Raw genomic sequence first — 229450 nt, forward strand, 5'->3', positions numbered from 1 at the left:
ATGTGTAGCTTGGAGGCCAAGACTGGGGTCTGGTGGGATTATTTCAAGTTTATTCATCTTGGCGGCCCGAAAAGCGCGGTGCATAACTTTGCTATGAACAGCAGATCAGACCCGCGCCCTGTCGGGCCCACAATTGAGAATTGGGCAGAGCCCCAACGGCCCGCCGGTGAGGTGCTCACCGGGCGCCATGTCGTGTTGGAGCCGCTTTCGGCAGAGAAACACGCCGCGCTGCTCTACCCCGCCTATGTGGGGGAGGACCACGTTTGGGATTATCTGCCCTATGGGCCATTCTCTTCGGCGGCGCAGTATCACCGCTGGGTGCGCGATAGTGCAGCGCAGGTTGATCCGTATTTCATGGCAGTGAAAGACCGCGCGCGGGATCAATGGGTGGGCGTGGCAAGTTTTCTGCGGATCAAGCCCGAGGCAGGCAGTATCGAGGTGGGCCACATCAACTTCAGCCCCGCCCTACAGCGCACTCCCGCGGCGACCGAGGCGATATTCCTGATGATGCAATGGGCCTTTGAGGCGGGCTACCGACGGTTCGAGTGGAAATGCGACGCGCTCAACCGTCCGTCCCGCCGCGCCGCGCAGCGGTTGGGGTTGAGCTATGAGGGTGTCTTTCGGCAAGCGACCATCGTCAAGGGGCGCAACCGCGACACGGCTTGGTTCGCCGCGATCGACACGGAATGGCCCGCGCTGAAAGAGGCGTTTGAAGCTTGGCTGTCCCCCAGTAATTTTGACGGGCAGGGGCAACAAAAGGAACGGCTCGGCGATCTGACCCGCCTTGTTCGTGTAACGAGCGACCCGATGCTTTAAGTGGCCTGCCTGCCGGATGAGTTAAATCGCAATTTTTTCGGTCAATCGGATCTGGATCATCCCGGCTATGGTCGCGGCCTCTGGTCCCGCGGGTTGGCCGAGGGCGCGTTTATGGGCCAGAGCCCTTGCCGCCTCTTCCAGCCTAAGGTCATTCGCGGAGCGGGCAACGCCGCAGAGAAATTGCGCGACATAATCAAGCGTGGGCTCATCCGGTTCGCCGCCGAGCACGCCCGCGATATGGGCAATGTCATCTTGAAAGCCGATGCGGTCCGGCGAGACATCTTCATCCGGGAGGGCGCGCAGGCCCACGGGGCGACGCTCTTCGGGGAGGTTTTTCAGAATGGCCTGCTGAAAGGATGACAGCGATGTAATCGGCTTCGCGATAAACCCATCGACCCCGGCCGCGCGGGCATCAGGCTCCATATGGCTGTCGCCAGAGATGGCGATGATCGTTTCCACCCGGGGCGTGCTTTGTGTGAGTTCGGCGATCAGGTCCAGACCGCTGCCGTCGGGCAGGCCAAGGTCGACCAGCGCCACGGCGGGGCGATAGACCTGTAGATGGCGCCGGGCAGAGCGCAAACTATCTGCCCGCCTGATCCGCGCGCCAGAGCGTAGACAGAGCAGGCGCATCGCCTCGCAAGCGAAACGGCTGTCTTCCACCACCAAAACGGTGAGGCCCAGCAGCGGTCGCTCCGCCGTGGGGGTGGGGGTGGTTCTTTCGAAAGGGTCGGTGTCGTCCATGATTGCCTCCAACAACTTCTGCTGCACAATCGTTACGCCGCGTTGGCTAACGACGCGTTAACGTGACGCATTGTTGTTTAGCGGACGGGCGGGCATAAAGCGGGCAAATCACGAGGAGCATTCAAGATGATCGGACGTCTTAACCATGTGGCCATCGCCGTGCCGGATCTCGAAGCGGCGGCGGATCAGTATCGCCACGCGCTTTGCGCCAAGGTCGGCGCGCCGCAGGCCGAACCGGATCACGGCGTGACCGTCATCTTCATCGAACTGCCTAACACCAAGATCGAATTGCTGCACCCTCTGGGCGACGACAGCCCGATCAACGGCTTTCTGGAAAAGAACCCGGCGGGCGGCATCCACCACATCTGCTATGAGGTCGAGGACATCATCGCGGCGCGGGACCATCTGAAATCCACCGGCGCGCGGGTCTTGGGCTCGGGCGAGCCCAAGATCGGGGCCCATGGCAAGCCGGTGCTGTTCCTGCATCCCAAAGACTTCAACGGCGCGCTTGTCGAGCTTGAGGAGGTTTGAGCATGGGTATCGTTTCTGGCCTCGTCCTTTTTGCCGTCATCTGGTCGATGACGTTCCTGATCGCCCTGCCAATCCGGGTGCAAACACAAGGGGACGCGGGCGAGGTGGTTCCGGGCACCCACGCGGGCGCGCCCGAGCAGCATCATTTGGGCCGCAAGGCGCTGTGGACTACGTTGGTTGCTGCGATCATCTGGGCGATCTGCGCCACGATCATCCTGTCGGGCTGGGTCAGCGTGGCGGATATCGAAGGCTGGCTGCATCCGAATGCGGCACCAACGCATGGTACAGGTGGGTAAAGGTCGCCGCCCCTAGGATCGGGATCAGCAGGTTCAGCAGCGGCACCGACAGCGGCACCGCCATCAGCACCCCGGCCATCCAGATCGTGCCCGCATGGCGGCGGCGCAGGCGTTTCGCCTCGTCCCGCCCATGGCGGCGCAGCGCGGCGAGGGTGAAATATTCGCGCCCCAGCAAGAACCCGTTCAGCCCCCAGAAGATGAACAGCGCCGCCGGGGCGAAGAGCAGGTAGAGGACCAGCGCCAGCAGGTTTGCCCCCACCAGCACGCCCATGAAGTTGACGGTATCGCGGATTGCATCGCCCATGCCGACTTGGTGCGCCGGGGGCAGATGGGGATAGTGCACCTCTTCCACCGCATCGGCCACGTCATCTAGAAACATCGACGTTATCGCCGAGGCGACGGGCACCATCAGAAAGACCGAGAGCACCATCAGCAGGATCAGCGCGCTCCAACTCAGCAGATCGTCAAGCCAGTTGACCTCGCCCAGTACCGGAAGCCAAGCGTCTTCGGGCGTGATCCAATCCACCAGATAGGCAAAGCCCGCCGTCGCCGCGACCAGCAGCGCCAGCGACAGGCCGACGCCGAGTAGGACCACCTTGCGAAAGCGCGCATCGCCCAATTGACCAAGTGCGCGGGTAAAGGACCGCAGGATCGCGCTTACAGCCATGTGGTGATCCCGTCGATGTCCGGGCGCGGGCGTTCTGGTGGGGCGGCGGTTTCGGTGCCGATATGGATGATCCCCGCGATACGCTCATGCGGGGCGAGGGCAAAGCCTTCCTCCATGAAGCCGCGGTCATGGGAAGGCCAACCGCTGAGCCAGTTTGCACCCCAGCCTGCGGCAAGCGCCGCGTTGAGCAGCGCAAGGCAGACGGCCCCGGCGGAATAGGTCTGCTCCAGTGGGGGGATCTTGGGCGAAGGTTTTTGCACCTCAATGACCGCCACGGCGAGGTTGCCTTGGTCAAACTGGCCACGTCCCTTGGCGGTATCCTCTGGCGTGAGGCCAAGGGCCGCGCCGCGTTTCTCAGCCACTTCGGCCAATCGCGCCATCGCCGCGCGGTCGATGACCACGAAACGCCACGGCTCCAGCTTCCCATGATCCGGCGTGCGGGCGGCGGCGGTGAGTAGCGGGCGCAGGGCCTCGGCATCGGGCACCGGCAGTCCGAGGGTCTTGGCCGGGCGCGAGCGGCGGTTTTGCAAAAAGGCGAGGGCGGAAGGGTCAGCTACGGGCATTGCGGTCTCTTACAGGTCCAGTTCCTGCGCCATATCGTCAATCGACTGGCGCAGGAAGGCATCAAAGGCGGGCGAGGGTTGGCGGGCGTGCAGGGACCGCGCCATCGGGTCCGGCGCGTCGATCCTGCTCCCCGCCAATGTGGCGATCGTGGCATGGCCGCAGAAGGGGACATAGGCCTCGGAATAGCCGCCCTCATGCACCAGCACGAGCTTGCCGTCGCAGAGCTTGTCGGCGGTGTCGCGGATGCGCTTGGTCATCTCGGCATAGGTGGCGGCGGTGGCCTGCATTCGCGCCAGTGGGTCGACGATTGCCGCATCATAACCGCAGGCGACGATAATCATGTCGGGGGCGAAAGCCGTGATCGCGGGGATCACCACGCGGTCCATCGCGTGTAAGTAGGCGGTATGGCCCGAGCCCGCGTGCATCGGCAGGTTGATGTTATAGCCTTCGCCAGCACCCCGTCCGCGATCTGCCAGCGCGCCCGTGTCGATGGGGTAATTCCCCTCTTGGTGCAGAGAGATCGTTAACACGTCATCGCGGTCATAATAGATCGCCTCGGTGCCATTGCCGTGGTGCACGTCCCAGTCCAGCACGACCACGCGCTTGGCCAGCCCCTTAGCCTGGGCGGCCTCAATGGCGATGGCGATATTGGCCAGCAGGCAGAACCCATTGGGCAGATCGGGCAGGCAGTGATGCCCCGGTGGGCGGCTGAGGGCATAGGCATTGTCGAGATCGCCGCGTGCCACGGCGTCGACCGCGGCGATGGCCAGCCCGGCAGACAGCGCGGCCAGTTCATAGCCGCCGCGGGCGAAGGGGACCGCATGGCCCAAGTCTCCGCCGCCTGCATCAGAGAGACGCTTGAATTCATCAAGGTAGCTTTCGGGATGCACCCGTGCCAACGCTTCGCGGCTGGCCGGGGCGGCGCTGCGGGTGTCGAGTTCGGCGAACAGCCCCGTCACCTCCATGAGGTTCTTCATGCGGCGCTTGGTTTCGGGGTTTTCCGGCAGGCCGCCCGCCGCGAGGGGCTGCACCAGACCGCCGACCGGCATGGTAAAGGCGTAGTTCCCGCCTGCGTGCCAGAAACAGCGTTCGTCCCAGAAAAAACCTGTGGTCATCGTGTGATCCCCTTCATCCCTGCGGGGAAGGTGGCGCAGGGCCGCGGGTTTGTCCATGGCGGGAAGGGTCCACACGGGCGGTGGTGTGCGGGGTGGGGGCGGGATTCGGTATTTGGAAAAGGATGAAGGGGGAAGGGGGGCTCTTTGAGCAGCGTTGCGGTCAGTTTGCTTCGGCCAGTAGGGCGGCGACATCGAGGGGGGAGTTGACCATTTTGAGGTCGCCTTGCGCATCGCGTGGCCATTCGGTTTGGGGCCGGTCCCGGTACAACTCGACACCGTTGTTGTCGGGATCGCGCAGGTAGACCGCTTCGCTGACGCCGTGATCGGCGGCGCCGTCCAATGTGATGCCAGCCTCAAGCACCCGGCGCAGAGCGCGCGCGAGCTGCTGTCGGTCGGGGTAGAGAAAGGCGCTGTGGTAAAGGCCGGTATGGCCCGGCGGCGGCGGTGTGGCGCCCGCGCTTTCCCATGTGTTCAGCCCGATGTGGTGATGATAGCCGCCCGCGCCCAGAAACGCAGCCTGATCGCCGTAGCGTTGGGTCACGGCAAAGCCCAGCAAGTCGCCGTAAAAATGAATGGCGCGGTCAAGGTCAGCGACCTTGAGGTGTATATGGCCGACGGTTGCGTGGTTCATCGCTTGGTCCTTTCGCTTTCCGATCAAGATGGCAGCGAGAGGGGGCAGGCGCAATTGCGCAGGAGAGCAGGGGGGCTGTGCGGCATTGCGCGCAGCCCCGGTCTGTCAGCCGACCATGCCGACGATCTCATAAGTGCGTTTGAGGATCGGGGTAGTGATTTCGCGGGCCTGTTCCGCGCCCCGGGCGAGGATGCGGTCGATCTCGGTCTCATCGGCCATCAGGCGCTGCATTTCGGCGGTGATCGGGCCCATTTTGGATACAGCCAGTTCTGCCAGCGCGGGTTTGAAGGTGCCGAATTGCTGGCCGCCGACTTCGGCCAAGACTTGATCGATGGTCTGGTCGCTGAGGGCGGCGTAGATGTTCACGAGGTTGCGCGCTTCGGGGCGGTCCTTTAGGCCCTCGGCCTCGGACGGCAGAGCGTCGGGGTCGGTCTTGGCCTTGCGGAATTTCTTGGCGATCGTGTCGGCATCGTCGGTGAGGTTGATGCGGCTGGCGGGCGAAGGATCGGACTTCGACATTTTCTTGGACCCGTCGCGCAGGGACATGACGCGGGTGGCCGCGCCTTCGATCACTGGTTCGGTGAGGGGGAAGAAATCGACGCCGTAGTCGTGGTTGAACTTCGCGGCGATGTCGCGGGTCAATTCAAGGTGCTGTTTCTGGTCCTCGCCCACCGGCACATGGGTGGCGTGGTAGATAAGGATGTCGGCGGCCATCAGTGCGGGGTAGGCGAAAAGTCCGAGCGACGCGGCCTCGGCATTTTTGCCGGCCTTGTCTTTCCACTGGGTCATGCGGCCCATCCAGCCCATGCGGGCGACGCAGTTGAAAATCCAAGCCAGTTGCGCGTGTTCGGGCACTTGGCTTTGGTTGATCAGGATGGATTTTTCCGGGTCGATGCCCGAAGCGATGAAGCCGGCGCAGAGTTCGCGGGTGCTGCGTTTGAGGTCTTCGGGTTTTTGCGGGACCGTGATCGCGTGCAGGTCGACCATGCAATAGATCGACTGAACGCCCTGTTCCTGTGCATCGGCAAAGCGTTTGAGCGCCCCCAGATAGTTGCCCAGATGCAGGTCGCCCGAGGGCTGAATGCCGGAAAACACGCGCGGGGTGAATTGGGTCTCGGACATCGGGCGGCACCTCTGGGCTGGAAAGTCTTGCGCGGCAGGCTTACTTCTGGCCGCGAACCCCGTCAAGGAGCGCCCATGCAAGACCCTGATTTCCAGCCCCCCGTGAACCCGCTGCCGCCTGCGGTTGTCGTGTTGTTTTTGGCCATTACTGGCGTTGAGGTGGTGTTGTCCTTGGCAGAGGCTGGGCTGGTCGGTGGCCCTGCTGCCGTAGGCTGGCGGCTGGCGCTGGTGCGCGACTTTGGCTTTTCGGGGCTGATCTTTGACGCGATGATCGGGGCGGGCCAGTACCCGATTGAGCATATCTGGCGGGTGGTGACCTATCCGTTCATCCATCTGGGCTTTACCCATGCGATCTTTGCCGTTGTGCTGCTGTTGGCGCTGGGCAAGTTGGTGGCCGAGGCGATGGGGCAGATGGCCTTTCTGGTGATCTTTGTGCTGTCGGGGATCGGCGGGGCGCTGGTTTATGGGGCGCTGTTGAACGATCCGGTGTGGCTCGCCGGGGCCTATCCAAATGTCTATGGGCTGATTGGCGGCTATAGTTTCGTGATGTGGCGGCGGCTGCTTGGCTCAGGCGGGCCGCAGTATCAGGCGTTCACGCTGATCGCTCTGCTGATGGGGCTACAGCTTTTCTGGGGCATCTTTTTTGAGACCGGCTTTTTGTGGGTCGCCGAGTTGGCTGGGTTCTTTTGTGGTTTTGGCCTGAGCTTTTTGGTCGCGCCCGGTGAATGGGCGCGACTGAGAGCGCGGTTGCAACAGCGTTAACCGCGCCGCATTGCGGATTTGAACTCGGACAATCGGAAGGCGCCGATCAATTGGCCGATGCTGAAGTAGCTTACCGCGCCGATGACGATGAGCAGCACCAGCGCCAGCCCACGCCACCACGGCAGGCCCAGCATCGGTTGCAGTGCCGCGTTGCCCAGCCATAGGGCCGCGCCCATCGCGGCAGAGGCGAGGAGGATGCGCCAGATGCGCTTGTGGAACCGTGCGTCGAACTTGGCCGCGGCGCCGAAACGCCGCGCGCCAATGGCCAGACAAGCAAACATCGTCCAGCCTGCCAGCGTCGTGGCGACCGCCGGGGCGATCCAGCCGATAAAGGGCGCAAGGCCCACCGCGAGGGCTGCGTTCACCACCATGGCGACCACGGCGAAATGGAAGGGGCGGCGGGTGTCTTCGCGGGCGAAATAGACCGGTTGCAGGATCTTTTGCAGCACGAAGGACGGCAGGCCGAGGCCATAGATCATCACCGCCGTTGCAATCGCCGCGGTGTCGTCGACGCCCGAGGCACCGCGTTCGAACAGTACGGTGACCAGTGCGAAGGGCACAACCATCAGCGCCACCGCCGACGGGATCGTCAGCGCCAGCGAAATTTCGGCGGCGCGGCTTAGCGCGGTTTGAGCGCCGTCGTTGTCCCCGGCGCGCAGGCGGCGCGAGAGGTCGGGCAGTAGCACGATGCCCACGGCGATACCCACCACGCCTAAGGGCAGTTGATAGAGGCGGTCGGCGGCGAAAAGCCATGAGACGGCCTTGTCATATTGGCTGGCGACCAACTGTCCCACCACAAGGTTGATCTGCATCACGCCCGAGGCCAGCGCGGCGGGCAGGGCGATGACGATCATCGCGCGCATGTCAGGGGTCCAGCGGGGCCGCGAGGGGCGTAGGGGGAAGCCCGCTTGGGCCGCGGCGCGCCATGTCAGGGCAAGCTGCGCCACACCAGCCACCGGGATTGACCAGATCAGCCACAGCGCCACCTCGCCCCCGGTGAGGGCGGCGAAGGTCATGGCGGCGATGACGAAGATGTTCAGCAGCACCGGCGCGGCGGCGGCCACGGCAAAGCGTCCGGTGGCGTTCAGGATGCCGGAAAACAACGCCGAGAGTGACATGCACAGGATATAGGGAAAGGCGATGCGGCCAAAGGCGACCGTCATGTCGAACCGGGGGTCGCCGACAAAGCCTTCGGCGGTCAGCCAGACCAACCCGGGCATAAAGATCATGCCCAAGGCGGTCAGCGCGAGCACCACCAGCGCCAATCCGTTGAAGGCATCGCGGGCGAATTTGCCAGCGCCTTCCTCGCCTTCTAGCTTCTTGGCGAACATCGGCACGAAGGCGGCGTTGAACGCGCCCTCGGCAAAGAAGCGGCGGAACATATTGGGCAGGCGGAAGGCGGCGACGAAGGCGTCCATCACCGGACCGGGGCCGATGAGCGACAAAAGCAGCACTTCACGCAGGAAGCCGAGCACACGGCTGAGCAAGGTCCAGACACCGACAGTGAAAAAGCCGGACATAAGACGGATAGGTTTCATCAAAAGGTGCCTTAAATTGCGCTGAGGTGATCCCTAGCGCGGGCGCTTACCCGGTGCAATCGCGGTGAGCGGTGCCGGAAGGCTAGCACCTTGGCTTTGGCAAGGTGGCGCTTATCCCCCGGTGGGGTAGATGAACCCATTGATCGGATAGGTGCTGCCAAAGGCGCCGGGCTGGCTTTCGACCTGCACGGCAGACCAGTCGTTGGCCTTGGATACATCGATCACCGCCATCTTGAGCGAGACTTGATTGCGTTTCCAATTGGCGTGATCCACCCGAATTTCGCGCGGTGAGACAACATCGGAAACCACAGCGATATGCCCCATGGGCATGGACCCGGTCGCGCTGAAGGCCATAACGGCACCGACCACAGGCTCATTGCCGCGCGGATAAAGCCCTTTGGCTTTGCCCCACCATGTTTCTGCGTTGCCGCGAATTTGAATGCCGCTGACATTGCGGGCAAAGGGCACGCACCAAACGCGCTGGCCCTTGGCGCGCATGTCTTGGGCTGTCTGCACGGCCATGAAATGGCGCTGCGGATCTATCCCAGAGAAATCATAGGACTGCGGGATGTCAGGCGCTTTGGCGCAGGCTGCCGTCAAAAGAAGTGTGGCGCAAAGGGCCATCAGGCCCCGGTTCGGCAGTGCTGCGCGTGTGACGCTCATATGTCCCTCATTCATGGAATCCCGCGCTTCTGCCGGGTTGAAAGGGATTTTGAGGATCCGATGTCAAAAGCAAAGCGCGGAAATGCCGGGTGGCGGGATTTTGCCGATCAAAGCGTGCCGAAGGAACCCTAGCCCTCGGCTCGCTCAACCCCTGCAGCAATCGCTTCGCGCAGGCGCTTTTCCAAGGTGCGCTGCTTGGCCTCGGTGTAATATTTCAGGCCGAACATGTCTTTGACGTAGAAGGTATCGACCACCTGCTCGCCGAAGGTCGCGATCACGGCGTTGGCAATATAGACGTTTGAGCCGGCCAAGGTGCGGGTCAGATCATAAAGAAGGCCGGGCCGGTCGCGGGTGTCGACCTCGATGATCGTATAGATTTCCGAGCCTTCGTTGTCGAAAGTGATATGGGTCGGCACCTTGAAAGCGCGTTCGCGTTTCTTGACCTTATCGCGCGATTTCAGCGCATCGCGGGCGACGATCTCACCGCGCAGGGTCTTTTCGATTGTGTCGCGCAGGCGCGGCAGACGCGAAGCTTCATAGGCGTTGCCTTCGCTGTCCTGAATCCAGAAGGCATCGGTCACGAAACCGTCTTTGGTGGTATAGCTGCGCGCGTCGACGACATTGGCTCCGACCAGTGCAAGCGCCCCCGCAAGCCGGGCAAAGATGCCCGGATGATCGGCCATGACAAAGCTGGCGCGGGTGGCGCCGCGATCTTCGTCTGGGTGTAAATCGATGCGGATGTCGTCATTGCCGATGTCGCGCAGCAGTTCTGCAAAGGCGACGTGAGCGGTGACATGCAGACCCTGCCAATAGGGCGGGTAGTGGCGGGCCGTCTCGCGTTGCAAGAGCTTGCGCGGCCAATCGGAGAGCGCGGCGCGCAGGGCCTTTTTGGCCTCAGCGCCACGGTTCTCGCGGTTGAGGTCTTCGAGCCCGGTTTCCAGCGCCCGTTCGGTCTGGCGATAGAGGGCCCGGATCAGCACCGCTTTCCAATTATTCCAGGTGTTCGGCCCCACGCCGCGAATGTCGCAGACCGTGAGCACACAGAGCAGGTCGAGCCGTTTGACCGTCTGCACCGCCTTGGCAAAATCACGCACCGTACGCGGATCGGCGATATCGCGTTTCTGGGCCATGTCGGACATCAGCAGGTGATAGCGCACCAGCCATTCGACGGTATCGACCTCATCGCGTTTCAGCCCCAGCCGTGGGCCGATGCGCCGCGCGAGTTTCGCGCCGATGATCGAATGGTCCTCGGGCCGCCCTTTGCCGATGTCATGCAGCAGCAGTGCCACATAAAGCACCTTGCGATTGACCCCGCGCTTTAGGATCGAAGAGGCAACGGGCAGTTCTTCTTCCAACTCGCCTTTTTCGATCCGGGCGAGGTTGGCAATGCACTGGATGGTGTGTTCGTCCACCGTGTAGGAGTGGTACATGTTGAACTGCATCATCGCGACGATCGGCTCGAACTCGGGGATGAAGGCGCCCAAGACGCCTAATTCGTTCATCCGCCGCAGGGAGCGTTCAGGATTGCCGTGTTTCAACAGCAGATCAAGAAAGATGCGCCGCGCCTCGGCTGTGCGGCGCATGTCATCGTCGATCAGCGCGAGGTTGGCTTTGATCAGCCGCATCGCGTCAGGATGGATCAGCATGCCGGTGCGCAGGGCCTCTTCGAAGATGCGCAACAGGTTCAGCTTGTCTTGTAGAAACTCTTGGTCGTCCTTCACCGCGATGCGGTTGTGGACCACCTGAAACCCTTCGCGCATTTTCGGGCGGCGGCGAAAGATGCGCTCCAGCAGCGGCTCGGCCTTCATATGCGACGCTTCAAGCCCGCTGACAAAGATACGGGTCAGATCCCCCACCGCCGTTGCGTGGCGGAAATAGGCCTGCATGAAGATCTCGACGCCCCGCCGGCCCCCGATATCCTGATAGCCCATCGCTTGGGCAACCTGCACCTGCATGTCAAAGGTCAACTGTTCCGTCGCGCGACCTGCAATCAGGTGAAGATGCCCGCGCACGGCCCAGAGAAAGGCCTCGGCCTCGCGGAAGGTGTCGTATTCATCGGCGCGAAAGACACCGAGATCGACCAGATCGGCGACCCGATCCACGTCATGGATGAACTTGGCAATCCAAAAGAGTGAGTGCAGATCGCGCAGCCCGCCTTTGCCTTCCTTGACGTTGGGCTCGACCATATAGCGCTCACCCTGTTTCAGGTGGCGGTTGTCGCGCTCCTCCAGCTTGGCTTCGATGAAATCCTTCCCGGCGCCCGAAAAGAGGTCGTTCTTAAGCCGTTCGGAAAGCTCTTGGGCAAGTGTGAGGTCGCCATCGATGAACCGGTTTTCCAGCAGAGCGGTCTGAATGGTGTAGTCATCGGCCCCAAGCCGCAGGCAATCTTCGATGGTGCGGGTGGCGTGACCTACCTTCAGCTTCAAATCCCACAGGATGTAGAGCATCGATTCAATCACGCTCTCCGACCAAGCGGTGGCCTTGTAGGGGATGAGGAAAAGCAGATCGACATCGGAAAAGGGCGCCATCTCTCCCCGGCCATAGCCACCCACGCCGATCATGGCGAGCCGTTCACCCTCGGTCGGGTTCGGATTGGGGTGCAGAACCTGCGTGGCAATCTGCAAGACGCAGCGCAGCAGTTGGTCGGTGAGATAGGTGTAGGAAGAGGTCATCGCCCGCGCATCAAAGGGCGATTCCGCAAAACCCGCGGCGATTGCCTTGCGGCCCGCCCGCTGGGCTTCTTGGATAAGGGGGACGATCTCGGCGCGCAGCGCGGCACCTTCCAGCGTGCTGTCGCGTTGCGAAAGGGCCTGCCAGACGGCTGTATCGTCAAAGATTTGTTCGGGCGCGCAAATCAGGCGCGGGTGTCGACGCGCGCCTGATGTTGTTGTCGGTTTCGCGAGGTCCAATTCAGAAACCAGCCCCGCCAAAGCCGCGCGGCGCTGGGTCTAGCACGACAACCCGGCTGTTGCGGATCGTGGCCACGGACAGTGCGCGTTCATTGGTGCCATCGCGGCGCAGGCGGAAGATGCCGCTGGCCCCTTGGAAGCCCGCCCCTTGGGTCAGGGCCGCACCGGTAAGCGCGTTGGACTTACCGCCCTTTACCAAAGACCCGATCGCCGCGATCCCGTCAAAGGCCAGCCCGGCCAAAGGATGGGGGTCGCTGCCATAGGCCGCTTTGTAGCGGTTGGAGAAGGCACCGCTTGCCGCTGTGTCGGGCAGGGCAAACCAGCCGCCCTGCACGCCGGTCAGGGCCAGCGTTTGCTGCGGGATGTCCCAACGGGTCAGGCCGACGTATTGTGTGGTCGCCGATTGGATCCCAGCTTCGGGCAGCAGCTCTGCGAAAAGCGGCAGGGCACTGGCCGAAGACGTGGTGAGGAACAACGCATTTGCGCCACTGCCTTCGATCGTTGCCTTGACCCGCGGCACGGCGGCCACGACCGACTCTTGGCTCAGCGCGTAATCCACGGTGCCCGCCAGCGTCGCGCCATTGGCGCTGATCGCCTGAACGATCGCATCGCGGCCCAGTTGACCGGCAAGGTCCTGGCCATGCAGCACGACCATTTTGTCTTTGCCATTGCGCTTGGCAAAGCTCACCAAACGGTTGGCGGTATTGGCAAAGGTCGGCCCAAGCACGAAGACATTGCCGCCCGCGATGGTCGGGTTGTTCGAGAAAGAGATCACATTGACCCCGGAAGAGGCCACCGCCACGCCGGCCGCATTGGCCGCCTCGCCGTAAACCGGCCCGAGGATGATCTTGGCCCCTTCATTCACCGCCTGAGAGGCAGCAGCAGCGGCTTTGCTGGCGTTGCCCGCGGTGCCATAGACGCGCAGGTCAATCTCGACGCCGCCAAGGTCGCGCATCGCAAGGCGCGCGGCGTTCTCAAGGTTTTTGGCCAGCAACTCATCGCTGGCAGAGCCGCCGCGCGGCACCAAAAGCGCGACAGGAACGGGGGCAGAGGGGTCAATGCGCGGGCCGCCGGAATTGGCGCCGCCGATGGCGACGGGCTGACAGGCCGCCAGCAGGACCGCGAATAGAGGCAATAAGAGCAGGTGCATCTTCTTGCGGAAGGCTCGGAAACAGGCAATCATTTGTATTCACTCCCCGGTGGTGGCAAGACGACGACGGTCGCCGGAACATGGCCGCGATCATAGTCACTGCGAAAGGCGGGTCCAGCGTTGAAATTCCTCAAGACAGATCTAGCCCCGGGACTTTATTTCGTGGGCGTCCCGATCGGCACCGCACGCGATATCACGCTGCGCGCGCTGGACACGCTCGCCGCGGCGGATCTGCTGGCGGCCGAAGACACGCGCAGCCTGCGCAGGCTTATGGAAATCCACGGGGTGCCGCTCAATGGACGCAAGGTGATCGCCCTGCACGACCACAGCGGCACATCCGTGCAAGAGCGGCTTATCGGGGCGGTCCGTGAGGGCAAATCTGTCGCCTACGCGTCAGAGGCAGGCATGCCCCTGATCGCCGATCCGGGCTTCGAGCTTAGCCGTGCCGCCGCCGAGGCGGGGGTGATGCAGACCTGCGCACCGGGGCCCTCGGCGGTGCTGACCGCGCTGGCGCTGGGCGGCCTGCCGACGGATGCGTTTTTCTTCGCAGGCTTCCTGCCCAATAGTAAATCCGCACGGATCGCGGCGCTGGAAAAGCTGCGCGACGTGCCGGGAACCTTGGTATTTTACGAATCACCCAAACGGCTTGGGGCCATGCTGCGCGATGCGGCAACCGCGCTGGGCGCGGGGCGCAAAGCAGCCATGTGCCGAGAGTTGACCAAGAAGTTCGAAGAGATTCAACGCGATACGCTTGAAGACCTTGCAGAGACCTATCAGGCCCAAACGCCAAAAGGCGAAGTGGTCGTTCTTATTGATCGAAGCCGTTCAGAGTCTGTTAATCACCTTGACCTAGAAACAGATTTGCAACGGGCGCTTAAAGAAATGTCGATGCGTGACGCTGTCGATTTGGTGGCGCAGGCCCATGGCCTGCCACGGCGGCAAGTCTATCAGGCGGCATTGGCGCTTGGCAAAGGTTAGGACAACGGTCGGAGTAACGAACATGGCGCAGGGTGACACAGGAATGATGCGAACTGCGGCCAAACGCCAGCGGGGCCGCATGGCCTATCATGCCGGGATCGCAGCCGAAAATAGGATCGCGCAAGACTACGAAAGACGCGGCTTTGCCATCGCGCGCCGCCGCTGGCGTGGCCGCGCCGGAGAGATTGACCTGATCCTGCGCGATGGGGCTGCCCTGATCTTTGTCGAAGTGAAGCAAAGCCGAAGTTTCGCGCGTGCCGCTGAAAGCCTCTCTGCCCGACAGATGCAGCGCATTTACCGCTCTGCCGAAGAATTCCTTGCCGGTGAACCTGCTGGCAGCCTGACCGAAGTGCGCTTTGACGTGGCGCTTGTTGATGGGCAGGGAGCCACGGAAATCATTGAAAACGCTTTTGGCCACGGCTGACCCATTGCGTATAGGCCCCTGCTGCGCCATCTAAGAAGCGATCCCACAAGCCTGCACCGTCGGTCCGGGTCGGATCACGATAAAGGTTAGCAGCGGGGAGACGCCGATGAAAATCGCCTTTCAAATGGACCCGATCGGGGACGTGAACATCAATGCCGACAGCAGCTTTCGGCTGGCCGAAGAAGCGCAGGCGCGGGGGCATGAGCTGTTCTTTTACACACCCGATCATCTGGCGTACCAAGAGGGGCGGATCACCGCGCGGGGCTATGATTTTACCGTGCAGCGCGTGCAGGGCGATCATGCCCAGTTCGGAGAGGAGCGAGAGGTCGATCTGGCCGATTTCGACGTGGTCTGGCTGCGCCAAGACCCGCCTTTCGACATGCATTACATCACCTCGACCCATTTGCTGGACCGGCTGAAAGGCACCACTTTGGTGGTCAACGATCCCTTCTGGGTGCGAAACTATCCCGAGAAACTTTTGGTTCTCGATTTCCCCGACCTGACGCCGCCCACCACCATTGCGCGGGATCTATCGACCATCAAAGCCTTCAAGGCGAAGCACGGCGATGTGATCTTGAAGCCGCTCTATGGCAATGGCGGCGCCGGGGTGTTCCGGCTGGATGCCAATGACCGCAACCTCACCTCATTGCATGAGCTGTTCACCGGTTTCTCTCGGGAGCCGCTGATCGTTCAGAAATTCCTGCCCGCCGTGTCGAAAGGCGACAAGCGCGTCATCCTTGTGGACGGGGAGCCCGTAGGCGCGATCAACCGCGTACCGGCAGAGGGCGAGACGCGGTCGAATATGCATGTCGGCGGGCGGCCGGAGAAGGTCGGGTTGACCGAGCGCGATCTGGAGATTTGCGCCGCCATTGGCCCATTGCTGAAAGAAAAGGGGCAAATCTTCGTCGGTATCGATGTCATCGGCGACTATTTGACCGAAATCAACGTGACCTCTCCCACCGGCATTCAGGAACTGGAACGGTTCGACGGCGAGAATATCGCCGGCAAAATCTGGGAGGCGATCGAGGCCCGCCGCGGGTGAGCCTGCGCCAGCAACTTTTGAACCGCTGCCTGCGTCTGACAGAGAAGCCTTTGTTGACGCGCGCAAACCCTCAAATGCTGCGGGCCACGATGGAGATGCAGGCGCGGCTCTTTTTCAAAGGGCCGCGCGATGTCTCTGCCGAATGGCGGGGCTTGCCGGGGGCGGGTTCGGCGCTTTGGCTTATGCCACAGGGCCCCTCGAATGGTCGCGTGATCCTCTACATCCATGGCGGTGGATTTGTCTTCGGCAGCCCGGAAACCCACCGTGCCATGGTCGCGCGTTTGGCGCTGCTGACGGGCGCACAGGCGGTGCTGCCGCGCTATGCGCGGGTGCCGGAGGCGGCCTTTCCCAAACCTGCGGAAGACATCCGCGCGGCTTGGGACGCGCTGTGTCGGACAGGCATCGCCGCGCGGGACATCGTGATTGGCGGCGACAGCGCGGGCGGTGCTTTGGTCTTTGACCTTTTGGCGGAGCTTTGCCGCGAAAGCGCGGCGCTGCCTGCGGGGGCCTTCGGGCTTTCCCCTTTGTTGGACATGACCTTTTCCGGTGCGAGCTTCACGCAGAATGCCGAAAGTGACGTGCTGTTGCCCGCCGCCCGCGCGGCAGAGATGGCGCGGCTATATCTTAGGGGGCAGAGCGCAGAGAGCCCGCGGGCAAGTCCGATCCTCGCGGATTTCAAAGGGGCGCCGCCGGTCTGGCTTACCGTGAGTGACAGCGAAATCCTACGTGACGACAGCCGCCGCTTTGCGGCCCGTTTGCGCGACGCGCAGGTGCCGGTCACCTTTCAAGAGGTCCATGATCTGCCGCATGTTTGGCCGCTGTTCCAGAACCACCTGCCGGAGGCGCGGGAGACCCTTGCGACCCTCGCCGCGTGGATCAACGCCTTGCCGCCGGGTCGGGCAGGCGAAAGCTGATCGCTTCGGCCATATGGGGGCGGCGCACCTCGGCGGCGCCCTCGAGGTCGGCGATGGTGCGGGCCACGCGCATGACCCGATGATATCCACGCGCGGAGAGGCAAAACCGTTCAGCCGCACGCAGCAGCAGGTCGCGCGCGTCCGCATCCGGGCTGCCAATGGTTTCGAGCAATTCCCCCGCCGCGTCGGCATTGGCCGATATGCCGTCATGCTGGGCGTAGCGGGTTGATTGGAGCGCCCGCGCGGCAGCGACTCTTGCCGCAACCTCGGCAGAGGTGTCGCCGTTGGCGGGCAGGTTGAGGTCACTGTAGCTGACGGGGGGCACGTCGACACGCAGGTCGAAACGGTCCATCAGCGGGCCCGAAATGCGGCCTAGGTAATCTTCGCCGCAGGCCGGAACGCGGGCGCAGGCGCGGGCCGGATCGGGCAGATATCCGCATTTACACGGGTTTGCTGCGGCCACCAGCATGAAGCGGCAGGGGTATTTCACATGGGCGTTGGCGCGCGCGATCATGACCTCGCCAGTCTCGATCGGCTGGCGCAGGGTTTCCAGGACCGTGCGATTGAACTCTGGAAATTCATCCATGAATAGCACGCCATTATGCGCGAGGGATGCCTCACCCGGTCGCGCTTGGCGTCCGCCGCCGATGATGGCAGCCATCGAGGCCGTGTGATGCGGCTCGCGAAAGGGGCGGCTGCGGGAAATGCCCCCCTCATCCAGAAGCCCGGCGAGGGAGTGGATCATCGACGTCTCCAGCGCTTCGGTCGCGGTGAGCGGCGGTAGGATGCCCGGCAGCCGTGCGGCCAGCATGGATTTGCCCGAACCCGGCGTGCCGACCAACATCAAATGGTGCCGTCCGGCGGCGGCGATTTCCAGCGCGCGTTTGGCGCGTTCCTGACCTTTGACGTCGCGCAGATCGCGGCCTGCTGCGGTCAATGGCACCTCCCCCGGTTCTGCGGGCGTGATCGGCACTTGCCCTGTATAGTGGCGAACAACGTCGCCTAGATTGGCCGCGGCGATGACCTGTGTGTTGCCGACCCAAGCGGCCTCTGCTCCCGATCCTGCGGGGCATAGGAGGCTGCGGTCGTGGGTGGCGGCAGCCATCGCCGCAGGGAGGGCGCCGACGACCGGCATCAGCGTACCGTCGAGCGAAAGCTCTCCCAAGGCGACCACATTCTGGGTGATGTCCTCCGGCAGGATGTCGAGCGCTGACAGAAGTGCCAGTGCGATGGGCAGATCGAAGTGACTGCCCTCCTTGAGCAGGTCTGCTGGAGAGAGGTTCACGGTGATGCGTTTTGACGGCAAGGCGATGGCCATGGCGCTGAGCGCGGTGCGCACCCGGTCGCGCGCTTCTGACACGGCCTTGTCCGCCAGTCCGACGATAGAGAAACCGGGCAGGCCCGCAGTGACCGCGCATTGCACCTCGACAATGCGCGCCTCAATTCCCTGAAATGCGACCGTATAGGCCCGCGATACCATTGCCCACTCTCCCGCCTTGCTATGGTTAATCGATAGGCAAGACGGGTTTAGGAATGGTTAATGCAGGTCTTAGGCCGCCGTAGCGACGGGCCAGTCCCGTTTGGGCAAACCAAGCTCATAGGGAAACGGCTCATACGCGGTTTCCAACCCGGCAGCGCGCCATGTTTTGAAGGCCGGATCATGGATTGTGGCGTCGCAATAGGCCCGCGCATCAGCCGAGACAGGCAGGTCATAGCCGACGATCCGCGCGGCAACCGGGGCATAGAATACTTCAGCGAGCGAGTAGGCCCCGAAAAGCCACGGCCCTGCGCTGCGCGATTGGCTGCGGGCATGTCGCCACAAGTCTTCGATGCGCTCTAGGTCTTGCCGGGTGTCGGCATCCGGGTCGAACCCTTCCCACACATGTTGCAATTGCATCGGGCAGGCTCCGCGCAGCGCGCCGAAGCCGGAAGCCATCGCAGCACATAGCCAGCGCGCCGTGGCGCGTGCGGCTGGATCGGCGGGCCAGAGCCCGGCATCGGGATGCCGTTCGGCCAGCGTTTCGGCCATGGCCAGCGTCTCTCCCACCACAGTGCCGTCGGGCAGACGCAGGGCAGGCACCAAACGCGCCGGGGCGAGGGGGGCAAGGTCTTGGGCCATGGTCCCACTGTAGAGGCCGACCAGATGCGCGCGATAGGGCAGACCGAATTTCTCAAGCATCAGCCATCCCCTGAGGGACCAACTGGAGAAGGTGCGATCGCCGATATAAAGATCATATGTCATAGGCGAAATTAGGCAGAAGCAGGTCGCCAAGCAAAGCCCTTTGTGCGGCGGTGCAGGCTAGGGCGTGTGATTAATGCCGTTGATCCGCCAAGTGCCGCTTTCATGTACCAAATGCGTGACCGAGAGATTGTCGATCTTATGGGCCATCGCCTCAAGCGGGCCGCCGCCTTGGGCCTGTTGGACCTGCGTCAGGATCACGCCGAAATGCGCCACGGCGATCACATGGGCGTTGGGGTGGGCCGCGTTGATCCGTGCCACCACCCGGTCGACGCGGGCCTTGGTCTGGTTCCAGCTTTCCCCTTCGGGTGCCGCGACATCGCCGGGCGTCTCCCAATAGGCGCGGCTGAGGTCGGGGTCGCGCGCGGCAACCTCGGAAAAATGCAGCCCATCCCAAGCGCCGAAATGCAGTTCGCGCAGCCCGTGTTCATGGGGCAAGCGGCGACGAGAGGGCTGGGCCAGCGCATCCGCCGTATGCACCGCGCGCATCAAGTCCGAGGACACCAGCAGCGCGTCGTCAGGCAGGTGCCGGTTCAAACGTGCCAGACGGGGGGCATCGGAAAGGTCCGCCGGGACATCGCGCCAGCCGACAAAGTTTTTCTCATGGGTTGGGCCGTGGCGCACCCAGTGCCAGATGGTCACGGCATTTCCCCTTTCAGCAGTTGCGGCAGGCCAACGACGACCTGCACCACGGTGTCCGCCTCGGCGGCCAAGGCGATGTTGAGCCGTCCCTGCGCCTCGCGGAATTGCCGCGCCATGGCGTTTTCGGGCACGATGCCTTGGCCGACCTCGTTCGAGACGATGACCCAATGCGCGGCACAGGCTCGCAGAGCCGTCAAAAGCTGTGCCTGCGCGGACATTAGATCGCTGTTTTCCATCAAATGATTGCTAAGCCACATGGTCGCGCAGTCGATCAGCACGATTTCGCCTGCGGGCAATTTCGCCAGCGGTTCGGCCAGATCAAGCGGGCATTCAACGGTGCGCCATCCTGCATCACGTCTTGATTGATGTTTGTTCACGCGTTCTTGAACTTCGTCATCCCAAATGCGTCCGGTGGCAAGGTAAGTCTTTGGCAAACCGCAGGAATTTACGAGGCCCTCTGCCCATTCCGACTTGCCTGAGGCAGCCCCGCCTAGGGCAAAGGTAGTTCTAGGCAACATCTTCTCACCAAATATTTGAACCAAATGGCATGTCTCTGCGTATCTCCACCAACGGCCCATCACAAGGTGCGCCACGCATTTCTCAAGGGGGATACCAAATGTCATTGCAGACCGCTCGCGAATTTTCACTCACCCGCACCGCAATGAAGGCCGAATTGCTCGACGCCGAGACAGAGTTGGAATTGGCCTATGCGTGGCGCGATCAGCGGGATGAGGCCGCTTTGCATCGTTTGATCACCGCCTACATGCGTTTGGCAATCTCAATGGCGGGCAAGTTCAAGCGCTACGGTGCGCCGATGAACGATCTGATCCAAGAGGCCGGTTTGGGCCTGATGAAAGCTGCCGACAAATTCGACCCCGACCGCGGCGTGCGGTTCTCGACCTATGCGGTTTGGTGGATCAAGGCGAGCATTCAAGATCATGTGATGCGCAACTGGTCGATGGTACGGACCGGTTCGACCTCCTCTCAGAAATCCCTGTTTTTCAACATGCGCCGCGTGCAGGCCCGGTTGGAGCGTGAGGCCACGGCAATGGGTGAGACGCTGGACAAACACCAGCTGCGCCAGATGATCTCGACCGAGATCGGCGTGCCGTTGCATGATGTCGAGATGATGGAAGGGCGTCTGTCGGGCTCTGACTATTCGCTGAACGCCACGCAATCGGCTGAGGACGAGGGCCGCGAGTGGATCGAAGCGCTGGCTGACGAAAGCGCGCAGGCGGCGGAACGTGTCGAAGAAAGCCATGACACCGCGCAACTGCGCAACTGGCTGCTGACGGCGATGCAGGGGCTGTCAGAACGGGAGCAGTTCATCGTGCGCGAGCGCAAATTGCGCGACCCTGCACGCACCTTGGAAAGCCTCGGGGATGAGCTGAGCCTCAGCAAAGAACGCGTGCGCCAGCTTGAGGCCGCGGCCTTTGGCAAAATGCGCAAGTCGCTTGAACTGCAATCACGCGAGGTTTTTGCCTTTCTCGCCTGACCCCCTTCAGCGATGCCCACCGGGGCTGGCAGATTTCGCCGCCCCGGATTAAGGTCTCCCGAACGCAAACGGGGGGCCTTTATGCTGTCGGGCAAACATATTCTGCTGATCATCGGCGGTGGCATTGCCGCCTATAAATCCCTCGATTTGATCCGCCGCCTGCGCGAACGCGGGGCCAAGGTGACCCCGGTTTTGACCCGCGCAGGCGAAGAGTTCGTCACCCCGCTTTCCGTCTCGGCCCTGACCGGGGTGAAGGTGTTTCGCGATCTTTTCGACCTGGGGGATGAGGCCGAGATGGGCCATATCCAACTTAGCCGCGCGGCAGACCTGCTGGTGGTCGCCCCCGCCACGGCTGATCTGATGGCCAAGATGGCGCAGGGTGCGGCGAATGATCTGGCCTCGACCCTGCTGTTGGCCACCGACACGCCGGTATTGCTGGCGCCTGCGATGAATGTGCGCATGTGGCAGCACCCCGCGACACAGCGCAACATCGCCACGTTGCGCGGCGATGGCATCACCATGGTGGGCCCGAATGACGGTGACATGGCCTGCGGTGAATTCGGCCCGGGGCGGATGGCCGAACCGCTTGAGATTGTCTCCGCTGTTGAGGCGCAGCTTGGCAACGGACCCCTCAAGGGCAAACGCATCCTCGTTACCTCCGGCCCCACCCATGAGCCGATCGACCCGGTGCGCTACATCGCCAACCGCTCTTCCGGTGCGCAGGGCACGGCCATCGCGCGCGCGCTCAGGGCATTGGGGGCAGATGTGACCTTTGTCACCGGCCCGGCAGAGGTCGCGCCGCCCGAGGGGGTCAAGGTGGTGCCCGTGCAAACGGCGCAAGAGATGATGCAGGCGGTAGACGCCGCACTGCCCGCCGATGCCGCCGTCTTTGCCGCTGCGGTGGCCGATTGGCACGTGCGGGGGGCAGGGGACCGCAAGTTGAAGAAATCCAAAGACGGGCTGCCCAGTCTCACATTCGCGGAAAATCCCGACATCCTGAAAACCATCAGCCAGCGCAGCGAAGGCCGCCCCGCGCTCGTCGTGGGCTTCGCGGCAGAGACCGACAATGTGCTGGCCCATGCCACCGCGAAACGCGCGCGCAAGGGCTGTGACTGGATCGTCGCCAACGACGTTTCCCCCGCCACCGGCATCATGGGCGGCCGCGAGAATGCCGTGACGCTGATCACCGACGCGGGCGCAGAGGACTGGCCGCGCATGGGCAAGGATGCGGTGGCCGCCCGTCTGGCCGAACGCATTGCCGCAGCACTTGCCTAAGGGGACGCTATGACCACGATCAAACTCTGCTGGGCCGAGGGCGCGGACCGCAGCCTGCCACTGCCCGCCTATGAAAGCGCAGGCGCGGCGGGCGCGGACCTGCGGGCCAACTTGCCCGAATGTCCGGTCACGCTGGCCCCCGGCGCGCGGGCGCTGATCTCGACCGGATTGCATATGGCGATCCCGCAGGGATTCGAGGTGCAGATCCGCCCGCGCTCGGGCCTTGCGCTGAAACATGGGATCACCTTGATCAACAGCCCGGGCACCATCGACAGCGATTATCGCGGCATCGTGGGGGTGATCATGGGCAATATGGGGCAAGAGGCGTTTACCGTCGAACACGGCATGCGCATCGCGCAGATGGTCGTGGCCCCGGTGGTGCAGGCGGGGTTCGATCTGGCCGATAGCCTTGATGAAACCCCGCGCGGCGCGGGCGGTTTCGGCTCGACGGGGGCGCTCTGATGCTGGCGGTTTTAATCATCGCTGCCGCTCTTTGGTTTGGCGGCGGGTTTCTCGGCCTGCCGCGCGGGCTACGTGCGGGGCTGGTTGCGGTGATGTATCTGGCTTTGGTGGGGCTGCATCTGGTCTTTCCGGCCACGCATCCGCTGCGGTTGGCCACCGGCGGGAGCGCCGCGCCTTGGCTGCTGCTGGGCGGCTTCGTTGCGCTGGTGATGCTCTACCGGCAGGGGCTGGCAACCCTGCGCGCCCGCGCCACACCGCGCGAACCGGCGGCGCCCCAGACCTCGGGCCGTTTCTCGGACAGTGAACTCAACCGTTATGCCCGCCATATCGTACTACGCGAGGTCGGCGGGGCCGGGCAAAAGGCGTTGAAAAACGCCAAGGTGCTTGTCGTGGGGGCGGGTGGCCTCGGCGCGCCGGCGCTGCAGTATCTCGCAGCGGCGGGCGTCGGCACCATCGGGGTGATCGACGACGACACGGTCGAGAACGCGAACCTGCAGCGGCAGGTAATCCACAAGGACGCGGCCATCGGCACGCCCAAGGTCTTCTCGGCCCAAGCCGAGATGCTGGCGCAAAACCCCCATATCACCGTGCGCCCCTACCACCGTCGCCTCAGCGACGAGATCGCCGCCGAACTGGTGGCCGACTATGACCTCGTGCTTGACGGGACCGATAATTTCGACACCCGTTACCGGGTAAATGCCGCCTGTGTCGCAGCTGGTAAGCCACTGATTTCAGGCGCGCTCAGCCAGTGGGAGGGGCAGCTCAGCATCTTTGATCCCGCGCGCAGTGCGCCCTGCTATCGCTGTATCTTTCCGCAAGCGCCTGCCGCGGGTCTGGCACCCTCCTGTGCCGAGGCCGGGGTGATCGGGCCGCTGCCCGGCGTGATCGGCACGATGATGGCGCTTGAGGCGGTGAAGCTGATCACCGGCGCGGGCAGCGTGCTGCGCGGCGAGATGATGATCTACGACGGGCTTTACGGTGAGACCCGCAAGATCGGGCTCAAGCGGCGGGCGGGCTGCGAAACCTGCGGCGAGTGATTGCAAGTCTCCTCCCCGCGCCCCATCTAGAGCGCAAAGGAGATTTACATGACAAATCCGCTGCTCGCTGACTGGAACACGCCCTTCGGCATCGCCCCCTTTGATCGCATTTCAGACGATGATTTCGCCCCCGCGCTTGAGGAGGCATTGACCGCCCACCGGGCCGAGATCGACGCCATCGCCGAGAACCCCGAGGCGCCCAGCTTTGCCAATACGATCGAGGCGCTCGAAGCATCCGGCGACGCGCTCGACAAGGTGCTGAGCGTATTCTTCACCGTCGCGGGGGCCGACAGCAACGGCGCGCGCGAGGCGTTGCAGCGCGATTTCTCGCCCAAGCTTGCCGCGCATCAATCGGCGATCTCGGGTAATGCCACGCTCTTTGCCCGCATCGCTGCCATCTGGGAGGCCCGCGACACGCTCGATCTGACCGAGGAGCAGGCCCGCGTGCTGATGCTGACGCATCGCGGCTTCGTCCGCTCTGGCGCGGCCTTGACCGGGGCCGCCGCCGAGCGGATGAAAGAGATTAAGGCGCGGCTGGCGGTGCTGGGCACGCAGTTCACGCAGAACCTGCTGGCCGATGAGCGGGATTGGTTCATGCCGCTGTCGGAGGGCGATCTGACTGGCCTGCCGGAATTCGCGGTCGACGCCGCCCGCGCGGCGGGCAAGGAGAAGGGCGCGGAGGGCCCGGTGGTCACGCTCTCGCGGTCGCTGATCACACCCTTCCTGCAATTCTCAGACCGTCGCGACCTGCGCGAAAAGGCGTTTCGTGCGTGGGAAGCGCGCGGTGCGAATGGCGGGGAAACCGACAACCGCGACATCGCTGCCGAAACGCTGGCCCTGCGCAGGGAGCGCGCGGAACTTCTGGGCTATAAAAATTTCGCCGCCTACAAGTTGGAAACCGAAATGGCCAAGACGCCGGATGCCGTGCGCGACTTGCTGATGTCGGTTTGGAAACCTGCCAAGGCGCAGGCCGACGCCGATGCCGAGGTGCTGACCGCGCTGATGCGCGAGGACGGCGTGAACGGGGCGCTGGAGCCATGGGACTGGCGCTACTACGCCGAAAAACGCCGCGCGGCAGAGCATGACCTCGATGAGGCGGCGCTGAAACCCTATTTCCAGCTCGACCGGATGATCGACGCGGCGTTTGACTGTGCTAACCGGTTGTTCGGCTTGGCGTTCGCGCCGCTCGACGTGCCGCTCTACCACCCCGACTGCCGGGCGTGGGAGGTGACGCGGAACGGCAAGCATGTGGCGGTCTTTATCGGCGATTACTTCGCGCGCGGCTCGAAGCGTTCGGGCGCATGGTGTTCGGCGATGCGCGCGCAGGCGAAGTTCCCGGCCGCGCAGGCACCGGTGGTGATCAACGTCTGCAATTTCGCCAAGGGCGACCCGGCGCTGCTGTCCTATGACGACGCGCGCACGCTGTTTCACGAGTTCGGCCATGCGCTGCACCAGATGCTGTCGGACGTGACCTATGAAAGCGTCAGCGGCACCTCGGTGGCGCGGGACTTTGTGGAATTGCCCAGCCAGCTTTATGAGCATTGGCTGGACCAGCCCGAGGTCTTGCAGAAATTCGCCACCCACGCCCGCACGGGCGAGCCGATGCCGCGTCAGATGCTGGACAAGGTGCTGGCGGCGTCGACCTTCGACATGGGGTTCCAGACGGTGGAGTATATCGCCTCGGCCCTCGTCGATCTGGAGTTCCACGACGGGTCCCCGCCCGCCGACCCGATGGCGAAACAGGCCGAGGTGCTCAGCAGCATCGGCATGCCTCAGGCGATCCGGATGCGCCACGCCACGCCCCAATTCGCGCATGTCTTCTCGGGCGACGGATATTCCAGCGCCTATTACAGCTACATGTGGTCCGAGGTGATGGACGCCGACGCCTTCGCCGCTTTCGAAGAAGCGGGCGGCGCCTTTAATGCGGAGCGCGCCGAGGCGTTGGAGACCCACATCCTGTCGACCGGCGGCAGCCGCGATCCGGCAGAGCTTTATACCGCGTTCCGGGGGCGTCTGCCGGGGGTCGAGGCGCTGCTCAAAGGGCGCGGGCTGGCGGCCTGAGCCTTGACGCGACCGGGGGTTAGTACCCCCGGTCGCGGTCTACCAGATGTAGCAGAGGCTCTCCGGCCTCACTGCGGCGGATGTTCTCGGCGATGACTTCCGAGGCCGTCTCATTGCGCGTGGCCGCCGCGAGATGCGGGGTCACGGTGACGCGCGGATGCGCCCAATAGGGGTGGTCCTCGGGCAGCGGTTCCACGCGGAAGACATCCAGCGTGGCATGGGCGATCTGCCCGCTGTCGAGCGCGGCAAGCAGGGCGTCATCATCAATCAGCGGGCCGCGACCGGGATTGATGATAAACGCGCCTTTGGGCATCTGCGCCAGTGTCTCGGCGTTCAGCACCTCTCGCGTGGCGGGGGTGTCGGGCATCAGCAGCACGGCGATCTCGGCCCGTTTCAGCGTTTCTGTCAGGCCCGCATCGCCATGCAGGCAGCGCACGCCCTCGATCTGCTTTTCGCTCCGCGACCAGCCGGTCACGTCGAAGCCCAGACCCACCAACGCCGCGGCCACCGCTTGGCCGAGCGCACCGATGCCCAGCACCGCCACGCCCCGTTCGCGTGCCAGTGGCGGGGTGCGCGGCTCCCATTTAGCGTCCTTGCGCAGAATGTCCGCATCCATCCCCAGATGATGGCGCAGCACATGGCCCGTGACCCATTCGACCATGCCGTGGGTCAGGCCGAAATCGACCATCCGTGTCAGCGGGATATTCAAGGTCTCATTGCCGGTGATCGCCTCCACCCCGGCCCAGAGGTTCAGCACCGCTTTGGCGCGGGTGTAGGGGGTGAAATCCTGCAAGTCGCTGTTGGGGGCATATACGATATAATCGACCTCTTCGGGCGGCAGGTCGGTGGCGAGTGTGAAATCCCGCCCCGGCAGGGCCTTGCGCAGCGCGTCGTTCAACGGTTTTTCGTAGCCATCCCAGCGTTCGGCTTTGGCGGCGAAGAGAATATTGATCGTCATGAATTACCTCGGTCTATGAACATGCGCCGATTGCACCAGCCCAAAGGCCAGCAGCAGCACCAGCATGGCCGAGCCGCCATAGCTCACCATCGGCAGCGGCACGCCAACCACAGGGGCCAGCCCCATGACCATCGACATGTTAACGGCGAAAAAGAGAAAGAAGTTGAGCGCGATGCCCAGTGTCAGCAGGCTTGAGAACCGGTCTTTGTTCTTCACCGCCGAGGCCACGCAGAACAGGATGATCAGCGCATAAAGCCCAAGGAGTGAGACGCCGCCGACGAAGCCGAACTCTTCGGCCAGCGTGGTAAAGATAAAGTCGGTGTGTTTCTCGGGCAGGAAGTTCAGCCGCGACTGGGTGCCTTGCATGTAGCCACGCCCAGACCAGCCGCCCGAGCCGAGCGCGATCTTGGATTGGGTGATGTGGTAGCCCGCGCCAAGCGGGTCTTGGCTGGGGTCGAGAAAGGTGTCGATGCGGCGGTATTGGTAATCTTTCAGCAGTTGCCACGGGGTGCCGCGCGATTGGAAGACAGCAGTGACCAGCCCGATGGCGGCGGTGATGACGGCGGCGAAATAGGCCCAATGCACCCCTGCAAGGAACATCAGCCCGCCCCCGGCGGTCAAAAGCAGGATCGAGGTGCCCAAGTCGGGCTGTTTCAGGACCAAAGCGGTGGGGACCACGATGATCAGGATCGGCAGCAGGACCCAAAAGGGCCGCGACACCTTTTTGACCGGCAGCCAGTCGTAATAGGCGGCCAGAAACAGCACCAGCGTGATCTTCATCAACTCCGACGGCTGCAGCCGCATGAAGCCGATGTCGATCCAACGCTGCGCGCCCATGCCGACAGAGCCAAAGAGTTCGACCGCGACCAGTAGCACCAAGGTCGCCCCATAGGCCACGCCCGACAGGTTGCGCCAGAGCCAGATCGGCACCATCGCCACGGTGAACATGATCGCTATGCCCATGCCAAAACGCTTCATCTGCGGTTCGGCCCAAGGGGAGAATGACCCGCCCGCGACCGAATAGAGCATCAAGAACCCCACGCCCGCGACACTGGTCAACAGGATCGCCAGCGGCCAATTCATGAAAAGGATCTTGCGCAGCCCCGTGGGGACGGATTTGACCGTATGCTCAAGATAGCTCATGCCTGATCGTCTCCCGCTACGCTGGCCGAGGTTTCCGGTGCGGTGTCGCGCAGCTCTTCTTGCTGGGTGGCGATGCGGCCCCGGTCGGACTTGGGGTAGGCTTCGAGCGGCGGCTCGCCCCCGGCCATGGCCTGTAACATCACATCGCGCGCAATCGGGGCGGCGGCGGTTGACCCGCCCCCCCCGTGTTCCACCAGCACGCAGGCCGCGTATTTGGGTTTGTCGTAGGGCGCGAAGCACACGAAAAGCGCGTGGTCGCGGCGCTCCCACGGCAGGTCGGCGTTGCTGGTCACACCACGGGCGCGTTCGGCGGCGGTGATGTTGCGCACCTGACTGGTGCCGGTCTTGCCCGCCATGCGCATCGTGTCGTCGATGATGCGGCTGCGATAGCCGGTGCCGCGGCGGTCGTTGACCACGTCGTACATCGCTTTGCGCAACTGGCGCAGGTTGTTTTCGTTCAGGCCCATCGGCTCGCCCGCGCCGCTGGGTTGTTCCACCCCGTCGATGGATTTGATCAGCCGTGGCGTCACTGCGCGTCCGGTGGCGATCCGCGCGCTCATCACCGCCAGCTGCAGTGGGGAGGACAGGGTAAAACCCTGCCCAATGGAGGCGTTGACCGTGTCGCCCACGACCCAATCCTCGCCCCGGGCTGAGCGTTTCCACTGTTTGGTCGGCGCAAGCCCGCCCGCGACCGAAGACAGCGCCAGATCATGTTTGATCCCAAGGCCAAAGCGGTTCGCCATGGCGGTGATCTTTTCGATGCCCACCTTCACGGCGAGATCGTAGTAGTAAACGTCGCAGGATTGCTTGAGCGAATCTTGAAGGTCGACCCAGCCATGGCCTGCGCGTTTCCAACAGTGGAACCGCCGCCCCGCGACCTCCAGATGGCCGGGGCAATAGACGGTCTCATCGGGGGCGACGATGCCCTCTTCGATGGCGGCCAGCGCCACGATCATCTTGAAGGTCGAGCCGGGCGGGTAGGTGCCCTGCACGGGTTTGTTCACCAGCGGGCGGTATTTGGAATTTAGCAGCGGGTTATAGTCCGCCGAAGAGATGCCGCCGATAAAGAGGTTCGGGTCATAGCTGGGCGATGAGGCGAGTGCGGCCAGATCGCCATTCTCGCAGTCGATGATGACCACGGCGGCGCTTTCTTCGCCCAGACGGGCCTGCACATAGCGTTGCAGATTGGCGTCCACGGTCAATTGCAGATCCGCCCCGGCCTGACCTTCGCGCCGCTCCAACTCGCGCATCACGCGGCCTGTGGCATTCACCTCTACATGTTTGGTGCCCGCCGCGCCGCGCAGCAGGTTCTCGGCGCGGGCTTCGACGTTGATCTTGCCGATTTGAAAGCGCGGGATGCGCAGCACCTGATCGGGGTTTTCCAGCGCGTCGAGATCGGCTTGGCTCACCCGGCCCACGCGTCCCACCACATGCGCAAAATCCGCGCCGCGGGGGTAGACGCGGGTCAGGCCCACTTCGGGGGTGACGCCGGGCAGGGCAGGGGCGTTGACACTGACCTTGCTCACGACCTCCCAACTGACGTCATCGACGATGGTGACGGGCAGGAAGGGCGCGGAGCGGGCCATCTCGGTCATGGCGCGTTCGCGGGTTTCGTCATCAATTTCGATAACTTGGGCCAAACGTTCCATCACCGCCGCCACGTCGCCCGCGTCTTCGCGCACCATGACGATCCGGTAGGAGGGCACGTTATCGGCAAGCTGTACGCCGTTGCGGTCGAAAATCTCACCGCGGGAGGGCGGGATCAGGCGGATGTTGATGCGGTTCTCTTCGGCGAGCAGGCGAAATTGGTCGGCCTGATCGACCTGCAGATAGCGCATCCGCGCGGCCAGACCGCCCATGAACAGCAGTTGCGCCCCGCCCAAAAGGGCAGCGCGCCGGGTCAGGCGTGTGTGGTTTGCATCATTGTCGGCGCGGCTACGTCTCATCTCATCGCTCCCCGATCACACCCGTTTGCCAAGCGCGTCCAGATCGCCCGGCGCGGTCTTGCGCACGCCCATGATACCATGGGTCACCGCCACGATCAGCGGATAAGCAAGCATCGTCAGTGCCAATTCCGTGAGGTTCAGCGTCATGGCGGGCGTGGGCACCAGTGCAAGGCTCAGCAAAATGCGGTTGGCAAAGATCACCATGGTCAGGATCACCGCCACGGTCAGCCATTCGGCGGCAAAGCTCGCATCCCGCAGATGCCGCCCCCGCGATTTCAGGTTCTCGACCCCGAGCAAGGCCAGCACCGCCCAAAGTCCGGGCGGGCGTTGTAGCAACAGATCCGTCAGCAAAAAGATCAAGGCCAGAAAAAGCGCGGGCACATATTCAGGCCGCCGCAGACCCCAAGCGCAGGCAAAGCCCAGCAGCAGGTCCGGCCCGGCCCAAGCCCGCGGGGTCGTCTCAAGCGGGAGGAGGTGGAAGAACAAGATCACCAGCGCCAGCGCAACAAAGCTCAGGCGCATGACCCAAAGGCGGCTGCGTGACAGATCGGTCATGGCTGCACCCCGACCGGCGCCGCCGGGTCGGCCAAGGGGCCATCGGAGGTGATGACATGGGCGGTGTCCGGCACGGTCTCATTGCCATGGTGGCGCAACACGCGCAGGAACTCCAACCGCTCGTAATCCGCCGCCAGCCTGACGCGAAGACGCCCGCCCGGATCGGCGGCGACTTGGCCGATCAGGATGCCCGCCGGGAACACCCCGCCATCGCCCGAGCTGATCACCCGGTCACCGGGGCGGACCAATTCACGGTTCTCGATGAAATCAAGCGGCGGCGCGGCGCTGTTGTCGCCCGCCACGATGGCCCGCTGGCCAGAAGGCTGGATCGTCGCCGGAATGCGGCTGGAAGCGTCAGTCAGCAGGATCACGCGCGCGGTGTTCTTGCCCACGCCTGCAATGCGGCCCACAAGGCCGATGCCGTCCATCGTGGCCCAACCTTCAACCAGCCCATCGCGCGCGCCGACGTTCAGCAGCACCGATTGGCGGTAGGGCGATCCGCTGTCGGCCAGAACGGTGCCGGTGATGAACGTGAGGCGTGGGTCAAGCCGCACGTTGTTTAGATCCAGCAGGCGGGCGTTCTCTTGCTCTAGCTGAAGGGCCGCTTCTTTCCACGCCTGCATCTGCCGCAGTTCCGAACGCAGCTCGCGGTTCTGTTCGCTCAGACGTTGGTAGCTTTGGAAATCGCGCAGCAGGTTGATCGTGCCGGTAACAGGGGCCATAGCCCAATCGAGGTTCGGCACGAAACGGTCGGTCACCTGCGCGCGGAAACGTTCAACGCGGGGGCTGTCGATGCGCCAAAGCAGGAAAATCCCGACCAGCGCCAACACCAACACAGCCAGCAGCAACCGGCGCAGGGGGCCGGTGAAATCGCTGGAACTGGAACGGTCCTTGGGCATCTGTGCCGAAACTCCCACCCGGTCAGGCGGGGCGGTGTCGCCGCGTGCCGGGTCTGGCTAATCTGCCAGTGTTAACTGTCGTAGTCGATCGCGTGGCGCAGTTGTTTCTCGTATTCCAACGCTTTGCCGGTGCCGAGGGCCACGCAGTTGAGCGGCTCATCCGCGACCGAGATCGCAAGGCCGGTCTGCTCGCGCAGCGCCAGATCAAGATCACCCAGCAGCGCGCCGCCGCCGGTGAGCATCACGCCGCGGTCGACGATGTCGGCGGCAAGGTCGGGCGGGGTGGTTTCAAGCGCGGTCATCACCGCCTCGCAAATCTGCTGCACCGGTTCGGCCAGCGCCTCGGCGATCTGCGCTTGGGTCACTTCGATTTCTTTCGGCACACCATTCAGCAGGTCACGGCCCCGGATCTGCATTGAGGTGCCGCGCCCGTCGTCGGGCATCCGCGCCGTACCGATAGAGGTTTTCACCCGCTCGGCTGTGGTTTCACCGATCAGCAGGTTCTGCTGGCGGCGCAGGTAGCTTATGATGCCTTCGTCCATGCGGTCGCCGCCGACGCGAACAGAGCGCGCATAGACGATGTCGCCCAGAGACAGCACCGCAACCTCGGTCGTACCGCCGCCGATGTCGACGACCATGTTGCCCGTCGGATCGGTGATCGGCATGCCCGCACCGATGGCCGCAGCAATTGGTTCGGCGATCAGCCCTGCACGGCGCGCACCAGCGCTCAGCACTGACTGGCGGATCGCGCGTTTCTCAACAGGGGTCGCCCCATGCGGCACGCAGACGATGATCTTAGGCTTGGAGAAGGTCGAGCGCTTGTGCACCTTACGGATGAAGTGCTTGATCATTTCCTCGGCGGTGTCGAAATCGGCAATGACCCCTTCACGCATCGGGCGGATCGCCTCAATGCTGCCGGGCGTCCGGCCCAGCATCAGCTTGGCGTCTTCGCCCACGGCGAGCACTTTCTTGACGCCGTCTTTGACGTGATAGGCCACCACCGAAGGTTCGCTGAGAACGATGCCCTTACCCTTGACGTAAACCAGCGTATTCGCGGTGCCGAGGTCGATCGCCATATCGGAGGAGAACAGGCCGCGGAATTGATCGAGGATGGACATAACAGTAGCGGAGCCTTGCAAATATTCGGACAGGCCCGCCTGCATGGGACCACGCGCGGGCTACTGGCTCTTATAGGGCGCACGGGGTCAGGGTGAAAGGGGCAAGACCGCAAAGGTGGCGCGATATTGCCGCCGCGCTATCATAGAGCGGTATATTTAGGGCGCAGCACAGGCGGAGGTCGGCGATACCATGCAAAAGATACAGACACTTGGGGTGCATCACATCACCCTCACCGGGGCCGATCGGCAAAGCTCGATCGACTTCTGGGAGGGGGTCTTGGGGATGCCTTTCATCTTTGACCAGCCCAATCTGGATGACCCAAACGAGGGGCATCTCTATTTTGATCCCGGCGACGGGCGGTTGATCACGATCTTTACCAATGAGACCCGCAAGCGGGTGCACAACCGCACGCCGATGGATCCGGGCTGTGTGCATCATCTAGCGTTCGAGGTAGACCGCGCGATGTTTGACCAAATCCCCGGGCGGTTGGAAACGCGCGGGATTGGGCATTCGGGGGTGAAAGACCGGGGCTTCATGCATTCGATCTATTTCAAGGATCCGCTGGGGCAGTTGATTGAACTGGCCTGCTACACCTTCATCCCGCCGCGTGGGTCGAGCCATGCTGAGGTGATGCTGGAGGCGCATAAGCTGCGGGTTGCGGCGGGGGACGATCATATCCAGCGGCAGCATTTGGCAGATGCGGTGGTCAAGATTGTGGAGCGGGGGCAGGCTTCGCTGAGTGCGGATCGCGGGGCGAAGAACCCGTATTGAGGGTGAGTGTGCCACCCTGGCCCGGAATCAAGCCGCAGGCGCCGGGCATCGCCTGCCCGCCCGGACGGGGAGGCGATTTGTTGACGCTGGGTATGCCACTTTGAGGGTACGCCATGGCTGATCAATCAAGTGGTATGAACTAAGGTTTGGTTCGCCACCCCGCGGGCAGGCGATGCCCTACTTCCATACTGCACATGTAACAAGGGGCGGGGTCTTACCCCCGCCCCGCCGTTCAGCTCACATCTTTGTAGTTAATCTCACGCTTGTCCGTGCCGCCCTTCTCGCGCCGCACCAACAGGCGGTTCAGCGCGTGGATATAGGCCCGCACACTCGCCACCACGGTATCGGTATCGGCAGATTGCCCCGTCACGATCCGGCCCTCTTCCTCCATCCGCACGGAAACCGTCGCCTGCGCGTCGGTGCCTTCGGTCACGGCATGCACCTGATAGAGCTGCAAGCGCGCGGTATGCGGCACCAGCGCTTTGATGCAATTGAACGCAGCATCAACGGGGCCATCGCCCGTTTGATTGGTGGACTGCTCAGCACCGTCCACTTCAAGTACCATGTCAGCAGTCTGCGGGCCATCGGTGCCGCAAACCACTTTAAGGGACTTGAGCCGAATGCGGTCTTCCTCGGGGTCGGTCGCGGTGCGCATCAGCGCGATCAGATCGTCCTCGTAGATTTCCTTTTTACGATCGGCCAATTCCTTGAACCGCACAAAGATATCCTTCAGCTGGTTGTCGCCCAGCTCAAACCCGAGGTCTTCCAGCTTAGACCGCAGCGCCGCGCGGCCAGAGTGTTTGCCCATCACGATATTGGTCTCGGTCAGACCCACATCCTCCGGGCGCATGATCTCAAACGTTTCGGCATTCTTGAGCATGCCGTCTTGGTGAATGCCGCTCTCATGGGCAAAGGCGTTCTTGCCGACGATGGCCTTGTTGAATTGCACCGCAAAACCCGAGACCGTCGCAACACGGCGCGAGATGTTCATGATCTTGGTGCTGTCGATGCGCGTCTCATAGGGCATGATGTCGTTGCGCACCTTGAGGGCCATGACGACCTCTTCGAGGGCCGTGTTGCCCGCGCGTTCGCCCAGACCGTTGATGGTGCATTCCACCTGCCGCGCCCCGGCTTCCACGGCGGCAAGGCTGTTGGCTGTCGCCATACCCAGATCGTTGTGGCAGTGGGTGGCAAAGATGATCTCATCCGCGCCCGGCACGTTTTCGAGCAGTTTGGCGATCAAATCGGCGCTTTCGCGCGGGGCGGTATAGCCCACGGTGTCGGGGATGTTGATCGTGGTAGCCCCGGCTTTGATGGCGATCTCGACAACGCGGTAGAGGTAATCAAGCTCGGTCCGGGTGGCATCCATCGGCGACCATTGCACGTTGTCACACAGATTGCGCGCGTGGGTCACGGTTTCATGGATGCGGTCGGCCATCTCGTCTTGGGTCAGGTTCGGAATAGCGCGGTGCAGGGGCGAGGTGCCGATGAAGGTGTGAATGCGCGGCTGGCGGGCATGTTTCACGGCTTCCCAGCAGCGGTCGATGTCGCCCAATTGGGCGCGGGCAAGGCCGCAGATCACGGCGTTTTGCGATTGGCGGGCAATCTCGCTGACCGCGTTAAAGTCGCCTTCCGAAGCGATGGGGAAGCCTGCTTCGATGATGTCGACGCCCATCTCATCCAAAAGCTGCGCGATCTCCAACTTCTCAGCATGGGTCATCGTCGCCCCGGGGGATTGTTCGCCATCCCGCAAGGTGGTGTCAAAAATCAGCACACGGTCCTGTTTCGTCATATCGGTCATCCTGGGTTCTTTCTTTGCTGGTATCCTTGGCGCGCGACACATCCCTCTGAGCGGGCGCGCCGAAGGGCACGCTCAGAGGCGAATTAGGTGCAGCAAGTTGGCACGCAGCAGGCCCGCGCAGCGGCGCGGCAGGGTCGGGATATGGACGGCCTGTGTCATAGGAGTAGTTATACGCACCCGTTTTCAAATGGAAAGGGGGTGTTGCGGCTTTTGTTTGCCCCCGCGTCAGCGCCGCCTATCTGCCTATAAGCAAGGGAGTTCAGGATGCAGTACAAAGCGATATCGCAGGACGCGGCGGCGTGAGGGCGCGGGTGCTTGTGATCGGGGCCAGCGGCGGGATCGGCGCGGCGCTGAGCGACACCTTGCGGGCGCGCGGGGATGAGGTAACGGCGCTCTCTCGCGCCAGCGATGGGCTGGACCTTAGGGATGAGGCTTCGGTGAATGCGGCGCTGGAGGGGCTTACCGGCCCTTTCGACGCGGTGATCGTCGCCACAGGCGCTTTGGAGATCGACGGGGCAGCCCCGGAAAAGTCGCTGCGGGCCATCACGCAAAAGGCGATGCTGGATCAATTCGCGCTCAACGCGGTCGGTCCGGCGCTGATCCTGCGTCATGCGGGGCGGCTCTTGCCGCGCGACAGGCGCGCGGTGTTCGTCGTGCTTTCGGCGCGGGTCGGCTCTATCGGGGACAACCGTTTGGGCGGTTGGATCAGCTACCGCAGCGCCAAGGCGGCGGTGAACCAGATCGTGCATACCGCCGCGATTGAACTCAGCCGCTCCCATCCGCAAAGCATCTGCGTGGCGCTGCACCCCGGCACCGTCGAAACACCCTTTACCGAGAAATATCTGGGCCGCCATCCGGCGGTGCCGCCGGGGGAGGCTGCGAAAAATCTGCTGCGGGTGATCGACGGGCTGATCCCGGACGATAGCGGCGGGTTCTTTGATTGGGCCGGAAAGGCGGTGCCGTGGTGAGCCGTTTGATCTTGGTTCTGGGCGATCAGCTCTCCCTAAACCTGTCATCGCTGCGCGAGGCCGACAAGGCGCGCGATGTGGTGGTCATGGCCGAAGTCGCGCAAGAGGCGGAATATGTCCGTCACCACCCCAAGAAAATCGCGCTGGTCTTCGCCGCAATGCGCAAATTTGCCCGCAAGTTGGAGGATGACGGCTGGAGCTTGCGCTATACCCGGCTGGATGACCCCGAAAACGCGGGCTCTCTCGTCGGCGAACTGCTCCGCCGGGCGGAGGAGACCGGCGCGGGCGAGGTGATCGTGACAGAGCCGGGGGAGTGGCGGCTGCTCAACACGCTGACCGATGCGCCGATCCCGACGCATCTCTTGCCGGATGACCGCTTTATCGCCACCCGCAAACGGTTCGAAGATTGGGCCGAGGGGCGCAAGGCGCTGCGGATGGAGTATTTCTACCGCGAGATGCGCCGCGAGACCGACCTGTTGATGGAGGGCGACGATCCCGCAGGGGGCAAATGGAATTTCGACCACGACAACCGCAAACCCCCTAAGGAGGGGCTGGAGTTCCCCGAGCCGATCAGCTTTGCGCCTGATGCTGAGACCCAAGCGGTGCTTGACCTTGTGGAGACGCGCTATGGGGACAACTTCGGTGATCTGCTCCCCTTTGAATTTGCCACCACGCGCGCGGAGGCCCTGCAGGTCTTGGCGCATTTCATCACCCACGCCCTGCCGCGATTTGGCGATTATCAGGACGCGATGCTGGAAGGGCAGCCCTATCTCTTTCACGCGCTGATCTCTCCCTATCTGAACCTTGGGTTGCTCGACCCGATGGAGGTCTGCCGGGCCGCCGAAAAGGCGTGGCAGCAGGGGGAGGTGCCGATCAACGCTGCCGAAGGGTTTATCCGCCAAATTCTCGGTTGGCGCGAATATGTGCGGGGCATCTATTTTCTTGAGGGGCCGGAGTATGTGGCGCGCAACGTGCTGCGACACGACCGCGATTTGCCTGCCTTTTTCTGGGGTGCCGACACGCAGATGAATTGCCTGCGCCAAACCATCGGGCAAACGCAGAAATACGCCTATGCGCACCATATTCAGCGGCTGATGGTGACGGGCAATTTCGCCCTGCTGGCCGGGATTGATCCGCATCAGGTGCATGAATGGTATCTAGAGGTCTACGCCGACGCCTATGAATGGGTCGAAGCGCCCAACACCGTCGGCATGAGCCTATTCGCCGACGGCGGGATCATCGCCTCGAAACCCTATGTCTCGTCCGGGGCTTACATCAATCGCATGTCGGACTACTGCAAAGGATGCAGCTACAGCGTCACTGCGAAGGCGGGACAGAAAGCCTGCCCGTTCAACCTGCTTTACTGGCACTTTCTTGACCGGCACCGAGAGCGGTTTCAGGGCAATGCGCGTATGAGAAACATGTATGCCACGTGGGACCGCATGGATGCCGACCGCCGCGAGGCGGTCTTGCGCGATGCGGGCAACTGGTTGCGGCGGCTGGAGGCGGGGGAGACGGTTTAGTCCCGGTCAGCCTTCAGCCTTTGGGGAATGGGTCGTGGCGGATGGATTTCCTGACTGTCCTGTGGCGCCTCTGCGCGGTCGAACATACCATAGTCGCGGATCACATGGGCGATGCGCAGGTGGTAATCGGTAAAGATGCCTTCGCGCCCTGCTGCCTGCGCGCCGCGGTGCGCGGTCAGCTTGCGCCAGTTCTGCACCGCCTCTTCATCGCGAAAGAAAGAGAGCGAAAGCAGCTTTTCGGGGTTGGTCAGGCTTTGGAACCGTTCGACAGAGATGAAGCCATCCACCTCATCTAGCAGGGGCCGCATCTTGGCCGCAACATCGAGGTATTCCTCGCGGCGGTCGGGGTGGGGGAAGACTTCGAAAATAACGGCGATCATGGTGGCTCCCTGCGGTTGCTGCCCCCATGCTAGCCCTAGTTTTCGGACAAAGAAAAGGCCCGGAGATCACTCTCCGAGCCTTCTTTGTCCAAGTATATGGCGGCTTAGCGCAGCACGTTATTGCAGCTTAGCGCACGACGTCGACGATCAGGTTCGTCTCGTTGTCAACGATCACGGTCGCGCCGTTGATGTTGACATAGCGGTATGTGGTTTCCGGGACCTCATAGGTGGTCACGGTCGTGGGGATGCCCGCGCCGACCACCACTTCACCGTCGAGGTACACGGTATCAACCGGGTTCTCGCGGACGTAGGTGATGGTGGATTCCTCGGGCTCAGCAGCGGCGGAACCTGCCGCACCACCTGCGATGCCACCGGCGATGATGCCACCAATCGGGCCACCAACAGCATAGGCTGTCAGCGCGCCAAGAGTCGCACCGGCAGCAGCGCCTTCGGTCTCATTCTCGGCGGTGCCATCGGGGTCTTCATAGGTTACGGTGCCCACTTCGACGGTCGCGGGGCGGGTGGTCAGGGCCACGGCCTGCTCTTCGACTTCAACGGCGAGGTAATCAGAGTAGGACCAGCCCATCGTGTCGCCGAAATTGACCCGGCACCAGGATTGGCCGTCAAGGCAGCCTTCCACCATAGTGGCTTCGCCACCGGGGATGACACCGACGATGTCGTACTGCGGGCCGGGGCCCGAACGGATGTTAAGATCGGTTGCGGCATAGGCTTCGGCAGACTGTGCATAGACAGGTGCGGCGGCACCCAAAGCGATGGCAGATACCATTCCAAGTTTAACGATATTCATCTCTTAACCCTTTCTGTTCGGCGGGAGTGCCCTGCGGGAAATCCGGCGCCGTTGTTGGTCGTGTTTGGACAACTGTGGGGGAAAGGGTTCGTTCCCCCATGGAGACCGGAGCGCCCGGTTTTTGGCTCCCATTGCTCAATATTTGGGCGGTAACCTGCTGGAAGGTGGCGGGAAATCGCCTGCGTCTGGCGCTCTGGGAATGGTGGGAAACCAAAGGGGTGATCTAGGCGTTATGAGCCGTCGCGCCAGTGGGCGGGGTAGGGGTGATCTGGCCGCAATGCCGTGACGCGCGGGCCAGGGGCCGAGCGGTTTTGCCGCGGCTGGCTGTTAAAAAGGTGCTCCGCGACCTTTTGGGCGGTCTGCTGGTCAAAGCCGGCCGCTACGCAGTCCCCCACACTACCGTTCTTTTCTTGCAAGATGCGCAGGATGTCGTCCACTGCGCCTTCCTCTTGAGAGTGTCCCCGCTGCGGAAGTGCGGCAGAGGCCGGGCCTCGCATCCACGCGCGGTGGGTGGCGTTGCGCCATTGGCACAGGGCAAGCACTTCGGTCTGGTACAGGTCTTTGATCGGATTGAAATCGCCCGGCACCGCGCTCTGTCCCATGGCGGCCGCGGATTTGTTCTGTGCCGTGAGCAGCAACTCTCCTGCGTCCTGCGCCAAAGCGCGGAGCATCAGGTCACGCAGGGGGGGGGCGAGGCTATCGGCGCCGACCGTCGCGCCAATCCCTGCGAGGCGGCCGTGCAGTGTGGACTGTAAATCACCCCCCACCGGAACCGCGATCTGGCGGACATTCTCGGGCCCCAAAGCGTCTCCTGCGATCGTCGCGGCCAGCGCGGCATCACGCCCCTCGGTCTGTTCGACCAGCACTTTGGAGGCTCCGGCTTTGGCGACATAATCGCGCAGGCCCACAACCAAAGCGCGGTAATCCCGCTCCAGCGCGCTTGGCTGTGATGCAAGGTCTCCGGCCACGATCTGCCAACCCTCCGGGGCCCGTTCCAGATCGACATGGGCAATGGCCCTGTCAAAGGCAGGCAGGTGCAGCGCCAGCTTGCCACCGGGGTTCAGCGCGAAGGACGCGCCGTCAAAGACCGCCTCATCCTGCCCTCCGACCATATTGAGGCTGATCAGCGGCAACTCCGTCTCGATCACCCGCGCGACCATATGATTCAGCCGCCGGTCCATCGCGCCGCGCAGGTGGGGTGCCGCATTTGGGATCAAAAGGAATTCGGCCCCCGTTTCGGCCTGCGTCTCGGCCACATCGCCAGACCAGCCATCCGCCCCGATGGGGGAGCCGATGCGTAGCCCCTCAACCGCATAGGGGCCACTGATCGGGCCTGCGTCAAAGTGAGAGTGCCGCGCGGGGCTGTGTTGAAGCACCCGCTGGGCGATCTTGCCACGCTGTAGGATGAGATAGGCGTTATGAAGTTTCGCCCCCTCGACCCAAGGCGCGCCAAGCGCCAAGGCGGGGCCATCGGCGCAATGGGCGGCGAGCGCCTCAAGATGGGTCACGACATCGCGGTGAAAGGCCGGGTTGTGCAGCAGCGCTTTCGCATCATGCCCGGTCAGGAACAGTTCGGGCAAGGCGACCAGTTGCGCGCCCGCGTCGCGCCCGGCCTGCCATGCCTCGCGCGCCAGTGCCGCGTTCCCCGGCAGGTCGCCGACGGTCGGGTTCAATTGCCCGAGGGTGAGGCGAAAACGGTCTGACATGCAAAGGCTCCGGGCTGGCTGGTGTGGGTTGGATGTAGCAGATCGGGCCGAGGGCGAAACCCCTGCGCGCAGGCTGGCCCGCCGCACCCGGTGCGCGGGATCCGCCGAAACCGGCGTGCCTGTCCTGCAAACACGTTGCCTCTGCCCTCTATCACCCGTAACCTCGGGCCAAATGCCACTTAACGAGATCGGGAATTTCCGCCCATGTTGCACCGCAGCCTGCCCCTCTGTCTGATCGCCCTTCTGGCCACGCCGCTTGCGGCGCAGGACGGGCAGGTGCTGACCAAGGAATATGACGACGGCGGCATCTATGAGGGCACGTTTCAAGGCGGCCTTCAGCATGGCACCGGCACCTATAAGCTGCCCAACGGCTATGAATATTCCGGCGAATGGGTCGAGGGTGAGATCAAGGGCGAAGGCGTCGCGCGCTTTCCCAATGGCTCGGTCTATGAGGGTAATTTCGCCAAGGGCAAACCGGACGGTCTGGGCAAGATCACCTTTGCCGATGGCGGCACCTATGAGGGCGAATGGGAAGCGGGCGCGATCATGGGGCAAGGCGTGGCGATCTACGCCAATGGCGTGCGCTATGAGGGTGAGTTCCGCAATGCCAAACACCACGGCAAGGGCGTGATGCAAAGCCCCGGCGGCTATGAATACAAAGGCGACTGGATTGATGGCGTCAAACAGGGCGTCGGCACGATCACCTATCCCGATGGCGCCGTCTATGAGGGCGAGATCGAAGGCGGCAAACGCAGTGGCGAGGGCACGCTGACCATGCCCGACGGGTTGGTCTATGTGGGCCTGTGGAAAGACGGCCAGATCGACGGGACCGGCACGCTGACCCAACCCAACGGCGATATCTACGAAGGCACGCTGGTCGCGGGCCGCCGTGAGGGCAAGGGCAAGGTCACCTATGAAAACGGCGACACCTATGAAGGCGACTTCAAGGATGACCGCCGCGATGGGCAGGGCACGTTCACTGGCACCGATGGCTATGTCTACACCGGCTCTTGGGTCGCCGGGCAGATCGAAGGGGAGGGTCAGGTGACCTATCCCGACGGATCGGTTTACGTTGGCACCTTCCGCAATGATCTGGCCGATGGCACGGGCAAGATCACCTACCCCGATGGATCGACCTATGAGGGCGCTTGGGTGGCAGGCGTGATCGAAGGCGAAGGCATCGCGACCTATACCAATGGCGTGGTCTATGAGGGCGATTTTAAAGATGCCCGCAACCATGGCCAAGGGGTGATGACCTATGCCGACGGCTACCGCTATGAGGGCGGCTGGCAGGACGGTCAGCGCCACGGTCAGGGCAAGGCGACCTATCCCGACGGCACGGTCTATGAAGGTGCGTTCAGGAATGGGCAGCGTCACGGTCAGGGCAAGATCACCATGGCCAGCGGTTTCGTCTATGAGGGCGAATGGACCGACGGAGAGATCGAAGGGCAGGGTGTTGCGACCTATGCCAATGGCGATGTCTATGAGGGCACCTTCAAAGCGGGCAAGCGGCAGGGCAGCGGCACCATGCGCTATGCCAGCGGCGAGGAAGCCTCGGGCGATTGGGAGAACGGCGCGTTGAGCGATGGGACCGCCGGGGCGGCCACCGACACCGCAGCCGATCCCGCAGCCGACACCGACTCCGGCGCCGCGGCGGAGACCCCTGCCGACGACGCACAGCCCGCAGATGCGGCACCGGCAGCGGCAGACGCTGAGGAAGACGCCCCCGATGAGGGCGTCTCAGACGGCGGCACCGACGCTGACACCTCTGAGGTTGTGCCCGCCCCGACTGGCACCGCGGCAGACGGCGGCTGACCCCCGCCTTTGCTGGACAACGCCCGCGCCCTGTGGCAAGCCCGCGCGCAACAGGAGTACGCCAGATGTCCAACCCAACGATCACCCGTTTCGCCCCGTCCCCCACTGGCTATATCCACGTGGGCAACCTGCGCACCGCGCTGATGAACTACCTCATCGCGCGCAAGGCAGGCGGCACTTTCATCCTGCGCATCGACGACACCGATCCCGAGCGCAGCCGCGAAGAATACGTCGACGGCATCAAGCAAGACCTCGAATGGTTGGGCTTGGAATGGGACCGGGTCGAGCGACAGTCAGAGCGGTTGGACCGCTACCATACCGCCGCCGAAGACCTGCGCGAAAAGGGCCGTTTCTACGAGGCGTTCGAGACGCCGACAGAGCTGGACCTCAAGCGCAAGAAACAGCTCAACATGGGCAAGCCGCCGGTCTATGACCGCGCCGCGCTGAACCTCTCCGACGATGAGAAAGCCGCGCTGCGCGCCGAGCGTGGCGATGGTGTTTGGCGGTTCAAGCTCGATCACCAGCGGATCGAATGGGACGACGGTATCTTGGGCGATATTTCCATCGACGCGGCCTCGGTTAGTGACCCCGTACTGATCCGTGGCGATGGGCAAATCCTTTATACCTTGGCGAGCGTCGTGGACGACACCGAGATGGGCGTGACCCATGTGGTGCGCGGGTCGGACCATGTGACCAACACCGCGACCCAGATCCAGATCATGCAGGCGCTCGGCAATGGGGCGGTGCCCTCGTTCGCGCACCACTCGCTGCTCACCGGCCCGCAGGGCGAGGCGCTGAGCAAGCGTCTGGGCACGCTGGCGCTTCGCGATCTGCGCGAGCAGGGGGTTCAGCCATTTGCGCTGCTGAGCCTGATGGCGCGGTTGGGGTCCTCTGATCCGGTGGAACTGCGCACGGATATGGCGGAGTTGATCGAGGGTTTCGACATCAATCGCTTCGGCTCGGCGCCGACCAAGTTTGATGTGCAGGATCTGTTCCCGCTGACCGGACGCTATCTGCAGCAACTGCCGCTTGAGGCCGTGAAAGACGACATCACCGCCCTTGGCGTGCCGGAAGACAAAGCCGCGCAGTTCTGGGCGGTCACGCGCGAGAATATCTCGACGCTGAAGGATTTGGGTCCGTGGTGGGCTATGTTCCGCGACGGGGCCGAGCCGGTGATTGCCGAGGAAGACCGCGAATTCGTGGCTCAGGCCATGCTGCTGCTGCCGGAGATGCCCTTTGATGAAACCACGTGGTCAAGCTGGACCGCCGCGGTCAAAGAAGCCACCGGGCGCAAGGGGCGCGGGTTGTTCCGGCCCCTGCGTTTGGCGCTGACGGGGCAGGAACACGGGCCAGAGATGGCGCAGGTTCTGCCGTTGCTCCAGACCGTCAAAGCACGCGGCTGAGGCGGGCCGAGGGCATTCGGGGGCGCTGCCCCCGGACCCCCGCGGGTATTTGAAAAAGGATGAATTAGAGCGGTCAGAAGTTCTTCTTTGTGAAGGGGACTTCGTCGCGTGATTTCACCTGTAGCGACAAGCGGTCGATGTGGTGATCGACCACGGCCGTTTCTTCTGGCGTTAGGGTCTGGTGGCGCGGGTAAAGGGGCGCTGCGCGGTCGTTCAGGATAGGTGTGTCCCAGCCTTCGGTGGTGTCAAAAAAGCGCGCCGCGCCATCGGTGCCGAACTCGCGCAGGAAGCCTTGGACCACAACATCAAGATAGCTCAGAAGGATCACGTGATCGCCGTGGTCGACCGCGATTTCGAGCGGGATGGCGTAATGGGCGATGTCGGGTGCGGGGACCAGATCATGGACCACGGCGCCGCCTGAGGCGTGGCGTTCGTAGCTGTATTCACGCTGGTCCAGCGCCGCCCAATCCGCGCCCGGCACGGCAGCGATGAGCCCGTCGATGCGGGTGCTTTGATCTTGCACCACAGAGAGGTAGACGATGTCGCGCCCTTCGGCGCGGACCCATTTGCGCCGCCAGCCGTCGAGCCGGGCGGGCCGGGCATCGGGGTAGCTGTGGGTGTTGCGATTCACGAGGCTGCCGTAGCCGAAAAAATAGGGGGTCATGCGCGAAAGGTCCTGTATTTGTCGCGCGCACCAAAACATGTGTCGTATCCGGCCACAAGCATGCTTGACGCAGAGGTATGCGGCGGCATACGAAAGGCCCAATCGTCACGGGAGAATCGGTTAACGCCGATGCCGAAGGAGCAACCGCCCCGGAAACTCTCAGGCCCCAGGACCGTGACGTGACCAAGACTCTGGAGAGATGCGCGGATGCGCACGCCGAAGGGATAACGATCTCAGGCGGAAGGACAGAGGGGGCATCATGCGCAGCGTTAGCGGCGCTAAGGTGCCGGCGTGGTCAAAAGGTCATCCGGAAGCGACAGGAAAGGCGAACCGGATGAGCGATCTCAAGCAGACGGCATTGCATGATTTGCATGTGGAACTGGGGGCCAAGATGGTGCCCTTTGCGGGCTATTCGATGCCCGTGCAATACCCCCTTGGCGTGATGAAAGAGCATCTGCACACCCGCGCCGCCGCCGGGTTGTTTGATGTGAGCCACATGGGGCAGGTCGTGCTGCGGGCCAAGTCTGGCAGCTATGAGGATGTGGCCTTGGCGATGGAGAGCCTCGTGCCGGTTGATGTGCTGGGGCTTGCCGAGATGCGCCAGCGCTATGCGATGTTCACGGATGCCACGGGTGGTATCTTGGACGATCTGATGTTGGCCAATCTGGGTGATCATCTGTTCGTTGTTGTGAATGCCGGGTGCAAGGATGATGACATCGCCCTGATGAAAGAGGCGTTGTCGGATCGTTGTGAGATCGAAGTGCTCGAAGATCGTGCGCTGCTGGCATTGCAGGGGCCGCAGGCCGAAGCGGCGCTGGCCCGATTGCAGCCCTTGGTGGCGGATATGAAATTTATGGATGTGGCCAAGGATGTCGACATTGACGGGATCACCGTCACCCTATCGCGCTCGGGCTATACGGGCGAGGATGGCTACGAGATTTCAGTCGCGAATGACGATGCCGTGGCCTTGGCGCGCAAGCTTTTGGCGCTGGAGGAGGTCGAGCCCATTGGTCTGGGCGCGCGTGACAGTCTGCGGTTGGAGGGCGGGTTGTGCCTTTATGGTCATGACATCGACACCACCACCACGCCGGTTGAGGCAGCGCTGAACTGGGCGATCCAGAAGGTACGGCGCAATGATGGCGAGCGTGCGGGCGGTTTTCCGGGTGCGGGCGTGATCTTGCAGCAACTGGCCGATGGCGCGCCGCGCAAGCGGGTGGGGCTGCTGCCCGAGGGCCGGGCGCCGATGCGCGAAGGGGTGGCGATTTTCGATGCTGCCGAGGGCGGCAATGAGGTTGGCCGCGTGACCTCTGGCGGCTTTGGTCCGACGGTTGGCGGCCCGGTTGCCATGGGCTATGTCAGCGCCGAGCATGCGAAGGTCGATACGCCGCTTTGGGGCGAGGTACGCGGCAAGCGCTTGCCACTGACTGTCACGAAAATGCCGTTCGTCGCGGCGAACTTCAAACGCTGAATCTACACAGGGAAATCCGATATGAAATTTACCGAAGAACATGAATGGCTGCGCGTCGAGGGTGACGAAGTGGTCGTAGGCATCACCACGCACGCCGCCGAGCAGTTGGGCGATGTCGTATTCGTGGAACTGCCGGACGAAGGCACCACCGTCAGCAAGGATGACGAAGTTGTCGTGATCGAATCCGTCAAGGCGGCGTCGGACATCCTCGCCCCGATCGACGGTGAGATCACCGAGGTGAACAGCACGCTCACGGACAACCCCAGCATGGTCAACGACGACCCGCAGGGCGACGCATGGTTCTTCAAGATGAAGTTCACCGATGCCAGCCAGATGGACGACTTCATGGACGAAGCCGCCTATCAGAAATTCATCGGCTAAACCGCCGCGCGTGCCGGGGGACCGGCGCGCTGCTGATCACCTGCGTCGCCCGCTTTGGGCGGCGCGCCACAAACAGGGGGCGCCCTGCCGCGCCGTGACGAGGAACCCGACATGAGCTTCAAGCCCACCGATTATCTGCCCTATGATTTCGCCAACCGGCGTCACATTGGCCCGTCCCCTTCCGAAATGTCGCAGATGCTCGACACCGTGGGCGCCGAAAGCCTTGATGCGCTGATCGACGACACGTTACCCAAGGCGATCCGTGCGAAACAGCCGCTTGATTTCGGCAAGGCGATGAGCGAGCGCGAGGTGCTTGAGCACATGCGCAAGGTTGCGGGCAAGAACAAGGTGCTCACCAGCCTGATCGGGCAGGGTTATCACGGCACCGTCACGCCTCCGGCGATCCAGCGGAATATTCTTGAGAACCCCGCATGGTACACCGCCTACACGCCCTATCAGCCTGAAATTTCGCAGGGCCGTCTGGAAGCGTTGCTCAATTTCCAAACCATGGTGAGCGACCTTACCGGGTTGGAAATCGCCAATGCGTCGCTTCTGGATGAGGCCACCGCCTGCGCCGAGGCGATGACCATGGCGCAGCGCAGTTCGAAATCCAAGGCCAAGGGTTTCTTTATCGACAGCAATTGCCACCCGCAGAACATCGCCGTGATGAAGACCCGGGCCGAGCCTTTGGGCATTGAAGTCATCGTCGGTGAGCCCGAGGAGATGGACGCCGAGAAGGTCTTTGGCGCGATTTTCCAGTATCCGGGCACTTACGGCCATGTGCGCGACTTCACCGATCACATGGCGGCCCTGCATGAGGCCAAAGCCGTGGGCATCGTCACCGCCGACCCATTGTCGTTGACCCTGCTGAAAGAGCCGGGCGCGATGGGGGCCGACATCGCCGTGGGCAGCACGCAGCGTTTTGGCGTGCCCGAGGGCTATGGCGGCCCCCACGCTGCTTACATGGCTTGCAAGGATTCCATGAAGCGCGCCATGCCGGGGCGGATTGTTGGGGTGTCCATCGACGCCCATGGCAACCGCGCCTACCGTCTGTCGCTGCAAACCCGCGAGCAACACATCCGCCGCGAGAAGGCGACCTCGAACGTTTGCACCGCGCAGGCGCTGCTGGCCGTGATGGCGTCGATGTATGCCGTGTTCCACGGGCCGGAAGGCTTGAAAGCCATCGCGCAGCGCATCCACCGCAAGACAGTGCGTCTGGCGAAGGGCCTAGAGGCCGCGGGCTTTGACGTGCAGCCCGAGAGCTATTTCGACACGGTCACCGTCGAGGTCGGCCCCTTGCAGGCCGCGGTGATGAAATCCGCCGTGGACGAAGGCATCAACCTGCGCCGTGTGGGCGGGACCAAGGTTGGCATTACACTGGACGAGCGCACCCGCCCCGACACCATCGAAGCGGTCTGGCGCGCCTTTGGCATCCGTCAGGCGGATGATGATTTCACGCCTGAGTACCGTCTGCCCGACGCGATGGTCCGCACGAGCGACTACCTCACCCACCCGATTTTCCACATGAACCGGGCCGAGACCGAGATGATGCGCTACATGCGCCGCTTGGCCGACCGTGATCTGGCGCTGGACCGGGCGATGATCCCGCTGGGGTCTTGCACGATGAAGCTGAACTCGGCGGCTGAGATGATGCCGGTGACGTGGCGTGAATTTTCGCTGATCCATCCCTTCGTGCCCGCCGATCAGGCGCTTGGCTATCAGGAAATGATCGACGATCTGTCGGACAAACTGTGCGAGATCACCGGCTATGACGCGATTTCGATGCAGCCGAACTCAGGCGCGCAGGGCGAATATGCCGGGCTTTTGACCATCGCCGCCTATCACCGCGGCAAGGGCGAGGGGCATCGCAACATTTGCCTTATTCCGATGAGCGCCCATGGCACCAACCCGGCCTCCGCGCAGATGGTGGGCTGGAAGGTCGTGGTCATCAAGACCGCCGCGAATGGCGACATCGACCTTGACGATTTCCGCGCCAAAGCCGAGCAGCACAGCGAAAACCTTGCCGGTTGCATGATCACTTACCCGTCGACCCACGGTGTGTTCGAGGAAACCGTGCATGAGGTGACCAAGATCACCCATGACCACGGCGGTCAGGTCTATATCGACGGCGCGAATATGAACGCCATGGTGGGCCTGTCGCGCCCCGGCGATCTGGGCGGCGACGTAAGCCACCTCAACCTGCACAAGACCTTCTGCATCCCGCATGGCGGCGGCGGCCCCGGCATGGGTCCGATCGGGGTGAAATCGCATCTGATCGCGCATCTGCCGGGACACCCGAACGAAGAGGGGGCCGCGGTCTCGGCGGCGCCCTACGGCTCGCCCTCGCTGTTGCCGATCTCATGGTCTTACTGCCTGATGATGGGCGGTGACGGTCTGACGCAGGCGACCCGCGCCGCGATCCTCAATGCCAACTACATCGCCAAGCGTCTCGAAGGGGCCTATGACGTGCTGTATAAAGGGCCGAGCGGTCGGGTGGCGCATGAGTGCATCATCGACGTGCGCCCCTATGAGGAAACCGCGGGCATCACCAACGAAGATGTCGCCAAGCGGCTGGTTGACTGCGGCTTCCACGCGCCGACGATGTCTTGGCCGGTGGCGGGCACGCTAATGGTGGAGCCGACTGAGTCTGAGACCAAGGCCGAGCTCGACCGTTTCTGCGACGCCATGCTGGCGATCCGCGAAGAGATCCGCGAGATCGAAGAGGGCCGCATGGACCGGGCCAACAATCCGCTGAAAAACGCGCCGCATACGGTGGAGGATCTGGTGGTGGAATGGGGCGACCGGCCCTACAGCCGCGAGCAGGGCTGCTTCCCCCCGGGGGCCTTCCGGGTCGACAAATACTGGCCGCCGGTCAACCGTGTCGACAACGTGCACGGCGACCGCAACCTGATCTGCACCTGCCCACCGCTGGAAGACTACGCCGAAGCGGCGGAGTGATCAGACAACCAAGACAGCCAAAGGGCGCGGGATCATTCCTGCGCCCTTAGCATATCCGCAGGCCGGGCGTTCAGCGCCTTCAGTGCAAAGCCCAAGCCCGCCAAGACCGTCGCCAGCACCCCGCCTGCGATAATCATCAGCGCATTGGGCCAGATCACGGTGAAATCGGTCTCCATGACATATTGGCTCACCGCCCAGCCACCCGCGATGCCTGCCAACAGCGCGACACCCCCGGCAAAGAAACCCAGCAGGGCCGCACGCACCACAAAGCTGCTGGCAATGGTTCGTCGCGAAGCGCCCATGGTTTTCAGCAAGGCCGCCTCATAGCTGCGCGCGCCCGTGCCTGCGGCTGCCGCGCCGATCAGCACCATGAAGCCGGTTGCAAGCGTCGCCAGCGCGCCGAACGAAATCGCCGAGGCCAGCCCCGCCAGCACCGCCGCCACCCGGTCGATCGCATCGCGCACCCGAATCGCGGTGATGTTGGGGTAGGCTTCGGCCAGATCCCGCAGGATCGCGGTTTCGGCCTCTGGCGCGGCATAGACGGTCGAGATGAAACTATGCGGCGCGCCGGCCAGTGCAGCGGGGTTCATCGTCAGCACAAAGCCGATCCCGGCGGTGGAGAAATCAACCTCGCGAAAGCTGGTGATCTCGCCGGTGATGGCGCGGCCCAGCACGTTGAGGGTCAGGCTGTCGCCAAGGCTCAACCCCAGTTCCTCGGCCTCTTCGGCGGCAAAGCTGATCTGCGGCGGGCCGGTGTAGTCTTCGGCCCACCAGTCGCCCACCGTGATCCGCGTGTCTTCGCCCGGCTTTGCGGCATAGGTGATGCCCCGGTCGCCGCGCACCACCCAATGATCGCCTGCGACTTCATCGGCGGGCTGGCCGTTGATCTCGGTCACGACCCCGCGCAGCATTGGGGCGCTTTCAATCCGGCTGACCGCCGCGTCGCTGGTGAGCCTTTCGGTGAAGCCGTCGATCTGATCCTTCTGGATGTCGACAAAGAAATAAGACGGCGCCACATCCGGCAGATTGCCCGAAATCGCACGGCGCAGATTGCCGTCGATCTGGCCCACTGCGGCCAAGACCGACAGGCCCAGCCCAAGCGCCAGCACCACCGCCGTGGCCCCTTCGCCCGGTCCGCCTATCGCCGCGAGCGCCCACCGCAGGCGCGGATGCCCCCGCACGCGCTTGGCTGCGGCCCGCGCGATCAGCCGCAACACGGCTGCCGCCAGCGCCAGCACCGCCAGCGTCGCCGCCAAGCCGCCAAGCGTCCAAAGCGTGAGCGACCACGATCCGTTAAACCAGCCCGCCAGCGCCAAGAGCGCGGCCAAAAGCAGCGCCATCGCCACGAGGTAGGGCGCGCCGGGCAGAGGCGATTGGCGCTGCCAATCATCGCGAAACAGGGTAGCGGCACGCACATCAGCGCTGCGGGCCAGCGGCCAAAGGGTGAAAAGCGCGGCCGTGAGCAACCCGTATAGGGCGGCCTCGGCTAGCGGGGCGGGGTAAATCGCGAAACGGGCGGGAAGGGGCAGTTGCGCTTCGATCAGCGGGGAAAGCAACAGCGGCAGCCCGGCACCGATCAGCAGGCCAAGCGCCACGCCCATCACGGCCAGCAGCCCGACCTGAATGAAGTAAGTCTGAAAGATCGTCGCCCGGGTTGCCCCCATGGCGCGGAAGGTGGCGATCACGGCGGTCTTGCGTTGCAGATAGGCCCGCACCGCCGCCGCGACGCCGACCCCGCCCACGGCCAGCCCCGACAGCCCCACCAGCACCAGAAAGGCGCTGAGCCGTTCGACGAAACGCGCCACGCCGGGCGCGCCGTTGCGGGCATCGGTCCAGCGCATCCCGGCGTCGGCAAACCGCGCCTCGGCCTCGGCTTCCAACGGGTCAAGCGCGGTGCCTTCGGGCAGATCGAGCCGATACTTGCTGTTAAAGAGCGTCCCCGGTGCGAGCAGGCCCGAGCCTTCCAGCGCGGCGCGACGCACCAGCGTGCGAGGACCGAGCGAGAAGCCACTGGCGGCGGAATCTGGTTCGCGTTCAATCAAGGCCGTTAGGCGAAACTCGGTTTCGCCGAGGGCAAAAACATCCCCCGGGGCAAGGCCGAGCCTGTCCGACAAGGCACGTTCCATCACGGCGCCGGGCCGTCCTTCGGGACCGATCTCAAGCGCCTGCTCTAGCGGCAGGGCCGGGTCCAACACCATCTCACCGATCAATGGATAGAGGTCGTCCACCGCCTTGACCTGCGTCAGCGCGCGTTCGGAGGTGTCCCCCGCGCCGACCACCGCCATAGAGCGGAACTCAACGATTTCGGAGACACGTTCGGCCCGCTCGGCCATCCACGCCTGCTCATCAGGGCTGGCCGATCGATAGGTGAAATCAAGCTCTGCATCGCCGCCCAAAAGTGCGGCACCTTCGGCTTCCAGCCCCGCCTCAATCGCAGCGCGGACCGAGCCGACGGCGGCCAAAGCGGCCACGCCGAGCGCGAGGCAGGCCAGCAGCAGACGGAAACCGCGCAATCCGCCGCGCATTTCACGGCGGGCAAAACGGGCCGCGAGGGACAGGCTCATGCGAGACGCCCGTCGGCCAATTGCACCACCCGGTCACAACCCGCGGCCAGATCGTCGGCATGGGTCACCAGCACCAGCGTCGCGCCATGGCGGTCGCGCAGCTCAAACAGCAGGTCCATGATCGCCGCGCCATTGCGGCTGTCGAGGCTGCCTGTCGGCTCATCCGCCAGCAAGATCGCCGGGCGCGGGGCCGCGGCGCGGGCGAGGGCCACGCGCTGCTGCTCGCCGCCTGACATCTGCGCAGGGTATTGATCGATGCGGTGGCCAAGACCGACGGCCTCCAACTCGCTGCGCGCGCGGTCAAAGGCGTCCTCGGCCTCCGAAAGCTCCAGCGGTGTGGCGACATTCTCCAGCGCGGTCATGGTGGGAATGAGGTGGAAGGACTGAAACACAATCCCCATGCGGCCTTGGCGAAACTGGGCCAGCCCATCCTCGCGCAGCGCGCTGAGATCATGGCCAAGGGCCATGACCTTGCCGCCCGTGGCACGCTCAAGCCCGCCCATGACCATCAGCAGCGAAGATTTGCCCGATCCCGACGCCCCGGTCAGCGCGATGCTTTCCCCTTGCTGGACCTGCAGCGAAATGCCGCGCAGAATATCGACGGTTCCGGCATTGCCCTTGAGGCTTAGCGTGACATCTTGAAGGTCATAGACTGGGTCGCTCATCGGGCCGCCTTTGTTCTGAGTATCAGTTGGATATGGAGGTCCGTGAAGGATGCGCAAGGTATTGATCTGTTGTGCCTTTATTTTAGGCAGCGCGGCACAGGCCGAAGAGGTGGTGATCGCCGCCCTTGGCGACAGTCTGACCCAAGGCTATGGCCTGCCCGCCGAAGAGGGATTCGTGCCGCAATTGCAGGCGTGGCTGGATGCCGAAGGCGTTGAGGCGAAAATCGTCAACGCGGGTGTTTCGGGCGATACGACCGCTGGCGGGCGGGCGCGGGTGGATTGGACCCTGACGCCCGAAGTCGACGCGATGATCGTGACACTGGGGGGCAATGACATGCTGCGCGGGCTGGACCCGGCGCAGGCGCGCGGCAACATTGATGACATTCTTGCGGCGGCAAAGCGCGCCGAGGTTGAGGTGCTGCTGGTCGGCATGTCGGCACCGGGCAACTACGGCGCGGGGTATAAGGCCGATTTCGAAGCCCTCTTTCCCGACTTGGCCGAAGCCCATGGAACGCAGTTCTACCCGGATTTCTTTACCGGACTTCTGGCCGAGGAAAAGGGCGCGGCCAGCGCGCGGAGCGAGACGATCCAACGCTATTTTCAAGGGGATGGCATCCATCCCAATGCCGAAGGCGTGGCGCTGATCGTGGATGATATCGGCCCGGCGGTGGCCGAGCTTGCCGCACAGGCCGCAAAGACCCACTAACAAGAAACGGACGCCGCAGCGTCCGTTTCGATCATCGAAATGTGGCCCGGTCAGGCCAGCGCGATATTGCTCGCGCTTTCGCGGCCATCACGGCCTGCTTCGACATCAAAGGTAACCTTTTGATTGTCGGCAAGCCCGGTCAGGCCTGCGCGCTCTACTGCGGAAATATGGACAAAGATGTCTTTGCCGCCGCTGTCCGGCGCGATGAAGCCGTAGCCTTTTGTCGTGTTGAACCATTTGACGGTGCCAGTAGCCATGACCCGTGTCTCCCTCTGTCTGATCTGCCCGCAACATGCGGCAGCGCGGCTCGGTCGAATTCGTGATCGCTGGAGCCTTAGGGCAGCCGGGTCGAAAAGTCTTCGCGTCGCAGTTGTGATATTGGAATCTCTATTTTTAAAATCAAGGATTTTTACGGGGCGGCATGGGGCAAGCAAGGAAGCGCCCATGAAATATAACCTGCCTGTTACAAAACTGGCAGGTGTCACGGGTTTTTCGGGAAGTCGCGCTTTTCAAAAATTTACCAGTTGATAAAAAAATGATTCCGTGTGAGCATTTTCAAAACACCAAGAAAACGACAGGGATTTTGATATGGCACGAGATGTCTTTGAGCCGGGGATCGTTCCGGGGCGGTTAGAGCCGCAGAACTACACAGAGGGGTTTTCGGATCTTCATCCACCCTTGGACGAACATGAGGCTCTGGTCGCGGCGGACCGCTGTTACTTCTGCCACGACGCACCTTGCATGACGGCCTGTCCGACCGACATCGACATTCCGCTGTTCATCCGCCAGATCGCCACCGGCACCCCCGATGCGGCGGCCAAGACGATCCTCAGCCAGAACATCCTTGGCGGCATGTGCGCGCGGGTCTGCCCGACCGAAACGCTCTGCGAGGAGGTCTGTGTGCGTGAGGTGGCCGAGGGCAAGCCGGTGCTGATTGGCCAGTTGCAGCGCTATGCGACGGATCATCTGATGGCCCAAGGCGTGCATCCTTTTGAGCGTGCGGCCGTGACGGGCAAACGTGTCGCTGTGGTTGGTGCGGGCCCTGCGGGTCTGTCCTGCGCCCACCGTCTGGCGATGCTGGGCCATGAGGTCGAAATCCTTGACGCACGGCCCAAGCCCGGCGGGCTCAACGAATATGGCATCGCTGCTTACAAGACGCCGAACGGCTTTGCGCAGGCCGAGGTGGATTGGCTGATGCAAATCGGTGGCATCACCTTCCGGCACGAGGTTGCTGTGGGGCGCGATGTCACGCTTGAGGAATTGAAGACCGACTATGACGCGGTTTTCCTCGGCATGGGGCTGGTGGGCGTCAATGCGCTTGGGGCCGAAGGCGAGGATAAGGCCGGGGTCGCCAATGCGGTCGATTTCATCTCGGAGCTGCGCCAGTCGGGCGACATGTCAGGCGTGCCGATTGGCCGCGACGTGGTGGTCATCGGCGGCGGCATGACGGCAGTCGATGCCGCGGTGCAGGCGAAACTGCTGGGCGCGCTGAACGTGACGCTGGTCTATCGCCGTGGGCGCGACCGGATGAACGCGAGTGTGTTCGAGCAAGACCTCGCGGCATCGAAAGGGGTGCGGATCGTGACCCATGCAGTGCCGATTGCAGTGCATGGCAATGGCTCGGTGCGCGAGATCGAGTTTGAATATGTCGATGAGGCGATGAAGGGCACGGGCCAGACCCTGCGCCTGCAAGCGGATCAAGTGTTCAAGGCCATCGGTCAAACGCTGTTGGGCGACGGGCTGCCCGATCTCGACGGGCGCAAGATCAAGGTGGATGGCACCGGGCGCACCAGTCTGGATGGCGTTTGGGCCGGGGGCGATTGCGCCAGCGGTGGTGATGACCTCACGGTGACCGCCGTGGCCGAGGGCCGCGATGCCGCGATGGACATTCACACCACATTGATGGGGGCGGCGGGCTGAGGCCGCGCCGAGAGGGAGACATAACATGGCTGATCTGAGAAGCGATTTCATCGGGATCAAATCCCCCAACCCGTTCTGGCTGGCCTCCGCCCCGCCGACGGACAAAGAATACAACGTGCGCCGCGCCTATGAGGCGGGCTGGGGCGGGGTGGTCTGGAAGACCCTCGGCATGGAAGGGCCGCCGGTGGTTAACGTCAACGGCCCGCGCTATGGCGCGATCTATGGCGCGGATCGGCGTCTGCTGGGGCTGAACAACATTGAGCTCATCACCGACCGCCCGCTGGAAGTGAACCTGCGCGAGATGAAGGCGGTGAAACGTGATTACCCTGACCGCGCGCTGATTGCCTCGATCATGGTGCCTTGCGAGGAGGAAGCGTGGAAAGCCATCCTGCCGCATGTGGAAGAGACCGGCGCGGATGGGATCGAGCTGAACTTCGGCTGTCCGCATGGGATGGCCGAGCGTGGCATGGGCTCTGCCGTGGGGCAGGTGCCGGAATATATCGAAATGGTCACCCGCTGGTGCAAGATGTACACGCGGATGCCGGTGATCGTGAAGCTAACGCCGAACATCACCAATGTGCTCTACCCCGCCGAGGCCGCCAAGCGCGGCGGTGCGGATGCGGTGAGCCTGATTAACACGATCAACTCGATCACTTCGGTCGATCTGGACCTCTTTGCGCCCGAGCCGATGATCGACGGCAAGGGCACCCACGGCGGCTATTGCGGCCCGGCGGTGAAGCCGATCGCGCTGAACATGGTGGCCGAGATTGCGCGTAATCCTGAGACCCACGGCCTGCCGATCAGCGGCATCGGTGGCGTCACCACATGGCGCGACGCGGCGGAGTTTCTGGCCCTTGGCGCGGGCAACGTGCAGGTCTGCACGGCGGCGATGACCTATGGCTTCAAGGTGGTCCAAGAGATGATCTCGGGCCTGTCGGAGTATATGGACGAGAAGGGCATGACCTCGGTCGAAGAGCTTGTGGGCCGCGCGGTGCCGAATGTCACCGACTGGAACCAGCTGAACCTGAACTACGTTGCCAAGGCGAAGATCGATCAGGACTTGTGCATCTCTTGTGGCCGCTGCTTTGCCGCATGCGAAGACACCAGCCACCAAGCGATTGCCATGTCTGAGGACCGTACCTTTACCGTGATCGAAGAGGAATGCGTGGCCTGTAACCTCTGCGTCAATGTGTGTCCTGTCGAAGACTGTATCTCGATGGAAGAGTTGGCCGTGGGTGTCACCGACCTGCGCACTGGCAAGACGGTGACGCCGGACTACGCCAACTGGACCACGCACCCCAACAACCCCTCTGCCAAAGCGGTTGAACCGGCAGAGTAGGTCAAGGCCCGCCGCCCCGCGTTCAGGAGTTTCTCCGCGACGGGGCGGCGGTTTCGGCAGATGGCGACAGGGATAACCGTGCCAGATCGCGCCGCGCCGCAATCACTGCCATGGCCGCATCCCGCGCCATCTCTTCGCGCGGGATCGGTCGCGTGCTCGCCGCTTCATCAGACCCCTTTGCGTTCAGCCCCTTCGCATTTCGCGCAGACCCTGCGCCGTTAAAATCGCCTACATTCATCACTGCCCCTTTAAAAGCTAAGGAGCCCACACCCGCAGGCAGATTGCGGCGGAAATGTTAATGGGGGATTAAACGCTGTCCATCTCTGGCGGCTATGGTTAACCGTTTGCCGATGGCTCCGGCAGGTCCAAAAGCGCGCCGAACATAGCCTGCAGATGCGCCTGCGCGCGGGGGCGGGGATCGGTCTCGGGCCCGAGCAGGATTTGCGCCTGCGCCTCGAAATCCGCGTAGTGCTGCGTTGTGGCCCAGATGGAGAAAATCAGATGTTGCGGGTCCAGCGGGGGCAGTTTGCCCGCCGCCACCCAGCCCGCGATCACGGTGCATTTTTCGTCAAAGAGCGGTTTGAGGTGGCGCTGCAACTCTGGCTCGATCCGCGGCGCGCCTTGCAGAATTTCGTTGGCGAAAAGCCGGCTCTCACGCGGGAGTTCGCGCGACATGGTCAGCTTGCGCTCGACATAGTCCAAAATCTCGCGCCGGGGGTCGCCTTCGGGGTCTAGCTCGACCAGCGGGTCGAGCCATGTTTCCATAAGCTGCGACAGCAAAGTGACGTGAATGTCTTCTTTGCCATTGAAGTAATAGAGAATATTCGGTTTGCTCAGCCCAGCCTCGGCGGCGATCTGATCCAGCGTGGCGCCCCGGTAGCCATGTTTCGAGAAGACTTCGAGCGCGGCATCCAGAATCACCCGGCGGTTGCGTCTTTGGATGCGGCTGGGTTTCTTGGCGGTGCTTTCGGGCAAGGCAATGATCCTTGGTGCTGCTTAAAAAGGCGTTTGCCGGATCGGCGGTGGGTTGTTTCAAACCAGTTCTTGACAGAGCCTAACCTAATCGCAATCGTGGATTTACCAAATGGTAAAAAAACAACACGGCCCAAGCCGATGACAGAGGAGTGACCTATGCCCGCGCCCGGAGAGAACCTCAAGATTGATCCCGACCGTCTGTGGGATTCCTTGATGGAAATGGCCAAGATCGGCCCCGGCGTGGCGGGGGGCAACAACCGCCAGACGCTGACGGACGAAGACGCCGAAGGCCGCGCCCTGTTCCAGAAATGGTGCGAAGAGGCGGGCTGTACCATGGGGCTCGACCAGATGGGCAATATATTCGCCCAACGCGACGGCACCGACCCCGAGGCGTTGCCAGTCTATGTGGGCAGCCACCTCGACACCCAGCCGACGGGCGGGAAATACGATGGCATCCTTGGCGTGCTCGGTGGGTTGGAGATCATCCGCACGATGAACGATCTGGGCATCAAGACCAAACACCCGATCGTCGTGACCAACTTCACCAACGAAGAAGGCACCCGTTACGCCCCCGCGATGCTGTCGTCGGGGGTTTTTGCTGGCATCCACACCCAGGATTGGGCCTACGCGCGCACCGATGCCGAGGGCAAGAGCTTTGGCGATGAATTGCAGCGGATCGGCTGGAAGGGCGACGAGGAAGTGGGCGCGCGCAAGATGCATGCCTTCTTTGAATTGCACATCGAACAGGGTCCGATTTTGGAATCCGAGGGCAAGGACATCGGCGTCGTGACCCACGGGCAGGGCCTGAGCTGGACGCAGGTGACGATCACCGGCAAGGACAGCCACACCGGCTCCACCCCCATGCCGATGCGCCGGGACGCGGGGCTGGGCATGGCGCGGGTGCTGGAAAAGGTGAACGAGATCGCGCTCAGCCATGCGCCCCATGCGGTGGGGGCGGCAGGCCATATCGAAGTCTACCCGAACTCGCGCAACGTGATCCCGGGCAAGACGGTCTTTACCGTCGATTTCCGGTCACCCGAACTGGCGGTGATCGAGGATATGGAGGCCCGTCTGCGCGACGAGGGCCAAAAAATCGCCGATGATATGGACGTGCAGATCGAGTTTGAAAAGGTTGGCGGATTTGATCCCGTGGCCTTTGACGAGGGCTGCGTCACGGCCGTGCGCAACGCCGCCGAGCGGTTGGGCTATAGCCATATGAACCTGATCTCAGGCGCGGGCCACGATGCCTGTTGGATTAACCGCGTGGCACCGACTGCGATGGTGATGTGCCCCTGTGTTGATGGTCTTAGCCATAATGAGGCAGAAGAGATCACCAAGGATTGGGCCAAGGCGGGGGCGGACGTGTTGCTCCATGCGGTGCTGGAGACAGCGGAAATCGAAGGCTGAACACGCGGGCGGCGGACTGGGGCGCTGCCCCGGCCCCCAGACGTGGATTGCCATAAAAGATGGGGAGAAGACAATGAGCAAGGTAATCAAAGGTGGCATGGTCTGCACGGCGGACCGCACATGGAAAGCCGATGTGTTGATCGAAGGAGAGAAGATCAAGCAAATCGGCGAAGACCTGAAGGGCGATGAATATATCGACGCGGAAGGGGCCTATGTGATCCCTGGCGGGATCGATCCGCATACGCATCTTGAAATGCCCTTCATGGGGACGACTGCCGCCGAAACGTTTGAGAGCGGCACATGGGCGGCGGCCTGTGGTGGCACGACAATGGTGGTGGATTTCTGTCTGCCGGGCGCGGATGGCTCGATTAAAAACGCGATCAATGAATGGCACCGTAAATCGGCGCCGCAGATTTGCAGCGACATCGGCTATCACATGGCGATCACCGGCTGGGATGAGACCGTCTTTAACGAGATGAAAGACGCCGTCGACATGGGGGTGAACAGCTTCAAGCACTTCATGGCCTACAAGGGCGCGCTAATGATTGAGGATGATGAGATGTTCGCCTCCTTCAAGCGCTGCGCCGAGCTGGGTGCGCTGCCGATGGTCCATGCCGAGAACGGCGATCTGGTCGCCGAGTTGCAGCAGAAGTATTTCGATCAGGGCATCACCGGGCCAGAAGGCCACGCCTATTCCCGCCCGCCTGAGTTGGAAGGCGAGGCGGCGAACCGCGCCATCACCATCGCGGACACGGCAGGTGTGCCGCTTTATATCGTGCATGTCTCCTGCGAGCAGACCCATGAGGCGATCCGTCGGGCGCGGCAGAAGGGGATGCGGGTTTACGGCGAGCCGTTAATCCAATTCCTGACGCTGGATGAGTCGGAGTATTTCAACAAGGATTGGGACCACGCCGCGCGGCGCGTCATGTCGCCGCCCTTCCGCTCGAAAGACCACCAAGACAGCCTTTGGGCCGGTTTGCAGGCGGGCAGCTTGCAGGTGGTCGCGACGGACCATGCGGCCTTCTCGACCGAACAGAAACGCGCAGGCCGCGATGATTTCCGGATCATTCCCAACGGCTCAAACGGGCTGGAAGAACGTCTGGCCGTGCTTTGGACCGAAGGGGTAGAGACGGGGCGGCTTACGCCCAATGAATTCGTCGCCGCGACCTCGACCAATATCGCCAAGATCCTCAACATCTATCCGCAGAAGGGCGCGATCGTTGAAGGGGCCGATGCCGATATCGTGGTTTGGGACCCGAAGATCACCAAGACGATCAGCCCCGCGAACCACCATTCGATCCTTGATTACAACGTGTTTGAAGGCTTGGAGGTCAAGGCGCAGAGCCGCTATACCCTCAGCCGGGGTGAGGTAATCTGGGCTTGGGGTCAAAACAGCCAGCCGCAGCCGGGACGTGGGCGTTTCGTGCCGCGCCCAGCCTTCCCGAGCGCCAATGTCGCGCTCAGCAAGTGGAAGGAGCTCAATAGCCCCAAGATGATCAAGCGCGATCCGCTGAACATTCCGGCCGGGATCTAAGCGATGTAGACCCGCCTTAACACTCAGGTAAAGTGCCGCGCCAAAAGCGGCCGACCAACAGGGAAGTAAAATTTGTGAATGACAGCCAGAGCGTGATCAGCGCCAGCAATCTAGATCTGACCTTTCAAACCAATGACGGGCCGGTCCATGCGTTGAAAGACGTGAACCTTGAGATCCACAAGGGAGATTTCGTTAGCTTTATCGGCCCCTCGGGCTGCGGCAAGACGACCTTTCTGCGGGTCATGGCCGACCTTGAGCAGCCCACCGGCGGCACCGTGACCATCAACGGTGTCTCGCCCGAGGAGGCGCGCAAATCCCGGGCCTACGGCTACGTCTTTCAGGCGGCGGGGCTCTATCCGTGGCGCACCATTGGCGGCAACATCCGGCTGCCGCTTGAGATCATGGGTATTCCCCGTGCTGAGCAGGTCGAACGGGTGCAGCGCGTGCTGGAGCTGGTGGAACTCAGCGGGTTTGAAAAGAAATTCCCTTGGCAATTGTCGGGCGGGATGCAGCAGCGCGCCTCCATCGCGCGGGCGTTGTCGTTCGATGCCGACATCTTGCTGATGGACGAACCCTTCGGCGCGTTGGATGAGATCGTGCGGGACCACCTGAATGAGCAACTGCTGAAGCTCTGGGCCCGGACGGAAAAGACCATTGCCTTCGTTACCCACTCGATCCCCGAGGCGGTGTATCTGTCGACCAAGATCGTGGTGATGAGCCCGCGCCCCGGCAGGATCGCCGATGTGATCGAAAGCCCGCTGCCGCGTGAACGCCCCTTGGAAATCCGCGAAAGCCCTGAGTTTCTAGAGATCGCGCATCGCGTCCGTGAGGGGCTGCGCGCCGGGCATGGGGACGATTGATGCGTAACATTATCCCCGTTCTTACGGTCGTGGGGCTGTTGATTGTCGTTTGGTATGGCGCCGCTGTCGCGCTCAACGCGCAATGGGCGCGGGATGTGGCGGCGCGGGCGGACAAGACGCTGACATTCTCGGAGTTGGTGGTCGATACGTGGTCGCAGGATAAGCCCAAGCTGCCCGCACCGCATCAGGTGGGGGCCGAACTGTGGGAGACCACTGTGATGAAGAAGGTCACGTCGAAACGCTCGCTGGTCTATCACACATGGGTCACCTTCAGCGCGACCTTCCTTGGCTTTGTCATGGGGACCGCACTCGGGACACTGCTGGCGGTGGGGATCGTGTTTAACCGCACGATGGACATGTCGGTGATGCCTTGGGTGATCGCCAGCCAGACCATTCCGATTTTGGCCATCGCACCGATGATCATCGTGGTGCTGAATGCCGTGGGCCTGTCGGGTCTGCTGCCCAAGGCGATCATCAGCATGTATCTGTCGTTTTTCCCGGTGGTCGTGGGCATGGTCAAAGGGCTGCGCAGCCCGGATCAGATGCAGCTTGACCAGATGCGGACTTGGCACGCGAGCGGGTGGCAGACCTTTTGGAAACTGCGGTTGCCGTCTTCGATGCCGTATTTCTTTACCTCGTTGAAGGTGGGGGTCGCGGCCTCTCTCGTTGGTGCCATTGTGGGCGAGATGCCGACGGGTGCTGTGGCGGGTCTTGGGGCGCGGTTGCTGGCGGGCAGCTACTACGGTCAGACCGTCCAGATCTGGAGCGCGCTTTTGATGGCGGCGGCCCTTGCGGCGGCCATGGTCGGGCTCATCGGGCTGGTCCAGCGGCTGACGCTGAAACGGATGGGGATGGCATGATGGGCTGGATTGTTTTCGCCATTCTCGCATGGATCGCTGGCTTGTCGCTGAATGTCTGGCTGGCGCGGCAGCGGCCCTCGCGGGGGGCGTCGCTGGCGGCACCGCTGGTCTTTGGCATCACGCTCATCGCCGTTTGGGAAGGGGTGGTGCGTGGTTTCGACATCAACCAAGTGCTTCTGCCCGCCCCTTCGGCAATCGGGGCGCGGATGGCGTCGTCGCTTGATATCCTCTGGGTCGACTTCGTGCAGACGGTAATCAAAGGCGCGCTAAGCGGCTACATCATCGGCTGCAGCGCGGCCTTCCTGACGGCGCTGGCGATTGACCGCTTCCCTTTTCTGCAACGCGGGCTTTTGCCGGTGGGCAACTTCGTGGCCGCGCTGCCGATCATCGGCATGGCGCCGATCATGGTGATGTGGTTCGGCTTTGGCTGGCAGTCCAAGGCGGCGATTGTCGTGGTCATGGTGTTCTTTCCGATGCTGGTGAACACGGTGCAGGGCTTGCAGGCCAGCGACGCCATGCAGCGCGACCTGATGCGGACCTATGCCGCCGGTTATTGGCGCACGCTTTTGAAACTGCGGCTGCCTGCGGCAATGCCTTTTGTCTTCAACGGGTTGAAGATCGGCACAACCCTTGCCCTGATCGGCGCCATCGTTGCTGAATTCTTCGGCTCTCCGGTGCTGGGCATGGGCTTTCGCATCTCTACCTCGGTTGGGCAGCTTGCGCTTGATCTGGTCTGGGCCGAGATTGTTGTCGCGGCAATAGCCGGATCGGCGTTCTATGGTATCATGGCCCTTATCGAAGGACGGGTGACCTTTTGGCACCCCAGCCAGAGGAACTAAAGACGACCAACCAACAGGGAGATAAAAATGAAAACCATCACGAAGATCGCAGCCGGAGCCGCCTTGGGGCTCTGGGGGGGCGTGGCGCAGGCCGCCGACGACCTGACGCTGCAGCTCAAATGGGTCACGCAGGCCCAGTTCGCGGGCTACTATGTGGCCAAGGATAAGGGCTTTTACGAGGAAGAGGGGCTGGACGTCACGATCAAGCCCGGTGGGCCGGACATCGCGCCGGTGCAGGTGCTTCTGGGCGGTGGGGCCGACGTGATGGTCGACTGGTTGCCCTCGGCGCTGGCCGCGCGCGAAAAGGGCGCGCCGATTGTGAACATTGCCCAGCCTTTCGCGAAATCCGGCCTGATGCTGACCTGTCTCAAGGAGCATGGCATCGAAAGCCCCGAGGATTTCCCCGGCAACACGTTGGGCACTTGGTTCTTCGGCAATGAGATCCCGCTGATGAGCTGGATGGGCAAGCTGGGCTATCCCACCGATGGTTCCGACGGTGGGGTGACGATCCAAAAGATCAACTTCAACGTCGACCCGCTGCTGCAAAAGCAGGTCGAATGCGCCACCACCATGACCTACAACGAATATTGGCAGGTGATCGACGCGGGGCTGACGCCCGAGGATCTGGTGGTCTTCAAATATGAGGACGAGGGCATCTCGACGCTGGAAGACGGTCTTTACACCACCGAAGAGAGCCTCGAAGACCCCGAGATGGTCGACAAGCTGGCGCGTTTCGTCCGCGCCTCGATGAAGGGCTGGAAATACGCCGAGGAAAATGTCGAGGAAGCCGCCGACATCGTGCTGGAAAACGACCAGACCGGCGCCCAGACCGAGAAGCACCAGACCCGCATGATGGGTGAGATCGCCAAGCTGACCGAGGGCAGCGATGGCCGCTTGGACGAGGCTGCGTTTGACCGCAGTGCGGAGATCACCATGGAAGGTGGCATGATCACGAAAGCGCCCGAGGGGGCTTGGACCCATGACATTACGGATAAAGCGCTTCAGTAAGCTTTGACGGTAATGAGAGTAGAAGGGCTGGCGCGATGCGCTGGCCCTTTCTTTTGCTGTGAAGGGTTAGCGCCTGAACGCGGTCGGCGATCCAACGGCGTTTTGTACGACTTTTAGGTTCAGCCGTGACACGCCTTTGCAATGGCGCACCCGGCCTCACCAAGTCGCCTAGCCGGTCGGACCAAAGGTACGCCCTATATGCGGCACGCCTTTGGCTGGACGGGCGGGCGGGCGATGGCCCGGCGCCTGCGGCTTGAGTCCGATCTGGATGTTGTCAAAAGGGGCTTAGAGCACCGTGACCTTCGTCCCAATCGGCACACGCTGATAGAGATCAATCACATGTTCGTTCAGCATCCGAATGCAGCCGTTGGAGACCGAACGGCCGATGGAGTTCGGCTGCGTGGTGCCGTGAATGCGGAAAAAGGTGTCCCGCCCGTTCTGGAACAGGTAGAGCGCCCGCGCGCCCAAGGGGTTGCCGGGGCCGCCGGGCTGGGCGTCGGTGTTGCCGATGAAACGTTTGTAGGTCTGCGGCTCGCGTTCGATCATCTCATTGGTCGGGCGCCATGTGGGCCATTCTTTTTTGACGTCGATGGTGGCGGTGCCGGTGAATTCCAAACCCGCTTTGCCGACGCCCACGCCATAGCGCATCGCTTGGCCCGGGGCGGTTACGAAATAGAGGTAATGACTGCGCGGCAGGATCAGCAATTGACCGGGCGCGTATTGCGCTTTCATCGGCACCATCTGCGGGGCGGCACTGTAGGCGGCGGTGCGCGCCTGCGCCATCAGGGGAAGGGCGGCTGCGGCCACGGTGCTGGTCAGAAAACTACGGCGGCGCATGGCAGGCTCCATCAATCTATTGCTGTTTCGCTCTGCATTCTGCCACGGGGGCGCATTTTAGCAAGGCTGGACATAAAAAACCGACCTGCCGGTATCAGCAGGTCGGTCAAATTCTTGCATCAGGGCCGAGGCCCCCGGCCATTAGGCCAGCGCGAGGTTGGTCGCGGATTCACGGCCGTCACGGCCTGCTTCGATGTCGAAGGTCACTTTCTGGTTGTCGGCCAGGCCGGTCAGGCCAGCGCGCTCAACAGCGGAAATGTGCACGAAAACGTCTTTGCTGCCGCCATCGGGAGCAATGAAGCCGAAGCCTTTAGTTGTGTTGAACCATTTTACGGTGCCAGTGGCCATATCCGTAGTCTCCATATTTATGCCATCCGCGTTGGTGCGATGGCCCGGCGTGGTTGGTCTGGATCGATAGACTGAGCGCCGTATGAGGGAGACAGTGGGTCGAAAAAGATAACGTCTGCACCGTCTATATTGCATCAGGAGGGGATTCGTTCAAGGGGCATCGCATTTTGGGGCCACAACAGGTCTGCGCTGTCGCGGATTTCGGCAAATTATCGCCACGAAGTTTCGCGTTCCCCATATTTTGCGGGGAGCGGCCCCGAATGCGCTGTCCCGAGTTTGCCTAAAACTGGTCTCATTGCTGCCCGGCATAGGTGGTTTTTTGTGAGAAAGCCCCAAGTGCGCCTGCCAGCGCCCCCCTCATGTGGAGTAATGAGACATGATGCGTATCCTTGCCGTAGACGATGACCCGGTCATCCTTGACCTGCTTACAGGTTGCCTGACCGAGAATGACAATTACGAGCTGACCTGTTGCGAAAGCTCGGAAGAGGCGCTTGAGATCATGCAGGAATCGAACCAACCGTTCGATTCCTTCCTGCTTGATATCATGATGCCCGGCATCAACGGGATCAGCCTGTGTGAGATGATCCGCGATGTGCCTTTCTACCGCGCCGTGCCGATCATCATGATCACCGCCAGCAAGGAACCTGCGATGATGCAGCGGGCCTTTGATGCGGGGGCCACCGATTTCCTCTGCAAGCCTTTGGATGGTGTCGAGCTCAGCGCGCGGATCAATGCCGCCAGCATGCTCAATGCCTCGCTTCTGCGCGAACGTGAGGCGCAGCATACGCTGAGCGAGTTGACGCAGATGATGCAGATCCGCTTTGACGAGGATTTCGATCTTGATGTCTCCGCCTGTAGCAACGTCTCCGAGCTGGAAAATTACCTGCTGCGCCTGCCGAGCGGTTGTTTCTCTATGAGCCTCTTTTCGATCTCGGTCGAGGGCGCGCGCGGCATTTATCGCGCGGTCAAGGCCCCGGCCTTCCGCCGCCAGATGGAGCAGGTGGCCCGCGCCTCGGTGCATTCGCTGGAAGGCATGCGCTTTCATCTGGCCTATGCGGGCAGTGGCCGTTTCATCGGAGTGGTGATGAGCCGCGCCCGGTTGAACACCGCCACCATGGCCGATCGCACGCGCGAGCATCTGGAAAAGAATTGGGACGGCAAAGGTATGAACGGCGGGCTGGCCCCGTCCTTGCAGGTGCATTCGGTGACCGAGCAGCGCCTCTGGTCGGGTCTTTCGGCCAGCAACAAGCTGCGTGAGTATCTGCAAAGCTGGGATCCGCTGCACGGTCTGGCGCGGCATGATGAGGACAACCTCTTTGCCCAGTTGGAAACGGCGATCGACGAAGAACGCTGAGGGCTCTGCTCGTTCTCAGCTTTGGGACGCGCCCGTTCTGCCGAAAGGTGGGGCGGGCGTTTCGCGTTCGGGCGGTAAGGGATGGGCGATGCCCGATGTGCCACCGTGCGTGATCGATGCTGCGGTACACATGAAAAAGGGCGCCGAAGTTTTGGCGCCCTTTTGTCATCCGATCTTAGAGCGCTTACCGCGCGAATTTCTTGTGCTTCAGGCGCTTTGGCTCCAGCGCATCGGCAACTAGACGGCGCTTCTTGTCTTCTTCGTAGTCTTCGAAGTTGCCTTCGAACCATTCCACATGCGCTTCACCTTCAAAGGCAAGGATGTGGGTACAGATACGGTCGAGGAAGAAACGGTCGTGCGAGATGACCACGGCGCAGCCTGCGAAATCGACCAGCGCGTCTTCGAGCGCGCGGAGGGTTTCCACGTCCAGATCGTTGGTCGGTTCATCGAGCAGCAGCACGTTGCCGCCCTCTTTGAGCAGACGCGCCATGTGCACGCGGTTGCGTTCACCGCCCGACAGCAGGCCCACTTTCTTCTGCTGGTCGCCGCCCTTGAAGTTGAAGGACGAGCAATAGGCGCGTGAGTTCACTTCGGCATCGCCAAGCTTGATCAGTTCCGCCCCGCCGGTGATCGCCTGCCAGACGGTGTCATCGTGGTTCAGGTCATCGCGCGACTGGTCAACATAGGACAGTTCAACCGTGTCGCCGTATTCGATGGTGCCTTCGTCGGGCTTTTCATGGCCGGTGAGCATCTTGAACAGCGTCGATTTACCCGCGCCGTTGGGGCCGATCACACCAACGATGCCACCCGGCGGCAGCGAGAAGTCGAGCCCGTCGATCAACTGTTTGTCGCCCATGTGTTTCTTCAGGCCCTCGACCTCGATCACCTTGTTGCCAAGGCGCGGGCCGTTGGGGATCACGATCTGGGCGCGGGAGAGTTTTTCGCGCTCGGAGGTTTCAGCCATCTCGTTATAGGCCGCGATCCGCGCTTTGGATTTCGCCTGACGGGCTTTGGCACCCTGACGCATCCACTCAAGTTCGCGTTCAAGCGTCTTTTGCTTGGATTTGTCTTCACGGGCCTCTTGGCTCAGGCGCTTGGCCTTTTGCTCTAGCCAATCGGAGTAGTTGCCCTCGTAAGGGATGCCGCGGCCACGGTCCAATTCGAGGATCCAGCTGGTGATGTCATCAAGGAAGTAACGGTCGTGGGTGACGGTCAGGATGGTGCCTTTGTACTCGATCAGGTGCTGTTGCAGCCAGGCGATGGTCTCGGCGTCGAGGTGGTTGGTCGGTTCGTCCAAGAGCAGCATGTCGGGCGCTTCGAGCAGCAGTTTGCACAGCGCCACGCGGCGCGCTTCACCGCCCGAGAGGTTTTCCGGCATCGCGTCATCGGGCGGGCAGCGCAGCGCTTCCATCGACACGTCGATCTGGCTGTCGAGATCCCAAAGGTCTTGGGCGTCGATGTCGTCTTGCAGCTTGGCCATTTCTTCAGCGGTCTCGTCGCTGTAGTTCATCGCCAGTTCATTGTAGCGGTCTAAAATGGCCTTTTTCCCGGCCACGCCCTCCATGACGTTCTCGCGCACGGTCTTGGTCGGGTCGAGTTTGGGTTCCTGCGGCAGGTAGCCGACTTTGGCGCCCTCAGCGGCCCATGCTTCGCCAGTGAAATCCTTGTCGAGCCCGGCCATGATCTTGAGCAGGGTGGATTTACCCGCGCCGTTGACGCCGACGACACCGATCTTCACGCCGGGCAGGAAGTTCAGGTGGATGTTTTCGAATGTCTTCTTGCCCCCGGGGTAGGTCTTGGAGACGCCGGACATGTGATAGACGTATTGATAGGCAGCCATTTGGAGAATCCTCGAAACGCGATTTGGGGTTTGCAGTGCAATATCGCCCGGGCGGGGCAATATCAAACACTCTATCCATCGCAGGGCTGGGGCCCCTTGATGCGCTGCGAGGCACGTCGCTCGGGGTAAGGCCGTAAGAGGTGATCCGGGCTATTGGATGGTTTTACAACGGTTTGGCAGGCGATCCGTGCAACCGAAAAGCGAAATTCGGTCGACTTTTCTGCGGTTTTTGCGCTAGGATTCTTTCAATCTGCGATTGGGCGGCGATTTTCGGCCATCGTGGAGTAGGCAGGCTGAAAGCGGTGCTCTCCCTTCGCAGTGCATCGACTGGCAGTCACAAAAACAGGGAAATACTCATGTCAAAATCCACAATTGTTGTGGGTCTGGACGGTTCGGAGGCTGGCGCGCGTGCTTTGGCCTTCGCTCAGGCTCAGGCCAAACAGATCGGGGATTGTTCGATCACGGTTTGCTTTGTGATCGAATGGTCGCCTTTCACCTTTCAGACCAAGGAAGAGAACGAGCAGCGCCATATGCGGCGCGAGCAGGAGTTGCAGCGCGCGCATGACGTGGTGCTTGATCCGGCGGTGGCAGAGGCCAAAGCCTCGGGCGTGGAGGTCGAAGGAATCGTGCGGCACGGTGATGTGGCCGATATCCTTGAAGGTGTCGCCAAAAAACGCGGCGCGATCCAGATCGTTGTGGGGCGGGTCGGTGAGCGCGGGCTCAAGCGGCTTTTTGGTGGGGTGACGGGCCGGTTGGTCGCAGGCTCCAGCGTGCCGGTCACGATCATTCCCTGAAAGGACAAGCCATGAACAAGCTGTTTACCTATGTGATGGCCGTTTTTGCGTCATTGCTGCCGAGCTTTGCCGCCGCGCAAGAGGCTGTCGGCTTCGACGAGCGTATCAACCAGATTTTCGCAGATTACACCGGTTGGTATGTCTCCTTCATCTTTGCCCCGCTGCCGGGCACGAATTTCTCTTGGATCGCGCTGTGGCTGGTCGTGGGGGCGGTGGTCTTTACCGTCTATTTCGGTGCCATTCAGGTTAAAGGCTTCTGGCATTCGATCCAACTGGTGCGGGGCGATTATTCTGACCCGGATGACGCGGGCGAGGTCAGCCACTTTCAGGCGCTGGCAACGGCGCTGTCGGGCACCGTTGGTCTGGGCAACATCGCGGGCGTGGCCGTGGCTGTCAGCATCGGCGGGCCGGGGGCGACCTTTTGGATGGTGGTTGCGGGCCTCTTCGGCATGGCGACCAAGTTCACCGAATGTACGCTCGGGGTGAAATACCGCAATGAATTCCCCGACGGCCATGTCTCGGGCGGGCCGATGTATTACATCGTCAAAGGCTTTTCCGAGCGCGGCTTGCCGCTGGGTGGCTTCATGGCGGTGCTGTTCTCGATCTTCACCATTCTGGGCGCGCTTGGCGGGGGCAATATGTTCCAGGCCAACCAAGCCCATGCGCAGCTTGCAGGTGTTTTGGGGGACTATCCGGGCTGGATCACCGGTGTGATCCTTGCCGGTGTGACCTTTGCCGTGATCGCGGGCGGTCTGAAATCCATCGCGCGGGTGACGGAAAAGATCGTGCCCTTCATGGGTGTCTTCTACGTGCTGGTGTCGATCCTGATCCTGATCATCAACTGGGATATGATCGGCTGGGCCTTTGGCCAGATCTTCATGGGCGCCTTTACCGGTCTGGGCGTTGTCGGCGGCTTTACTGGCGCGTTGATCCAAGGCTTCCGTCGGGCGGCCTTTTCCAACGAAGCGGGCATCGGTTCGGCGGCCATCGCCCACTCCGCGGTGCGTACCAAAGAGCCGGTGACCGAGGGCTATGTCGCGCTGTTGGAGCCGTTCATCGACACGGTGGTGATCTGCACCATGACCGCTTTGGTCATCGTAATCAGCGGCGTGCTCAACCAAGATCCCGAAACCGGGCTCTACATCTGGAACGCCGAGGCGGGCCGGATCGCGACCGAGGGTGAAGTGAGCGGCGTGGCGCTGACCTCGGCTGCCTATGCGCGGGCCTTCTCGTGGTTCCCGGTGCTGCTGATGGTTGCGGTGGTGCTCTTTGCCTTTTCGACGATGATCAGCTGGTCTTACTATGGCCTGAAGGCATGGACCTATCTGTTTGGCGAGGGAGCGGTGAAGGAGCTCGTCTTCAAGGTGATCTTCTGCGTCTTCATCGTGATCGGTGCGGCGGCGAGCCTTGGGCCGGTGATCGACTTTAGCGATGCGATGCTCTTCTCCATGGCGATCGTGAACATCATCGCGCTCTACTTCCTGATGCCGATCGTGAAGCGCGAGTTGAACAGCTATGTTGCGCGGCTGCGTTCGGGCGAGATCGTGAAGCACAAGTAAGCGCCTTGCATTGACAAAGGGCAGCAATGCCCCTCCTTTGGCCCCTGATTTCCGATCGGGGGCCATTTTCTTGCGCAATACCATGCCATTCGCCACAAGTGGCCAAGTCATCGGCCTGCTGGGCGGGTCGTTTGACCCGGCGCATGAGGGGCATGCACATATCACCCGCGAGGCGTTGAAACGGTTCGGGCTGGACCGCGTGTGGTGGCTGCTCAGCCCCGGCAATCCACTGAAAGAACACGGGCCAGCGCCCATGGCGCAGCGCAAAGCGCGGGCGCAGGCGGTGATGGATCACCCGAGGGTTGAGATTACGGACATCGAGGCGCAGCTTGGCACGCGCTACACCGCTCAGACGCTGGCGGCGCTGCGGCGGCACTACCCCGGCGTGCGCTTTGTCTGGTTGATGGGGGCCGATAACCTTGCGCAGTTCCACCTTTGGCAAGATTGGCGGCAGATTATGGAGACGGTGCCGGTGGGCGTGCTGGCCCGGCCCGGACAACGTATCTCGGCCCGGATGAGCCGGGCGGCGGCGCTTTATGCGCCCTACCGGATCGCGGGGCGGAACAGCCAGCTCTTGGGCCATGCCACGGCGCCTGCGTGGTGTTTCGTGAATGTGCCCATGGTCGATGTCTCATCCACCGCGCTGCGCGCTGCCGGGGGCTGGCGCTCAGCGTAGCCGGGCCGAGGTGATGCCAGCGGTGATGATGACGGCAAGCCCCGCCCATGTCAGCGCATCGGGCAGGGTGCTGAACAGGAAGAGCCCCAGCAGCACCGCCGCGATCAGTTGGAAATAGACCAAAGGTGCCAGTCGTGTGGCGGGCGCACGGCGATAGGCGTAGAGCAGCAGCAGATTGCCCAACATCGAAAACAGCGCGCTTGCGGTCGCTAATCCGGCGACGGGCAGGGTGGCTTGCGGCAGGTTCATCAGGCCCAAGGGCAGCAGCATCACCGCACTCATTGCCAGTTGGGTGAAGGTCAGCGCAAGGGGTGGGGCGAGATCAGACAGCCAACGCGACATGGTTAGGAAAACCCCGTAGAACAGCCCCGCGGCCACGGCGAACAGCAGCCCCGGCCCGCCGGTGCCGCCGCCCAGCCCTGGACGCACCACCAGCAGCACACCGCAAAAGCCCAGCAGGATCATAGCGCTGCGCAACAGGCTGATGCGTTCGCGGAGGAAAATCGCGGCCAAAAGGTAGCTTACCATCGGCCCGATAAAGAAGGCAGCAAAGACATTGGCAATCGCCTCTGTCTGAAGCGCGGTTTGAATGCAGGTGATGCCCAAGGCCAGCGTTGCCGCCCGCAGCCAGAGCCGCCAGTCGCGCATCAGGTCCCAAGTGCCGCGCGGCAGGAACGGCAGCACCATCAGCGCGCCGATGGCAAAGCGCGACCATGCCACGAAAACCGGTGCCACGCCCATGCCCGAGGTCAAAATCTTGCCCGCGCTGTCCCCTGCGGGGATCAGTGACATGGCGATAAACATGATCGGAATAGCGCGTTGCATGACGTCGGGGTAGCAGGTCGGCGGTTTTGTGCAACCGCGAAAGGCCCCCTGTTGTCAGACAGGTTGTGGCCGAACGCCGCATGGGGTTTATATCAAGCCCATGAGCCAGAGTTTTACACGACGCATTTTCCTTGGAACGGCTGCCGCTGCGATGGTGGCGGCCTCTGCTTGGGCCGAGTCCCCGACCACTTCGTTGCGCCCCATGGGGCGTGATGACGACCTGTATAAACAGGCCATTCCTAACGTTTCCGAGATCATCGCAGACAGCGGGATCAGCGGCACGGTCGCCTTTGCCGTGGTCGATGTCGAAAGCGGAATCTGGCTAGAGGCGTCCAACGCCACCGATGGCATCCCGCCCGCCAGCAGCATCAAGGCGATCACCGCGCTTTATGCGCTGGATCAACTGGGCCCTGATCACGTTTTCGAGACGCGGTTGCTGGCGACCGGCGGTGTGGTCAATGGCGAGGTGCAGGGCGATCTAATCCTCGTTGGCGGGGGTGACCCGACGCTCGACAGCGACGATCTGGGCCAGATGGCCGAAGAGTTGAAAGAGGCGGGCATCATTGGCGTAAAGGGCACGTTCAAGGTCTATGAGGGCGCATTTCCCGCGACCTTTGCGATCGACCCCGAACAGCCCGACCATGTGGGCTATAACCCCGGCGTTTCGGGCATCGCGTTGAATTACAACCGGGTGCATTTCGAATGGAAACGCAGTGGCGGTGGTTATGACGTGACGATGGAGGGCCGCGCGGGGCGTTATGCGCCTGCGGTGCGCGCCGCGACGATGGGAGTCGTCGATCGAAGCGGGCCGGTTTACACCTATGAGAACAAACCCGACCGCGATGTCTGGACCGTTGCAAAGAGCGCCTTGGGCTCGGGCGGCGCGCGTTGGCTGCCGATCCGGCGGCCCGGCGTCTATGCGGGCGATATTTTCGCGACGATTGCCCGCAGCCACGGCATCAAGTTGGGCGATGCGGAACTGGCCGATGCGCTGCCCGAAGGGGAGACCCTCGTCACCCATCGCAGTGCCAAGTTGCGGCCGATCCTGAAGGACATGCTGGAATATTCCACCAACCTCACGGCAGAGATGGTCGGCTTGGCCGCCAGCGCCAAACGGCTGGGGACGGTGCCCAGCCTGCGGGCCTCGGCGGCGGAGATGAACAAATGGGCGGTCGAGGAGCTGGGCATGGAAAGCCCGGCGATGATCGACCACTCGGGCCTTGGCGATGACAGCAAGATGACCGTGCACGACATGGCCGGGGGGCTGGCGCGCATTCACGGCACCGGGCTGCGGCCTATTCTGAAACCGGTCTATCTGCGCGATGACCGGGGCCGTCCAGAGCGGAACAATCCGATCAAGATCGACGCAAAGACCGGGACGCTGAACTTTGTCTCGGCGCTGGCTGGGTTTTTAACTACGCCCGAAGATCGGGTGCTGGCCTTTGCGATCCTGACCGCGAACACCGATGAACGCGCCAAGATCAGCCGGGCGGAACGGGAGCGTCCGCCGGGGGCGCGGACGTGGAACGGGCGGGCCAAACGTGTGCAGCGTGGCCTGCTGGAGCGTTGGGGGCTGCTCTATAACGTGGCCGTAAAGCCCGAGCCGGAAGCCGCAGCCGAGCCTGAAACGCAGACGGCCCCCGAGCCTGACGCCGAGGGCGACGCAGAGCAGGAAGCCGTACTGGAAGAGTCCTAACCCGCGCTCAGGTCAGATGCCGCGCCCGCGCGCCGCGCTCAATCGCGGCGGCGTGGAGCCGGTCGATGTTGAGTTCATAGCGGATCTCTTCCAGCAGGCGCAGTTCGGCTTCGTCGAGCGTGCCATCGGCGGCGGCCACGTCGCAGGCCAGCGCATAGCCGGTCTCATTCAAACGCTCGGGCAGGGCTTCGCGGATCAGGCCAAAAAGGGCATCCAGCCCGTCTTCCTGCTCGAACAGGTCAAAGACCGTCTTGCTGATCGTCGCGACGCGGTCGTTGTCGTAGCCCGAAAACACCGGCAGCAGGTTCAGCGCGGATTCGATTTTCACCAGTTCGGCGGTGCGAATGTCTTCGTCCGAGGCCGAGACCGCGATCATCAGCGCGACAAGGCTGTCTTGGGCGCTGAGCGAGAGGGAAGATGTGTCGGGCATCGCGGTATCCTTTGCACAGGTATGTTGCGGTGCAGAATATTGACCCTCACGGTGCGAAGCAATAGGAACGGGCGACCCCGTGCGCATTGGGCGCAGGGGCGCCAAAAGATGGATGATCTAACATGTCCGAGACCCGAGACGCGGCACTCAGCAGCAAAGCATGGCCCTTTGAAGAAGCGCGCCGGGTGCTCAAACGTTATGCCAAGAAACCGCCAGAGAAGGGCTATGTGCTGTTCGAGACGGGCTATGGCCCTTCCGGCTTGCCGCATATCGGGACCTTTGGTGAGGTGCTGCGCACCACGATGATCAAGCGCGCCTTTGAAGAGATCAGCGATATTCCCACCAAGCTGGTATGTTTCTCGGACGATCTGGATGGCATGCGCAAAGTGCCCGGCAACGTGCCGCAGCAGGACATGCTGAAAGAGCACATGCACAAGCCGCTGACCGTGGTGCCGGACCCGTTCGGCACGCATGAGAGCTTTGGCCACCACAACAACGCCATGCTGCGCCGGTTCCTCGATACCTTTGGGTTCGAGTATGAGTTTTATTCCGCGCGCGAATTCTATCGTTCTGGTCAATTCGACGAGGTGCTGCTGCGCGCCTGCGAAAAGTATGATGAGATCATGGCGGTGATGCTGAAGTCGCTGCGCGAGGAGCGTCGTCAGACCTATTCGATCTTTCTACCGATCCACCCCGAGACGGGCCGCGTGCTTTATGTGCCGATGAAAGAGGTCAACGCCAAGGACGGCACGATCACCTTCGACGACGAGGATGGCACCGAGATGACCCTGCCGGTGACAGGCGGCAACGTGAAGCTGCAATGGAAGCCCGATTTCGGCGCGCGTTGGGCCGCTCTGGATGTCGACTTTGAGATGTACGGCAAAGAACACGCGACCAATACCGCGATCTATGACCGCATCTGTGAGATCCTTGGCGGCAAGAAGCCCGAGCATTTCAGCTATGAGCTGTTCCTTGATGAGAACGGTCAGAAGATTTCCAAGTCCTCTGGCAACGGCATTTCGATCGACCAGTGGCTGACCTATGCCAGCACTGAGAGCCTGTCGTATTTCATGTTCCAAAAGCCCAAAACGGCCAAGCGCATGTATTTCGACGTGATCCCCAAGGCGGTGGACGAATACCACCAGCAGCTGCGGGCCTATGAGACGCAGGACACCAAGGCGCGGCTCAACAATCCGGTTTGGCATATCCATGGCGGCGATGTGCCCCAGTCGGATATGGTGGTGCCCTTCTCAATGCTGCTGAACCTTGCGAGCGTGTCGAGCGCCGAGGACAAGTCGCAGCTTTGGGGCTTTATCCAGCGCTATGCGCCTGAGGCCACGCCGGAAAACAACCCCGGAATGGATCAGGCGGCGGGCCATGCGGTGCGCTATTTCAATGACTTCGTCAAACCGACGAAAGTGTTCCGCGCGCCGAGCGATCTGGAGCGCGAAGCGCTGGAAGACCTGCGCGAGCGGCTGAAGGTTTGGGACGGTGGTCTGGATGCCGAGGCGTTGCAGAGCATGGTTTTTGCCGTCGGCAAAGAGCGTTTCGACCCGCTGCGCGACTGGTTCACGGCGCTTTACGAAGTGCTGCTGGGGGCCAGCCAAGGGCCGCGATTTGGTGGGTTTATCGCGCTTTACGGCGTGGATGAGACCGTGGCATTGATCGACGCCGCACTGGAAGGCAAGCTGACCAACACGTGAAACTTTTGCCTCTGCCCTTGCGTGACTTAGATCATTCAATATGGGCAAAGGGGGAAAGGCGATGCGTAAAGGGATGTTCACATTTTTCGGAGGGCTGGTGCTGTCGGCCCTCCTGAGCTTTGGTGCTATGGCGCAGCAGGCCGAGATCGAAGAGACGATCAACAGCCAATTCGACGCCTTTCGCGCGGATGACTTTGCCGCTGCCCTCGAATTCGCCACGCCGAATTTGCAGCGCTTTTTCCAGACCCCCGAGAACTTTCGCAGCATGGTGAGCAACGGCTATCCCATGGTGCAGAACCCTGCCGAGGTACGGTTTCTTGACCGTCGCGCGGATGGGGCGCGCTTTTATCAGGTGGTGCAGGTTGTCGACCCCAAGGGGTTCACCCATTTGCTGGGCTATCTGATGGAGCAGACGGACGCAGGCTGGCGCATCGGAGGGGTGCAGATCCTCGACGCGCCGGGGGCCAACGTCTGAGCGCTGTTGCGCGGTGCCCGCACGGCGGGCCAAGCGGCGATTAACACATTGTTGATACTTCCCTGACCTCGCGGTTCGGCCTGTCCGAGCCAGATCAGTTGAGCGGCGCGCCCCGGTGGGAGGTGCGGACCGGGGAAAGGAAAAGCGATGAACAAGGCGATTACCGACGGCGTGGTGCTGATGCCGACACCCTTTGCGGCGGGTCTGGATGTCTGGTCAAGCGGCGATGGCACGCCGGGGTCGGACACCTATGAGAACGCGGCCAATGCGGCCTTTGTCCCGGCAGATCAGGATTTCGGCGGGGCGCTGGAATTGCTGAAGACCCAAAGTACCCAACAATTGCGCTACATGGGGCAAACCACGCTGCTGCCGGGGTGTTACCTGCGGGTGACGGCGCGGGTGAAGGCGGTCAGTGGCAATCTGCCCATGGTGCGGATCGCGGGATACCCGGCGCAATCGGGCGGGGGCCGGGTGAGCGGTGTGACGGAAGCTGGCCCCGCGGAGACGCTGACAACCTATGGCGAGGTGGTCGAGGTGAGCGCGATCATCGGCAGCGGCGACCGAGGCGGCGTCGACATGGTTTGGGGCACCGGGGCCGTCTATGGCCATTTCGGGCTGGACCTGACCGGGCCGACCGGTGGCGTGGTTCGGATCGACGATATTGAGATCGAAGATGTCACCTCGGTTTTCCTGCGGGACATGTTGGCGCAGGTCGATGTGCGCGACTTTGGCGCGGTGGGCAATGGGGTGAGCGATGACACAGCCGCCTTTGAGGCCGCCAATGCCGCCGCCGACGGGCGCACGGTCTTGGTGCCTGCGGGGAATTATCTGCTGAACGGGGATGTCACCTTTGACACGCCGGTCAAGTTTGAGGGCCATGTCACCATGCCGGTGGGGGCCGTTCTGCTGCTGCGCCGCAACTTTGACCTGCCCAGCTATATCGAAGCCTTCGAAAACGAAGAGACCGCTTTTCTCAAAGCGTTTCAGGCGCTTCTGAACAACGCGGATCACGACTCTCTCGACATGGGCGGGCGCAAGGTGAATGTGACCGGGCCGCTGGATATGCAGGCGGCGGTGCCGGACAAGACCAGCTATGCCACGCGTCGGGTGATCCGAAATGGCCAGCTTGAGGCGGCGTCGAGCAGCAATTGGGACACGGTGGTGATGACCTCTCAGGCGCGCTATGCCGCCTCGGATAGCCGCAAGCTGACCAATGTGACCAATATCGCCAATGTGCCCGTCGGCGCGCTGGTTGAGGGCACCGGGGTGGGGCGCGAGATCTATGTGCGCTCCAAAAACGTCGCCACGCAGGAGATCACCCTTAATGCGCCGCTCTACGATGCGGAGGGGACGCAGAATTTCACCTTCCGCAAGTTCCAACACATGGTGGATTTCAGCGGCTTCGCCTCGCTGTCGAAGTTCGTGATGGCCGACATCGAATTCCAGTGCAACAACCGCTGTAGCGCGATCAACCTTGCGCCTGCGGGGCTGATCTTTCACCTGCGCGACTGTTTCGTCAGCCGCCCCAAGGACCGCGGCGTCACGTCGATCGGCGGGGGCTGTCAGGGCATGTTGATCGACCGCTGCCAGTTCCTGTCGGCGGAGGATGCGCTGACCGTACCGAACCGGACCTCTATCGCACTTAACACCAACGCCAACGACGTGAAGCTGCGCGACTGCCGCGCCACCAAGTTCCGCCATTTCGCGCTGCTGGCGGGGGGCAACAGCATCGTGACGGGCAATCACTTCTTTCAAGGGGATGAGGTCGACAACGGTGTGCGCTCGGCGGGACTCATCCTTGCCTCGGCGCATACCAGCGCGGTGGTGACGGGCAATTACGTCGACAACTGCTTTATCGAATGGACGAATGAGCAGGACCCGACCCCCGCCTTCACTTCGGGCTATTCGTTCAGTGCACTCAGCATCAGCGACAATATCTTTCTGTCGGGCGAGGTGGCGCCTTGGTTCAGCTATATCGTGGTAAAACCGCATGGCGCGGGGCATTTCCTGAGCGGGGTGGCGATCACCGGCAACCGTTTCCGCAGCCTGAACGGCAGCATCGACCGGGCGGAGCGGGTGGATACGACCTTTGCCGACCTTGATCTGTCGCGCTGCAAGAACGTGGTGATGAAGGGCAATTCCTTCCATGCGGTGACCACGCAGGTGGAGAATATGGCCGAGATTGAGTTCACGCAGTCTACGCCATCAGAGACTTGGGTGATCGATACGGCGGGCCATCTGCCTTTCGAGGGGCAGGCGCTGAACAGCGATGCGGTGGTAGCTCATGGTGCGATCCGCAACAGCAACAACGTGGCGCAGTTTGATATGCCTTACGTGACACATGCCGAAGGGCCGGACCGAGATCAGCTTCATGTGGTCTGGCCGACGCCGGTGAAGGGGAAGGTCTCGGTGATGGTGCGGATGGACAACCGCTGATCCCGGCGGCTTGCTGAACCACTGAAGGGCCCTGCCGGAGATCGGCGGGGCCTTTTTTGTCAGAACTCCCGCCAGAGGCTGAGGGTGAGGGCGGTATTTTCGGGCGCGTCGATTGGAATTTCGCTGCCCAATTGCAGGCGGTACTTGCTAAAGCTGGGCGACAGGACGATGGACGGCGCGAATTTGGCGTAGGTTTCGCCCCCGGTGTAGGTCAGAAAGACCTGCGCCATTCCGGTGGTCACCGGAGTGAAGTCCAGCCCGGCGGTGCTGTCGATCTTAATGACCTCTTGCGAAAACCCAAACTCCCACCTTGCCGAAGTATCGACGGTCAGCCAGCCGTTTCGCGCGCCCAAGGTAAAGCCGCGGCCCCAAGACAGCCCCGCCCGGAGGTGGGGAGAGATTAGATCCTCCGACCAGCTTGCTCCGGCGCCGATGTCATAGGCCCAACGCCCCAATTCGGTCGTCTCTCCTAAGGGAAAACGCAGGAAAACGGTGGCATGGCCGCTTTGCTGGCCAAAGCGGCTTTGAGTGGTGTTCAGGTCGAAGCCGAGGGTCAGGGTCTCGCGCAGCCCGTATTCGATATAGGTGCTTTGGCTGAGGTCGTAGAAATAGGTCGCCGAGAAGGAGCTTGAGATGAAAGTCGTGCCCTCTTCGCGCAGCCATGGTCCGGCCGGGGCGGCGACGGGGCTTAGCTGGCAGGCCAGCAGGGTGAGGCAAAAGGCAGATCGCATGGCAGGCTCCTGCGGCGATCTTGGTTAATAGCGGTTAACAAATCGTTGCTTCGGACGGTCGAACGTAAAAACCCGGCGCCAAGGGCACCGGGTTTCGGGGTCGTCTATGTCAGGGCTGTTACACGTGGGCTTTGTTGCCACGTGGGCCTGCGATCAGCCAGACGATGAAGCCGAGTACAGGCAGGATGATGATGCCCAACACCCAAGCGATTTTGGCAGCGCCCGAGGCGTTTGAGGTGATTACCTGATAGATGGCGTAGATGTCGGCGATGAGGACGATGAGCCCTAAAAGTCCATATTCCATTGTATGATCCCTCTCGAATGCGTGTGTTTCTATTGAGTGATCAACCCAAGCGAGGGCCAAATAGTTCCCAAGCCGCGCCGCGCGGAAGTGAGCCGATCTTTGCCAGCCCGCCCGCATGACGGGAACCGGCGCCGTCTGCCTTGGGTTTTGTCATTACAGCAATCATGAGAGGAACAAGCCATGACTGACACAACAGCACCCGCATCGCTGGTTTCTTCGGACAATGTGAACGGCACCGCCGTTTTCAGCGCGGATGGGACCGAAATCGGCCATATCGACCACCTGATGATCGACAAGAAATCCGGCAAGGTTGCCTATGCCGTGATGGGTTTCGGCGGCTTTCTCGGCATCGGAGAAGAGCATTACCCCGTGCCTTGGAACGCGCTGGACTATGATCCGGCCCGCGATGGTTTCAGGACAAACATCGACGAGGCCACGGTCAAAGGTGCGCCGGAACGAACCGAACAGTGGCACAGCGACCGCGCATGGCAAGAGCGCACGTTTGACCACTACGGCGTGCCCTACTACTGGCTTTGATCGGTATTCCCGACTGACAAGGGGGAGGCGGTATCGCCTCCCTTTTTTGTGGGGGCGATATTCAGCGCAGCCCATTGTTTTCGCGGCGCGGATCGGGTCTCATGCCGGGACGGCCGGTTTGGCCGTGACTGAAAAGGGAATTCTCGATGCGCCGATTGATCGCTTTTAGCCTGCTGCTTACCCTCGCGGGGTGCGGCGTGCCATTCGTACCATTCATCTGATGTAGGAGATCCGTTTGATGGAAGCCTTTCTTGATACGCTTGGCGCGGTGGCGCTGATCGCGCTTGTGGTCGTCGGGCTTGCTGCTGGGGCGATTGCTGGCGCCGTGGCAGGCCGGAACCGAATTCTGTACCTCATTCTGGGGGTTGTGGGCGCCGTTGCGCTGCCCTTTATCCTTGCCGCGCTTGGCGTCACGGTGGTGGCGGCGGGGGGCTTGCTTTTGCTGCTGGTCGTTGCGGCGATTGGCGCGGCACTGGTGCTGGCCTTGGTGGCGGCACTTCGACGGTAGCTTCGCCGCTCTGACGTTCTGATCCTGCGTAAGGGCCACCCCATGGGGGGCGGCCCTTTTGCGTTACCGTTTGCGGCGCTTGACGTTGCCGCCGCGCATCCCGCCGCGGCCAGAGGTGCTGCGCCCCGAGGCTTGTTGGGCCGCATCGACAGCGCGGTCCACCGCTTGCTGCCGGGCCATCGGGTCATCGGCCACGGCCAAATCCACCGCCTCCAGCCGTTTGACTTCATCGCGCAGCCTTGCGGCCTCTTCGAACTCAAGGTTCTCGGCCGCTTTGCGCATGTCGGTGCGCAGCCCGTCGAGCACGGTTTGCAAATTGCCGCCTGCCAACGGGTTGTCGACTTTGGCGGTGACGCGGTTCATGTCCACATCGCCTTTGTAGAGCCCGGCAAGGATGTCTTCGACGTTCTTCTTGACCGTCGCGGGGGTGATGCCGTGTTCTTCGTTATAGGCGATCTGCTTGACGCGGCGGCGCTCAGTCTCGCCCATGGCGCGTTCCATCGAACCGGTGATGCGGTCGGCATACATGATGACCCGGCCTTCGGCGTTTCGCGCGGCGCGGCCAATGGTCTGAATCAATGAGGTTTCCGAGCGCAGGAAGCCTTCTTTGTCGGCATCTAGAATGGCCACCAGCCCACATTCGGGAATGTCGAGCCCCTCACGCAGCAGGTTGATCCCGATCAGCACATCAAAGGCCCCGAGCCGCAGATCGCGCAGGATTTCGATCCGCTCGATCGTGTCGATGTCGGAGTGCATATAGCGCACGCGGATGCCCTGTTCGTGCATGTATTCGGTGAGGTCTTCGGCCATGCGTTTGGTCAGCACGGTGCAAAGTGTGCGGTAGCCATCAGCGGCGACTTTGCGGACCTCGTCGAGCAGGTCATCGACCTGCATCTCGACGGGCCGGATCTCGACTTGGGGGTCCAGCAGGCCGGTGGGGCGGATCACCTGTTCAGTAAACACACCGCCGGTCTGCTCAATCTCCCACGCCGCGGGCGTGGCCGAGACAAAGACCGACTGCGGGCGCATGGCGTCCCATTCCTCGAACTTCAACGGGCGGTTGTCCATGCAGGACGGCAGACGGAAGCCGTGTTCGGCCAGCGTGAATTTGCGCCGATAGTCGCCTTTGTACATGCCGCCGATCTGCGGGACCGAGACGTGGCTTTCATCGGCAAAGACGATGGCGCTGTCGGGGATGAATTCGAAGAGGGTGGGGGGCGGCTCACCCGGTGCGCGGCCCGTCAGATAGCGCGAATAGTTCTCGATCCCGTTGCAGACGCCGGTGGCCTCTAGCATCTCAATGTCGAAATTGGTGCGCTGTTCCAGCCGCTGCGCTTCCAGCAGTTTGCCATCGGCGACCAGTTGGTCGAGCCGGGTGCGCAACTCTTTCTTGATGCCGATGATAGCTTGGGACATCGTCGGTTTCGGCGTGACGTAGTGGCTGTTGGCGTAGACGCGGATCTGGTCGAACGTGTCCGTCTTCTCGCCCGTCAGCGGGTCGAATTCGGTGATGCTTTCCAATTCCTCGCCGAAGAAGCTGAGCCGCCATGCGCGGTCATCAAGGTGAGCGGGGAAGATTTCAAGGCTGTCGCCGCGCACACGGAAAGAGCCGCGCTGGAATGCTGCATCGTTGCGCTTGTACTGCTGCGCCACCAGATCGGCGATCACCTTGCGCTGGTCGTACATGCCGCCCGCTTTCAAGTCTTGCGTCATCGCGCCGTAGGTCTCGACGCTACCGATGCCGTAGATGCAGGAAACCGAGGCCACGATGATCACGTCGTCACGCTCCAACAGCGCGCGGGTGGCGGAGTGGCGCATCCGGTCGATCTGTTCGTTGATCTGGCTTTCCTTCTCAATGAAGGTATCGGACCGCGCGACATAGGCTTCGGGCTGGTAGTAGTCGTAGTATGAGACGAAATATTCCACCGCGTTGTCGGGGAAGAAGCCCTTGAATTCGCCGTAAAGCTGCGCCGCCAGCGTCTTGTTGGGCGCAAGGATGATCGCCGGGCGCTGCGTTTCCTCGATTACCTTGGCCATGGTGAAAGTCTTGCCCGTGCCGGTCGCGCCCAGAAGCACCTGATCGCGTTCGCCCGAGTTCACCCCTTCGGTCAATTCCTTGATCGCGGTGGGCTGGTCGCCCGCCGGAGCGAACTCGGTCACCAGCTTGAACTTATGGCCGCCCTCCAGCTTGGGGCGGCTGCGCACGTCTGGCGCGGGGTTTGCCAGCATCGGCATCCCCTCGGATTTGTCGGAATGGGCATAGGGCATCGCGGGTATCCTTCGTCAAGCTTCCCATAGGTGCCCTCTTTCACGCGGGGTTCAAGGGGCAGGGGGCCGCGAAGGGCGCTTTTGCCGCTACTTCATCAGCCGTTTGCGATTCTGTCGCACCTTGCGGGCAAGGGGCGCGAGCGAGGCGTTCATGACCTGATCGGGGCTTTTGCCCAGCATCATCGCCTGCGTCCCGGCGCTGAAGGCTTTAACCATGGCGGGGCCTTTCTCGGCGACCATGCGGTTATTTTCACCGGGGCGCGCGGGCAGCGCACCGGCCATGGCCAAAAGGCGCAGGGACATCACGATCTGGGTTTCGACCGCCAAGGCGGCAAACTGGCTTTGTAAAGCAAAGAAGGTAAAGGGGGTCATATCGTGTACTCCAATGAGGTAGCCATCATGTAGTCTCTGCACCGCAGCATGGTAGGGTTTATTTGCACGATCCTGCATTCCCTTGCCCCTTGGCACGGAATATTAGATAAAGCCCGAGGTTCCTGAAGCGAGAGTCCCGAAATGCGCGCACGTATCTACCAACCCGCCCGTACAGCGATGTCCTCCGGCACGGCCAAGACCCGTGTTTGGTTGCTTGAGTTTTCGCCCGCGGAAGCGCGCAGCGTTGATCCGCTGATGGGCTGGACCTCGTCCGATGATACGCAGAGCCAAGTGCGCTTGCAGTTCGACACCCGCGAAGCCGCCGAAGAATACGCCCGCGATCACGGCATCGACGCGCAGGTGCAACTGCCCAACAAGCGCAAGCCCAACATCCGCGCCGGTGGCTATGGCGAGAATTTCGCGACCGGGCGGCGTGGGGCGTGGACTCACTGAGGGTCAGACGGCTCTGCACTTCACCTGATCAACATAGTTGCTGGCCCCGCTTGCGGAGGGCTTGCGTGATTGTGCAGCGATCTCGCTGACAACTGCCACAGTGGCGAAGACTGGCGCTGTTTAAGCGCCAGTGACCTTCACTTGGTTCCGCAAGATCAGGTCTCAGCCGGGGCTGCCGCCGCTCCGTTTCTGCGGAACGTTACAGCCCCGATGATCGCCTCAATTGCCCCACAATCTGGTGCACGCCGGAGGAATCTCGCCTTCGATCGCCGCCATGGCGTCGACGATAAGATCTTCGCGCCAGCGGCGGCCTGCGATTTGCACGCCGATGGGCTGCGGTCCGCTGGGCAGCTCTGCGATATGCGTGGGGATGTTGCCCGCGGGCAGGCCGGTAAAGTTCATGACGAAAGACCAAAGCCCCTTGCCCAAGACCTCACGAACGCCTTCCAGACCTTCGGTGTCGCGCCCGGCTGTGAAGAACGGAGCAAACATGAAAGGGGTCAGCACGAGGGGGTAATCCTCTAGGAACATCGACCATTCGCGCGCGTAATGGGTGCGTTTAGCGACCATGGCGAGCTGCTCGGTGCCTTTGAAGGGCGGGTATTCGGTGTAGTAATTTTCAAAGATCGCCTTCAGATCGTCAGACCCATGGGCCAGGATATCCTCGCCCATCAGGGCCTCGACTTCGCCCATGAGGGCGCGATACCCATTTTTCCCGGTTTCATAGGCGAGCGGCGGCTCCACTTCTTCGACGGCATAGCCCGCGTTGGAGAGCGCGGATGCCGCCTTGTCGAGGGCGGTGGCCACGTCCGGGTGCAGGCCAAAGCCGAAATCATCGCGGGTAAAGGCCACGCGGATCGGGCCTTCGATCGCTTCGCCGCGCCATGGCAGGGGCACGTGAAACGGATCACGCGCATCCGCGGCGATCAGGCTGGGCATCGACAGATGCAGGTCCGCTGCCCTGCGCGCAATCAGTCCCTGCACCGACATGGATTGCGCCAAAAAGCCCCGTTCGGCCTTCTGGCTGGGGTTGAATGCGGCCACCCGGCCCAGACCCGGCTTTACCGTCACCGCCCCATTGGCCGAGGCCGGGAAGCGCAGGGAGCCGCCGATGTCATTGCCGTGCGCCAGCGCGCCAATCCCCGACATGACAGCCGCCCCCGCGCCGCCGGAGGAGCCGCCCGCCGACAGGTGTCGCCCCCAAGGGTTGTAGGTGCGCCCATAAAGCGGGTTGTCGGTATCGGCGCGAAAGGAGAATTCCGGCGTGTTGGTGCGCCCGATCACGATTGCGCCCGCTTGTTTGAGGTTGCGCACCACCGGCGCGTCTTCGGGCGCAATGACATCTTTAAAGGCAGGGACGCCGTTGCTGGTGGCGTGGCCCTTTTGATCTACGTTGATTTTGATGGTCACCGGAACACCGTGCAGCGGCCCCTTGGGCGCGCTGCTTTTATCGAGCGCTGCCGCTTCGGCGCGGGCCTCGGCGGCGAGGTTTTCGACCACCGCGTTCAACGCCGGATTGACCTCTTCCATGCGCGCAATCGCCGCCTCGGTCGCTTCAACCGCCGAGAGTTTTCCTGCGCGGGTCGCGCTTGCGATTTCCTGCGCGTCCCATTGCCAAAGCGGTTTACTGTCGGTCATTCCGGTTCCTTTCGTTCAGTCGTTTTTTCTAAGCGGCATCCGCGCCCCGATGTCGCGAACTTCGGAGAAAGAATTTAGCAACGCAAGTAAATTCGGGGCGAAATGCGTGGGCGTCGTCGGGGCTGGTTATATTGCAGGCTTTTCGCAGCCCCTGCGCGGCTGGCCAGTGTTTGGGGGCAGAGCGGTCCCGCATGGGCGGCCAAAAACACGATCATCCGGCCATGATGGCGTTGGCGGCTTCGATGGCCAAGGGCGCTGCTTTGGCGACAAACTCTTCCGGCGTGTATTCCGAGAGGGAACCGGCAAGGTGGATCGCGCTGAGAGGGGCGCCGTTGCGGTCGGTGATGGCAACGCCCACCGCCACTTCGCCCAGTGCATATTCATCGCATACCACGGCAAAGCGATTTTCGCGGGCGAGGCCGAGTTCGGCCATGATCGCTTCGGGGTCGGTCTTGGTGCTGGAGGTGAAGGGATGCAGCGGCGCGCGGGTAAGAATTTCGCGCGCCTCGTCTTCGGGAAGATGCGAAAGCGCCGCGCGCCCGCCTGCGGTGCAAAAGGTTGGCACGCTGTGGCCCACAAGGGTCGCGAAAAAGGTCTCGCGTTTGCTTTGCATCCGCAGGGCATAGATCAGGCGCGTCTCATCATAGAGGCTGAGATCGACCCGCTCGCGGAGGGATTTGCGCAGCTCCAACAAGACCGGGGTGGCTTTTTGCACCACGGGGTCGAGCCGCAGCAGATCAAGCGTGTGATCCAGCAGGCGGATGCCCGGCAGATATCCGCGGTCGTCCCCGCTGCGCCGGATATAGCCACTCTTCGTGAGCGTATGCACCAATCGTTGGGCCGCGGATCGGTCGATCCCCGCGGTCTTGGCGATGTCGGAAAGCGTCATCGGCCCGGTCGCGTGGTGAAAGGCTCCCAGCACCTGCATTGCGCGATCTGCTGCCCGGACGAACAACCGGTCGTCATCTGCCTGATTCTGCGCCGCCTGCGGGGCGTCTTCTCGGAAAAAACTACTCATGAATGGCCTGTAGTTGACGAATCGTTAATGCGCCGCTTACGCTTGCTGTGCACTATAGGTGTATTGCTATGCGATACTCAAGAGGTGCGGTCCCGCAAATAAAGGGGCTGGTAAGGCGAAGGAGACAGGTTTGGGAAGTGGTTCTGGAATGCGCGTCGCTGTTGCGGGCTTTCTGCACGAGACGAACACATTTGCCCCCAATCCAGCGGATATGGAGGCTTTCCAACGCGGCGGCGGCTATGTCCCCATGGTGCACGGCGCGGCGATGTTGCCCGCTTTCCAAGAGGTCAATCTTGGCATGGCGGGCGCGCTGCGGGTTGGGCAGGCCCAAGGCTGGGATATTGTTCCGATCCTTTGGGCGGGGGCGATCCCTTCGGCCCATGTAAGCCGCGACGCCTATGAAGTGATCGCCGGTGAGATCATCGAAGGCATCCGAAACGCCGGACCGCTCGACGGAGTCTTTTTGGACCTGCACGGCGCCATGGTGGCTGAACATCTCGACGACGGAGAGGGCGAGTTGGTCCGACGTCTGCGCGAGGTCGTGGGGCCGGATTTGCCCATCGCAACGGCGCTCGATCTTCATGGCAATATCTCTGAAGATTTTGTTTCGAATGTCGATGTGCTGGTCGGCTTTCGTACCTATCCGCATGTGGATATGGCCGAAACCGGCGCCGCTGCGGCCCGCCATCTTGACCGGATCATGACCGCCGGCCTGCGCCCGGCCAAGGCCTTTCGCCAGATGTCATATCTGGTGCCGATCCCGTTTCAATCGACCGAAATGTCGCCGGGGCGCGAGATCTATGAGGATGTTGCTGCCTGCGAAGCTGCCGGGGCGCTATCGGCCAGCCTGTTCATGGGCTTTCCAGCCGCGGATATACCGGACTGTGGCCCCGTGGCCGTGGCCTATGGCGAAACTCAGTCCGACGCAGATGCCGCCGCCGACAGGCTTGCGGCGTCCTATGAAGCGGCAGCGCCCGCTTTTCTACAGAACGAAGCCTATGACCCCGACGCAGCGGTGGCAGAGGCGCTTTCACGCGCCGCCGGGCCGGGCAAGGGGCCTGTCGTCATCGCCGACACCCAAGACAATCCCGGCGCGGGAGGCGTTTCAGCGACCACCGGCATGTTGCGCGCCTTGGTCAAGGCAGGGGCGCAGAATGCAGCCATCGGTTTGATCGTCGACCCCGCCACCGCCGAAGCGGCCCATCTGGCCGGGGTCGGGGCCGACGTTAATGTCGCCCTTGGCGGCCATCCCAGCGTGACGGAGGACGCGCCGTTTCAGACGAGGGCCACCGTGATGCATCTGTCTGACGGGACGCTGCGCGCGACCGGCCCCTATTATGGCGGCACGGCGCTGAACCTCGGCCCCTCTGCCTGTCTGCGCATCGGCGGGGTTCATGTCGTCGTGACCAGCCGCATTGCCCAGATGGCCGACCGCGAGATGTTTCGCTTTGTCGGCATCCCGCCCGAAGAGCTGGACCTGCTGGTGGTCAAAAGCTCCACCCATTTCCGAGCAGACTTTGCCCCCATCGCGCGCGACATCCTTGTCGCCTGCGCGCCGGGGCCGATGCCCCTCAATCCGGCCGATCTGCCCTTCACGCGCCTGCGCGCTGGGCTTCGGCTGTCCCCAGATGGTCCCCGGTTCGGGGCCGACGGTGCATCTTCTGCACCACCTGACCATGGCGGCAAGACCGCCATGGCCCAATAAAAAATCAAAAGATCACTCAACAAGGGAAAACCACATGATACCTCTACGATCCGCATTGAAACAGTCGCGCGGACTTGCCGCCGCCTTCGCCGCCACCACGGCGCTTTTGGCGCCCGGCTCACTGGCGGCGCAGGATGGCGAAACGACCATCACGGCGGTCATGCACTCGGGCCTGCGGGTTCTTGATCCGGTCATCACCACCGCGCATATCACCCGCAACCACGGCTATATGATCTATGACGTGCTGACCGCCGTGGACGAGAATTTTGAGCCGCAGCCGCAGATGGCCAGCTGGGAGGTCTCCGAAGACGGGTTGGTCTATACTTTCACCCTGCGCGATGGGCTGATGTTCCATGACGATGCGCCGGTCACCGGCGAAGATGTCGTGGCCTCTCTCAAACGCTGGGGCAAACGTGATGGCGGTGGCCAGCTGATCTTTGACGTGACCGAAAGCCTTGAGGCCAGCGACGAAAAGACCGTTGTTTGGACCCTGACCGAGCCTTTCGGACCGCTCTTGTCGGTGATCTCCAAACAATCGGCGGTGCCGCCTTTCATCATGCCCAAGCGCGTGGCCGAAACCTCGGCGGATGAGACCATCACGGAATATATCGGCTCCGGTCCCTTCGTTTTTAACCAAGATGAATACGAGCCCGGCGTGAATGTCACCTATGAGAAGTTCGACGACTACGTCCCACGGGACGAGGAAGCCTCGTGGATGGCGGGCGGCAAGGTCGTCAATGTCGACCGTGTGGTCTGGACCACGATGCCCGACGCGCTGACCGCGATCAACGCGCTCTCGGCGGGGGAGATCGACTATCTCGAACAGGTGCAGATCGACTTGCTGCCGATCCTCGAAAGCAGCCCCGAGGTCACTGTCGAGACACGCGATGATCTTGGGTATGTCACCATCGGTCGGCCCAACCACCTGCACCCGCCCTTTGACAACAAGCTGGTCCGTCAGGCGGCCATGGCGGCACTGGATCAAGAATCCATGCTGCAAACGATGCAGGGCGACCCGGCCTATTATAACGTCTGCGGTGCGATCTTTGGTTGTTCGACACCCTTGGGTGACGAAGCGGATGCAGAGATCGTGACCGGTGGCGCGGACCCTGAAAAGGCCAAGGCGCTGCTCGAAGAGGCAGGCTATGACGGCACGCCGATCGTGTTGATGGCGCCGACGGATGTGATCAGCCTGATCAACCAACCTGTCGTGGCTGCCCAAGCCCTGCGCGAAGCGGGTTTCGAAGTCGACATGCAGTCGATGGACTGGCAATCGGTCGTGCAGCGCCGCGCCCAGCAAAGCCCGGTGTCCGAGGGCGGCTGGAACATGTTCTTTACCAACTGGATGGTGCCCGAGATTTCGGACCCGCTGACCAATGTGATGGTCAGTGGCCGTGGCGACGAGGCATGGTTTGGCTGGCCGACTGATCCCGAGATCGAAGAACTGCGCGCGAAGTTCATGAAAGCCGAAGGGCCCGAAGCTCAGAAGGAAGTGGCCGTCGAGATCCAGAAACACGTCATGGATAACGTCAACTACATCATGATGGGTGAATATCTGATCCCGCAGGCGCGCCGCAACACGATCCAGAACATGCTGCCATCGCCCGTGCCGGTGTTTTGGAACATGACCAAAGAGGCGGAATAATCCAGCCCTCGGAGAGCGCGCCCGCCGCGCTCTCCACCGTCACCTCTGCACGCAGGCAGCGCCCCGAACCGACTTCGGGACTGCCTTCTTTCCGCCGAAAGGGACCTTCCGGAAAATGCTCGTCTATATCCTGAAGCGCGTCTTGGCCACGATTCCGGTCATGCTGATCGTCGCCATCTTCGTCTTCCTTCTGCTGCGTCTCACCCCCGGTGATCCGGCAGCCATTCTCGCCGGCGATGCCGCCACCCCCGCACAGCTTGAACGGATCCGTGACCGTCTGGGTCTGAATGATCCGCTGCTGACACAGTTTTTCACATGGATCGGCCAATTGCTGCGCGGTGATCTGGGCGTCTCGCTTTTGTCGAACACCTCCGTGGCGGGCATGTTGGGCGACCGGCTGGGGCCGACCATCAACATCGCGCTGATGACCATCACGATCTCTGTCCTGCTGGCCGTGCCGATGGGCGTGATCGCCGCTTGGCGTCACCGCACTTGGGTCGACTTTCTGGTGATGTCCTTCTCGGTACTGGGCTTTTCGGTGCCGGTCTTCGTGATCGGCTATATCCTGATCCAGATCTTCGCGATTGAGCTGCGTTGGGTGCCGGTGCAGGGCTACAAGGCGCCGTCGGACGGCATCGGGCCGTTCTTCTCGCGGGCCATTCTGCCCTCGCTGACGCTGGCCACGATTTATGTCGCCCTCATTGCCCGGATGACGCGGGCCTCCATGCTCGAAGTGCTGGGCGAAGACTACATCCGCACTGCGCGGGCCAAGGGCGTGCGCGAGAATGTCGTGCTGTTCCACCATGCGCTGCGCAATGCCGCGGTGCCGATCCTGACGATCATCGGCACCGGGTTTGCGCTGCTGATCTCGGGCGTGGTGGTGACGGAAAGCGTCTTTAACATCCCCGGCATCGGGCGTCTGACGGTCGATGCGATCCTCGCGCGCGACTACCCCGTCATTCAGGCGATGATCCTGCTGACGGCGGGCATCTACGTCTTCGTGAACCTCTTGGTTGACGTCTCCTATTCATTCTTCGACCCAAGGATCCGGTACTGACATGATCGAGCAACCCCAATCCCGTCACAGCGCCTTTCAGGTGCTGACCGGACTGCTTTCCCTGCCTGCGGGCGCGAGGGTCGGTATCGGCCCCATGCTGGCGGCTCTGACCCTTGTAACCATCGTGCTGGCCTCCATTCTGGCGCCACTCTACGTGCCCTATGACCCGCTGGCGATGAACTCAGCCGCGCGGCTCAAACCACCGTCCGAGGAGTTTCTGCTGGGCACCGACCCATACGGGCGGGACACATTCTCCCGCGTGATGGTGGGCGGGCGCGTGTCGCTGCTCATTGGCGTCGGCGCGGCGCTAGTCAGCGTCGCCATCGGCTTGGCCATCGGCCTTGTTGCGGGGTTCTTTCGGATGGCCGACAGCATCATCATGCGGATCATGGACAGCCTGATGGCGATCCCCGCGATCCTGCTGGCGATTGCCCTCGTGGCGCTGAACGGGCCGTCGCTCGGCTCGGTCATCATCGCCATCACGGTGCCGGAGGTGCCGCGCGTGGTGCGGCTGGTGCGCTCGGTCGTGCTGTCGGCACGGGAGGAACCCTATGTCGAGGCGGCCATCGCGCTCGGCTCGTCGATGCCCAAGATCCTGATCCAGCACCTAATGCCCAACACCATGGCGCCGCTTATTGTCCAAGGCACTTATATCTGCGCCTCGGCGATCCTGATCGAGGCGATCCTGAGCTTCCTCGGCGCGGGCGTCAGCACGGAGATCCCCACTTGGGGCAACATCATGGCCGAGGGGCGGACCTATTTCCAAATCAAGCCGGGGCTGATCTTCTGGCCGGGGCTGCTGCTGTCGCTTTGCATCCTGTCGATCAACCTTTTGGGCGACACCGCGCGCGATCTGCTCGACCCGCGCATGAAGAAACGGGAGGGCTGAGAGATGCAGTTCAAGACCAAAGACTTCTCCGACGCGCGTGAGGTTCTTAAAGTGCGCGACCTGCGCATCGGGCTGGCCGGGCGGCCACAGGCCAAGCCGGTGATCGACGGGATCGACCTCACCATTCGCGCGGGCGAGACGCATTGCTTGGTGGGTGAATCCGGCTCGGGCAAATCCGTGACCTCGCTCGCGGCCATGGGGCTGCTGCCGAAATCAGCGCTGGAGGTGCAAAGCGGCAGCATCACGCTAGATGATTTCGAGATCACCAGCGCCAGCCATGCGCAAATGCGCCAGCTGCGCGCGCGGCGGATCGCGATGATCTTCCAAGAGCCGATGACCGCGCTGAACCCGGTGCTGCGGGTGGGCGAGCAGATCATGGAAGTGCTCAACATGCACAGCGATCTGAGCCAATCCGAGGCCAAGAAACGCACGCTCGACATGATGGATCAGGTGCATCTGCCGGATGTGAACCGCATCTTCAGCGCCTTCCCGCACCAACTTTCCGGCGGGCAGCGCCAGCGCATCATGATCGCCATGGCGCTGATCCTCGACCCCGATCTGCTGATCGCGGATGAGCCGACGACGGCGCTGGACGTGACCACGCAGTTGCAGATCCTCAAGCTCATCGCCGAGATGCAAGAGCGCCACGGCACCGCCGTGCTCTTCATTACGCACGACATGGGCGTGGTGGCCGAGATCGCGGATACCGTGACGGTGATGCAGCAGGGCAAGATCGTCGAACGCGCGCCGATTGAAAAGCTGCTGACCAAGCCGGAGAAGGACTATACCCGCACCCTGCTGACCGCCGTGCCAAACCTCACCCCGCGCCCCGCAAGGGCGGCGGCAGCGCAGAGCGAGGTGGTGCGTGTCGCCGGGCTTGATATGACCTATGGCGGCGGCGGCTTCCTGCGCCGCAGCGAAGGGGTCAAGGCCGCGCAGGATGTCAGCTTTACCATCAAGCCGGGACGGACGCTGGGCATCGTGGGGGAATCCGGCTCCGGCAAATCCACCGTGGCACGGGCCATCATGCGGCTGATCGATCCGACCGCGGGCAGCGTGAATGTCGCGGGGACCGAGATTGCCAAACTCTCGCGCCGCCAATTGCGCGACCACCGCAAACATCTGCAAATCGTGTTTCAGGATCCCTACCGCTCGCTTAACCCGCGTTGGACCGTGGCGCGCAGTCTTTGCGAAGGGCCGATCAACTTCGGCACCCCGCGTGCCGAGGCGATGCGCCATGCCGCCGAATTGATGGAGCTGGTGGACCTGCCGCGCGACGCGCTTGACCGCTATCCACATCAGTTTTCGGGCGGACAACGCCAGCGTATTGCCATTGCGCGGGCGGTGGCGATGAAGCCCGATCTGCTGGTCGCGGATGAGGCCGTCTCGGCGCTTGATGTGAGCGTTCAGGCACAGGTGCTCGACCTTTTGGATGACATTCAAGAGAAGTTCGGCGTGGCCATGCTGTTTATCACCCATGACCTGCGCGTCGCGGCGCAGATTTGTGACGAGGTGTTGGTCATGCAGCGCGGGCAGGTCGTTGAATACGGCCCTGCGGGCGATGTGCTGGCCAACCCGCATCACGACTACACACGCAACCTGATCGAAGCGGCCCCGGGCCGCCATTGGGATTTTGCCAACTACCGCGCGCTCGGCAGCGCCACCATGACGACAGGAGCCACCGCATGACCGTCCTTCCCAAGATCGAAGCCTTCGCCGCCGATCTCACCGCCATCCGCCAAGACATCCACGCCCATCCCGAACTGGGGTTCGAAGAGGTCCGCACCGCGGGCATCGTGGCCGAAAAGCTGCGCGCCTATGGCGTGGACGAGGTGCACGAAGGGCTGGGCGGCACCGGGGTTGTCGGCATTATCAAGGGCGCCGGCGGTGGCAACCGCCGTGTCGGGCTGCGCGCAGATATGGACGCGCTGCCGATTTTGGAAGATTCCGGCGTGCCCTATGCCTCGACCAACCCCGGGCGGATGCATGCCTGCGGCCATGACGGCCACACCACCATGCTCTTGGGGGCTGCGCGTTATCTGGCGGAGACACGGGATTTCGACGGTACCGTGGTGCTGATCTTTCAACCCGCCGAAGAGGGCTTGGGCGGCGCGCGCCGGATGCTGGAGGAGGGGCTGTTCGAGAAATTCCCCTGTGACGAGATTTACGGCATGCACAACGATCCCAACTCGGAGCCGGGTGTGGTCAATGTTACCCCCGGCGCGGCCATGGCGGGGGCGGCCTTCTTTGACATTACCGTCAAAGGCACCGGCAGCCACGCGGCGATGCCGCATCAGTCGCGTGATCCGATCGTTATCGGCACGGCGCTGGTGCAGCAGTTGCAATCCGTGGTCAGCCGCAACACCCCGCCGACCAAGCCGATCGTGCTGTCTGTCACCAAATTCAACGCAGGTTCGGCCTATAACGTGGTGCCCGATACCGCCACCATCGCGGGCACGATCCGTTACTTCCACCAAGACGTGATCGAGATGGCCGAGGCCCGGATGCGCGAACTCTGCGCCGGTATGGCCAGCGCCTATGGGATCGAGATCGAAGTCGACATCCGCAATGTCTTTGACGTGTTGATGAACGATCCGGAACTCACCACCGCCTATGTCGAAGCGGCGGCCAGTGTGGTGGGGGGAGAGAATGCCCATGTCTCGACCGAGCAGGCCAGTGGGTCCGAGGATTTCGCGGATATGCTAAAGGTGGTGCCAGGCGCCTATTGCCGGGTGGGGCACGCAGGCAGCGTGCCGTTGCACAACCCCGGTTTCGTACTGGATGACGCGATTCTGCCCATCGGTGCCTCGATCTATGCGCGGATCGTTGAGACGCGCCTGCCGAAGGTCGGCAGCTAGGCCATTGCACCCACCCGCTTTGATTTAAGCCATTCGCCCTGCTGTCGCGCGGCGGAGAAAAGGAGTTTGAATATGACCAACCCGCTCGATTTGCCCTTTGAAACCGAAGAGATGCTCACCGGGCTGCGCCCTTGGATTGAAACCGAAAGCCCCACATTCGACGGGGCGGCGGTGAACCGGATGATGGATGTGGTGCAGCACGATCTGGCGATCCTGGGCGCGCGGACCGAGCGTATCCCAAGCCCGATGGGGCTGGGCGACAGCCTGCGCGCGGAGATGCCTCATCCCAAAGCGGGCGAGGGGGGCATTCTGCTTTTGGGCCATATGGACACGGTTCACCCCATCGGCACATTGGCCAAACTGCCCTACAAACGCGAAGGCGAGCTTTGTTATGGGCCCGGCTTGATGGACATGAAGGGCGGCAATTACGTCTATCTTGATGCGCTGCGTAAACTGCTGGCCGCCGGGATTGAGACGCCGCTGCCGGTGACGGTGCTCTTCACCCCCGATGAGGAAATCGGCACCCCCGCCACCCGCCGGCTGATCGAAGAAGAGGCCAAGCGCCACAAATACATCCTCGTCCCCGAACCCGCGCGGCCCGACGGCGGCGCGGTGATCGGGCGCTATGCCATCGCGCGGTTCAATCTTCAGACGCGGGGCCGCCCCAGTCACGCGGGCTGGGCGCTGTCCGAAGGCCGCTCGGCCATCGCGGAAATGGCCAAGGCCGTGGGCACGATCGAAGGCATGACGACCGAGGACTGCACCTTCTCGCTCGGGGTCTTTCACGCGGGCCAATGGGTCAACTGCGTCTCCTCGGTCTGCGATGCCGAAGTGCTCACCATGGCCAAGACGCAAGAGCAGCTCGATGCGGGCGTGGAAAAGATGATGGCGCTGAACTCGGACGAAGGCGACGTGATCATGGAAATCCGCCGCGGCGTCACCCGCCCGGTTTGGGAGCCCGACCAGCCCGGCACGATGGCCATGCTGAAGCTCGCGCAGGAGATTGGGGGCGAACTGGGGATCGAGATCACCGGAAGCTCTGCCGGGGGCGGATCGGACGGTAATTTCACCGGCTTCCTCGGCCTGCCGACGCTGGATTCCATCGGCGTGCGTGGCAAGGGGCTGCATACGTTGCAGGAGCATATCTATGTCGACAGCCTCACCGAACGTGCGAAACTGGCGGCGGGGTTGTTCTGTCGCTTGACGGCTTGAGAGGGGGGGGGAGGGGCGGAGACCTCCTCTAAACGACCCCCGCCGCTAGCTGCTGCGCGTCGCCCCATTCGCGGGGGGATTGGCCGTACATGCGTTTGAACTCTCGGCTGAATTGCGAGGCGCTGATGTAGCCTACAGCCATTGCCGCTTCGCTGACCGTGGCGCCGCCTGCGATTTTCACGGCGGCATTGTTCAGGCGCATGGATTTGACGAATTGTATCGGCGACATCGTCGTTACCTGTTTGAACTTGCGGTGAAATACCGCGCGGCTCATGCCCGCGCGTTGGGCCATCGCGTCGATGGAGATGGGCGCGTCGAGATGGGCCGCGACATGCGAGATGGCCCGCGCCACGGCATTGCCCGCCCCGAAGGCCCGCCGCGCGAAGAGCCCTGCCTCTCCTTTCAGGATGGCGTAGTACAGCTCCCGCAGGCGCGCTTCGGCCAGCACGGCGCGGTCGGTTTCGCTTTCGCTCAATTGCAGCAGGCGCAGCAGGGCGTCGGAGAAGGCCCCGTCCCATGCCGCGAGTTTGATCCCCTCGGCGCGCAGGTCGGCGGGGGCAGGGGGCAGCAGGCTCCCCGCGCTTTCCATTTCAAGCGAAAGCTCCGCCATAAGTCGCGCGTCCAGAGCGATGTAGACGCCGAATAGCGGGGTCTGGGGCGAGGCGCTTGGCGTGCCCGCTTTGACCGGCATCGACATGGGGCAGCACATATAGCGGCTGTCGTCATAGACATAGCGCTGACCGTCCAGCACCGCCTCTTTCGCGCCGCTGACGATGGCAATGACAGAGGGTTCATAGACCGCAGGCGCGCAGGGGATCGCGCTGGTGGCGCGGAAATACTGCACGCCCTTGATGCCGGTCTCGGTCAGCCCGTCGGTCTGGCTGTGCCGTTCGATGATATGGCGGATTTGGTCTTTGCTCATGCGTGGAGATTAGGGCCGCATGAGCGTTTTATGCAATGGCTGTGAGAGGATCAGGCAAGTAATCGCGACGATCTGGCCTGTTTCCATTGGGTGGTGAGATTTATCTGCAAGGTCAACGGGGCGCGATGCCTCTTTAACGGTAAGGAGCAAGACCATGGCAGACAAGACTTTCGGCGCGCACGGCTGGACCCCTGAGCGGATTGGCAGGCTGGAGGGGAAGACCTTTGTGATCACCGGGGCCAATGCGGGGGCCGGTTTTCAGGCGGCGCGGACTTTGCTGAGCAAAGGTGCCGCGGTCGTGATGCTGAACCGCAGTGCAGAGCGGTCGGCAGAGGCCGTGGCAAAGCTGAAAGACGAATATGGCGCGGCGGCGCAGGTCAGCTTTATTCGGATGGATTTGGCCGATCTGGACACGGTACGCAGCGCTGCGGCAGAGCTTCTGCGCGATGTTCCTCGGATCGACGCGCTGATCTGCAACGCCGCCATCGCGCAGGTGCCAAGCCGCCAGCTAACCAAGGCGGGACATGAAAGCCAGTTGGGCACCAATCACTACGGCCACTTCCTGCTCTGCGGGCTGTTGTTCGACCGAATCGAAGAGACCGCGGGCCGGATCGTGGTGGTTGCGAGCCTTGGCTACAAGATGGGCCTGCGCACCATCCAGTTCGACGACATGAACTGGGACAAGAACTACCGCGCCAACCCCGCCTATAGTCAGAGCAAGCTGGCGCAGATGATGTTTGCCTATGAATTGCAGGACCGCGTCGCGCAGGCGGGAAAGAACGTTGAGGTCTATGTCTGTCACCCCGGTGCCTCGGCCACCTCTTTGATCAGCACCAGCGGTGGCCTGATGACGCGGTTCACGTGGTGGCTCATGTCGAAACTGCCGATCGTTCAAACGGCAGAGCGGGGCGCCTATCCAGAGGTCATGTGCGCCACCGAAAACGGGCTGGAGCAGCGCGCGCTTTACGGCCCCACAGGCCGAATGGAGATGGTCGGCCCGGTTGGGCGCGGATCGCTGGAGCCCTATGCCTATGACAAAGCCACGATGGTCAAACTCTGGCAGCGGTCCGAGGAAGAAACCGGTTTTCACTGGGCCGTGTGAGGTGGGGCGGGGCATGTCACAGCCCCGCCAAACCCTGCGAAATCAGGCACACTCGGACCCGGCGCAGAGTGTCGTTTCGTGTGTCAGTTGCACAATAAAGTTGCAGTTGATGAGCCGTCAGCGGACAATTCTTGCCAAATGAGATCATTCGGTTAGTCTCTGATCTCGGGTCGCCCGACCAATAGCGTATTTCAAGTAAGCAAAGGGGCGGCCACTCTGGGAGGAGGAAACATGACTGAGACTAAAAAGTTCAATCGACGTTCGTTCCTGACGAAGTCCGCACTTGCTGGGGGGGCCGCTACCGGGAGCATGCTGGCCGCACCGGCGGTGTTGGCGCAAGCGCCGATCGTCATCAAGATGCAGACGTCGTGGAACGACGCCAACATTTGGCAAGACTTTGCCCGCGATTACGCGACACGGGTGGAGGAGATGTCGGGAGGGCGTCTCAAGGTCGACGTGCTGCCTGCGGGCGCGGTCGTCGCGGCGTTTCAGGTGCTTGATGCCGTGAACGACGGTCTGATCGACGCGGCGCATTCGGTGCCCGTCTATTGGTACGGCAAGAACAAAGCCGCATCGCTCTTTGGCACCGGGCCGGTTTTTGGCGGCTCTGCCACCACCATGCTGTCGTGGTTCTACCAGGGCGGCGGTCAGGAGCTTTATAACGAGCTGACCCAAGATATCATGGGCCTCGACGTTGTTGGCTACATGGGCTTCCCGATGTTTGCGCAGCCCTTTGGCTGGTTCAAAGATGAGGTGAACTCCGTCGACGATCTGCAGGGCTTCAAGTACCGCACCGTGGGTCTGGCCGCCGATCTGATGGCCAAGCTGGGCATGTCTGTTGCACAGTTGCCGGGCGGTGAAATCGTGCCTGCGATGGAACGTGGCGTGATCGACGCCTTTGAGTTCAACAATCCGTCGTCGGACAAGGATTTCGGTGCACAGGACGTGGCCAAGAACTACTATCTGTCGTCCTATCACCAAGCGTCTGAGAGCTTTGAATTCCTGTTCTCCAAGATGTTCCTCGAAGACCTCGATCCCGATCTTCAGGCGATTCTGAAATACGCTGTTGAGGCGGTCTCGACCGCGAACACGGCCAAGGCGATGGACCGCTATTCGGCGGACCTTCAGTTCTTGCAGAACGAGGCTGGCGTGACCGTGCGGCGCACGTCCAAAGATATCTTGGATGCGCAGCTTAAGGCATGGGATGAACTGATCCCCGAGTTGGAATCCGATCCCTTCATGAAAAAGACCCTCGACAGCCAGCGCGAATGGGTCGACCGCGTGGCCTATTACGAGTTGATGAACTCGCCGGATTACGGTCTTGCTTACGAGCATTACTTCCCCGGCAAGATCAAACTCTGATCCCGCAATCCCATAACATCACCGCGAACTCCGGCGCATCAGCGCGCCGGGGTTCGTGCGAGATACCGAGGGCATCATGATATCTTTCATTCGGTTCGCCGATAACCTTTCCGCATGGTTCGGCAAGGCTTTCGCTTGGCTCATTTTGCTGATGTCCATCGGCACGGGCTACGAAGTTTTTGTGCGCTATGTGCTGAACAATCCCACCGCTTGGGCGCTGGACGTGTCCTTCATCATGTATGGCACGCTCTTTATGATGGGCGGGGCCTATACCCTGTCGCGTGGGGGGCATGTGCGGGGGGATTTCCTCTACCGGCTGTTCCAGCCGCGCACCCAAGGCATGATCGACCTCGTGCTCTACATCATCTTCTTTTTTCCCGGGGTCACGGCGCTGATCCTCGCGGGGTGGAAATACGCCGCCCGGTCTTGGTCATATGGCGAAGTGTCGGTCAACAGCCCGGCGGGCGTGCCGATCTATCAATTCAAGGCGATCATCGTGGCGGCGGGGATCCTGCTGTTCATCCAAGGCATTGCGCAGGTCTGCCGCTGTCTTATCGCCATACGTTCCAACTACTGGCTCGAAGCCGAGGAAGACGTCTTTGAGACCGAAGACCTCATGATGCGCGAAGCCAATAAGGCCGAGAAAGGCCATCTCACATGACCGATCCGCAAATCGCCCTGATGATGCTTGGGCTGTTCATCGTCTTTGTTTTCCTGGGCTTTCCGATTGCTTTCACGCTGATGGCGATGGGCATCGGCTTTGGCTACTACGCCTATTTCGACGCGCGCCGGATGTGGCGTGGCTTTGACCGGCTGGATGAGGGGGCCGGCCAGTGGGAGCAATGGTCGACCTGGTTCGAGGGGTTTTTCAACAACCGAATATTCGATCTCTTCGTGAACCAAACCTTCACGGTGATGTCGAACGAAGTGCTGACCGCGGTGCCGCTGTTCCTGTTCATGGGCTATATCGTGGAGCGGTCGAATATCGTCGACCGGCTGTTCACCACGCTCAACATCGCCTCGAAAAACATCCCCGGCTCAATGGGTGTGGCCGCGCTGATCACATGCGCGCTTTTTGCCACGGCCACCGGGATTGTTGGCGCGGTTGTGACGCTGATGGGCCTGCTGGCGCTGCCTGCGATGCTCAAGGCGCGCTATGATCCGTCTTTCGCGGCGGGCATCATCTGTGCGGGCGGGACGCTGGGCATTTTGATCCCACCCTCGATCATGCTGATCGTCTATGCGGCGGCGACCAACGTCTCTATCGTGCGGCTTTACGCGGCGGCGCTGCTGCCGGGGCTGACGCTGGTCGGGCTCTATCTGGTCTACATCATCGGGCGGTCGCTGTTGCAGCCGTCTTCGGCCCCACGTCCCACAGCGGATGAGGTGCCGGACATGCCGATGGGCAGGCTCTTGTTGATGATCGCGACATCCTTCCTGCCGCTGGCGTTTTTGATCTTCGCGGTGCTGGGGTCGATCCTCTTTGGATTGGCAACACCGACCGAGGCGGCCTCCATCGGGGCGCTTGGGGGCATCTTCCTCGCCTTCATCTACCGGGCAATGACATGGCAGCGGATGCGCGAGAGTGTCTACCTCACGGTGCGCACCACGGCGATGGTCTGCTGGCTTTTCGTTGGCTCCTACACCTTCTCGGCGGTGTTCTCCTACCTCGGCGGGGAGCATGTGATCTCAGAGTTCGTGCAGTCGCTGAACCTGTCGCCGATCATGTTCCTGATCCTTGCGCAGCTGATCATCTTCTTGCTGGGCTGGCCGCTGGAATGGTCCGAGATCATCATCATCTTCGTGCCGATCTTCTTGCCCCTGCTGGCGGTGTTCGAGATTGATCCGCTGTTCTTTGGCATCCTCGTGGCGCTGAACCTACAGACCAGTTTCTTAACGCCACCGATGGCCATGTCGGCCTATTACCTCAAAGGGATCGCCCCGCCCGAGTTGCGCCTGACGCAGATTTTTGCGGGCGTGATGCCGTTCCTCTTCTGCGTGATCCTGTCGATGGTGCTGATGTATGTCTTCCCGCAGATCGTCTTCTATCTGCCGGAGGTGTTCTATGGGCGCTGAGCCAAGGATGACCGCAGCGGCAGCGCTCGGCGTGGTCGAGTTGCGGGACCGTCTGGCGAGCGGCGCGCTGGACGCGCTGGCGCTGGTGGAAAGCTACATCGCGCGGATCGAAGCGCGCGAGGAGGTCGTGGGCGCTTGGGCGTGGTTCGATCCCGAGTTCGCCCGTGCACAGGCCCGCACGCTCGACAGTTATCGTCGGGCGGGCCGACCGCTTGGGCGGTTGCACGGGCTGCCGGTGGGGCTGAAAGACGTGATCGACACCCGCAGCATCCCCACAGAGAACGGCTCGGCCCAAGACAAGGGGCGCGTGCCGCTGCGCGATGCTTTCATCGTCGAGCGGCTCAAGGCCGAGGGCGCGATTATCATGGGCAAGACGGTCACGACCGAGCTTGCCTTCATGCATCCGGGCAAGACCTCCAATCCGCATAATCCGGCACATAGCCCCGGCGGCTCGTCCCAAGGTTCGGCGGCGGCTGTGGCGGATGGCATGGTGCCGCTGGCCATCGGCACGCAGACGGGCGGCTCAGTGATCCGGCCTGCGTCCTATTGTGGGGTCACCGGGTTCAAACCGACCTTCGGTGCGATCCCGCGCCGGGGGGTGCTGACGCAATCGCCCTCGCTCGACACCATCGGCGTCTTTGCCAGTGATCCCGCCGGTGCGGCGCTGCTGGCCGAGGTGCTATTTGGCCATGACCCCGAAGACAGCGCCACCGAACTTGCCCCCAAGCCCGCGCTTTTGGCGCAGACCACCACCGCGCCGCCGATCCCGCCGGTCTTTGGTTTCGTTCGCCCGCCGGGGTGGGAGGATGCCGACCCGCAGCTTCACGCGGCTTTCGAAGAATTGGTCGCAGCACTTGGTGATCAGGCGTTCGAACTGCCCCTGCCGTTGGTCTTCGACGGGGCAGCAGAGGCGCGCAAACGCATCAACTTTGCCGAGATGGCCTATCACTATTACCCCTACCTGCGTGATGGGGCCGACCTGCTGTCACCCGCGACCCGCGAGGCGATGGAGGCGGGCAACAAGGTGTTGGCCCGCGATTACCAATCGGCCCGCGACCTGCCCAAGGTGCTGACCGCCGCGCTTGAAGAATTGCTGACCCGCTGTGACGTGCTTTTATGCCCATCGGCCACCGGCCCCGCGCCGCGCGGGCTGGAGGCGACCGGCGATCCGATTTTCAATGGTCTGTGGACGCTCTGTGGCAGCCCCTGTGTGAACGTGCCTTTGATGACATCGGAAGACGGGCTGCCGATGGGCGTGCAACTGGTCGGCGGTCACGGCCAAGACGGGCGCCTGATGCGCAGCGCACAATGGCTTTTCGACTGGGCCGATGGCGCAACCCAATGAGGATTGAAACATGAACCGTTTACTTGCTCTTTTCGCCTTCGCCGCGATTGCGATCTTTCTGCTGATCCTCGCGGTTGAGGTGCCCAGCATTGATCTGATCATCATCGTCGCGGTGACGCTGGCCTTCGTGGCCTATGATTTCTTCACCTCCAGTCGGAAGGATCGGGACTGACCCATGGGCAAGCCTGTCATCTGGATCACCCGGCAGCTTTCTGACGCCACGCTCGACCGGGCGCGGCGTGACTATGAGGTGATCTGGGATCCGGCTGACGCACCCGGCAGCGCCGAGGACATCATCGCGATGAGCGCACAGGTCGATGGCATGATCCCCTGTCACTCCGAGCATTTCAGCGCCGATGTGGTGGCCCAGCTTGACCCCCGGCTCAAGATCATCGCCAACCACTCCGTCGGGGTGGATCACTGCGATCTGCCCAGCCTCAAGGCGCGGGGGATTGTCGTGACGAACACGCCCGGCGTTCTGTCGGATGCCACGGCGGAACTGGCGCTGATGCTGATGCTGGGGGCTGCGCGGCATGCGGTGGCGGGGGACCAGCTTGTGCGCAGCGGGCAGTGGCAGTCGTGGTCGCCCGCGATGCTGGTGGGCAAACAGCTCTCCGGTGCGCGGCTCGGGATCATCGGTATGGGCGGCGTGGGCCGCGCCTTTGCCCGCAAGGCGCGCGGGCTGGATATGGAGATTCATTACCACAACCGCCGACAACTGGACCTGGAGGAGGAGGCGGGCGCGACCTATCACGCCGAGTTGGATGACCTGCTGGCGGTGTCGGACTTCCTAACGCTGCACTGCCCGGCCACACCCGAAACCGTCGGCCTTTTGAACGCAGCACGGCTGGCGCGTCTGCCCAAGGGCTGCGTGATCGTGAACACCGCGCGTGGCAATCTGGTGGATGAAGCGGCACTGCTTGAGGCGCTGACCTCGGGCCATGTCGGCGCGGCGGGGTTGGATTGTTTCGTGACCGAGCCGGGCGGCAACCCGGCCTTTGCTGCGCATGACAACGTGATGATGATGCCGCATGTGGGCAGCGCCACCGTGGCCACCCGCGATGCGATGGGTTTCAAGGCGCTGGACAACCTCGATCACTTTTTCCGGGGAGAGACACCGCCGGATCAGCTGTAGCGGCGGCGGCCCGTCAAACGACGCCGGGCGGCTGCGCAGCCACGCCGCGGCGCAGCCGTGATGGCAAGGGTAGGGTGATGATGGCAAGACAGCCAATCACCAGCGCAACGCCGATCCAGCCAAGCGGGGGGAGGCGTTCGCCCACGATGACCACGGCGAGCACCGCGGCGACGACCGGCTCGAACAGGGTGATCACGGTGGCCATGCTTGCCTCTACCCGGGCAAGGCCGTAGCCGAAGGCGATATAGCCCAAAAACATCGGCACAGCGGCCATATAAAGCCCCACGGCCGCGTTGGTCCATGACGCCAGAAAAGCCCCGCCCGAGATCAGAAGCACCGGCATCAGCAGCAGTCCACCCAGCCCGAAGGTCGCCCCCATGGCCACGGTAGAGCCGGTGCCTTGCAGCATCATCTTGCGCGCGCTCCACGAATAAAGCGCGTAGGTGAAGCCCCCGATCAGGCCCAGCAAGACGCCCAAGGGAACCGATGGCGCGCGCAGCGTCTCCCCATGGGCGGCGTTTTCGGCCAAGCAGATCAGCCCCATGCCGATCAGCCCCACCGCCGCGCCAAGGGACCAGCGCAGGGTCAGGCGGCGGCGGTCCAGCAAGTATTCGATCAGCGCCGAGAGCAGCGGCGCAGAGCCGATGGTGATGACCGTGCCCACCGTCACCCCCGCCAGCCGCATCGCGCCGTAAAAGGCCAGCGGATAGACCGCCACCGCCACTGCGCCGATGACCAGCAGACGGCGCTGCTGCCAGAGCCGCGCACGCTGGTTCAGGATGCCCCGCCCGGCCCAAAGGGCCTGCGCGATCCCGCCCAGACCCATGGCCGCAGCACCGATGGCGGCGGCGCTCACGTCGGGGGCAAAGGTGGCGGCGGTGCCGGTGGTGCCCCAGACGACGGCCGCGAAAAGGATGGCAAACACGCCCCAGCGGTGACCCTGCATCATGCGAGCGTCCTTAGCATATCTTCGGCCATCGCCCGCGCCAAACGCTGCGCGGCGGTCACGGCCTCCGCCCCCCGAAGCGGCCAAGTCTGCGTGAGCCCTTCGATGATGAGCAAGAGCGCCGTCTCAGCTCCGGCCAGATTGGTGGCCACGGCGGCCTTGGTCGCGACCTCGGCCTTATGCCGCGTCAGCAGGGCGCGCAGGCTATCGCTGCCGGGGTCGGCGGCGACGGCGGCATGAAACAGGCAGCCGTGAGAGGTTTCCGTTTCCATCCACTGCCCGACACGCGCCAAGATCGCCTCCAGCGCGTCGGTGGGTGCCTTCGGTAGATCGTCGAAAACCAGCGCGAGGTAGCGCCGTTGGCGGTTTTCCAGTGCCGCCAGCACCATCTCAGCACGGGACGGGGTGTATTTATAAAGCGTGCGCAGACTTACCCCCGCCGCATCTCGCAGGTCTTCGACGCTGGGTTCGGCGAAGCCGCGGGCGGCAAAGGCACGCTCAAGCCCGGCGGCGATTTTGCTTTGGGTATCTGTCATGCTTGACGATGTAGAGGGATCCCTCTACCTACGCAAGTAGAGTAATCATTCTACACTCGAAGGAGCCGAAGCGATGACCCTACCAGAGACGATGAAAGCCATGCGGCTGACCGGCCACGGCGGCTTGGACAAGCTGGAGTGGCGCGAAGACGTTGCGGTGCCAAAACCCGCAGCCGGAGAGGTTTTGGTCCGCGTCGGCGCGGCGGCGGTGAACAACACGGATGTGAACACGCGCACGGGCTGGTATTCCAAAGCGGTGCGAGGCGATACCGGATCGGCGGCGAGCGAGGGCTACGACGGCGCGTCGGACGCCGACGGCGGCTGGTCGGGTGCCTTGAGCTTTCCGCGCATCCAAGGCGCCGATTGCTGCGGAGAGATCGTGGCCGCAGGCGAGGGCGTCGATGCGGGGCGGATTGGCGAGCGGGTTCTGATCCGGCCCATGTATAGGCCTGCGGGTGCGGGGCCGGATGATTTGGTCACCTTCGGATCGGAGCGGGATGGGGGTTTTGCCGAATACGCCACCGCCGAGGCCAGCAATGCGCTGCGGATCGACAGCGCGCTCACGGACCTCGAACTCGCTTCTTTTCCCTGCGCCTTTTCGACTGCCGAAGGGATGATCCAGCGCGCGGCATTGGGGGCGGAGCGTGTGTTGATCACCGGCGCCTCTGGCGGCGTCGGCTCGGCTGCGGTGCAACTGGCCAAACGGCGCGGGGCGCATGTGACGGCGGTGACCAGCCCCGGCAAGATGGAGGCGCTGAAGACGCTCGGCGCGGATGAGACGCTCGGCCGGGATGCGGCACTGCCGGAGGATGCCTTTGATGTGGTGCTCGACCTTGTTGGCGGGGCGCGTTGGCCCAAGCTGCTTGATGCTCTGGTGCCGCGCGGGCGCTATGTGACCTCGGGCGCGATTGCCGGGCCGATCGTCGAGTTGGACCTGCGCACGCTCTACCTCAAAGACCTGACCCTCATGGGCAGCACGCGGCAGGAACCGAGCGTTTTTGCCGATCTTGTGGGGTATATCGAACGCGGAGAAATTCGCCCTGTCGTCGCGGAAAGCTATGCGCTGCAAGAGCTTAAACAGGCGCAGGAAGCCTTTCTTGAGAAATTCCACATGGGAAAGATCGGCATCACGGTGGCCGGTTAAGCGCGAAAATGGGCCGCTTGCCACAGGGGCAGGCGGCTCTTCCTTACCAATAAGTAAATTAGATTGATTTAATCGTTGACTCACCCCTTCCCATTTGGGATTTGTCCCTCGAGACGCCGCATGAACCGGAGGGGAGGCCAGTTTGCAGCAGCTACAGACATTCGCCGACCGGACCGCGCGCGGCTCGAACCAGAGCGGAATGCGGGCCTATAACGAACGGCTCGTCCTGTCGCTTATCCGGCGCAGCGGCCCTACATCCAAGGCAGAGATTGCCCGGCTCACTGGCCTGTCGGCGCAGACTGTATCCGTCATTATGCGCGCCCTCGAAGCGGATGGATTGCTGAAAAAAGGCGCGCGGGTGCGGGGCCGGGTGGGGCAGCCTTCGGTGCCGATCAGCCTGAACGCGGAGGGGGCCTTCTTTCTGGGGCTAAAGGTTGGCCGGCGCAGTGTCGCGTTGATCCTGACTGACTTCGAAGGCCAAGTGACGCGCCGCAGCGGCGAGGTCTATGCCCATCCCACCCCCGCTGCGGTCATGGAATTTGCGCGACGCGCTTTGCAAGACACGCTCGCTTCTTTGACCGCTGACCAGCAGGCGCGGGTCGCGGGACTGGGCGTCGCCCTGCCGTTTGGCATGTGGGAATGGGAGGTTGCGGGCGGTGATCTGAGCGCGTGGCAGGACTTTGATATCGAAGCCGCTTTGGCGGAGGTGGTCGATCTGCCGATCTCCATTTGCAATGACACTTCTGCCGCTTGCGGGGCCGAACTGGTTTTTGGTGCGCAGGACAAGCCGCGCGATTTTCTGTATTTCTACATCGGCTATTTCGTGGGTGGTGGGCTGGTGCTGGATAACAAGCTCTACACCGGCAAAAGCGGCAATGCGGGGGCGCTCGGCTCCATGCCGCTGGTCGGGGGCGTGCCTCGACAATTGGTCGATGTGGCGTCTTTGACGATCTTGGAGGCGGCGTTGCAGGGGGCCGGAGAGACTCGCCGCGCCCCATGGAGCGATCTGGCGGCTTGGGAACTTTCCGCCGGCATTCTGGACCTATGGCTCAACAGTACTGCCGAGGCGCTGGCGCAGGCGATCCGTGCCGCAACATCCTTGATCGATTTTGACACGGTGATGATCGATGGATCATTTCCTGAGACAATTCGCGCGGATGTAGTGGCACGCACCCGCCGCCATCTTGCCGCCCAGCCCCTGCCGGGCGTCACCCTTCCGGCCCTGCGCGAAGGGACCGTCGGCAGCGACGCCCGCGCGCTTGGCGCGGCAAGCCTGCCGCTTTCGGACCGTTTCCTCGTCGACCGCGACGCATTTTTGAAAGGCTGACAGATGATCCTTTGCTGCGGAGAAGCCCTGATCGATATGATCCCAACCCCAACCACCGCAGGCCCCGACGGCTTTGTGCCCCATGCGGGCGGGGCGGTGTTTAACACGGCCATCGCCTTGGGGCGGCTCGGGGCGCAGGTGGGGATGCTGTCGGGCCTGTCGTCTGACATGTTCGGGCGGCAGTTGGTCGATGGGCTGAAGGCCAGCCATGTGGATGTCTCGCATCTGGTGGTGTCCGACCGTCCGACGACGCTGGCCTTTGTTCGGCTGGTCGGTGGCCATGCGACCTATGATTTCTATGACGAAAACTCGGCCGGGCGCATGATCACGCCGGGGGATATGCCCGCACTCTCGGCTGAAGTCTCGGCGTTGTATTTCGGCGGGATCAGTTTGGCATGTGAGCCGGGCGCGGATGCCTATGCAGACCTGCTGGCGCGCAACGCCGAAGGCCGTGCGGTGATGATCGACCCCAACATCCGCCCCGGTTTCATCAAGGATATCGAGCGTTACCGTCAAAGGCTCGACCGGATGCTGGCGCTGTCGGACATCGTGAAGGTATCGGATGAGGATCTGAACTGGATCAACCCGGCGCCCCTGTCGCTGCGCGATAAGGTGGCCGAGTTGTTGGCCAAGGGGCCGTCGGTTGTCATCCTGACCCGTGGGGGCGAGGGGGCAATGGGCTATCTGGCCAATGGTGAAGAGGTGCAAGTCCCTGCCGTGAAAGCCGAAATCGTCGATACGGTGGGGGCGGGCGATACCTTCAACGCAGGTGTTTTGGCAAAGATGTCTGAGCTTGGGCAGCTCCATAAATCCGCGCTCGCCACCCTTTCGCCCGAGGTGTTGACCGAGGCGCTGGCCTATGGCGCGCGCGTCGCCGCCGTGACCGTTTCGCGCGCCGGGGCGAACGCGCCTTGGGTAGAGGAAATATGAAATGTTGAAGAACCGCCTATCTTTTTCGCTCAGATATGTTAGCGCTATCAGTGGCCGCCCTGAGGAGGGCGCAGGAGGGATGGCGATGGCTTTGAGCAATCGAAAACATGGTGCCGCCGCGCATCAACGCAGGCAGGAGGGCTGACCCCATGGTATCGCGCGTAATCCCCGTTGACCCTTTCGACCTCGTCATTTTCGGCGCGACCGGCGATCTTGCCCGGCGCAAGATCCTGCCCGGTCTGTTCCACCGTTTCACCGTCGGCCAGATGCCCGAAGGCGCACGGATCGTCGGCGCGGCCCGCTCCGAGCTTGATGCTGATGCCTTTCGCAAGATGATCCGCGACAGCCTGCTAGAGTTCGCCCCCAAGCTCGCGCAAGAAAGCGCCGCCTTGGAGCGGTTCCTTGGCATGGTGCATTACGTGCGCGTGGATGCCTCGGGCGATGCGGGCTGGGCGGACCTCAAAGACCTGATGCGCGATGATGTCGTGCGGGCCTTTTACCTCTCGGTCTCGCCGTCGCTATTCGGCACGATCGGCGGCAAGCTGCATGACCACGGCATCGCCACCCGCGACAGCCGGATCGTCGTCGAAAAGCCCTTCGGTCATGATCTGGCAACCGCGCAGGCGCTGAACGCCGATCTGCGGGCCAATTTCGATGAGAGCCAGATTTACCGCATTGACCATTACCTCGGCAAAGAGACGGTGCAGAACCTTATGGCGCTGCGTTTCGCCAATGCCCTGTGGGAGCCGCTGTGGAATTCCACCCATATCGACCATGTGCAGATTACGGTTTCCGAGAGACTCGGCGTCGAAGGGCGGGGGGAGTATTACGATAGATCCGGTGCCATGCGCGACATGGTGCAAAACCACCTGATGCAGCTTTTGTGTCTGACGGCGATGGAGCCGCCCTCGCGTTTTGACCCCAATGCCGTGCGCGATGAGAAGGTGAAGGTGATCGAGGCGTTGGAGCCGGTCGTCCAGAAGGACATCGCCCGCGGACAGTACCGCGCCGCGCAGGGCGAGGGCAGCTATTGCGATCATGCGGGCGACCCCGACAGCCGCACTGAAAGCTTCATCGCCATGAAGGTCAAAATTGCCAATTGGCGGTGGGCGGGCACGCCCTTCTATCTGCGCACGGGCAAGAAACTGCGCGGGCGTAGCTCCGAGATCGCGGTGATCTTCCGCGACCCGCCGCATATGATCTTCCCGGCGATGGAGGGCCATAAGGGCAACGCCCTGATCATCCGCCTGCAGCCGGACGAAGGCATCACCCTGCGCAACACGATCAAAGACCCCGGCCCCGGCGGCATGCGTCTGGCCGAAGTGTCGCTGGATATGACCTTTGCCGATGCCTTGGGCGAACAGGCCACTCCGCAAGACGCCTATGAACGGCTCATCATGGATGTGATCCGCGGCGATCAGACGCTGTTCATGCGCGGGGACGAGGTCGAAGCCGCTTGGGCTTGGGCCGATCCGATCATTCACGGCTGGGAAGAGACCCGGCAACCCCCGTACCCCTATGACCCCGGCAGCTCCGGCCCCGAAGAAGCGCTGATGCTGATGCACCGCGACGGCCGTCGCTGGCGCGAGATCACACGAAAGGACGAGACATGACCCTGCATTCCACGATTGACCGCGTCACCGACCGTATCATCGCCCGCAGCGAGGCGACCCGGCGCCCCTACCTCGACCGAATGGAAGCCGCCCGCGCCAAGGGTCCGGCCCGCGCGCATCTGTCCTGTAGTGGGCAAGCCCATGCCTATGCCGCCTCTGGCGCAGACAAGGACCGGCTGGCGACCACCAGCGCAGGCAACCTCGGGATCGTGACGACCTATAACGACATGCTCTCGGCGCATCAGCCGTTTGAGCGTTACCCCGAACTGATCCGCGACGCGGTACGTGCAGCAGGCGGCACCGCGCAGGTGGCGGGCGGGGTGCCTGCCATGTGCGACGGGGTGACCCAAGGCGAGGCGGGGATGGAGCTGTCGCTTTTCTCGCGCGATGTGATTGCCTTGGCGGCGTCGGTGGCACTCAGCCACAACACCTTTGACGCGGCGGTTTTCCTTGGGGTCTGCGACAAGATCGTGCCGGGGCTGGTGATCGCGGCGCAGGCCTTCGGCCATCTGCCAGCCGTCTTTCTGCCCGCTGGGCCGATGGAGAGCGGGCTGTCGAATGATGAAAAAGCCAAGGTGCGCCAGCAGTTTGCCGCAGGCGAAGTGGGGCGCGATGCGCTGATGGCCGCCGAGATGGCCGCCTATCACGGGCCGGGCACCTGCACCTTTTATGGCACCGCCAACACCAACCAGATGTTGATGGAGTTCATGGGGCTGCACCTGCCGGGCGCCAGTTTTGTGCCACCGAACGGATTGCTGCGCGATGCGCTGACCCAAGAGGGCGCGAAACGGGCGCTGGCGCTGAGCGCTCTGGGCAATAATTACACGCCCGTGGCTTCGGTTCTGGACGAAAAGGCATTTGTAAACGGGATTGTCGGGCTCAATGCCACGGGCGGGTCGACCAATCTGCTGATCCACCTCATCGCCATGGCGCGGGCTGGGGGGATCATTCTGGATTGGGAGGATTTCTCGGACATCTCCGACATCACGCCGCTGCTGGCACGGGTCTATCCCAACGGTCTGGCCGATGTGAACCATTTCCACGCGGCGGGCGGCTTGGGCTATATGATCGGTGAATTGCTGAAATCCGGTCACCTACACCCTGACACACATACCGTCGCCGGGCAGGGGTTGGAACATTATACCTCCGAGCCGAAGCTGAAGGCCGACGGTTTGGTTTGGGAGAAGGGCGCTGGCGAAAGCCTGAACGAGAAGATCCTCCGCCCCGCCAGCGAACCCTTCCAGCCCACCGGCGGGCTGCGGCGCATGGCCGGATCGCTCGGGACCGCCTGTATGAAAGTCTCTGCCGTGGCGCCCGAACACCACATCATCGAAGCCCCGGCGCGGGTCTTTGCGGATCAGAATGAGGTGAAGGCAGCGTTTAAAGCGGGCGAGTTGACAGACGACGTGATCGTCGTCGTCCGTTTCCAAGGGCCAAAGGCCAACGGCATGCCCGAATTGCACAGCCTGACGCCGCTTCTGTCGATTCTTCAGGGGCGCGGTCAGAAGGTCGCGCTGGTCACCGATGGCCGCATGTCGGGGGCCTCGGGCAAGGTGCCCGCAGCGATCCATGTGAGCCCCGAGGCGGTCGACGGCGGCCCCATCGCGCGAGTGCAGGACGGCGATGTGCTGCGGGTTGACGCAGTTGCAGGGACGCTTGACGTGCTGGCCGAAGGGTTCGATGACCGTCCCAACGTCACCGCTGATCTTTCTGCTTACCATGCCGGGACGGGGCGCGAGTTGTTCGCTATGTTCCGCGACACAGTCGGTTCTGCTACCACCGGCGCAACCATTTTTGGAGGCTGATCCATGACCCTTACTGCAAAAGACGCCAGCCGTCGCACCCGCGAAATCTGCGCACTCGCCCCGATCGTGCCCGTGTTGGTGATCGAAGACGTCGCACACGCCCGGCCCTTGGCCGAAGCACTGATCGCTGGAGGGCTGCCTGCGTTGGAAGTGACCCTGCGCACGCCTGCCGCACTCGACGCGATTGCGGCCATGGCCGAAGTCACGGGCGGCCATGTGGGGGCGGGCACGTTGATCACCCCCGAAGACGTGCGCGCGGCGAAACGGGCGGGAGCGACCTTTGGCGTCTCGCCCGGTGCCACCGACGCGCTGATCGCCGCCTGCGAGGAAGAAGACCTGCCGCTGCTGCCCGGTGCCGCCACGGCGAGCGAGGCGATGCGGCTGTTGGAACGTGGCTATGACATGCTGAAATTCTTCCCCGCCGAAGCGTCTGGCGGGGCGCCTGCGGTCAAAGCCATCGGCGCACCGCTGCCGCAGATCACCTTCTGCCCGACTGGCGGCGTCAGCCCGGGCAATGTGGAAAGCTACCTGAGCCTGCCCAATGTGCTTTGTGCGGGCGGCAGTTGGGTGGCCCCGAAGAAACTGATCGATGCAGGCGACTGGGCCGGGATCGAAGCGCTGGCCCGCGCGGCGGCGCAATCGGGAAAGGCAGGCTAATACCCTAAAGGCTGGTGGCAGTTTGGCTTTGGCGACGGCCATGGGAAGCCGGCTGCCAATAGCACCCTTGCTGGCTGGCCGAACTTATCTCTATATTGACTTTAGTTTACGCGCGCAGCGTTACGTCAAGGGAGGGTTAAGATGGGGCAGCAAAAAATCCGCAATATGGAGGAGTTTGCCGCTGTAAGTGGCATTTCCCGGCCCACGCTGTCGAAATACTTTAACGATCCCGACAGCGTGCGGCGCTCGACCCGCGAGAAGATTGAAGCGGCGCTGAGCCAGCATGACTATCGCCCCAACGTCTATGCGGTGAACCAAAACCGTCGCAAAACCCGCAACATCGGCGTTGTCGTGCCCAACCTCTCCGACCCGTTCTTTTCCGAGATTGGCCGCGAGGTGGAACTGGCCTGTCTGGCGGCGGGGTATAGTCCGATCTTGCTCAGCTCGCATGGCAACCCGGCGCAGGAGCGGGCCAATCTCGACTCGCTTCGAGCCCTGAAGCCTGCGGGCGTGCTTTTGGCGCCCTTCGGCAAAGCCTCGGACCGGGAAGCGATCGCGCGCTTTTGCCGGGATGTGCCCGTCGTGACCTTTGACGCCAATGTCGAAGGGGTCTGTGAGGCTTTCGTGGGTACCGACAATTTTCAAAGTGTGGAGTTGATTGTCGAATATCTGTGCCGCAGCGGGGATCCGCCCTGCTTTTTCGAAATGAAGACACCCAGCAACCCGAACACCAACAAGCGCCGCCAAGCCTATCTTGAGGCAATGGAGCGGCACGGCTTTGCCCCGCATATCCATCAGGTGCCGGGCGAGGGGTGGAACTTTGAAGAGATCGGCGCGACCGAGGGCGGGCGGCTGATTTCGGCAGGGGCGTTTGAGACGGATACGGTGCTCTGCTCGAATGACCGTCTGGCCATCGGGATGCTGTCAGCGGCCTATGAGTTGGGGCTGCGGGTGGGCCATGGCAAGGACTGCGCCATGCGGATCGCGGGGCAGGATGACCACCCGTTCTCGCGCTACACCTGCCCGCCGTTGACCACCATCGCGCAGGATTACGGCGCCATCGCGAATCGCGCGGCCAGCACTCTGTTCCGCATTATCGAAAGCGAAACCCGCCTGACCGAGCGCGAGGAGACGCTGTTTGACGGCAAATTGGTGATGCGCGCCTCGGCTTAAGCTATTGAGTTCGCAGGTTGCTCAGAAAATAGTTATCGCGCGTAAAATTTAATTTGACTGCGCGTTATGTAGACAGTTAGTCTCGTTCCATCATCTGTAGAGGGAGGAACTATTGATGTTCTCGAATAAATCATTGCACGCTGCGACGGCCCTGTCCCTGATCATGGGCGGCGGCGCTTTTGCTGAGACGATTACCATCGCCACCGTGAACAACGGCGACATGATCCGGATGCAAGGCTACACCGACAAATTCACCGAAGAGACCGGCCACGAAGTGGAGTGGGTCACGTTGGAAGAGAACGTGCTGCGCCAGCGCGTCACCACCGACATCTCGACCAAGGGAGGTTCTTTCGACATCATGACCATCGGCATGTATGAGACGCCGATCTGGGGCGCGAACGGCTGGCTGGTGCCGCTGGACGACCTCAGCGAAGAATACGACGCAGACGATATCCTGCCCGCCATGGCCGGTGGCCTGAGCCACGACGGCACGCTTTATGCGGCACCGTTCTACGGCGAAAGCTCCATGATCATGTACCGCACTGATCTGATGGAAAAAGCCGGCATGGAAATGCCGAAAGACCCGACATGGGAATTCATCCGCGAAGCCGCCGCCGCCATGACCGATCGTGAAAACGACATCAACGGCATCTGCCTGCGCGGCAAGGCCGGTTGGGGCGAGGGCGGCGCGCTGATCACGGCGATGTCCAACTCCTTTGGCGCACGCTGGTTTGATGAGGACTGGAACGCCCAGTTCGACACCGAGGCTTGGGCCAACACGATCAACTTCTATAAAAACCTGATGGATGAGAGCGGCCCGGCGGGCTATGCCTCCAACGGCTTCAACGAGAACCTTTCGCTCTTCCAGCAGGGCAAATGCGGCATGTGGATCGACGCCACCGTGGCGGCGTCCTTCGTGACCAACCCCGACGATTCCACCGTGGCCGACAAGGTTGGTTTTGCGCTGGCACCGGACACAGGTCTTGGCAAACGTTCCAACTGGCTCTGGGCATGGGCGCTGGCGATCCCGGCGGGCACTCAGAAAGAAGATGCCGCGAAAGAGTTCATCGAATGGGCCACCTCGAAAGACTACATTGAGCTGGTTGCCGAGAACGAAGGTTGGGCCAACGTTCCTCCCGGCGCGCGCAAGTCGCTCTATGAGAACCCCGAGTATCAGAAAGTGCCTTTCGCACAGATGACGCTCGACTCGATCCTTTCGGCTGATCCTGAGAACTCCACCGTCGATCCGACGCCTTACGTCGGTGTTCAGTTCGCCGCGATCCCAGAGTTTGCAGGCATCGCGACCGACGTGAGCCAAGAGTTCTCTGCCGCCTATGCCGGTCAGCAGACCGTCGAAGAGGCACTTGAGAAGGCACAGGACCTGACCAACGACGCAATGGAAGCTGCTGGCTACCGCTAAGCCGCCGCTTCTCCGGCACAAAGGGCGGCGGACACCGCCGCCCTTTTCCGCCCCACCACCTGATATGATACCCTTCACCTAAACGCGGCATCCGCCGCCAGCAGAGGAGATGTGCCCGATGGCTACCCAACATTCCCGATCAGCGGCACGCCTGATGATGGCCCCTGCGGTGGTCTTGCTCCTTGGATGGATGCTCATCCCGCTGACCATGACGCTCTATTTTTCCTTCAAGAAATACCTGCCGATGCGCGGCGGTGATCTGGGCTGGGTGGGGTTTGACAACTACGTGCGTTTCGTCACCTCGAGCGCCTTCTGGCCCTCGGTGATGACCACGCTGATTATCGTCGGCGGTGTGCTGGCGATCACGGTGGGCTTGGGCATCTTGCTCGCCATCCTTTTGAACCAGCCGATGTGGGGGCAGGGCTTTGTCCGCATCCTCGTCATCGCGCCCTTCTTTGTTATGCCCACTGTTTCGGCGCTGGTGTGGAAGAACATGTTCATGGACCCGAACTATGGTCTCTTCGCGCACCTGTGGGAGTTCTTCGGCGCGACCCCGGTGCAATGGATGAGCCAAGCCTCGCTGTCGTCGATCATTATCATCGTATCGTGGCAGTGGCTGCCCTTTGCGACGCTGATCCTTCTGACCGCGATCCAATCGCTCGACCGCGAACAGCTGGATGCCGCCGAGATGGACGGCGCGCCCGCCACCAAACGTTTCGCCTATATCACCCTGCCGCATCTGGGCCGCGCGATCACCGTGGTGATCCTGATCCAGACGATCTTCCTGCTGTCGATCTTTGCGGAGATTTTCGTGACCACGGGCGGTGCCTTTGGGACCAAAACACTGACCTATCTCATCTTCCAGCGGGTGCTGGAAAGCCAGAACATCGGCCTCGGATCGGCAGGCGGTGTCTATGCAATCATTCTCGCCAATATCGTTGCCATCTTCCTGATGCGCATCGTCGGCAAGAACCTGGACGCCTGAGGAGGAGACATCATGGCACGCGCAGTCACCAGACAACGCAAGATCGTCAACACGGCCCTCGCATGGGGCATCGGTTTCCTGATCTTCTTCCCCATCCTTTGGACCATCCTCACCAGCTTCAAGACCGAAGCACAGGCCATCGCCGATCCGCCGATCTTCCTCGGTTTTGATTGGACGCTGGCGAACTACGAGGCGGTTCTGGAGCGGTCCAACTACGGGCGCTTCTTGTGGAACTCGATCATCATCGCTGGGGGCTCGACCGTCCTTGGCATCCTGATCGCGGTGCCCGCCGCATGGTCGATGGCCTTTGTGCCCGGCAAGCGGACCAAGGATATCCTGCTCTGGATGCTCTCGACCAAGATGCTGCCCGCGGTGGGGGTGCTCTACCCGATCTACCTGCTCTGCATCCAGTTTGGCGTGCTCGACAGCAAGATCGCTCTGGTCATCATCTTGATGCTCATCAACCTGCCGATCATCGTCTGGATGCTTTACACCTACTTCCGCGAAATCCCCGGCGAGATCTTGGAAGCGGCACGGATGGATGGGGCAAGCCTGCGCGAAGAGGTGCTTTACGTCCTCACGCCCATGGCGATCCCCGGCATTGCCTCCACGTTGCTGCTGAACTTCATCCTCGCATGGAACGAAGCCTTCTGGACGCTCAACCTCACGGCGGCCAAAGCGGCACCGCTGACCGCCTTCATCGCGAGCTATTCCAGCCCCGAAGGCCTTTTCTACGCCAAGCTCAGCGCGGCCTCCACCATGGCCATCGCGCCAATCCTCATCCTCGGCTGGTTCAGCCAGAAACAACTCGTCAGCGGCCTGACTTTCGGCGCAGTCAAGTAAGCAAGGGACAGTCACATGGGACAAATTAAACTCAATCAGGTTTCCAAAAGCTTCGGCGATGTGGAAGTCATTCCGCCCCTTGATCTGACCATCGAAGATGGCGAGTTCACGGTCTTCGTCGGCCCCTCGGGCTGCGGGAAATCGACACTGCTGCGGCTGATCGCAGGGTTGGAGGATATCACCTCGGGCCATATCGACATCGACGGCACGGATGCGACCCATGTGCCGCCCGCGAAACGCGGTCTGGCGATGGTGTTCCAATCCTACGCGCTTTATCCGCATATGTCGGTGCGCAAAAACATCGCCTTTCCGATGAAGATGGCCGGGCTGCCCGTGGATGAGCAGAACCGCCGGATTGAAGCGGCTGCGAAGGCGCTGAACTTGACTGACTACCTTGATCGTCGTCCGGGCCAACTGTCGGGCGGTCAGCGCCAGCGGGTCGCCATCGGCCGTGCCATCGTGCGGGAGCCTTCGGCGTTCCTGTTCGATGAGCCGCTGTCGAACCTCGACGCCGCGCTGCGGGTGGGGATGCGTCTGGAAATCAGCGAGCTGCATAAGCGGCTGGCGACAACGATGATCTACGTAACCCACGATCAGGTCGAAGCGATGACCATGGCCGACAAAATCGTCGTCCTGCGCGCGGGCTATATCGAACAGGTCGGCACCCCGCTTGAGCTTTACTATAAGCCGCGCAACGAATTCGTCGCGGGTTTCATCGGCTCGCCCAAAATGAACCTCATCAAAGGGGCCGAAGCCGAAGCCCGCGGCGCGCCGACCATCGGCATCCGGCCCGAGCATTTTGACGTCTCCACCACCGAGGGCGCTTGGGAAGGCACCATCGGCGTGGCCGAGCATCTGGGCTCTGACACCTTCTTGCACATCCACGGTGTCGCGGGTTGTGACCCGATGACCGTGCGCGTGGATGGGGAGTTGTCGGTCAAACATGGCGACCGGATTTTCCTGACCCCGCAGGCGGACAAGCTGCACCGTTTCGATGCACAGGGCCTTCGGGTCGAGTGATGCAAGCGACAGGAATGACAGGCCGACGCCCGCACCCTCTCCCCGGTGCGCGGCCCTACAAGGATGTGGATCATGGATAAATTGGTAGACCTCTCAAACGCGACGCTTGGTGATCTCGACATCGCCCACCCCAGCTATGACCGCAGCGCCCTGACCCCCGGCATCGTGCATATCGGCGTGGGCAATTTCCACCGCGCGCATCAGGCGTGGTATCTGCACCGTTTGATGCAGAACGGCCAAGCGCATGACTGGGCGATCCTCGGCGCGGGCGTGCGCCCCTATGATGCGGCGATGCGCGAGAAGCTCTTGGCGCAGGACTGTCTGACGACGCTGATCGAACTCGACCCTGCGCAGACCTCGGCTGAGGTCGTGGGCTCCATGATCGACTACCTGCCGATCGAAGAAGGCAACGGTGCCTTGATCCGCGCCATGGCCGATCCGGCCATTCGCATCGTCGGGCTGACGGTCACGGAAAGCGGCTATTACATCGACCCCGTCAGCAAGGGCTTTGACGCGGCCCACGCCGATATCGTCTATGACGCGGCGAACCCTGACACCCCGCGCACCGCCTTTGGAGCCATCGTCGCGGCCCTGCGGCTGCGCCGCGATGCGGGGCGGGGGCCGTTTACGGGGCTGAGCTGTGACAACCTGCAAGGCAACGGCGATATCCTGCGCCAAGCGGTCGTGTCGCTGGCGCGCATGTCCGACCCGGCGCTGGCCGATTGGATCGAAGCGAACGGCAGTTTCCCCAACTCTATGGTCGATTGCATCGCCCCGGCCACCGGCCCCGCCGAGATCGCGCAGGCGCGGGAGTTTGGCGTGAACGATGCGGCACCCGTCACGCATGAAGCCTTTCGCCAATGGGTGATCGAAGACGACTTCTGCGCAGGCCGCCCCAATTGGGATCAGGTGGGGGCCACCTTCTCGGACGATGTGCATGCCTATGAAAAGATGAAGATCCGTATCCTGAATGCGGGCCATCAGGTTTTGGCGAACGTCGGTGAGGTGCTGGGGATCGAGACGATTTCGGCAACCATGGCGCATCCGGCGATCCGCGCGATGTTCCACCGCGTACAGGCCGAAGAGATCACCCAGACGGTCGCCCCGGTGCCCGGTACGACGCCGCTGGCCTATCTTGAGCTGATCGAACAGCGTTTCTCGAACCCGCGCATCGTCGACACCACCCGCCGCGTCGCATTTGATGGCTCTGCACGGCACACCGGTTTTGTCCTGCCGATCTTGCGGGATCAACTGGCGGCGGGGCGCTCAGTCTCTGGCTTGGCCTTGGTCGAAGCGCTCTGGGCGCGGATGTGTGCGGGCACGCGCGAAAACGGCACTGAGATCTTGGCGAATGATCCGATCTGGGATGATCTGCTCTCCGTGGCGCAGGCCGCGCGGGAACGGCCCGAAGCGTGGTTGGAGCAAGACCGTCTTTATGGCGATCTGGCGCAGGCCGAGGCGTTCCGCGACGCCTTTGTCGCTTGGCTCACGCTCATCTGGGACGAGGGTGCCGTCGCGGCGATGAATGCCTATACGCAGGACGGTCAAAGCAACGGTCGCGCCAGCAAAGCAGGCTAACGTTTAACCTTGGTCGGGTTTCAAAAACCCGACCAGCAGCGCCGACAGAGCCACCATGATCGCCGCGGCCCCCAGCATCAGGGGCAGCCCGCCGATCTGATAGCTCAGCCCCGACATCAATGTGCCCAACAGCCGCCCGGCGGCATTGGCCATGTAGTAAAACCCCACATCCATCGTGACACGCTCCGCCTTGGTGAAGGACAGAATGAGGTAGGAGTGCAGGGACGAATTCACCGCAAAGACCGCGCCAAAGGATAGCAGGCCGATGACCAGTGTAGCGGTGAGCCAGTCCTGCGGTCCGTCGCTGAGCAGCGCGGCGAGTGTCAGCGCTGCAGGCACGGCGGCCAATGCCCACGCCCAGCCCTTCGCGGCTGAGATCAGGTCTTCCGCCGGGCGGGATTTGGCGCGAAGCAGGCGTGGGGCGTAGATCTGCACCATGCCGTAGAGGATCACCCAGACCGCCATGAATGTGCCGATCATGAAGAAGGCCGCGCGGTTGCTTTCCTCCGTGCCGTCCGAGAGGACCGCGTAGAAATAGATGGGGATGCCCACCACGAACCACACATCCCGCGCGCCGAACAGAAACACCCGCGCTGCGCTGAGCCAATTCACATTGGGGGATTTGGAGAAGACTTCGGAGAACTTCGCGCCCTTGCGGCCCTTGGGCAGGCCGGGCGGCATGGCGGTCAGCACGGCGATCAGGATCAGCGCAAGGATCGCGGCCATGCCGAGCACCGCCCAGACAAAGCCGAGCGTGGCCAGCAAAGCGGCCCCCAGCAGGAAGCCCAAACCCTTGACCATGTTCTTGGAGCCGGTTAGCAGCGCCACCCAGCGAAACAGCCCGCCATCCTCAGCCGGGGCCAGCAGCTTCACGGCGGATTTCGATGACATCTTGGCCAAATCCTTGGCCACGCCGCTTGCACCCTGCACCAGCATGACGAACACCACCGAGGCACCGACTGCCCAAGACGGATCAAGCTGCGCCAGCGCCAGCAGCGCCACGATCTGCAAGCCCAGCCCCGCATAAAGCGTCGAGGCCAGCCCGAAACGCGCCGCGATCCAGCCCGCGCAGAGGTTGGTGACAACCCCCGCGATCTCATAAAGCACAAAGAGATAAGCCAGTTGCACGGGCGAAAAGCCAAGCCGGTGAAAGTGCAGCAGCACCAACATGCGCAACGCGCCATCGGTCAGCATAAAGGCCCAATAGGCTGCCGTGACCGCGATATAGGCCGAAAGCCCCTCGGGGCGGGTCGCGCTCTGGCTCACAGGCTTGCCCCGACCATCAGCGCCACATCGACCAGACGGTGCGCATAGCCCATCTCATTGTCGTACCACGCGTAGATTTTCACCTGCGTGCCATTCACCACCATGGTGGAGGGCGCGTCGATGATGCTTGAGCGCGTGTCGTTGGTATAATCGGCTGAGACGAGCGGGCGTTCCTCATAGCCTAGGATGTCTTTCAATTCCCCTTCGGCGGCGGCTTTGAACAGGGCGTTTACCTCTTCCACCGTCGTCTCACGCTCTACCTCAAAAACGCAATCGGTCAGCGAAGCGTTGAGCAGTGGCACCCGCACCGCGTGACCGTTCAAGCGGCCTTTGAGTTCGGGGTAGATCAGTGTGATCGCCGTGGCGCTGCCGGTGGTCGTCGGGATCAGCGAGTTCAGGGCCGAGCGCGCGCGGCGCAGGTCTTTGGCAGGGCGGTCGACGATGGTCTGCGTGTTGGTCACATCGTGGATCGTGGTGATGGAGCCGTGTTTGATCTTCATCGCCTCATGGATCACCTTCACCACTGGGGCGAGGCAGTTGGTCGTGCAGCTTGCCGCCGTGACGATTTTGTGCCGCGCGGGGTCATAGACGCCGTCGTTGACGCCATAGACGATATTGGCCGCATCTCCGTCTTTTACAGGGGCCGACACGACGACCTTTTTCACGCCGGCATCGAAATAGGGGGCCAGCTTGGCCTCGGTCTTGAAGACCCCGGTGCAGTCGATCACCACATCCACCCCGTCGAGCGGCAGCGCGCTGAGGTCGCGCGTGCCGATGAAGGGCAGGCGGGTGCCGTTGATGCTCACGCTGTCGGCGTCATGCGCGAAATCGGCCTGCCAGCGCCTGTGTACCGTGTCGAACTCCAGTAGATGCGCGTGCATCTCCGGGTCGCCTACGGCGTCGTTGATCCATGCGATCTCCGCCCCCTGATCCAGCAGCGGTTTCAGGGCAAGCTTGCCGATGCGGCCAAGGCCGTTGATGGCGTAGGTGGTCATGCGGGGGTTCCTCTCTGGTTGGTTTGGCCCGCGTCATCGAGCGCCTTTTGCAGCGAAATACGGTCGAGCGAGGTCAGCGGTAGGCTGGTAAAGCCCAACATCCGGTTGCGCAGCGTGCCATAGGCTTGTTGGAACGCGAGGCTCTTTTCCGCGTCGGAGCCTTCGACCTTGACCGGATCGGGTAGGCCCCAATGGGCGGTGATCGGCTGGCCGGGCCATGTGGGGCATTCTTCGTTAGCCGCTTGATTGCAAACGGTAAAAACGAAATCAAAGCCGGGCGCATCCTCGGTCTGAAACTCAGAGATATGTTTCGACCGCAGCTGCGCCACGTCATGGCCCTTTTGCTTGAGCACTTCGACGGCGAAGGGGTTCAATGCGGATTGTGGCCGCGTGCCTGCGGAGTAGACGTTGAAACGGTCCCCCGCGAGGTCGCGCAGGATGCTTTCGGCAAAGATCGACCGGGCGGAGTTGCCGGTGCAGATGAACAGGACATTGAACTTGTCGTCGGTCATGGGAGCGTTTCCATCTGAAGAGGTGAGGGGGAGGCAAATCTCTGGCCGTCCGCGGCAGCAGTCGTTCAGCAGGTAGCCGATGGTGTCTCGAGCCGCCGCAATATCGATCGCATAGCGCAGAGAGGTGCCTTGCCGTTCTTGGGTCACCAGCCCGGCCTGCATCAGCGCGCCGATATAGGTCGAGAGGGTGTTGGGCTTGAGGCCAAGCGCCTGCGCCAGTTCGGTCGCTGGCACCCGGTCCGGGTAGCGACGCATAAGCAGCCGAAAAAGCGCGAGACGCTGCGGATGGCCGAGTGTGGCGAGGCGATTGGGGATCAGTTGTTCCATAATTCGTGAATTACAGAATTAGATGTCAGATTGCCAGTGAAAATTTTGTAACAGCGCAATCTTGCAGGTGTATGAAAACGATGCTTGGCTTTGACGATTCACTCGCGACTATCAATTTTACTAGGTTTACAGGCGCACTTAGGCTCAATCAGTCAAGAACTGCCAGAAATTTAATCAAACTATAACAAATGCTTGAGGATCGAGCGCGGGAATCTTGTTATCGGAGTTTGCGGCTGCGCTGAATGATAGCCAAACAAGAGATGCGCGCTCAGGTTGACGCGATCTTTTGACAGGGCCTGCCATTTGGCTCTGTTCCGGCCCCTGCTTCGGGATGCTGCGCCCTTGTCCGCTGAGTTGGACGCTTTTGTTGTTGTAGGGGGCGCATAGGTTTTCGGGCAGGGGCCGCTTTATGCCCTGCACGGCCTTGAGCGTGGGGGCACGTTCCGATCTTTGGTCGGGCGGTCCTTTGCCTTGTCCCTTGGTCATAGGGGCAAAAATGCAACGCCTTTGCCTGTTTCCCTCATTCCGGGAAATCATTCACGGCGGTGATGTTCCCTCAGGGGTTGAGGCGTTCTATCAAGGTGCTCAGTTTTTAACCAAATGAGCTTTTGAACGCCGCCCTATGGTGACCCCGCTTTCCGACCGCTACCTCCTCCTGAAAGAGCAACGACCAGACATCCAACCGACCGAGATGTTGCAGGTTTTGGCGCAGGAGATGGGGCTGAACAACCTGTCCTATCTGGGGTTTCACAAAACCAACCCCGGCAACAGCGATCCGGTCATTCACACAACCTATGACCCCGCTTGGCTGACGCGCTACCAAGAGGAAAACTATCATCTGATTGACCCGGTGGTCGACCAACCCCTTGAGGGCACCTTGCCCGTAGATTGGAGCGAATTGCCCAAGGTCGACCGAACCGCCCGCAATTTTTTCGGGGAGGCGATGGAGTTTGGCGTGCGTCAAAACGGTGTGTCGATCCCCATTCGGGACCATTTGCACGGAAAGGCGGTGCTGACGCTGAACTCTGACCTGCGCATCCATGAATGGCGCAAATACAAGCGCGGCATCATCGCCGATGCGATCTATCTGGGCTGTTTGATCCAAAGCGACATCGTGGCGAATATCGCCAGCGCCCCGCCGGGGCCGCGGTTAAGCACCCGCGAGAAGGAAGTGCTAAAATGGGCCGCCGTGGGCAAAACCGCTTGGGAGACGGGGCAGATCATGACGGTGGCGGCCAGCACGGTGAACCACCACCTCTATAATGCCTGCGCAAAGCTCCAGGTGACCAACAAAACCCATGCGGTGGCCAAGGCAATTCGGGCGCAAATCATCACGATCTGACCGACCGCGCGGGCAGGGCTTGGCGGTGGCTTCGCCACGCGGTAAGCCGCCGCGAAGTATAGGAGAACGACATGGAACTGTGCGACAAACGTATTTTGGTTACCGGCGGCAGCGACGGGATCGGGCGGCACATCTGCCTGAAACTGGCAGAGACAGGGGCGCGGCTGGCCATTCTGGGCCGCGATGAGACGCGGTTGCAAGCGGTGGCGGAGGCCTGCACAGCCGCAGGCGCGGCCGAGGCCGTAGGGCTGACCTGCGATCTGCAAGACCCATCGGCGATCGACCATGCCGCGGCGCAGGTGTTGGCGCGTTTTGGCGGGCTCGATATCCTGATCAACAACGCCGGGATTTGGCACAAGGCCGGGCCGCTCGACACAATCGCGCCGGAGATGCTGCAGGCGACGGTGCAGACTAATCTGACCGGTCTGATGCAGATGACACAGGCAACGCTGCCCGCGCTGCGCGACAATGAGGAGGCGATCATCCTTAATGTCGTGTCAAAATCCGGTGTCGTGGCGCAGGCGGGGCAGTCGGTTTATACGGCCACGAAATACGGCGTGCGCGGCTTTACCGAGGTGCTGAAGGCGGATGAGGATAACTCCGGCGTGCGGATTGGCGGGCTGTATCAGTCGGGCACCAATACCGGCATGTTCGCCAAGGCCGGAGAGGACGTGCCGAACCACATTTTCACCGAACCGGATGATCTGGCCGATGTGGTGGTCTTTGTCCTGTCGCGTCCGCCGAAACTGTGGATCCACGACATCCGCATCGAACTTTAACCGCGAAGGGCGCGCTTAGTCGGTGCTTTGCAGCGCGCCTTGGGCCGCTTGCGGGGCGGGCTCTGCCTCGGCCCCGATGCCGAATTCGACATGGAAGGTCGATCCGACACCGGCCTCGCTTTCGTAAAACAGATCACCCGCCATCTGCCGCGCCAGTTGGCGGGAGATATGCAGGCCAAGGCCAGAGCCTTGGGTTGATTTCTGACCGTCGTCGTCAAGCTGTCCGAAGCGGCCAAAGACCCGTTCCTCCATCCCCTCAGGGATGCCGCGCCCATGATCGCGGATAGAGATCCGCACCCGGCCTTGGTGCGCCGTCAGCCTGCCCTCCACGGTGTCGCCCACGTTGGAGAATTTCACCGCGTTCGAGATCAGATTGTCGACCACCTGCCGGATCGCAAAGGCATCACCCAAGACCACGGCAGGCTGCGTGATTTTGCCGATATCCAGCCTGATGCCGCGCTCATGCGCGTACATGCGGTTTTCCTCGATGCTTTCGCGCAGCAGGGCGGACAGGTCGACGGGCAGCCACTCAAGCGCCAGCGCCTGTACCTCAAGCTTTTGCACCAGCAGGATATTATCAACCAGACGGGACAGGCGGACCCCGTTGCGATGGGCAATGTCGAGCGAGGACCGCAGCGGGCCTTTGATCTCGCCCAGTTTGCCGCTGAGCGCCAATGCCAGGCCGCCCTTCAGTGAGGTCAGTGGCGTGCGCAACTCATGGCTCACGACCGAGATGAATTCGTCCTTGGCCCGGTTGGCCTCATCGGCCTCTTTCAGCGCTTGTTCAAGGGCCGTTGTGGTTGCGATCCGGTCGGTGACATCGACGAAGGTGACGCTCCAGCCGATGGCGGGGCCGGCGGGGAAGAGCGGGTTTTCGATGGGGTGAATGCGCGGCTCATAGAGGCGTTCATCGCAGGTGATATGGGCGGAGGCGGTCTGCGCCGTTTGCGCCTTTATCCCCGCGATCAGATCATTGCCCAACGTCGGATCCGTCAAAAGCCCGCTGCGCTTGGCTGCGGCGTTCGAGCGAATGACGTGCCGCCGGGCGTCCAATAGGATGAGTGGTTCGCTCATCGTGTCAAACATGGTCGATTGCCCGACAGAGGGCATGTCCATCGTTTTGTTGGTCACCAGCAGCCATGAAAAGGCAAAGATGCCCAAGGTGAACATGAAGGCCGTCGGATCAAGGCCAAGGACCGTGAAGCCGAACAGCGCATAGGCCGCGTTCGCACCCAGTGGGATCAGGGTGATCACCACCAGCATCGTCAGCAGCGGCCAAGCGGCTCGTTTCGCCCGCAAGAATGCGCGCCCCAGCCAGATAAGCGTCGCCATTACAAAGCAATAGAGCACCGCAAGGACAAGGAAATATCCCGCGCCATGTTCAAAGGTGATCTGATCCTCGCCGGGCTGGATCGCGGTCTCGGCGGTATAGATCAGGTGGTGCCAGTCGTTCGTCGCGGCGAGGACAAAGGCCGCCATCGGCACGGCGATCAGAGCGAAAAGGCTCGCCCGGCCACGCGCATGGCTTGAGGGGCCGACATACTCGAAGATAAAGAAGGACCAGGCGACCGGGACCAGCCCATGCCCCAGCCACGCCAGTTGCGCCTGTTGCATCTGGCAGGCGTAACCGGGCGTTGTGGCTTCGGCTCCGACCATCATCAGGGTCCAGATCATCCCGACAAAGGTTAGCGCATAGTAAACCTTGCCATGAAACTCTTGAAACTTGAGCGTCCATAGGGCGACAGCCGCAGCGATCACGCTGACGGCAAGCACGGCCCAATAGACCGGGTCAAGCATTAGCCCCTGAAAACACGTTAGCATGGCGGAGTTACCTATGAACCAAATTGAATATGCGCAGATCAGCATTGGAATGCGGCGCAAGTTTGGCGCTCTAGTGGCGTATTAAGGCAGGGCGGCGCAACCCTTGGATGTGAAGGGCGTCATTTAGTACCGTCTCTTTCACCCGCTGGGCGGTGCGATTGCATCTCTCAACAGGGGCGAAGGGGCGTTCAGAGTGGGCTACGCGGTAGGGCAAGCGCGTAGTGGCGGGCCGCAGAAACCGGGACATGAGCCCACGGGAGCGCTTCCCCCGCTGTCCGACACCTACCGCGGTTTCACTATACGAAATTACCGCCAAAAAGAACCCACTCGAACACGGTTTCGACGCATTCCTCGCGCAACACTGGCTGCATTATCTTGAGGTTTAAAAAATGCTTACAGTGGCTCATTCCATGCACTCTGACCACGATATGACGTTGGTCTTGCTTGCCGCGCTTTTGTGCGCATTCGGCAGCTGGGTGATCGCAAATCTCTACCGACACGGGCTCAAGCAGACACCGCGTCAGGCGTTGTTGTGGTATTTTCTGACCGCAGTGACCTCTGGCATCGCCATTTGGTGCACGCATTTCATCGCCATGTTGGCCTATCAGCCCGATGCGCCGGTAAGCTTCGACTTCGGCCTTACCTTCGCCTCGTTGGTGATCGCGATTACCGGGTCTACGGTTGGCATTCTCATTGCGGGGATGTTTCGCAAACGGGTCACGACCGTGATCGGCGGGGTGATCTTGGGGCTGTCGATCTCGGCCATGCATTACACCGGGATGGTCGCCTATCGGATCGAGGGGATCATTCACTGGGATAAGAGCTATCTTGTCGCCTCGGTGCTGCTGGCCATGGTGCTGTCGACCGTGGCTTTGTTCTTTGGCGCGCAGGGCGATAAATACGCCCGGTCGAAAATGACGGCGAGCTTTGCCTTGGCGATCGTCGGTCTGCACTTTACCGGGATGGCTGCTTTTCATGTGACACCGACAACCTTGATCGGTGGCCATAGCAACCCTGATGAGTACAGACTGCTGGCGCTGGTTATCGCAGGGACGGCTGCGATGATCGTGATGGGCGGGCTGTTCACCTATTTCATCGAAAACCGCACGCGGTTGGAGAACATCGTCGAGTTGCGCCAAGCCCGGGATGAGGCCCGCGATGCCAGCCGCGCCAAGTCAGAGTTCATGAGCGTTCTGAGCCACGAGTTGCGCACGCCGCTAACGATCATCAACGGCTACGCCAGCTTTTTGACGAGCCTCAAAGGCCATACCATCGCCAAGCTGAAACCGAACGAGCAGATCTCGAAGGTGCATTTTGAAGAACTGGGCGACCAGACAGAGCGTTACGGCGGCCGTATCAAATCTGCGGGCGACCATTTGCTGACCATCATTAATGAACTCCTCGACTATACCAGTATCGAGCTTAACTCGATCAAGCTTAACAAAACCTCTTTTCAGGCTGGCGAACTGCTGGCCGAGTTGGAGGAGCAATTTCAGGGGCTGGCCAGGGAAAAACAGGCGGTGCTGGAGATCGAATGTGATGACTTCGACGTTTTCGCCGACCGCGGGCGCTGCAAACAGATCCTGATCAACCTTTTAGGTAACGCGCTGAAGTTTTCATCAGCCTCCAGCATTCACATGCGGGCCACGAGGGTCGGCGATACCTGCCGGCTTGAGGTCGAAGACAACGGCTGCGGGATGCCGGAAGAGGATTTGCAGCGGATCTTCCAAGCCTTCATTCAAGCGGAAACGGCTGCCAAAAGCGCCGATGGCGGCACGGGGCTTGGCCTTGCGATCAGCAAGAAGCTCGCCGCGGCGCATGAGGGAGACATTCAAGTAGAAAGTGCTGTCGGCGTCGGGACGAAATTCACCGTGGCTCTGCCGGATTGCGCTTCGGAGATTAGAGCGGAGAATGCGCTCGCCGCGGCGTAACGGGGGCTGTGGCGGGGCAGGCGCGAATTTTGGCGCGCGCTACGGTTTGAATGGCATCGTCGACCGCCTCAATCGCTGAGTGGCAGCGCCTTCCGTTTGGCGGGGCTGTGGAAACCGAGCGCAAGTTTTCCTCTGCGCGACTTTCCCCGCGCATATGTCGCCCCCATATTTCTGAAAATGCGTGCGATCCCCCAGGTCTGCGCAGTTGGTGCAACTTAACTTATATTAGTACCTCTTTGCTTTTATGTTCTAAATTAAAGGGCTACGATCAATAGTGAAGATGGTAAGTACCGGGGGAACGGGCCTATGGGCGGTGGTGAATCGGCGAATGCGCGCGTGCCGAGATCTGCAATTTTTGCAGCGTCCCCCCATGGCTATCTTGTTTTAGATACTAATTTTTTGATCATCGACGTGAATGACCGGTATCTTTGCATCACCGGGTCAAAAGCCGATGATCTCATTGGGAAATTGCTGTTCGATGCATTTCCGGATGATCCTTCTGACGCTACGGCGGATGGCACCAACAATCTGCGCAAGTCGCTTGAGATTGTCGCCGCCACTGGCAAGCCGCATCGGATGGCCGTTCAGAAATACAATATCCCCATTCGCGACAGCGTCGACGGGGCCTTTGAAGAGAAGTATTGGCAGCCGTTCAACGCGCCTGTTTTCCAAGACGGCCAGCTGATCGCGCTTATTCATCATGTCGAAGATGTCACCTCGGAATTCATTGGTCGCCGCGACCAAGCGATAAGGCTCAATCTGGCAAAACAGGTGTCGGGTGTCGGCTATGGGGAGCTGGACCTTCAGACTGGCACTGCGAATGTATCGCATGAGTTGGCCGATCTTTTCGGCTATCCCGATACCGAGGGAACCTTCCCGATCACCAAGCTTTTTGAGCGTATCCATCCCGATGATCTGGAGCATGTGAAGAAGAGCCTAGAAGGGGTCACGGCCAGTGATGCAACGGTAAACGCGGACTATCGGATCGTCCTGCCCCGAGGGGATATTCGATGGCTGAACACACGCGGCGAAGTGCTTTTTGAGCATGGCAAACCCGCGCGGTTCATCGGTGCGTCCCTCGATCTGACCCATTCCAAAAAGCGCGAAGAGGTCTTGCAGAAAACACTGACCGAGAGGGACAAACTTCTTGAGCAGAAAGAAACGCTGCTGGGGGATGTAAATCACCGGATCAAGAACAGCCTCCATCTGGTGTCGAGTATCCTGCGCCTTGAAGCCGCATCGGTGGAAGACGACCATGTCAAACACAGCCTGCAGCAGGCCTCTTTGCGGGTGCATGCCGTAAGCTCAGTTCATGAACTTATCTATAAATCTCAGAATGTTACACATGTGGATGTCGGTGAATATATCCCGCAACTCGTCGACTTTCTTTCAGCCAGCACAGAGACCGACAGCAGGCGGATTGAGAATGTTGTCTACGCGCAGGCGGTCGTTCTTCCGACGGATCTGGCGATCAACCTTGCGCTGCTGATCAATGAGCTTGTGACCAACGCACATAAACATGCCTTTGTTGAGCGGGAACAGGGTCGGGTAGATGTTCGTTTGCATCAAGAGGGAACCCTTTTGACCTTGACGGTATCGGACGATGGGATCGGTAGCGCGAAAGGTCTAGAGAGGGTCGGTCTCGGTTCGAAGATCGTGGCAGGCATTGTTAGCCAGCTTGGGGCGACGATGGAGAAGAGGGCAACAGAGCATGGTTATTGCGTCGAGATTGAGATCCCCATGCCTGCCGGGTAATGCCCGGTGAATATTCTGATCGTCGAAGATGAATTTCTGATTGCCTTGGACCTTCAGATGCAGCTCGAACAGCTTCAGCATTCCGTTCTTGGCCCGGTCAAGGATTTCGCGGCCTGCCGGGAGGTGGTGACGCAGTCCCGCCCGGACTTGGCGTTCATGGACCTTCGCCTAGCGAATGGAGAATCCGGCGAGGACCTCGCGCAGTGGTTGCTGAGCGAACACAATATCCGCTGCATCTTCATGAGCGGCAACCTGGACGAACCGACCCAGACACGGCTGAGAGGGCTTGAACCGATTGCCATGCTCGGCAAACCCACTTTTCCGCATCTGATCGCAGCAGCGATTGACGATTTCGCGCGCGGGTAGGCGGGCGCAAGTAGGCGTGGCGGAAATTGGCGCTCCCTGAAGGATTCGAACCCTCGACCTGCCGATTAGAAGTCGGCTGCTCTATCCAGCTGAGCTAAGGGAGCACTCGGCCGCTTATAGGGGCAAGCCTTGCCCTGCATCAAGAGGAACCCGACGCGGGCCGGGTGGGTTGAGCCGTCATCGACATATTACCCAACGGAGGAAGCCATGTATCTGCGCAATATCCTACTCGGGGCCGCTTTGGCCACAACGGGCGCCGTCGCGGCGCAGGCCGAAGGCCATATGCAAACGGCAGCATCCGCTCAGGTGGCGGGCAGTTCGGACGATATTTCGGGCAATGTTACCCTAAACACGACCGCCTCGGGCCGGACCTTGGTCAAGATCGACGTGACAGGCGTGCCCGCGGGCACCCATGGCGTGCACTTGCATGAAACCGGCGATTGTTCCGCAGATGATTTCAAATCTGCTGGGGGTCATATCGCGGGGGACCACAAGCATGGTGTGCTCGTCGAAGGAGGGCCGCATCCCGGTGACATGCCCAATATGGTAGTGGGGGAAGATGGCGTGCTTCAGGCCGAAGTCTTTCTTGATCTGCTCGATATCGAGACCATGATCCAAGATGACGACGGCGCGGCTTTCATTATTCACAGCGGTGCGGACGACTACGAATCGCAGCCCTCCGGCGATGCGGGCTCGCGCATTGCCTGCGGGGCCTTTGAGGCTTCGTAACGGGATCTGAGACTTGGGCACCCCGGTCTCGTTTATTCGGGGTTGGGGTGTCGAATCGGCGCTGTGCCGCTGATCCGCGCGGGCGGGCATGAAGCGGACGGCATGCCCATATGATGCAGGAAAGTACCGGACTCTCGCACTCGGACTGCCGCGCCGCGGCGGGCGTAGGTCGAGGGACCATCGCTCATGCGAGGTGGGGTATATTTAGCGGAATGATGGATAAATGGTGCTGCTGGAGAGAATTGAACTCTCGACCTCTCCCTTACCAAGGGAGTGCTCTACCTCTGAGCTACAGCAGCGCCGTGGGCGGGTGATTAGCCGCAATCGAAAGGGGGTGCAACCCCTGATCTGGACCCTTCTTGCACCCTGCGCTAGATAGGCGGCATGGCAAAGCAAAACGCCCCGGAAAAGAACGCGAAAACACCCTCTGCGCGGGAGGCGCGGCTGAAGGCTGCGCTCAAGGCGAATATGGCCCGGCGCAAGGCGCAGGCCCGTGCGCGGGCCGAGGATGTGGCGCAGGATACAGGCAATGGCCCCGACGGGTCGGAAAAGGACAGCTGAACGATGGATTCCATTCTGGTCAAAGGCGGCGGTGCGCTGAACGGGCAAATTCCCATCGCGGGGGCCAAGAACGCCTGTCTGGCGCTGATGCCCGCAACATTGCTGAGCGAAGAGCCACTGACGTTAACCAACGCGCCGCGGCTGAGCGACATCCGCACCATGACCGAACTGCTGCGTTCTCTGGGGGCGGAAGTCACCTCAATGCAAGACGGCAAGGTCATCACGATGGCCAGCCACGGGCCGATCAACACCCGTGCGGAATATGACATCGTGCGCAAGATGCGCGCTTCTAACCTTGTGCTTGGGCCGTTGCTGGCGCGGGAAGGCCATGCCGAAGTCTCGCTGCCCGGCGGCTGCGCGATTGGCGCGCGTCCGATGGATATTCACACCGATGGGCTGGCCAAGATGGGCGCGGAAATCGATCTGCGTGACGGCTATCTCTATGCCAAGGCTGAGGGCGGCAAGCTCAAGGGCGCCGTGATCGATTTCCCCTTTGCCTCTGTCGGGGCGACCGAGAATATCTTGATGGCCGCGACTTTGGCCAAGGGCACGACCGTCATCAACAACGCCGCGCGGGAGCCTGAGATCGTCGATCTGGCGGACTGTCTGCGGGCCATGGGCGCGCAGATTGAAGGTGACGGCACACCGAGCATCACCATTCAGGGCGTCGATAGCCTGCATGGGGCGACCCATAAAGTTGTGACCGACCGTATTGAGCTTGGCACCTATATGCTGGCGCCAGCCTTTTGCGGCGGCGAAGTGGAACTGCTGGGCGGGCGGATCGACCTGTTGCAGGCGTTCTGCGAAAAGCTGGATGCGGCAGGGATCGAGGTGACTGAGACGCAGGCTGGCCTCAAAGTGGCGCGGCGCAATGGCCGCATTTCGGCGGTGGATGTCACGACAGAGCCATTCCCCGGCTTTCCGACCGACCTTCAGGCACAGATGATGGCGTTGCTCTGCACTGCCGAAGGGACCTCTGTACTGGAAGAGAAGATTTTCGAGAACCGCTTCATGCACGCCCCGGAATTGATCCGCATGGGCGCGCGGATTGATGTGCACGGCGGCACGGCTAAGGTCACTGGCGTTAAGAAACTCAAAGGTGCGCCGGTCATGGCGACCGATCTGCGGGCGTCGATCTCACTCATCCTCGCCGGGCTGGCGGCCACCGGAGAGACCACGGTAAGCCGGGTCTACCACCTTGATCGCGGCTATGAGCATGTGGTGTCCAAGCTGCGCGGCGTGGGTGCGGATATCGAAAGGATCAGCAGCAAATGACCGAAGATGCACGTTTCGAAGATGGCCGCGAAGCGCCGTTGAACCTCGGCGCATTGGATGCCGAGGATCTCACGGTGATCGCCTCGCTCACGCAAGATGCGGTGTTTCCCGCATCGGAAATGCGCTGGCACCGCACGGGCGCGCGTTTCGCGCTGCTGCTGAACCGGCTGCGGCATGAGGATACGGGGGCCGCACGTCATGCGCCCGAGCGGGTGCAATCGGTGCTGATGTTCAACAACGTGCAGCGTGTGGCAAGCCAAGGCGTGCCCAAGGGCGATGCCGATACCATCCTCTCCCTGCTCGACATCACGTTCGAGCAAACCGACGCGCCTTCGGGCCATGTCACGCTGACCTTGGCCGGGGATGGTGCGATCCGGTTGGAGGTTGAGGCGCTGGAAGTGACGCTCAAGGATGTGACACGTCCCTATGTGGCCCCTTCAAAGAAAAGGCCCGTTCACCCCGAGTGACATCCCGTCACGGTGGCAAGGATCGCAAGATGCCGGAACTAAAACAGACTAGATTTACGCGGGGGCGCGTGGCGGCCCTGATGACCGAAGCGACGGGCTGGGCGCTTTTGCTGCTTGGTGTGGCGCTGGCGGTGCGGCATCTGTTGGGCACGGTCACCTTGCCGGGGCTTTTGGCCCCTGCCGCGGCGATTGCGGGCGGGCTGTTTGCCATTCTGGCAGCCCATGTCGCCCGCGCCGTATTCGACAACGCCCAAGATACCCGCGCGATGCGTTTGGCGCAGCGCTCCGCCCCCAGTGCCGCTGTCAAAACATCGGGCCTGCGGGCCGAGCCCAGCCTGCGCCGCCCTTCCGCGCCTTGATACCTTTGGGCCAGCCCGCTGCGGTGGCCCCCTTTTCGAAAGCCTGACCCCATGCCCGTCACCCTTGATGCCTCCGCCCCCGATTTCGAAGCGGCCTTTGACAAACTGCTGAACGCCAAGCGCGAAGACAGCCCCGATGTCGATGCCGTGGTGGCCGAGATCATCGCCGATGTGCGTGCGCGGGGCGATGCTGCGGTGATCGACCTGTCGCAAAAGTTCGACCGCGTGACCCTTACCCCCGATAGCCTGCGGATCAGCGCTGCCGAGGTTGACGCCGCCGTTGCCGAAGTCTCCCCCGAGGACCGCAAGGCGCTGGAACTGGCCGCCGACCGCATCCGCGCCTATCACGCACGGCAGCTGCCCGAAGACGCCGAGTGGACGGATCCCGATGGCGCCACGCTGGGTTGGCGCTGGACACCTGTTTCCGCCGCTGGCCTTTATGTGCCGGGCGGGCTGGCGAGCTATCCGTCCTCGGTCCTGATGAACGCGGTCCCGGCCAAGGTGGCGGGGGTCGAGCGTTTGGCCATGGTCGTGCCCACGCCCGATGGCGTGTTGAACCCGCTTGTGTTGTTGGCCGCCCGCATCGCCGGAGTGGATGAGATTTACCGCATCGGCGGCGCGCAGGCCGTGGCGGCGCTGGCCTATGGCACCGATACGATCCCCCCGGTTGACAAGATCACCGGCCCCGGCAACGCCTTTGTCGCCGCCGCCAAACGGCGGGTCTTTGGCAAGGTCGGCATCGACATGATCGCCGGCCCGTCCGAAATCCTCGTCATCGCCGATGGGGACAATGATCCCGATTTCATCGCCCTCGATCTGCTCAGTCAAGCCGAGCACGACGAGAGCGCGCAGAGCATTCTGATCACCACCGACCCCGCCTTTGCCCGCGCGGTGGAAGAGGCGGTCGAGAAACGTCTGCTCACCCTTGAGCGGCGCGCCATCGCGGGCGCAAGCTGGCGCGACAATGGTGCGATCATCACCGTGGCTGACCTCGACGCCGCGGCGGCGCTTAGCAACCGGATCGCGCCGGAACACCTTGAACTCTGCGTGGCGGATCCAAAGGCGCTGTCGGAAAAGATCACCCATGCGGGCGCGATCTTCCTTGGCCAATGGACGCCCGAGGCGATTGGCGATTACGTCGGCGGGCCGAACCACGTTCTGCCCACGGCGCGGTCGGCGCGCTTCTCTTCGGGGCTGTCGGTGTTGGATTTCATGAAGCGCACCACATTGGCTCAGATGTCGCCCGAAGCCCTCAAAGCCATCGGCCCGGCGGCAGAGCGGTTGGCCCAGTCAGAGAGCCTTGAGGCGCATGGCCTGTCGGTCACCGCGCGGCTGCGCAAGCTGAACGACTAGGGCAGGGGGGCAGGGGGCGCAGAATCCGCCTGCGCAGGAGGCAGGGCGCTGCCCGTTATGCCCGCCGGGCGCGACATTCGCCATAGGGTGTGCTCTCGCGCATTGCCCCCTCCCCACCGCTGCGTTATCCACGAAAGGGTATCGCCAGCAAAAAGGATGCGCCAATGACCCGCATCACCCATATCGCGCTTGATGACGCGAACATGCCGCCCCCCACGCCTGAGATCGATCAGGAGCGTAAGGTTGCCATGTTCGACCTGCTGGAAGAGAACAGCTTTGTCCTGCCCGAACGGGAGAAGGGCCCGGTGCCCGAAGGGCCCTATCACCTGTCCCTGTCGATCCGCGATAAGCGGCTGGTCTTTGATGTGGAAACCGAAGCGGCTGAGAAGGCAGCGGAATTCCACCTTTCCCTCGGCCCGTTCCGGCAGGTGGTAAAGGATTACTTCCAGATCTGCGAAAGCTATTTCGAGGCGGTCAAAAAGCTGCCCCCCAGCCAGATCGAGACGATCGACATGGCCCGGCGTGGCATCCACAACGAAGGCTCCCGCGTGCTGCAAGAGCGGCTCTCAGGCAAGGCCGAGATCGACACCGACACCGCGCGGCGGCTCTTTACCCTGATCTGCGTTTTGCATTTCGGCGGATAAATGACGCAGGTGCTGCCTCAGTCCGTTCTCTTCTGCTGCGACCACAATGCCGTCCGTTCGCCGATGGCCGAAGGCTTGATGAAAAAATTCTACGGCACCGGCACCTATGTGCAGTCCGTTGGCGTCAAGAACGACATGGAGATCGACGGTTTTTCCATCGCCGTGTGCAGTGAATTGGATGTGGAGTTGGACCGGCACCGCAGCCGCAGTTTCGACGAGATGGAAGAATGGGGCGACGATTTGGGGTCATTCGACCTTGTGATCGCGCTGAGCCCCGCCAGCCAGCGCCGGGCGCTGGAACTGACGCGGTTTTACCATCTAGACGTGGAATATTGGCCGATCCTTGATCCCACGGGACTGGGCGAGAGCCGCGAGGCCAAGCTCACCCAGTTTCGCGCCGCCCGCGATCAGATCGTCGGACGGCTGATTGATCGCTTTGGCCAGCCGCCCAACGAAAGCTGAGCTATCAGGTGTTGGAGCAGGCCGCCGCGGCGCTCTGGCCATAGGCTTTCCACGTGCTCCAGAAGGCGTTGTCGCTTTGGTTGTCGGACTGACGCATTTCCTGCAAACGGTGGGGGTCGCGGAAAATCTTGGCGCCCTGGCGCTGATCCGAGCGCGACAACGTCTGATCCGCCACCGCTTGTACGCAGCCACAACGCGCATGGCTGGAGCCGCGGCGCCCATCGGCCAGACAAGCCTTTTGAATGGGTCCCGTGGCGAAAAGCACCGGCGTGGGGGAGAAACGTCCTACGGCGGCATCGCTGGAATAACGTGATCCGCCACAACCCGCCAAGACGACGAGCGCCATCAAACTTGCAACTGTCCGCATTGATTTGCCCTATTGTTTTGGACCATGGGGTTTTCCCCTTGTCGGCCCGGTCTGCTCTGCCCGTCACTATGCCGCAAAATGGGGCTTCGCGCAATTCTCCTTTGGGGGGCAAAGCGCCTTGGCCTGCGATAAAGCGCCGTGAAGGGCGCGAAGCGGGCTCTGGCGCGCTCAAGGCCAATTGACGCAGGCGCGGCACTGCGCCATATCCCCTTGCATGACACCGCTTGAAAACATCCGCAATTTCTCCATCGTGGCGCATATCGACCACGGCAAATCCACGCTGGCCGACCGGTTGATCCAACTCACCGGCACGGTCGCCGAACGCGACATGCAAAGCCAGCTTCTGGACAACATGGATATCGAGCGGGAGCGGGGCATCACCATCAAGGCCAACACCGTCCGCATCGAATACCCTGCCAAGGACGGCAAGACCTATGTGTTGAACCTGATCGACACGCCCGGACACGTCGACTTCGCCTATGAGGTCGCGCGCTCCATGCATGCGGTCGAAGGTTCGCTGCTGGTGGTCGACGCCACCCAGGGCGTTGAGGCGCAGACGCTGGCCAATGTTTATACCGCCATTGATGCGGATCATGAGATCGTGCCGGTCCTGAACAAGGTCGACCTGCCCGCCTCTGACCCCGACCGCGTGCGCGAACAGATCGAGGACGTGATCGGCATCGACGCCTCCGAGGCCTGCCTGATCTCTGCCAAGACCGGCGTCGGCATCCCCGACGTGCTGGAAGCGATCGTCAATAAACTGCCCGCGCCCAAGGGCGGCGACCCCGATGCGCCGCTCAAAGCGATGCTGGTGGACAGTAAATATGACCAATACCTCGGCGTTATCTGTATCGTCCGGATCATCGACGGCACCCTGAAAAAGGGCGACCGCATTCGCATGATTAAGACCGGCGGCACCTATGACGTGGATGATGTGGGCGTTTACCGGCCCAAGATGACCGGCGTCGACAGCCTCGGCCCCGGCGAGATCGGTTATCTCAACGCCTCGATCAAACAGGTCCGCGACACCCGCGTTGGCGATACGATCACCCATGAAAAGCGCAAGTGTGAAACCCCGCTGCCGGGCTTTAAGCCGTCCGTGCCGGTGGTTTTCTGTGGTCTCTTCCCGGTCGATGCCAATGACTTCGAGGACATGCGCGATGCGATCGAAAAGCTCGCCCTGAACGATGCCTCCTTCACCTATGAGATGGAAACCTCTGCCGCGCTTGGCTTTGGCTTCCGCTGCGGTTTCCTTGGCCTACTGCACCTCGAAGTGATCCGCGACCGGCTTGAGCGTGAGTATGACATCGACCTGATCACCACTGCGCCTTCGGTGATCTATCACGTCCACATGAAAGACGGCGAGATGCAGGAGCTGCACAACCCCGCAGACATGCCCGACATGACGCTGGTGGACCACATGCAAGAGCCGCGGATCAAGGCGACGATCCTCGTGCCCGATGAGTACCTCGGCGACGTGCTGAAACTCTGCCAAGACCGCCGCGGCATTCAAGAAGACCTGACCTATGCCGGTTCGCGGGCGATGGTCGTCTATGACCTGCCGCTGAACGAGGTGGTGTTTGATTTCTACGACCGGCTGAAGTCGGTCACCAAGGGCTACGCCAGTTTTGACTACCAGATGATCGGCTACCGGCAGGACAATCTGGTCAAAATGCAGATCCTTGTGAACGACGAGCCTGTCGACGCGCTTTCGACCATGGTGCACCGCGACCGCGCCGAGATGCGTGGCCGAGCGATGGTGGAAAAGCTCAAAGACCTGATCCCGCGTCACATGTTCAAGATCCCGATCCAAGCGGCCATCGGCGGCAAGGTGATTGCGCGCGAGACACTCTCCGCGATGCGCAAGGACGTGACGGCGAAGTGTTACGGTGGTGACGCGACGCGGAAGAAGAAGCTGCTGGAGAAGCAGAAGGCCGGTAAGAAGAAGATGCGCCAGTTCGGGAAAGTGGACATCCCGCAGGAGGCGTTTATTTCCGCGCTGAAGATGGATGGGTGAACGCCGGTCCGGGGGCTAGGCCCCGGCAAACGCTCCGGGGGAGCGTTTGAGGCGTGAACGGGCGGAGCCCCGGAAGGTGGCCATTTTTAGTGCGCGCGGGAGGCTGGGTGTTGCGAAGCGGTGCGCCTTCCCCCACGGTAGTTTTCACTACCGGGAGTATTTCCATGAATTTATTTATCGACACTAACGTATTTTTATCATTCTTTCGATTCACGAGTGAGAATATTGAAGAGCTTAAAAAGCTCTCAGCGCTGATTGCCTCCAAAAAGATAACCCTATTGGTGTCTCAGCAGTTGAAAGATGAATATGCTAGAAACAGAGAGAATGTTTTGAGCGATTCATTAAAGCGCATGAGAAGCTCGCGCCGCGAGTACCCATTTCCTGCCGCAGTTAAGGAGCTTGCCTCGCATGCTGAGGCTCAGTTGGCAAAAGAGCAATTCGAGAAAGAGTATAATAATCTAATTCAAAGTTTCGAGGTTGCGGCAGAAGATCAAACCCTCGCTGCCGATAAGTTGAATTCTGATCTGTTCTCAAACGCTACAGAGATGGTGTGCGATGACGCCATATTCGGTAAAGCAGTCAAGCGTTGGCGATTAGGAAACCCACCTAGGAAAAATGATAATTCGATAGGTGATGCAGTTCATTGGGAGTGCCTTCTGAATCATTTTTCGGCTAAACCGGACAATATTATTGTGGTTTCCAGTGACGGGGACTTTGCCGATAAACTTTCGGGGAAAAATTTACGCCGTTTTCTTAGTGCGGAATGGCAGAGTAGATGTGCTGGTTCAACAGCGGTGCTTTATGATACCCTTTCTGCATTTTTTAAGGAGCACTTTCCAGAAATTAAGCTTGCCAGTGACGTCTCAGTTCACGGCATTCTTGATGAGCTCGAAAATAGCCGAAGCTTCGCTGTAACGCATTATGTCGTTTCTAAGATAGATTCTCTTGGAAGCCTCTCAAAAGAAGCTGCAAAGCGAATTATTGATATATCGCTTAAAAACAGCCAGGTCGGAGGAATCCGCACTGATCGCGATCTATTCGAAATGTTCAAAACTATAAAAGCTGAACATGCCAAACATCTCGACAAGAGCGAACTTTCGTACGTCGACGAAACGATCGCAAAGGGCGCTGCAATTTGGGATATTCCTGGGTCTGAAGACTAGGTCAATGGTCTGAGAATGGGGAGTGTCTGTTAACGTGCCAAACCCCTCAGGGTTTGGCAGCGCCCGAACCGCCCCCACGGGGCGGGCGCTTCGCTTTTCCCCGCCCCTCGGTTCGGGCGCGGTGGTAGACACTGTTCTCTCATCCTTTTCGCTAACCAATGTACACCGCCTGCGGGGTATGTGACATTCCACACAAACACGTTTCCCGCCACAGGACCCCCCCATGACCACCCCCTGCATCCTCTGCGTCGCCATCACCGGCTCCGTCCCCACCAAAGCCGCCAACCCCGCCGTGCCGATCTCGACCGCCGAGCAGGTCGAGTCGACCCACGCGGCTTTCGAGGCCGGGGCCTCGATCTGCCACGCCCATGTGCGCAACGAGGACGAGACCCCGTCCTCGGACCCCGAGAGGTTCGCGGGGCTGATGGAGGGCGTGCAAAAGCATTGCCCCGGCATGATCGTCCAGTTCTCCACCGGCGGGCGCTCGGGCGCGGGGCGGGAGCGGGGCGGGATGCTATCGCTGCGGCCCGACATGGCGTCGCTCTCGGTCGGGTCCAACAACTTCCCCACGCGGGTTTATGAGAACCCGCCGGAACTGGTCGATTGGCTGGCCTCGGAAATGAAAACCCACGCGGTCAAACCCGAGATCGAGGCTTTTGACCTGAGCCACATCCACAAAGCCGCCGAAATGAACCGCGATGGGCGCATCCCCGGCCAGCTTTATGTGCAATTCGTCATGGGCGTGAAGAACGCCATGCCGGTGGACCGTGAGACCTTTGATTTCTACATCCAGACGCTCAACCGCCTCGCCCCCGATGCGCAGTGGTGTGCCGCCGGGATCGGGCCGAACCAGATTGTGTTGAACGAATGGGCCATCGCCGCGGGCGGTCATACCCGCGCGGGGCTTGAGGATAACGTGCGCCTTGACCGCGATACGCTGGCGCCCTCCAACGCCGCGCTGATCCAGCGGGCGGCTGATTTATGTGCGAAATACGACCGCCCTATCGCCACGCCCGCACAAGCGCGTGAGATTCTGGGTCTGCGCCCGGCATAGGCTTGCCGCAAGAAGGGCGCTGCGTTGAAATGCGGGGCGGGGCAGCTATGTCCCGTTCCAGTAACCAACAGGAGCCTGAAATGTCCCAGACCCGCCGCCATTTCCTTGCCACCTCCGCCGCCGCCGCTGGCATCGTAACCCTGCTGCCCTTCGCCGCCCGTGCCGCCGCGCATAGCGGTGACACATTCGACACCAGCGCAGGCCCGATCACGGTGCATCCCGTCGACCACGCCTCTATCGTGTTGGAGACGCCCGCGGGCGTGATCTATGTCGATCCAGTGGGCGAGCCCGCGCAGTACAGCGACTTCCCCGCCGCCGATCTGATCCTCATCACCCATGAGCATGGCGACCACTACAATGCCGATACGCTGGCCGCGCTGGCCGGGGAAGAGGTGCAGATCATCACCAACCCCGCCGTTTTCGACATGCTGCCCGAGGCGCTTGCCGCGAAGGCCAGCAAGATCGCCAATGGCGAAAGCACCGAGTTCAACGGCCTGCCGATCGACGCGATCCCAGCCTATAACATCACCGAAGAGCGCAAGAAGTTTCACCCAGAGGGGCGCGACAACGGCTATATCCTCGGCTTCGACGGCTTCCGCGTCTATATTTCGGGCGACACCGAAGACACGCCTGAGATGCGCGGGCTCACCGATATCTCGCTGGCCTTCGTGTGCATGAACCTGCCGTTCACTATGGATTCAAACGCTGCCGCCTCTGCCGTGGCTGAGTTCAAACCGACATACGTCTACCCCTATCACTTCCGGGGCAAAGATGGCGGCACGCAAGACCCCGAAGAGTTCGCCAAACGGGTCGGCACCGATGTCGAAGTCAAATTCGGCGACTGGTATTAATCTCGAACCCTTTCGGTCACGCCCCAGCGGCGTGGCCGTTTCCCCGGCCAGGGCCGATCCATCAGGTCAGCCGATTCCGGGGTGCAGAGCGGGGCGTTTGTCTCTCACACCGCCGCCCGCGCTCATTTTTCGCTTAACAAATTCAATAGCCTAACCGCTCCCTTTCCAGATGGCCGAAGTTTCGCTTGATCGCTTTCGGTCCGCGGACTAGCGTGACCTGCGACATATGCGAAACAATGGTTCGCATTGTGAAACAAGTCTCTGGGAGGAGCCGACATGACAATCTTTAAACACCTGAGCTGCGCCGCAGCTCTGGCGCTGGCTGGTGGCGCGGTAAGCGCTGAAACTGTATTGATTCACGGTGAAGCTGGACCCAACCGCGGTGCACGCGCCGACGCATTGCAGTGGTTCGCCGATCAGGTCGCCGAACGTTCGGACGGCGACATGCGATTCGACATCCAGTGGGGCGGGGCGCTGTTCAAGGCCAACGCCGCTGTGCAATCCATCGCCGATGGCGTGGCCGACACCGGTTCGGTCATCGCAGTCTACTACCCGCAAGAGATGGCCGGCTACGGCATCGCCGACCTGCCGGTGAACAACCCCGACGCTTGGGTCGGCATGCGCGCCACGGATGAGCTAATGCGATCCAGCCAAGCGATCCAAGACGATCTGGCCGACAAGAACCTCGTCTATATCGGCACTTGGACCACCAGCCAGGTAAACATCGGCTGCAAGGGCGGCGCGATCAAATCCGTGGCGGATATCTCGGGCAAGAAGGTCCGCGGCGTGGGCGCCTACGGCAAGGTCTTCGGTGAGCAGGGCGCGAACATGGTCAACATGTCGATCTATGACGCCTACCAAGGTCTCGACACCGGGCTGATCGATTGTTCGCAGGGCTACAGCTATGCCGTCGCGGCGCTGAAGCAGGCCGAGGTGATGGACAGCTACACGATCCTCGACTGGGGTCAGGTCGGCGGTCTGGGCATCTTTATGAACAAAGACATGCACGACAGCCTGACGCCCGAGCAGCAGGAAACGCTGGCCTCCGTCGGGTCCGACATGGCGGATGAGTTTGGCCGTCTGATCACCGATGCCAATGAAAAGGCCATCGCCTCGATGAAAGAGCAGGGCGTCGAAGTCATCACCCTGCCCGAAGAGGATCGCGCGCAACTTGTCGAAGCGGGCAAGAAGTTCCTCGACGAATGGGCAGAGACCGCCGGTTCCGCCGGTCTGCCGGGCGACGAACTGCTGGAGGAGTATAAGGGCCTTATCGCCAAATACACCGAGCAGCGCGATGCGGATGGCTATCCTTGGGAAGCCAAAAGCAACTGATCGCTGATATTGGGGAGGGGCAGCATATGTTGGTAAATCTGGAGAAAATCCTGTTGGGATTGGGCGCTTTGGCGGTGATCGCCTTGGGGGTGTTGATCACCTCCAACGTGATCGCCCGCGCGCTCTTTGCCAGTCAGGTGCCCGATAGCGTGACCATGGTGCGAGAGCTCATGGTCGCCGCCATCCTGCTGCCCCTCGCCGCCGCCACCGCTGCCCGCGCGCATGTCTCGGTCGCTTTTGTGACCGACCGATTTCCCGACCGCGCGCGTTCGGTGCTGATCGTTGCAGGCTCTGCCATCGGTATGCTGGCGCTGGCGCCGCTGATCTATTCCGGCGGGCGCGAGTTCTTTGCCGTGGTCGAAAAGGGCAGCTTTTTCTACGGCGACCTCAATCTGCCGAAATGGCCCGGGCGGCTTTTGTTCCTGATCGGGATGATCGCGACCTTCCTGCGGCTGGCCGAACTGACGTGGCGTGATGGGCGCACCGTGCTGGCGGGCGGCGTGGTCTCTGACGAACAACAACATGCGGCCGACCTTCTGGCCGAGAAGGACGTGCTGTAATGGATGCCTCAACCATCGGTATGATCGCCTTCGCGGCGGTTCTGATCCTGCTCGCCCTGCGCGTGCCGATTGCCTTCACGCTGGCGGCAGTGGCAACCGTCGCTACCTTCTTTATCTTCGCCTTCCGCACCGGGACCTTCATGCCCGAACGTGCGATCAAGGCGACCACCTCGATGGTGTTCTCAAACTCCTTCGACCTCATTCACTCTTACGATCTGTCGATGATCCCGCTTTTCGTGGCGCTTGGACATATCGCGTATCGCGCGGATATTACGACGAAAATCTACCATGCGGCCAAGGTTTGGCTGACCCGCCTGCCGGGTGGGGTGGCCATGGCCTCCGTCATGGGCTGCGGGGGCTTTTCCGCGATCACTGGCTCATCCATCGCCTGCGCCTCGACCATGGGTAAGATCTGCACGCCCGAGATGCTGCGCATGGGCTATGACCCGCGTCTGGCCACAGCTTCGGTCGCGGCGGGGGGCACATTGGGCTCGCTCATTCCCCCGTCGGTTCTGTTCATCATCTACGGCATTTTCACCGAGACTTCGATCTCGTCGCTGTTCCTCGCGGGTGTTCTGCCGGGGCTGCTGACGCTGGCGGGCTTTGTGCTGGTCATCGCCGTCTGGGTCTGGCGCGATCCGGCGGTAGCACCCTCGACCGACCAACGCTACACCGCGCGTGAGCGTTGGCAGGCGGCCCTTGATAGCTGGCCCGCGATCCTGTTGTTCGTACTGATCATCGGCGGCATCTACGGCGGTATCTTCACCGCGACCGAGGCCGCCGCCGTCTGCGTCGTCTCCGCCACGCTGATCGGTTTCGTGCAGCGCAAGCTGGATTGGGCTGGCCTCTGGGCCGCGGTCAAGGAGACCTGCGTGCAGACCTCTGCGATCTTCCTCATCGCCGCCAGTGCCAAGATCTTTGTGGCCTTCGTCGCGCTGACCGGCGTCGCGGGCACCATCGTGGGGTTCGTCTCAGACGCGCAGATGTCGCTGGTTGTGCTGATGCTCTGCATCGCGCTGATCTATCTGCTCTTGGGCATGTTCCTTGATCCCATCGGTATCATGGTGCTGACCCTGCCGCTGATGATCCCACTGGTGGAAAGCTATGACCTCAACCTCATTTGGTTCGGCGTCGTGGTCATCAAACTGCTGGAGATCGGCCTGATTACACCGCCCGTTGGCTTGAACGTCTTTGTCATCGCCAATGTGGTGGGCCGCGAAGCACCGATTGATAAGATTTTTGCGGGCATCACCCGGTTCCTCAGCGTCGACTTCATCGTGCTGATCCTGATCATGTCCTTCCCGATGATCTCGCTATTGATCCCGATGGCGGCAAGATGAACAAGGCGGCGTCTGATACCGTCACGGACCGTAAGTTCGCCAATACGCTGGCGCGGGGTCTTGGCATTTTGCGCGCGTTCCGCGCCAGCGATAGCGGGCTGAGCCACGCGCAGATCGCCGAGCGGACGGGCCTGCCGAAACCCACGGTTTCGCGGCTGACCTATACGCTGTGCGAACTGGGCTATCTGGCACACGGCGGGCGCAACGATAAGTTCCGGCTTGGGCCTGCGGCGATTGCGCTTGGCTCGGTCGCCTCTGTCGCGGTCAGCTTTGTCGATATGGCGTCAGATGCGATGCAGCAACTGGCGGATGAGACCCGCACGCTGGCGCTGATTGCCGTGCGCGACGGCGACCGGATGATGCTGGTGCGCACATGGCGTCCGCATACCGCTTCGACCATCTGGCTAGAGCCGGGTCACCGCATCCCGGTCTATGGTTCGTCCTCGGGCCTCGCCACGCTGGCCAGTCTGGACGAGAACCGTTTTGACGGGCTGGAGCCGGATGACCGGCTGCGCAATTTCCGCCGTGAGGGGTATGAGCAATTGCTGGCGCAGGGCTTTGTCCTCGCCCCGCCTGAAACCCGCTATGCCCGCAGCATCAATGCCGTGAGCGTGCCTTATTACGCAGGGGAATTCGGCGAGCCTGTGGCCTTCACCTGCGGCGCTTTGCCGGGCGACTTGCCCGACAGCCGCATTCTGTCACAAGTGGGGCCAGCGCTGCGCGACGTGGTCAGCGGCATCGAACAACGCACCGGACGGGCACCGGCCCTGTCCCGGCGCGGATAGATCAAGGAGTTACTGATATGACTGACAAGATTGCCTATTCCCGCCATGACGACATCGTCGTGCTGCGCATCGAAAACCCGCCCGTCAACGCGCTGAGCCAAGCCGTGCGGCAGGGGCTTTCCGACGGCATGGACCGTGCTGAGGCCGAAGACGGCGTGCGCGCCGTGATGATCGTGGGCGAGGGCCGCGCCTTTATCGCGGGCGCTGACATCACCGAATTCGGCAAGCCGCCGATGGAGCCGCATCTGCCCAACCTCTGCAACCGCATCGAGGCCTCACCGCTTCTGGTCGTAGCTTCCATGCATGGGGTGAGCCTCGGCGGCGGTCTCGAAGTGGCCCTCTCGGCGCATTACCGCATCGCTCAGCCTTCGGCACGTGTGGGTCTGCCGGAAGTCCACCTTGGCCTGATCCCCGGCGCAGGCGGCACCCAGCGTCTGCCGCGTCTGATTGGCGTTGAACCGGCGCTTGATGCGATCACCACAGGCCGCCATATTAAGGCACCGCAGGCGCTTGAGATGGGCATCGTCGACCGCGTGGAAGAGGGCGATCCGCAGGAAGTGGGCCTCGCCTACGTCCGCGAGTTACTCGACAGCGGCGCGGAACGTCGTCCGATCTGCGACATGCCCGCACCCGCGCCCATCAACTGGGATGCCGCATACGAGGCGACGCTGAAGAAAGGCCGCGGCCAGATTTCCCCCGCCGAGGCCGTGCGCGCCGTGCAGGCGGGTGTCGAAAAACCCTTCGAAGAAGGCATGAAGGCTGAGCGCCGCATCTTCTCGGAACTGATGAACACCGACCAGCGGCAGGGCATGATCCACGCCTTTTTCTCGGAACGGGCGGTCAGCAACCTGCCGGAACTGAAAGGCGTCGAGCCGCGTGAGTTGAAGGCCATCGGCGTGATCGGTGGCGGCACCATGGGCGCGGGCATCGCCACGGCGGCACTGCTGTCGGGCTTCTCGGTCGTGCTGATCGAGATGAAGGACGAGGCCGCCAAGGCCGCGCATGAGCGTATCTCGGGCAACCTGCAGGGCGCGCTGAAACGCGGCAAGATCGACCAAACTAAGTTCGACACGCTGACTGGTGAGGCGCTCACCGTCTCCACCGACTACGCCAGCCTGTCAGATGTCGATTTGGTGGTCGAAGCGGTGTTTGAAGACATGGACGTCAAAAAGCAGGTCTTCGGCAAGCTTGACGCGGTCTGCAAGCCGGGTTGCGTGCTGGCCTCCAACACCTCCTATCTGGACGTGAACGAGATCGCCGCCAGCACCTCGCGCCCCGGCGATGTCATCGGGCTGCACTTCTTCTCGCCCGCGCATGTGATGAAACTTCTCGAGGTCGTCGTCGCGGACAAGACCGCAAAAGATGTGGTCGCCACGGGCTTTGCGCTCGGCAAGGCATTGGGCAAGATCAGCGTGCGCGCGGGCGTCTGCGATGGCTTCATCGGCAACCGCATCCTCGCCACCTATCGCACCGCGGCGGACCACATGGTGCTCGACGGTGCCAGCCCCTACAAGATCGACGCAGCACTTGAGAAATTCGGCTTTGCCATGGGCCCCTTCGCCGTGGCCGACCTTGCCGGGCTCGACATCGGCTGGGCCACCCGCAAGCGCAAGGCCGCCACGCGCCACCCCGAAGAGCGCGTGCCGACCTATATCGACCGTCTCTGCGAACAGGGCCACTTCGGCCAGAAGACCGGCCAAGGCTACTACATCTACGAGAAGGGCAAACGCGGCGGCACACCGAACCCGGAAATCACCCGCCTGATCGAGGAAGAGCAGAAGGAGCGCGGCATCACCCCGCGCGACTTCACCGACGCCGAGATCGTGCGCCGCTACATGTGCGCCATGGTTAATGAGTCCGCCAAGGTGCTGGAAGAGGGCATCGCCAAACGCCCGCTCGACATCGATATGACGCTGCTCTTCGGCTACGGCTTCCCGCGCTACTGGGGCGGCCCGATGAAATGGGCCGACATTCAGGGCCTGCCCAACGTCCTCGCCGCGATCGAAGGCTTTGCCGAGAAAGACCCGTGGTTCTGGAAACCAGCGCCGCTGCTGGTCGAACTGGTCAAAACCAACCGCACTTTTGATGATCTGAACAAGGAAGCTGCCAAATGAAACAGGCTGTCATCGTCTCCGCCGTCCGTACCGGGCTGGCCAAATCCTTTCGCGGGTCGTTCAACATGACCCACGGCGCCACCATGGGTGGCCATGTCGTCGCTGAAGCGGTCAAACGCTCGGGCGTCGATCCCTCGGCCATCGAAGACGTGATGATCGGCTGCGGCTACCCCGAAGGGGCCACGGGTTCGAACATCGCGCGGCAGATCGCCCTGCGCGCGGGCCTGCCGGTGACCGCCTCGGGCGTGACCGTGAACCGCTTCTGTTCGTCCGGTCTGCAGACCGTCGCCATGGCCGCCAACGCCATCTGCCAAGAGGGCGCAGGCCCGATGGTTGCAGGCGGGGTCGAGAGCATTTCGCTGATCCAGCCGGATGTGAAATCGGTGAAAGAGGCTTGGCTCAAGGAGCATAAGCCCGAGGTCTATATGGCGATGATCGACACCGCCGACATCGTCGCGAAACGCTATGGCATCTCCCGCGAGGATCAGGACGCCTATGGCCTGCGCAGCCAGCAGTTGATCGCTGCCGCGCAAGAGGCCGGTCTCTTTGATGACGAGATCGTGCCAATGCAGACCACCATGGGCGTGCAGGACAAGGAGACCAAGGAGATCTCCACCCGCGAGGTCACAGTGGACCGCGACGAATGCAACCGGCCCGGCACCACGCTCGAAGGGCTTGCGGGCCTGACGCCCGTGCGCGGCGAGGGGGCTTTCATCACCGCGGGCAACGCCAGCCAGCTTTCCGATGGTGCCGCGGCCCTTGTACTGATGGACAGCAAAGAGGCCGAGCAGCAGGGCCTGCAAGCCATGGGCGCGTTCAAAGGCTTCGCCGTCGCGGGCTGTGAACCCGATGAAATGGGCATCGGCCCGGTCTTTGCCGTGCCGCGCCTGCTGGAACGTCACGGGCTGACCGTCGATGACATTGACCTGTGGGAGCTGAACGAAGCTTTCGCGAGCCAAGCGCTCTACTGCCGCGACCGTCTGGGCATCGACCCCGACAAGTGCAACGTAAACGGCGGCTCGATCGCTATCGGCCACCCCTTCGGCATGACCGGGGCGCGGATGACCGGCCACATTCTGCGCGAAGGCCACCGCCGCGGCGCGAAACTGGGCGTGGTGACGATGTGCATCGGCGGCGGCATGGGGGCGGCTGGCCTCTTCGAAATCTACTAAAGGGGGCCGACATGGACCTGAGCTATACAGACGAAGAACGCGCCTTCCGCGAGGAGGTGCGTCAATTCCTCACCGAGAAACTGCCAAGCGAGCTTTCCGAAAAGGTGCGCCGTGGGCAGGAGCTTTCGAAGGACGATCACGAACGCTGGCACGCCATCCTGAACGATCAAGGCTGGCTGGCCACCAACTGGCCAAAGGAATTCGGCGGGGCCGCGTGGAATGCCGTGCAGCGCCATATTTTCGAGGAAGAGGCCGCCGCCCATCACGCGCCGCGCATCGTGCCCTTTGGCCTGTCGATGCTGGCCCCCGTGCTGCAAAAGTTCGGCTCGAAAGAGCAGCAGGACTACTGGCTGCCGCGCATTCTCTCGGGCGAAGACTGGTGGTGTCAGGGTTATTCCGAGCCGGGCGCGGGGTCGGACCTCGCCTCGCTAAAAACCACGGCGGTCAAGGACGGCGACCATTACATCGTCAACGGTCAAAAGACGTGGACGACGCTGGGCCAACACGCCAACATGATCTTCTGCCTCGTGCGGACCGACAAGGACGTGAAGCAGCAAGAGGGCATCTCTTTCCTGCTGATCGACATGGACACGCCGGGCATCACCGTGCGCCCGATCATCCTGCTGGATGGCGGCGCCGAGGTGAACGAGGTCTTCTTTGACAACGTGAAAGTGCCCGCCGAGAACCTCGTCGGCGAAGAGAACAAGGGCTGGACCTACGCCAAGTACCTGCTGACCCATGAGCGCACCAACATCGCCGGTGTTGGCTTCTCCCAAGCGGGCCTGTCGGCGGTCAAACGCATCGCCAAATCCGAAATGGCCGGGGGCCGTCCGCTGATCGAGAACCCGCATTTCGCCGCCCGTGTGGCGCAGGCAGAGATTGATCTGATGGCGATGGCCACGACCAACTTGCGCATCATCTCCAAGGCCGCCGCAGGGCAGGCACCGGGGGTGGAATCCTCGATGCTCAAGGTCAAAGGCACAATCATTCGGCAAGAGATCAATGACCTCGCGCGCCGGGCGGCTGGCGTCTATGCCATGCCCTTCGCCTCAGAAGCGGTGGCAGGCAGCAACGACGCGCTGCCCGATCCGAACGAGGCCGGTCCGGTGGCCGCGCAGTATTTCAACAACCGTAAGCTGTCGATCTTTGGCGGCTCCAACGAAATCCAGCGGCAGATCATCGCCAAGACAACGCTGGGAGGTGCAAAATGAATTTCGACCTGACCGAAGAACGCCAGATGCTGCAAGACAGCCTGCGCCGTTTCCTGCGGGATAAATACGACACCGCCACGCGCAACGGCATTCTGGAAAGCGAAGCGGGTTTCTCTGCTGACATCTGGACCGGCTTGGCCGAATTGGGCGTGATCGGCGCGCTTTTCACCGAAGAGCAAGGCGGCTTTGGCGGCGCGGGTTTCGACGTGACCACCGTGTTCGAAGAACTGGGCCGCGCCGGTGTGGTCGAGCCCTTGCTCGACAGCGCCGTGCTGGCTGGCGGCTTAATTGCCGATCTGGGCAGTGAAGCGCAGCAGGAACATATTGAGGAGCTGATCGGCGGCACGTTGCAACTTGCCTTTGCCCATGGTGAGCCGACCAGCCGCTATGACCTTGAGCGCGTCACCACCACCGCGTCGCAAAACGGCGGTGACATCGTGTTGAACGGTCGCAAAGCCGTGGTGGCGAATGCCGAGGCCGCCGACATGCTTGTCGTCTCTGCCCGCGAAAGCGGAGAGGCTGGGGATCAGGCGGGCATTTCGCTGTTCCTTGTGCCAGCGGATACCAAAGGGCTCACCGTCACGGGCTATGCCCTGCTGGCCGGTGGCCGCGCCGCCGAAGTCACACTGGACGATGTGACGCTGCCCGAAAGCGCTCGCTTGGGCGAGGCGGGCAAGGCTTTTGACGCCATCGAGGCCCGTGTGGCCGTGGCCACGACCGCGCTCTGCGCGGAAACGCTGGGCGCGATGGAAACCGCTTGTGATCTGACCCGCGAATACCTCGGCACCCGCAAGCAGTTTGGCCGCCCGATTGGCAGCTTCCAAGCGCTGGCGCACCGCATGTCGGACCTGCTGATTGACCTCGAACAGGCCCGCTCTGCCGTGATCAATGCCGCAGGCCATTTGGCCGACGACCGCGCCAGCCGCGAGCGTCACGTCTCAGCCGCCAAAAACCTGATGGGCCGCGTGGGCCGTCTGGTGGCCGAGGACACGATCCAGATGCACGGCGGCATTGCCATGACACAAGAGTACGAACTGGCCCATATCGCCAAGCGCATCACCATGGCGGACCACCGCTTTGGGGACATTGACCATCATCTGGAGCGGTTCATTGCACTATCCGCCGCATGAGGCACCGACCAGCGGGGTTCAGCAGCTCATCGGGTTTCAGCCCGATCTGTCGAACCCCGATGGCAGCACCCGCGTGACGCTCGACCTCGGCCCGCAGCACCTGAACGTCTCGGGCGTGCTGCACGGTGGTTTGCATACGCTGCTCTTGGATGTGGCCACGGGCTTTGCCTGCGCGCGGCACTGCGCGATGAGCGGGCCCTTCGTGCCGATGCTGACCCTGTCGCTGACCACCGATTACATCTTAGCGGTGCGCGAGGGCCAAGTCGTTGCCACGGGCCACGTCACGGGCGGGGGGTATAAAATCCTCTATGCCGAGGCCCAGTTGCATGATGCCGAGGGTAAGCTGCTGTCGCGTGCGACGGGCGTTTTCAAAAGGGCAAAAACATGAGCGCACGGATCGAAGACCGCGGCGATCGGTTGATCGTCTGGAACGGCAACGCCGAGAAACGCGGGGCGCTGACGCCAGAGCTTTATGAAGCGATTGCAGAGGCGATGCGGATGGCCGAAGACCCGCGAATCCGCGCGGTGATCCTCACTTCTGAGGGGCGCTTTTTCTGTGCGGGGGGAGACCTCAACGTATTGATCGAACGGCGCAAACTGACCGAGGCTGAGCGCCGCGAGCGGGTGGATGGGCTGCACGATCTGGTCCGCGCCATGCGTGCTTGCCCGGTGCCTGTCATCGCCGCCATCGAAGGTGGCGCTGCCGGGGCGGGGCTGTCGCTGGCGCTGGCCTGCGACATGATCGTGGCCTGCGAAGAGGCGCAGTTCACTGCCGCCTATGTGAAGGCCGGGTTGGTGCCGGATGCCGGTCTGACGGCTTCTTTGGCGCGGCTTTTGCCGCGGCCCTTGTCGATGGAGATGTGCCTTCTGGGCCGTCCCGTCATGGCGATGCGCTTTGCCGAACTCGGCGCGGTCAACCGTATCTGCGCCAAAGGCAAAGCCTTGGACGAAGCGCTGATGCTGGCCGATACGCTCGCCGCCGGGCCGCGTGCCGCCCAAGGCGCGATCCGGCAGTTGGTGGCGCAGGCCTATGAGGCCGAAGAGGCGGACCAGCTTGATGCCGAACGCAACGCCATGGCCCAGGCGGCTGGCGGGGATGAGGCCGCCGAAGGGATCGCGGCCTTTTTGGAAAAACGAAAGCCCCGGTTTTAGCCGGGCAGCGGCCGCCGGAGGAGGGGGTCGCGAATAGGCAGGAGGAGACACCCATGAATGCCAGGGTACAGGATTTTCTAGCTGAGCAATTGGCGACCCGACCAGAGGCGCCGGCGCTGAGTGACGCCAGCGGCGCCGCGTGGAGCTATGCCGATCTGGACCGTGCGCGCGTGGCCTTGGCCGCTGAGTTGCGCAGCGCGGGTGTGCAGGCGGGCGACCGCGTGCTTTTGATGGTGGAAAACTGTGTTGCGGCGGTGGCCTCGCTCTATGCCGCGTGGGAGTTGGACGCGGTGGCCATCCCCGTCAACGCCCGCCAGACCGAAGCCGAAGTCACCCGCATCATCGATCACGCCACCCCGGCGGCGGTGCTGCTGACCTGCGATGTCTCGCCCGAAGCGGCGGCCCATGCAGCGCGGCTGAACGCACGTGAGGTCTCGGGCGCTTTCGGCAGCCTGCACCTTTCCACACCGCTGCCCAGCAGCCCGGATGCAGATCTGCATGACGTGGCGGTGCTGCTTTATACCACCGGCACCACGGGTGACCCCAAGGGCGTGATGCTGACCCATCAGAACCTACGCTTTGGCGCGCGTGCCTCGGCGGACCTGCGACAGATGGTGCCGGGTGATGTGGTTTACGGCGTGCTGCCGATGACCCATGTTTTCGGTCTGGTGTCTGTCTTGATGGCCGCGGTGAGTTCTGGCGCGAAGGTCCGGCAGGAGAGCCGTTTCTCGGCGGCGAAGCTGCATGCCGCAACCCACGAGGATGTCACGATCCTTCCCGCTGTGCCGCAGATGCACGCGCTGGTGATGCAGTACTCGCGCGAACGCGGGATGCCCAAACTCGAAAGCCCCAAGCTGCGCTATGTTTCATCGGGCGGTGCACCGCTGGATCCGGCGTGGAAGCGCAAAGCCGAGGCGTTTTATGAACTGCCGCTGCAAAACGGCTTTGGCATGACCGAGACATGCTCGGGCGCCTCGGCCACCACCAACGCGCTTGGCTCGCCCGATACGTCGGTCGGTCCGGTCACGCCGGGCACCGAATGCAAGATCGACGACCAAGCCCCCGGCGGCAATGGCGCGGGCGAAGGCGAAGTGCTGGTGCGCGGACCGCATGTGATGAAAGGCTACTACCGCAACCCGACCGAGACCGACAAAGCCATCGACGCCGAGGGCTGGTTGCATACCGGCGATCTGGGCAAGTTGGATGAGAATGGACGGTTGCACATCCTCGGGCGCAGCAAGGAATTGATCATTCACGGCGGTTTCAACGTCTACCCGCCCGAGGTCGAAGCCGCGTTGAACGATCACCCGCGCGTGGTGCAATCGGCCGTGGTCGGACGGCGGCGCGAAGGCGACGAAGAGGTGCTGGCCTTCGTGCAGGTCGCCCCCGGCGACGAGTTGACGGCAGAGGAATTGCGCAGTTTCGTCAAAGAGCGCCTGACCGGCTACAAGCGGCCCGCGCAGATCATCGTGGCCACGGACCTGCCCGCCGCACCCACGGGCAAGATCCTGAAACACCGGCTGCTGACGGCCTTCGCCGACCGGCTGGAGGGCTAGGCGCGGCTTGAACCGCGCCCGGCCAGATCAGACGTAGGTGCCTTCGGCGGCGGCGCGGATCGCGCGGATGTTTTCGCCGTAGGGCGCGGGGTCACTGACCGAGCCGCCCTTGAAGACGGCAGAGCCCGCCACCAGCACATCGGCTCCGGCCTGTGCAACTAGGGGCGCGGTCTTGGGGTCAACGCCGCCGTCGATCTCGATATGCACGGGCCGGTCGCCGATCAACGCGCGCAGGTCGCGGATTTTGGCTGTCATGTCGATGAACTTCTGGCCACCGAAGCCGGGGTTCACGGTCATCACACAGATCAGGTCGACCATGTCGAGCAGTTCGGCCACCGCGCTGGCTGGCGTGCCGGGGTTGAGTGCCACACCCGCTTTCGCGCCCGCGCCGCGGATCGCCTGAAGCGTGCGGTGGATATGGGGCGTGGCCTCGACATGGGCGGTGATCACATCGGCGCCCGCCTTGGCGAAGGCGTCGATATAGGGATCGACCGGGGCGATCATTAGATGCACGTCCATCACGCCTTTGATGTGGGGCCGGATCGCCGCGCAGGTGGCGGGGCCGAAGGTGATGTTGGGCACGAAATGCCCGTCCATCACATCCACATGCACCCAGTCCGCGCCTTGGGCCTCAATGGCTTCGCATTCGGCACCGAAGTTGGCGAAATCGGCGGCGAGGATGGAGGGGGCGATCTTGATCGAACGGTCGAATGTCATGGGGGCAGCCCTTTGTTGCAGAGGTTGGCTTCTCTTAACGGCTGCGCGCTTTTTGCGAAAGGGGTTAGAGGTCGAGTTCCAGCACGCCGCCTGCCTCTGCCGCGCGGGACTGGCAGAGGATGATCGCGCCTTCGCGTTGCTTGGCGGAGAGCACGAAGTCGCGGTGTTCGACCGCGCCGCCCCGCAGCCCGCATTTACAGACGCCGCAGATGCCATCGCTGCATTTCAGATCCACTGGCACGCCCGCTGCGATCAGCGCGTCGGCGGCTGTTTCCTCGGCAGAGACGGCGATCTCGCGGCCTGAGGTGAGTTTCAGCGTGAAGGGGTGATTGACGTAATCCGGCACCTCGGGGGTTGAGAAATATTCCAGATGCCGCGCGTCTTCGGGGATGCCCGCGGCCTCGGCGGCGGCCATGACCGACTGCATGTAGGCATCCGCGCCGCAGGTGTAGACATGGGTGCCCGGCGCGCTGCGTTCCATGATGGCGGGCAGGTCGGCGCGGGTGCTCTCGGACGAGATATGCAGGTGTACGCGGTCGGCCCAAGGGGCCTGCGCCAGTTCCTCGGCAAAGGCCGCCGCTTCCCGGTCAGAGGCCGAGTAGTGCAGGTCAAAGGGTCGCCCGAGGGCGTGCAGGCGATGGGCAAAAGCGATCATCGGCGTGATGCCGATACCGCCGCCCATGAGCAGGCTATGCGGCGCGTCCTCGACCAGTTCAAAGTGGTTCACCGGCTTGCCGACAAAGATACGCCGCCCCTTGGTGAAGACCCGGTGCAACAACGCCGAGCCGCCCCGGCCCGCGTCTTCGCGCAGCACCGCGATGCGGTAGCGTTTGCGGTCAGTTGGATCACCCAACAGCGAATAGGGGCGCAGGAATTCGGGCGCGACGACCAGATCAAGATGCGCGCCCGCCGTCCATTCGGGCAGGTCGTGGCCCTCGGGGTGGGCGATGTCATAAAGCGCCGTGGTCGCGTTCAGGCGGGTGACTTGCGTGATCCGCAGGTCGAGCACGGGGGTGTCGCTGCCAACTTTGTAGAGATGCAGATGATCGGTGTCGCCCGCCGCAGTCTTGCGGCGGTGTTCATCGGCGCTCAGCAGGGCCGCATGGGCGGCAATCCCGGCCTCGCGGTTCATCGGATCGGGGTAGGGCCAAGGATGCGGCGCCAGCGGGGCAGGATAGACGGCGAGGGTTTGATCCTCGAATTTGAGGTCAAGATCGGGCTGCAGGTCACGGGCGTTCACCGGCTGGGCAGGGGTGTCGAACTGGCCCGAGGGTTTGCGCTCGATGTCCCACCACCATTTTTTGACCGGGTTCAGACGGCCCTTGCCGACCTTGTCATCCAGCTTGGCCAACAGGGGGGCGGCGGCGGGGATGTTGGAGGCGGCCCAGCGGAAGGGGGCCTCGGCGAAGAGCCCTTCGAGGTTCCACGGGCAGGTCTTCATGCAGCGCCCGCACATCGCGCCGCCTTGGTTGGTGATCCGGTAGGTGGCGCATTTCTGGCTGTCGGATTTCCAGATTTCATAGCCGTTGAACATCTTCTTCGGCCCGGCGGTGATCGCCCCCGAGGGGCATTCGCGGGCGCATTTATTGCAGGCTTCGCAGAATTTTTGCAGGCCAAAGTCGATGGGCTTGTCGTGGGCGACCGGCAGGGTGGTCGTGACCACGCCGGATTTCAGGCGCGGGCCGAGGAACGGGTTCAGGATGACTTCACCAATCCGCGACACTTCGCCCAGTCCCGCCAGCAACAAGAGCGGCGGTTGCAGCACATCGCCATCCATCACCGTATGCGCTTTGGCGGAATGGCCGAGGTTGCGCAGATGCTGGGCCATCACGCCACCCAACATGGAAAACCGCAGATAGGCCCGCATGGATTGCGACACGGCGATCCAATCGTCGCCCGAAGACCCCTCCATCGTGTCAAAGCCTTGGTCGATGATGAGGCTCAGCGCTTGGTCATGCGGCGGGGTGATCGGGGTGCCGGTGGCATCATGGCTGTACCACGTCCAATCAGGGCAGGCCGAGAGGCCAGCGGCATCGGCCCCCAAAAAATAGCTTGCCGCCTTGAAGTTGGCGGCATTGCGGGCGGTGTCTGTCATCGCAGGGGCGGCGTCGTTCACCGGCCCGTCTTGCAGCAAGATCAGCGCGCCCAGCAAGCGTCGCTGCGCGGCAGATGGGGCGGATTTCACCACATGGTGCCCGCCTTTCATGGCGTTCTGCACCTTCGGCCCCATGTCGCCAAACTGTCCGCGCGCAAAAAGATCGCCGCGTTTTGGCACGCGCGGGACGTTGGGCGCGTCGATATAGGTGGTCGGTTCGTCCACCCGTTTAAGCGTCTCAAATGGATGCGGCCCTGCGGCATAGTCGCGCCGCGCGTAAGGATCGACATCGCGGGCACTGACCCCGCCATGGGTGCCCAGCTGCCAATGCGGGCCTTTCAGTACAGACCACGGCTGATCGGCCAGCGGGGCGAGCGGCATATCCGGCGCGAGGTCCATGTCGGTGGTAACAACCGCCAGCCCGAAGCGCGGACCGATCCACGGGGCTTGCAGAATGTCGTCTTCCCAAACCGCAAGCCCCGCCGCCACGGCCAGTTGGCCGAGGTTCACATCAGCGGTGGTGGCGGAATGCACCTTAGCGGCGAAGCCCAATTGACGGATGTATTCGGCGAGCACGGTGGCATTTTCAGTCCCACGCAGGCAGGCGCGCTCGGTTTGGGCGTCGATGATCCAATCACTGCCCGGCTCATCCTCTCGCGGATCGCGGGGGTGGGCGGTGAGGATCACCAGCGCGTGGCTGTGAGTATCGATCGAGGTCTCGGGCGCGTCCACCGCATCGCGCAGGTTCGCCATGATGACATCCACTCCGGCGGCGAGCGTCTTGGTCTGGCGGTTCCGCAGGTCATCGGCCAGTTGCGCGGTGCCTTCGCTGCGGCGCGGGATAGCGAGACGTGCAGATTGCGGCAGGGCGCAGATGCCCATCATCGAGGCGTCGTTGTAATAACCGAATGATTTAAGGTGATTGGCACGCTTGGCCAAACTGTCGGGGATCACCGCGCCTGCCGTATTGACCGGCCCATCGCGCAGCACGTCCATCATCGCTTGGAAGGGCGCCATGGCGTTGCATATGCTTTGGGGCGTCTCGGGCCGCTCAAAACGCAGCACCGGCATGGGCGCGCCCGGCAGTTGGTCATGAGGGGCATGCAACCGGCGCAGCCGCTCCAACGGGAAGGGGCCGAGGTGCATGGGGCGGGTCTTGGATGAAAAGAGCTTCATGGCAAATCGTTGCCATGCTTTGAAATGAGATGCCAGTCCTGGTTGTGGCCGCTGAGGGCGCTCTCGCTTGACTTTCGGCCTGGCCACCGACCATGCTGCGGCAAAATTGGAGGAGTGAGATTATGACCCTGTTCAACCGCCGTCAGGCCATCGCAACTTTGGGCGCCGCAACCGCCGTGGGGCTGGCGGCACCGGCGCTGGCGCAGAACCGCAAGATCACCGTGGGCGCGCTGCGTTTCACCAGCCACGCAGGCAGCTTTGTCGGCTTTGAGCGGGATTATTTCAAAGAGGCCGGGCTGGACGTTGAACTGCGCTTTTTCGAAGCCGCGCAGCCGATGGCCGTGGCGATTGCCAGCGGCGATGTGGACTATGCGATCACCGCGATCTCGGGCGGCTTGGTGTCCTTGGCGCAAAAGGGCGCGGTCAAGGTGATCGGCGGTGGCCTGCAAGAAGAGCCGGGCATCGACGGGCAGAAGTTCCTCGTTTCTGATGCGGCCTATCAGGCGGGGATCACCGAACCGGGCATGCTGGATGGCAAAAGCTTTGGCATGACGCAGGCGGGATCGTCCTTCCACTACATGGGCGCCAAAATGGCCGAGGCTGAGGGGATCAGCCTCAAGTTCAAGCCGCTGCAAAAGGTCGGCGCGGTGATCGGTGCGCTGAAGTCGGGCCAGATCGATGCGTGGTCGATCGTGCCGCATATCGCCAAGCCGCTGGCCGGGTCGGGTGCCGTTCATATCATCGGCGATGTGGCGACCTATCTGCCGGATTATCAGGTGACGACCGTTTTCACCTCGACCAAGAACGCCAGTGACGAACAGGAAATGACTAAGAATTTCCTTGCGGGCTATTCCAAAGGTGTCGCCGATTATAACGCCGCGATGATCGCCAAGGACAGCGGCGATGCGGGCGTCGATGAGATGGTCGATCTGATCCATAAATATGTCTACACCGACCGCCCGCGCGACAAGGCAGCGCCATCGATCATCAACGGGACCATGCGGTTGAACGAAGGTGCCAAGCTGAACGTGGCTTCGGTGCGTGACCAGTTGGAGTGGTTCCAGTCCGAAGGGCTGGTCGACAGCGATATCACCCTGGAGACGCTGATCGACACCTCTTATGTCGAGACTATGGGCAGCTAAACGCTTCACCCGCGTGATATGATTGCTTTGAAAGGCGCGTCCCCCACGGGCGCGCCTTTACCTTTTGCTCTCGCAGGTTGGGATTTCCGGCAGGCATCACTGGCAATGCAGCCGCGCCAAGATACCTTTGGTGCTGATGCGGGGCCAAGCCCCTGACCATAAAACGGGAATGTGCAGTGAGCGACGGCAGTTTTTTCACCCTGAACGGCTATCATTTCGCCTTGGGGGCCGTCGGCGCCGTGGTGATCCTTGCCCATTGGCTGCCCCGCTTTTTCAGTCGGCGAGAGCCTGCGGCCTCGGGGCTGTTGATCCTTCTGGGCATGGGCGTTTTCGCCCTTGTTCCCGGCATGCCGAGTTTCCCCGACCCGCGCGCCACCCCCTTCCCATGGGAAATCGTGTCGGAGCTTTGCGTGATCGTCGCGCTCTTTGCGACGGGGCTGCGGATCGACAAGCTGTCCGATTGGTCCCGTTGGGGGCCAACGGCGCGGCTCTTGGCGCTGACCATGCCGCTGACGATCCTGTCGGTCGCCGTGATGGGCTGGGCCTTTGCCGGGATGACCGCAGCCGGGGCGATTTTGCTGGGCGCGGTGATGGCACCCACCGATCCGGTCTTGGCCGCTGACGTGCAGGTTGGCCCGCCGCAGGAAGGGGGCGAACATCCGGTGCGTTTTGCCCTGACCACAGAGGCGGCGCTGAACGATGGTTTGGCCTTTCCCTTCGTCTACCTTGGTATTCTGGTCGCGGCCGAAGGCTTGGCCCCGGCGACTTGGGGCGTGGAGTGGCTGGCGCGAGACGTCTTTTGGCGCATCGCTGTCGGCACAGTGATGGGCGCGGCGGGCGGTTGGGCCTTGGGGCAGGTGTTGTTCGCCGTGCCGCGCAAGGCGGTTTTGGCCGAGACATCTTCGGGCGTGGTGGCCTTGGCGGGGGTGCTCTTGTGCTATGGCACGACGGAATTGGTCGAAGGCTATGGTTTCATCGCCGTGGCGGTGGCCGGTCTGGTGATCCGGCGGGTTGAGGCGGACCACGAATTCCACCGTCGTTTGCATGATTTCACTGCCGCCGTTGAACACGCGCTGACGGCGCTGTTGCTGGTGGCGATTGGCGCGGTGCTGCCCGCCTTGCTGAGCGATTTAACCCTCTCGGGCGCGGTGATCGTGCTGGCGCTGATCTTTGTCGTGCGCCCCTTGGCGGGGTGGCTGTCGCTTTTGGGAACGTCGCTCGAGACGCGCCCCCGCTGGGTTGTGGCGCTTTATGGCATCCGGGGGATCGGGTCGATCTACTACCTTGCCTATGCGGCGGGGAAGGTGGAGTTTTTGGACGAAGAGCCGCTTTGGGCGATGGTGGGTTTTGCGATCCTCGTGTCGACCTTGGTGCATGGTTTTACCGCCGGGATCGCGGTGGATGGGCTGAGCAGTAGAGAGGGTGAGCAGCCTTAAGAACGCCACTGGCGGAGGGCGGCTGTCCCGGCGCGCGGATCGCACATTGCGCGCGGAGCGTTTTTGCCGGAAAAGGGCGGCATGGACCTCAAGCTTTCCTCCGTCAGCCATTATTATGGCGATACCCAAGTGCTGCGTGACATCACGCTCGATATTCCTTCTGGCCAGATCGTTTGCATCGTCGGCCCCTCCGGCTGTGGCAAATCTACCCTGCTGCGCATGCTCGGCGGGTTGGAGCGGCCCAGCGAAGGCCGCGTGCTGCAAATGGGCGATGCGCCCGAGGGCTGTCTGAACCCGCTCACCTATATTTTCCAAGATTTCGCGCTGCTGCCGTGGCGCACGGTGCGCGGCAATGTGGCGCTGGTGCTTGAGGATCACGGGCTGGGCAAGGCGCAGCGTGAGGCGATCATCGCCGATGTGTTGGCGCGGACCAAATTGACCGATTTCGCCGATGCGCTGCCCAAACAGCTTTCGGGCGGCATGAAGCAGCGCGTGGCGATTGCCCGTGCGCTGGCGGTGAACCCTGCCGTGATGCTGATGGATGAGCCGCTAAGCGCGCTCGACAGCCAGACCCGCGAATTGTTGATGGACGACCTCGTGGCACTCTGGACGCGGCAGCCTTTCACGGCGGTCTATGTGACCCACAACCTCGCCGAAGCGGTGCGGTTGGGGCATAAGATCGTCGTGCTCTCGCGCCGTCCGGGGGAGCTGCGCGAGGTGGTGAACCTAGACATGCCGCTGGCCGAGCGGCGTCACGGCGATCCGGTGCTGGAGGCCCAACAACAGCACCTATGGGGGCTGATGCGTGATGAGGCCGCGGCGGCGGATGCGGAGTTGATTGATGGTTGAGATGACGGATGTGAATGCCCGCGAAGTCACTTTTCGCGGCGGTGGTTTCCAGCCCGGCACGCGGCGGGGCGTGGGGCTTGCGGTTTTCGTGGTGCTGATCCTTTTGGCGGAATGGGGCACGCGCAGCGGCTTTATCTCGGCCCTGACGTTGCCTCGACCCAGCGATGTGCTGCTGACGTTTCAAGAGCTTTATCAGTCGGGGATGTTGTTCAAACACCTCGGCCCCTCGCTGTCTCGTTTGGCCATAGGCGCGCTGATTGGTGCTTCGCTGGGGATCGGGATCGGCGTGTTGATCGGGCTGTTTTCCTTGGCACGCGCGGGGCTGGTGCCCTTGGTCGCGGCGATTTTCCCCATTCCCAAGATCGCGCTGTTGCCGCTGTTTGTGATTTGGTTCGGCATTGATGAGGCGAGTAAATACGCGCTCATCGCCTTTGGCACCTTCACGCCCACGGTGGTCGCCACCTATGCGGCGGTCGACAATGTGGACCGGGTGTTGATCCGCATGGGGCAGAGTTTCGGCCTTGGTTGGTGGTCGATTGTCTCGAAAATCGTGGTGCCCGGCGCGATGCCGGGGATCCTCTCGGGGCTGCGGATTTCGCTGACGATTGCGATTATTTTGTTGGTGGCGGCTGAGATGCTGGGCGCGGAATATGGGATCGGGGCGTATATTTTGCAGGCGGGGAGTCTGTATGATCTGGAGCGTCTGTTTGCGGGTGTGGTGATCCTGTCGCTGCTGGGCGTGGCGGTGTCTGCGGCTGTGGCCTTTGTGGAGCGGCGCGTGTTGAGCTGGCGGGTATAACACAAGGGCCATCGCCTGCCCGCGGGTGGGCGATCTGACGGTCCCTCGTGCCACTTTATGGTTCAACCGTGATAAGACCTCGCCAGGGCGGGCCTAGCCTCACCAAATCGCCTACCCGTCCGGGCGGGCAGGCGATGGCCCGGCGCCTGCGGCTTGATTCCGGGCCGGGGTGGTAACCTCAAGCACTCAGTTCCGGGCCGGGGTGGTAAGAGCGCATCATTTGCGTATCAATAGCGCCAACCGCCCTCACCACCGGACCCTCACCATGACCGAACACACCACCACCCACGCCGCCGACGAAGACGCCCGCAACCGCGACATCAAGATCTACGTCAATGGCGACATCCTGCACCGCGACGAGGCCAAAGTCTCGGTCTATGACGCGGGCTTCATGCTGGGCGACGGCATCTGGGAAGGCATGCGCCTCTATAACGGCACATGGGCGTTCTTCGACGAGCATATGGACCGCTTCTTCAACTCCTGCAAAGCGATCTCGCTCGACGTGGGGATGGATAAGGCCGGCATCGCCGACGCCCTGCGCCGCACGGCGGAGGCGAACGACATGCATGATGACGTGCACTGCCGCCTGATGCTGACCCGCGGGATCAAGGACAAACCCTTTCAGCACCCGTCGCTCAGCACCACCGGGCCGACGCTGGTGATCATCATGGAACATTCCAAACCCGTGGACCGGCTGCAATCCAAGGGCATCCGTCTGGCCTCCGTCCCGCAGGTGCGCGGCCTGCCGCATAGCCAAGACCCGAAGCTCAACAGCCATTCCAAGCTCAACTGTATCATCGCCTGCCTTCAGGCCGAAGAAGCGGGCGCGGATGAGGCGCTGATGCTCGATCCGCATGGCTTTGTGAACACCACCAATGCCTGCAACTTCTTCATCGTGCGCCGGGGTGAGGTTTGGACCTCGACGGGCGATTACTGCATGAACGGCGTGACGCGACAGAAGGTCATCGACCTCTGCCACGCGAATGGCATCCCGATGAAGGAAAAGAACTTCTCGCTCTACGAGGCATACGGCGCGGATGAGGCTTTCCTTACCGGCACCTTCGGCGCGCAGACCCCGGTGGCCGAGATCGACGGCAAACCCATCGGCACGGGCGAGCGCCCTGTCACCAAACGCATCCAAGCGCTGTACAAAGAGCTGATCAAACAGCACACGGCCTGAACGCCGATGGGTGCCCGCCCCCGCGAAGGGGCGGGCGGCATCTTAGGAGACCATGCGCTTCAGCGCGGGCACGCGGCGCAGCAGGAGCCAATCCAGCAGCCCCACGGCCAGCAGGGTTACCCCCGCCATCGGAAAGGCCAGCGCCACGGCCAGACCTACCACAACCGCGCCTTTCCACAGCGTCATATTGCGCGGGGCGGGCGGGGCAGAGAGCCAACCGGCAGGATTTTCCGGGCGGCGTTTCCACCACATCACCACGCCAGAGACGCAGAGAAAGATCACCGAGAGGCAAAACAGCGTATTGGCCAAAACGCTCGGCCAACCCAGGGTGCCCATATGCAGCGCGATGCCCACGGCCATCGCCTTGCCTGCCAGCGAATAATCCGCGTAGCGCACATCGGCGAGGATCTTGCCCGTGTGCCGGTCGATATGCACCGTCCGGTCGCTGGTGGGGTCGATCGCATCGGTGTTCATCGAATCCCGGCTCAGCGTCCAAACACCGTCTTCACCGCGCGGCAGGTTCATCTGATAGCGCGCGTCAAAGCCGATCTGCCGGGCCAGCGCGTCGATGGTGTCAAGCGTGGCAGGCGTGCCTTCGGCCAATCCCGCCACCCCGGCATCGCTGCCTGAGGCGGGCATCGGGGTCTGCTCCAGCGCCCAAGGCACCTCCTTGGGCCCGTGGTTCATGCTGGCGTGGATGTCATCCGACAGCGGGGCCTCCCATTTCTCCGCCGGGAACTGGCTCCATGCCTGCACCATCTTTTCACCCCAAATACCGGCCCAAGAGAGGCCTGAGATCAGGAAGAAAAACAGCACCACCGACACCCAAAGCCCGATCGCCCCGTGCAGAGATTTCCACAAGGCGCGCCCACGGCCCAGTCGCGGAAGCAGCGCCGCCCGCAAACCAGTGCCGCGCGGCCACCAGAGGTAGAGCCCCGTGGCGATCAGCACCATGCCGAGCGATGCCGCGATCTCGATCATGCGGTCGCCGGTCACGCCTAATAGCAGGCTGCCGTGGATGTTGTCGGCCATGTCGTACCAACCGCTGCGGCGTGGGAAACTGGCGAGGACTTCGGCGGTATAGGGATCGACGGCGACCATGGTCGCCACGTCATGCGCGTCCACCCGAAAGATCGCGGCCAGATCATCGGCGCGGGGGGCGACATATTGCACAAGGGTGCCGCCTTCGATGCTGGCCTGCGCGGCGGCGGCCTGATCGGAGAGGGCAAGGGGCGCGTCTTGGGGCGTGACGGCGATCCGCTCTCCGTCCCGGCCGCCGATGAAGGCAATCCAAAGCATCACAAGCCCGGTCAGGGCGAGCATGATGAAAAAGGGGATGACATAGACCCCGGCATAGAAATGCCAGCGCCAAGCGGCGCGGTAAAAGCTGTTCGCACGTTGCGTGTTGTCGTTTTGCAGGGCTGCCGCGCCTGCAGGATCGATGGAAACCATGTGTTTGGTCCTCTGAATGAATTGATATGTGGTTTGGAGGTCAGAGAACCCGTGGCGGCGCCCTTGCGCGTTTGACAGAGGCGCGGCGCGGTTTGGGCTGTGTGGCAGGGGCAGGGGGCAGCGGTGGCGCAGGATCGAAGGCGGCGGCTAAGGGGGCCACAGCCAGCCCTTTGCGCAGCGCGGCGAGGGGGTGCTGGTTCCAGTCGCAGGGTTTGTGTTCAGGCTCAACCGGTGTGCCATCCGGCCCGATGGTCACCGTCTCCACCCCGTGACCTGTGCACAGCACCATGGTCAGCGCGCCCTGCTGGCGCTCTGGCATGGTTCCGGGCGCAAGCGCCGAGAACGCCCCAAACAACACCACCACCGCCCAAAGGCAGAGGTGTCGAAGCGGGCCGGTCAACGCCTTGCGGCGCATCCTGCGATTGGCTGGGGCTTAGTGTTTATGCTCGTGCGAGGAGTGATCCATGCCGCCCGCATCATGCCCACGGCGGCTTTCGACGTTGAATATCACCTCCAAGGTCCCGGCTTTTTCAAAGGTCAGGGTGGCGGGGATTTTCTCGCCTTCCTCGAAAGGGTCTCCGTCGAGGCCCATGAACATGATATGCAGCCCACCGGGCTTAAGCGTCACCGTCTCACCCGCGGGCAGATCGAGGCCGTCGATATGCGACATGCGCGCCACGCCCATATCATCGGTGGTCGTCTCATGGAGGGAGACTTCGTCGAAGCCCTCAGCGCTGATGCTGATGAGGCGGTCTGCGCTGTCTCCGCCATTGGTGATCGTCAGATAGCCGCCGCCGACGCGGGCGGTTTTCGGAGTTTCAAAGGCCATCGGATGATCGACGGTCAAAGCACCGGCGGTGTACTCATGCGCGGCGGCGGGCAGGGCAAGTAGGGCAGCCAAGGCTGCGGTATAGAAAGATTTCATTGTCGTGGTCCATTGTCTGAGTATTGCGAAAGAAGCGATGGCTCAAACGAATGGCGGCCCCCGGACAGGCGGGGGCGCCCCCGCAGGGCTGCGCGGTGCGCCGAGGGCACGGGCCACGCGCGGCGTGGCAAAGCGCAGCGTCCCGCCCGGCAGCAAGACATCTGCCGGGGTCGGCAAGATCAAAGCATTGACGATCCGGCAGGCTTCGCAGTCCAAAGCCGCGTGGTTGTGGCTTTCAAGCGGTCCGTCGCAAAGATCGCTCAGCGTGCCGCCCGCTTGGATAAAGGCGATAAAGGCCGGGTCTTGCTGTACCTGCGCGGTCGCACGATGTGCGAAGGGCAAGCTGGCAAGGGCCAGCACCAGCAAGAGGGTCAGGCTGACCCGGAGCGAGGATATGCGCGAAACGGCGGACATGCGCGCTGTTACCGCGGCTGACGCCGCAACGCTATAGGGCGCTTTGGTCTGCGACGTGATGTCGTAGGGGCGCTGTGCGGTAGTCGGTGATGGCTATCGGGGGAGTGTGTTGGCTGGGATGGTAGGATTCGAACCTACGGTACACTGTACCAAAAACAGTTGCCTTACCACTTGGCTACATCCCAACACAGGGCGCTAATTAGAGTTCTCTGGCCCGGGGTGCAAGACCCGTTTTTGATAAATTAGCCTATTCTTCGGCGGCATCAACGGAGAGCAGGTCTTTGCTGGGCAATTCGGCGCGTTCCTGCGCGACGATGCGGGTCAGCTCACGCTCGGTTTGGGGGGCAACGGGCTGTGCGGCGGCGGGATTCGCGGGCGCGCTCGGCGTTTGGGGCGAATCGTGCTGCGCAGGGGAGGACGATTCGCTTTGGGTAATCAGCCGGTAGGCCGGAGGCTGTGCGGTGAGGCCCGCCGCGTCAAAGGCGGCCAGCGTCAGTCGAATCGCTTCGCTGCGCGCCGCGACCAGATCGGTGGTCTCTTGATTGATCCAACCGGCGAATTGCATGTTGATCCAGTGATCGGCGACCTCCTCCACCCAAGCGGCGGCTTCGGGGCTGGGCAGGACAAAGGGAAGGCCATTCAACACCTCCAGCGCCAAGTCTCGGGCGCGGGCCAGATCGGCGTCGCTGGCCACCGAAAGGGTAAAGGTGAACCGCCGCTCGGCGTTGCGCGAATAGTTGATGATCCGGCTCTTAAAGACGGTGGCATTGGGAATGCGCAGATGGTTGCCGTCATAGCTGAGCAAGATTGTGGCGCGGCTGGTCAGGCGGATCACCTTGCCGGTGTCGCCGTCAATTTCGACCGTGTCATTGGGGCGGAACGGCTGGCGGATCGACAGCATGATGGAGGCAATGAAGTTCTCGACCGTGTCGCGCACCGCGAAACCGATGGCGAGGCCGACGATCCCCGCCGCGCCAAGGATGCCCGACAGCAGCGCCGTCGCCCCGAGGATATCAAGCGCCACGACCAGTGCCGCGATGATAAAGGCCAGCCGGATGATCTGGCGGTAAATGTCAGCGATAAAAGCGTTGGGGGCGAGCCGTTCCCATGGGTTGCGCAGCCGCGCCAGCGCCAGCCCGGCCACGACGATCAGGGCAAAGACCCCAAGTGCCACCAAGGCCAGCGGCAGGAAAGCCACGGCCTGTTCCATCCGGCCCCGAAAGCGGTCCACGGCGGGGTTGAGCCGTTCCGACACATCGGTGCTTTCGCGGACCTCGTTGCGGATTGCAACCACCCCTTCGACACGGCCCGCCAGTTCGCTCAGCCGTCCGGCGCTGGCGGTGTCGAGCGTGGTGCCGCGTAGGGTGACGATGCCCGAGGACACGGAGACGCCGACCTTCTCAAACCCTTCAAGCTCGCGCAGGATGGCGCGGATGCGGTTGGCGATGGCGGCGTCTGCTGTGGCGTCCCCTTCGACGGCGATGGTGCCTTCGGGCTGGTCGTTGTCCTGCGCCGACGCGGGGGCCAGCGGCAGGGCAAGAAGCAGAAACAGACACAAGAGCAGGCGGGGCAGGGCAGGGATCAGGCGCATGGGGGTCTCCGTCGACGGGCAGGGCCACCGCCCCTCGGTGAGGGCGGTGGCTGGTCAATTAGCGCACTACCCCCGACAATCGAGCAGCACCGCCCCGCTGCGCTGTCCGGCCTCGACCAACGCATGCGCGCGGGCGGCCTCGGAAAGCGGGAGAACCGTGTCGACGGGGCAGCGCAGGGCCCCGTCTTCCAGCGCGTGATGCAGTCGGGTGATCGCCTGTTCGCGCGGGCCTGCGGGCAGGAGGTAGATCAGGATGATGTCGATGGTCACCGCTTTGAACAGCAGCGGGTAGAAGGGTAGCGTCGGCGACATTTCCCCCGCCGAGCCATAGGCGGCGATGCGGCCATTGGGGGCGATGACCTCGGTGTCGGTTGTCATGTTCAGGCCGAACTCTGTCTCGACGATTGTGTCAACGGGCTTGCCGCCGTTGGCCTCCAACACGGCGGCGGCGAGATCGGGATCGGCGTAGTTCAACACCGCATCGGCGCCCGCGTCGCGGACCAGATCATTGTCGCGCGGGCTGCAGGTGGCAATCACTTTGGCCCCGCCCCATTTCGCCAGTTGCACGGCAAGGTAGCCCACGGTTCCGGCGCCGCCTTGGATCAACACCGTCTCCCCGGCCACGCCACCGCCGCCGAAAACGGCGTGGCAGGCCGTCAGCCCCGGAATGCCAAGCTGTGCGCCGGTCTCGAAAGAGACGCCTTTGGGCAGCGGCACGGCCTGATGCGCGGGCAGGGTGATCTGCTGTGCCGCCGTGCCAAAGGCGCGTTGCCATTGGGCGTTCCAGACCCAGACCTTTTGACCCATACGGGCAGAATCGACGCCCGCACCCACGGCGATGATCTCTCCCGCGCCGTCGCTATGGGGGATGACTTGCGGGAAGGGTGGTTTGGTCACGCCGGGGCGGGTGCCCGCGCGGGCCTTTACGTCCGATGGGTTCACGCCCGAATGGCTCAGCGCCACGCAGACCTCGCCGGGTTGCGGGGCGGGGCTGTCGATCTCCGACAGGCGCAGCACATCTGCGGCGGCTCCGAATTGGTCATAGGTGATGGCTTGCATGGCGCTCTCTCCGGCTTGAATTTTGCCGGCAGAGTGGCGCAAGCGCCGGGATCATGCAATTGGCCTGAAAGGCGGGGTTATTCGCGCAGTTCCTTGGGGCCAACACCCCAAAGCCGCACTTTGGGGGCCCAGCCGGTAAAGCCGCCTGAACGCAACTCGCACCATTCAAGCGTGCATTCGCCCAAGCGCGCCACCACGCCCAGTTCCAGCCGCGCCACCACGGCGGCCTTTGGGTCTGGATTGACGTGAAGCTGCAGCATGTCTTGTTCGACCAACACAGTGCGGGTGCCCGACAAAAGCGAGTAATGCACCCAGCCGCCCATGCCGTCGCGGTCTTCGACCCGGCGCCAGTGGCCATGTTCGGCGGTGATCCTGAGCGGCAGGTCGCGGCGTTTGTAGACCCAGTCGATCCGGTGCGACAGCGACGGGCCGCGGCGGACGTTGCCCTCTGAGGCTTTCATCGAAACGAAACGGGGGAGGGGCAGGTTGGTGACCTGTCCGCGCGCCTCTTGTGCGACGCCGGAGGTCGCCTGCGCCAAAAGCAGCGCGCCCACCATCAGGGCACTGCGAAGGAAAGCGGTTATCATGGAATTGCCTGCTATGCGGTTCACTGCTGTGGGTCGGTGCTGTGCAAATCTGCGGTTTATTGTTGCTCTTTTTCCGGCGCGAGTTCTTGTGCCTCGTCGCTGCATGAGACACCATGCCTGTGAAACGAGGCGACGCCAAGACCGGGAGAGCAGGCATGTCAAAGAAGCGGTTGAGTGTTGTAGTGACGCGACGGTTGCCAGAGGCGGTGGAAACACGGCTGTCAGAGCTGTTTGACGTGACTTTACGCGAGGATGACAGGCCCATGACCCGCGAGGAATTGGGCGTGGCGATGCGTCATGCTGATGTGCTGGTGCCAACGATTACAGATGAAATCGACGCGCCGCTGATCACACAGGCGGGCGAGCGGTTGAAACTGATCGCCAACTATGGCGCGGGGGTTGATCACATTGATGTGGCCACCGCACGCCAACGCGGCGTTCTGGTGTCGAACACCCCCGGCGTGCTGACCGACGATACCGCCGATATGACCATGGCGCTGATCTTGGCCGTGACCCGCCGCATGCCTGAAGGCATGGCGGTGATGCAATCGGGCAATTGGGATGGCTGGGCGCCGACGGCCTTGATGGGCGGACGGGTCGGCGGGCGGCGTCTGGGCATTTTGGGCATGGGCCGGATCGGTCAGGCCGTGGCGCGCCGGGCGCGGGCCTTTGGCATGCAGGTGCATTACCACAACCGCAAACGCCTGCGCGAAGAGGTCGAAGGCGCTTTGGAGGCGACCTATTGGGACAGCCTTGATCAGATGGTCAGCCGGATGGATGTGATCAGCATCAACTGCCCGCATACGCCCAGTACCTTTCATCTGATGAACGCCCGCCGTTTGGGGCTGATGAAGCCCGACGCTGTGATCGTGAACACCTCGCGCGGGGAGGTGATCGACGAGAACGCCCTGACGCGGATGCTGCGCGCTGGCGATATCAAAGGCGCGGGGCTGGATGTTTATGAGCATGGGCGGGAGATTAATCCCCGTCTGCGCGAGTTGAAGAACGTCGTGCTGCTGCCGCATATGGGGTCGGCCACGCTCGAAGGCCGGATCGAGATGGGCGAGAAGGTCTTGATCAATATCAAAACCTTTGACGATGGTCACCGGCCGCCAGATCAGGTTGTGCCCTCCATGCTGTAAGCCCGCAGGGGCGGCGGACTGGCGGCTATTGGAGAACGTATTTTCGCAGTTGCGCCCGCAGTCCTTCCTGCGGCGCACAGACGCTGTTGGGAGATGAAAATTGACGAAGATCGCAGAACTGCCGCGCAACGAGGCGGGCATTGCCGCAGCGCTAAAGGAATTGGCACAAGCCTTTGGGCCCAATCTGCTGACCGGCCAAGCCATTCGCGAACAGCACGGCCATACCACCACATGGATCGAGACGCAGGCCCCCGACGGGGTGGTCATGGCGCGCTCGACCGACGACGTGGCGCAAGCGGTGCGTATCTGTGCCGCGCATCGGGTGCCGGTGATTGCCTTCGGCACGGGCACCTCGCTCGAAGGACATGTGAACGCCCCGGCGGGCGGGATTTGCATTGATGTCATGCAGATGGACCGGGTGCTTGAGGTGAACTCGGGCGATCTGGACTGCCGGGTGCAACCCGGCGTGACCCGCGAGGCGCTGAACACCCATTTGCGCGATCAGGGGCTGTTTTTCCCGATTGATCCCGGTGCCAATGCCTCGCTCGGAGGGATGACGGCGACACGGGCCAGCGGCACCAATGCGGTGCGCTATGGCACGATGAAAGACAATGTCCTGAGCCTTGAGGTGGTGATGGCCGATGGCCGGGTGATCCGCACCGGCGGCCGGGCGCGGAAATCTTCGGCGGGCTATGATTTGACGCGGTTGATGGTGGGCTCGGAAGGGACGCTGGGGATCATCACTGAGATCACCTTGCGCTTGCAGGGCATTCCCGAGGCGATCTCCTCGGCGCGCTGTTCTTTCCCGACGGTGCAGGCGGCCTGTGAGACCGTTATGGCAGTGATCCAATACGGCCTGCCCGTGGCCCGGATTGAGCTTTTGGACGCCGATGTGGTGAAGGCCGTGAACGCCTATTCCAAGCTGACCTTGCCTGAAACCCCGCTTTTGTTGTTGGAATTCCACGGCTCTGAAGCGGGCGTGGTGGAACAGGCCGAGACCTTTGGCATGCTGGCCGAGGAATTCAGAGGCACCGGCTATGCGGCGACCACAACCCCTGAAGAGCGCAACAAACTGTGGCAGGCGCGGCATGATGGCTATTGGGCAGTGCTGGCGCTGCGACCGGGGTGCAAGGCCGTGGCGACGGATGTCTGCGTGCCGATCTCCCGGTTGGCCGATGCCGTGGTCGCGGCACAGGCGCGGGCGGAGGAGTTGAAGCTCATCGCGCCCATCGTGGGCCACGCAGGCGACGGGAACTTCCATGCATCGCTACTGATCGACATGGACGATGCCGACGAGGTGGCGCGGGGCGAGGCGTTTGTGAGTTGGTTGGCGGAATTGGCGATCTCCATGGATGGGACATGCACCGGCGAACATGGGATCGGGCAGGGCAAGCGGGCCTATCTGGGCAAGGAATTGGGCGCTGCGGTGGATGTGATGGCGACGCTCAAGGCGGCGCTGGATCCGGATAATATTTTGAACCCGGGGAAGATCTTGCCGGGGTGAGATGGGGTGGCCTGCCCTGATGTTGTGCGGCGGGAAATGTGGTGCACGGTATTTGGAAAAGGATGAAGTTGGGGGAGGGGTGCTCTGACGCGGGATTGGCGCGTTTGGTGAGGGGGTAAGGTCGGTTTTTGGCCATGTTGGGTCGGCTGGTGCCTGCGGTCTCTTGCCTTGCTGCGTACAACGGGGTGAGCCTAGGGCAGAGGGATTGGCAGATGAAAACGCAAGTCAAAGCATTGATTGTCGGGGGCGGCGCGGTTGGCACGTCGATTGCTTATCATCTGGCGAAGGCGGGTTGGGATGATGTGATGCTGTTGGAGCGGGACGAGTTGACCTCGGGCTCGACTTGGCATGCGGCGGGGCTGCTGCCGTTGTTCAACATGTCTTTTGCGACGACTCATATCCATCAGTACTCGGTCGAGTTTTATAAGACCTTGGAGGCTGAGACCGGGCTGAACGCGGGTTTTGCCGTGGTGGGCAATCTGCGGATGGCGCAGACCGATGCGCGGATGGATGAGTATATGCTCTATGCCTCGACCGCGGAGACCTGTGGCGTGCCGTATGAATGGCTCACCCCGGATGAGATCAAGGCGAAGTGGCCGTTGATTGAGACGGCGGACCTGAAGGGCGCGCTTTATCATCAGACGGACGGGTATATTAACCCCGCCGATGTGACGATGGCGATGGCCAAGGGGGCGCGGCAGCGGGGCGTGGCGATTGAGCGCAAATGGCAGGCGGATGCGTTTGACTGGAATGGTACCCATTGGGAAGTGACCTGCACGAAGATGGTGGAGAAGGGCGGGAACCTTGTGCCGTCGGAGGAGCAGATCGTCATTACCGCTGAGCATGTGGTCACCGCGAGCGGCAACCATGCGCAGCGCACGGCGCGGATGCTGGGGATCAAGATGCCTGCGATTCCCGTGGAACATCAGTTCATTGTCATGGACCGCGATCCGGCGCTGGTTGATTACCGCGCGGCGGGGCATGGCGAGCATCCGGTGATCCGCGATGCCGATGCGCAAAGCTATGTGCGTGAGGAACGCGGCGGCTGGATTCTAGGGGTCTATGAGAAGAACGCCCCGGCGCGGTTTGAATATGGGGTGCCGGACAGTTTCCGGGCCGATCTGTTCCAGCTCGATCTGGAGCGGATCGAAGATCAGTATATGGCGATGAACCACCGTATCCCCTCGGCTGAGGATTGCGGGTTGAAGGACGATTTCAACGGGCCGATTTGTTACACGCCTGATGGTAATCCGCTGGTGGGGCCAGCGCCGGGGCTGAGCAATATGTGGCTGGCGGAAGGGTTTTCCTTTGGGATCACGGCGGCGGGCGGCACCGGCTATTATCTGGCGCAGATGATGGTTGAGGGCGAGGCCGAGATCGACATGGCGAGCCTTGATCCCAAGCGCTACGGCGATTGGATGACCACGGAATATGCCGCGCGGAAGAATGAAGAGGCTTACGACCACGTTTATATCCTGCACCATCCGGATGAGGAGCGTCCTGCGTGTCGGCCGCTGCGGACCTCTCCGGCCTATGACCGGCAGGCGGCGCGGGGGGCGCAGTTTGGGCAGGTGAATGGTTGGGAGCGGCCGAATTATTACGCGCCGGAGGGGTTTAGCGACCATGACAGCCGGTCCTTTCGGCGCGGGGGCTGGTGGCAGCACGCGGTGGAGGAGGCGCGGGCTATTCGTGAGGGGGTTGGGCTGATCGACGCCACGGCCTTTACCAAACATTTGGTGCGCGGGCCGGGGGCGACGGCTTTCTTGGATTGGTTCACCTGCAACAAGCTGCCGTCGGTAGGGCGGATTAACCTGACCTATGCGCTGACGGGGGCAGGGACGACGCGGACGGAATATACCATCGTGCGGCTGGCGCAGGACGAATATTACCTTGTCTCGGCGGGCGCGTGGAGCGCCTATGACAGCGATTACCTGCGCAAGGCGATTGCCGATAAGATGCCCGAGGTGGGTTATGTCGAATGTCATGACGTGACCACGCAGTGGGGTGTTTTTGCGATTGCTGGGCCAAAGTCGCGTGATGTGCTGCGGGATTTGGTGCGCGATGCGGAGCCCGACACGGTGCTGAGCAACAAGCGGTTCCCCTGGCTGACCATGCGCAACATCGAGCTGGGGATGGTGCCGGTGCGGGCGATCCGGGTGGCCTATACCGGGGAGCTCGGTTGGGAGTTGCATCATCCGATTGAGATGCAGAACCATCTGTTTGACGCGCTGGAGAAGGCCGGCAAGCCGCATGGCATGAAGCTGGTCGGCGCGCGGGCGCAGAATTGGCTGAGGCAAGAGAAGAGCTATCGCGCCTTTGGCAATGAGTTGGGCCGGGATGCGACGCCGTTGGAAGCGGATTTGCCGCGTTTTGTGGACCTCAGCAAGGAGTTTCACGGGAAGCAGGCGATGCTCGATCACGGCATTCGCGTGAAATGCGTGACGGTGCTGATCGACGGGCCAGAGGATGCGGACCCTTGGGGGCGTGAGGTGCTTTACAATGGTGCGCGGCGCACCGGGCGGCTGACCTCGGGTGGCTATTCGGTCGCATTCGGCAAGAGCATCGGCATGGGCTATGTGCAACTGCAAGACGCGGTGGTAGGCACGAAGCTGAAGGTAAAGATGCTTGATCAATTGTGGGAGGCCGAGGTGGTCGAAGACAGTCCCTATGATCCGAAGAACCAGCGCATCCGGGCGGACGGTTGATCCGGCGGGGGTTGCTTGCTTTTTTCTGTGTGCTGGCGCTGACGGCGGCGCTGTTGCGGGACAATCCGGTTGTCAGCGCGGCGCAGGGCTATGCCGCGGATGTGGCGACCACTGCGGCGGCGTCTTATGTCACGCTGCGCACGTTGAATGCCTTTTTGTCGACCGCGCAGGAGATTGAGGTGGGGCTGTCCTTCATCGCTTCGGGGTCGGCGCGACCTTTGAAGGTGTTGGAACCGATTGACGACACGGTTGAGCGGATCGCGGGGTTGGTTTTCGGCGTGATGGTGGCCACCGGGGTGATCGCGGTGGCGCTTGGCCCGGTGAGCGCGATTGGCTTGGGGTTGCTGGGCCTCGCGCTTGGGATATGGGCCTTGAGCAAGCGTGGGCATGGGGGGCTGCCCCGGCGTTTGGCTTGGTACGGTGGGTTTCTGGGGCTTGCGCTGCCGCTGGCTTTGGTGGTGTCGGAGCCGCTGGCCGGGACGCTGACCGAGGGGGTCTATGACCGCAATATGGAGGTGATCGAGGAGATCACCGCCCGTGTCGGTGGCAGCGAGGCTTTGGGTGAGGAAGAGCCGGGGCTGACGGAGTATCGGCAGCTTGCCAGCAACCTTTGGAGCCGGGCGGATGAGTTGATTGGCGCGCTGTTGGCGGTGCTGGGCGTGCATGTGTTTCGGATATTCTTGCTGCCGCTTTTGCTGGTGGGCGGGCTGTTTGTCGTGGCGCGTCATTACGCGCGGGATTGAGTGCGGCTGCAAGCGGCGCGCGCGGGGCTGAGGTGGCGCAGCGGTATTTAAGAAAGGATGAAAGGGGGGAGGTGCGCCCCCCTTTGGCGTTTAGCGTGCGGCGCGGGTGGCGACCCAGTTTTGCCATTGGGCGCTGCTGCCGGAGAAGGCGTTGAGGTCTACGTCCCCGCCGATGCCGGGGACGATGCCAGTGGCGCTATATTGCCAGAAGCGCCAAGTTTGGCTGGGGTAGGCCTCGGCGGGGGTTTTGGCAGTGGTGCGCAGCCAGAAGTCATAGCCGTTAAAGCCAGATAGGCCATTTTCGCGGTAGAATTTCGGTGTTGTGTAGATGACCGGGCGCTGGCCGTAGTGACGCTCTACCACGGCGAGCCAGCGGCGCATTTGGTCGCGGACTTCGGATGCAGGCGGGCGGATGTGGGCGCAGGTGGGGGAAAACGGGTTCCATTCCATGTCGAGCACCGGGGGCAGCATGCCGGGGGTGCGCGGCACGTTGCGGATGAACCAGCGGGCCTGATCCTCGGGCGAGGTGCAGAAGTAGTAGAAGTGGTAGGCGCCGCGTTTGACGGCGGCTTGGCCTGCGCCTTGCCAATGTGTGTCGAAGTTAATGTCTTTGAGGTCGCCCCCCTCGGTGGCTTTGATGAAGGCGAAGTTCACGCCGTTTCTGCGGGCGGTGTTCCAGTCGATGTCGTTTTGAAAGCGGGCCACGTCAATCCCGTGGACGGGGAAGGATTGCGGTGTGCGGCCGTTGAAATCCACCGGGTCGCTGTCGCCGAAACGCGCCGGGAAGAGCGTGCCGGGATCGGCGGGGGGCGGGGTGCTTGGGCTGCCACAGGCGGCGAGGGCAAGGAGCGACAGGATCAAGGCGCGGCGGAGGATCATGGGCGGGGCTTTCTGGCGATGAATGCGAGGTTGTTGGCGGGCATGTCCACTTCGTCGATCGGGCTCAGGCCCGCATCGCTAAGCCAGCGGGCCATGTCGATGTTGTCTTTGTAGCCGATCGTGGGATCGGCGGCGCGCAGTTCGGCGTCAAAGCGGGTGTCGCCGGGGGAGGTGGTTTGGCCGGCGCGTTTGAAGGGGCCGTAGAGGACCAGCGTGCCGCCGGGGGCGAGGGCGGCGGCGGCTTCGGTGATGAGGGTTCGCGTGGCCGGGGTTGAGATCAGGTGCAGCAGGTTGACCAGCAGGATCAGATCGAAGGGGCCATGTTCGCCCGCCCAGCCGGGCTGGGTCGCGTCGAGTGGCAGGGCCGGGGCGATATTGGGCAGGGCGGCCTCGGCCGCGTGGGCGTTGATACTGGCGCGGCGGGCGGTGTCGATGTCGCTGGGCAGCCATGTGAGGCCCGGCAAGCGTTTGGCAAAGCCGACCACATGCTGGCCGGTGCCGCTGGCGATTTCCAGCGCGCGGCCTTTTTGTGGAGCGTGGGTTGCCAGCAGATCGCAAAGCGCGTCGAGATTGCGTGCGGCGGCTGGGGCGAAAAGACGGTCGCCGCCTGCGTCTTCGGCGACGCTGGCACTCGGGGGCAGTCGGCTCATGATTGCTCTTCTAGTCGGTCGGTGGCCGGGGGCGGTGTGGGCGAGAGCGCGGCGATGGCGGCGTAGGTTTGCGGTGTCATCTGATAGGTCATCGCGGCCAGTGACGGTTCAAGCTGTGCCAGAGAGCGGGCGGAAATGATCGGTGTTGGTGCCGTTGGATGTGCCGCCGCCCAAGCCACTGCGAGGGTCGCAGGATGGGTGCCCAGATCGCGGGCGAGGGCGGCAAGGCCGGCAGCGGCGCCGTGCATCACCTCTTGTCCGTAGCGGGCAGCATAGCGGTCATCTTCGCTGAGGCGACCTGTGCCTCCGGTGGCATATTTCCCGGTGAGCAGCCCGCCGCCCAGAGGGGAGTAGGGCGCGACGAGAATGTCGAGGTCATGGGCCATGGGGAGGATCTCTACCTCGGCTTGGCGTTTGACGAGGTTGTACATCGGTTGGATCACGGCGATCTCTAGGCCGAAGTCGGCGGCGATATGGGCCGCTTTGACGACCTGCCATGCGGCGAAGTTGGACAGGCCCACTTGGCGGATGTGGCCCTGATCTTTCAACTCGGCCAGCGCGGCGAAGCTTTCGGTCAGCGGTGTGTCGGGGTCGAAACGGTGCAGGTAGAGCACGTCGAGCGTATCGAGCTGCATTCGTTGGCGCGACGTCTCGGCAGAGGCGAGGATATTGGCGCGCCCTGCGCCGCCGATATAGGCGGCTTTGGTGGCCACGATCAGGCTGTCGCGGCGGTCTTGCACGAACTGACCCAGCAGTGTTTCAGAGGCCCCGTCGGTATAGACATGCGCCGTGTCGAAATGGGTGATCCCCGCCTCGATACAGGCGTCGAACATCGCGCGGGAGGCCGCCGCATCGGCACGGCCGCCAAACTGCATGGTGCCGAAGGCGAGGCGGCTGGCGGGGGTGCCGTCAAGGCTGGTGAGCATCTGGTTCATGCACGATTGGTGGCATGGGCGCTGCCCGCGCGCAATGGGCTTGGCGCGGGGCAGGCGGTGGGGCGCTAGGCGTTCTGCGACTCGCCCTTTTCCAGGGCGCGTTGGTAGGCGGGGCGGTTTTGGATCGTCTCGATGAAGCCTTTGAGTGCCGGATAATCCGCAGCCCGGCCTTGGCGCATGGCAACCTCGGCGGGGAAGCTCAGCATGATGTCGGCTGCCGACAGCGTATCTTGCACGAAGTGGCCGGAGGGGCGCACGAGGCTGTTCATATAGCTGTAGTGGTTGTCCAACTCTGAACTGATACGCGGATGTAGGGGCGCGGCGGCATCGCCCAAGCGCGAGACATAGAGGTTGAGCAGGATCGGCGTCATGGCAGAGCCTTCGGCGAAATGCATCAACTCCATATGGCGCAGGAAGGCGGGGGTGTCGCGCTCGGGGATCATTTCGGGGGCGAAGCGGGTGCAGAGTAGATCGACGATGGCGGCGCTTTCGACAACCAACTGGCCGTCAATCTCGATCATCGGGGATTTGCCCAGTGGGTGCACCAGTTTCAACTCGGGCGGGGCGAGGTTGGTTTTGGCATCGCGCTGATAGCGGATGACGTCATAGGGCTGGTCCAACTCCTCCAGCAGCCAAAGGATGCGCTGTGAGCGGGAGCGGTTGAGGTGGTGCACGGTGATCATGGCAAGCGCCTTTCACAAAGAGGGAAGGGCGAGCCTAACAACCCCGGCGCGGGCCGCAATGGAAAAGGGGCGCACGGTTGCCCGCACGCCCCTGTCATCTGTCAGCCGGTTCGGCTTATTGCGGGATGGTGCCTTCGATGCCTTCGACATAGAAGTTCATGCCCGCGAGCGTGCCGTCATCGGCGGTCTCGCCTTCGGCCAGCCAAGCGGAGCCGTCTTGCTTGTTGATCGGCCCGGTGAAGGGGTGGTACTCGCCCGATGCGATCTTGTCTTTCATTTCCAGCGCTTCGGCTTTCACGTCGGCAGGCACGGCGTCAGAGATCTCGCCAATGCCGACCATGCCCGGCCCAATGCCGTCCCATGTATCAGTGGATTCCCATGTGCCGTCCATGACCGCTTTGACGCGCTTGATGTAGTAGGGGGCCCAGTCGTCAATGATGGAGGAAACGCGCGGCTTGGGGCCGTATTGCGCCATGTCGGAGGCTTGACCGAAGGTGATCACATTGCCCGCTTCCTGTGCCGCCGCTTGGGGTGCTGTGGAATCGGTGTGTTGCAGGACCACGTCGGCACCTTGTTCGATCAGCACTTTCGCGGCGTCGGCTTCTTTGGCCGGGTCAAACCATGTGTAGGCCCAGACGATTTTGAACTGAACGTCGGGGTTCACTTTCTTGGCGTGGATATAGGCAGAGTTGATGCCGCGGATGACTTCGGGGATCGGGAAGGAGCCGATGTAGCCGATGATATTGCTCTCGGTCATCGAGCCCGCGATGTGGCCCTGAATGGCGCGGCCTTCGTAGAAACGTGCGGAATAGGTCGAGACGTTGTCGGCGCGTTTGTAGCCGGTGGCGTGCTCAAACTTCACATCCGGGAATTTCTTGGCGACGTTGATCGTGGGGTCCATATAGCCAAAGGAGGTGGTGAAGATCAGGTCAGCACCGTCGAGCGCCATCTGCGTCATCACACGCTCACTGTCGGGGCCTTCGGCAACGCTTTCGACGAAGACGGTCTCGACCTTATCGCCGAACTCTTCTTCGACGGCCAAGCGGCCTTCGTTATGCTCGTAGGTCCAGCCGCCGTCGCCCACGGGGCCAACAAAGACAAAGCCGACCTTGGTCTTGTCTTGAGCCACAGCGCCCGAAGCAAGGCCGAGCGCAAGTGCCGCGCTGGTCATAAGGGTGGTTAGTTTCATAAGGTTTCCCCTGTTTACGTGCCCCTTGCTGGGGCTTGATGTGCGGCTTGAGGGCCGCGTGACGTGATGCCCCTAGTTTGAGGCGTGGAAGGTTCGGCCCAGAGAGGCCGGCGCGGCGCTTTTGTCCGCCGACAGCACCACCAGAACGATGATGGTGATGATATACGGCGACATTGCCAGATACTCTACCGGTATGGCAACGCCCGCGCCTTGCAAGTTCAACTGCAACTGGGTGATGCCGCCGAAAAGATAGGCACCCAGCAGCGCGCGCCATGGTTTCCAGCTGGCAAAGACGACGAGGGCGAGGGCGATCCAGCCGATGCCCGCGGTCATGCCTTCGGTCCATTGCGGCACGCGGATCAGGCTGATGTAGGCGCCGCCCAAGCCCGCGCAGGCCCCGCCGAACAGGATCGCGGCGGTGCGGATGCGTTTGACCTTATAGCCAAGCGCATGGGCCGCGTCGTGGCTTTCGCCCACGGCACGCAGGATAAGCCCGGCGCGGGTGAATTTCAGCACCGCCCAGACGCCTGCCACCAGCGCGATGCCCAGATAGAGAATGATGTCATGGGTGAACAGGATCGGCCCGATCACCGGGATGTCGGCCAGCGGGCCGAAATCGATATCGCCCAGCCGTGGCGGTTTGATCCCGACGTAGCTTTGCCCGATCAGCGCCGAGAGGCCGAGGCCGAAGAGCGTCAGCGAGAGGCCCGAGGCGACTTGGTTCGCTAAAGTGACTTGGGTGAGGAAGGCAAAGAGCAGGCTGAGGGCCGCGCCCCCGACGGCCGCGGCGGCAAAACCCAAGAGGGGCGAGCCGGTCTCGACCGCCGTGGCAAAGCCGCAGATCGCGCCGGTGATCATCATGCCTTCGACACCGAGGTTCAGCACGCCGGATTTCTCGACCACCAGTTCACCGATGGCGGCAAAAATCAGCGGTGTGGCCGCGACAAGGAAGCCTGCGACAAACAAGAGCGGGTTGATTGCAGAGAGATCCATCAGGCAGCCTCCGCCGCGCCAAGACGCAGCCGGTAATGTGTGAAAACGTCCAATGCGAGCAGGAAGAACAGGAGCATCCCTTGGAACACTTGGATCGCAGCGGCGGGCAGGCCGAGGTTGGACTGCGCGATGTCACCGCCAATATACGTCAGTGCCATCAGCCCGCCCGCGAGCAGGATGCCGATGGGATGCAAACGGCCAAGGAAGGCCACGATGATCGCGGTGAACCCATAGCCCACGTTAAAGTCGATGGTGATCTGACCCGAGGGGCCGGAGACTTCGAACATCCCCGCAAGCCCGGCCAAAAGGCCCGAAGTTCCAAGGCAAAACAGCACCAGCCGCGCCGGGTTCACGCCGGAAAATCGCGCGGCACGGGGTGCTTCGCCTGTCACGCGGATGGCAAAGCCCAACCGGTGTTTGGCGAGTAGGACGTAGGCGAATATCACCGCGATGAGGGCCGCGACCACGCCCCAATGCATGCCGGACCCCGCGAAAAGCTCGGCGTTATGCGCGGGCGCATATTGTTGCAGGTTGCGCGAGCCGGGAAAACCATAGCCTTCGGGGTTCTTCAGCAAACCCAATGACATAGAAGCAAGGAATTGCTCGGCCACATAGACCAGCATCAGCGAGACGAGGATTTCATTGGTGCCAAAGCGCACCTTCAAAAGGGCGGGGATCATCGCCCAAAGCCAACCGCCAAAGGCACCCGCGAGCACCATCAGCGGGAAGATGTACCAGCCCTCTGCGGGGTAGAACGCCAGCCCCATCGCGGCACCAAAGATGGCGCCCATGATGTACTGCCCCTCGGCCCCGATGTTCCAGATGCCCGCTTTGAATCCAAGGCTGAGGCCGATGGCGATCAGCACCAAGGGTGCCCCTTTGATCAGCAATTGCGGGCGGTAGTAAAAGGCATATTCGCCAAAGAGCGGCTGCCAGAAAATTGTCTGAAGGGCTTCCACCGGGTCTTTGCCCAGCACGGCGAACAAGAGCCCGCCAAAAACGAATGTCGCCAGCACCGCCATGATCGGCGTCGACAGGGAAAGGGCCCGGCTGGGCTGCGGACGCTTTTCAAGGCGGATCACAGATCACCCCCAATGGTCAGAGTGAAAGTTGCGGAGGCTGCGTCAAACATGCGCCACCTCCATGCCATGCGCGCCACCCATCATCAGGCCAATCTCTTCGACCGTCAGCCCCTGCGCGGGGCGCGTCGGCGACAGGCGGCCCTCGTTCAGGGCGGCGAAATTGTCGGAAATCCCCATCAACTCATCAAGGTCTTGGCTGATGACGATGACAGCGGTGCCGCCCGAAGCGAGGTCCAGAAGCGCCTGCCGGATCGCGGCGGCGGCAGAGGCATCAACACCCCAAGTCGGCTGGTTCACCACCAGCAGCTCGGGCCGTTGCAACACCTCGCGGCCAATGACGAACTTTTGCAGGTTCCCACCCGAGAGCGAGCGCGCCGCATTGCCGGGGCCGGGGGTGCGCACGTCGAATGTCTTGATGATCTTCTCGGCAAAGGTACGCGCCTTGCCCCAGTCGAGCATGCCGCCGCGCTCCAGCCCTTCGCGGGCGGCACCGGTCAGCATGGCGTTTTCGGTCAGCGACATATCCGGCACGGCAGCATGGCCAAGCCGCTCTTCGGGCGCGGTCAACACGCCAAGCGCGCGGCGGGCGGTGGGGCCAAGAAGGCCAATATCGCGCCCGTCAAAGGTGATCATGCCCGCGCCGACCAGCGTTTCACCCGAAAGCGCGTTGAGCAATTCGTCCTGCCCATTGCCCGCAACGCCGCCGATGCCCAGCACCTCACCACGCCGCACCTCAACCGAGATTTCGCGCAGCGGCATGCCGAAAGCATGGGGCGATCGCGCCGAGAGTTTGTTGAGCGTCAGCGTCACTTCGCCCGGCGCCTTGCTGTCGCGCGTGGGCGTTTTCAACGCCGAGCCGACCATCATCTCTGCCATGTCGCGCGCCGAGGTCTCGCGCGGGGTGCAATGGCCGACGACCTTGCCCAACCGCAGGATCGTCGCGCTGTCGCACAGGCTGCGGATCTCTTCGAGTTTGTGCGAGATATAAAGGATCGCGGTGCCCTCAGCGCTGAGTTTGCGCAGGGTTTTGAACAGGATTTCAACCTCTTGCGGGGTCAGAACCGATGTCGGCTCGTCCATGATCAACAGCTTCGGCTCTTGCAGCAGGCAGCGGATGATCTCGACCCGCTGACGCTCCCCAGCCGACAGATCGCCGACGATGCGATCCGGCGCAAGCGGCAGGCCATAGGTGTCTGAGACATCGCGGATTTGCTGGCTCAGCTCACGCATGCGCGGCGGGTTTTCCATGCCGAGGGCGATGTTCTCTGCCACGCTGAGCGCATCGAAAAGCGAGAAATGTTGAAACACCATGCCGACGCCCGCCTGTCGTGCCGCATGGGGATCGGTGGGGGCAAAGTTCTCGCCCCGCATCTGCATCTGACCCGCGTCAGGTTTGACCAGCCCGTAGATCATTTTGACCAATGTCGATTTGCCCGCGCCATTCTCGCCCAGCAGGGCGTGAACCTCACCCGGCGCGATCCGCAGGGACACGTCATCGTTCGCGACGACGCCGGGGTAGGCCTTGGTCAACCCAGAGAGGTCGAGAAGTTTGTCAGTCATGCGGAAACCTTTGTCTGGGTCCGGGCGATGAGAGAGATCAACGCACCATGTGCAATCTGGGCGGGCAGCTTGCCCAGCGACTTATCGCCAATAGGGCAGATGATGCCAGAGGGATCCAGCCCCATGTCGCGCAAGCGGCGGGAAAACCGTGACTTTTTTGTGTCAGAGCCGATCAAGCCGACACTCTCTGCCCCGCGTTTAAGCAGGGCAGCGCAGAGGGCGAGGTCGATGTCATGCGAATAGGTAAAGATCAGGTGGTGCGCGTTTTGCGGCGCGTGTGCGGCAAGGCGCGGCATATCGGCGGTGGGCGTTGCGGTCACATGGAGCGGCACGTCTTTGGGGAAACGGTCCGCCGCGCTGTCGATCCATGTGATGGCAAAAGCGTTGGTTGGGCAGGCGGCCACCACCGCGCGGCCCACGTGCCCCGCGCCCCAGAGCCAGAGAGGTACATCGCTATGCCCTGTGGCGTCCAGCGGCAGCGGCGTGGGATTGTCGAGCGGGCGCGGAGCTGCGGTGTAGCGCAGGCTCACCGCGCCGCCGCAGCATTGGCCAAGACCGGGGCCGAGCGGTAGGGTCTGATTGTCTTCATACCGCCCTTCGGCCAGCAGGCGGCGGGCATGGGCAATGGCCTGATGCTCCAACGCGCCGCCGCCGATGGTGCCGTCGATACTGTCCGACGTGACCTTCATCGCCGTGCCCGCATCGCGCGGGGCCGATCCGCGCGTGGCGGTGACCTCGACGTAGACTGCGGTCATTTCCGTGTCCGTCCGACGGCGGCAAGGACGGCCTCGGCGGTGGCGGGCGCTTGCAGGTCGCCGTAGTTGTCTCCGCTGGCCGCGACCGCATCCGACAGCGCCATGAAGGCCGAGATGCCCAGCATGAAGGGCGGCTCGCCCACGGCCTTGGAGCGGTAGACCGTCTGCGCCGGGTTTGGCTGGTCCCAGAGTTTCACGTTGAACACGGGCGGCCGGTCGGAGCAGGCGGGGATCTTGTAGGTCGATGGCGCGTGGGTGCGCAGGGTGCCGGTCTCGTCCCAGACCAGTTCCTCGGTCGTGAGCCAGCCCGCGCCTTGAACGTAGGCACCCTCAATCTGACCAATGTCCAGCGCGGGGTTCAGCGAGGCGCCCGCGTCATGCAAAAGGTCTGCGCGCAGGATGCGGTTTTCGCCGGTCAGCGTGTCGATCACCACTTCGGTGCAGGCGGCACCATAGGCGAAGTAGTAGAATGGCCGCCCGCGCCCGGCGATGCGGTCCCATTCGATGTCGGGCGTTTTGTAGAATCCCGTGGCCGACAGGCTGACGCGGTTTTCATAGGCCGAAGCGGCGGCAGCGGCAAAGGTGATCTCTTCGCCCGCGATCTGCACCATGCCGTCGGCGAAACGTACCTGATCCGGCGTGGTCTGGTAGCGTTCGGCTAGATGCGCCGCCATGCGGTCGCGGATCGTGTCACAGGCGTTTTGTGCGGCCATCCCGTTGAGGTCTGACCCGGAAGACGCCGCCGTTGCCGAGGTGTTGGGCACTTTGGCGGTATCGGTGGCTGTAATCTTGACCACCTCGGGCGAGACGCCAAAGCGCGACGCGGCGACTTGCGCAACCTTCTGGAACAGCCCTTGCCCCATCTCGGTCCCGCCATGGTTCAGGTGGATCGAGCCATCCTGATAGACATGCACCAGCGCGCCCGCTTGGTTGAGGTGGGTGAGCGTGAAGGAGATGCCGAATTTAACCGGGGTGATGGCGATGCCGCGTTTCAGCAGCGGGTTTGCGGCGTTCCATTCGGCGATGGCGTCGCGGCGGGCGTTGTAGTCGGCACTCTCGACCAGTCGGTCGGTCAGTGCGTTGATGATACAGTCGGTGACCGGCTGCTGATAGGGCGTGGTCTGCACGTCCGACGGGGTTTCAGGGATCGCAGCCTTGGCTGTCGGCGCAGGGGGCGCGCCGCGAGAGGAGAGATCGACCTCTGCATCCGGCGGGGTGCGGTTGTCGATGGCGGTGCCGGTGGCCTCCACCTCGGTCGGGCGGTGGGCGTGGTCGGTGTAGTAATTCGCCCGGCGCACGGCGAGCGGGTCGAGGCCCAGTTCATGAGCGATATGGTCCATGACCCGCTCGATGCCGACGACCCCTTGCGGCCCACCAAAACCGCGAAACGCCGTGGCGCTGGCGGTATTGGTGCGCAAGCGGTGCGAGGTGATGCGGATGTCGTGCAAATGGTAAGCGTTGTCGGCATGCAGCATGGCGCGGTCGGCCACGGGCAGGCTGAGGTCCATCGACCAGCCGCAGCGGGTGTAATGGGTCACGTCCAGCGCGGTGATGCGGCCCGTCTCGTCAAAGCCTGCGTCGTAAGCGATGCGGAAATCATGCCGCTTGCCGGTGATGATCATATCGTCATCGCGGTCATAGCGCATTTTGCAGGGTTTGCCGGTCAGAGATGCGGCGACAGAACAGGCAATCGCCAGCGCGTTGCCTTGGCTTTCCTTGCCGCCGAAGCCGCCGCCCATGCGCCGGGTCTCGACCCGCACGGCATGCATTGGGCGGCCGATGGCATGGGCCACTTTGTGCTGAATTTCGGTCGGGTGCTGGGTCGAGGAATGCACCAGCATGTCGCCATTGTCCTGCGGCAGGGCCATGGCGGCCTGACCTTCAAGATAGAAATGCTCCTGCCCGCCCATTTCAATCTGGCCCGAAAGGCGGCGGCTGGCCTTGGAGAGCGCCGCCTCGGCATCGCCCTTCTGGTAGATGCGGGGGCCATCTTCGAACCGGCTGTCGGCGGCGAGCGCCTGCTCAACGGTCAAAATTGGATCACGCGGGGTGATCTGTGGCTTGCCCAGTTGCGCGGCGCGACGGGCAGCGAGGTGGCTGGTGGCCACGACCAGATAGAGCGGTTGGCCCGCGAAATGGATTTCGCCCGTCGCCAAAAGCGGCTCGTCATGGTTCGACGGTGAGGTGTCGCAGTCATGGACGAGATCATCGGCAGTCAGCACTTTGACCACGCCGGGCGCAGACCGCACGGCGTCGAGGTCAAGCGCCGTCAATTCGCCCGCCGCGACGGGGCTGAGGCCAAAGGCCAGATGCAGCGTGCCGCGTGCGGTGGGGATGTCGTCGACATAGCGCGCGGCACCGGTGACATGGAGCTTCGCGGCGTCATGGGGAAGGGGCTTTGCAACGCTCATGCCGAGACCTCCTGCAGGTTGGTGGCTTGACCGTTGGCGTCATGGAAATAGCGCAGCAGCATGTTTTGCGCCGCCTCCATCCGGTAGCTGGCAGAGGCGCGCATGTCCGAGAGCGGGGTGAAATCGTCGGTCATCGCTGCCATCGCCTTGCGGATGGTGTCTTCGCTCCACGGTTGGCCGACCAGCGCCGCCTCAGCCGCAGCAGCGCGTTTCGGTGTTGCCGCCATGCCGCCAAAGGCGATGCGCGCGGTGAGGATTTCGGTGCCATTGCCGGTGATCGAAATACAGCCGCAAACCGCCGAGATATCTTGATCGAAGCGTTTCGACAGTTTGTAGCAGCGCAGGGTGTCATGTTGGCGGGGGATGAGGATGGCTTCGACGAATTCGCCCGGCGCGCGGTCTTGCTTGCCGTAGTCGAGGAAGAAGTCTTCCAACGCGATCTCGCGACGGCTGTCGCCCCGGCGCAGATGCAGCGTGGCGCCAAGCGCAATCAGCGCGGGCGGACCGTCCCCGATGGGCGAGCCATTGGCGATATTGCCACCCAAGGTCGCCGCGTTGCGCACCTGCGTAGAGCCATAGCGGCGCAGCATGGTACCCAAGCTGGGATGCAGGGGGGCAAGCTTTGCCTCCACCTCGGTCAGCGTGGTCATTGCACCGATCCGCAGGCCGGTTTCGTCCTCGGTGATGCCGCGCAGATCGGCGCAGCGGTTGAGGAAGGCCACGGCGCCCAGTTCGCGGAACCCTTTGGTGACCCAAAGACCCACGTCCGTCGCTCCGGCGATCAGCGTGGCTTGCGGGTTGTCGAGATACCAAGCGGCCAACGCATCACTGTTTTCGGGCTGCACATGCGGCGCGCCTTCGGCCTTGGCGGGCGCCGGGATGTCCTGCGCCAACTTGTCTTTCAGGCTGCGCAGATGGGCGGGCACCGGCGCGCCTGCGGCGGCCTCGGCCGCGCGGATAATCGGGGCGTAGCCGGTGCAGCGGCAAAGGTTGCCAGCCAGTTGCACGTCATGATCCGTCGCCCCATTGAGATGCGCCGTGGCCATCGACACCACGAAGCCCGGCGTGCAGAACCCGCATTGGCTGCCGTGATGCTCTATCATCGTCTCTTGAACCGGGTGCAGCGTGCCATCGGCGCTCGCCATGCCCTCGACCGTGGTGACGGCCTTGCCGTTCACCTGCGGCAGAAACAGGATACAGCCATTGAGCGCACGGCTGCCGTTTTCATCGGTGATCATCACCGAACAGGCTCCGCAGTCGCCCTCGTTACAGCCCTCTTTGGTGCCGGTCAGGCCACGCTCTTCGCGCAGCCAGTCGAGCAGGGTGGTGGTCGGGGACACGTTGGAGAGTGACACGACTTCTCCATTGAGAAGAAAAGTGATGTCCATTGGTTCTCATCCGCCGCGGTACAAAGTGGCCCATATCGTTGCGCGGGGTTCGATGCGGCGTAGAACCGGGCGCGGGCGAGGTAGAATTCAGGCTAGCGGGGCGGGGGGCGTTTTGGCAAGAAAAAATACCTTGGGCGAAAAATGCGCTGGGTGCTATCCGGTGCTGGTGCCTTTGGGGTGGGTGGCGTAAAAATGCGCCATGTCCAATGATCCCCGATTCATTCACCTGCGTAGCCATTCCGAGTATTCCTTGCTGGAGGGCGCGCTGCGGTTGAAAAAACTGCCCGGCATGTGCCGCGACGCGGGCATGCCCGCGCTGGCGCTGACCGACACCAACAACATGTTCGCAGCACTCGAATTCTCTGTCGCCATGGCGGGCGCGGGTGTGCAGCCGATCATCGGCTGTCAGGTCGATGTGGCCTATGTCGAGGTGCAGCCGGGTGAAAAGCCGCGCCCGCCCGCACCGGTGGTGCTGCTGGCCCAGAGCGAATTGGGCTATGAAAACCTGATGAAGCTGAACTCCTGCCTCTACCTCGACAAGGGGGGCGCGGTGGCCGAGGTGACGCTGCCGGAGCTTGAGGCGCTGAGCGCCGATCTCATCTGCCTGACGGGTGGCCCTATGGGGCCGGTGGGGATGCTCTTGCAAGGCGGCCAGCGCCCGGCGGCAGAGGCGTTGATGGCCCGGCTGCAGGGTGCCTTTGGCGACCGGCTTTATGTCGAGTTGCAGCGCCACCCCGAAGACGGCGGCCAACCCGAGCCCGAGCGTCTGACTGAGCGTGGCTTTATCGAGATGGCCTATGCGATGGATATCCCGCTGGTGGCGACCAACGATGTCTATTTCCCGAAACCGGATATGTACGAGGCCCATGACGCGCTGATCTGCATCGCCGAGGGTGCCTATGTTGACCAAAGCCAGCCCCGCCGCCGCCTGACCGCGCAGCATTACTTCAAGTCGCAGGCCGAGATGGCGACGCTTTTCGCCGATCTGCCCGAAGCGCTGAGCAACACCGTCGAGATCGCCAAACGCTGCGCCTTCATGGCCTACCGCCGCGACCCGATCCTGCCGAAGTTCGCCGACGATGAGGTGGCCGAACTGCGCCGCATGGCCAACGAGGGGCTACAGGCGCGTCTGGCGGTGATCCCCCATGCGGTCAGCGTGGAGGACTACCAAAAGCGGCTCGACTTTGAGCTCGGCATCATCGAAGGCATGGGCTTCCCCGGCTACTTCCTGATCGTTGCCGACTTCATCCAATGGGCCAAAGACAATGACATTCCCGTAGGGCCGGGGCGGGGCTCGGGGGCGGGGTCACTCGTGGCCTATGCGCTGACCATCACCGACCTCGACCCCCTGCGCTATTCGCTGCTGTTCGAGCGTTTCCTCAATCCCGAGCGGGTCTCCATGCCCGACTTCGACATCGACTTTTGCATGGACCGCCGCGAAGAGGTGATCCGCTACGTGCAAGAGAAATATGGCCGCGACAAGGTGGGGCAGATCATCACCTTCGGTGCGCTTTTGTCCAAGGCGGCGGTGCGCGACATCGGTCGCGTGTTGCAGATGCCCTATGGGCAGGTGGACCGTCTGTCGAAGATGATCCCGGTGGAAGGGGTGAAACCCGTCTCCATCGAAAAGGCGCTGGCGGATGAGCCACGCCTGCGCGAAGAGGCCAAGAACGAAGAGGTCGTGGACCGCTTGCTGACCTATGGCCAGCAGGTCGAAGGGCTGCTCAGGAACGCCTCGACCCACGCGGCGGGGGTGGTCATCGGTGACCGGCCGCTGGATCATCTGGTGCCGCTCTACCAAGACCCGCGCTCGGACATGCCAGCGACGCAGTTCAATATGAAATGGGTCGAACAGGCCGGTCTGGTGAAGTTCGACTTTCTGGGTCTGAAGACGCTCACCGTCATCCAGAACGCGCTCGACCAGATCAAGGCGGGCGGGCGGCATCTGCATATCGCCGCGGACGGCCGCCAGATCTACGAACCGCCCGAGGGCCATGTCGATGACGTCGCCACCATCCCGCTCGACGACAAGGCGACCTACGATCTTTATTCCAGCGCCAAGACCGTCGCGGTCTTTCAGGTGGAATCGAGCGGCATGATGGATGCCCTCAAGCGCATGAAGCCGACCTGTATCGAGGACATTGTCGCCCTCGTGGCGCTCTACCGTCCCGGCCCGATGGAGAACATCCCGGTCTATTGCGAGGTCAAGAACGGCAAGCGCGAGCTGGAATCGGTGCATCCGAGCATCGACTACATCCTCGAAGAGACCCAAGGCATCATCGTCTATCAGGAACAGGTGATGCAGATCGCGCAGGTCATGGCGGGCTATTCACTCGGCGGCGCCGACCTGTTGCGCCGCGCCATGGGTAAGAAGATCGCCGAGGAGATGGCCAAGGAACGCCCCAAGTTCGAAAAGGGCGCGATGGCCAATGGCGTCGACAAAAAGAAGGCGGCGGAGGTCTTCGACCTTCTGGAGAAATTCGCCAACTACGGCTTCAACAAGTCCCACGCCGCGGCCTATGCGGTGGTCAGCTACCAGACCGCCTGGCTGAAAGCGAACCACCCGGTCGAGTTCATGGCCGGGGTGATGAACTGCGACATCCACCTGACTGACAAGCTGGCGGTCTACTTCGAGGAAGTGCGCAAACGGCTGGAACTGCCTTGGGTGCCGCCCTGCGTGAACCGCTCGGACGCGACCTTCAAAGTGGTCGACGGCGCGCTGGTCTATGCGCTTGGCGCGCTGAAGAACGTCGGGCTTGAGGCGATGCGGCTGGTGACCGAGGGGCGCAAGGTCGACGGTGTCGACAAGCCCTTTGCCACGCTCTTTGACCTCGCCCGACGGGTGGACCTCAAGCGCGTGGGCAAGCGTCCGCTTGAGATGCTGGTGCGCTCGGGCGCCTTCGATCAGCTCGACAGCAACCGGCGGCGGGTGTTTCAATCGCTCGACGGGTTGGTCAGCTATTCGGCAGCGATCCATGAGCAGAAAGCCAGCAGTCAGGTGTCGCTCTTTGGTGAGGCGGGCGATGATCTGCCCGAACCGCGCATGTTGCCCTGCGACGACTGGCAATCGGCGGAGCGGTTGGCCGAAGAATTCAAGGCGGTGGGTTTTTATCTTTCGGGCCATCCGCTTGATGACTACATGCCGCCGCTGAAACGCAAATGGGCGCGCGAGGCGGGCTTGCCCTTCCTCACGCTGGACGAATTGAACGAAAAGGTCAGCACCCGCGGCGCGATGAACGCACGGCTGGCGGGCGTTGTCGCCGGACGGCAAGAGCGCAAGTCGGCGCGGGGCAATCGCTTTGCCTTTGCGCAGCTTTCGGACACCACAGGCGGCTACGAGGTGACGATCTTCTCCGACGTGCTGGAGGCGTCGCGCGATCATCTGGAGGTCGGGTCCAAGGTCGTCGTTACCGTCGAGGCCACGATGGAAAGCGACCAGTTGAAGCTTTTGGCACGCGGCATCGGCCCGATCGATGCGGCGGTTGCGGATGCGGGCAGCATGGGACTGCGCGTTTTCATCGACGGGCCGGGGGCCATTCAATCGGTGGCCGATGTGCTTGATGGCGCGCGTCAAGCGGTCAAAGCGGCGGGGAAGGGGCCGGTGCAGTTCTGCCTGATAAACCCAAGCCTGCCCGGCGAGGTCGAGGTTGATCTGGGGCGCGAGTTCCCGGTGACACCGCAGATCAAGGGCGCGATCCGTTCGCTTGACGGGGTGATGGAGGTCGAGGAAATCTGATCTCGCCCCTCGCGCAGATCCGCCCTTTTTCCGCCCGTCAGTGGACGGCAAGCAGTGGCTGCGCTAACTGCTTGACAAGCAACGGGGAGCAGAGCATGAAACGACGCATCGGCCTTTTGATCATGGCGGCGCTTCCCTCGGCCTGCGGCATGGCGCCCTCCGCGCCGGCGCCTCAGGTTGCAGAGATCGGCTTTGGCACCGCCTTGCCTTTTGGGGAGGTCGCCCGCGTCTGTGATGTGCGAGAGCAGGATTTGGGCAAGTTGGTCGAAGAACCTGCGGCGCGGGGCTATCGGCTGTTCGATTCGCAACCTGGCAGCGCGGGGCCGCGCAGTTTCTATATTACCGGTTTTGCGGATGATTGCGCGCGCCAGTTGACGGCGGCCAATGTCTTGTTCGGCACGCCCTCGGTCTATGAGCAGTTGCACTATGGCCCGGGTGGGGAAAACCTGCCCATCGCCGAGACCGATGCGGCCTATGAGGCGATCAAGGCCAGTGTCTGTGGCGTGGGCAAGGGCAAACCCTGCGGCAAGCGGATTGGCACTCTCGACAAAACGGCGTTTTTCGTCAACGCCTATGAGCGTTTGGGCCAGACCGCACGTTGGTCTGAGGTGTTGGTGCATGACGGGGCGGTGGCCGCCGTGGCAATGAAATCAGCGGATTGAGCGGGTTGCGGGCATAGACCGGGGCTGCCGCTTAGTAATGCGGGGGCCGTTCATCGCCCATGACGACAGCGCCACCGCCCGAAGCATCCCGTTCCCCCTCGCGCTGCATCAACATATGCACGCGGCGGTTCAGGGTGACGATCTCATCCTCCTGACGGGTGACGATCTCTGACATATCGTCGACCGCGCGGGTCAGATGGGCGATCTGCTCTTCGAGGCGGCTGATATGGTCTGCCGTTTGGTCTGGGGTCTGTTCTGTCATGACGCGCATCCTTTTTGCGCGATCTAGCACGGTCGCGCGGCGCGGGACAGGGGCGGGATGCCGCGTTGCTTGCTCTTGCGAGGGGCTTGGGCTAGACGCGAGGCCAATTGATGCACCGAGGATCCTTGCCATGGCAAAGCCCAAGAAAACCCCCCGTCCCAAGGCGCAAACCCCCAAGGGGTTCCGCGATTATTTCGGGACCGAGGTGACCCATCGGGCCGAGATGCTCAGCAAGATCGCCGCCGTTTATCACCGCTATGGGTTCGACGCGCTGGAAAGCTCCGGCGTTGAAACGGTTGAGGCGCTTGGCAAGTTCCTTCCCGATGTGGACCGCCCGAACGAAGGCGTTTTCGCGTGGCAGGAAGATTCCGAAGGCGACAAGCCCGGCGATTGGCTGGCGCTGCGCTATGATCTGACAGCGCCCTTGGCGCGGGTCTATGCCCAGCACCGCAACGATCTGCCGATGCCCTACCGCCGTTATGCGATGGGGCCGGTCTGGCGCAATGAAAAGCCGGGTCCGGGGCGGTTTCGTCAGTTTTATCAGTGTGATGCGGATACCGTAGGCGCGCCATCGGTCGCGGCAGATGCCGAGATTTGCGCGATGCTGGCCGATTGTCTTGAGGAAGTCGGAATCGCACGCGGCGACTATGTTGTGCGGGTGAACAACCGCAAGGTGCTGAACGGTGTGCTAGAAGTTGCGGGCCTTGCCGGAGACGACAAAGACACCGAACGCGGCATCGTGCTGCGGGCCATCGACAAGTTAGACCGGCTGGGACCGGAGGGCGTGCGCGCCCTGCTGGGTGAGGGCCGCAAGGACGACAGCGGCGATTTCACCAAGGGTGCCGGGTTGGAAGACGCGCAAGCCGATGTGGTCATGGGTTTCATGCAGGCTAAACGCGATACAGGTGCCGAGACGGTGGCGCGGCTGCGCGAGTTGGTGGCAGGCTCCGATGTCGGTGTGCAGGGCGTGGATGAGCTGGAACTGATCTCTGACCTTCTGGCGGCGGGCGGCTATGGCCCTGACCGGGTGGAGATCGATCCGTCGGTCGTGCGCGGCCTTGGCTACTACACCGGACCGGTGTTCGAGGCCGAACTGACCTTTGAGATCAAGGACGAAAAGGGCCGCGCGCGGAACTTCGGCTCGGTCGCGGGCGGTGGGCGCTATGACGATCTGGTCAAGCGCTTCACCGGGCAGGAAGTGCCTGCCACGGGCGTCTCCATCGGCGTTGACCGGCTGCTGGCCGCGCTGGCCGCGAAGGGGCGATTGGAAACCGAGGCCACAGGCCCCGTCGTCGTCACCGTGATGGACCGCGACCGCATGGCCGATTATCAGGCGATGGTCGCCGAGTTGCGGCAGGCGGGCATCCGGGCAGAGGTGTATCTGGGCAACCCCAAGAACTTCGGCAACCAGATGAAATACGCCGACAAGCGGCAAAGCCCGGTTGTGGTCATCGAAGGCGGTGACGAGAAAGACCGCGGCGTAGTGCAGATCAAGGACATGGTGCTGGGCGCGCAACTGGCGCAAGAGGCGAGCCATGATGAGTGGAAAGAGCGCCCGAACCAATATGAAGTGCCCCGCGCCGATCTGATCAAGGCGGTCCGCGATATTCTGGATCGGACAAGCTGATGCCCACACGTTCCGAAACGCTGGCGCGGGCGGCGTCGCTACGCGCGATTTTCGACGCGCAGGGCGCTGTGCTCGTCGAGCCGCCGATCCTGCAACCGGCCGACACGCTGCTGGACCTCTACGGCGAGGATATCCGCGCGCGCGCCTATGTCACCTCGGACGCGCTGCGGGGCGAGCAGATGCTGCGCCCCGATTTTACCGTGCCCGTGGTGCAGATGCATATGGCCCATGGGGCCGAGCCCGCGCGCTATACCTATTCCGGTGAGGTTTTCCGCCGTCAGGAACACGACCCGAACCGCGCCAATGAATACATTCAGGTGGGTTTCGAGGTTTTCGACCGCGCCGACCCGGCGGCGGCAGATGCCGAGGTTTTCGCCCTGATCGCCGAGGCGATGCAGGGGCTGCCGGTGCGCCCGGTGACGGGGGATATCGGTGTGCTGATGGCGGCGGTGCAGGGGCTTGATACCTCGCCCGCGCGCAAACAGGCGTTGATGCGTCACATCTGGCGCCCGCGCCGCTTTCGCGCGCTGCTGGACCGCTATGCGGGGCGCACCTTTGTGCCTGCCGGACGCAAAGCGTTGCTGGCCAAGACAGAGGTCGAGATTTCGGCACCCATGGTCGGACTGCGCTCACAGGCAGAGATCGAAGCCCGCGTGGCAGCGCTGCGCGAGGATGCCAAGACCGCGCCGATTTCCGCGCAGCAAGTTGATCTTTTTGAGGCGCTGTTGGAGGTCAAAGAAACCCTGCCGAACGCGCTGAGCCGTCTGCGCGATCTGGCTGTCGATATGCCCGCCATCGGCGATGCCGTGGCCCGCGTTGCAGCCCGCGCCGATGCGATGCGCGCCCGTGGGATCGACACCGATGCGCTGCTCTTCGAGGCCAGCCATGGGCGGTCTTCGATGGAATATTACGACGGTTTCGTTTTTGCCTTCCGCGCGGCCTCGCGGCCCGATCTGCCCAGCATCGCCAGCGGCGGGCGCTATGACGCGCTGACCCGGCGGTTGGGGCAGGGCGATGAAATCCCGGCGGTGGGCGGCGTGATGCGCCCCGGCCTGATGCTGGAACTGGAGGCCGGGCAATGACGCTGAAACTTGGTGTGCCGTCCAAAGGGCGGCTGATGGAAAAGACCTTTGAATGGTTCGGCGCGCGCGGCGTGCGCCTGCAGCGCACCGGCTCCGACCGCGAATATGCGGGCAAGGTCGAGGGCATCGAAGATGTCTCTCTGGTGCTGCTCTCAGCCGGAGAAATCCCGCGCGAACTGTCGGCGGGGCGGATCCACCTTGGCGTGACCGGCACCGATCTGGTGCAAGAGAAGCTGGCGCTTTGGGATCAACTGGTCGAGCCGCTGGAGGAATTGAACTTTGGCCATGCCGACCTGATCATCGCGGTGCCGCAGGCTTGGGTCGATGTCGATACGCTGGATGATCTGGATGCCGCCGCGGCGGCCTTCCGTGCTGAACATGGCTTCCGCCTGCGCATTGCCACGAAATACCACCGATTGGTGCGGGAATTCCTGCGCACCCACGGTGTGGCGGATTACGCGCTGGTCGACAGCCAAGGCGCGACCGAGGGCACGGTGCTGAATGAAACCGCCGAGGCGATTGCCGATATCACCTCCAGCGGCGAGACGCTGCGCGCCAATCACCTCAAGATCCTCAGTGACGGTTTGATCCTGCAATCGCAGGCCACACTCTGGCGGTCGCGCATGGCGCCCCTAGAGGATCACAGCCGCAAAGCGCTGAAAACCCTGATCGCGCAACTGACCTGACGTAGCGTCACAGCCACGGGTTTTTCCCTTCCCTTCCATAGCATTGCACCTTCCGAGCCGCTCCGGCTCGGGGGCGCTTTGCCGCGCGCCTTATCAAGAGACTTGCGAGATGTCGCGCTTCGGATAGGGTGAAAGGGTCAACAGGCCGATACCACAAGCTCCGCCAAAAGGGGCAGGGATCGGGACATAGGGAGGATCCGTCAATGATCGGATGTCACGCGCCCCTTGCGAGGGGCCGCAGCCGTCGCCGCATGGGAGTGGGCGATTGCTGAAGATTGAGGATTTGCATCTGTCCTTTGGCGGCATCAAGGCGCTGCAGGGGGTGAATTTCGAAGCCGGGGCAGGAGAGATCACCGGTGTCATTGGCCCCAACGGCGCGGGCAAGACCTCGCTTTTCAATGCGATATCAGGGTTTTACAAGCCCGACCGGGGGCGTGTGTCTTTTGACGGGCAGGATATCACGACGCTCAGCCCCGACAGGCGCGCAGGGCTGGGGCTGGCACGGACCTTCCAGAACATCGCGCTGTTTCGCGGCATGACCGTGCTCGACAACATCAAGCTCGGCGGTCACACGCGCCTCAATACCAACGTCTGGCAAGCGCTGCGCTATTTCGGGGCGGCGCAGAAGGCCGAGTTGGAGCTGCGCCGCGAGATCGAAGAGCAGGTGATCGATTTCCTTGAGATCGACCACATCCGCAAATACCCGATTACCATGCTGCCTTATGGTCTGCAAAAGCGGGTCGAACTGGGCCGCGCGCTGGCGATGCGCCCGCGCGTGCTGCTGCTGGATGAGCCGGTGGCGGGCATGAACCGGGAAGAGACCGCCGACATGGCGCGGTTCATTCTCGACGTGCAGGAGCAGTTCGGCACCACGATCCTGCTGGTGGAACACGACATGCACATGGTGATGGACATCTGCAGCCGCATTGTCGTGCTGAACTTTGGCCAACAGATCGCCAGCGGCACGCCCGAGGAGGTCTCGAACAACCCGGCAGTTATCGAAGCCTATCTGGGGGCCGCGGCATGACGCCGATTTCCTTTGAAGAAATCGCGCCGGAATTTTTGAAAAATTCCGAGGGTAAGGAAAGGGAGGCGCTTTGATGGGGCAGTTCGTGCAATTCGCGATCAACGGGCTGATGGCCGGAGCGATCTACGCGCTGATCGCCGTGGGGATCGTCAGCGTTTACAAGGCCACCAAGGTGGTGAACTTCGCCCATGGTTATCTGATCATGTTCGGGGCCTATTTCTACTTCACCTTCGCCGTGATCGTTCCGGGCCAGCCTTGGGCACCTGCTTGGCTCGCCTCTTGGCAGCCGGGCTGGATGGTCGAAATGCGGGGCGAACTGCCGATGTTTTCGCCCGTGGCGGCGGTGCTTGATTGGGTGGCGAACCTGCCGCGCATCCTGTTGGGGCTGGCGGGGGCGCTGGTCTGCAACGCCATTCTGGGCCGGATCATCGAGCGGGTGTTGATGCGCCCGCTGATGGGGCAGTCGATTTTTGCGATGATCATGGTGACGGTGGGGCTGATCTCGATCCTGTCGGGCGCGGCGCAGTTGATCTGGACGGCGGATGCGGCAAGCGTGCCCTATATCGCGCCCAACATGCCGATCCGGTTTGAGTTGTTCGGCACGATGATCTTCCTTTTTGGCACTGATCTAGTGAACATGGTTGTGGCCCTGCTGCTTTTCGGTGGCATCGTCGCTTTCGTGAAGTTCACCAAGGGCGGCATCGCCATCCGCGCCACCGCCGAGGACCAGTCGACCGCCTATTCCATGGGTATTTCAGTGCCCAAGGTCTTTTCCCGCGCTTGGGTGCTGGCCAGCACCACTGGGGCCATCGCGGGGGCAATCCTCGCCACCCGCAACGGCATTTCACCGAGCCTTGGCCTCTTTGGTTTTTCGGTGCTGGCGATCGTGCTGATGGGCGGGCTCGACAGCTATGTCGGCGTGCTAATCGCCGCGATGGTCGTCGGCGTGCTTGAGGCGATGACCCAGTGGCAGATGGGCGGCGGCTGGGCCGAGATCGTGCCCTACGTCACCGTCCTGGTGGTGCTGATCTGGCGCCCGCACGGCCTGATGGGGCAGAAAGAGGTCGAGCGGATATGATCAACGCAAATCTCAAATCGAGCTATGCCGCCGATGAGCGGGTGCTGAACAACCGCTACAAACAGGCCTTCGTTTACGGGGCGATCCTTGCGCTGGCGCTTTTCACCCTGTTCGGCAACGACTACCTGATCCTGATCGCCAGCCAGATGGGCATCCTGCTGATCGCTGTGGTGGGAATCAACATCCTGACCGGCTATACCGGGCTGGTCTCGCTGGGCCATGGCGCCTTCGTCGCCATCGGTGCCTATGCGGTGACCATCTTCGGTAACCTCGGCGCCGGGGTGATCCCGGCAGGGTTGATGCCCTTCGTCTCGGTGCCCTTGGCCGTGGCGCTGGCGGCGGCGGTGGGCGTGTTGGTCGGCCTGCCGAGCCTGCGGGTCAAGGGGCTCTACCTCGCCGTGGCGACGCTGGCGGCGAATTTCATCGTGATCTTTTTGATCGAAGAAGACCTCTTTGCTCCTTGGACTGGCGGCATGGTGGGGATCAATACCAATGTGCCCAATCTGCTGGGCTGGGAGTTGGATACCAAACGCGAGATGTTCGGCCTGATCGCGGCGGTGGGGTTGGTGTCGCTGCTGGCGGCGCAGAACCTGATCCGCACCCGCGTGGGTCGCGCCTTTATCGCCATTCGCGACCGCGACTATTCCGCCGAGATCCTCGGCATCTCGCTTTTGCGCTACAAGTTGATGAGCTTTGCCCTCTCGGCCGCGTACTGTGGTCTGGCGGGGGCGCTTTTCGCCTATTTCTACGCCCGCATCCTGCCCGAGCAGTTCGAACTGGCGCTGTCGCTGAACCTTGTGGCGGCGCTGATCATCGGCGGCATGGGGCGCACGATGGGGCCGGTTTTCGGGGTCATCATCGTGGTGATGGTGCCCGAACTTATCAAAGTGCTCTTTGGCGCGCTTGCGGGTGACAGCGCCGGCGCGGGGCAATTGCGCGCGCCCTTGCAGCAGATCGCCTTCGGCGTGCTGCTGGTGTTGTTCCTGCTCAAGGAACCCTTGGGCATCAACCAGATCGTCGACCGTATCCTGCGCGCCGCAAACCGTTGGCCGTTTGCGCGCGGGTAAGAATTCACAAGGCCACATCAGGGAGAAGACCAGATGACCATGAACCGCCGATCCTTCCTCGCCACCACCGCCGCCGCGACGGCGGCCATGGGCACGCCAATGATCCTGCGCGCTCAGCCCAAGGAGTATGTGCTCGGCGCCTCGCTGCCGCTCACCGGGCCCTTTGCCACCGCCGGTCAGTTGGTCGCGCCTGCCTTTGCCATGGCCGCGAAGCTTTTCAACGACGAGGGCGGGGTGGCTGGGGTGCCCATTCGCTTCGTTACCGAGGATTCGGGCTATGTGCCGCAGAATGCGCTCAACAACTACCAGCGGGCGCTGGCCTCTGAGGGCAAGAACATGATCGGCTATTTTGCCGACAGCACCGGCGCGATGAAGCTGATCGCGCCCGAGCTCAAGGGCGAGAACGCCCGCATCATGGGCTCGACCTCTTTCGCCTCGGAACTGGCCGACCCTGCGACGCATCCCTACCAGTATCTCTCGGGTCCGACCTATCAGAGCCAGTTCGACATCCTGTTGCAGAATATCAAGAACGAGGGCGGGCAGAAGGTCGCCTTCATCTTCTCCAACACTGAGTTTGGCCGCGATCCGATCGAACACGGGCGCAAGACCGCCGAGGAATTGGGCCTTGAAGTCGTGCTAGAGGAAAGCACCAAGGCCGAAGGCGCCGATATCCCCACGCACGTCACCAAACTGGCGCAGTCCGGCGCGGATCACTGCATCCTTCAAGGCTATGTCACTGGCGTCTGGCCGCAGCTTATCGGCGGCGCGCGACAGTTTGGTCTGCCGGTCAAGTTCAAGGGCACCTTCTGGGGCATGGAGAAATTGATCGCCGACCGTATCACCGCCGAGGCGGGGCCGTTCCTTGCGGGCTATGAGGGCGTCATGCCTTACCGCTATTTCTACGACCGCGAAGAGGCGCCGCGCTATCAGCAGTACGCCGAACTCAGCAAGCAAATGTTCGCGGGCACGCCGCTGGAGAACTACATGTCGACATGGGCGATCCAAACCATGTGCGGGCTGGAGATCGCCATGAAGGCCTTCCGCGACACCGCCGAGGCTGGGCTGGAGCTGACACCCGACAACATCGCCGAGAAGCTGGCGGGGATCTCGGACTGGGATTCGGGCGGCTTCTTTGGTGGGCCGGTGAGCATGGAAAACAACGCCATCGGGACGGGCCGGGTCTATGGCTACAACCCCGAGGATGGGCTGTTCACGCCCAAATCCGATTGGTTCACCGTTTGATAAACGCGGGGCGTCCGGCGGGCGCCCCACACCCTAGAAAGAGGACGCGCCCGTGCTGACCATCGAGAACATCGAAGTGACCTACCACCACACGGTGCAGGCGCTGCGCGGGCTGTCGCTGGAAGTGCCCGACGGCAAGATCGTCACGCTTCTGGGCACCAATGGTGCGGGCAAGACCACCACGTTGAAGGCGGCGAGCAACCTGCTCGCGCTGGAGAACGGTGAGGTCGGCGAAGGTCGGATCAGCTTCAAAGGTCAGTCGATCATGACGATCCAGCCCGACCGTCTGGTGCAGCAGGGGCTGTTCCACGTGCGCGAGGGGCGGCGGATCTTTAGCGAGATGACGGTGGAGGACAACCTGATTGCCGCCTCCTACGCGCTGGACCGGCGGCAGGCGAAGCCGGACTATGACAAGGTCTATGCCTTCTTCCCCCGGTTGAAAGAGCGGCGCCGCCAGATTGCGGGCTATCTCTCGGGCGGGGAGCAGCAGATGCTGGCCTTTGGCCGGGCGATGATCGCGCGGCCTGAGTTGATCTTAATGGACGAGCCCTCGCTTGGCCTCGCGCCCAAGGTGGTGGCCGAGATTTTCGACACGATCAAACGGCTGAACCAAGAGGACGGCACGGCGATCCTGCTGGTGGAGCAGAACGCCGGGGTAGCCTTTTCGGTCGCCGATTACGGCTACATCATGGAGAGCGGTCAGATCGTCATGGAAGGGGATGTCGCCAAGTTGCGCGGCGACAAGGACATCCAGTCCTTCTACCTCGGCATGGGCGAGGAGGGCGGGGCGCGGCAGTCCTTTCGCGATGTGAAACATTACAAACGCCGCAAACGCTGGCTCAGCTAGGGAGGTCCGCCATGGCATTCGACGAGTTCAAGGGCGACTTCGCGCCGCTGGTCCGCATGGTGCAAAACCATGCCAAGAACCGCCCCACGGGCGTGGCGATGCGGCAAAAGGAATTCGGCATCTGGAACGAGATCACCTGGGAGGGGCTGCAAGAGATCATGCAGGCCACCGCCGCAGGGCTGGTCGATCTGGGGCTGAACGCGGGCGATCATGTCGGCATTCTCAGCGAGAACCGCAGCGAATGGGTGCAGGCGCAGTTCGGCATCAATGCGGCGGCGGGGGTCGTGGTGGGCATGTATCCCACCAGCCCGGCGGCGGAACTGGAGCATCTGGTGAATGCCTCGGATACCACGGTGCTGTTCATCGAAGATCAGGAGCAGCTGGACAAGATCAAGGAACTGGGCGACCGGGTGCCGCAGCTGCGGCAGTTGGTGATTTTCAACCCCAAGGGCACGCGGGGCGAAGATCTGCTGGGGCTGATCAGTTTCGACGACCTGCTTGAGCGGGGCCGGGCGCGGCTTTCGGGTTTCGCCGACGATCTGCGCGCGCGGCAGGCGGGGATCGAGCCCGACGACACGGCGATGATGGTTTTCACCTCCGGCTCCACCGGGCTGCCCAAGGCGGCGGAGATTTCCTATGGCAATATCCACGCGGGCGTCGGCGTGGCGCGTGACGTTTTCGGGGACTACCCGCCGGGGACGGATGTGCTGAGCTATCTGCCGCTGTGCCACATCGCCGAACAGGCGGTGACGGTGATCAACGGGCTGGCGCAGCAATTCGTGATGAATTTTGGCGAGAGCCTGCGGACCATCACGCTTGATCTGCGCGAGGTCGCGCCGCAGGTCTTCTTTGGCGTGCCGCGGATTTGGGAAAAGATGCAGGCGGGGGTGCTGGTGCAGGCGCAGACCGCGGGGCGGATCAAAGGGCCGATGACGCTGATGGCGCTGAAAGGCGCACAGCGGCGCGGCATGATCCGGCGCGACAAGTGGAGCGCGGGGGACCGCATGGCGCATGCCTTTTGGGATACGCTCGTCTATCGGCACATCCGCAGCTATCTGGGGCTGGGGCGCACGAGTTTCGCGATCTCTGCCGCCGCGCCGATCAGCGCCGAGCTTCTGGGCTTTATGCGCGGCATCGGGGTCAATATCCGTGAGGCATGGGGCATGTCCGAAACCTCGGGCGTGGGCACGATCCAGAAATCATGGGGGCAATGCGACGGGCGCATCGGCTTTCCGGTCAGCGGCGTGCGCACCCGCATCGCCGAGGATGGCGAGGTGCTGTTCTCGGGCGGGACCATCTTCAAGGGCTATTACAAGAACCCCAAAGCCACCGCCGAGACCATTCAGGATGGCTGGCTGCACACGGGCGATGTGGGACGCGAGGAGGCCGATGGCTCGATCACTCTGATCGACCGCAAGAAGGACATCATGATCAACGCGGCGGGCAAGAACCTTGCGCCCGCGCATATTGAGAATGTCATCAAGGCCAGCCCCTTCATCAAGGAGGTCGTGGCCGTGGCCGACAAGCGACCCTATGTGACGGCGCTGGTGCAGATCGACATGGACACCGTGCGGCTCTGGGCCGAGGGGCAGGGGATTGCCTATACCACCTTCCGCTCGCTCGCCGAGCATCCCAAGGTGCAAGAATTGATCGACGCTGAGGTGGCCAAGCAGAACCGCGATCTAGCACGGGTCGAGCAGGTCAAGAAGGTCTGGCTGATGCGCAAGGAGCTTGATCACGACGACGGCGAAGTGACGGCGACGATGAAGGTGCGCCGGGCCAAAATCTACGAACTCTACGGCGACCAGATCGAAGCGCTCTACGCCGCGTGAGGCTCAGAGCACGCCGATCTCGGCCAGGGCGCGGTTCAGCTCCACAGGCAGTTCCGCCTCTGCCTCGCGGCCCTCGGGCAGGTCGGGGGGCGCGTCCTCGGGTTTGAGGTAGCGCCAGCCTTGGAAGGCGCGGCGCAGACTGTTTTGGGTGCGGATGATCTCAGGGTCGAGCACGATGGCGCAGCGGCGGATGCCGTCTGCGCGGGTGATCTCCTCTAGCCGGATAATGCGCTGGCGGGCTTGGATGACGCCTTTGATGACCCAATAGATCGAGCCGCCGTTGAGAATCTCGGCCTCGCGCTTGGGCCACATCCGCGTGACATGGCGCGGCAGACCGTCCTTGGTCCGCACGTCCTTGCGCGCCTGCCATTTGGCGAGGTTCTCGACGCCTTCGGTGCCGACCGAAAGTTTGATTAGATTGATATAGTTATCCAAAAGTTCCCCCGCAGTGCTGCTCGAGAATGCGCCTCTATATAGTAGTTTCTCCTTCGGAGCTAGCAAGGTATTGTGGTAGGCTGAAGAATAAATTCCCGTAGATGTGCATTTTGGGCGTTGAGAAATCGGCCCTTCATGTTGTATCGATGCCAACTCTTAAGTCGCATTCGTGCTGCCCTCACGACTCAAAGGAACCGTTGTATGTCCCGCTTTACCGCCCCGATCGCCGAACAAATCTGGGATATGAAATACCGTTTTAAAGGGGCCGATGGCACCGCCAAGGACGTCACGGTAGAGGACACATGGCGCCGCATCGCTCGCGACCTCGCGCAGGTCGAATCGAAGGCGGATGTTTGGGAAGACAGGTTTTTCAACGCGCTGGAGGATTTCAAATACCTCCCCGCTGGCCGCATCACCGCAGGCGCGGGCACCGCGCGCCGCGTGACCCTGTTCAACTGCTTCGTCATGGGCACCGTGCCTGACAGCATGTCCGGTATCTTCGACATGCTCAAAGAGGCCGCGCTGACCATGCAGCAGGGCGGGGGAATCGGCTATGATTTCTCCACCATCCGGCCACGCGGCGCGGATGTGCTGGGCGTCTCGGCGGATGCTTCCGGCCCGCTGTCCTTCATGGACGTTTGGGACGCCATGTGCCGCACCATCATGTCCGCAGGCTCGCGCCGCGGCGCGATGATGGCGACCATGCGCTGCGACCACCCGGATGTGGAGGATTTCATCGCCGCCAAATCCGACCCCGCGCGTTTGCGCATGTTCAACATGTCCGTGCTGGTCACCGACCCCTTCATGGAGGCCGTCAAGGCCGACGGCTCGTGGGACCTCGTTTTCGGCGGCAAGGTCTATAAGACCGTGCAGGCGCGCGACCTGTGGAACAAGATCATGCAGGCGACCTATGACTATGCCGAGCCGGGCGTGATCTTTATCGACCGCATCAATGCCGCCAACAACCTGAACTATTGCGAGACCATCGCCGCCACCAACCCCTGTGGCGAGCAGCCGCTGCCGCCTTATGGCGCCTGTTTGCTTGGCTCGATCAACCTCGCGCGTCTGGTCGCGCAGCCTTTCGAGGACGCCGCCCATCTTGACCAAGACGCGATGAGCGAGTTGGTCGCCACCGCCGTCCGCATGATGGACAACGTCGTCGACGTGTCGAACTTCCCGCTGCCCGAACAGGCCGCTGAGGCGCAGAACAAGCGCCGCATTGGTCTGGGTGTCACCGGGCTTGCCGATGCGCTGTTGATGGTCGGCCTGCGCTATGGCTCTGATGAGGCAGCGGCCCAGACCGAGGCATGGCTCAAGGCCATCGCGCGTGCCTCTTATTTGGCGAGCGTCGAGTTGGCGAAAGAAAAGGGGGCCTTCCCCCTCTTTGACGCGGAAAAATTCCTCGCCTCCGGCACCATGATGCAGATGGACGACGATGTGCGCGACGCGATCCGCGAACACGGCATCCGCAACGCGCTGCTGACCTCGATCGCGCCCACCGGCACGATCAGCCTTTATGCGGGCAACGTAAGCTCTGGGATCGAGCCGGTCTTTGCCTATGCCTACACCCGTAAGGTGCTGCAGAAAGACGGCAGCCGGACCGAGGAAGAGGTTGTCGACTACGCCGTGCAGATGTGGCGCGAGTTGAAGGGCGACACGCCACTGCCCGACTATTTCGTCAACGCCCAGACCCTACCGCCGGCCGACCACGTCAAGATGCAGGCCGCGGCGCAGAAATGGATCGACAGTTCGATCTCCAAGACCATCAACTGCCCCGAGGATATCTCCTTCGATGCCTTCAAGGACGTCTATATGCAGGCGTGGGATACGGGCTGCAAAGGCTGCACCACTTACCGCCCCAACGACGTGACTGGTTCGGTCTTGAGCGTCTCGTCGGAGAAGACCGACAAGGCCCCCGCCGACAGCCCCGATCAGGTCAGCGAAGGCGGCGAGATCGTCTATATGTCCGACCCGCTGGATCGCCCAGCCGAGTTGGAGGGCAACACTTACAAGGTCAAATGGCCCGACAGCGAGCATGCGCTTTACATCACGATCAACGACATCGTGCTGAACGGCCACCGTCGCCCCTTCGAGGTGTTCATCAACTCCAAGAACATGGAGCATTTCGCCTGGACCGTGGCGCTGACGCGGATGGTCTCTGCCGTGTTCCGCCGTGGCGGTGACGTGTCCTTTGTGGTTGAGGAACTCAAGGCTGTCTTCGACCCGCGCGGTGGGGCTTGGATGCAGGGCAAATACATCCCATCCATCCTCGCGGCCATCGGCGGCGTGATCGAGCGCCACATGATCGCCACCGGCTTCATCGCTGGAGAGGGCATGGGCCTGAAGACCGACCCGCAGGCGAAGGTCGTCGGCCTCGATGCGCCGCGTGGCAAGTCCTGCCCGTCTTGCGGTCAGTTCGATATGCGGATGGTCGAAGGGTGCATGACTTGTGGGAGCTGTGGGCATAGTAAGTGTGGGTGATTTTGGACTGCCTAGTAGTTGTCGGACACAGGAAATAATGGCCATTGCTGCTGTTTTTTGACCTTTCGACCCATATCAAATGGCCATTATGAATCTCTTGAACGCATAAGTATTTGAAATAGATTAGTTTTATGAATGCCGATCCAAAAGGGTCGGCATTTTGCGTTGCAGTTTATGAGGCTGGGCGCGGAAGTTGACGGAAGGCACCAAATGTTCGCATAAAGTTCTCAAGGATCCGGATCCTCTCGCTTAATCAAAGGCAGCCATTCGCTGTCGAATGCTGGTCGCCAAGATACTGGTGAACTGGTCATGAGAGGACATCAAATGCCACGTATCAAATTTGCCGACGTGAGATTCCCGGACCCGAATGCCCCGTCGGTCTTTGACATCGAACATCGGTTGAAACAGCACCTGATCAATTTTCGAGAGAAGATGGGCGAATGCAAACCAGATAATCAAATCTCTGACCGAGATCGGCGCAAAATTCTGCGGAAGATAGCAGCTTACAGAGACGCGGTTTCTCGTAGATCAGGCATGGGCCATCTTGCAGACAAAGACCGCCAGAGGCTGGATAAGTTCCGCAATGGCGCCACGCTGGTTCATGTCGAATCCGAACACCGCGCCGATGAGATTGCTTCCGCCATCCATTCCGAGATGCCCTGGATGGCAGAGGCAACTGAGAGGATCTGGCAGGACATGCGCGCTTCTGTGCGCAACGGTGATTTGGCACCGCGGTTGAAACCTCTGCTCTTGGTCGGGCCACCTGGCATCGGGAAAACCTTTTGGGCCCGCGCCTTGGCGCAGCATTTGATGGTGCCGACGTCAGTGATTGAAGCTACCGGCGAACCTGCATCATTCTCCGTCACTGGATCGCAACGTGGTTGGGGATCTGCAGGGCCAGGAAAGCCCTTGGAATCCATCATGGCCAGCGGGGTCGCGAACCCGGTTGTCGTGGTCGATGAGATTGAGAAAGCAGGCACGGTCGAATCCCTCAGAGGGCAACGGTTTAATTTGTCTGAAGGCCTCTTGCCATTTTTGGAGCGCTCTACGGCCACGCATTGGTCTTGCCCCTATTTTCGCGTATCCTTTGATATGTCGTGGATTACTTGGATCATGACTGCAAACAGCGTGGATGGGTTGCCAGCACCGTTTCTCAGCCGTTGCCCGCCTTTGAAAATTCCTCCGCTCTCAATGGAGCATCTGCTTAGATTTGCCGATCAGCTAGGCGCCAACCGGAACCTCCCGCCCGAAGCCGTTGATGCGGTGAAGGAAGTCATTAAGGCCATTAAGGCTCCGCAGCTCATAAGCCTACGATCAGTTGCGAGAATGCTGGACGCTGTTGAGCAGGCGATCAACCGACCGAACTTACATTGACAGAGGGAAACCGGACGCGAGCCCAGAGAGCTTGTAACGCAACTTAACCAGGTAGTTTCTATAAGAGGTCCACATGCCTTTCAATGTTAGTCGAGGAATGCGTTCGCGAACCCAAGTTTCTCCCCTCACTTCAGCCGAAGCTGAACCATGTCCATGCAAGGTAGTTGAGGCATCGTCGCGCCACGTTGCAAAAACTTTCAAGGGTATTCCCATCTTCTTAGGGGGACACCAAATTTCACACTTGGAGCCGGTAGCCCGATCAGCACCTCACAAGAGGTTGAGGTTGGCATCAGCCGGGTTCAAAAGTTCTTCTGAGTTTGCGGGTAGTCGTTCGGAGGATCATAGACCAGGGAAGCTTGAATATGATGTCCGCAATCGAGGTGGTGGCGGGCCGCCTGCGCGCCTGAAGCTACATGCTAAGCATTCGGTGCTGCGAAAGATCTCAAAGGCCCTAAGGGTCCGAATTAACCCGAGCATAGATAAACATGGACCGTACATCGTTATCGACGATGTGACGTCTGCGGAAATTTTGACCATTGCGCAGATATTTGAGAGTTGAGGACCAGGGTTTCCGACTGAGAGGGCGCATTGCCGACATTCGCTGCACTGTTCGCGCGCGGAATGCGGAAACAGTGGATGTGAACTTTCTACGCAGCAACCTCGCGATCAAGAAGTTCTGTATTGAAGAAGGGAGAGAGGTTCGTTGCAGCGGGGCCGAATGTGTTGCGCAACTATCTGTGAAATGACGTAAAACCCGTGGCGAGTATGCGGACCTTCCCACACGCTATGAAACAGCAGGCCGCCACGTAAGCTGCGGCGGCCAACCGTCACGACTGTGCCTTTAGGTGATGGTAAAACCGCGTCCAACAGGGTCGGTTTCATCGATCAACCATTTGGCGTAGCCGATAACTTTCGCAGTGCCCTTAACCGTAGGGATTACGGCGCGTTGGTTCCCCAGCATGGTTTCACCCAAAAGCTGGCCTTCGAAACGCCCCTGACCCAGCAGGCCTTCCGATTTGATGGTTTGACCGATCTTCATCTGCCCACGCGCTTCGAACATTGCCATCATCATCGAAGTGCCTGTGCCGCCGGGCGAGCGATCAAGCTTACCGTCGCTGAAGACATGCACGTTGCGGTAAAGGCTGTCCGCGTGGTCAGGCTCTTGCCAGAAGGTAGTGAAGTTCAGCCCCTGAATATGCTTCTCGGTCGGGTGCTGAACCTTCATCTTGGCGTTGATCTGATCTTTCACCAGTACACCCATCTCAGACAGCAGCTTGCCGTTCTGGGGGCCGATCGGGCGTTCTCCGTCTGGCCATTTGACGACAGCAAAGAAGTTGCCACCAAAGGTGATGTCAGCCTTCAATTCTCCATAGCCCGGCAGGGTGATCGGCACATCTTGTTCCAGAACAAAGGCAGGAACGTTTTGGAATTTGGTCCAAGCGATCTGACCGTTTTCGCGGCCAACTTCAGAGGTCACGTCACCCGCCGGTGTTTCAAAACGGATTTTCGTCACATCGCCGCCCGCATCATGCACCAGCCCGTGAGAGACCAGTGCCATGGACAGTGCGATTGTGCCGTGACCACACATCTCCATGAAGTCATCGCCGTCGCACCAAAGCATACCGGCATCATAGTCGGGGCTGGATGGGGGCGTGACAAAGACGCCGACCATATCGTGGTGGCCACGTGGCTCACGCAGAAGGGCGGTTCGCACGAAGTTATAGTTGTCTCGGATAAACTGACGTTTTTCGGTGACGCTCAGCCCGTGGGGATAGGGGATGCCCCCATGGATGATGCAGGTGGGTTCGCCATCGGTATGTGTATAGATCACATCGACGAAGCGGTTATTGGTCATCATTGGACAGAGTCCTCCTGTGGTTTTTCTTAAAAAGTGAAAAAAGTGTTAGAGTCCGAGGGCGCGCGGGATCAGCAGCACAAGTTGATTGGGGAAGGCGATCACGGCACCCAGAACAAGGAACATCACCGCGATAAAGGGCAGGTTCGCCCGGGTTAGGGTCAGGATATCGACCTTCGCGATGACGCTGGTGATAAACAGCGCGGCCCCAACTGGCGGGGTCTGTTGGCCGATGCCCCAGCAAAGGACAACGACCATGCCAAAGTGGATCGGGTCAATCCCCAGTAGTTTTACAGCTGGAAGGAACAACGGCACGATGATGAAGATCATCGCAATCCCGTCCAAAAAGGTGCCCGCGATGATCATGATCGCGCTTAGCATGATCAGGAACAGAATGGGTGACATGTCCATCTTTGCGAGCGGCGCGAGAATGCTGTCGGCCAATTGCTCGAACGTGAAGGCAAAGCCCATGACATGCGCAGTCGCAGTCACCAGCATCACTGCGCCGGATAGAACTGCGGCTTCGCAGAAAGTTTGATAGAGTACACGCAGCTTGAGGGTACGGTAGTAGAACATGCCAACAAAGATGCCATAAACGACAGCCACGGCAGAGGCTTCGGTCGGGGTAAAGATACCACCCAGAATGCCCCCAAGGATGATGGCCGGCATCAGCAGCGCGGGAAGCGCCTTGCCAAAAGCAACCAACATGCGTTTGCCGTTGAAAGGTGCCTCAACCGGGTAGCCTTCGCGCACCGAGATGATCCATGCCACAATGATCAGAGCCACGCCCAGCAGCACGCCCGCCATCAGCCCCGCGGCAAAGAGCGCGCCAGTGGAGATGCCAAGATAGGCCCCCAGAATGACCATGGGCACGCTGGGCGGAATGATGATGCCGATGGTGGAAGAGGCGGCAGTGACGGCCGCGGTGAAGGGGCGGCTGTAGCCGCGCTTGATCATAGGGTCGATAATCATCCCGCCCACAGCGGCAGTGTCGGACATTGAAGTGCCGCTCATCCCGGCAAAGAACATGGAGGTGACGACATTAACCGCTGCGAGCCCGCCGCGCATCTGACCGACAAGGGTCTTAGCAAATTCGATAAGATGACCAGAGATGCCAGAACGGCTCATGATTTGTCCGGCAAGGATGAAAAGCGGCACCGCCAGCAATGGGAAACTTTGCACCCCGCGGTAAAGACGCTGAGCGACGATCAACTGGTCGATGTCTCCCATCCAGAAGATGCCGATGGCGATGCAAACCAACGCAAATGCGATAGGCAGGCCGATGCCGATCAATCCCAACAGGATGCAGAGGATTAAAAGCAGTTCCATGGTCAGTTATCCTCAGGTCAAAGATCGAAAGGGCTATTGTCGGCGTCGTGGCGGCTGTCGGGGTCAAGCCCCTGACGGATGCGCGGCAGGCTGCGGGCAATCTGTATCAGCGCATCAAAGCAGATCAGCGCGCCTGCAATGGGGATCGCCGCGTAGAGCCAGCTGCTGGAGATTTCCAACACATTGGTAGTCTGCCCGGCGAAGCGGATAACCTGCCGCCCACCATACCACGCCATGATCCAGCCCACGCCACCGATAAGTAGCTGGTTGATGACGTAAAGAACGCCTTGCGCCCAGAAGGGCAGGTTGCGCACGAAGACATCGACCTTCAGATGCGCACCTCGCCGCAGCGCCAGATAGCTGCCTAAAAAGGTAATATAGGTCAGCAGCGCCAGCGAAACCTCAAAGCTCCAGCTGAGCGCGTTGTCGAGGAGATAGCGGTAGATTACCGCCAGAAAAGCCACACCGACGGCCGCGAGTAGCAGGGCTGAGATGATCGCTTCGAGTATGCGGTTAATCATGGCTATCTCCTCTGGGCTGGCCTTACTGATCTGCGGCGCGGATCAGATCGATCAGCTTTTGCGCATCGGGGCCTTGCTCGGCTGCCCAATCTTCCCAGATTTGGCCGGACTGCGCCGTGAAGGCTTCAACATCAGCCTCGTTCACTTCCATGCCTGCTTCCTCAAGGAAGCTGACAATTTCAGCGTCAGCTTTGATGCCCAGTTCAACTGAACGCGCCTCGGCGGCTTCACCTGCCGCGAGGACCGCAGCCTGCTGGTCTTCGGTCAAGGCTTGGAATTTGTCTTCGGCCATTAGGAGGTAGGTGACCGTATAGAGGTGATTGGTAAGAGAGAGGTACTTTTGCACTTCGTAAAATTTGGTGCTTTGTGCCCAGATCACTGGATTCTCTTGCCCATCATAAACGCCGGTCTGGAGCGCCGAGTAGAGTTCGCTGAACGGTAGAGGGGAGGCATTGGCGCCATAGTGATTGAAGATCGCAATGCGCAGGGCGCTGCCTGGGGTGCGAATTTTGACGCCTTTCAGGTCTTCGGGGGTCGTGATGGGGCGGACATTGTTAGTGATCTGGCGAAAGCCACCTTCCAAAAAGCCAATCACCCGCAGGCCTTTTTCGGCAAGCATAGCTTCGATCATTTGGCCTGCTTCGCCATCCATTGCCGCTTTCACGTGCTCGCGGCTGGAAAAGATATAGGGCAACGCGGTTGCGCCAAGTTCCGGTGCGACGGCGGTGATCGGTGTTTCGATTGTGGCCATGTCCAGGATCGAGGACTGCATCGCTTCAATCGAGCTCTCCTGATCGCCGAGCGCGCTTGAGTGGAACAATTTGGTGCCGAGGCTTCCGCCGCTTTTGTCCTTCAGAACCTCGTTGAAATGCTCAACCGAGCGGAATGCGATCCCGTCTTCGTTGCCGGGAACATTGACACGGAAATTGATATCTTGCGCCAGTGCAGGCAAGGTTGCCAAAGCGCTGACCGACGCGGCTAAAGCAAAGGCGGCAAAAGTTCTGCGGTTCATCTTGAGTCTCCCTCTCTGTACCCCGTTGTATACGGTGGGGCTGTATATGACGTTAGACAGCCATAAACTCTCTCGATAGAATAGATTAGACAGATAGGTGGATAATTCAGACATATTTGTTCGAATTCACTGCCCTCTGGTCATAACGCTACCGTTTATGGAGATGTGATGCGCCGTACTGAACAGAAACTTCGTGTCGGGTTTTTGCTGTTGGATAGCTTCACCCTCAACGCTTTCTCCGGTTTCGTCGAAGCGATCCGCCTTGCCGCTGATCATGGTGGCCGCAGCCGGCAGGTTGCCTGTGGTTGGGAAGTTATGGGGAAGGGCAAGGTTGCGGCCAGTTGCGGGCTAACCATTACAGCAACAGCGCCTTTGATAGATCCGGAAGAGGTCGACTATGTCGCGGTCTGCGGTGGCAATGGTTACCGTATTAGGTCCCAGCCTCAATGGCTGGATCAATACCTTTCCGAAGTTACTGAGGCTGGTGTCCCTTTAATCGGGCTCTGTACCGGGACATTTAACATCGCGCGGGCAGGGCTGATGCAGGGCTATCCGGCCTGCGTGCATTGGAACGTAGCAGACGAATTTCACGATCAATTTCCGCGGGTTGAAGCCTTTACTGACCGGATATTTTTGGACGCTGGGGCGCGTATCACCTGCGCAGGGTCGACCGGGGCCTCGGATCTGGCGCTTCACCTGATCCATCGCCACTGCGGGAGCGAGTATGCTCAGCAATCCATCCGGCATATGATGATGCAAGGGCAGCGGGCAGGGACTTTTCCCCAAGCGCATTTCTCAAAGAGCACCCATGATGTGAAAGATGAGGTGGTACGGCGCTGCGCAGCCCTGATGGAGCAAAAAATCAATATGCCGCCATCAATGGATGTCCTGGCCGCCGAGGTGGGGATTAGTGTCCGTCAACTTGATCGGCGATTTAATCAGGCAATGGGACAATCCCCGTCTCGGTATTTCCGTTCAATGCGGCTCAGCTACGCACTTTGGCGATTGACGCATACCACGGACAGGATCGCCGAAATTGCAGCTGACGCAGGGTTTTCAGATTCCGCGCATTTTCACCGTGAGTTTCGTAAATCCTATGGCACGTCTCCAAGCCTATACCGTCAATCATCGAATACTTTCTAATCGGTGAAGGAATCCAAATATTGTGTCAGCTTTCCGGGGGGGGGCGAGCACTCTTTCATCTTGGTGCTATGAGACCGCCTTAAGAAATTAAAATCTCTCTTCGGTTGCTTGCGATGCGCCTTCTGAGTGGCGGTCGACATTTTCACCAATTTATCTGGACGTTTGCGACTGAACGGGCTTCGTAAGGGCTCCGAAAAGCTGACCTTGGCTGCGTACTACATGTATGGCCGCTAAGGGCCGCTCCGGGCGGCGCGGCTTATGCAGCAGTGGCGAAGAACTCCGCACTTCAATTCGTCAGCAAGCGCTCGAACCTGTCTTTTGATTCTAAGATCATTAAGCTCCGCTTTCCCGGCCTTCACCCACCGGCAATACTACAAGATGGATGAATGGGCGATTCAGTGGCGCTTCGCCGCAACGCTCGGCCCCGAGACAGCGGTAGGTCAGACCGAAAGCAGTGACCCCCCGCCTTCAAGCGGGGAGCGCAAAATCAGAACAGCGACGGCAGCCACAGCGACACAGCCGGTACATAGGTCACCAAGATCAACGCGCCGAGGATCGCGATGTAGAAGGGCCAGATCGATTTCAACGCCGTTTCGATCTTGATCCGACCGACCGCACACCCCACGAACAAACAGGTTCCGACGGGCGGTGTACAGAGGCCGAGGCCGAGGTTCATCAACATCATGATGCCGAATTGCGTCGGATCCATGCCAAGACCCTTTGCGATAGGCAGGAAGATCGGTGTGCAGATCAGAATGAGCGCGGCCATATCCATGATCATTCCAAGCACCAGCAGGATGACGTTGATCATCAGCAAAATAATGATCGGGTTGTCCGAGATCAAAACCAAGGCTTCGCTAAGACGGGCAGGTACTTGGTAGAGGGCCAGCAGATAGGCAAACGAGCTGGCAAAGGCGATAAGGATCATGACCATCGACGTCGTGCGCACGGTGCCGACCAAAGCGATCTTGAAGGAGTGCCACGTAAGGCTCCGATAGTAGAACTTGGTCAAAAGGATTGCGTAGATCGCACCGAAGGCACCGGATTCCGTCACCGTAAACACCCCCGACAGCGTACCGCCGACGATAATCACAGCGGTCAGAAAGCCCGGTATCGCATCGGCAGCACTGCGTCCGACTTCACGCCACCCGGGGAATGGCTCGGCTGGATAGTTATGTTTGACGGAAAGGATATAGGCGGCGATCGCAAGGCTGATGCACATCAAAAGGCCGGGGACGACCCCTGCAAGGAACAGTTTGGAGACTGAGATCCCGCCACCGGCGGCAACGGCGAAGATGATCATGTTGTGGCTGGGAGGGATGACGATCCCGGCGATGGACGACGTCACCGTGACATTCACCGCAAAGTCAGGCCGGTATCCGCGCTCTTTCATAACTGGCACAAGGATCGACCCAAGCGCCGAGATGTCCGCCACGGCAGAGCCGGAGATGCCGCCAAACAGCATTGACGAAAAGATATTCACCATCGCAAGGCCGCCCTTGAGGTGCCCTACGAGGGCCGAGGCGAGCTTGACCAATCTCGCGGCGATCCCGCCGTGAAGCATAATCTCGCCCGCCAGGACGAAGAAGGGGATCGCCAGAAGGGAAAAGACCGATACGCCCGCTGTCGCACGCTGGAAAGTGATGAGCATCGGAAAGCCTTCGATCCAGAAGGCAGAGGCGGCAGCGATGCCCATGGCAAAGGCGACGGGCAAGCCGATGAAGACGCCGATGGCAAACACAAGCAAAAGGATCATCAGGCCCATATCAGGACTCCTGCGTTTCGAATTGGGGATGCCAATCGGAATAGGTAAGAATGCGAATGATGCCGCGCGTGCCCGCATGCAGCACGATCAAGGCGCCACATAGGGTGATGGCGAGGGTGCGAAAGCTTTCGGGGATTTCCAACATGGGCAAGTTGGAATCCCAGCCAAATATCATCAATTGCATGGCTGCGTAAAACATGACGCCGCCGAACGCGGCGAGAATAAAGTCGATTGCCATCATGATGACTTTTTGCACCGGAATGGGCATGATGTCGCGGAACAGTGTGACGCCCAGATGGGTGTTGTCCCGAACCCCCGCGGCAGCGCCCAAAAATGCAATGTAGCAGATCAGGAGCAACGCAAGCTGCTCGACCCAGGTTGGCGTGGCGTTCAACACATAGCGGCCAAAGACCAGCCAACCGAACGTAACGATCAGTACGACGAGAGCGATACACGCCGTCAGAATGCTGGCCCATTGAACGGCCGCCAGTACGGTTTCACATCTTTCCAGAACGGTCTTCTTGTCACTCATAACAGTCTCGCCGTGTTCAATTTTCTTGTCCGAATGCAAAACAGCCCGCGCCGCAAAGGACACGGGCCGTCTCATTCATTCACTCAATGCAGTTTCACTCAGCGTTGCGGATCATGTCCACCAAAGGCGCAAGATCAGGGTTCGCTTCAAGGAAGCTTTCGTAAACCGGTGTCATCTTGGCTTGGAAAGGCGCTTTGTCCGCCACGATGTTCACGATCGTACCGCCAGCCTCGACTGTTTCCATGGAAGCCGCTTCACGGGCCTGCCACAGTTCACGCTGCAACTCGGTAGAGGCTTGCCCCGCCTCTTTCACGATCTTTTGCTGCTCTGGTGTCAAAGAGTCGAAAGTCTTTTTCGACATGCAAAGACACTCGGGAATGATTAGGTGCTCGGTCAGCGAGTAGTATTTTGCGACCTCATAGTGGCTTGTCGATTCATAAGACGGCGGGTTGTTCTCCGCGCCATCGACGACGCCTGTCTGGATGGACTGGTACACTTCGGAGAATGCCATCGGTGTCGCGTTGCCGTCCATGGATTCGACCATCTGCACGAAGAGGTCGTTGCTCATCACCCGGATTTTCAGACCTTCGACATCAGCCGGCGTGTTGATCGGGCGGGCGGAGTTGTAGAAGGACCGGGCGCCAGCGTCATACCAGCCAAGCGGCTCAACACCGCGGGCGCGCATGCCTTCGGAAATCGCCTCACCGACTTCGCCATCCATCAGTTTGTACATCTGCGGGATCGAAGAAAAGATGAATGGCAGCGAAACAACGTTGGCTTCCGGCACGGAAGTCCCGAACGGGCCAAGGCTGAATTCACCGAAATCCAATACGCCAAGGCGAAGCTGTTCGATCGCGTCAGGCTGGCTGCCCAGAACGCCATTGTGGAAAGTCTTTGCCGTCAATTCGCCGTCCGTGGCTTCAGAGATGGACTCTGCGAAAAAGTCCATGGCGATAGACACCGGATAGTCCTCAACGTGAATGTTCCAGCCTCTGAGCTCTTTCGCCGAAACGGATGTCGCCGCGAGTGCGATACAGCTGCCGAGCAGTGCGCTGCGAAGTGTAAAACCTACTGTCATGTGATCCTCCCAGATACGTTTGACTATTGGAACGTTGATGTGCCCTCTCACATCACCCGCTCATCGTAACAGGTATACTAGTATGGCCTGTCTCTGTTTGAGTCAATTATCCATCTGCGGAAGTGGTATTTTTTGCACGAGGCCGCGGTTTTTACTAAGTTTTTTAAGGGGTGGAGTGATCGATCTGCGCCTCTTGTCAGGGGGGTGATTATTTATTGGGCACCCCACCATCATTCGAATTCGCGGGTGCGAGGGGTCACGCTTAACCTCGTATTTCCTTCAACCACCTGTGGGGAAGACATCGAATAGAGGGAGGTCATTAGTTCCTTATATCACGTGACAGACCAGCTAATGATGACTAGAATACCAGATAATTCATTAGTGAAGGCCTAGTGATGACCCAGCTTCACCCCAACCGCTTGTTTCCGGTTGAACCCAAGTTACGAAAACTGGCGCGCACGCTTTATGATGAGGTGCGCGATCTGCCCATCATCAGCCCCCACGGCCATACCGACCCGCGCTGGTTTGCCGAAAACAAAGCCTTCGCCAACCCGTCCGAGCTGTTCGTCACCCCCGATCATTATGTGTTCCGGATGCTCCATTCTCAGGGGATCGCGTTGGAGGATTTGGGCGTGCCCCGCGTCGATGGCGGTGCCGTCGAGCAAGACCCGCGCAAGATTTGGCGTCTGTTTGCAGACAACTATCACCTATTCCGCGCCACACCTTCGCGCATTTGGATCGACCATGCGCTGCAAGAGGTCTTCGGCGTCGCCCGCCGCTTGTCTGCAACCACCGCTGACGAGATTTACGACCAAATCGACGATTGCCTCGCGCAAGAGACCTACCGCCCGCGTGCGCTGTTCGAACGCTTCAACATCGAAGCTCTCTCCACCACCGACAGCGCGATCGATGACCTGCGCTGGCACCGCATGATACGGGAAAGCGGCTGGTCCGGAAGGGTGGTCACGGCCTACCGGCCCGATGCCGTCATCGACCCCGAGTTCGAAGGATTCGCCGACAATGTCGCTACCTTGGGCGAACTAGCAGAGGAGGATACGACCACTTGGGCCGGATACCTTGCTGCCCATCGGAACAGGCGTGCCTTTTTCAAGGGATTCGGCGCCACTTCGACAGATCATGGCCATCCCACTGCCCGAACAGAGGACCTCCCGCAAGACGCTGCCGCCGCCCTGTTCGACAAAGCCCTGCGTGGGGCATGCACGCGGGAAGAGGCGGATGCGTTTCGCGGTCAAATGCTGACTGAAATGGCGCGGATGTCGCTGGATGATGGATTGGTCCTGCAAATTCACCCCGGGTCCTATCGCAATCACAGTGGTCCGATCATGGAACGCTTTGGCCGCGACAAAGGCTATGACATTCCAACGCGCACCGATTATGTCCACGCGCTGCGCCCTTTGCTGAACGCCGTGGGGCAAGACCCGAAAATGACCATCATCGTTTTTACTTTGGATGAGACGGCGTTCGCGCGGGAGCTTGCACCCTTGGCTGGGGTCTATCCCGCACTAAAACTGGGGCCGCCTTGGTGGTTTCACGACAGCGCCGAAGGCATGCGGCGGTTTCGCGAAACGGTCACGGAAACGGCGGGGTTTTACAATACCGTTGGCTTCAACGATGACACGCGGGCCTTCTGCTCGATCCCCGCGCGGCACGATGTGGCGCGGCGCGTCGATTGCAGTTTTCTCGCGACGCTGGTGGAGACAGGGCGGCTTGACCGTGATGAAGCCGACGAAGTGGCCCATGACCTGTCCTACGGGTTGGCCAAGACGGCCTATAAGCTATGACCCAACCTCGTCTGCAACGCTCGACCGATCCGCGTCCGAAAACCGGTATTGTCCACCTCGGCCTTGGTGCATTCTTTCGGGCTTTTGGCGCACAGATAACCAGCGATGCCATGACGGCAAGTGGCGGCGATTGGGGGATCGTCGGGGTCTCTCTTCGCAGTTCGGATCTGCGGGACGCCTTGCGGGATCAGGGCTGGGCCTACACCGCCGTTTCCGTAGGAGCGGAAGCGGAAACCCCGCGTGTGATTGAGATCCTGAATGACGTGCTCGTCGCACCGCAGAATCCTGCCGCAGTGTTGAAAGCGATGGCCGATGCGGATGTGCACATCGTGACCCTAACGGTGACTGAAAAGGGCTATTGCCACATCCCGGCGACGGGAAAACTGGACCGTTGTCACCCCGATATCGCACATGACTTGGCGAGCCAGCTTCCGAAATCCGCCATCGGATACATCGTGCGCGCTTTGGCGAAACGTATGCGCGTGGGCGCACCGGCTTTCACGGTGATGAGCTGCGACAACCTTCCCCAGAACGGGCGGCTTTTGCGCGGGCTGGTCCTTGAGTTTGCGGCCCTCGTCGATCCCGAGTTGCAGCGTTGGATCGCCGAGAACGCCCGGTTTCCCTGCACGATGGTGGACCGTATCACGCCTGCGACAACCCAAGATGACATCGCGCGGATCGCCGCGCTGACGGGGCGCTATGATGCCGCGCCGGTTGTGCATGAACCCTTTGCGCAATGGGTGATCGAAGATAGCTTTGTCGCGGATGCACGGCCCGATTGGACTGCCGCGGGTGCCGAACTGGTGTCCGATGTCGCATTCCACGAAGAGATGAAGCTGCGAATGCTGAACGGCGCGCACTCGGCTTTGGCCTACACAGGCTATCTGGCTGGGTATCAAACCATTTCCGAAACCGTGGCCGATCCTGTGTTCGAGCGGTTTGTTCACGGCCTTTGGGATGAAATTATGCCGGCGGTCAAAGCACCGGCAGGCGTTGATTTGAGCGATTATGCCACGTCATTGTTCACGCGTTTCGCAAATCCGAATATCCGGCACCGCACATGGCAAATTGCGATGGATGGCAGCCAGAAATTGCCACAACGACTGCTGGGAACCATGGGCGACGCGCATAAATCCGGCCGCGATACACCGCTCATGTGTTTGGCGGTTGCGGCATGGATGTTCTATGTGCGCGGCGTCGATGAGGCGGGCAATGCAATTGATGTCCGTGACCCTTTGGCAGGCGAACTCGATGCATTGACCGCCGCAGCAGACGGGCCGGAAGCAACCGTAACCGCGTTGCTGGGAATGAGCGCGGTGTTCCCCGAAGGCTTGGCGCGTCAACTGAAAGCACCTTTGACCGCCGCCGCGAAAGAGGTTTGGGCGTTCGGCGTGCGCAGAGCGATTGAACGGGCCCTTAATGCCCCACAAGAAACAGAAGAAAGAACATAGAATGCAGACTATTCACCGTCTTGATTGCGACGACGCGCAGCGCATTATCGAGGCCGCAAAGAAACAGGCAGAGGCAATCGGCGTGCCAATGTGCATCGCGGTCATGGATGAAAGCTGTAACTTGATCGGATTTCTGCGCATGGATGGTGGAAAAATCCCCAGCATCACAATGGCCATCGACAAGTGCTTTACCGCGACGGGAACCCAAAAGCCGACGCACGCCTTGGCCGAACCCAGCATGCCGGGCGGCCCTGTCTATGGGCTCACATCCGCACATGGCGGGCGTTTTGTCGTGATCGCAGGTGGGTTGCCGATACTCAAGAATGGCGAAGTGATCGGTGGTATCGGCGTAAGCTCGGGAACACCGGCCCAAGACCTTGAGGTCGCGCAGGCCGGTGTTCACGCGTTTGACGCTGAGGGCGTCTAGCCTTTAAGCTTCAGGAAGTAGTCGAAAATTTCGGGTACGTTGCCATCGCTCATGCCTGCATCGACGGCGGCCTGAAGGTTGTGCGACGTGCCTTCGGCAATCTCGGATCGCGTGCCAAGATCGCTGACCATTTCAAGGAAATAGGCGATGTCCTTGTTGGCATTCGCCAATGAGAACCCAAGGTCGCTTACACCATCGACCGCGTATTTCTTACAGAACTGCATGAAGGGTGAATTGGACGGACCTGCCGACATGATCTCATACAACTGCGCCGGGTTGAGGCCCGCACGGTCGGCAACGGCGAAGGCTTGGCTCATGGCGCTGACGGTCGTCATGCCCATAAAGTTGTTGATCAATTTCGTCGTATGTCCCGCTCCAAGCGCCCCGACGTAGAATACGTTTTCACCTAAGATATCCAGCGTGGGTTTCACGGAGGCGAATATGTCCTCATCCCCTGCAGCCATGATGTTCAGCAACCCATCCTTGGCGTGTGCGGGTGTGCGGCCCAGCGGGGCATCGATCATGCCCGCGCCTTTGGCGGCGAGGTCGGCACCGATCTTGCGCGTGGATGCGGGAATGGATGTGCCGAAATCAATCAGAACGGCGCCCTTTTTGATACCTGCCAAGACGCCATCGTCGCCGTAGACCAAGCTTTCCACAACTTCAGAGGTGGTGACGCAGAGCATGATGATGTCGCAGGCCTCCGCCATCTCCCGAGGGGTAGCCACCTCGCGGGCTCCGCGGCCGACGGCCGCATCGACCGCCTTTCGGTTTCGGCCCATGATAACGGGCTCAATGCCGTTCTTTTGAAGGCATTCGACCATATTGCCGCCCATGAGGCCGAGCCCGATAAAGCCGATGACAGGGTTTTCCATTTTCTACTCCTAGACGAACAAGTAATCTCTCGCCTTACCTTACGTTCATACAGACTAGTATACTAGAAGAAAGTCATCTGTTGAGGGCAGTGACGACTCCGCGCAGTTCGGCCAAGCCGCGCATCCGCCCGATAAGGGTATAGCCGGGCTGGGTTTCGGTCTCGGCATCCGACAAAAGGGCGTGACCATGATCCGCGCGGAAGGGGATCTCGGCATTGCGTAGCCTTTCGGCCTTCAGGATTTCCTCCACGACCGCGACCATGTCGACATCACCCGTCAAATGGGCCGCCTCGCTAAACGACCCGTCATGCGATTTGGCCACGTTGCGCAGATGGACAAAGTGGATGCGATCGGCAAAGGCGCGCGCGATGCGGGGCACGTCGTTATCCGCATGAGACCCGAGCGAGCCGCTACAGAGCGTCAGGCCATTCGCAGGCTCAGGATGGGCGTTCATGATCCAGTCGATATCGCTTTGCGTCGACACGATGCGGGGCAGACCCAGAATGTCGCGTGGGGGATCATCAGGGTGGATGCACATGCCTATGCCAAGCTCGGAAGCTGCCGGAATGACTTCCGCCAGAAACCGCCCGAGATTTGCGCGCAGATCATCATGGGTCAGCCCGTCGTATGTTGTCAGAACGTCGCGCAAGCTGCTGATATCGTACCTGTCATACGCCCCGGGAAGGCCGGACATGATCGCGTGCAGCAGGGCCGCTTTGTCCTCTTGTGAAGCGGCGTCATGCCACGCACGTCCATGTCGAACGGCATCGGGGTGGTAGGTTTCCTCTGCGCCCTCACGCCCCAGCATATGAATTTCGAATGCGGCCATCTTGGCAGCTGAAAAATGCAGGCATGTGCCACCGCGCGCGACAGGCGCCATCAGGTCGGTGCGGGTCCAATCGAGGATCGGCATGAAGTTGTAGCAGACGGTGGTGATACCTTCGGCGGCAAGGTTCGCGAGGGATTGGCGGTAGTTTTCGAACAGGCCCGGCAGATCACCGGTCCCGCGCTTGATGTCTTCGTGAACGGGCAGGCTCTCGACGACATCCCATGTGAATCCGGCCGCCAAAATCTCGTCGCTGCGTTTGGAAATGGCGTCACGGGTCCAGACTTCACCGTAGGGGATTGCATGCAGCGCGCTCACGATGCCTTCCGCCCCTGTCTGTGCGACCTGATCCAGCGGAATAGGGTCGAACTCACCGAACCAGCGCCAAGTCTCCCGCATCTTTCCGCCTCTTCAAATTTTGGATGGGCCCAGATTGATGTCAACCAAAGCCCCACGGCCCTGAACGACCGCGCCGGACAGGCGACAGGCCGTCGAGATACTGTGCGACAATGACTGCTCACCGGCATGACCTGCAAGGATTGCCGCGTTGAAACTGTCACCGGCAGCCGTGGAATCCACCACATTCGTAACCGGCGCGACGGCAACCGTTCCGCGATCCTCCGGGCTGACATAGTAAACGTCACCGGCGCCATTTTTGACGATCACGGTGCTCGCCCCTGCCGCGCCGTAGCGATCTGCGGTGGCTTGTGGGGACGCATCCTTGAACCAATCCGCCTCGTCCTCGAACGAGGGTAGGACAATGTCGGATACCGCAGCACCCGCCATGATGACCGAGAGCATCGTTTCGCTATCTTCCCAAAGACGGCGGCGAAGATTGGGGTCGAATGCGATCGTTTTGCCGCTGGCACGAGCCGCTTTCAAAGCAGAAATGAACGCCTCGCGGTCGCCAGCCTCAAGGATCGCCAAAGTGATCCCTGAAAAATAGATCAGATCATGTGCGTCAATCGCGCGTTCCAATGCGGGGAGGTCAGCGGCCAGTTTGCGGGCCGCCGATTGACCGCGCCAATATGAGAAACTCCGTTCGCCATTCTCCAAAGAGATGAGGTAGAGGCCCACGGTCCGGTTCGGCACCTCGACACAATAGCTGTCATCGACGCCGGCAGCCGTGATCGTGTCACGCAGCTGGTCCGATATCGCGTCATCCCCCAGCCCCGTGAAATAGGACACTTGGCTGTCGGGGGCGATGCGCGCCAGATACCACGCGGTGTTGAACGTATCCCCCGCAAACCCAAGCTTGAACGCCCCCGCATCCTCCTGCGGGGAAAGCTCGGCCATACATTCGCCTATGGACAAAATCCGCATACCGAAGGCTACAGGAAATCGTCACGCCGGGGCGTGAAGCAGTCGATCAGCGTGCCCGGCTCAAGGCAGACGCATCCATGGGTCAGTTGGGTTGGAATGACAAAGCTATCCCCGGGCCCCACCTCCTTTTCAACATCGCCGAGGGTGAAGCGGAAACGCCCCGCCTCGACATATGTCGATTGCACATGCGGGTGATTGTGCAGCGCGCCAACCGCACCGGTTTTCGCAAAGCGGAACGCCACGACCATCATCTCAGGATGGTCCGAGAGCACTTGCCGGGTGACGTTTTCGCCAGTGGGCACAACAGGAAAATCGGCCATCTTCTATCCTTAGCTGAACAGCATACCGCCATTGATGTCGATGTTTGTCCCCGTGAGGAAGGCACTGTCATCGCAGGCAAGGAAGAGCGCGGCGCTGGCCACATCATCCACGGTGCCTTGGCGCTTCAGCGGGGCGTTCGCCTCGTACCCGCGACGGCCCGCATCGGGCGTGTGAATGTTGTGGAAATCCGTATCGATCATGCCGGGACAAAGCGCGTTTACGCGTACATCGGGCCCAAGCTCTTTGGCCAAGCCGCGGGTCATGGTCACAATGGCACCTTTGGAAGATGCATAGGCGACGGAACCGGGGCCGCCGCCATCACGCGCGGCCTGACTGGCGAGGTTCACGATCGTACCGGTTTTGATATGCTCCAAGCAGGCTTTGGTCATCATGAATGTGCTGGTCAGGTTAAGCGACATGACCGCATTCCAGTGATCCAGATCCATCTCTGCCAGTGTCTTGCGTGCAATCAGCCCGCCTGCGTTGTTCACCAGAATATCAATGCCGCCGAATGCTTCGAGCGTTTTTGCCACCAGATCATCGACGTCCGCCTGCTTGTTCAGATCACCCTGAACCGCAATCGCATTACCGCCAGCGGCTTCGATCTTGGCAACCACATCGTCGGCGCCTTTGGAGCTGGCGAAATAGTTGATCGCGACATTCGCACCTTCTTCCGCAAACTTCAGCGCGACCGCCGCCCCGATATCCCGACCACCGCCAGTGATGATGGCTGTTCTTCCTGCGAGTTTCATAAATCTACTTTCTTCTGACTGGCGTGGCACAACAATATGTTGACCGGTTTCTGCGAAGCGCCCAAAGCAATGCGATTTATCGTATCGGCATATGCAGGTCGGCGCGGGAAATGACCCTCCGCCCTGCAATCTACAACACGTCTCGCCGCGAACTTTGGTCGAATCAACTCGATCTGAGTACTAGCATACTAGTTATTTATTGGGTAGGGTATCCCTAGACTTCTGGATTTGGCGGCTTCAAAGAAGCAAAAGTTAGTGAGCCGCTTCTGTGGGGCCAGTATGCCCAATGCCACGAGACGGCGAAATTCACGGCCCCTTTAAGAGAAGGTAGCGACATGGCGAAGGTAACCAAATTGAGCGAACGGCGCACCAGCGTCGATGAGGTGTTCGATTACCTGCATAGCGAAATTTCGACATTGGCATTGCTTCCCGGCGACAAGATTTCCGAGGCGGAGATCGCAACGAAATTTGGTATTTCGCGCCAACCCGTGCGCGATGCCTTTAGCCGGTTGGCGAATTTGGACCTGCTGTTGATCCGCCCGCAACGCGCGACAGAGGTAAAGCGGTTCTCCATGCGAGAGATCGAGAAATCCCGCTTTGTGCGCGCTTCTGTCGAATACGAAGTGCTGCGCCGTGCGGCTGCAAAATGCGATGCCGATGGTGCGGCAAAGATCGACGTGGCCCTCAAGCTGCAAGAGCAGGCGATACTGGACCATGATGTCGATGGCTTCGGCAAGCTGGACTACGAGTTCCATGAAACCCTTTGCGGCATCGCAGATGCAGAATTCGCCTTCGACGTGATCATGCGGGAGAAGGCGAAAGTAGACCGCCTGTGTCGGCTTGGATTGTCGAAGGAACAGCGCATGCCTGAGCTTTTGGCAGATCACAAAGCGATTGCAGAGGCGGTCAAGGCGCATGATGCAGACCAAGCTGTCGCCGCGGGGGCGCTGCATTTGTCACGGCTTGATGAGACAATCCAACGCATTACCGACACCAACGCCAGCTATTTCGAGACGTTTGAGGACCAGTAGGGGCACGGGAGTAACCCTACAAAGAAAGGCCCATTAAAGCCTTCGATCATTCAGGCATCACGGGAGGAAACGATGCATAAGACCAACCTACGCCGCGCAATTGATCCGCGCCACGCCAAGACGATGAGCAGCGCCGAACTGCGTGCGGAGTTCATGATCGAAGACCTGTTCAAGGACGACGAGGTCAATCTGACATACACCCAATATGACCGCATGATCGTAGGTGGCGCCAAGCCGAAAAGCGGGCCGCTCGCGATTGATGCTGTCGACCAGACGGGCACGCCGTCTTGGCTGGATCGCCGCGAGGCTGTGTTGGTCAATCTCGGCACCGGAGGCACTGTCGAGGCGGGCGGAGAGACATATTCCTTAGGCCGTTGCGACATGCTGTACCTCGGTATGGGAACGGGCGCCGTAACGCTCAGTGGGGAGGACGCATATTTCTACATCATCTCCGCCCCCGCCCACCGCGCCATTCCTGCGCAACTGGTAACCATCGACGATGCACGGCAGGTTCCCCTCGGGTCGCGCGATACCTGCAACGAGCGTGTCATCTACCAGTTCGTCCATCCTGAAGGGATCGAGAGCTGCCAGATCGTCATGGGGATGACGAAACTCGCCCCCGGTTCGATCTGGAACACAATGCCTGCGCATGTGCATGAACGCCGCTCCGAAGCCTATATCTACATCGATTTGCCCGAAGATCAGAACGTTGTGCATTTGATGGGTGAACCTGACGAGACCCGCCACATGATCGTGCGCAACGAACAGGCGGTTCTGTCCCCCCCGTGGTCGATACACAGCGGCGCTGGCACGGCTGCCTATTCGTTCATCTGGGCGATGGCGGGCGACAATATGGCCTTTACCGATATGGACATGGTCGCGATGGAAGACCTCAGATGAGCCGCTTTTCACTACAGCGAAGCCGTGCCTTTGTGACCGGTGCGAACACTGGCATTGGTCAGGCAATCGCGATTGATATGGCGGCCCAAGGCTGCCACGTCATCGCGGTGGGTCGGTCCAGCATGGCGGATACGCTAAAGGCGATAACCGAAGCAGGTGGCAAGGCTGATGCGGTGCAGGCCGATCTGGGAACGGTCGCAGGCGCGGTCGCCGCGTTCGAACAGGCAGTGGCCGAGTTCGGGCCGATTGATACACTGGTCAACAACGCAGGCATCATACGCCGCGCGGATAGTCTGGAGTTCACGGAGGCCGATTGGGACGCCGTGATGGACATCAACCTCAAGGTCGTCTTCTTCCTGAGCCAAGTCTTTGCCAAGGCGCGCGTGACGGCAGAACAAGGCGGCAGTGTAATCAACGTTGCATCGCTGCTCTCGTTTCAGGGCGGCATTCGCGTGCCATCCTATACGGCATCGAAAAGCGCCGTGGCGGGGCTTACGAAAACTCTGTCTAACGAGTGGTCGGCACAGGGGATCACGGTGAACGCTGTCGCCCCGGGCTATGTTGTGAGCAACAACACCGCAGACCTGCGTGCTGACCCCAAGCGGAATAAAGCGATCCTCGACCGTATCCCGTTGGGTCGTTGGGCGGAGCCTGAAGATATCGCGGGCGCGGTCACGTTCCTCGCCTCCCCCGCCGCGCGTTATGTCACGGGGATTACGCTGCCTGTAGATGGCGGATGGTTGGGCCGTTAGAGGGGGCACTTGTTAAAGAGGTCCCGATTCCCGCCCGAATGGCGTTCGGCCCCTTATAGGATGACCAATCCGTTTATCAGTGACTGTCCCTCGGCCTGTTCTTACGGGCGACATCGCGATAGGAGGACGCATCGCGCAATGTCATCCCTTTGTCCAATCCGGTGGTCAGATCGCGGAAGTACTGCTGCCACGGTGTCTGGCTGGCAGGCATTTGATATCCCCCCTCACTGACAAGTTGACGCGCCCGCTCGGCCAGCTCATCCAGCGGCACCAGCATGTCCGCGGTACCTTTTCCCAGATCAAATCGCACCCGGTCGCCGGTTTTCAAAAGAGCCAAGCCGCCCCCCTCCGCCGCTTCGGGTGAGGCTTTAGCGACGTTGAAGCCAGTCCCGATGCCTACCTCCAGTGACTGTCTATGGTCTGAACGTCTGGCGGCTCCGGCGCTGATTTCGCCATGCTGCTCAGCTCGCAAGTATGGCATCGCATAGCCAAGCGCGGTCAGGTCGTTCAACAAGCGGACATGAGGGCAAGCGAGTTGTCGGGCCAAGTCCTCGGCTATGATCGACCAGCCGCGGTTGGTCAATCTGGCGCTGCCCTCATGCACCGGGCCCGCAACCGCGATGGACATTTCGGAAGGGGAGGCGGTGACCTGTCCTTGCAGATAGTCCTCAATCACCGCGTCGATGCTTGCCCAGTCCGTATTCGCATATCTTTTGACGGAGCCAGCCTTCAACGCCCGTCTGGCAGAGCGCCAGACGGGCGTTGGTGCCGCCGATATCCGCAACAAGACGCAGGGAGATCAGTTCAGACGCAGGCCAGTGTCGGGCGCAAAATAGGAGACTTTGCCCAGATCGAATGCCAACCGCTGTGTCACGCCGGGTGAAGCGGTGGTTTCGGCGTGCAACCGCGCGGTGACATGTTTGCCGCCCAACTCCATGACGGCATAGGTGTCAGCACCAGCAGGTTCCACAATGTCGATCACGCAGTCGGCTTCCTGCGAGTCCGAGCCGGATTGCGCCTTTGCATCCGCAATGTTCTCGGGGCGCACGCCGATGATCACATCCTCCGGCAGGCTGAGGTTCTTGCGGTCCGTCAGTACCATCGGCCCGCCCGACTTGCGGGCAATTTCGATCCGAGTTCCGGCACTGTCTGATCTGGCCTTTGCCGGGATGAGGTTCATCGCCGGGCTGCCCATGAAGTCCGCCACAAAAAGGTTCGCCGGGTGGTTATAGATCTCTGCCGGCGTGCCAATCTGCTGAATGATTCCGCCTTTCATCACGACGATCTTGGTGGCAAGGGTCATCGCCTCAATCTGGTCGTGGGTTACATAGACCATAGAGGCGCCCAAACGCTGGTGCAGGGACTTGATCTCGGTCCGCATTTCGACGCGCAGCTTTGCATCAAGGTTGGACAACGGCTCATCA

208 protein-coding genes, 3 tRNA genes and 1 riboswitch (1 of these 212 only partly in view) are annotated in these 229450 nt (G+C 61.9%); of the genes, 124 read left to right on the top strand and 87 right to left on the bottom strand.

Features of this window, described 5'->3' with window-relative positions; all coding sequences use genetic code 11:
• The first annotated feature begins 93 nt into the window (after positions 1-93).
• The gene (locus K3758_RS02730; RefSeq protein WP_259947417.1) at positions 94-816 is read left to right on the top strand and encodes a GNAT family N-acetyltransferase; all 723 of its coding nucleotides are present in this window, start codon (positions 94-96) and stop codon (positions 814-816) included.
• A gap of 21 nt (positions 817-837) precedes the next feature.
• Here K3758_RS02730 and K3758_RS02735 read toward each other — a convergent pair whose 3' ends face one another.
• Entirely contained in the window at positions 838-1557 is a 720-nt protein-coding gene (locus K3758_RS02735; RefSeq protein ID WP_259947418.1) for a response regulator, read from the bottom strand.
• A 126-nt stretch (positions 1558-1683) separates the two neighbouring features.
• Here K3758_RS02735 and mce point away from each other — a divergent pair, with 126 nt between their 5' ends.
• Both mce and K3758_RS02745 read left to right on the top strand, forming a co-directional pair.
• A complete protein-coding gene (gene mce, locus K3758_RS02740) occupies positions 1684-2088 on the top strand; it encodes a methylmalonyl-CoA epimerase (protein WP_259947420.1) in 405 nt (134 codons plus the stop codon).
• Positions 2089-2090: 2 nt separating this feature from the next.
• Positions 2091-2384: a DUF1467 family protein gene (locus K3758_RS02745; protein ID WP_093927995.1), complete on the top strand. Its 294-nt coding sequence runs from the start codon at positions 2091-2093 to the stop codon at positions 2382-2384.
• Here the strand turns inward: K3758_RS02745 and K3758_RS02750 are convergent.
• The 5 genes from K3758_RS02750 to trpS all read right to left on the bottom strand — a co-directional run bounded on the left by K3758_RS02750 (position 2317) and on the right by trpS (position 6483).
• Complete coding sequence (locus tag K3758_RS02750) at positions 2317-3051, bottom strand: EI24 domain-containing protein (RefSeq protein ID WP_259947425.1); 735 nt, start codon at positions 3049-3051, stop codon at positions 2317-2319. The genes K3758_RS02745 and K3758_RS02750 overlap by 68 nt on opposite strands.
• Positions 3042-3614, bottom strand: coding sequence for a nitroreductase family protein (locus K3758_RS02755; protein ID WP_259947426.1), 573 nt, complete (start codon positions 3612-3614; stop codon positions 3042-3044). The genes K3758_RS02750 and K3758_RS02755 overlap by 10 nt, the downstream gene beginning before the upstream one ends.
• Positions 3615-3623: 9 nt before the next feature.
• Positions 3624-4730 (bottom strand): class II histone deacetylase, encoded by a 1107-nt coding sequence (locus K3758_RS02760; RefSeq protein WP_259947428.1) that lies wholly within the window; start codon positions 4728-4730, stop codon positions 3624-3626.
• A gap of 160 nt (positions 4731-4890) precedes the next feature.
• Positions 4891-5361: a VOC family protein gene (locus K3758_RS02765; protein ID WP_259947430.1), complete on the bottom strand. Its 471-nt coding sequence runs from the start codon at positions 5359-5361 to the stop codon at positions 4891-4893.
• 105 nt (positions 5362-5466) lie between these two features.
• Positions 5467-6483, bottom strand: a complete 1017-nt coding sequence (trpS, locus tag K3758_RS02770; protein WP_259947432.1) for a tryptophan--tRNA ligase — start codon at positions 6481-6483, stop codon at positions 5467-5469.
• A 75-nt stretch (positions 6484-6558) separates the two neighbouring features.
• Between trpS and K3758_RS02775 the strand changes: the two genes are divergently transcribed.
• Entirely contained in the window at positions 6559-7245 is a 687-nt protein-coding gene (locus tag K3758_RS02775) for a rhomboid family intramembrane serine protease (RefSeq protein WP_067937348.1), read from the top strand.
• Here K3758_RS02775 and murJ read toward each other — a convergent pair.
• From murJ to K3758_RS02795, 4 genes are all read right to left on the bottom strand, one after another.
• A complete protein-coding gene (murJ, locus tag K3758_RS02780; RefSeq protein WP_259947434.1) occupies positions 7242-8783 on the bottom strand; it encodes a murein biosynthesis integral membrane protein MurJ in 1542 nt (513 codons plus the stop codon). The genes K3758_RS02775 and murJ overlap by 4 nt on opposite strands.
• 111 nt (positions 8784-8894) lie before the next feature.
• Positions 8895-9446: a CHAP domain-containing protein gene (locus tag K3758_RS02785; RefSeq protein ID WP_259947436.1), complete on the bottom strand. Its 552-nt coding sequence runs from the start codon at positions 9444-9446 to the stop codon at positions 8895-8897.
• Positions 9447-9574: 128 nt separating this feature from the next.
• Positions 9575-12355, bottom strand: a complete 2781-nt coding sequence (locus K3758_RS02790) for a [protein-PII] uridylyltransferase (RefSeq protein ID WP_259947438.1) — start codon at positions 12353-12355, stop codon at positions 9575-9577.
• 1 nt (position 12356) lies between these two features.
• The gene (locus tag K3758_RS02795) at positions 12357-13538 is read right to left on the bottom strand and encodes a penicillin-binding protein activator (protein WP_259947440.1); all 1182 of its coding nucleotides are present in this window, start codon (positions 13536-13538) and stop codon (positions 12357-12359) included.
• 87 nt (positions 13539-13625) lie between these two features.
• On the opposite strand from K3758_RS02795, the gene rsmI reads away from it, so the two are divergent.
• The 4 genes from rsmI (at position 13626) to K3758_RS02815 (ending at position 16863) form a co-directional block, all read left to right on the top strand.
• Entirely contained in the window at positions 13626-14483 is an 858-nt protein-coding gene (gene rsmI, locus K3758_RS02800; protein ID WP_259947442.1) for a 16S rRNA (cytidine(1402)-2'-O)-methyltransferase, read from the top strand.
• A gap of 46 nt (positions 14484-14529) precedes the next feature.
• A complete protein-coding gene (locus K3758_RS02805; RefSeq protein ID WP_162931891.1) occupies positions 14530-14907 on the top strand; it encodes a YraN family protein in 378 nt (125 codons plus the stop codon).
• A gap of 106 nt (positions 14908-15013) precedes the next feature.
• The gene (gene gshB / locus K3758_RS02810; RefSeq protein ID WP_259947444.1) at positions 15014-15949 is read left to right on the top strand and encodes a glutathione synthase; all 936 of its coding nucleotides are present in this window, start codon (positions 15014-15016) and stop codon (positions 15947-15949) included.
• A gap of 53 nt (positions 15950-16002) precedes the next feature.
• Entirely contained in the window at positions 16003-16863 is an 861-nt protein-coding gene (locus tag K3758_RS02815) for an alpha/beta hydrolase (protein WP_259947446.1), read from the top strand.
• On the opposite strand, the gene K3758_RS02820 is transcribed toward K3758_RS02815, so the two are convergent.
• From K3758_RS02820 to cobU, 4 genes are all read right to left on the bottom strand, one after another.
• The gene (locus tag K3758_RS02820) at positions 16826-18343 is read right to left on the bottom strand and encodes a YifB family Mg chelatase-like AAA ATPase (protein ID WP_259947448.1); all 1518 of its coding nucleotides are present in this window, start codon (positions 18341-18343) and stop codon (positions 16826-16828) included. The genes K3758_RS02815 and K3758_RS02820 overlap by 38 nt on opposite strands.
• A gap of 69 nt (positions 18344-18412) precedes the next feature.
• The gene (locus tag K3758_RS02825) at positions 18413-19105 is read right to left on the bottom strand and encodes a glutathione S-transferase (RefSeq protein ID WP_259947450.1); all 693 of its coding nucleotides are present in this window, start codon (positions 19103-19105) and stop codon (positions 18413-18415) included.
• Positions 19106-19162: 57 nt separating this feature from the next.
• Positions 19163-19744, bottom strand: a complete 582-nt coding sequence (locus K3758_RS02830; protein WP_259947452.1) for a histidine phosphatase family protein — start codon at positions 19742-19744, stop codon at positions 19163-19165.
• The gene (cobU, locus tag K3758_RS02835) at positions 19741-20262 is read right to left on the bottom strand and encodes a bifunctional adenosylcobinamide kinase/adenosylcobinamide-phosphate guanylyltransferase (protein WP_259947453.1); all 522 of its coding nucleotides are present in this window, start codon (positions 20260-20262) and stop codon (positions 19741-19743) included. The genes K3758_RS02830 and cobU overlap by 4 nt, the downstream gene beginning before the upstream one ends.
• Before the next feature lie 98 nt (positions 20263-20360).
• Between cobU and K3758_RS02840 the strand changes: the two genes are divergently transcribed.
• The 5 genes from K3758_RS02840 to K3758_RS02860 all read left to right on the top strand — a co-directional run bounded on the left by K3758_RS02840 (position 20361) and on the right by K3758_RS02860 (position 26074).
• Positions 20361-21239: an RNA polymerase factor sigma-32 gene (locus K3758_RS02840; protein WP_067626281.1), complete on the top strand. Its 879-nt coding sequence runs from the start codon at positions 20361-20363 to the stop codon at positions 21237-21239.
• Positions 21240-21320: 81 nt separating this feature from the next.
• Positions 21321-22514 carry a bifunctional phosphopantothenoylcysteine decarboxylase/phosphopantothenate--cysteine ligase CoaBC gene (gene coaBC, locus K3758_RS02845; RefSeq protein WP_259947457.1) on the top strand — a complete coding sequence of 398 codons (1194 nt, stop codon included), beginning with the start codon at positions 21321-21323 and terminating at the stop codon, positions 22512-22514.
• A gap of 9 nt (positions 22515-22523) precedes the next feature.
• Entirely contained in the window at positions 22524-22976 is a 453-nt protein-coding gene (gene dut / locus K3758_RS02850; protein ID WP_259947458.1) for a dUTP diphosphatase, read from the top strand.
• Positions 22976-24013, top strand: a complete 1038-nt coding sequence (locus tag K3758_RS02855; RefSeq protein ID WP_259947460.1) for a molybdopterin-synthase adenylyltransferase MoeB — start codon at positions 22976-22978, stop codon at positions 24011-24013. The genes dut and K3758_RS02855 overlap by 1 nt, the downstream gene beginning before the upstream one ends.
• Positions 24014-24061: 48 nt before the next feature.
• Entirely contained in the window at positions 24062-26074 is a 2013-nt protein-coding gene (locus tag K3758_RS02860) for a M3 family metallopeptidase (RefSeq protein ID WP_259947461.1), read from the top strand.
• Between the two features lie 19 nt (positions 26075-26093).
• On the opposite strand, the gene K3758_RS02865 is transcribed toward K3758_RS02860, so the two are convergent.
• The 6 genes from K3758_RS02865 to K3758_RS02890 form a co-directional block, all read right to left on the bottom strand.
• Entirely contained in the window at positions 26094-27032 is a 939-nt protein-coding gene (locus tag K3758_RS02865) for a glyoxylate/hydroxypyruvate reductase A (RefSeq protein ID WP_259947462.1), read from the bottom strand.
• Between the two features lie 3 nt (positions 27033-27035).
• A complete protein-coding gene (rodA, locus tag K3758_RS02870) occupies positions 27036-28175 on the bottom strand; it encodes a rod shape-determining protein RodA (RefSeq protein WP_067916467.1) in 1140 nt (379 codons plus the stop codon).
• Complete coding sequence (gene mrdA, locus K3758_RS02875; RefSeq protein WP_259947464.1) at positions 28172-30121, bottom strand: penicillin-binding protein 2; 1950 nt, start codon at positions 30119-30121, stop codon at positions 28172-28174. The genes rodA and mrdA overlap by 4 nt, the downstream gene beginning before the upstream one ends.
• Before the next feature lie 15 nt (positions 30122-30136).
• The gene (locus K3758_RS02880; protein WP_259947465.1) at positions 30137-30676 is read right to left on the bottom strand and encodes a rod shape-determining protein MreD; all 540 of its coding nucleotides are present in this window, start codon (positions 30674-30676) and stop codon (positions 30137-30139) included.
• Positions 30673-31575, bottom strand: a complete 903-nt coding sequence (gene mreC / locus K3758_RS02885; RefSeq protein WP_120350151.1) for a rod shape-determining protein MreC — start codon at positions 31573-31575, stop codon at positions 30673-30675. The genes K3758_RS02880 and mreC overlap by 4 nt, the downstream gene beginning before the upstream one ends.
• 71 nt (positions 31576-31646) lie before the next feature.
• Positions 31647-32693, bottom strand: coding sequence for a rod shape-determining protein (locus K3758_RS02890; RefSeq protein ID WP_040700660.1), 1047 nt, complete (start codon positions 32691-32693; stop codon positions 31647-31649).
• 190 nt (positions 32694-32883) lie between these two features.
• On the opposite strand from K3758_RS02890, the gene K3758_RS02895 reads away from it, so the two are divergent.
• Positions 32884-33465, top strand: coding sequence for a VOC family protein (locus tag K3758_RS02895; RefSeq protein ID WP_259947467.1), 582 nt, complete (start codon positions 32884-32886; stop codon positions 33463-33465).
• Between the two features lie 232 nt (positions 33466-33697).
• On the opposite strand, the gene K3758_RS02900 is transcribed toward K3758_RS02895, so the two are convergent.
• A complete protein-coding gene (locus tag K3758_RS02900) occupies positions 33698-35266 on the bottom strand; it encodes a 2-isopropylmalate synthase (RefSeq protein WP_259947469.1) in 1569 nt (522 codons plus the stop codon).
• Positions 35267-35565: 299 nt separating this feature from the next.
• Between K3758_RS02900 and K3758_RS02905 the strand changes: the two genes are divergently transcribed.
• The gene (locus K3758_RS02905; protein ID WP_259947471.1) at positions 35566-36234 is read left to right on the top strand and encodes an SDR family NAD(P)-dependent oxidoreductase; all 669 of its coding nucleotides are present in this window, start codon (positions 35566-35568) and stop codon (positions 36232-36234) included.
• Positions 36231-37757: a cryptochrome/photolyase family protein gene (locus tag K3758_RS02910; protein WP_259947473.1), complete on the top strand. Its 1527-nt coding sequence runs from the start codon at positions 36231-36233 to the stop codon at positions 37755-37757. Before K3758_RS02905 ends, K3758_RS02910 begins: the two co-directional genes overlap by 4 nt.
• Here K3758_RS02910 and K3758_RS02915 read toward each other — a convergent pair.
• The 3 genes from K3758_RS02915 to K3758_RS02925 form a co-directional block, all read right to left on the bottom strand.
• A complete protein-coding gene (locus K3758_RS02915; RefSeq protein ID WP_259947475.1) occupies positions 37754-38137 on the bottom strand; it encodes an antibiotic biosynthesis monooxygenase in 384 nt (127 codons plus the stop codon). The genes K3758_RS02910 and K3758_RS02915 overlap by 4 nt on opposite strands.
• 127 nt (positions 38138-38264) lie before the next feature.
• On the bottom strand, positions 38265-38945 hold the full coding sequence (locus K3758_RS02920; protein WP_132444760.1) for a DUF1236 domain-containing protein: 681 nt from the start codon (positions 38943-38945) through the stop codon (positions 38265-38267).
• Positions 38946-39175: 230 nt separating this feature from the next.
• Positions 39176-40651 carry a nitrilase-related carbon-nitrogen hydrolase gene (locus K3758_RS02925; protein WP_259947478.1) on the bottom strand — a complete coding sequence of 492 codons (1476 nt, stop codon included), beginning with the start codon at positions 40649-40651 and terminating at the stop codon, positions 39176-39178.
• 204 nt (positions 40652-40855) lie between these two features.
• Between K3758_RS02925 and K3758_RS02930 the strand changes: the two genes are divergently transcribed.
• A complete protein-coding gene (locus K3758_RS02930) occupies positions 40856-42466 on the top strand; it encodes an MORN repeat-containing protein (protein WP_259947480.1) in 1611 nt (536 codons plus the stop codon).
• A gap of 65 nt (positions 42467-42531) precedes the next feature.
• Positions 42532-43869: a glutamate--tRNA ligase gene (gene gltX / locus K3758_RS02935; protein WP_120350159.1), complete on the top strand. Its 1338-nt coding sequence runs from the start codon at positions 42532-42534 to the stop codon at positions 43867-43869.
• Between the two features lie 73 nt (positions 43870-43942).
• On the opposite strand, the gene K3758_RS02940 is transcribed toward gltX, so the two are convergent.
• Positions 43943-44533 carry a gamma-glutamylcyclotransferase family protein gene (locus K3758_RS02940; protein ID WP_067938472.1) on the bottom strand — a complete coding sequence of 197 codons (591 nt, stop codon included), beginning with the start codon at positions 44531-44533 and terminating at the stop codon, positions 43943-43945.
• 98 nt (positions 44534-44631) lie between these two features.
• Positions 44632-44718, top strand: a riboswitch (glycine riboswitch).
• 149 nt (positions 44719-44867) lie between these two features.
• Here K3758_RS02940 and gcvT point away from each other — a divergent pair.
• From gcvT to gcvP, 3 genes are all read left to right on the top strand, one after another.
• Positions 44868-46001: a glycine cleavage system aminomethyltransferase GcvT gene (gene gcvT, locus K3758_RS02945; protein WP_259947483.1), complete on the top strand. Its 1134-nt coding sequence runs from the start codon at positions 44868-44870 to the stop codon at positions 45999-46001.
• 21 nt (positions 46002-46022) lie between these two features.
• Complete coding sequence (gene gcvH, locus K3758_RS02950; protein ID WP_067623356.1) at positions 46023-46382, top strand: glycine cleavage system protein GcvH; 360 nt, start codon at positions 46023-46025, stop codon at positions 46380-46382.
• Positions 46383-46493: 111 nt separating this feature from the next.
• Positions 46494-49340: an aminomethyl-transferring glycine dehydrogenase gene (gene gcvP, locus K3758_RS02955; protein ID WP_259947487.1), complete on the top strand. Its 2847-nt coding sequence runs from the start codon at positions 46494-46496 to the stop codon at positions 49338-49340.
• A 32-nt stretch (positions 49341-49372) separates the two neighbouring features.
• On the opposite strand, the gene K3758_RS02960 is transcribed toward gcvP, so the two are convergent.
• Entirely contained in the window at positions 49373-51904 is a 2532-nt protein-coding gene (locus K3758_RS02960) for an ABC transporter permease (protein ID WP_259947489.1), read from the bottom strand.
• The gene (locus tag K3758_RS02965; protein WP_259947491.1) at positions 51901-52569 is read right to left on the bottom strand and encodes an ABC transporter ATP-binding protein; all 669 of its coding nucleotides are present in this window, start codon (positions 52567-52569) and stop codon (positions 51901-51903) included. Before K3758_RS02965 ends, K3758_RS02960 begins: the two co-directional genes overlap by 4 nt.
• Positions 52570-52618: 49 nt before the next feature.
• Between K3758_RS02965 and K3758_RS02970 the strand changes: the two genes are divergently transcribed.
• A complete protein-coding gene (locus K3758_RS02970; RefSeq protein ID WP_259947493.1) occupies positions 52619-53275 on the top strand; it encodes an arylesterase in 657 nt (218 codons plus the stop codon).
• A gap of 50 nt (positions 53276-53325) precedes the next feature.
• On the opposite strand, the gene K3758_RS02975 is transcribed toward K3758_RS02970, so the two are convergent.
• The gene (locus K3758_RS02975) at positions 53326-53532 is read right to left on the bottom strand and encodes a cold-shock protein (protein WP_067623368.1); all 207 of its coding nucleotides are present in this window, start codon (positions 53530-53532) and stop codon (positions 53326-53328) included.
• A 331-nt stretch (positions 53533-53863) separates the two neighbouring features.
• On the opposite strand from K3758_RS02975, the gene K3758_RS02980 reads away from it, so the two are divergent.
• A complete protein-coding gene (locus tag K3758_RS02980) occupies positions 53864-55195 on the top strand; it encodes an NAD(P)-dependent oxidoreductase (protein WP_259947497.1) in 1332 nt (443 codons plus the stop codon).
• A 25-nt stretch (positions 55196-55220) separates the two neighbouring features.
• Positions 55221-56534 (top strand): NAD-dependent dihydropyrimidine dehydrogenase subunit PreA, encoded by a 1314-nt coding sequence (gene preA / locus K3758_RS02985; protein ID WP_259947499.1) that lies wholly within the window; start codon positions 55221-55223, stop codon positions 56532-56534.
• Positions 56535-56870: 336 nt separating this feature from the next.
• Here the strand turns inward: preA and K3758_RS02990 are convergent, their stop codons facing one another.
• On the bottom strand, positions 56871-57509 hold the full coding sequence (locus tag K3758_RS02990) for a TetR family transcriptional regulator C-terminal domain-containing protein (RefSeq protein WP_259947502.1): 639 nt from the start codon (positions 57507-57509) through the stop codon (positions 56871-56873).
• Between the two features lie 156 nt (positions 57510-57665).
• Between K3758_RS02990 and K3758_RS02995 the strand changes: the two genes are divergently transcribed.
• The 6 genes from K3758_RS02995 (at position 57666) to K3758_RS03020 (ending at position 64017) form a co-directional block, all read left to right on the top strand.
• Entirely contained in the window at positions 57666-58916 is a 1251-nt protein-coding gene (locus K3758_RS02995) for a Zn-dependent hydrolase (protein WP_259947504.1), read from the top strand.
• A gap of 73 nt (positions 58917-58989) precedes the next feature.
• The gene (gene hydA / locus K3758_RS03000) at positions 58990-60450 is read left to right on the top strand and encodes a dihydropyrimidinase (protein ID WP_259947505.1); all 1461 of its coding nucleotides are present in this window, start codon (positions 58990-58992) and stop codon (positions 60448-60450) included.
• Between the two features lie 74 nt (positions 60451-60524).
• Positions 60525-61310, top strand: coding sequence for an ABC transporter ATP-binding protein (locus K3758_RS03005; RefSeq protein ID WP_259947507.1), 786 nt, complete (start codon positions 60525-60527; stop codon positions 61308-61310).
• Entirely contained in the window at positions 61310-62170 is an 861-nt protein-coding gene (locus K3758_RS03010) for an ABC transporter permease (protein WP_259947509.1), read from the top strand. The genes K3758_RS03005 and K3758_RS03010 overlap by 1 nt, the downstream gene beginning before the upstream one ends.
• Positions 62170-63009: an ABC transporter permease gene (locus K3758_RS03015; RefSeq protein WP_120352138.1), complete on the top strand. Its 840-nt coding sequence runs from the start codon at positions 62170-62172 to the stop codon at positions 63007-63009. The genes K3758_RS03010 and K3758_RS03015 overlap by 1 nt, the downstream gene beginning before the upstream one ends.
• A 27-nt stretch (positions 63010-63036) precedes the next feature.
• A complete protein-coding gene (locus tag K3758_RS03020; protein WP_120350169.1) occupies positions 63037-64017 on the top strand; it encodes an ABC transporter substrate-binding protein in 981 nt (326 codons plus the stop codon).
• 285 nt (positions 64018-64302) lie between these two features.
• On the opposite strand, the gene K3758_RS03025 is transcribed toward K3758_RS03020, so the two are convergent.
• Together K3758_RS03025 and K3758_RS03030 are read right to left on the bottom strand one after the other, a co-directional pair.
• Positions 64303-64854 (bottom strand): L,D-transpeptidase, encoded by a 552-nt coding sequence (locus K3758_RS03025; RefSeq protein WP_067623420.1) that lies wholly within the window; start codon positions 64852-64854, stop codon positions 64303-64305.
• A gap of 141 nt (positions 64855-64995) precedes the next feature.
• A complete protein-coding gene (locus K3758_RS03030; RefSeq protein ID WP_067265226.1) occupies positions 64996-65202 on the bottom strand; it encodes a cold-shock protein in 207 nt (68 codons plus the stop codon).
• 376 nt (positions 65203-65578) lie between these two features.
• Between K3758_RS03030 and K3758_RS03035 the strand changes: the two genes are divergently transcribed.
• Positions 65579-66556 (top strand): response regulator, encoded by a 978-nt coding sequence (locus tag K3758_RS03035; RefSeq protein WP_259947514.1) that lies wholly within the window; start codon positions 65579-65581, stop codon positions 66554-66556.
• Positions 66557-66740: 184 nt separating this feature from the next.
• Here the strand turns inward: K3758_RS03035 and ettA are convergent, their stop codons facing one another.
• A complete protein-coding gene (ettA, locus tag K3758_RS03040) occupies positions 66741-68396 on the bottom strand; it encodes an energy-dependent translational throttle protein EttA (RefSeq protein WP_259947515.1) in 1656 nt (551 codons plus the stop codon).
• Between the two features lie 356 nt (positions 68397-68752).
• Between ettA and K3758_RS03045 the strand changes: the two genes are divergently transcribed.
• The 3 genes from K3758_RS03045 to K3758_RS03055 all read left to right on the top strand — a co-directional run bounded on the left by K3758_RS03045 (position 68753) and on the right by K3758_RS03055 (position 71425).
• On the top strand, positions 68753-69190 hold the full coding sequence (locus K3758_RS03045; protein ID WP_007117947.1) for a universal stress protein: 438 nt from the start codon (positions 68753-68755) through the stop codon (positions 69188-69190).
• Positions 69191-69201: 11 nt separating this feature from the next.
• A complete protein-coding gene (locus tag K3758_RS03050) occupies positions 69202-70749 on the top strand; it encodes an alanine/glycine:cation symporter family protein (RefSeq protein ID WP_409202616.1) in 1548 nt (515 codons plus the stop codon).
• 82 nt (positions 70750-70831) lie between these two features.
• Positions 70832-71425, top strand: a complete 594-nt coding sequence (locus tag K3758_RS03055; protein WP_259947517.1) for a nicotinate-nucleotide adenylyltransferase — start codon at positions 70832-70834, stop codon at positions 71423-71425.
• Here K3758_RS03055 and K3758_RS03060 read toward each other — a convergent pair.
• Complete coding sequence (locus K3758_RS03060) at positions 71417-72250, bottom strand: DMT family transporter (RefSeq protein WP_259947518.1); 834 nt, start codon at positions 72248-72250, stop codon at positions 71417-71419. The two genes, K3758_RS03055 and K3758_RS03060, sit on opposite strands and share 9 nt — an antisense overlap.
• Positions 72251-72350: 100 nt before the next feature.
• Here K3758_RS03060 and dacB point away from each other — a divergent pair, with 100 nt between their 5' ends.
• Entirely contained in the window at positions 72351-73946 is a 1596-nt protein-coding gene (dacB, locus tag K3758_RS03065; protein WP_259947519.1) for a D-alanyl-D-alanine carboxypeptidase/D-alanyl-D-alanine-endopeptidase, read from the top strand.
• Positions 73947-73953: 7 nt separating this feature from the next.
• Here the strand turns inward: dacB and K3758_RS03070 are convergent, their stop codons facing one another.
• Positions 73954-74376 carry a tellurite resistance TerB family protein gene (locus K3758_RS03070; protein WP_259947520.1) on the bottom strand — a complete coding sequence of 141 codons (423 nt, stop codon included), beginning with the start codon at positions 74374-74376 and terminating at the stop codon, positions 73954-73956.
• A gap of 122 nt (positions 74377-74498) precedes the next feature.
• Between K3758_RS03070 and K3758_RS03075 the strand changes: the two genes are divergently transcribed.
• The 3 genes from K3758_RS03075 (at position 74499) to K3758_RS03085 (ending at position 78990) form a co-directional block, all read left to right on the top strand.
• Positions 74499-76079 (top strand): lysine--tRNA ligase, encoded by a 1581-nt coding sequence (locus tag K3758_RS03075; protein WP_259947521.1) that lies wholly within the window; start codon positions 74499-74501, stop codon positions 76077-76079.
• 73 nt (positions 76080-76152) lie between these two features.
• Entirely contained in the window at positions 76153-76554 is a 402-nt protein-coding gene (locus K3758_RS03080) for a DUF4864 domain-containing protein (protein WP_259947522.1), read from the top strand.
• Positions 76555-76701: 147 nt separating this feature from the next.
• The gene (locus tag K3758_RS03085) at positions 76702-78990 is read left to right on the top strand and encodes a glycoside hydrolase family 55 protein (RefSeq protein WP_259947525.1); all 2289 of its coding nucleotides are present in this window, start codon (positions 76702-76704) and stop codon (positions 78988-78990) included.
• Positions 78991-79049: 59 nt separating this feature from the next.
• On the opposite strand, the gene K3758_RS03090 is transcribed toward K3758_RS03085, so the two are convergent.
• Complete coding sequence (locus K3758_RS03090) at positions 79050-79721, bottom strand: hypothetical protein (RefSeq protein ID WP_259947527.1); 672 nt, start codon at positions 79719-79721, stop codon at positions 79050-79052.
• A gap of 118 nt (positions 79722-79839) precedes the next feature.
• On the bottom strand, positions 79840-80025 hold the full coding sequence (locus K3758_RS03095; RefSeq protein ID WP_067622028.1) for a PLDc N-terminal domain-containing protein: 186 nt from the start codon (positions 80023-80025) through the stop codon (positions 79840-79842).
• Positions 80026-80205: 180 nt separating this feature from the next.
• Here K3758_RS03095 and K3758_RS03100 point away from each other — a divergent pair, with 180 nt between their 5' ends.
• The gene (locus K3758_RS03100) at positions 80206-80562 is read left to right on the top strand and encodes a PRC-barrel domain-containing protein (protein ID WP_120350180.1); all 357 of its coding nucleotides are present in this window, start codon (positions 80206-80208) and stop codon (positions 80560-80562) included.
• A 238-nt stretch (positions 80563-80800) separates the two neighbouring features.
• Positions 80801-81070 (top strand): GlsB/YeaQ/YmgE family stress response membrane protein, encoded by a 270-nt coding sequence (locus tag K3758_RS03105; RefSeq protein WP_259947531.1) that lies wholly within the window; start codon positions 80801-80803, stop codon positions 81068-81070.
• A gap of 63 nt (positions 81071-81133) precedes the next feature.
• Here the strand turns inward: K3758_RS03105 and uvrB are convergent, their stop codons facing one another.
• Both uvrB and K3758_RS03115 read right to left on the bottom strand, forming a co-directional pair.
• Positions 81134-83338, bottom strand: a complete 2205-nt coding sequence (gene uvrB, locus K3758_RS03110) for an excinuclease ABC subunit UvrB (RefSeq protein WP_120350182.1) — start codon at positions 83336-83338, stop codon at positions 81134-81136.
• A gap of 87 nt (positions 83339-83425) precedes the next feature.
• The gene (locus K3758_RS03115) at positions 83426-83710 is read right to left on the bottom strand and encodes an antifreeze protein (protein WP_120350183.1); all 285 of its coding nucleotides are present in this window, start codon (positions 83708-83710) and stop codon (positions 83426-83428) included.
• 141 nt (positions 83711-83851) lie between these two features.
• Here K3758_RS03115 and K3758_RS03120 point away from each other — a divergent pair, with 141 nt between their 5' ends.
• The gene (locus K3758_RS03120) at positions 83852-84163 is read left to right on the top strand and encodes an ETC complex I subunit (RefSeq protein ID WP_067622040.1); all 312 of its coding nucleotides are present in this window, start codon (positions 83852-83854) and stop codon (positions 84161-84163) included.
• Positions 84164-84382: 219 nt separating this feature from the next.
• Here K3758_RS03120 and K3758_RS03125 read toward each other — a convergent pair whose 3' ends face one another.
• A complete protein-coding gene (locus tag K3758_RS03125) occupies positions 84383-85801 on the bottom strand; it encodes an amidase family protein (protein WP_259947537.1) in 1419 nt (472 codons plus the stop codon).
• 211 nt (positions 85802-86012) lie between these two features.
• Positions 86013-86819 carry an IclR family transcriptional regulator gene (locus K3758_RS03130; protein WP_259947540.1) on the bottom strand — a complete coding sequence of 269 codons (807 nt, stop codon included), beginning with the start codon at positions 86817-86819 and terminating at the stop codon, positions 86013-86015.
• A 148-nt stretch (positions 86820-86967) separates the two neighbouring features.
• Here K3758_RS03130 and K3758_RS03135 point away from each other — a divergent pair, with 148 nt between their 5' ends.
• The 7 genes from K3758_RS03135 to K3758_RS03165 all read left to right on the top strand — a co-directional run bounded on the left by K3758_RS03135 (position 86968) and on the right by K3758_RS03165 (position 96185).
• Positions 86968-88524, top strand: coding sequence for a M81 family metallopeptidase (locus tag K3758_RS03135; protein ID WP_259947544.1), 1557 nt, complete (start codon positions 86968-86970; stop codon positions 88522-88524).
• A gap of 34 nt (positions 88525-88558) precedes the next feature.
• Positions 88559-90169 (top strand): ABC transporter substrate-binding protein, encoded by a 1611-nt coding sequence (locus K3758_RS03140; RefSeq protein ID WP_259947546.1) that lies wholly within the window; start codon positions 88559-88561, stop codon positions 90167-90169.
• A 115-nt stretch (positions 90170-90284) separates the two neighbouring features.
• Positions 90285-91226 (top strand): ABC transporter permease, encoded by a 942-nt coding sequence (locus tag K3758_RS03145; protein ID WP_259947547.1) that lies wholly within the window; start codon positions 90285-90287, stop codon positions 91224-91226.
• Position 91227: 1 nt separating this feature from the next.
• On the top strand, positions 91228-92115 hold the full coding sequence (locus K3758_RS03150) for an ABC transporter permease (RefSeq protein WP_067625113.1): 888 nt from the start codon (positions 91228-91230) through the stop codon (positions 92113-92115).
• A gap of 3 nt (positions 92116-92118) precedes the next feature.
• The gene (locus K3758_RS03155; RefSeq protein WP_259947549.1) at positions 92119-93804 is read left to right on the top strand and encodes an ABC transporter ATP-binding protein; all 1686 of its coding nucleotides are present in this window, start codon (positions 92119-92121) and stop codon (positions 93802-93804) included.
• Positions 93801-94973: a M20 aminoacylase family protein gene (locus K3758_RS03160; protein ID WP_259947551.1), complete on the top strand. Its 1173-nt coding sequence runs from the start codon at positions 93801-93803 to the stop codon at positions 94971-94973. The genes K3758_RS03155 and K3758_RS03160 overlap by 4 nt, the downstream gene beginning before the upstream one ends.
• A gap of 72 nt (positions 94974-95045) precedes the next feature.
• On the top strand, positions 95046-96185 hold the full coding sequence (locus K3758_RS03165; RefSeq protein WP_259947553.1) for a M20/M25/M40 family metallo-hydrolase: 1140 nt from the start codon (positions 95046-95048) through the stop codon (positions 96183-96185).
• Between the two features lie 28 nt (positions 96186-96213).
• Here K3758_RS03165 and K3758_RS03170 read toward each other — a convergent pair whose 3' ends face one another.
• On the bottom strand, positions 96214-97107 hold the full coding sequence (locus tag K3758_RS03170; protein WP_259947555.1) for an AraC family transcriptional regulator: 894 nt from the start codon (positions 97105-97107) through the stop codon (positions 96214-96216).
• 154 nt (positions 97108-97261) lie between these two features.
• Between K3758_RS03170 and K3758_RS03175 the strand changes: the two genes are divergently transcribed.
• From K3758_RS03175 to K3758_RS03205, 7 genes are all read left to right on the top strand, one after another.
• The gene (locus K3758_RS03175) at positions 97262-98209 is read left to right on the top strand and encodes an SDR family oxidoreductase (protein WP_259947557.1); all 948 of its coding nucleotides are present in this window, start codon (positions 97262-97264) and stop codon (positions 98207-98209) included.
• Between the two features lie 231 nt (positions 98210-98440).
• Positions 98441-99571 carry a TRAP transporter substrate-binding protein gene (locus K3758_RS03180; RefSeq protein ID WP_259947559.1) on the top strand — a complete coding sequence of 377 codons (1131 nt, stop codon included), beginning with the start codon at positions 98441-98443 and terminating at the stop codon, positions 99569-99571.
• Between the two features lie 76 nt (positions 99572-99647).
• Positions 99648-100232, top strand: a complete 585-nt coding sequence (locus K3758_RS03185) for a TRAP transporter small permease subunit (RefSeq protein WP_093928097.1) — start codon at positions 99648-99650, stop codon at positions 100230-100232.
• Positions 100229-101647 carry a TRAP transporter large permease subunit gene (locus K3758_RS03190; protein ID WP_259947560.1) on the top strand — a complete coding sequence of 473 codons (1419 nt, stop codon included), beginning with the start codon at positions 100229-100231 and terminating at the stop codon, positions 101645-101647. Before K3758_RS03185 ends, K3758_RS03190 begins: the two co-directional genes overlap by 4 nt.
• 7 nt (positions 101648-101654) lie before the next feature.
• Complete coding sequence (locus tag K3758_RS03195) at positions 101655-102992, top strand: amidase (RefSeq protein ID WP_259947562.1); 1338 nt, start codon at positions 101655-101657, stop codon at positions 102990-102992.
• Positions 102993-103002: 10 nt separating this feature from the next.
• Positions 103003-103164: a hypothetical protein gene (locus K3758_RS03200; protein ID WP_165935563.1), complete on the top strand. Its 162-nt coding sequence runs from the start codon at positions 103003-103005 to the stop codon at positions 103162-103164.
• A 3-nt stretch (positions 103165-103167) separates the two neighbouring features.
• Positions 103168-104127 (top strand): D-glycerate dehydrogenase, encoded by a 960-nt coding sequence (locus K3758_RS03205; RefSeq protein ID WP_259947565.1) that lies wholly within the window; start codon positions 103168-103170, stop codon positions 104125-104127.
• A gap of 13 nt (positions 104128-104140) precedes the next feature.
• On the opposite strand, the gene K3758_RS03210 is transcribed toward K3758_RS03205, so the two are convergent.
• Together K3758_RS03210 and K3758_RS03215 are read right to left on the bottom strand one after the other, a co-directional pair.
• Entirely contained in the window at positions 104141-105076 is a 936-nt protein-coding gene (locus K3758_RS03210) for a DMT family transporter (protein WP_259947567.1), read from the bottom strand.
• Positions 105073-105609, bottom strand: a complete 537-nt coding sequence (locus tag K3758_RS03215; protein ID WP_259947569.1) for a TetR/AcrR family transcriptional regulator — start codon at positions 105607-105609, stop codon at positions 105073-105075. Before K3758_RS03215 ends, K3758_RS03210 begins: the two co-directional genes overlap by 4 nt.
• A 73-nt stretch (positions 105610-105682) precedes the next feature.
• Between K3758_RS03215 and K3758_RS03220 the strand changes: the two genes are divergently transcribed.
• From K3758_RS03220 to K3758_RS03275, 12 genes are all read left to right on the top strand, one after another.
• Positions 105683-106753, top strand: coding sequence for an alcohol dehydrogenase family protein (locus K3758_RS03220; RefSeq protein WP_259947570.1), 1071 nt, complete (start codon positions 105683-105685; stop codon positions 106751-106753).
• Between the two features lie 199 nt (positions 106754-106952).
• A complete protein-coding gene (locus tag K3758_RS03225) occupies positions 106953-108080 on the top strand; it encodes an ROK family transcriptional regulator (RefSeq protein ID WP_259949965.1) in 1128 nt (375 codons plus the stop codon).
• 3 nt (positions 108081-108083) lie between these two features.
• The gene (locus tag K3758_RS03230) at positions 108084-109010 is read left to right on the top strand and encodes a carbohydrate kinase (RefSeq protein WP_132444688.1); all 927 of its coding nucleotides are present in this window, start codon (positions 108084-108086) and stop codon (positions 109008-109010) included.
• Between the two features lie 149 nt (positions 109011-109159).
• Positions 109160-110623, top strand: a complete 1464-nt coding sequence (gene zwf / locus K3758_RS03235; RefSeq protein ID WP_259947573.1) for a glucose-6-phosphate dehydrogenase — start codon at positions 109160-109162, stop codon at positions 110621-110623.
• The gene (gene edd, locus K3758_RS03240; protein ID WP_259947575.1) at positions 110620-112428 is read left to right on the top strand and encodes a phosphogluconate dehydratase; all 1809 of its coding nucleotides are present in this window, start codon (positions 110620-110622) and stop codon (positions 112426-112428) included. The genes zwf and edd overlap by 4 nt, the downstream gene beginning before the upstream one ends.
• A gap of 3 nt (positions 112429-112431) precedes the next feature.
• The gene (eda, locus tag K3758_RS03245; RefSeq protein ID WP_259947578.1) at positions 112432-113085 is read left to right on the top strand and encodes a bifunctional 4-hydroxy-2-oxoglutarate aldolase/2-dehydro-3-deoxy-phosphogluconate aldolase; all 654 of its coding nucleotides are present in this window, start codon (positions 112432-112434) and stop codon (positions 113083-113085) included.
• A 141-nt stretch (positions 113086-113226) separates the two neighbouring features.
• A complete protein-coding gene (locus K3758_RS03250) occupies positions 113227-114258 on the top strand; it encodes a LacI family DNA-binding transcriptional regulator (RefSeq protein ID WP_259947580.1) in 1032 nt (343 codons plus the stop codon).
• Between the two features lie 115 nt (positions 114259-114373).
• The gene (locus K3758_RS03255) at positions 114374-115678 is read left to right on the top strand and encodes a sugar ABC transporter substrate-binding protein (protein ID WP_259947582.1); all 1305 of its coding nucleotides are present in this window, start codon (positions 114374-114376) and stop codon (positions 115676-115678) included.
• A 118-nt stretch (positions 115679-115796) separates the two neighbouring features.
• Positions 115797-116663, top strand: coding sequence for a carbohydrate ABC transporter permease (locus K3758_RS03260; RefSeq protein WP_259947585.1), 867 nt, complete (start codon positions 115797-115799; stop codon positions 116661-116663).
• A 12-nt stretch (positions 116664-116675) separates the two neighbouring features.
• Positions 116676-117506, top strand: a complete 831-nt coding sequence (locus tag K3758_RS03265; protein ID WP_067625898.1) for a carbohydrate ABC transporter permease — start codon at positions 116676-116678, stop codon at positions 117504-117506.
• Between the two features lie 15 nt (positions 117507-117521).
• The gene (locus K3758_RS03270; RefSeq protein WP_067625895.1) at positions 117522-118526 is read left to right on the top strand and encodes an ABC transporter ATP-binding protein; all 1005 of its coding nucleotides are present in this window, start codon (positions 117522-117524) and stop codon (positions 118524-118526) included.
• 72 nt (positions 118527-118598) lie between these two features.
• Positions 118599-120104 carry a mannitol dehydrogenase family protein gene (locus K3758_RS03275; RefSeq protein ID WP_259947591.1) on the top strand — a complete coding sequence of 502 codons (1506 nt, stop codon included), beginning with the start codon at positions 118599-118601 and terminating at the stop codon, positions 120102-120104.
• Positions 120105-120107: 3 nt separating this feature from the next.
• On the opposite strand, the gene arsJ is transcribed toward K3758_RS03275, so the two are convergent.
• Genes arsJ through K3758_RS03290 form a run of 3 tightly spaced genes read right to left on the bottom strand, consistent with a single transcriptional unit; the run spans position 120108 to position 123204 of the window.
• A complete protein-coding gene (gene arsJ / locus K3758_RS03280; protein WP_259947592.1) occupies positions 120108-121370 on the bottom strand; it encodes an organoarsenical effux MFS transporter ArsJ in 1263 nt (420 codons plus the stop codon).
• Positions 121367-122365, bottom strand: a complete 999-nt coding sequence (locus K3758_RS03285) for an ArsJ-associated glyceraldehyde-3-phosphate dehydrogenase (RefSeq protein ID WP_259947594.1) — start codon at positions 122363-122365, stop codon at positions 121367-121369. Before K3758_RS03285 ends, arsJ begins: the two co-directional genes overlap by 4 nt.
• Positions 122362-123204: a helix-turn-helix domain-containing protein gene (locus K3758_RS03290; protein ID WP_259947596.1), complete on the bottom strand. Its 843-nt coding sequence runs from the start codon at positions 123202-123204 to the stop codon at positions 122362-122364. Before K3758_RS03290 ends, K3758_RS03285 begins: the two co-directional genes overlap by 4 nt.
• A 622-nt stretch (positions 123205-123826) precedes the next feature.
• On the opposite strand from K3758_RS03290, the gene K3758_RS03295 reads away from it, so the two are divergent.
• Both K3758_RS03295 and K3758_RS03300 read left to right on the top strand, forming a co-directional pair.
• Positions 123827-124546: a LuxR family transcriptional regulator gene (locus K3758_RS03295; RefSeq protein WP_259947599.1), complete on the top strand. Its 720-nt coding sequence runs from the start codon at positions 123827-123829 to the stop codon at positions 124544-124546.
• Between the two features lie 71 nt (positions 124547-124617).
• Positions 124618-125325, top strand: a complete 708-nt coding sequence (locus tag K3758_RS03300) for an SDR family oxidoreductase (RefSeq protein ID WP_259947601.1) — start codon at positions 124618-124620, stop codon at positions 125323-125325.
• A gap of 15 nt (positions 125326-125340) precedes the next feature.
• Here the strand turns inward: K3758_RS03300 and K3758_RS03305 are convergent, their stop codons facing one another.
• Positions 125341-127146, bottom strand: a complete 1806-nt coding sequence (locus K3758_RS03305) for a histidine kinase N-terminal 7TM domain-containing protein (protein WP_259947604.1) — start codon at positions 127144-127146, stop codon at positions 125341-125343.
• Between the two features lie 410 nt (positions 127147-127556).
• Between K3758_RS03305 and K3758_RS03310 the strand changes: the two genes are divergently transcribed.
• The 3 genes from K3758_RS03310 to K3758_RS03320 all read left to right on the top strand — a co-directional run bounded on the left by K3758_RS03310 (position 127557) and on the right by K3758_RS03320 (position 131198).
• Positions 127557-129077, top strand: coding sequence for an MHYT domain-containing protein (locus tag K3758_RS03310; RefSeq protein ID WP_259947605.1), 1521 nt, complete (start codon positions 127557-127559; stop codon positions 129075-129077).
• Positions 129078-129383: 306 nt separating this feature from the next.
• Complete coding sequence (locus K3758_RS03315) at positions 129384-130832, top strand: histidine kinase dimerization/phosphoacceptor domain -containing protein (protein ID WP_259947608.1); 1449 nt, start codon at positions 129384-129386, stop codon at positions 130830-130832.
• A gap of 6 nt (positions 130833-130838) precedes the next feature.
• A complete protein-coding gene (locus K3758_RS03320; RefSeq protein WP_259947610.1) occupies positions 130839-131198 on the top strand; it encodes a response regulator in 360 nt (119 codons plus the stop codon).
• Between the two features lie 27 nt (positions 131199-131225).
• Here K3758_RS03320 and K3758_RS03325 read toward each other — a convergent pair.
• Positions 131226-131302, bottom strand: a tRNA-Arg gene (locus K3758_RS03325).
• Positions 131303-131405: 103 nt separating this feature from the next.
• On the opposite strand from K3758_RS03325, the gene K3758_RS03330 reads away from it, so the two are divergent.
• The gene (locus K3758_RS03330; RefSeq protein ID WP_259947612.1) at positions 131406-131927 is read left to right on the top strand and encodes a superoxide dismutase family protein; all 522 of its coding nucleotides are present in this window, start codon (positions 131406-131408) and stop codon (positions 131925-131927) included.
• A gap of 224 nt (positions 131928-132151) precedes the next feature.
• Here K3758_RS03330 and K3758_RS03335 read toward each other — a convergent pair.
• Positions 132152-132226: transfer RNA gene (locus tag K3758_RS03335), tRNA-Thr, on the bottom strand.
• An 85-nt stretch (positions 132227-132311) separates the two neighbouring features.
• On the opposite strand from K3758_RS03335, the gene K3758_RS03340 reads away from it, so the two are divergent.
• From K3758_RS03340 to K3758_RS03370, 7 genes are all read left to right on the top strand, one after another.
• Positions 132312-132488, top strand: coding sequence for a hypothetical protein (locus K3758_RS03340; RefSeq protein ID WP_162931795.1), 177 nt, complete (start codon positions 132312-132314; stop codon positions 132486-132488).
• 3 nt (positions 132489-132491) lie between these two features.
• A complete protein-coding gene (gene murA / locus K3758_RS03345; RefSeq protein WP_120350217.1) occupies positions 132492-133763 on the top strand; it encodes a UDP-N-acetylglucosamine 1-carboxyvinyltransferase in 1272 nt (423 codons plus the stop codon).
• Positions 133760-134230: a DUF2948 family protein gene (locus tag K3758_RS03350; protein WP_067623929.1), complete on the top strand. Its 471-nt coding sequence runs from the start codon at positions 133760-133762 to the stop codon at positions 134228-134230. Before murA ends, K3758_RS03350 begins: the two co-directional genes overlap by 4 nt.
• 29 nt (positions 134231-134259) lie before the next feature.
• On the top strand, positions 134260-134589 hold the full coding sequence (locus K3758_RS03355) for a hypothetical protein (protein WP_120350219.1): 330 nt from the start codon (positions 134260-134262) through the stop codon (positions 134587-134589).
• 51 nt (positions 134590-134640) lie between these two features.
• The gene (hisD, locus tag K3758_RS03360) at positions 134641-135942 is read left to right on the top strand and encodes a histidinol dehydrogenase (protein ID WP_259947619.1); all 1302 of its coding nucleotides are present in this window, start codon (positions 134641-134643) and stop codon (positions 135940-135942) included.
• 140 nt (positions 135943-136082) lie between these two features.
• Positions 136083-136586: a UPF0262 family protein gene (locus K3758_RS03365; RefSeq protein WP_259949966.1), complete on the top strand. Its 504-nt coding sequence runs from the start codon at positions 136083-136085 to the stop codon at positions 136584-136586.
• Complete coding sequence (locus K3758_RS03370; protein WP_259947621.1) at positions 136587-137048, top strand: low molecular weight phosphatase family protein; 462 nt, start codon at positions 136587-136589, stop codon at positions 137046-137048.
• A 4-nt stretch (positions 137049-137052) separates the two neighbouring features.
• Here the strand turns inward: K3758_RS03370 and K3758_RS03375 are convergent, their stop codons facing one another.
• On the bottom strand, positions 137053-137415 hold the full coding sequence (locus K3758_RS03375; RefSeq protein WP_259947623.1) for a hypothetical protein: 363 nt from the start codon (positions 137413-137415) through the stop codon (positions 137053-137055).
• Positions 137416-137629: 214 nt separating this feature from the next.
• Between K3758_RS03375 and lepA the strand changes: the two genes are divergently transcribed.
• The 15 genes from lepA (at position 137630) to K3758_RS03450 (ending at position 154852) form a co-directional block, all read left to right on the top strand.
• Entirely contained in the window at positions 137630-139432 is a 1803-nt protein-coding gene (gene lepA, locus K3758_RS03380) for a translation elongation factor 4 (RefSeq protein WP_259947625.1), read from the top strand.
• A gap of 164 nt (positions 139433-139596) precedes the next feature.
• A complete protein-coding gene (locus K3758_RS03385; RefSeq protein ID WP_259947627.1) occupies positions 139597-140595 on the top strand; it encodes a PIN domain-containing protein in 999 nt (332 codons plus the stop codon).
• Positions 140596-140818: 223 nt separating this feature from the next.
• On the top strand, positions 140819-141649 hold the full coding sequence (locus K3758_RS03390; RefSeq protein ID WP_259947629.1) for a 3-keto-5-aminohexanoate cleavage protein: 831 nt from the start codon (positions 140819-140821) through the stop codon (positions 141647-141649).
• Between the two features lie 80 nt (positions 141650-141729).
• Entirely contained in the window at positions 141730-142500 is a 771-nt protein-coding gene (locus tag K3758_RS03395; RefSeq protein WP_259947631.1) for an MBL fold metallo-hydrolase, read from the top strand.
• A gap of 276 nt (positions 142501-142776) precedes the next feature.
• Entirely contained in the window at positions 142777-143832 is a 1056-nt protein-coding gene (locus tag K3758_RS03400) for a C4-dicarboxylate TRAP transporter substrate-binding protein (RefSeq protein ID WP_259947632.1), read from the top strand.
• 26 nt (positions 143833-143858) lie between these two features.
• On the top strand, positions 143859-144392 hold the full coding sequence (locus K3758_RS03405) for a TRAP transporter small permease (protein WP_067627369.1): 534 nt from the start codon (positions 143859-143861) through the stop codon (positions 144390-144392).
• A complete protein-coding gene (locus K3758_RS03410) occupies positions 144392-145732 on the top strand; it encodes a TRAP transporter large permease (protein WP_067940100.1) in 1341 nt (446 codons plus the stop codon). Before K3758_RS03405 ends, K3758_RS03410 begins: the two co-directional genes overlap by 1 nt.
• The gene (locus K3758_RS03415; RefSeq protein WP_120350228.1) at positions 145729-146517 is read left to right on the top strand and encodes an IclR family transcriptional regulator; all 789 of its coding nucleotides are present in this window, start codon (positions 145729-145731) and stop codon (positions 146515-146517) included. The genes K3758_RS03410 and K3758_RS03415 overlap by 4 nt, the downstream gene beginning before the upstream one ends.
• A gap of 17 nt (positions 146518-146534) precedes the next feature.
• On the top strand, positions 146535-148631 hold the full coding sequence (locus K3758_RS03420; RefSeq protein ID WP_259947638.1) for a 3-hydroxyacyl-CoA dehydrogenase NAD-binding domain-containing protein: 2097 nt from the start codon (positions 146535-146537) through the stop codon (positions 148629-148631).
• A complete protein-coding gene (locus K3758_RS03425) occupies positions 148628-149803 on the top strand; it encodes an acetyl-CoA C-acyltransferase (RefSeq protein WP_259947640.1) in 1176 nt (391 codons plus the stop codon). Before K3758_RS03420 ends, K3758_RS03425 begins: the two co-directional genes overlap by 4 nt.
• A gap of 11 nt (positions 149804-149814) precedes the next feature.
• A complete protein-coding gene (locus K3758_RS03430) occupies positions 149815-151014 on the top strand; it encodes an acyl-CoA dehydrogenase family protein (RefSeq protein WP_259947642.1) in 1200 nt (399 codons plus the stop codon).
• Entirely contained in the window at positions 151011-152144 is a 1134-nt protein-coding gene (locus K3758_RS03435) for an acyl-CoA dehydrogenase family protein (protein ID WP_259947645.1), read from the top strand. Before K3758_RS03430 ends, K3758_RS03435 begins: the two co-directional genes overlap by 4 nt.
• Positions 152125-152532 (top strand): PaaI family thioesterase, encoded by a 408-nt coding sequence (locus tag K3758_RS03440; RefSeq protein WP_259947647.1) that lies wholly within the window; start codon positions 152125-152127, stop codon positions 152530-152532. Before K3758_RS03435 ends, K3758_RS03440 begins: the two co-directional genes overlap by 20 nt.
• Positions 152529-153296, top strand: a complete 768-nt coding sequence (locus tag K3758_RS03445; RefSeq protein WP_259947649.1) for an oxepin-CoA hydrolase, alternative type — start codon at positions 152529-152531, stop codon at positions 153294-153296. The genes K3758_RS03440 and K3758_RS03445 overlap by 4 nt, the downstream gene beginning before the upstream one ends.
• Positions 153297-153349: 53 nt before the next feature.
• Entirely contained in the window at positions 153350-154852 is a 1503-nt protein-coding gene (locus tag K3758_RS03450; RefSeq protein ID WP_259947652.1) for a class I adenylate-forming enzyme family protein, read from the top strand.
• Between the two features lie 27 nt (positions 154853-154879).
• On the opposite strand, the gene rpe is transcribed toward K3758_RS03450, so the two are convergent.
• Together rpe and K3758_RS03460 are read right to left on the bottom strand one after the other, a co-directional pair.
• Positions 154880-155569: a ribulose-phosphate 3-epimerase gene (gene rpe / locus K3758_RS03455; RefSeq protein ID WP_259947655.1), complete on the bottom strand. Its 690-nt coding sequence runs from the start codon at positions 155567-155569 to the stop codon at positions 154880-154882.
• Positions 155570-155633: 64 nt separating this feature from the next.
• Complete coding sequence (locus tag K3758_RS03460; RefSeq protein WP_259947657.1) at positions 155634-158840, bottom strand: 4Fe-4S double cluster binding domain-containing protein; 3207 nt, start codon at positions 158838-158840, stop codon at positions 155634-155636.
• A 122-nt stretch (positions 158841-158962) separates the two neighbouring features.
• Here K3758_RS03460 and K3758_RS03465 point away from each other — a divergent pair, with 122 nt between their 5' ends.
• The 5 genes from K3758_RS03465 (at position 158963) to K3758_RS03485 (ending at position 164246) form a co-directional block, all read left to right on the top strand.
• The gene (locus tag K3758_RS03465; protein WP_259947659.1) at positions 158963-159982 is read left to right on the top strand and encodes an ABC transporter substrate-binding protein; all 1020 of its coding nucleotides are present in this window, start codon (positions 158963-158965) and stop codon (positions 159980-159982) included.
• A 176-nt stretch (positions 159983-160158) separates the two neighbouring features.
• Positions 160159-161418: a sodium:proton antiporter gene (locus K3758_RS03470; RefSeq protein ID WP_259947662.1), complete on the top strand. Its 1260-nt coding sequence runs from the start codon at positions 160159-160161 to the stop codon at positions 161416-161418.
• Positions 161419-161499: 81 nt separating this feature from the next.
• Positions 161500-162267, top strand: coding sequence for an ABC transporter ATP-binding protein (locus K3758_RS03475; RefSeq protein ID WP_259947664.1), 768 nt, complete (start codon positions 161500-161502; stop codon positions 162265-162267).
• Positions 162260-163066 carry an ABC transporter permease gene (locus tag K3758_RS03480; RefSeq protein ID WP_259947665.1) on the top strand — a complete coding sequence of 269 codons (807 nt, stop codon included), beginning with the start codon at positions 162260-162262 and terminating at the stop codon, positions 163064-163066. Before K3758_RS03475 ends, K3758_RS03480 begins: the two co-directional genes overlap by 8 nt.
• A 265-nt stretch (positions 163067-163331) precedes the next feature.
• Complete coding sequence (locus K3758_RS03485) at positions 163332-164246, top strand: D-amino acid aminotransferase (protein WP_259947667.1); 915 nt, start codon at positions 163332-163334, stop codon at positions 164244-164246.
• A 42-nt stretch (positions 164247-164288) separates the two neighbouring features.
• Here K3758_RS03485 and K3758_RS03490 read toward each other — a convergent pair whose 3' ends face one another.
• The 8 genes from K3758_RS03490 to K3758_RS03525 all read right to left on the bottom strand — a co-directional run bounded on the left by K3758_RS03490 (position 164289) and on the right by K3758_RS03525 (position 170274).
• Complete coding sequence (locus K3758_RS03490; protein WP_259947669.1) at positions 164289-165698, bottom strand: PepSY domain-containing protein; 1410 nt, start codon at positions 165696-165698, stop codon at positions 164289-164291.
• A 40-nt stretch (positions 165699-165738) separates the two neighbouring features.
• The gene (locus K3758_RS03495; RefSeq protein WP_259947670.1) at positions 165739-166098 is read right to left on the bottom strand and encodes a hypothetical protein; all 360 of its coding nucleotides are present in this window, start codon (positions 166096-166098) and stop codon (positions 165739-165741) included.
• Between the two features lie 33 nt (positions 166099-166131).
• Complete coding sequence (locus K3758_RS03500) at positions 166132-166623, bottom strand: copper chaperone PCu(A)C (RefSeq protein WP_259947672.1); 492 nt, start codon at positions 166621-166623, stop codon at positions 166132-166134.
• 42 nt (positions 166624-166665) lie between these two features.
• Positions 166666-167037, bottom strand: coding sequence for a hypothetical protein (locus tag K3758_RS03505; protein WP_259947673.1), 372 nt, complete (start codon positions 167035-167037; stop codon positions 166666-166668).
• A gap of 110 nt (positions 167038-167147) precedes the next feature.
• Positions 167148-167222, bottom strand: a tRNA-Gln gene (locus K3758_RS03510).
• A 62-nt stretch (positions 167223-167284) separates the two neighbouring features.
• Positions 167285-168628, bottom strand: coding sequence for a mechanosensitive ion channel family protein (locus K3758_RS03515; RefSeq protein WP_259947674.1), 1344 nt, complete (start codon positions 168626-168628; stop codon positions 167285-167287).
• Positions 168629-168694: 66 nt separating this feature from the next.
• Positions 168695-169687: an NADPH:quinone reductase gene (locus K3758_RS03520; RefSeq protein ID WP_259947677.1), complete on the bottom strand. Its 993-nt coding sequence runs from the start codon at positions 169685-169687 to the stop codon at positions 168695-168697.
• Positions 169688-169764: 77 nt separating this feature from the next.
• Positions 169765-170274: an SH3 domain-containing protein gene (locus K3758_RS03525; RefSeq protein ID WP_120350271.1), complete on the bottom strand. Its 510-nt coding sequence runs from the start codon at positions 170272-170274 to the stop codon at positions 169765-169767.
• 155 nt (positions 170275-170429) lie between these two features.
• Here K3758_RS03525 and K3758_RS03530 point away from each other — a divergent pair, with 155 nt between their 5' ends.
• The 4 genes from K3758_RS03530 (at position 170430) to K3758_RS03545 (ending at position 176368) form a co-directional block, all read left to right on the top strand.
• The gene (locus K3758_RS03530) at positions 170430-171416 is read left to right on the top strand and encodes a D-glycerate dehydrogenase (RefSeq protein WP_259947679.1); all 987 of its coding nucleotides are present in this window, start codon (positions 170430-170432) and stop codon (positions 171414-171416) included.
• 100 nt (positions 171417-171516) lie between these two features.
• Positions 171517-172920 carry an FAD-binding oxidoreductase gene (locus K3758_RS03535; protein WP_259947681.1) on the top strand — a complete coding sequence of 468 codons (1404 nt, stop codon included), beginning with the start codon at positions 171517-171519 and terminating at the stop codon, positions 172918-172920.
• Between the two features lie 212 nt (positions 172921-173132).
• Entirely contained in the window at positions 173133-175625 is a 2493-nt protein-coding gene (locus K3758_RS03540) for an FAD-dependent oxidoreductase (RefSeq protein WP_259947683.1), read from the top strand.
• An 11-nt stretch (positions 175626-175636) separates the two neighbouring features.
• Complete coding sequence (locus tag K3758_RS03545; RefSeq protein WP_259947685.1) at positions 175637-176368, top strand: hypothetical protein; 732 nt, start codon at positions 175637-175639, stop codon at positions 176366-176368.
• 90 nt (positions 176369-176458) lie between these two features.
• Here the strand turns inward: K3758_RS03545 and K3758_RS03550 are convergent, their stop codons facing one another.
• The 11 genes from K3758_RS03550 to xdhA form a co-directional block, all read right to left on the bottom strand.
• On the bottom strand, positions 176459-177247 hold the full coding sequence (locus K3758_RS03550; protein WP_259947687.1) for a glycoside hydrolase family 25 protein: 789 nt from the start codon (positions 177245-177247) through the stop codon (positions 176459-176461).
• On the bottom strand, positions 177244-177897 hold the full coding sequence (locus K3758_RS03555; protein ID WP_259947690.1) for a class I SAM-dependent methyltransferase: 654 nt from the start codon (positions 177895-177897) through the stop codon (positions 177244-177246). The genes K3758_RS03550 and K3758_RS03555 overlap by 4 nt, the downstream gene beginning before the upstream one ends.
• Complete coding sequence (locus tag K3758_RS03560; RefSeq protein WP_259947692.1) at positions 177894-178832, bottom strand: aldo/keto reductase; 939 nt, start codon at positions 178830-178832, stop codon at positions 177894-177896. Before K3758_RS03560 ends, K3758_RS03555 begins: the two co-directional genes overlap by 4 nt.
• 65 nt (positions 178833-178897) lie before the next feature.
• Positions 178898-179515: a glutathione S-transferase family protein gene (locus tag K3758_RS03565; protein ID WP_259947694.1), complete on the bottom strand. Its 618-nt coding sequence runs from the start codon at positions 179513-179515 to the stop codon at positions 178898-178900.
• 115 nt (positions 179516-179630) lie between these two features.
• Positions 179631-180704: a BMP family ABC transporter substrate-binding protein gene (locus K3758_RS03570; RefSeq protein ID WP_259947696.1), complete on the bottom strand. Its 1074-nt coding sequence runs from the start codon at positions 180702-180704 to the stop codon at positions 179631-179633.
• Between the two features lie 72 nt (positions 180705-180776).
• Positions 180777-181697, bottom strand: coding sequence for an ABC transporter permease (locus K3758_RS03575; protein ID WP_007117877.1), 921 nt, complete (start codon positions 181695-181697; stop codon positions 180777-180779).
• Complete coding sequence (locus K3758_RS03580; RefSeq protein ID WP_259947698.1) at positions 181697-182779, bottom strand: ABC transporter permease; 1083 nt, start codon at positions 182777-182779, stop codon at positions 181697-181699. The genes K3758_RS03575 and K3758_RS03580 overlap by 1 nt, the downstream gene beginning before the upstream one ends.
• Before the next feature lie 42 nt (positions 182780-182821).
• Entirely contained in the window at positions 182822-184339 is a 1518-nt protein-coding gene (locus K3758_RS03585; RefSeq protein ID WP_259947700.1) for an ABC transporter ATP-binding protein, read from the bottom strand.
• Complete coding sequence (xdhC, locus tag K3758_RS03590; RefSeq protein WP_259947703.1) at positions 184336-185094, bottom strand: xanthine dehydrogenase accessory protein XdhC; 759 nt, start codon at positions 185092-185094, stop codon at positions 184336-184338. The genes K3758_RS03585 and xdhC overlap by 4 nt, the downstream gene beginning before the upstream one ends.
• Positions 185091-187505, bottom strand: a complete 2415-nt coding sequence (xdhB, locus tag K3758_RS03595) for a xanthine dehydrogenase molybdopterin binding subunit (protein ID WP_259947705.1) — start codon at positions 187503-187505, stop codon at positions 185091-185093. Before xdhB ends, xdhC begins: the two co-directional genes overlap by 4 nt.
• Positions 187502-188893, bottom strand: coding sequence for a xanthine dehydrogenase small subunit (gene xdhA, locus K3758_RS03600; protein ID WP_259947707.1), 1392 nt, complete (start codon positions 188891-188893; stop codon positions 187502-187504). The genes xdhB and xdhA overlap by 4 nt, the downstream gene beginning before the upstream one ends.
• Positions 188894-189092: 199 nt before the next feature.
• Between xdhA and dnaE the strand changes: the two genes are divergently transcribed.
• Both dnaE and K3758_RS03610 read left to right on the top strand, forming a co-directional pair.
• Positions 189093-192629 (top strand): DNA polymerase III subunit alpha, encoded by a 3537-nt coding sequence (gene dnaE, locus K3758_RS03605; RefSeq protein ID WP_259947710.1) that lies wholly within the window; start codon positions 189093-189095, stop codon positions 192627-192629.
• A 95-nt stretch (positions 192630-192724) separates the two neighbouring features.
• Positions 192725-193291 (top strand): hypothetical protein, encoded by a 567-nt coding sequence (locus tag K3758_RS03610; RefSeq protein WP_259947712.1) that lies wholly within the window; start codon positions 192725-192727, stop codon positions 193289-193291.
• A 31-nt stretch (positions 193292-193322) separates the two neighbouring features.
• On the opposite strand, the gene K3758_RS03615 is transcribed toward K3758_RS03610, so the two are convergent.
• Positions 193323-193517 carry a SlyX family protein gene (locus K3758_RS03615; protein WP_120352147.1) on the bottom strand — a complete coding sequence of 65 codons (195 nt, stop codon included), beginning with the start codon at positions 193515-193517 and terminating at the stop codon, positions 193323-193325.
• A 166-nt stretch (positions 193518-193683) separates the two neighbouring features.
• Between K3758_RS03615 and hisS the strand changes: the two genes are divergently transcribed.
• From hisS to K3758_RS03660, 9 genes are all read left to right on the top strand, one after another.
• Positions 193684-195180: a histidine--tRNA ligase gene (gene hisS / locus K3758_RS03620; protein ID WP_259947715.1), complete on the top strand. Its 1497-nt coding sequence runs from the start codon at positions 193684-193686 to the stop codon at positions 195178-195180.
• Entirely contained in the window at positions 195180-196262 is a 1083-nt protein-coding gene (locus K3758_RS03625; RefSeq protein WP_259947717.1) for an ATP phosphoribosyltransferase regulatory subunit, read from the top strand. Before hisS ends, K3758_RS03625 begins: the two co-directional genes overlap by 1 nt.
• Complete coding sequence (gene hisG / locus K3758_RS03630; protein WP_007117866.1) at positions 196259-196948, top strand: ATP phosphoribosyltransferase; 690 nt, start codon at positions 196259-196261, stop codon at positions 196946-196948. Before K3758_RS03625 ends, hisG begins: the two co-directional genes overlap by 4 nt.
• Positions 196949-197159: 211 nt before the next feature.
• Entirely contained in the window at positions 197160-197975 is an 816-nt protein-coding gene (locus tag K3758_RS03635) for an ABC transporter ATP-binding protein (protein WP_067629499.1), read from the top strand.
• A 73-nt stretch (positions 197976-198048) separates the two neighbouring features.
• A complete protein-coding gene (locus K3758_RS03640; protein WP_067629500.1) occupies positions 198049-199053 on the top strand; it encodes a branched-chain amino acid ABC transporter permease in 1005 nt (334 codons plus the stop codon).
• Positions 199050-200120: a branched-chain amino acid ABC transporter permease gene (locus K3758_RS03645; RefSeq protein ID WP_067629502.1), complete on the top strand. Its 1071-nt coding sequence runs from the start codon at positions 199050-199052 to the stop codon at positions 200118-200120. The genes K3758_RS03640 and K3758_RS03645 overlap by 4 nt, the downstream gene beginning before the upstream one ends.
• A 33-nt stretch (positions 200121-200153) precedes the next feature.
• Entirely contained in the window at positions 200154-201362 is a 1209-nt protein-coding gene (locus K3758_RS03650) for an ABC transporter substrate-binding protein (RefSeq protein ID WP_236627389.1), read from the top strand.
• A gap of 52 nt (positions 201363-201414) precedes the next feature.
• Positions 201415-202209: an ABC transporter ATP-binding protein gene (locus K3758_RS03655; RefSeq protein ID WP_067629504.1), complete on the top strand. Its 795-nt coding sequence runs from the start codon at positions 201415-201417 to the stop codon at positions 202207-202209.
• An 11-nt stretch (positions 202210-202220) separates the two neighbouring features.
• On the top strand, positions 202221-204041 hold the full coding sequence (locus K3758_RS03660) for a long-chain fatty acid--CoA ligase (protein WP_259947727.1): 1821 nt from the start codon (positions 202221-202223) through the stop codon (positions 204039-204041).
• A gap of 3 nt (positions 204042-204044) precedes the next feature.
• Here the strand turns inward: K3758_RS03660 and K3758_RS03665 are convergent, their stop codons facing one another.
• On the bottom strand, positions 204045-204476 hold the full coding sequence (locus K3758_RS03665) for a DUF1489 family protein (protein ID WP_259947729.1): 432 nt from the start codon (positions 204474-204476) through the stop codon (positions 204045-204047).
• A gap of 201 nt (positions 204477-204677) precedes the next feature.
• Between K3758_RS03665 and K3758_RS03670 the strand changes: the two genes are divergently transcribed.
• Positions 204678-206957 (top strand): adenosylcobalamin-dependent ribonucleoside-diphosphate reductase, encoded by a 2280-nt coding sequence (locus K3758_RS03670; protein WP_259947730.1) that lies wholly within the window; start codon positions 204678-204680, stop codon positions 206955-206957.
• 324 nt (positions 206958-207281) lie between these two features.
• Positions 207282-208331, top strand: a complete 1050-nt coding sequence (locus K3758_RS03675; RefSeq protein WP_259947732.1) for an AAA family ATPase — start codon at positions 207282-207284, stop codon at positions 208329-208331.
• 841 nt (positions 208332-209172) lie between these two features.
• Here the strand turns inward: K3758_RS03675 and K3758_RS03680 are convergent.
• From K3758_RS03680 to K3758_RS03695, 4 genes are read right to left on the bottom strand one after another with little or no spacing between them, the layout of a single operon-like run.
• Positions 209173-210189, bottom strand: coding sequence for a proline racemase family protein (locus K3758_RS03680; protein ID WP_259947734.1), 1017 nt, complete (start codon positions 210187-210189; stop codon positions 209173-209175).
• Positions 210190-210234: 45 nt separating this feature from the next.
• The gene (locus K3758_RS03685; protein WP_259947736.1) at positions 210235-211515 is read right to left on the bottom strand and encodes a TRAP transporter large permease; all 1281 of its coding nucleotides are present in this window, start codon (positions 211513-211515) and stop codon (positions 210235-210237) included.
• Between the two features lie 17 nt (positions 211516-211532).
• Entirely contained in the window at positions 211533-212036 is a 504-nt protein-coding gene (locus tag K3758_RS03690; protein ID WP_259947737.1) for a TRAP transporter small permease, read from the bottom strand.
• 22 nt (positions 212037-212058) lie between these two features.
• Positions 212059-213048 (bottom strand): TRAP transporter substrate-binding protein, encoded by a 990-nt coding sequence (locus K3758_RS03695; protein WP_259947739.1) that lies wholly within the window; start codon positions 213046-213048, stop codon positions 212059-212061.
• 168 nt (positions 213049-213216) lie between these two features.
• Here K3758_RS03695 and K3758_RS03700 point away from each other — a divergent pair, with 168 nt between their 5' ends.
• The gene (locus tag K3758_RS03700) at positions 213217-214191 is read left to right on the top strand and encodes a GlxA family transcriptional regulator (protein WP_259947740.1); all 975 of its coding nucleotides are present in this window, start codon (positions 213217-213219) and stop codon (positions 214189-214191) included.
• A gap of 487 nt (positions 214192-214678) precedes the next feature.
• Here the strand turns inward: K3758_RS03700 and K3758_RS03705 are convergent, their stop codons facing one another.
• Genes K3758_RS03705 through K3758_RS03715 form a run of 3 tightly spaced genes read right to left on the bottom strand, consistent with a single transcriptional unit; the run spans position 214679 to position 217566 of the window.
• A complete protein-coding gene (locus K3758_RS03705) occupies positions 214679-215956 on the bottom strand; it encodes a TRAP transporter large permease (protein ID WP_259947742.1) in 1278 nt (425 codons plus the stop codon).
• A 1-nt stretch (position 215957) separates the two neighbouring features.
• Entirely contained in the window at positions 215958-216551 is a 594-nt protein-coding gene (locus K3758_RS03710; protein ID WP_259947744.1) for a TRAP transporter small permease, read from the bottom strand.
• A gap of 31 nt (positions 216552-216582) precedes the next feature.
• Positions 216583-217566, bottom strand: coding sequence for a TRAP transporter substrate-binding protein (locus K3758_RS03715; protein ID WP_259947746.1), 984 nt, complete (start codon positions 217564-217566; stop codon positions 216583-216585).
• A 395-nt stretch (positions 217567-217961) separates the two neighbouring features.
• On the opposite strand from K3758_RS03715, the gene uxaC reads away from it, so the two are divergent.
• From uxaC to K3758_RS03730, 3 genes are read left to right on the top strand one after another with little or no spacing between them, the layout of a single operon-like run.
• A complete protein-coding gene (gene uxaC, locus K3758_RS03720; RefSeq protein WP_259947747.1) occupies positions 217962-219368 on the top strand; it encodes a glucuronate isomerase in 1407 nt (468 codons plus the stop codon).
• Positions 219365-220819: a mannitol dehydrogenase family protein gene (locus K3758_RS03725; RefSeq protein WP_259947749.1), complete on the top strand. Its 1455-nt coding sequence runs from the start codon at positions 219365-219367 to the stop codon at positions 220817-220819. Before uxaC ends, K3758_RS03725 begins: the two co-directional genes overlap by 4 nt.
• A gap of 1 nt (position 220820) precedes the next feature.
• Positions 220821-221246 carry a heme-binding protein gene (locus tag K3758_RS03730; protein ID WP_259947752.1) on the top strand — a complete coding sequence of 142 codons (426 nt, stop codon included), beginning with the start codon at positions 220821-220823 and terminating at the stop codon, positions 221244-221246.
• Here the strand turns inward: K3758_RS03730 and K3758_RS03735 are convergent.
• The 5 genes from K3758_RS03735 to K3758_RS03755 form a co-directional block, all read right to left on the bottom strand.
• A complete protein-coding gene (locus tag K3758_RS03735; protein WP_259947753.1) occupies positions 221243-222121 on the bottom strand; it encodes an NAD(P)-dependent oxidoreductase in 879 nt (292 codons plus the stop codon). The genes K3758_RS03730 and K3758_RS03735 overlap by 4 nt on opposite strands.
• A 73-nt stretch (positions 222122-222194) precedes the next feature.
• On the bottom strand, positions 222195-223346 hold the full coding sequence (gene uxuA / locus K3758_RS03740; protein ID WP_259947755.1) for a mannonate dehydratase: 1152 nt from the start codon (positions 223344-223346) through the stop codon (positions 222195-222197).
• A 12-nt stretch (positions 223347-223358) separates the two neighbouring features.
• Positions 223359-224270, bottom strand: coding sequence for a sugar kinase (locus K3758_RS03745; RefSeq protein ID WP_259947757.1), 912 nt, complete (start codon positions 224268-224270; stop codon positions 223359-223361).
• Positions 224271-224278: 8 nt separating this feature from the next.
• The gene (locus tag K3758_RS03750) at positions 224279-224590 is read right to left on the bottom strand and encodes a cupin domain-containing protein (RefSeq protein ID WP_259947760.1); all 312 of its coding nucleotides are present in this window, start codon (positions 224588-224590) and stop codon (positions 224279-224281) included.
• A 9-nt stretch (positions 224591-224599) separates the two neighbouring features.
• Complete coding sequence (locus tag K3758_RS03755) at positions 224600-225343, bottom strand: SDR family NAD(P)-dependent oxidoreductase (protein ID WP_259947761.1); 744 nt, start codon at positions 225341-225343, stop codon at positions 224600-224602.
• Between the two features lie 335 nt (positions 225344-225678).
• Here K3758_RS03755 and K3758_RS03760 point away from each other — a divergent pair, with 335 nt between their 5' ends.
• The 3 genes from K3758_RS03760 to kduD all read left to right on the top strand — a co-directional run bounded on the left by K3758_RS03760 (position 225679) and on the right by kduD (position 228026).
• Positions 225679-226374, top strand: a complete 696-nt coding sequence (locus K3758_RS03760) for a GntR family transcriptional regulator (protein WP_259947762.1) — start codon at positions 225679-225681, stop codon at positions 226372-226374.
• Positions 226375-226446: 72 nt separating this feature from the next.
• Positions 226447-227274 (top strand): 5-dehydro-4-deoxy-D-glucuronate isomerase, encoded by an 828-nt coding sequence (gene kduI, locus K3758_RS03765; protein WP_259947764.1) that lies wholly within the window; start codon positions 226447-226449, stop codon positions 227272-227274.
• On the top strand, positions 227271-228026 hold the full coding sequence (gene kduD / locus K3758_RS03770; protein ID WP_259947766.1) for a 2-dehydro-3-deoxy-D-gluconate 5-dehydrogenase KduD: 756 nt from the start codon (positions 227271-227273) through the stop codon (positions 228024-228026). Before kduI ends, kduD begins: the two co-directional genes overlap by 4 nt.
• A gap of 76 nt (positions 228027-228102) precedes the next feature.
• On the opposite strand, the gene K3758_RS03775 is transcribed toward kduD, so the two are convergent.
• Both K3758_RS03775 and K3758_RS03780 read right to left on the bottom strand, forming a co-directional pair.
• On the bottom strand, positions 228103-228813 hold the full coding sequence (locus tag K3758_RS03775) for a glucokinase (RefSeq protein ID WP_311201531.1): 711 nt from the start codon (positions 228811-228813) through the stop codon (positions 228103-228105).
• Between the two features lie 12 nt (positions 228814-228825).
• A protein-coding gene (locus tag K3758_RS03780) for an ABC transporter ATP-binding protein (protein ID WP_259947768.1) crosses the window boundary here: on the bottom strand, positions 228826-229450 show its 3' portion. 473 nt of this gene lie beyond the right edge of the window; 625 of the gene's 1098 nt are visible here — the last part of the coding sequence; its start codon lies off the right edge, out of view; the stop codon is at positions 228826-228828.

The organism is Sulfitobacter sp. W002, assembly GCF_025142135.1.
Taxonomy (GTDB): Bacteria; Pseudomonadota; Alphaproteobacteria; order Rhodobacterales; family Rhodobacteraceae; genus Sulfitobacter; species Sulfitobacter profundi.

Bases quoted from the DNA above. Each gene is read 5' to 3' on its own strand.
- K3758_RS02730 (WP_259947417.1), top strand. From the start codon at position 94: ATGAACAGCAGATCAGACCCGCGCCCTGTCGGGCCCACAATTGAGAAT.
- K3758_RS02735 (WP_259947418.1), bottom strand. From the start codon at position 1,557: ATGGACGACACCGACCCTTTCGAAAGAACCACCCCCACCCCCACGGCG.
- mce (WP_259947420.1), top strand. From the start codon at position 1,684: ATGATCGGACGTCTTAACCATGTGGCCATCGCCGTGCCGGATCTCGAA.
- K3758_RS02745 (WP_093927995.1), top strand. From the start codon at position 2,091: ATGGGTATCGTTTCTGGCCTCGTCCTTTTTGCCGTCATCTGGTCGATG.
- K3758_RS02750 (WP_259947425.1), bottom strand. From the start codon at position 3,051: ATGGCTGTAAGCGCGATCCTGCGGTCCTTTACCCGCGCACTTGGTCAA.
- K3758_RS02755 (WP_259947426.1), bottom strand. From the start codon at position 3,614: ATGCCCGTAGCTGACCCTTCCGCCCTCGCCTTTTTGCAAAACCGCCGC.
- K3758_RS02760 (WP_259947428.1), bottom strand. From the start codon at position 4,730: ATGACCACAGGTTTTTTCTGGGACGAACGCTGTTTCTGGCACGCAGGC.
- K3758_RS02765 (WP_259947430.1), bottom strand. From the start codon at position 5,361: ATGAACCACGCAACCGTCGGCCATATACACCTCAAGGTCGCTGACCTT.
- trpS (WP_259947432.1), bottom strand. From the start codon at position 6,483: ATGTCCGAGACCCAATTCACCCCGCGCGTGTTTTCCGGCATTCAGCCC.
- K3758_RS02775 (WP_067937348.1), top strand. From the start codon at position 6,559: ATGCAAGACCCTGATTTCCAGCCCCCCGTGAACCCGCTGCCGCCTGCG.
- murJ (WP_259947434.1), bottom strand. From the start codon at position 8,783: ATGAAACCTATCCGTCTTATGTCCGGCTTTTTCACTGTCGGTGTCTGG.
- K3758_RS02785 (WP_259947436.1), bottom strand. From the start codon at position 9,446: ATGAGCGTCACACGCGCAGCACTGCCGAACCGGGGCCTGATGGCCCTT.
- K3758_RS02795 (WP_259947440.1), bottom strand. From the start codon at position 13,538: ATGATTGCCTGTTTCCGAGCCTTCCGCAAGAAGATGCACCTGCTCTTA.
- K3758_RS02805 (WP_162931891.1), top strand. From the start codon at position 14,530: ATGCGAACTGCGGCCAAACGCCAGCGGGGCCGCATGGCCTATCATGCC.
- gshB (WP_259947444.1), top strand. From the start codon at position 15,014: ATGAAAATCGCCTTTCAAATGGACCCGATCGGGGACGTGAACATCAAT.
- K3758_RS02820 (WP_259947448.1), bottom strand. From the start codon at position 18,343: ATGGTATCGCGGGCCTATACGGTCGCATTTCAGGGAATTGAGGCGCGC.
- K3758_RS02825 (WP_259947450.1), bottom strand. From the start codon at position 19,105: ATGACATATGATCTTTATATCGGCGATCGCACCTTCTCCAGTTGGTCC.
- cobU (WP_259947453.1), bottom strand. From the start codon at position 20,262: ATGTTGCCTAGAACTACCTTTGCCCTAGGCGGGGCTGCCTCAGGCAAG.
- K3758_RS02840 (WP_067626281.1), top strand. From the start codon at position 20,361: ATGTCATTGCAGACCGCTCGCGAATTTTCACTCACCCGCACCGCAATG.
- coaBC (WP_259947457.1), top strand. From the start codon at position 21,321: ATGCTGTCGGGCAAACATATTCTGCTGATCATCGGCGGTGGCATTGCC.
- dut (WP_259947458.1), top strand. From the start codon at position 22,524: ATGACCACGATCAAACTCTGCTGGGCCGAGGGCGCGGACCGCAGCCTG.
- K3758_RS02855 (WP_259947460.1), top strand. From the start codon at position 22,976: ATGCTGGCGGTTTTAATCATCGCTGCCGCTCTTTGGTTTGGCGGCGGG.
- K3758_RS02860 (WP_259947461.1), top strand. From the start codon at position 24,062: ATGACAAATCCGCTGCTCGCTGACTGGAACACGCCCTTCGGCATCGCC.
- K3758_RS02865 (WP_259947462.1), bottom strand. From the start codon at position 27,032: ATGACGATCAATATTCTCTTCGCCGCCAAAGCCGAACGCTGGGATGGC.
- rodA (WP_067916467.1), bottom strand. From the start codon at position 28,175: ATGAGCTATCTTGAGCATACGGTCAAATCCGTCCCCACGGGGCTGCGC.
- mrdA (WP_259947464.1), bottom strand. From the start codon at position 30,121: ATGAGACGTAGCCGCGCCGACAATGATGCAAACCACACACGCCTGACC.
- K3758_RS02880 (WP_259947465.1), bottom strand. From the start codon at position 30,676: ATGACCGATCTGTCACGCAGCCGCCTTTGGGTCATGCGCCTGAGCTTT.
- mreC (WP_120350151.1), bottom strand. From the start codon at position 31,575: ATGCCCAAGGACCGTTCCAGTTCCAGCGATTTCACCGGCCCCCTGCGC.
- K3758_RS02890 (WP_040700660.1), bottom strand. From the start codon at position 32,693: ATGTCCATCCTCGATCAATTCCGCGGCCTGTTCTCCTCCGATATGGCG.
- K3758_RS02895 (WP_259947467.1), top strand. From the start codon at position 32,884: ATGCAAAAGATACAGACACTTGGGGTGCATCACATCACCCTCACCGGG.
- K3758_RS02900 (WP_259947469.1), bottom strand. From the start codon at position 35,266: ATGACCGATATGACGAAACAGGACCGTGTGCTGATTTTTGACACCACC.
- K3758_RS02915 (WP_259947475.1), bottom strand. From the start codon at position 38,137: ATGATCGCCGTTATTTTCGAAGTCTTCCCCCACCCCGACCGCCGCGAG.
- K3758_RS02920 (WP_132444760.1), bottom strand. From the start codon at position 38,945: ATGAATATCGTTAAACTTGGAATGGTATCTGCCATCGCTTTGGGTGCC.
- K3758_RS02925 (WP_259947478.1), bottom strand. From the start codon at position 40,651: ATGTCAGACCGTTTTCGCCTCACCCTCGGGCAATTGAACCCGACCGTC.
- K3758_RS02930 (WP_259947480.1), top strand. From the start codon at position 40,856: ATGTTGCACCGCAGCCTGCCCCTCTGTCTGATCGCCCTTCTGGCCACG.
- gltX (WP_120350159.1), top strand. From the start codon at position 42,532: ATGTCCAACCCAACGATCACCCGTTTCGCCCCGTCCCCCACTGGCTAT.
- K3758_RS02940 (WP_067938472.1), bottom strand. From the start codon at position 44,533: ATGACCCCCTATTTTTTCGGCTACGGCAGCCTCGTGAATCGCAACACC.
- gcvT (WP_259947483.1), top strand. From the start codon at position 44,868: ATGAGCGATCTCAAGCAGACGGCATTGCATGATTTGCATGTGGAACTG.
- gcvH (WP_067623356.1), top strand. From the start codon at position 46,023: ATGAAATTTACCGAAGAACATGAATGGCTGCGCGTCGAGGGTGACGAA.
- gcvP (WP_259947487.1), top strand. From the start codon at position 46,494: ATGAGCTTCAAGCCCACCGATTATCTGCCCTATGATTTCGCCAACCGG.
- K3758_RS02960 (WP_259947489.1), bottom strand. From the start codon at position 51,904: ATGAGCCTGTCCCTCGCGGCCCGTTTTGCCCGCCGTGAAATGCGCGGC.
- K3758_RS02965 (WP_259947491.1), bottom strand. From the start codon at position 52,569: ATGAGCGACCCAGTCTATGACCTTCAAGATGTCACGCTAAGCCTCAAG.
- K3758_RS02970 (WP_259947493.1), top strand. From the start codon at position 52,619: ATGCGCAAGGTATTGATCTGTTGTGCCTTTATTTTAGGCAGCGCGGCA.
- K3758_RS02975 (WP_067623368.1), bottom strand. From the start codon at position 53,532: ATGGCTACTGGCACCGTCAAATGGTTCAACACGACAAAAGGCTACGGC.
- K3758_RS02980 (WP_259947497.1), top strand. From the start codon at position 53,864: ATGGCACGAGATGTCTTTGAGCCGGGGATCGTTCCGGGGCGGTTAGAG.
- preA (WP_259947499.1), top strand. From the start codon at position 55,221: ATGGCTGATCTGAGAAGCGATTTCATCGGGATCAAATCCCCCAACCCG.
- K3758_RS02995 (WP_259947504.1), top strand. From the start codon at position 57,666: ATGCCCGCGCCCGGAGAGAACCTCAAGATTGATCCCGACCGTCTGTGG.
- hydA (WP_259947505.1), top strand. From the start codon at position 58,990: ATGAGCAAGGTAATCAAAGGTGGCATGGTCTGCACGGCGGACCGCACA.
- K3758_RS03010 (WP_259947509.1), top strand. From the start codon at position 61,310: ATGCGTAACATTATCCCCGTTCTTACGGTCGTGGGGCTGTTGATTGTC.
- K3758_RS03015 (WP_120352138.1), top strand. From the start codon at position 62,170: ATGGGCTGGATTGTTTTCGCCATTCTCGCATGGATCGCTGGCTTGTCG.
- K3758_RS03020 (WP_120350169.1), top strand. From the start codon at position 63,037: ATGAAAACCATCACGAAGATCGCAGCCGGAGCCGCCTTGGGGCTCTGG.
- K3758_RS03025 (WP_067623420.1), bottom strand. From the start codon at position 64,854: ATGCGCCGCCGTAGTTTTCTGACCAGCACCGTGGCCGCAGCCGCCCTT.
- K3758_RS03030 (WP_067265226.1), bottom strand. From the start codon at position 65,202: ATGGCCACTGGCACCGTAAAATGGTTCAACACAACTAAAGGCTTCGGC.
- K3758_RS03035 (WP_259947514.1), top strand. From the start codon at position 65,579: ATGATGCGTATCCTTGCCGTAGACGATGACCCGGTCATCCTTGACCTG.
- ettA (WP_259947515.1), bottom strand. From the start codon at position 68,396: ATGGCTGCCTATCAATACGTCTATCACATGTCCGGCGTCTCCAAGACC.
- K3758_RS03045 (WP_007117947.1), top strand. From the start codon at position 68,753: ATGTCAAAATCCACAATTGTTGTGGGTCTGGACGGTTCGGAGGCTGGC.
- K3758_RS03050 (WP_409202616.1), top strand. From the start codon at position 69,202: ATGAACAAGCTGTTTACCTATGTGATGGCCGTTTTTGCGTCATTGCTG.
- K3758_RS03055 (WP_259947517.1), top strand. From the start codon at position 70,832: ATGCCATTCGCCACAAGTGGCCAAGTCATCGGCCTGCTGGGCGGGTCG.
- K3758_RS03060 (WP_259947518.1), bottom strand. From the start codon at position 72,250: ATGCAACGCGCTATTCCGATCATGTTTATCGCCATGTCACTGATCCCC.
- dacB (WP_259947519.1), top strand. From the start codon at position 72,351: ATGAGCCAGAGTTTTACACGACGCATTTTCCTTGGAACGGCTGCCGCT.
- K3758_RS03070 (WP_259947520.1), bottom strand. From the start codon at position 74,376: ATGCCCGACACATCTTCCCTCTCGCTCAGCGCCCAAGACAGCCTTGTC.
- K3758_RS03075 (WP_259947521.1), top strand. From the start codon at position 74,499: ATGTCCGAGACCCGAGACGCGGCACTCAGCAGCAAAGCATGGCCCTTT.
- K3758_RS03080 (WP_259947522.1), top strand. From the start codon at position 76,153: ATGTTCACATTTTTCGGAGGGCTGGTGCTGTCGGCCCTCCTGAGCTTT.
- K3758_RS03085 (WP_259947525.1), top strand. From the start codon at position 76,702: ATGAACAAGGCGATTACCGACGGCGTGGTGCTGATGCCGACACCCTTT.
- K3758_RS03090 (WP_259947527.1), bottom strand. From the start codon at position 79,721: ATGCGATCTGCCTTTTGCCTCACCCTGCTGGCCTGCCAGCTAAGCCCC.
- K3758_RS03095 (WP_067622028.1), bottom strand. From the start codon at position 80,025: ATGGAATATGGACTTTTAGGGCTCATCGTCCTCATCGCCGACATCTAC.
- K3758_RS03100 (WP_120350180.1), top strand. From the start codon at position 80,206: ATGACTGACACAACAGCACCCGCATCGCTGGTTTCTTCGGACAATGTG.
- K3758_RS03105 (WP_259947531.1), top strand. From the start codon at position 80,801: ATGGAAGCCTTTCTTGATACGCTTGGCGCGGTGGCGCTGATCGCGCTT.
- uvrB (WP_120350182.1), bottom strand. From the start codon at position 83,338: ATGCCCTATGCCCATTCCGACAAATCCGAGGGGATGCCGATGCTGGCA.
- K3758_RS03115 (WP_120350183.1), bottom strand. From the start codon at position 83,710: ATGACCCCCTTTACCTTCTTTGCTTTACAAAGCCAGTTTGCCGCCTTG.
- K3758_RS03120 (WP_067622040.1), top strand. From the start codon at position 83,852: ATGCGCGCACGTATCTACCAACCCGCCCGTACAGCGATGTCCTCCGGC.
- K3758_RS03125 (WP_259947537.1), bottom strand. From the start codon at position 85,801: ATGACCGACAGTAAACCGCTTTGGCAATGGGACGCGCAGGAAATCGCA.
- K3758_RS03130 (WP_259947540.1), bottom strand. From the start codon at position 86,819: ATGAGTAGTTTTTTCCGAGAAGACGCCCCGCAGGCGGCGCAGAATCAG.
- K3758_RS03135 (WP_259947544.1), top strand. From the start codon at position 86,968: ATGCGCGTCGCTGTTGCGGGCTTTCTGCACGAGACGAACACATTTGCC.
- K3758_RS03140 (WP_259947546.1), top strand. From the start codon at position 88,559: ATGATACCTCTACGATCCGCATTGAAACAGTCGCGCGGACTTGCCGCC.
- K3758_RS03145 (WP_259947547.1), top strand. From the start codon at position 90,285: ATGCTCGTCTATATCCTGAAGCGCGTCTTGGCCACGATTCCGGTCATG.
- K3758_RS03150 (WP_067625113.1), top strand. From the start codon at position 91,228: ATGATCGAGCAACCCCAATCCCGTCACAGCGCCTTTCAGGTGCTGACC.
- K3758_RS03155 (WP_259947549.1), top strand. From the start codon at position 92,119: ATGCAGTTCAAGACCAAAGACTTCTCCGACGCGCGTGAGGTTCTTAAA.
- K3758_RS03160 (WP_259947551.1), top strand. From the start codon at position 93,801: ATGACCGTCCTTCCCAAGATCGAAGCCTTCGCCGCCGATCTCACCGCC.
- K3758_RS03165 (WP_259947553.1), top strand. From the start codon at position 95,046: ATGACCAACCCGCTCGATTTGCCCTTTGAAACCGAAGAGATGCTCACC.
- K3758_RS03170 (WP_259947555.1), bottom strand. From the start codon at position 97,107: ATGAGCAAAGACCAAATCCGCCATATCATCGAACGGCACAGCCAGACC.
- K3758_RS03175 (WP_259947557.1), top strand. From the start codon at position 97,262: ATGGCAGACAAGACTTTCGGCGCGCACGGCTGGACCCCTGAGCGGATT.
- K3758_RS03180 (WP_259947559.1), top strand. From the start codon at position 98,441: ATGACTGAGACTAAAAAGTTCAATCGACGTTCGTTCCTGACGAAGTCC.
- K3758_RS03185 (WP_093928097.1), top strand. From the start codon at position 99,648: ATGATATCTTTCATTCGGTTCGCCGATAACCTTTCCGCATGGTTCGGC.
- K3758_RS03190 (WP_259947560.1), top strand. From the start codon at position 100,229: ATGACCGATCCGCAAATCGCCCTGATGATGCTTGGGCTGTTCATCGTC.
- K3758_RS03195 (WP_259947562.1), top strand. From the start codon at position 101,655: ATGACCGCAGCGGCAGCGCTCGGCGTGGTCGAGTTGCGGGACCGTCTG.
- K3758_RS03200 (WP_165935563.1), top strand. From the start codon at position 103,003: ATGAACCGTTTACTTGCTCTTTTCGCCTTCGCCGCGATTGCGATCTTT.
- K3758_RS03205 (WP_259947565.1), top strand. From the start codon at position 103,168: ATGGGCAAGCCTGTCATCTGGATCACCCGGCAGCTTTCTGACGCCACG.
- K3758_RS03210 (WP_259947567.1), bottom strand. From the start codon at position 105,076: ATGATGCAGGGTCACCGCTGGGGCGTGTTTGCCATCCTTTTCGCGGCC.
- K3758_RS03215 (WP_259947569.1), bottom strand. From the start codon at position 105,609: ATGACAGATACCCAAAGCAAAATCGCCGCCGGGCTTGAGCGTGCCTTT.
- K3758_RS03220 (WP_259947570.1), top strand. From the start codon at position 105,683: ATGACCCTACCAGAGACGATGAAAGCCATGCGGCTGACCGGCCACGGC.
- K3758_RS03225 (WP_259949965.1), top strand. From the start codon at position 106,953: ATGCGGGCCTATAACGAACGGCTCGTCCTGTCGCTTATCCGGCGCAGC.
- K3758_RS03230 (WP_132444688.1), top strand. From the start codon at position 108,084: ATGATCCTTTGCTGCGGAGAAGCCCTGATCGATATGATCCCAACCCCA.
- zwf (WP_259947573.1), top strand. From the start codon at position 109,160: ATGGTATCGCGCGTAATCCCCGTTGACCCTTTCGACCTCGTCATTTTC.
- edd (WP_259947575.1), top strand. From the start codon at position 110,620: ATGACCCTGCATTCCACGATTGACCGCGTCACCGACCGTATCATCGCC.
- eda (WP_259947578.1), top strand. From the start codon at position 112,432: ATGACCCTTACTGCAAAAGACGCCAGCCGTCGCACCCGCGAAATCTGC.
- K3758_RS03250 (WP_259947580.1), top strand. From the start codon at position 113,227: ATGGGGCAGCAAAAAATCCGCAATATGGAGGAGTTTGCCGCTGTAAGT.
- K3758_RS03255 (WP_259947582.1), top strand. From the start codon at position 114,374: ATGTTCTCGAATAAATCATTGCACGCTGCGACGGCCCTGTCCCTGATC.
- K3758_RS03260 (WP_259947585.1), top strand. From the start codon at position 115,797: ATGGCTACCCAACATTCCCGATCAGCGGCACGCCTGATGATGGCCCCT.
- K3758_RS03265 (WP_067625898.1), top strand. From the start codon at position 116,676: ATGGCACGCGCAGTCACCAGACAACGCAAGATCGTCAACACGGCCCTC.
- K3758_RS03270 (WP_067625895.1), top strand. From the start codon at position 117,522: ATGGGACAAATTAAACTCAATCAGGTTTCCAAAAGCTTCGGCGATGTG.
- K3758_RS03275 (WP_259947591.1), top strand. From the start codon at position 118,599: ATGGATAAATTGGTAGACCTCTCAAACGCGACGCTTGGTGATCTCGAC.
- K3758_RS03285 (WP_259947594.1), bottom strand. From the start codon at position 122,365: ATGACCACCTACGCCATCAACGGCCTTGGCCGCATCGGCAAGCTTGCC.
- K3758_RS03290 (WP_259947596.1), bottom strand. From the start codon at position 123,204: ATGGAACAACTGATCCCCAATCGCCTCGCCACACTCGGCCATCCGCAG.
- K3758_RS03295 (WP_259947599.1), top strand. From the start codon at position 123,827: ATGGTGACCCCGCTTTCCGACCGCTACCTCCTCCTGAAAGAGCAACGA.
- K3758_RS03300 (WP_259947601.1), top strand. From the start codon at position 124,618: ATGGAACTGTGCGACAAACGTATTTTGGTTACCGGCGGCAGCGACGGG.
- K3758_RS03305 (WP_259947604.1), bottom strand. From the start codon at position 127,146: ATGCTAACGTGTTTTCAGGGGCTAATGCTTGACCCGGTCTATTGGGCC.
- K3758_RS03310 (WP_259947605.1), top strand. From the start codon at position 127,557: ATGCACTCTGACCACGATATGACGTTGGTCTTGCTTGCCGCGCTTTTG.
- K3758_RS03315 (WP_259947608.1), top strand. From the start codon at position 129,384: ATGGGCGGTGGTGAATCGGCGAATGCGCGCGTGCCGAGATCTGCAATT.
- K3758_RS03330 (WP_259947612.1), top strand. From the start codon at position 131,406: ATGTATCTGCGCAATATCCTACTCGGGGCCGCTTTGGCCACAACGGGC.
- K3758_RS03340 (WP_162931795.1), top strand. From the start codon at position 132,312: ATGGCAAAGCAAAACGCCCCGGAAAAGAACGCGAAAACACCCTCTGCG.
- murA (WP_120350217.1), top strand. From the start codon at position 132,492: ATGGATTCCATTCTGGTCAAAGGCGGCGGTGCGCTGAACGGGCAAATT.
- K3758_RS03350 (WP_067623929.1), top strand. From the start codon at position 133,760: ATGACCGAAGATGCACGTTTCGAAGATGGCCGCGAAGCGCCGTTGAAC.
- K3758_RS03355 (WP_120350219.1), top strand. From the start codon at position 134,260: ATGCCGGAACTAAAACAGACTAGATTTACGCGGGGGCGCGTGGCGGCC.
- hisD (WP_259947619.1), top strand. From the start codon at position 134,641: ATGCCCGTCACCCTTGATGCCTCCGCCCCCGATTTCGAAGCGGCCTTT.
- K3758_RS03370 (WP_259947621.1), top strand. From the start codon at position 136,587: ATGACGCAGGTGCTGCCTCAGTCCGTTCTCTTCTGCTGCGACCACAAT.
- K3758_RS03375 (WP_259947623.1), bottom strand. From the start codon at position 137,415: ATGCGGACAGTTGCAAGTTTGATGGCGCTCGTCGTCTTGGCGGGTTGT.
- lepA (WP_259947625.1), top strand. From the start codon at position 137,630: ATGACACCGCTTGAAAACATCCGCAATTTCTCCATCGTGGCGCATATC.
- K3758_RS03385 (WP_259947627.1), top strand. From the start codon at position 139,597: ATGAATTTATTTATCGACACTAACGTATTTTTATCATTCTTTCGATTC.
- K3758_RS03390 (WP_259947629.1), top strand. From the start codon at position 140,819: ATGACCACCCCCTGCATCCTCTGCGTCGCCATCACCGGCTCCGTCCCC.
- K3758_RS03395 (WP_259947631.1), top strand. From the start codon at position 141,730: ATGTCCCAGACCCGCCGCCATTTCCTTGCCACCTCCGCCGCCGCCGCT.
- K3758_RS03400 (WP_259947632.1), top strand. From the start codon at position 142,777: ATGACAATCTTTAAACACCTGAGCTGCGCCGCAGCTCTGGCGCTGGCT.
- K3758_RS03405 (WP_067627369.1), top strand. From the start codon at position 143,859: ATGTTGGTAAATCTGGAGAAAATCCTGTTGGGATTGGGCGCTTTGGCG.
- K3758_RS03410 (WP_067940100.1), top strand. From the start codon at position 144,392: ATGGATGCCTCAACCATCGGTATGATCGCCTTCGCGGCGGTTCTGATC.
- K3758_RS03415 (WP_120350228.1), top strand. From the start codon at position 145,729: ATGAACAAGGCGGCGTCTGATACCGTCACGGACCGTAAGTTCGCCAAT.
- K3758_RS03420 (WP_259947638.1), top strand. From the start codon at position 146,535: ATGACTGACAAGATTGCCTATTCCCGCCATGACGACATCGTCGTGCTG.
- K3758_RS03425 (WP_259947640.1), top strand. From the start codon at position 148,628: ATGAAACAGGCTGTCATCGTCTCCGCCGTCCGTACCGGGCTGGCCAAA.
- K3758_RS03430 (WP_259947642.1), top strand. From the start codon at position 149,815: ATGGACCTGAGCTATACAGACGAAGAACGCGCCTTCCGCGAGGAGGTG.
- K3758_RS03435 (WP_259947645.1), top strand. From the start codon at position 151,011: ATGAATTTCGACCTGACCGAAGAACGCCAGATGCTGCAAGACAGCCTG.
- K3758_RS03445 (WP_259947649.1), top strand. From the start codon at position 152,529: ATGAGCGCACGGATCGAAGACCGCGGCGATCGGTTGATCGTCTGGAAC.
- K3758_RS03450 (WP_259947652.1), top strand. From the start codon at position 153,350: ATGAATGCCAGGGTACAGGATTTTCTAGCTGAGCAATTGGCGACCCGA.
- rpe (WP_259947655.1), bottom strand. From the start codon at position 155,569: ATGACATTCGACCGTTCGATCAAGATCGCCCCCTCCATCCTCGCCGCC.
- K3758_RS03460 (WP_259947657.1), bottom strand. From the start codon at position 158,840: ATGAAGCTCTTTTCATCCAAGACCCGCCCCATGCACCTCGGCCCCTTC.
- K3758_RS03465 (WP_259947659.1), top strand. From the start codon at position 158,963: ATGACCCTGTTCAACCGCCGTCAGGCCATCGCAACTTTGGGCGCCGCA.
- K3758_RS03475 (WP_259947664.1), top strand. From the start codon at position 161,500: ATGGACCTCAAGCTTTCCTCCGTCAGCCATTATTATGGCGATACCCAA.
- K3758_RS03480 (WP_259947665.1), top strand. From the start codon at position 162,260: ATGGTTGAGATGACGGATGTGAATGCCCGCGAAGTCACTTTTCGCGGC.
- K3758_RS03485 (WP_259947667.1), top strand. From the start codon at position 163,332: ATGACCGAACACACCACCACCCACGCCGCCGACGAAGACGCCCGCAAC.
- K3758_RS03490 (WP_259947669.1), bottom strand. From the start codon at position 165,698: ATGGTTTCCATCGATCCTGCAGGCGCGGCAGCCCTGCAAAACGACAAC.
- K3758_RS03500 (WP_259947672.1), bottom strand. From the start codon at position 166,623: ATGAAATCTTTCTATACCGCAGCCTTGGCTGCCCTACTTGCCCTGCCC.
- K3758_RS03505 (WP_259947673.1), bottom strand. From the start codon at position 167,037: ATGTCCGCCGTTTCGCGCATATCCTCGCTCCGGGTCAGCCTGACCCTC.
- K3758_RS03515 (WP_259947674.1), bottom strand. From the start codon at position 168,628: ATGCGCCTGATCCCTGCCCTGCCCCGCCTGCTCTTGTGTCTGTTTCTG.
- K3758_RS03520 (WP_259947677.1), bottom strand. From the start codon at position 169,687: ATGCAAGCCATCACCTATGACCAATTCGGAGCCGCCGCAGATGTGCTG.
- K3758_RS03525 (WP_120350271.1), bottom strand. From the start codon at position 170,274: ATGATAACCGCTTTCCTTCGCAGTGCCCTGATGGTGGGCGCGCTGCTT.
- K3758_RS03530 (WP_259947679.1), top strand. From the start codon at position 170,430: ATGTCAAAGAAGCGGTTGAGTGTTGTAGTGACGCGACGGTTGCCAGAG.
- K3758_RS03540 (WP_259947683.1), top strand. From the start codon at position 173,133: ATGAAAACGCAAGTCAAAGCATTGATTGTCGGGGGCGGCGCGGTTGGC.
- K3758_RS03550 (WP_259947687.1), bottom strand. From the start codon at position 177,247: ATGATCCTCCGCCGCGCCTTGATCCTGTCGCTCCTTGCCCTCGCCGCC.
- K3758_RS03555 (WP_259947690.1), bottom strand. From the start codon at position 177,897: ATGAGCCGACTGCCCCCGAGTGCCAGCGTCGCCGAAGACGCAGGCGGC.
- K3758_RS03560 (WP_259947692.1), bottom strand. From the start codon at position 178,832: ATGAACCAGATGCTCACCAGCCTTGACGGCACCCCCGCCAGCCGCCTC.
- K3758_RS03565 (WP_259947694.1), bottom strand. From the start codon at position 179,515: ATGATCACCGTGCACCACCTCAACCGCTCCCGCTCACAGCGCATCCTT.
- K3758_RS03570 (WP_259947696.1), bottom strand. From the start codon at position 180,704: ATGAAACTAACCACCCTTATGACCAGCGCGGCACTTGCGCTCGGCCTT.
- K3758_RS03575 (WP_007117877.1), bottom strand. From the start codon at position 181,697: ATGGATCTCTCTGCAATCAACCCGCTCTTGTTTGTCGCAGGCTTCCTT.
- K3758_RS03585 (WP_259947700.1), bottom strand. From the start codon at position 184,339: ATGACTGACAAACTTCTCGACCTCTCTGGGTTGACCAAGGCCTACCCC.
- xdhC (WP_259947703.1), bottom strand. From the start codon at position 185,094: ATGACCGCAGTCTACGTCGAGGTCACCGCCACGCGCGGATCGGCCCCG.
- xdhB (WP_259947705.1), bottom strand. From the start codon at position 187,505: ATGAGCGTTGCAAAGCCCCTTCCCCATGACGCCGCGAAGCTCCATGTC.
- xdhA (WP_259947707.1), bottom strand. From the start codon at position 188,893: ATGGACATCACTTTTCTTCTCAATGGAGAAGTCGTGTCACTCTCCAAC.
- dnaE (WP_259947710.1), top strand. From the start codon at position 189,093: ATGTCCAATGATCCCCGATTCATTCACCTGCGTAGCCATTCCGAGTAT.
- K3758_RS03610 (WP_259947712.1), top strand. From the start codon at position 192,725: ATGAAACGACGCATCGGCCTTTTGATCATGGCGGCGCTTCCCTCGGCC.
- hisS (WP_259947715.1), top strand. From the start codon at position 193,684: ATGGCAAAGCCCAAGAAAACCCCCCGTCCCAAGGCGCAAACCCCCAAG.
- K3758_RS03625 (WP_259947717.1), top strand. From the start codon at position 195,180: ATGCCCACACGTTCCGAAACGCTGGCGCGGGCGGCGTCGCTACGCGCG.
- hisG (WP_007117866.1), top strand. From the start codon at position 196,259: ATGACGCTGAAACTTGGTGTGCCGTCCAAAGGGCGGCTGATGGAAAAG.
- K3758_RS03635 (WP_067629499.1), top strand. From the start codon at position 197,160: ATGTCACGCGCCCCTTGCGAGGGGCCGCAGCCGTCGCCGCATGGGAGT.
- K3758_RS03640 (WP_067629500.1), top strand. From the start codon at position 198,049: ATGGGGCAGTTCGTGCAATTCGCGATCAACGGGCTGATGGCCGGAGCG.
- K3758_RS03645 (WP_067629502.1), top strand. From the start codon at position 199,050: ATGATCAACGCAAATCTCAAATCGAGCTATGCCGCCGATGAGCGGGTG.
- K3758_RS03650 (WP_236627389.1), top strand. From the start codon at position 200,154: ATGACCATGAACCGCCGATCCTTCCTCGCCACCACCGCCGCCGCGACG.
- K3758_RS03660 (WP_259947727.1), top strand. From the start codon at position 202,221: ATGGCATTCGACGAGTTCAAGGGCGACTTCGCGCCGCTGGTCCGCATG.
- K3758_RS03670 (WP_259947730.1), top strand. From the start codon at position 204,678: ATGTCCCGCTTTACCGCCCCGATCGCCGAACAAATCTGGGATATGAAA.
- K3758_RS03675 (WP_259947732.1), top strand. From the start codon at position 207,282: ATGCCACGTATCAAATTTGCCGACGTGAGATTCCCGGACCCGAATGCC.
- K3758_RS03680 (WP_259947734.1), bottom strand. From the start codon at position 210,189: ATGATGACCAATAACCGCTTCGTCGATGTGATCTATACACATACCGAT.
- K3758_RS03685 (WP_259947736.1), bottom strand. From the start codon at position 211,515: ATGGAACTGCTTTTAATCCTCTGCATCCTGTTGGGATTGATCGGCATC.
- K3758_RS03690 (WP_259947737.1), bottom strand. From the start codon at position 212,036: ATGATTAACCGCATACTCGAAGCGATCATCTCAGCCCTGCTACTCGCG.
- K3758_RS03695 (WP_259947739.1), bottom strand. From the start codon at position 213,048: ATGAACCGCAGAACTTTTGCCGCCTTTGCTTTAGCCGCGTCGGTCAGC.
- K3758_RS03700 (WP_259947740.1), top strand. From the start codon at position 213,217: ATGCGCCGTACTGAACAGAAACTTCGTGTCGGGTTTTTGCTGTTGGAT.
- K3758_RS03705 (WP_259947742.1), bottom strand. From the start codon at position 215,956: ATGGGCCTGATGATCCTTTTGCTTGTGTTTGCCATCGGCGTCTTCATC.
- K3758_RS03715 (WP_259947746.1), bottom strand. From the start codon at position 217,566: ATGACAGTAGGTTTTACACTTCGCAGCGCACTGCTCGGCAGCTGTATC.
- uxaC (WP_259947747.1), top strand. From the start codon at position 217,962: ATGACCCAGCTTCACCCCAACCGCTTGTTTCCGGTTGAACCCAAGTTA.
- K3758_RS03725 (WP_259947749.1), top strand. From the start codon at position 219,365: ATGACCCAACCTCGTCTGCAACGCTCGACCGATCCGCGTCCGAAAACC.
- K3758_RS03730 (WP_259947752.1), top strand. From the start codon at position 220,821: ATGCAGACTATTCACCGTCTTGATTGCGACGACGCGCAGCGCATTATC.
- K3758_RS03735 (WP_259947753.1), bottom strand. From the start codon at position 222,121: ATGGAAAACCCTGTCATCGGCTTTATCGGGCTCGGCCTCATGGGCGGC.
- uxuA (WP_259947755.1), bottom strand. From the start codon at position 223,346: ATGCGGGAGACTTGGCGCTGGTTCGGTGAGTTCGACCCTATTCCGCTG.
- K3758_RS03745 (WP_259947757.1), bottom strand. From the start codon at position 224,270: ATGCGGATTTTGTCCATAGGCGAATGTATGGCCGAGCTTTCCCCGCAG.
- K3758_RS03750 (WP_259947760.1), bottom strand. From the start codon at position 224,590: ATGGCCGATTTTCCTGTTGTGCCCACTGGCGAAAACGTCACCCGGCAA.
- K3758_RS03755 (WP_259947761.1), bottom strand. From the start codon at position 225,343: ATGAAACTCGCAGGAAGAACAGCCATCATCACTGGCGGTGGTCGGGAT.
- K3758_RS03760 (WP_259947762.1), top strand. From the start codon at position 225,679: ATGGCGAAGGTAACCAAATTGAGCGAACGGCGCACCAGCGTCGATGAG.
- kduI (WP_259947764.1), top strand. From the start codon at position 226,447: ATGCATAAGACCAACCTACGCCGCGCAATTGATCCGCGCCACGCCAAG.
- kduD (WP_259947766.1), top strand. From the start codon at position 227,271: ATGAGCCGCTTTTCACTACAGCGAAGCCGTGCCTTTGTGACCGGTGCG.